The sequence below is a fragment of the Acidovorax soli genome (assembly GCF_900107605.1).
GTDB lineage: Bacteria > Pseudomonadota > Gammaproteobacteria > Burkholderiales > Burkholderiaceae_C > Acidovorax > Acidovorax soli.
Genome location: NZ_FNQJ01000004.1, coordinates 1 through 226,166 on the forward strand (window position 1 = coordinate 1; position 226,166 = coordinate 226,166).

General features: G+C 67.0%; 202 protein-coding genes and 3 pseudogenes (1 of these 205 running past the window's edge). 90 read left to right on the forward strand and 115 right to left on the reverse strand.

Going from position 1 to position 226,166, the window contains the following annotated elements:
* Positions 1–131: 131 nt before the first annotated feature.
* A complete protein-coding gene (locus BLW02_RS20300; RefSeq protein ID WP_092697228.1) occupies positions 132–3,188 on the reverse strand; it encodes an EAL domain-containing protein in 3,057 nt (1,018 codons plus the stop codon).
* A gap of 102 nt (positions 3,189–3,290) precedes the next feature.
* On the opposite strand from BLW02_RS20300, the pseudogene BLW02_RS04620 reads away from it, so the two are divergent.
* A pseudogene (locus tag BLW02_RS04620) lies at positions 3,291–3,663 on the forward strand (purine phosphoribosyltransferase family protein); the annotation flags it as partial.
* Here the strand turns inward: BLW02_RS04620 and BLW02_RS04625 are convergent.
* The 7 genes from BLW02_RS04625 to rpmH all read right to left on the reverse strand — a co-directional run bounded on the left by BLW02_RS04625 (position 3,632) and on the right by rpmH (position 9,320).
* Positions 3,632–4,471: a hypothetical protein gene (locus BLW02_RS04625; RefSeq protein ID WP_092697229.1), complete on the reverse strand. Its 840-nt coding sequence runs from the start codon at positions 4,469–4,471 to the stop codon at positions 3,632–3,634. The pseudogene BLW02_RS04620 and the gene BLW02_RS04625 overlap by 32 nt on opposite strands.
* 108 nt (positions 4,472–4,579) lie before the next feature.
* A complete protein-coding gene (locus tag BLW02_RS04630; RefSeq protein WP_092697230.1) occupies positions 4,580–5,071 on the reverse strand; it encodes a Crp/Fnr family transcriptional regulator in 492 nt (163 codons plus the stop codon).
* An 80-nt stretch (positions 5,072–5,151) separates the two neighbouring features.
* Positions 5,152–6,573 carry a tRNA uridine-5-carboxymethylaminomethyl(34) synthesis GTPase MnmE gene (gene mnmE / locus BLW02_RS04635; RefSeq protein WP_092697231.1) on the reverse strand — a complete coding sequence of 474 codons (1,422 nt, stop codon included), beginning with the start codon at positions 6,571–6,573 and terminating at the stop codon, positions 5,152–5,154.
* Positions 6,574–6,655: 82 nt separating this feature from the next.
* Complete coding sequence (gene yidC, locus BLW02_RS04640) at positions 6,656–8,359, reverse strand: membrane protein insertase YidC (protein ID WP_092697232.1); 1,704 nt, start codon at positions 8,357–8,359, stop codon at positions 6,656–6,658.
* Positions 8,356–8,649: a membrane protein insertion efficiency factor YidD gene (yidD, locus tag BLW02_RS04645; RefSeq protein ID WP_092697233.1), complete on the reverse strand. Its 294-nt coding sequence runs from the start codon at positions 8,647–8,649 to the stop codon at positions 8,356–8,358. Before yidD ends, yidC begins: the two co-directional genes overlap by 4 nt.
* A complete protein-coding gene (locus BLW02_RS04650) occupies positions 8,646–9,122 on the reverse strand; it encodes a ribonuclease P protein component (protein WP_092697234.1) in 477 nt (158 codons plus the stop codon). The genes yidD and BLW02_RS04650 overlap by 4 nt, the downstream gene beginning before the upstream one ends.
* A 63-nt stretch (positions 9,123–9,185) precedes the next feature.
* The gene (gene rpmH, locus BLW02_RS04655; protein WP_005798102.1) at positions 9,186–9,320 is read right to left on the reverse strand and encodes a 50S ribosomal protein L34; all 135 of its coding nucleotides are present in this window, start codon (positions 9,318–9,320) and stop codon (positions 9,186–9,188) included.
* Positions 9,321–9,673: 353 nt separating this feature from the next.
* Between rpmH and dnaA the strand changes: the two genes are divergently transcribed.
* The 3 genes from dnaA to gyrB all read left to right on the forward strand — a co-directional run bounded on the left by dnaA (position 9,674) and on the right by gyrB (position 15,184).
* Positions 9,674–11,098, forward strand: coding sequence for a chromosomal replication initiator protein DnaA (gene dnaA, locus BLW02_RS04660; RefSeq protein WP_051248733.1), 1,425 nt, complete (start codon positions 9,674–9,676; stop codon positions 11,096–11,098).
* Between the two features lie 216 nt (positions 11,099–11,314).
* Entirely contained in the window at positions 11,315–12,433 is a 1,119-nt protein-coding gene (dnaN, locus tag BLW02_RS04665; RefSeq protein ID WP_092697235.1) for a DNA polymerase III subunit beta, read from the forward strand.
* A gap of 126 nt (positions 12,434–12,559) precedes the next feature.
* Complete coding sequence (gene gyrB / locus BLW02_RS04670) at positions 12,560–15,184, forward strand: DNA topoisomerase (ATP-hydrolyzing) subunit B (protein WP_092697236.1); 2,625 nt, start codon at positions 12,560–12,562, stop codon at positions 15,182–15,184.
* A gap of 53 nt (positions 15,185–15,237) precedes the next feature.
* Here the strand turns inward: gyrB and BLW02_RS04675 are convergent, their stop codons facing one another.
* Positions 15,238–15,999 carry an NYN domain-containing protein gene (locus BLW02_RS04675; protein WP_092697237.1) on the reverse strand — a complete coding sequence of 254 codons (762 nt, stop codon included), beginning with the start codon at positions 15,997–15,999 and terminating at the stop codon, positions 15,238–15,240.
* Between the two features lie 246 nt (positions 16,000–16,245).
* Between BLW02_RS04675 and BLW02_RS04680 the strand changes: the two genes are divergently transcribed.
* The 5 genes from BLW02_RS04680 (at position 16,246) to BLW02_RS04700 (ending at position 20,590) form a co-directional block, all read left to right on the forward strand.
* Entirely contained in the window at positions 16,246–16,647 is a 402-nt protein-coding gene (locus tag BLW02_RS04680) for a YkgJ family cysteine cluster protein (protein ID WP_092697238.1), read from the forward strand.
* Positions 16,648–16,773: 126 nt separating this feature from the next.
* Positions 16,774–17,025, forward strand: a complete 252-nt coding sequence (locus BLW02_RS04685; RefSeq protein WP_092697239.1) for an ATP-binding protein — start codon at positions 16,774–16,776, stop codon at positions 17,023–17,025.
* Positions 17,026–17,218: 193 nt separating this feature from the next.
* Positions 17,219–17,656: an OsmC family peroxiredoxin gene (locus BLW02_RS04690; RefSeq protein WP_005798076.1), complete on the forward strand. Its 438-nt coding sequence runs from the start codon at positions 17,219–17,221 to the stop codon at positions 17,654–17,656.
* A 72-nt stretch (positions 17,657–17,728) separates the two neighbouring features.
* Positions 17,729–18,505, forward strand: a complete 777-nt coding sequence (locus tag BLW02_RS04695; RefSeq protein ID WP_092697240.1) for a DUF72 domain-containing protein — start codon at positions 17,729–17,731, stop codon at positions 18,503–18,505.
* A gap of 693 nt (positions 18,506–19,198) precedes the next feature.
* Positions 19,199–20,590, forward strand: a complete 1,392-nt coding sequence (locus BLW02_RS04700; protein ID WP_092697241.1) for a homoserine dehydrogenase — start codon at positions 19,199–19,201, stop codon at positions 20,588–20,590.
* Positions 20,591–20,730: 140 nt separating this feature from the next.
* Here the strand turns inward: BLW02_RS04700 and BLW02_RS04705 are convergent, their stop codons facing one another.
* A complete protein-coding gene (locus BLW02_RS04705) occupies positions 20,731–21,048 on the reverse strand; it encodes a hypothetical protein (RefSeq protein WP_092697242.1) in 318 nt (105 codons plus the stop codon).
* Positions 21,049–21,235: 187 nt separating this feature from the next.
* Here BLW02_RS04705 and dinG point away from each other — a divergent pair, with 187 nt between their 5' ends.
* From dinG to BLW02_RS04735, 6 genes are all read left to right on the forward strand, one after another.
* Entirely contained in the window at positions 21,236–23,410 is a 2,175-nt protein-coding gene (gene dinG / locus BLW02_RS04710) for an ATP-dependent DNA helicase DinG (protein ID WP_092697243.1), read from the forward strand.
* Positions 23,411–23,460: 50 nt separating this feature from the next.
* Positions 23,461–23,820: a zinc ribbon domain-containing protein YjdM gene (locus tag BLW02_RS04715; protein ID WP_092697244.1), complete on the forward strand. Its 360-nt coding sequence runs from the start codon at positions 23,461–23,463 to the stop codon at positions 23,818–23,820.
* 103 nt (positions 23,821–23,923) lie between these two features.
* The gene (locus BLW02_RS04720) at positions 23,924–24,766 is read left to right on the forward strand and encodes a DMT family transporter (protein ID WP_092697245.1); all 843 of its coding nucleotides are present in this window, start codon (positions 23,924–23,926) and stop codon (positions 24,764–24,766) included.
* 92 nt (positions 24,767–24,858) lie between these two features.
* Positions 24,859–25,473 (forward strand): 3'-5' exonuclease, encoded by a 615-nt coding sequence (locus BLW02_RS04725; RefSeq protein WP_092697246.1) that lies wholly within the window; start codon positions 24,859–24,861, stop codon positions 25,471–25,473.
* Between the two features lie 142 nt (positions 25,474–25,615).
* Positions 25,616–26,197, forward strand: coding sequence for an NnrU family protein (locus tag BLW02_RS04730; RefSeq protein ID WP_092697247.1), 582 nt, complete (start codon positions 25,616–25,618; stop codon positions 26,195–26,197).
* A gap of 202 nt (positions 26,198–26,399) precedes the next feature.
* A complete protein-coding gene (locus tag BLW02_RS04735) occupies positions 26,400–26,903 on the forward strand; it encodes a C40 family peptidase (protein ID WP_092697396.1) in 504 nt (167 codons plus the stop codon).
* 37 nt (positions 26,904–26,940) lie between these two features.
* Here BLW02_RS04735 and BLW02_RS04740 read toward each other — a convergent pair whose 3' ends face one another.
* Genes BLW02_RS04740 through BLW02_RS04760 form a run of 5 tightly spaced genes read right to left on the reverse strand, consistent with a single transcriptional unit; the run spans position 26,941 to position 32,605 of the window.
* Positions 26,941–28,389 carry an aldehyde dehydrogenase family protein gene (locus BLW02_RS04740; protein WP_092697397.1) on the reverse strand — a complete coding sequence of 483 codons (1,449 nt, stop codon included), beginning with the start codon at positions 28,387–28,389 and terminating at the stop codon, positions 26,941–26,943.
* Positions 28,390–28,399: 10 nt separating this feature from the next.
* Positions 28,400–29,329, reverse strand: a complete 930-nt coding sequence (locus tag BLW02_RS04745; RefSeq protein WP_092697248.1) for a dihydrodipicolinate synthase family protein — start codon at positions 29,327–29,329, stop codon at positions 28,400–28,402.
* 8 nt (positions 29,330–29,337) lie between these two features.
* Positions 29,338–30,510: an L-rhamnonate dehydratase gene (locus BLW02_RS04750; protein ID WP_092697249.1), complete on the reverse strand. Its 1,173-nt coding sequence runs from the start codon at positions 30,508–30,510 to the stop codon at positions 29,338–29,340.
* Positions 30,511–30,563: 53 nt separating this feature from the next.
* Positions 30,564–31,622 carry a 4-hydroxythreonine-4-phosphate dehydrogenase PdxA gene (locus BLW02_RS04755; protein ID WP_092697250.1) on the reverse strand — a complete coding sequence of 353 codons (1,059 nt, stop codon included), beginning with the start codon at positions 31,620–31,622 and terminating at the stop codon, positions 30,564–30,566.
* 5 nt (positions 31,623–31,627) lie between these two features.
* Complete coding sequence (locus BLW02_RS04760) at positions 31,628–32,605, reverse strand: Bug family tripartite tricarboxylate transporter substrate binding protein (RefSeq protein ID WP_092697251.1); 978 nt, start codon at positions 32,603–32,605, stop codon at positions 31,628–31,630.
* Positions 32,606–32,712: 107 nt separating this feature from the next.
* On the opposite strand from BLW02_RS04760, the gene BLW02_RS04765 reads away from it, so the two are divergent.
* From BLW02_RS04765 to BLW02_RS04775, 3 genes are all read left to right on the forward strand, one after another.
* A complete protein-coding gene (locus BLW02_RS04765) occupies positions 32,713–33,654 on the forward strand; it encodes a LysR family transcriptional regulator (RefSeq protein WP_092697252.1) in 942 nt (313 codons plus the stop codon).
* Positions 33,655–33,688: 34 nt separating this feature from the next.
* Positions 33,689–34,798: a 3-deoxy-7-phosphoheptulonate synthase gene (locus BLW02_RS04770; protein WP_092697253.1), complete on the forward strand. Its 1,110-nt coding sequence runs from the start codon at positions 33,689–33,691 to the stop codon at positions 34,796–34,798.
* 75 nt (positions 34,799–34,873) lie between these two features.
* Positions 34,874–35,056 carry an EAL domain-containing protein gene (locus tag BLW02_RS04775; RefSeq protein ID WP_092697254.1) on the forward strand — a complete coding sequence of 61 codons (183 nt, stop codon included), beginning with the start codon at positions 34,874–34,876 and terminating at the stop codon, positions 35,054–35,056.
* 526 nt (positions 35,057–35,582) lie between these two features.
* On the opposite strand, the pseudogene BLW02_RS04780 reads toward BLW02_RS04775, so the two are convergent.
* Both BLW02_RS04780 and BLW02_RS04785 read right to left on the reverse strand, forming a co-directional pair.
* A pseudogene (locus BLW02_RS04780) lies at positions 35,583–35,977 on the reverse strand (YkvA family protein).
* Positions 35,978–36,351: 374 nt separating this feature from the next.
* Complete coding sequence (locus BLW02_RS04785; RefSeq protein ID WP_092697255.1) at positions 36,352–36,903, reverse strand: Spy/CpxP family protein refolding chaperone; 552 nt, start codon at positions 36,901–36,903, stop codon at positions 36,352–36,354.
* Positions 36,904–37,203: 300 nt separating this feature from the next.
* On the opposite strand from BLW02_RS04785, the gene BLW02_RS04790 reads away from it, so the two are divergent.
* The gene (locus BLW02_RS04790) at positions 37,204–38,256 is read left to right on the forward strand and encodes a recombination-associated protein RdgC (RefSeq protein WP_092697398.1); all 1,053 of its coding nucleotides are present in this window, start codon (positions 37,204–37,206) and stop codon (positions 38,254–38,256) included.
* Between the two features lie 69 nt (positions 38,257–38,325).
* Here the strand turns inward: BLW02_RS04790 and BLW02_RS04795 are convergent, their stop codons facing one another.
* Positions 38,326–39,300, reverse strand: a complete 975-nt coding sequence (locus tag BLW02_RS04795; protein WP_092697256.1) for a LysR family transcriptional regulator — start codon at positions 39,298–39,300, stop codon at positions 38,326–38,328.
* A 142-nt stretch (positions 39,301–39,442) separates the two neighbouring features.
* Here BLW02_RS04795 and BLW02_RS04800 point away from each other — a divergent pair, with 142 nt between their 5' ends.
* From BLW02_RS04800 to BLW02_RS04835, 8 genes are all read left to right on the forward strand, one after another.
* Complete coding sequence (locus BLW02_RS04800) at positions 39,443–40,639, forward strand: muconate/chloromuconate family cycloisomerase (protein WP_092697257.1); 1,197 nt, start codon at positions 39,443–39,445, stop codon at positions 40,637–40,639.
* Positions 40,640–40,707: 68 nt separating this feature from the next.
* Positions 40,708–41,643 carry a catechol 1,2-dioxygenase gene (gene catA / locus BLW02_RS04805; RefSeq protein WP_092697258.1) on the forward strand — a complete coding sequence of 312 codons (936 nt, stop codon included), beginning with the start codon at positions 40,708–40,710 and terminating at the stop codon, positions 41,641–41,643.
* Between the two features lie 116 nt (positions 41,644–41,759).
* The gene (locus BLW02_RS04810; RefSeq protein WP_092697259.1) at positions 41,760–43,124 is read left to right on the forward strand and encodes a Rieske 2Fe-2S domain-containing protein; all 1,365 of its coding nucleotides are present in this window, start codon (positions 41,760–41,762) and stop codon (positions 43,122–43,124) included.
* Positions 43,121–43,609: a benzoate 1,2-dioxygenase small subunit gene (gene benB, locus BLW02_RS04815; protein WP_092697260.1), complete on the forward strand. Its 489-nt coding sequence runs from the start codon at positions 43,121–43,123 to the stop codon at positions 43,607–43,609. The genes BLW02_RS04810 and benB overlap by 4 nt, the downstream gene beginning before the upstream one ends.
* Before the next feature lie 17 nt (positions 43,610–43,626).
* The gene (benC, locus tag BLW02_RS04820; RefSeq protein ID WP_092697399.1) at positions 43,627–44,664 is read left to right on the forward strand and encodes a benzoate 1,2-dioxygenase electron transfer component BenC; all 1,038 of its coding nucleotides are present in this window, start codon (positions 43,627–43,629) and stop codon (positions 44,662–44,664) included.
* Between the two features lie 14 nt (positions 44,665–44,678).
* Positions 44,679–45,455 carry a 1,6-dihydroxycyclohexa-2,4-diene-1-carboxylate dehydrogenase gene (locus tag BLW02_RS04825; protein WP_092697400.1) on the forward strand — a complete coding sequence of 259 codons (777 nt, stop codon included), beginning with the start codon at positions 44,679–44,681 and terminating at the stop codon, positions 45,453–45,455.
* Positions 45,456–45,532: 77 nt separating this feature from the next.
* Positions 45,533–46,906, forward strand: coding sequence for an MFS transporter (locus BLW02_RS04830; RefSeq protein ID WP_092697261.1), 1,374 nt, complete (start codon positions 45,533–45,535; stop codon positions 46,904–46,906).
* 167 nt (positions 46,907–47,073) lie between these two features.
* The gene (locus tag BLW02_RS04835; protein WP_092697262.1) at positions 47,074–48,249 is read left to right on the forward strand and encodes a benzoate/H(+) symporter BenE family transporter; all 1,176 of its coding nucleotides are present in this window, start codon (positions 47,074–47,076) and stop codon (positions 48,247–48,249) included.
* A gap of 47 nt (positions 48,250–48,296) precedes the next feature.
* Here the strand turns inward: BLW02_RS04835 and BLW02_RS04840 are convergent, their stop codons facing one another.
* From BLW02_RS04840 to BLW02_RS04880, 9 genes are all read right to left on the reverse strand, one after another.
* A complete protein-coding gene (locus BLW02_RS04840; RefSeq protein WP_092697263.1) occupies positions 48,297–49,463 on the reverse strand; it encodes an acyl-CoA dehydrogenase family protein in 1,167 nt (388 codons plus the stop codon).
* A gap of 61 nt (positions 49,464–49,524) precedes the next feature.
* The gene (locus BLW02_RS04845) at positions 49,525–50,712 is read right to left on the reverse strand and encodes an acetyl-CoA C-acyltransferase family protein (protein WP_092697264.1); all 1,188 of its coding nucleotides are present in this window, start codon (positions 50,710–50,712) and stop codon (positions 49,525–49,527) included.
* Positions 50,713–50,745: 33 nt separating this feature from the next.
* On the reverse strand, positions 50,746–51,528 hold the full coding sequence (locus tag BLW02_RS04850; RefSeq protein ID WP_092697265.1) for an enoyl-CoA hydratase/isomerase family protein: 783 nt from the start codon (positions 51,526–51,528) through the stop codon (positions 50,746–50,748).
* A 74-nt stretch (positions 51,529–51,602) separates the two neighbouring features.
* The gene (locus BLW02_RS04855) at positions 51,603–53,420 is read right to left on the reverse strand and encodes an AMP-dependent synthetase/ligase (RefSeq protein ID WP_208859687.1); all 1,818 of its coding nucleotides are present in this window, start codon (positions 53,418–53,420) and stop codon (positions 51,603–51,605) included.
* On the reverse strand, positions 53,417–54,250 hold the full coding sequence (locus BLW02_RS04860; protein WP_092697401.1) for an ABC transporter ATP-binding protein: 834 nt from the start codon (positions 54,248–54,250) through the stop codon (positions 53,417–53,419). Before BLW02_RS04860 ends, BLW02_RS04855 begins: the two co-directional genes overlap by 4 nt.
* A gap of 178 nt (positions 54,251–54,428) precedes the next feature.
* Positions 54,429–55,622: an ABC transporter substrate-binding protein gene (locus BLW02_RS04865; protein WP_092697267.1), complete on the reverse strand. Its 1,194-nt coding sequence runs from the start codon at positions 55,620–55,622 to the stop codon at positions 54,429–54,431.
* A gap of 52 nt (positions 55,623–55,674) precedes the next feature.
* Positions 55,675–56,712 carry a branched-chain amino acid ABC transporter permease gene (locus BLW02_RS04870; protein WP_092697268.1) on the reverse strand — a complete coding sequence of 346 codons (1,038 nt, stop codon included), beginning with the start codon at positions 56,710–56,712 and terminating at the stop codon, positions 55,675–55,677.
* The gene (locus tag BLW02_RS04875; RefSeq protein ID WP_092697269.1) at positions 56,712–57,593 is read right to left on the reverse strand and encodes a branched-chain amino acid ABC transporter permease; all 882 of its coding nucleotides are present in this window, start codon (positions 57,591–57,593) and stop codon (positions 56,712–56,714) included. Before BLW02_RS04875 ends, BLW02_RS04870 begins: the two co-directional genes overlap by 1 nt.
* A complete protein-coding gene (locus BLW02_RS04880; protein ID WP_092697270.1) occupies positions 57,590–58,447 on the reverse strand; it encodes an ABC transporter ATP-binding protein in 858 nt (285 codons plus the stop codon). Before BLW02_RS04880 ends, BLW02_RS04875 begins: the two co-directional genes overlap by 4 nt.
* Positions 58,448–58,574: 127 nt before the next feature.
* Between BLW02_RS04880 and BLW02_RS04885 the strand changes: the two genes are divergently transcribed.
* A complete protein-coding gene (locus BLW02_RS04885) occupies positions 58,575–59,312 on the forward strand; it encodes a TetR/AcrR family transcriptional regulator (RefSeq protein WP_092697271.1) in 738 nt (245 codons plus the stop codon).
* A 63-nt stretch (positions 59,313–59,375) separates the two neighbouring features.
* Here BLW02_RS04885 and cueR read toward each other — a convergent pair whose 3' ends face one another.
* Both cueR and BLW02_RS04895 read right to left on the reverse strand, forming a co-directional pair.
* Entirely contained in the window at positions 59,376–59,831 is a 456-nt protein-coding gene (cueR, locus tag BLW02_RS04890) for a Cu(I)-responsive transcriptional regulator (protein WP_092697272.1), read from the reverse strand.
* On the reverse strand, positions 59,828–60,025 hold the full coding sequence (locus BLW02_RS04895; RefSeq protein ID WP_026437668.1) for a heavy-metal-associated domain-containing protein: 198 nt from the start codon (positions 60,023–60,025) through the stop codon (positions 59,828–59,830). Before BLW02_RS04895 ends, cueR begins: the two co-directional genes overlap by 4 nt.
* A 151-nt stretch (positions 60,026–60,176) precedes the next feature.
* Here BLW02_RS04895 and BLW02_RS04900 point away from each other — a divergent pair, with 151 nt between their 5' ends.
* The gene (locus BLW02_RS04900; RefSeq protein ID WP_092697273.1) at positions 60,177–62,405 is read left to right on the forward strand and encodes a heavy metal translocating P-type ATPase; all 2,229 of its coding nucleotides are present in this window, start codon (positions 60,177–60,179) and stop codon (positions 62,403–62,405) included.
* A 61-nt stretch (positions 62,406–62,466) separates the two neighbouring features.
* Here the strand turns inward: BLW02_RS04900 and BLW02_RS04905 are convergent, their stop codons facing one another.
* From BLW02_RS04905 to BLW02_RS04930, 6 genes are all read right to left on the reverse strand, one after another.
* Positions 62,467–63,687, reverse strand: coding sequence for a beta-ketoacyl-[acyl-carrier-protein] synthase family protein (locus BLW02_RS04905; RefSeq protein ID WP_092697274.1), 1,221 nt, complete (start codon positions 63,685–63,687; stop codon positions 62,467–62,469).
* The gene (locus tag BLW02_RS04910) at positions 63,684–63,920 is read right to left on the reverse strand and encodes a phosphopantetheine-binding protein (protein ID WP_425285644.1); all 237 of its coding nucleotides are present in this window, start codon (positions 63,918–63,920) and stop codon (positions 63,684–63,686) included. Before BLW02_RS04910 ends, BLW02_RS04905 begins: the two co-directional genes overlap by 4 nt.
* A gap of 65 nt (positions 63,921–63,985) precedes the next feature.
* Positions 63,986–64,819: an alpha/beta hydrolase gene (locus BLW02_RS04915; protein ID WP_092697276.1), complete on the reverse strand. Its 834-nt coding sequence runs from the start codon at positions 64,817–64,819 to the stop codon at positions 63,986–63,988.
* Positions 64,816–67,911: an efflux RND transporter permease subunit gene (locus BLW02_RS04920; RefSeq protein WP_092697277.1), complete on the reverse strand. Its 3,096-nt coding sequence runs from the start codon at positions 67,909–67,911 to the stop codon at positions 64,816–64,818. Before BLW02_RS04920 ends, BLW02_RS04915 begins: the two co-directional genes overlap by 4 nt.
* Positions 67,908–69,137 (reverse strand): efflux RND transporter periplasmic adaptor subunit, encoded by a 1,230-nt coding sequence (locus tag BLW02_RS04925; RefSeq protein WP_092697278.1) that lies wholly within the window; start codon positions 69,135–69,137, stop codon positions 67,908–67,910. The genes BLW02_RS04920 and BLW02_RS04925 overlap by 4 nt, the downstream gene beginning before the upstream one ends.
* A gap of 25 nt (positions 69,138–69,162) precedes the next feature.
* A complete protein-coding gene (locus BLW02_RS04930) occupies positions 69,163–70,437 on the reverse strand; it encodes a TolC family protein (RefSeq protein WP_092697279.1) in 1,275 nt (424 codons plus the stop codon).
* A 91-nt stretch (positions 70,438–70,528) separates the two neighbouring features.
* On the opposite strand from BLW02_RS04930, the gene BLW02_RS04935 reads away from it, so the two are divergent.
* Positions 70,529–71,230 (forward strand): response regulator, encoded by a 702-nt coding sequence (locus tag BLW02_RS04935; RefSeq protein ID WP_092697280.1) that lies wholly within the window; start codon positions 70,529–70,531, stop codon positions 71,228–71,230.
* Positions 71,227–72,657, forward strand: a complete 1,431-nt coding sequence (locus BLW02_RS04940) for a sensor histidine kinase (protein ID WP_092697281.1) — start codon at positions 71,227–71,229, stop codon at positions 72,655–72,657. Before BLW02_RS04935 ends, BLW02_RS04940 begins: the two co-directional genes overlap by 4 nt.
* A 42-nt stretch (positions 72,658–72,699) precedes the next feature.
* Here the strand turns inward: BLW02_RS04940 and BLW02_RS04945 are convergent, their stop codons facing one another.
* Positions 72,700–73,800 (reverse strand): alkene reductase, encoded by a 1,101-nt coding sequence (locus tag BLW02_RS04945; protein ID WP_092697282.1) that lies wholly within the window; start codon positions 73,798–73,800, stop codon positions 72,700–72,702.
* Between the two features lie 265 nt (positions 73,801–74,065).
* On the opposite strand from BLW02_RS04945, the gene BLW02_RS04950 reads away from it, so the two are divergent.
* Positions 74,066–75,319 (forward strand): YbfB/YjiJ family MFS transporter, encoded by a 1,254-nt coding sequence (locus BLW02_RS04950; protein ID WP_092697402.1) that lies wholly within the window; start codon positions 74,066–74,068, stop codon positions 75,317–75,319.
* 303 nt (positions 75,320–75,622) lie between these two features.
* Here the strand turns inward: BLW02_RS04950 and BLW02_RS04955 are convergent, their stop codons facing one another.
* Positions 75,623–75,880 (reverse strand): YkgJ family cysteine cluster protein, encoded by a 258-nt coding sequence (locus tag BLW02_RS04955; RefSeq protein WP_092697283.1) that lies wholly within the window; start codon positions 75,878–75,880, stop codon positions 75,623–75,625.
* A gap of 72 nt (positions 75,881–75,952) precedes the next feature.
* Complete coding sequence (locus BLW02_RS04960) at positions 75,953–76,546, reverse strand: NADPH-dependent FMN reductase (protein ID WP_092697284.1); 594 nt, start codon at positions 76,544–76,546, stop codon at positions 75,953–75,955.
* Positions 76,547–76,721: 175 nt separating this feature from the next.
* Between BLW02_RS04960 and mnmG the strand changes: the two genes are divergently transcribed.
* The 6 genes from mnmG to BLW02_RS04990 all read left to right on the forward strand — a co-directional run bounded on the left by mnmG (position 76,722) and on the right by BLW02_RS04990 (position 82,512).
* Positions 76,722–78,704 carry a tRNA uridine-5-carboxymethylaminomethyl(34) synthesis enzyme MnmG gene (mnmG, locus tag BLW02_RS04965; protein WP_092697285.1) on the forward strand — a complete coding sequence of 661 codons (1,983 nt, stop codon included), beginning with the start codon at positions 76,722–76,724 and terminating at the stop codon, positions 78,702–78,704.
* Positions 78,701–79,378 carry a 16S rRNA (guanine(527)-N(7))-methyltransferase RsmG gene (rsmG, locus tag BLW02_RS04970; protein WP_092697286.1) on the forward strand — a complete coding sequence of 226 codons (678 nt, stop codon included), beginning with the start codon at positions 78,701–78,703 and terminating at the stop codon, positions 79,376–79,378. The genes mnmG and rsmG overlap by 4 nt, the downstream gene beginning before the upstream one ends.
* A 113-nt stretch (positions 79,379–79,491) precedes the next feature.
* A complete protein-coding gene (locus BLW02_RS04975; RefSeq protein ID WP_092697287.1) occupies positions 79,492–80,106 on the forward strand; it encodes a LysE family transporter in 615 nt (204 codons plus the stop codon).
* 24 nt (positions 80,107–80,130) lie between these two features.
* The gene (locus BLW02_RS04980) at positions 80,131–80,943 is read left to right on the forward strand and encodes a ParA family protein (protein ID WP_092697288.1); all 813 of its coding nucleotides are present in this window, start codon (positions 80,131–80,133) and stop codon (positions 80,941–80,943) included.
* 34 nt (positions 80,944–80,977) lie between these two features.
* Positions 80,978–81,517: an RBBP9/YdeN family alpha/beta hydrolase gene (locus BLW02_RS04985; RefSeq protein ID WP_092697289.1), complete on the forward strand. Its 540-nt coding sequence runs from the start codon at positions 80,978–80,980 to the stop codon at positions 81,515–81,517.
* 5 nt (positions 81,518–81,522) lie between these two features.
* Positions 81,523–82,512, forward strand: coding sequence for a ParB/RepB/Spo0J family partition protein (locus BLW02_RS04990; protein WP_092697290.1), 990 nt, complete (start codon positions 81,523–81,525; stop codon positions 82,510–82,512).
* A 209-nt stretch (positions 82,513–82,721) separates the two neighbouring features.
* On the opposite strand, the gene BLW02_RS04995 is transcribed toward BLW02_RS04990, so the two are convergent.
* Together BLW02_RS04995 and BLW02_RS05000 are read right to left on the reverse strand one after the other, a co-directional pair.
* Complete coding sequence (locus BLW02_RS04995; protein WP_092697291.1) at positions 82,722–83,342, reverse strand: flavin reductase family protein; 621 nt, start codon at positions 83,340–83,342, stop codon at positions 82,722–82,724.
* Between the two features lie 53 nt (positions 83,343–83,395).
* Positions 83,396–84,280: an AraC family transcriptional regulator gene (locus BLW02_RS05000; protein WP_092697292.1), complete on the reverse strand. Its 885-nt coding sequence runs from the start codon at positions 84,278–84,280 to the stop codon at positions 83,396–83,398.
* 65 nt (positions 84,281–84,345) lie between these two features.
* Between BLW02_RS05000 and BLW02_RS05005 the strand changes: the two genes are divergently transcribed.
* Positions 84,346–85,611 (forward strand): MFS transporter, encoded by a 1,266-nt coding sequence (locus BLW02_RS05005; RefSeq protein ID WP_092697293.1) that lies wholly within the window; start codon positions 84,346–84,348, stop codon positions 85,609–85,611.
* Positions 85,612–85,702: 91 nt separating this feature from the next.
* Here BLW02_RS05005 and phnE read toward each other — a convergent pair whose 3' ends face one another.
* The 5 genes and pseudogenes from phnE to BLW02_RS20395 all read right to left on the reverse strand — a co-directional run.
* On the reverse strand, positions 85,703–86,515 hold the full coding sequence (phnE, locus tag BLW02_RS05010) for a phosphonate ABC transporter, permease protein PhnE (protein WP_092697294.1): 813 nt from the start codon (positions 86,513–86,515) through the stop codon (positions 85,703–85,705).
* Entirely contained in the window at positions 86,512–87,378 is an 867-nt protein-coding gene (locus BLW02_RS05015; protein ID WP_092697403.1) for a PhnE/PtxC family ABC transporter permease, read from the reverse strand. The genes phnE and BLW02_RS05015 overlap by 4 nt, the downstream gene beginning before the upstream one ends.
* On the reverse strand, positions 87,378–88,208 hold the full coding sequence (locus tag BLW02_RS05020; RefSeq protein ID WP_092697295.1) for a phosphonate ABC transporter ATP-binding protein: 831 nt from the start codon (positions 88,206–88,208) through the stop codon (positions 87,378–87,380). Before BLW02_RS05020 ends, BLW02_RS05015 begins: the two co-directional genes overlap by 1 nt.
* A gap of 68 nt (positions 88,209–88,276) precedes the next feature.
* On the reverse strand, positions 88,277–89,149 hold the full coding sequence (locus tag BLW02_RS05025) for a putative selenate ABC transporter substrate-binding protein (RefSeq protein ID WP_092697404.1): 873 nt from the start codon (positions 89,147–89,149) through the stop codon (positions 88,277–88,279).
* Positions 89,150–89,249: 100 nt separating this feature from the next.
* A pseudogene (locus tag BLW02_RS20395) lies at positions 89,250–89,402 on the reverse strand (YnfA family protein); the annotation flags it as partial.
* Positions 89,403–89,788: 386 nt separating this feature from the next.
* On the opposite strand from BLW02_RS20395, the gene BLW02_RS05035 reads away from it, so the two are divergent.
* Both BLW02_RS05035 and BLW02_RS05040 read left to right on the forward strand, forming a co-directional pair.
* Complete coding sequence (locus tag BLW02_RS05035) at positions 89,789–90,877, forward strand: porin (RefSeq protein ID WP_092697297.1); 1,089 nt, start codon at positions 89,789–89,791, stop codon at positions 90,875–90,877.
* A gap of 110 nt (positions 90,878–90,987) precedes the next feature.
* Positions 90,988–92,136 (forward strand): N-acetylneuraminate epimerase, encoded by a 1,149-nt coding sequence (locus BLW02_RS05040; protein WP_092697298.1) that lies wholly within the window; start codon positions 90,988–90,990, stop codon positions 92,134–92,136.
* Between the two features lie 100 nt (positions 92,137–92,236).
* Here the strand turns inward: BLW02_RS05040 and BLW02_RS05045 are convergent, their stop codons facing one another.
* From BLW02_RS05045 to BLW02_RS05115, 15 genes are all read right to left on the reverse strand, one after another.
* Positions 92,237–93,154, reverse strand: a complete 918-nt coding sequence (locus BLW02_RS05045; RefSeq protein ID WP_092697299.1) for an alpha/beta hydrolase — start codon at positions 93,152–93,154, stop codon at positions 92,237–92,239.
* 14 nt (positions 93,155–93,168) lie between these two features.
* Positions 93,169–94,179, reverse strand: coding sequence for an SIS domain-containing protein (locus tag BLW02_RS05050; RefSeq protein ID WP_026434790.1), 1,011 nt, complete (start codon positions 94,177–94,179; stop codon positions 93,169–93,171).
* A complete protein-coding gene (nagA, locus tag BLW02_RS05055) occupies positions 94,169–95,305 on the reverse strand; it encodes an N-acetylglucosamine-6-phosphate deacetylase (RefSeq protein ID WP_092697300.1) in 1,137 nt (378 codons plus the stop codon). Before nagA ends, BLW02_RS05050 begins: the two co-directional genes overlap by 11 nt.
* The gene (locus BLW02_RS05060; protein WP_159433766.1) at positions 95,302–96,189 is read right to left on the reverse strand and encodes an ROK family protein; all 888 of its coding nucleotides are present in this window, start codon (positions 96,187–96,189) and stop codon (positions 95,302–95,304) included. The genes nagA and BLW02_RS05060 overlap by 4 nt, the downstream gene beginning before the upstream one ends.
* Positions 96,186–96,920, reverse strand: a complete 735-nt coding sequence (locus BLW02_RS05065; RefSeq protein ID WP_208859689.1) for an N-acetylmannosamine-6-phosphate 2-epimerase — start codon at positions 96,918–96,920, stop codon at positions 96,186–96,188. The genes BLW02_RS05060 and BLW02_RS05065 overlap by 4 nt, the downstream gene beginning before the upstream one ends.
* A 39-nt stretch (positions 96,921–96,959) precedes the next feature.
* Positions 96,960–98,030 carry an ABC transporter ATP-binding protein gene (locus BLW02_RS05070; RefSeq protein WP_092697303.1) on the reverse strand — a complete coding sequence of 357 codons (1,071 nt, stop codon included), beginning with the start codon at positions 98,028–98,030 and terminating at the stop codon, positions 96,960–96,962.
* Positions 98,027–99,013, reverse strand: a complete 987-nt coding sequence (locus BLW02_RS05075; RefSeq protein WP_092697405.1) for an ABC transporter ATP-binding protein — start codon at positions 99,011–99,013, stop codon at positions 98,027–98,029. Before BLW02_RS05075 ends, BLW02_RS05070 begins: the two co-directional genes overlap by 4 nt.
* A 32-nt stretch (positions 99,014–99,045) precedes the next feature.
* On the reverse strand, positions 99,046–99,966 hold the full coding sequence (locus BLW02_RS05080) for a dihydrodipicolinate synthase family protein (protein WP_026434795.1): 921 nt from the start codon (positions 99,964–99,966) through the stop codon (positions 99,046–99,048).
* Positions 99,963–100,859 carry an ABC transporter permease gene (locus BLW02_RS05085; protein WP_034711569.1) on the reverse strand — a complete coding sequence of 299 codons (897 nt, stop codon included), beginning with the start codon at positions 100,857–100,859 and terminating at the stop codon, positions 99,963–99,965. The genes BLW02_RS05080 and BLW02_RS05085 overlap by 4 nt, the downstream gene beginning before the upstream one ends.
* Before the next feature lie 4 nt (positions 100,860–100,863).
* A complete protein-coding gene (locus tag BLW02_RS05090; protein WP_092697304.1) occupies positions 100,864–101,814 on the reverse strand; it encodes an ABC transporter permease in 951 nt (316 codons plus the stop codon).
* A 99-nt stretch (positions 101,815–101,913) separates the two neighbouring features.
* The gene (locus BLW02_RS05095) at positions 101,914–103,461 is read right to left on the reverse strand and encodes an ABC transporter substrate-binding protein (protein ID WP_092697305.1); all 1,548 of its coding nucleotides are present in this window, start codon (positions 103,459–103,461) and stop codon (positions 101,914–101,916) included.
* Positions 103,462–103,553: 92 nt separating this feature from the next.
* Positions 103,554–104,339, reverse strand: a complete 786-nt coding sequence (locus BLW02_RS05100; RefSeq protein ID WP_159433767.1) for a FadR/GntR family transcriptional regulator — start codon at positions 104,337–104,339, stop codon at positions 103,554–103,556.
* Positions 104,340–104,430: 91 nt separating this feature from the next.
* Complete coding sequence (locus BLW02_RS05105; RefSeq protein WP_092697307.1) at positions 104,431–105,549, reverse strand: YjhT family mutarotase; 1,119 nt, start codon at positions 105,547–105,549, stop codon at positions 104,431–104,433.
* A gap of 391 nt (positions 105,550–105,940) precedes the next feature.
* Positions 105,941–107,365 (reverse strand): FAD-binding oxidoreductase, encoded by a 1,425-nt coding sequence (locus BLW02_RS05110; protein ID WP_092697308.1) that lies wholly within the window; start codon positions 107,363–107,365, stop codon positions 105,941–105,943.
* Positions 107,366–107,496: 131 nt separating this feature from the next.
* Complete coding sequence (locus tag BLW02_RS05115; protein ID WP_092697309.1) at positions 107,497–107,856, reverse strand: EF-hand domain-containing protein; 360 nt, start codon at positions 107,854–107,856, stop codon at positions 107,497–107,499.
* 147 nt (positions 107,857–108,003) lie between these two features.
* Between BLW02_RS05115 and BLW02_RS05120 the strand changes: the two genes are divergently transcribed.
* Positions 108,004–108,579 carry a cob(I)yrinic acid a,c-diamide adenosyltransferase gene (locus BLW02_RS05120; protein ID WP_092697310.1) on the forward strand — a complete coding sequence of 192 codons (576 nt, stop codon included), beginning with the start codon at positions 108,004–108,006 and terminating at the stop codon, positions 108,577–108,579.
* Between the two features lie 221 nt (positions 108,580–108,800).
* Here the strand turns inward: BLW02_RS05120 and BLW02_RS05125 are convergent, their stop codons facing one another.
* The 3 genes from BLW02_RS05125 to BLW02_RS05135 form a co-directional block, all read right to left on the reverse strand.
* Positions 108,801–109,223 carry a hotdog fold thioesterase gene (locus BLW02_RS05125; protein ID WP_092697311.1) on the reverse strand — a complete coding sequence of 141 codons (423 nt, stop codon included), beginning with the start codon at positions 109,221–109,223 and terminating at the stop codon, positions 108,801–108,803.
* Positions 109,224–109,309: 86 nt separating this feature from the next.
* On the reverse strand, positions 109,310–110,827 hold the full coding sequence (locus BLW02_RS05130; protein ID WP_092697312.1) for an acetyl-CoA hydrolase/transferase family protein: 1,518 nt from the start codon (positions 110,825–110,827) through the stop codon (positions 109,310–109,312).
* A 118-nt stretch (positions 110,828–110,945) separates the two neighbouring features.
* On the reverse strand, positions 110,946–112,235 hold the full coding sequence (locus BLW02_RS05135; protein WP_092697313.1) for a solute carrier family 23 protein: 1,290 nt from the start codon (positions 112,233–112,235) through the stop codon (positions 110,946–110,948).
* Positions 112,236–112,391: 156 nt separating this feature from the next.
* Between BLW02_RS05135 and BLW02_RS05140 the strand changes: the two genes are divergently transcribed.
* Positions 112,392–114,497, forward strand: coding sequence for an acetoacetate--CoA ligase (locus BLW02_RS05140; protein ID WP_092697314.1), 2,106 nt, complete (start codon positions 112,392–112,394; stop codon positions 114,495–114,497).
* A 31-nt stretch (positions 114,498–114,528) separates the two neighbouring features.
* Here BLW02_RS05140 and BLW02_RS05145 read toward each other — a convergent pair whose 3' ends face one another.
* Positions 114,529–115,458: a LysR family transcriptional regulator gene (locus tag BLW02_RS05145; protein WP_092697315.1), complete on the reverse strand. Its 930-nt coding sequence runs from the start codon at positions 115,456–115,458 to the stop codon at positions 114,529–114,531.
* A 126-nt stretch (positions 115,459–115,584) separates the two neighbouring features.
* On the opposite strand from BLW02_RS05145, the gene BLW02_RS05150 reads away from it, so the two are divergent.
* The 12 genes from BLW02_RS05150 to minE all read left to right on the forward strand — a co-directional run bounded on the left by BLW02_RS05150 (position 115,585) and on the right by minE (position 126,584).
* Positions 115,585–116,559, forward strand: coding sequence for a Bug family tripartite tricarboxylate transporter substrate binding protein (locus BLW02_RS05150; protein ID WP_092697316.1), 975 nt, complete (start codon positions 115,585–115,587; stop codon positions 116,557–116,559).
* 109 nt (positions 116,560–116,668) lie between these two features.
* The gene (locus tag BLW02_RS05155) at positions 116,669–117,826 is read left to right on the forward strand and encodes an acyl-CoA dehydrogenase family protein (protein ID WP_092697317.1); all 1,158 of its coding nucleotides are present in this window, start codon (positions 116,669–116,671) and stop codon (positions 117,824–117,826) included.
* Between the two features lie 13 nt (positions 117,827–117,839).
* Entirely contained in the window at positions 117,840–118,874 is a 1,035-nt protein-coding gene (locus BLW02_RS05160) for an acyl-CoA dehydrogenase family protein (protein ID WP_092697318.1), read from the forward strand.
* Positions 118,875–118,990: 116 nt separating this feature from the next.
* Positions 118,991–119,779, forward strand: coding sequence for a crotonase/enoyl-CoA hydratase family protein (locus tag BLW02_RS05165; RefSeq protein ID WP_092697406.1), 789 nt, complete (start codon positions 118,991–118,993; stop codon positions 119,777–119,779).
* A gap of 20 nt (positions 119,780–119,799) precedes the next feature.
* Entirely contained in the window at positions 119,800–120,990 is a 1,191-nt protein-coding gene (locus tag BLW02_RS05170; protein ID WP_092697319.1) for a CaiB/BaiF CoA transferase family protein, read from the forward strand.
* Positions 120,991–121,004: 14 nt separating this feature from the next.
* Positions 121,005–121,520 carry a MaoC family dehydratase gene (locus tag BLW02_RS05175; RefSeq protein ID WP_244273619.1) on the forward strand — a complete coding sequence of 172 codons (516 nt, stop codon included), beginning with the start codon at positions 121,005–121,007 and terminating at the stop codon, positions 121,518–121,520.
* A gap of 39 nt (positions 121,521–121,559) precedes the next feature.
* Positions 121,560–122,579, forward strand: coding sequence for a Bug family tripartite tricarboxylate transporter substrate binding protein (locus BLW02_RS05180; RefSeq protein WP_092697320.1), 1,020 nt, complete (start codon positions 121,560–121,562; stop codon positions 122,577–122,579).
* 578 nt (positions 122,580–123,157) lie between these two features.
* A complete protein-coding gene (locus tag BLW02_RS05190) occupies positions 123,158–123,781 on the forward strand; it encodes an N-acetyltransferase (RefSeq protein WP_244273625.1) in 624 nt (207 codons plus the stop codon).
* A gap of 76 nt (positions 123,782–123,857) precedes the next feature.
* Complete coding sequence (gene pssA / locus BLW02_RS05195; RefSeq protein ID WP_092697322.1) at positions 123,858–124,484, forward strand: CDP-diacylglycerol--serine O-phosphatidyltransferase; 627 nt, start codon at positions 123,858–123,860, stop codon at positions 124,482–124,484.
* 197 nt (positions 124,485–124,681) lie between these two features.
* On the forward strand, positions 124,682–125,443 hold the full coding sequence (gene minC, locus BLW02_RS05200; RefSeq protein WP_092697323.1) for a septum site-determining protein MinC: 762 nt from the start codon (positions 124,682–124,684) through the stop codon (positions 125,441–125,443).
* Positions 125,444–125,495: 52 nt separating this feature from the next.
* Positions 125,496–126,314, forward strand: coding sequence for a septum site-determining protein MinD (gene minD / locus BLW02_RS05205; protein WP_092697324.1), 819 nt, complete (start codon positions 125,496–125,498; stop codon positions 126,312–126,314).
* A gap of 3 nt (positions 126,315–126,317) precedes the next feature.
* On the forward strand, positions 126,318–126,584 hold the full coding sequence (gene minE / locus BLW02_RS05210) for a cell division topological specificity factor MinE (RefSeq protein ID WP_092697325.1): 267 nt from the start codon (positions 126,318–126,320) through the stop codon (positions 126,582–126,584).
* 101 nt (positions 126,585–126,685) lie between these two features.
* Here the strand turns inward: minE and BLW02_RS05215 are convergent, their stop codons facing one another.
* Together BLW02_RS05215 and BLW02_RS05220 are read right to left on the reverse strand one after the other, a co-directional pair.
* A complete protein-coding gene (locus tag BLW02_RS05215; RefSeq protein ID WP_092697326.1) occupies positions 126,686–127,273 on the reverse strand; it encodes an MOSC domain-containing protein in 588 nt (195 codons plus the stop codon).
* Positions 127,274–127,284: 11 nt separating this feature from the next.
* Positions 127,285–127,728, reverse strand: coding sequence for a flavin reductase family protein (locus BLW02_RS05220; protein ID WP_092697408.1), 444 nt, complete (start codon positions 127,726–127,728; stop codon positions 127,285–127,287).
* 172 nt (positions 127,729–127,900) lie between these two features.
* Here BLW02_RS05220 and BLW02_RS05225 point away from each other — a divergent pair, with 172 nt between their 5' ends.
* Positions 127,901–128,689, forward strand: coding sequence for an alpha/beta fold hydrolase (locus tag BLW02_RS05225; RefSeq protein WP_092697327.1), 789 nt, complete (start codon positions 127,901–127,903; stop codon positions 128,687–128,689).
* A gap of 11 nt (positions 128,690–128,700) precedes the next feature.
* Here BLW02_RS05225 and BLW02_RS05230 read toward each other — a convergent pair whose 3' ends face one another.
* A complete protein-coding gene (locus BLW02_RS05230; RefSeq protein WP_092697328.1) occupies positions 128,701–130,038 on the reverse strand; it encodes a D-amino acid dehydrogenase in 1,338 nt (445 codons plus the stop codon).
* Positions 130,039–130,157: 119 nt separating this feature from the next.
* Here BLW02_RS05230 and BLW02_RS05235 point away from each other — a divergent pair, with 119 nt between their 5' ends.
* Positions 130,158–131,069, forward strand: a complete 912-nt coding sequence (locus BLW02_RS05235; protein WP_092697329.1) for a LysR family transcriptional regulator ArgP — start codon at positions 130,158–130,160, stop codon at positions 131,067–131,069.
* 131 nt (positions 131,070–131,200) lie between these two features.
* Entirely contained in the window at positions 131,201–131,815 is a 615-nt protein-coding gene (locus tag BLW02_RS05240; RefSeq protein WP_092697330.1) for a TetR/AcrR family transcriptional regulator, read from the forward strand.
* Between the two features lie 194 nt (positions 131,816–132,009).
* On the opposite strand, the gene BLW02_RS05245 is transcribed toward BLW02_RS05240, so the two are convergent.
* The 3 genes from BLW02_RS05245 to BLW02_RS05255 form a co-directional block, all read right to left on the reverse strand.
* Positions 132,010–132,432, reverse strand: coding sequence for a universal stress protein (locus tag BLW02_RS05245; protein ID WP_092697331.1), 423 nt, complete (start codon positions 132,430–132,432; stop codon positions 132,010–132,012).
* Between the two features lie 108 nt (positions 132,433–132,540).
* The gene (locus BLW02_RS05250; RefSeq protein WP_092697332.1) at positions 132,541–133,386 is read right to left on the reverse strand and encodes a metallophosphoesterase; all 846 of its coding nucleotides are present in this window, start codon (positions 133,384–133,386) and stop codon (positions 132,541–132,543) included.
* Positions 133,387–133,392: 6 nt separating this feature from the next.
* A complete protein-coding gene (locus BLW02_RS05255; protein WP_092697333.1) occupies positions 133,393–134,382 on the reverse strand; it encodes a LysR family transcriptional regulator in 990 nt (329 codons plus the stop codon).
* 118 nt (positions 134,383–134,500) lie between these two features.
* Between BLW02_RS05255 and BLW02_RS05260 the strand changes: the two genes are divergently transcribed.
* A complete protein-coding gene (locus BLW02_RS05260) occupies positions 134,501–134,947 on the forward strand; it encodes a hypothetical protein (RefSeq protein ID WP_092697334.1) in 447 nt (148 codons plus the stop codon).
* 214 nt (positions 134,948–135,161) lie between these two features.
* Here BLW02_RS05260 and BLW02_RS05265 read toward each other — a convergent pair whose 3' ends face one another.
* From BLW02_RS05265 to BLW02_RS05285, 6 genes are all read right to left on the reverse strand, one after another.
* Entirely contained in the window at positions 135,162–137,036 is a 1,875-nt protein-coding gene (locus tag BLW02_RS05265) for a phosphoenolpyruvate carboxykinase (GTP) (protein ID WP_092697335.1), read from the reverse strand.
* Positions 137,037–137,335: 299 nt separating this feature from the next.
* Positions 137,336–138,040, reverse strand: a complete 705-nt coding sequence (queC, locus tag BLW02_RS05270; protein ID WP_092697409.1) for a 7-cyano-7-deazaguanine synthase QueC — start codon at positions 138,038–138,040, stop codon at positions 137,336–137,338.
* A 75-nt stretch (positions 138,041–138,115) separates the two neighbouring features.
* Positions 138,116–138,262 (reverse strand): hypothetical protein, encoded by a 147-nt coding sequence (locus tag BLW02_RS20005; RefSeq protein WP_167544060.1) that lies wholly within the window; start codon positions 138,260–138,262, stop codon positions 138,116–138,118.
* Between the two features lie 75 nt (positions 138,263–138,337).
* Positions 138,338–139,537, reverse strand: coding sequence for a threonine ammonia-lyase (locus BLW02_RS05275; protein WP_092697410.1), 1,200 nt, complete (start codon positions 139,535–139,537; stop codon positions 138,338–138,340).
* A 176-nt stretch (positions 139,538–139,713) separates the two neighbouring features.
* Entirely contained in the window at positions 139,714–141,381 is a 1,668-nt protein-coding gene (locus BLW02_RS05280) for an acyl-CoA dehydrogenase family protein (protein ID WP_092697336.1), read from the reverse strand.
* Between the two features lie 133 nt (positions 141,382–141,514).
* Positions 141,515–142,249 (reverse strand): glycine zipper family protein, encoded by a 735-nt coding sequence (locus tag BLW02_RS05285; RefSeq protein ID WP_139285330.1) that lies wholly within the window; start codon positions 142,247–142,249, stop codon positions 141,515–141,517.
* Positions 142,250–142,501: 252 nt separating this feature from the next.
* On the opposite strand from BLW02_RS05285, the gene BLW02_RS05290 reads away from it, so the two are divergent.
* The 4 genes from BLW02_RS05290 to BLW02_RS05305 all read left to right on the forward strand — a co-directional run bounded on the left by BLW02_RS05290 (position 142,502) and on the right by BLW02_RS05305 (position 146,613).
* Complete coding sequence (locus BLW02_RS05290) at positions 142,502–144,520, forward strand: ribonucleoside triphosphate reductase (protein WP_092697337.1); 2,019 nt, start codon at positions 142,502–142,504, stop codon at positions 144,518–144,520.
* A gap of 191 nt (positions 144,521–144,711) precedes the next feature.
* Positions 144,712–144,900: an anaerobic ribonucleoside-triphosphate reductase gene (gene nrdD / locus BLW02_RS05295; RefSeq protein ID WP_092697338.1), complete on the forward strand. Its 189-nt coding sequence runs from the start codon at positions 144,712–144,714 to the stop codon at positions 144,898–144,900.
* A 37-nt stretch (positions 144,901–144,937) separates the two neighbouring features.
* Positions 144,938–145,645: an anaerobic ribonucleoside-triphosphate reductase activating protein gene (locus tag BLW02_RS05300; RefSeq protein WP_425285645.1), complete on the forward strand. Its 708-nt coding sequence runs from the start codon at positions 144,938–144,940 to the stop codon at positions 145,643–145,645.
* A 221-nt stretch (positions 145,646–145,866) separates the two neighbouring features.
* The gene (locus BLW02_RS05305; RefSeq protein ID WP_159433768.1) at positions 145,867–146,613 is read left to right on the forward strand and encodes a fibro-slime domain-containing protein; all 747 of its coding nucleotides are present in this window, start codon (positions 145,867–145,869) and stop codon (positions 146,611–146,613) included.
* Between the two features lie 124 nt (positions 146,614–146,737).
* Here the strand turns inward: BLW02_RS05305 and recQ are convergent, their stop codons facing one another.
* Positions 146,738–148,594, reverse strand: a complete 1,857-nt coding sequence (gene recQ, locus BLW02_RS05310) for a DNA helicase RecQ (RefSeq protein ID WP_092697413.1) — start codon at positions 148,592–148,594, stop codon at positions 146,738–146,740.
* Positions 148,595–149,368: 774 nt separating this feature from the next.
* On the opposite strand from recQ, the gene BLW02_RS05315 reads away from it, so the two are divergent.
* The 3 genes from BLW02_RS05315 to BLW02_RS05325 all read left to right on the forward strand — a co-directional run bounded on the left by BLW02_RS05315 (position 149,369) and on the right by BLW02_RS05325 (position 152,417).
* The gene (locus BLW02_RS05315) at positions 149,369–150,385 is read left to right on the forward strand and encodes a TRAP transporter substrate-binding protein (RefSeq protein WP_092697414.1); all 1,017 of its coding nucleotides are present in this window, start codon (positions 149,369–149,371) and stop codon (positions 150,383–150,385) included.
* A gap of 140 nt (positions 150,386–150,525) precedes the next feature.
* Positions 150,526–151,134: a TRAP transporter small permease gene (locus tag BLW02_RS05320; RefSeq protein ID WP_060985978.1), complete on the forward strand. Its 609-nt coding sequence runs from the start codon at positions 150,526–150,528 to the stop codon at positions 151,132–151,134.
* A 2-nt stretch (positions 151,135–151,136) separates the two neighbouring features.
* Complete coding sequence (locus tag BLW02_RS05325) at positions 151,137–152,417, forward strand: TRAP transporter large permease (protein ID WP_092697340.1); 1,281 nt, start codon at positions 151,137–151,139, stop codon at positions 152,415–152,417.
* Positions 152,418–152,606: 189 nt separating this feature from the next.
* Here the strand turns inward: BLW02_RS05325 and dld are convergent, their stop codons facing one another.
* The 4 genes from dld to BLW02_RS05345 all read right to left on the reverse strand — a co-directional run bounded on the left by dld (position 152,607) and on the right by BLW02_RS05345 (position 158,456).
* Positions 152,607–154,364 carry a D-lactate dehydrogenase gene (gene dld / locus BLW02_RS05330; RefSeq protein ID WP_092697341.1) on the reverse strand — a complete coding sequence of 586 codons (1,758 nt, stop codon included), beginning with the start codon at positions 154,362–154,364 and terminating at the stop codon, positions 152,607–152,609.
* Positions 154,361–155,959 carry an aldehyde dehydrogenase (NADP(+)) gene (locus BLW02_RS05335; protein ID WP_092697342.1) on the reverse strand — a complete coding sequence of 533 codons (1,599 nt, stop codon included), beginning with the start codon at positions 155,957–155,959 and terminating at the stop codon, positions 154,361–154,363. Before BLW02_RS05335 ends, dld begins: the two co-directional genes overlap by 4 nt.
* Positions 155,960–156,186: 227 nt before the next feature.
* The gene (locus tag BLW02_RS05340) at positions 156,187–157,230 is read right to left on the reverse strand and encodes a tripartite tricarboxylate transporter substrate binding protein (RefSeq protein WP_244273620.1); all 1,044 of its coding nucleotides are present in this window, start codon (positions 157,228–157,230) and stop codon (positions 156,187–156,189) included.
* 89 nt (positions 157,231–157,319) lie between these two features.
* On the reverse strand, positions 157,320–158,456 hold the full coding sequence (locus BLW02_RS05345) for an iron-containing alcohol dehydrogenase (protein WP_092697344.1): 1,137 nt from the start codon (positions 158,454–158,456) through the stop codon (positions 157,320–157,322).
* Positions 158,457–158,600: 144 nt separating this feature from the next.
* On the opposite strand from BLW02_RS05345, the gene BLW02_RS05350 reads away from it, so the two are divergent.
* The 5 genes from BLW02_RS05350 to BLW02_RS05370 all read left to right on the forward strand — a co-directional run bounded on the left by BLW02_RS05350 (position 158,601) and on the right by BLW02_RS05370 (position 163,226).
* Positions 158,601–159,530, forward strand: coding sequence for a LysR family transcriptional regulator (locus tag BLW02_RS05350; RefSeq protein WP_208859690.1), 930 nt, complete (start codon positions 158,601–158,603; stop codon positions 159,528–159,530).
* A gap of 24 nt (positions 159,531–159,554) precedes the next feature.
* Positions 159,555–160,619 (forward strand): homocysteine S-methyltransferase family protein, encoded by a 1,065-nt coding sequence (locus tag BLW02_RS05355; protein WP_092697346.1) that lies wholly within the window; start codon positions 159,555–159,557, stop codon positions 160,617–160,619.
* A gap of 82 nt (positions 160,620–160,701) precedes the next feature.
* The gene (locus BLW02_RS05360) at positions 160,702–161,988 is read left to right on the forward strand and encodes an AAA family ATPase (RefSeq protein ID WP_092697347.1); all 1,287 of its coding nucleotides are present in this window, start codon (positions 160,702–160,704) and stop codon (positions 161,986–161,988) included.
* The gene (locus BLW02_RS05365) at positions 161,981–162,556 is read left to right on the forward strand and encodes a hypothetical protein (protein ID WP_208859691.1); all 576 of its coding nucleotides are present in this window, start codon (positions 161,981–161,983) and stop codon (positions 162,554–162,556) included. The genes BLW02_RS05360 and BLW02_RS05365 overlap by 8 nt, the downstream gene beginning before the upstream one ends.
* Positions 162,549–163,226, forward strand: coding sequence for an RNA ligase family protein (locus tag BLW02_RS05370; protein WP_026434856.1), 678 nt, complete (start codon positions 162,549–162,551; stop codon positions 163,224–163,226). Before BLW02_RS05365 ends, BLW02_RS05370 begins: the two co-directional genes overlap by 8 nt.
* 33 nt (positions 163,227–163,259) lie before the next feature.
* Here the strand turns inward: BLW02_RS05370 and BLW02_RS05375 are convergent, their stop codons facing one another.
* Positions 163,260–164,570, reverse strand: coding sequence for a CaiB/BaiF CoA transferase family protein (locus BLW02_RS05375; RefSeq protein WP_092697348.1), 1,311 nt, complete (start codon positions 164,568–164,570; stop codon positions 163,260–163,262).
* Positions 164,571–164,739: 169 nt separating this feature from the next.
* Between BLW02_RS05375 and BLW02_RS05380 the strand changes: the two genes are divergently transcribed.
* A complete protein-coding gene (locus BLW02_RS05380; protein WP_092697349.1) occupies positions 164,740–165,654 on the forward strand; it encodes a LysR substrate-binding domain-containing protein in 915 nt (304 codons plus the stop codon).
* A 64-nt stretch (positions 165,655–165,718) separates the two neighbouring features.
* Here BLW02_RS05380 and BLW02_RS05385 read toward each other — a convergent pair whose 3' ends face one another.
* The 4 genes from BLW02_RS05385 to BLW02_RS05400 are packed head-to-tail and all read right to left on the reverse strand — an operon-like array spanning position 165,719 to position 168,955.
* The gene (locus BLW02_RS05385; protein ID WP_425285643.1) at positions 165,719–166,189 is read right to left on the reverse strand and encodes a PaaI family thioesterase; all 471 of its coding nucleotides are present in this window, start codon (positions 166,187–166,189) and stop codon (positions 165,719–165,721) included.
* Positions 166,186–167,343, reverse strand: a complete 1,158-nt coding sequence (locus tag BLW02_RS05390; protein ID WP_026434860.1) for an acyl-CoA dehydrogenase family protein — start codon at positions 167,341–167,343, stop codon at positions 166,186–166,188. The genes BLW02_RS05385 and BLW02_RS05390 overlap by 4 nt, the downstream gene beginning before the upstream one ends.
* Before the next feature lie 20 nt (positions 167,344–167,363).
* Complete coding sequence (locus BLW02_RS05395) at positions 167,364–168,572, reverse strand: thiolase (protein WP_026434861.1); 1,209 nt, start codon at positions 168,570–168,572, stop codon at positions 167,364–167,366.
* Positions 168,569–168,955, reverse strand: a complete 387-nt coding sequence (locus BLW02_RS05400; protein ID WP_026434862.1) for a Zn-ribbon domain-containing OB-fold protein — start codon at positions 168,953–168,955, stop codon at positions 168,569–168,571. Before BLW02_RS05400 ends, BLW02_RS05395 begins: the two co-directional genes overlap by 4 nt.
* 425 nt (positions 168,956–169,380) lie before the next feature.
* On the opposite strand from BLW02_RS05400, the gene BLW02_RS05410 reads away from it, so the two are divergent.
* From BLW02_RS05410 to BLW02_RS05425, 4 genes are all read left to right on the forward strand, one after another.
* Positions 169,381–170,931 (forward strand): type I restriction-modification system subunit M, encoded by a 1,551-nt coding sequence (locus tag BLW02_RS05410; protein WP_092697351.1) that lies wholly within the window; start codon positions 169,381–169,383, stop codon positions 170,929–170,931.
* Positions 170,928–172,181: a restriction endonuclease subunit S gene (locus tag BLW02_RS05415; protein ID WP_092697352.1), complete on the forward strand. Its 1,254-nt coding sequence runs from the start codon at positions 170,928–170,930 to the stop codon at positions 172,179–172,181. The genes BLW02_RS05410 and BLW02_RS05415 overlap by 4 nt, the downstream gene beginning before the upstream one ends.
* Before the next feature lie 223 nt (positions 172,182–172,404).
* Complete coding sequence (locus tag BLW02_RS05420; protein WP_092697417.1) at positions 172,405–173,268, forward strand: BRO-N domain-containing protein; 864 nt, start codon at positions 172,405–172,407, stop codon at positions 173,266–173,268.
* A 9-nt stretch (positions 173,269–173,277) separates the two neighbouring features.
* Positions 173,278–176,376, forward strand: coding sequence for a type I restriction endonuclease subunit R (locus BLW02_RS05425; protein WP_092697353.1), 3,099 nt, complete (start codon positions 173,278–173,280; stop codon positions 176,374–176,376).
* A 30-nt stretch (positions 176,377–176,406) separates the two neighbouring features.
* Here BLW02_RS05425 and BLW02_RS05430 read toward each other — a convergent pair whose 3' ends face one another.
* From BLW02_RS05430 to BLW02_RS05465, 8 genes are all read right to left on the reverse strand, one after another.
* Positions 176,407–177,384, reverse strand: coding sequence for a tripartite tricarboxylate transporter substrate binding protein (locus tag BLW02_RS05430; RefSeq protein ID WP_092697354.1), 978 nt, complete (start codon positions 177,382–177,384; stop codon positions 176,407–176,409).
* Positions 177,385–177,401: 17 nt separating this feature from the next.
* A complete protein-coding gene (locus tag BLW02_RS05435) occupies positions 177,402–178,916 on the reverse strand; it encodes a class I adenylate-forming enzyme family protein (RefSeq protein WP_092697355.1) in 1,515 nt (504 codons plus the stop codon).
* A gap of 1 nt (position 178,917) precedes the next feature.
* Complete coding sequence (locus BLW02_RS05440; protein WP_092697356.1) at positions 178,918–179,895, reverse strand: Bug family tripartite tricarboxylate transporter substrate binding protein; 978 nt, start codon at positions 179,893–179,895, stop codon at positions 178,918–178,920.
* Positions 179,896–180,072: 177 nt separating this feature from the next.
* On the reverse strand, positions 180,073–181,281 hold the full coding sequence (locus BLW02_RS05445; RefSeq protein ID WP_092697418.1) for an acetyl-CoA C-acetyltransferase: 1,209 nt from the start codon (positions 181,279–181,281) through the stop codon (positions 180,073–180,075).
* Between the two features lie 73 nt (positions 181,282–181,354).
* Positions 181,355–182,641 carry an acetyl-CoA hydrolase/transferase family protein gene (locus tag BLW02_RS05450; RefSeq protein WP_092697357.1) on the reverse strand — a complete coding sequence of 429 codons (1,287 nt, stop codon included), beginning with the start codon at positions 182,639–182,641 and terminating at the stop codon, positions 181,355–181,357.
* Between the two features lie 142 nt (positions 182,642–182,783).
* Complete coding sequence (locus BLW02_RS05455; protein ID WP_092697358.1) at positions 182,784–183,578, reverse strand: enoyl-CoA hydratase/isomerase family protein; 795 nt, start codon at positions 183,576–183,578, stop codon at positions 182,784–182,786.
* 81 nt (positions 183,579–183,659) lie between these two features.
* Positions 183,660–184,553 carry a MaoC/PaaZ C-terminal domain-containing protein gene (locus BLW02_RS05460; protein ID WP_092697359.1) on the reverse strand — a complete coding sequence of 298 codons (894 nt, stop codon included), beginning with the start codon at positions 184,551–184,553 and terminating at the stop codon, positions 183,660–183,662.
* 173 nt (positions 184,554–184,726) lie between these two features.
* Complete coding sequence (locus BLW02_RS05465) at positions 184,727–185,644, reverse strand: SDR family NAD(P)-dependent oxidoreductase (RefSeq protein WP_092697360.1); 918 nt, start codon at positions 185,642–185,644, stop codon at positions 184,727–184,729.
* A 225-nt stretch (positions 185,645–185,869) separates the two neighbouring features.
* Between BLW02_RS05465 and BLW02_RS05470 the strand changes: the two genes are divergently transcribed.
* From BLW02_RS05470 to BLW02_RS05505, 8 genes are all read left to right on the forward strand, one after another.
* Positions 185,870–186,883, forward strand: a complete 1,014-nt coding sequence (locus tag BLW02_RS05470; RefSeq protein ID WP_092697361.1) for a Bug family tripartite tricarboxylate transporter substrate binding protein — start codon at positions 185,870–185,872, stop codon at positions 186,881–186,883.
* An 11-nt stretch (positions 186,884–186,894) separates the two neighbouring features.
* Positions 186,895–187,776, forward strand: a complete 882-nt coding sequence (locus tag BLW02_RS05475) for an HTD2 family dehydratase (protein ID WP_092697362.1) — start codon at positions 186,895–186,897, stop codon at positions 187,774–187,776.
* A gap of 47 nt (positions 187,777–187,823) precedes the next feature.
* Positions 187,824–188,984 (forward strand): acyl-CoA dehydrogenase family protein, encoded by a 1,161-nt coding sequence (locus BLW02_RS05480; protein WP_092697363.1) that lies wholly within the window; start codon positions 187,824–187,826, stop codon positions 188,982–188,984.
* A gap of 1 nt (position 188,985) precedes the next feature.
* Complete coding sequence (locus BLW02_RS05485; protein WP_092697364.1) at positions 188,986–190,176, forward strand: CaiB/BaiF CoA transferase family protein; 1,191 nt, start codon at positions 188,986–188,988, stop codon at positions 190,174–190,176.
* A gap of 50 nt (positions 190,177–190,226) precedes the next feature.
* On the forward strand, positions 190,227–191,591 hold the full coding sequence (locus BLW02_RS05490; RefSeq protein ID WP_092697365.1) for an MmgE/PrpD family protein: 1,365 nt from the start codon (positions 190,227–190,229) through the stop codon (positions 191,589–191,591).
* 88 nt (positions 191,592–191,679) lie between these two features.
* Positions 191,680–192,693 carry a tripartite tricarboxylate transporter substrate binding protein BugD gene (locus BLW02_RS05495; RefSeq protein ID WP_092697366.1) on the forward strand — a complete coding sequence of 338 codons (1,014 nt, stop codon included), beginning with the start codon at positions 191,680–191,682 and terminating at the stop codon, positions 192,691–192,693.
* 193 nt (positions 192,694–192,886) lie between these two features.
* Positions 192,887–193,759 carry an HpcH/HpaI aldolase/citrate lyase family protein gene (locus tag BLW02_RS05500; RefSeq protein WP_092697367.1) on the forward strand — a complete coding sequence of 291 codons (873 nt, stop codon included), beginning with the start codon at positions 192,887–192,889 and terminating at the stop codon, positions 193,757–193,759.
* A gap of 137 nt (positions 193,760–193,896) precedes the next feature.
* Positions 193,897–195,090, forward strand: a complete 1,194-nt coding sequence (locus BLW02_RS05505; protein ID WP_348682825.1) for an MFS transporter — start codon at positions 193,897–193,899, stop codon at positions 195,088–195,090.
* Between the two features lie 35 nt (positions 195,091–195,125).
* Here BLW02_RS05505 and BLW02_RS05510 read toward each other — a convergent pair whose 3' ends face one another.
* The 11 genes from BLW02_RS05510 to BLW02_RS05560 all read right to left on the reverse strand — a co-directional run bounded on the left by BLW02_RS05510 (position 195,126) and on the right by BLW02_RS05560 (position 207,192).
* Positions 195,126–196,238, reverse strand: a complete 1,113-nt coding sequence (locus BLW02_RS05510) for a CaiB/BaiF CoA transferase family protein (RefSeq protein ID WP_092697419.1) — start codon at positions 196,236–196,238, stop codon at positions 195,126–195,128.
* Between the two features lie 41 nt (positions 196,239–196,279).
* Positions 196,280–197,068 carry an IclR family transcriptional regulator gene (locus tag BLW02_RS05515; protein WP_092697369.1) on the reverse strand — a complete coding sequence of 263 codons (789 nt, stop codon included), beginning with the start codon at positions 197,066–197,068 and terminating at the stop codon, positions 196,280–196,282.
* A gap of 48 nt (positions 197,069–197,116) precedes the next feature.
* Positions 197,117–197,911, reverse strand: a complete 795-nt coding sequence (locus tag BLW02_RS05520; protein ID WP_092697370.1) for an enoyl-CoA hydratase/isomerase family protein — start codon at positions 197,909–197,911, stop codon at positions 197,117–197,119.
* On the reverse strand, positions 197,908–198,714 hold the full coding sequence (locus tag BLW02_RS05525; RefSeq protein ID WP_092697371.1) for an SDR family oxidoreductase: 807 nt from the start codon (positions 198,712–198,714) through the stop codon (positions 197,908–197,910). The genes BLW02_RS05520 and BLW02_RS05525 overlap by 4 nt, the downstream gene beginning before the upstream one ends.
* Before the next feature lie 134 nt (positions 198,715–198,848).
* Positions 198,849–200,408, reverse strand: coding sequence for an AMP-binding protein (locus BLW02_RS05530; protein WP_092697420.1), 1,560 nt, complete (start codon positions 200,406–200,408; stop codon positions 198,849–198,851).
* Between the two features lie 16 nt (positions 200,409–200,424).
* Positions 200,425–201,609, reverse strand: a complete 1,185-nt coding sequence (locus BLW02_RS05535) for a lipid-transfer protein (RefSeq protein WP_208859693.1) — start codon at positions 201,607–201,609, stop codon at positions 200,425–200,427.
* Positions 201,610–201,634: 25 nt separating this feature from the next.
* Complete coding sequence (locus tag BLW02_RS05540; protein ID WP_244273621.1) at positions 201,635–203,185, reverse strand: class I adenylate-forming enzyme family protein; 1,551 nt, start codon at positions 203,183–203,185, stop codon at positions 201,635–201,637.
* 18 nt (positions 203,186–203,203) lie between these two features.
* Positions 203,204–204,202, reverse strand: a complete 999-nt coding sequence (locus BLW02_RS05545) for a Bug family tripartite tricarboxylate transporter substrate binding protein (protein ID WP_092697373.1) — start codon at positions 204,200–204,202, stop codon at positions 203,204–203,206.
* A 102-nt stretch (positions 204,203–204,304) separates the two neighbouring features.
* Entirely contained in the window at positions 204,305–205,069 is a 765-nt protein-coding gene (locus tag BLW02_RS05550) for a crotonase/enoyl-CoA hydratase family protein (RefSeq protein WP_092697374.1), read from the reverse strand.
* A 113-nt stretch (positions 205,070–205,182) separates the two neighbouring features.
* The gene (locus tag BLW02_RS05555) at positions 205,183–205,950 is read right to left on the reverse strand and encodes an SDR family NAD(P)-dependent oxidoreductase (protein ID WP_092697375.1); all 768 of its coding nucleotides are present in this window, start codon (positions 205,948–205,950) and stop codon (positions 205,183–205,185) included.
* A gap of 63 nt (positions 205,951–206,013) precedes the next feature.
* Positions 206,014–207,192, reverse strand: a complete 1,179-nt coding sequence (locus BLW02_RS05560; protein WP_092697422.1) for a thiolase family protein — start codon at positions 207,190–207,192, stop codon at positions 206,014–206,016.
* A gap of 207 nt (positions 207,193–207,399) precedes the next feature.
* On the opposite strand from BLW02_RS05560, the gene BLW02_RS05565 reads away from it, so the two are divergent.
* The 4 genes from BLW02_RS05565 (at position 207,400) to BLW02_RS05580 (ending at position 212,458) form a co-directional block, all read left to right on the forward strand.
* Complete coding sequence (locus BLW02_RS05565) at positions 207,400–209,040, forward strand: AMP-binding protein (RefSeq protein WP_280140365.1); 1,641 nt, start codon at positions 207,400–207,402, stop codon at positions 209,038–209,040.
* A 71-nt stretch (positions 209,041–209,111) separates the two neighbouring features.
* A complete protein-coding gene (locus BLW02_RS05570; protein ID WP_026434906.1) occupies positions 209,112–210,254 on the forward strand; it encodes an acyl-CoA dehydrogenase family protein in 1,143 nt (380 codons plus the stop codon).
* Positions 210,255–210,403: 149 nt separating this feature from the next.
* Complete coding sequence (locus BLW02_RS05575; protein WP_026434907.1) at positions 210,404–211,390, forward strand: Bug family tripartite tricarboxylate transporter substrate binding protein; 987 nt, start codon at positions 210,404–210,406, stop codon at positions 211,388–211,390.
* Between the two features lie 51 nt (positions 211,391–211,441).
* Entirely contained in the window at positions 211,442–212,458 is a 1,017-nt protein-coding gene (locus BLW02_RS05580) for a Bug family tripartite tricarboxylate transporter substrate binding protein (RefSeq protein ID WP_092697376.1), read from the forward strand.
* 22 nt (positions 212,459–212,480) lie between these two features.
* Here BLW02_RS05580 and BLW02_RS05585 read toward each other — a convergent pair whose 3' ends face one another.
* From BLW02_RS05585 to BLW02_RS05615, 7 genes are all read right to left on the reverse strand, one after another.
* Positions 212,481–212,948 (reverse strand): PaaI family thioesterase, encoded by a 468-nt coding sequence (locus BLW02_RS05585; RefSeq protein ID WP_092697377.1) that lies wholly within the window; start codon positions 212,946–212,948, stop codon positions 212,481–212,483.
* Between the two features lie 78 nt (positions 212,949–213,026).
* A complete protein-coding gene (locus tag BLW02_RS05590) occupies positions 213,027–214,022 on the reverse strand; it encodes a tripartite tricarboxylate transporter substrate binding protein (protein ID WP_092697378.1) in 996 nt (331 codons plus the stop codon).
* A gap of 29 nt (positions 214,023–214,051) precedes the next feature.
* On the reverse strand, positions 214,052–215,620 hold the full coding sequence (locus BLW02_RS05595) for a class I adenylate-forming enzyme family protein (RefSeq protein ID WP_208859694.1): 1,569 nt from the start codon (positions 215,618–215,620) through the stop codon (positions 214,052–214,054).
* A gap of 8 nt (positions 215,621–215,628) precedes the next feature.
* Positions 215,629–216,576: a Bug family tripartite tricarboxylate transporter substrate binding protein gene (locus tag BLW02_RS05600; protein WP_092697380.1), complete on the reverse strand. Its 948-nt coding sequence runs from the start codon at positions 216,574–216,576 to the stop codon at positions 215,629–215,631.
* 216 nt (positions 216,577–216,792) lie between these two features.
* The gene (locus BLW02_RS05605; protein WP_092697381.1) at positions 216,793–218,106 is read right to left on the reverse strand and encodes a Glu/Leu/Phe/Val family dehydrogenase; all 1,314 of its coding nucleotides are present in this window, start codon (positions 218,104–218,106) and stop codon (positions 216,793–216,795) included.
* A 199-nt stretch (positions 218,107–218,305) separates the two neighbouring features.
* Positions 218,306–219,172, reverse strand: a complete 867-nt coding sequence (locus tag BLW02_RS05610; RefSeq protein WP_092697382.1) for a PPK2 family polyphosphate kinase — start codon at positions 219,170–219,172, stop codon at positions 218,306–218,308.
* Between the two features lie 147 nt (positions 219,173–219,319).
* Positions 219,320–220,258: a LysR family transcriptional regulator gene (locus BLW02_RS05615; protein ID WP_092697383.1), complete on the reverse strand. Its 939-nt coding sequence runs from the start codon at positions 220,256–220,258 to the stop codon at positions 219,320–219,322.
* Between the two features lie 130 nt (positions 220,259–220,388).
* Between BLW02_RS05615 and BLW02_RS05620 the strand changes: the two genes are divergently transcribed.
* Positions 220,389–220,838, forward strand: a complete 450-nt coding sequence (locus BLW02_RS05620) for a PACE efflux transporter (RefSeq protein ID WP_139285334.1) — start codon at positions 220,389–220,391, stop codon at positions 220,836–220,838.
* Positions 220,839–220,911: 73 nt separating this feature from the next.
* On the opposite strand, the gene BLW02_RS05625 is transcribed toward BLW02_RS05620, so the two are convergent.
* A complete protein-coding gene (locus BLW02_RS05625; protein ID WP_139285331.1) occupies positions 220,912–221,658 on the reverse strand; it encodes a hypothetical protein in 747 nt (248 codons plus the stop codon).
* Positions 221,659–221,769: 111 nt separating this feature from the next.
* On the opposite strand from BLW02_RS05625, the gene BLW02_RS05630 reads away from it, so the two are divergent.
* Positions 221,770–222,009, forward strand: a complete 240-nt coding sequence (locus BLW02_RS05630; protein WP_092697386.1) for a helix-turn-helix domain-containing protein — start codon at positions 221,770–221,772, stop codon at positions 222,007–222,009.
* A gap of 164 nt (positions 222,010–222,173) precedes the next feature.
* Here BLW02_RS05630 and BLW02_RS05635 read toward each other — a convergent pair whose 3' ends face one another.
* Together BLW02_RS05635 and BLW02_RS05640 are read right to left on the reverse strand one after the other, a co-directional pair.
* Positions 222,174–222,752: a 4'-phosphopantetheinyl transferase family protein gene (locus BLW02_RS05635; RefSeq protein WP_092697387.1), complete on the reverse strand. Its 579-nt coding sequence runs from the start codon at positions 222,750–222,752 to the stop codon at positions 222,174–222,176.
* On the reverse strand, positions 222,734–226,166 hold the 3' portion of the coding sequence (locus tag BLW02_RS05640) for a Pls/PosA family non-ribosomal peptide synthetase (protein WP_092697388.1). 629 nt of this gene lie beyond the right edge of the window; 3,433 of the gene's 4,062 nt are visible here — the last part of the coding sequence; the start codon falls outside the window, past its right edge — the gene reads right to left on this strand; its stop codon occupies positions 222,734–222,736. The genes BLW02_RS05635 and BLW02_RS05640 overlap by 19 nt, the downstream gene beginning before the upstream one ends.

The window sequence follows — 226,166 nt, forward strand, 5'->3', positions numbered from 1 at the left end:
TGTTGCAGCAGGCTCATCTAAACAGCGCTTGGCAGATTACTCAAGCGCTGCAGTGTCGTTGGATTTGACTCTATTTTTTAGATGCGATTGCCCTGATATCAAGCGTCAATAGCTATATATTCAATAGCAATTTAGAGCAATTCCGCCGGCTCGGGCCGCCCGAACAGGTAGCCCTGGAACTGCTGGCAGCCGTTGCGCAGCAGAAATGCACGCTGCCCCTCGGTTTCCACCCCTTCGGCCACCACATCCAGCCCCAGGCTGCTGGCCAGCGTGATGATGGTGCAGGCGATGGCCGCATCGTTGGGGTCGGTCAGCACGTCGCGCACAAAACTCTGGTCGATCTTGAGCTGGTCAATCGGCAGGCGCTTGAGATAGCCCATCGATGAATAGCCCGTACCGAAATCATCCAGCGAAAACCCCACACCCAGGGTGCCCAGGGCCTGCATTTTCAGGATGCTGTCTTCCACGTCGTGCAGCATCAGGCTTTCGGTCAGCTCCAGCTTCAGCCGGTCGGGGCGGGCACCGGACTCGCGCAAGGTATCCAGCACCTGCTGCACAAACTGGGGGTGCCGAAACTCCTGCGCACTGACGTTCACCGCCACGCTCCAGCCAGCGGTGCGGGGCTGGGCCGCCCACAGCGCCAGCTGGTCACAGGCCAGGCGCATGACCCGCCGCCCCAGCGGCAGTATCAACCCGGTCTGTTCGGCCAATGGAATGAAATCGCCCGGCGGCACCATCCCGCGCTGCGGGTGCATCCAGCGCACCAGGGCTTCGGCGCCCAGCATATCGCCCGCCGCGTTCACCACGGGCTGGTAATGCAGCAGGAATTCGTTGTGCTGCAGGCCGTGCCGGATATCCCCTTCCAGCGCAGCCCGCGCGCTGGCGGCCGCCTGCATGGCGGGATCGAAGAAGCACAGCGTGTTGCGGCCCAGGGCCTTGGCCTGGTACATGGCCAGGTCAGCCCGCTGCAACAGTTCGTGCACCGGCTGCTGCGCGTCCCGGAACAGCGCAATGCCGATGCTCGGCGTGCTGTGCAACTCGCGGTTATCCACCTCGAAAGGCGCATTCAGCGCGGCGATGATCTTCTGCGCAATGGCTTCCGCTTCGATGGCCGCCTCGGACTCCACCCCGTGCAGGTGCTGAAGAATCACCACGAACTCGTCACCTCCCAGGCGTGCCACGGTATCCACCGCCCGCACACAGGCCTGCAGGCGCGCGGCCACCTGGACCAGCAGGCGGTCACCCCATTCGTGGCCCAGGGTGTCGTTGATGGCCTTGAAGTTGTCCAGGTCCAGAAACAGCAAGGCGCCATGGCATCCGTCGCTCGCACCACCCAGGGTGGCGTGCTCCAGCCGGTCGAGCAAGAGCCTGCGATTGGGCAAGGCCGTGAGTTCGTCGTAGAACGCCAGGCGCTCAATCTCGGCCTCTGCCTTCTTGCGTTCGGTGATGTTGCGCGCAACACCGCGATAGCCGGTGAACCGGCCTTCGGCATCAAAAATGGGTTCACCACTGATGGACACCCAGATCAGCGTGCCGTCGGCGGTGGTGCGCTGCATCTCGAAGTCATGAAAGACCTCGTGGGCTTGCAGCTGTTTGCGGTGCTTGCGCCACTGCCCCGGCGCCACGGCAGTCTCGGGCAGTTCCCAGCGGGTCAGCCCATAGTGCATTTCATCCGGGATACCCCGATCGCGCTCGGCCCTGCCGTCAAACCGGACAAACCGGAAGTCAGCATCCTGCTCCCAATACCAGTCCGAGGAAAGGTGGGTGAGGCTGCGCCAGCGCGCCTCGCTCTCGCGCAACGCCTGCAGCGTGCCCAGGTAGTCGCTCACATCCGTAAACGTGCGCACGCGGCCCCCCGCCTCCAGGCGCCGGGTGCGTACTTCCAGGAAGCGCCCGGCGCGGGTTTTGCGGATATAGGTCGCGGGCACATCGGGCCCGTCGATACGCCCACCGGTATGCCCAGATGCCACATAGGCCCGTGCGGGTGCTTCGACCAGTCCGAAATCGGGGCCGAAATCCCCCCGTTCGGCCTGGAATCGCACCACCTCGTCCACCAGCGGCTGCGTTTCCAGCAGCGCTTGCGGCAAATCGAGCAGCTCCAGATAACGCTGGTTGTAGACACGGATGCGTCCCGTCGCATCCACATTCGTGATGCCCTGGGAAACGCTGGCCAGCGTGCTTTCGAGCGCCCGGGTCTTCTCGGCCAGCAGTGCACTGGTGCGGGCCAGCTGGGATTCGACTTCGCTGCGCGCCAGCTCAGCCCGGCGGGCCAGCTCCAGCTGGCCCACCGTGTTGAGCAGCGGCTGCAGAAACTGTGCATCCGCCTTGGAGTAGCCCCCTGGGCGATTGGCCAACCCGACCATGGCGACCAGCGCCCCGGCGGCATGGATGGGCAAGCCCAGATAGGTTGCGACCACCGGATGCCCCTGCGGCACCCCGGCGCGGCGCTGATCGGTGCCGGGACTGTTGCTGATGACGGGCTCGCCCGTGCGCAGCGCAGCACCCATCAGCGTATCCAGATTGTCGACAACCATTCCGTCCTGGACATGCTGGGCATGGTGGGCTCGCGAAGCGGTGTCCCAGCTGAGATCGGTCATCGCATGCACCCGCAGGAACGGCTGCCCCTCGGGCGAGTGCTGCACCTGCCCCACCAGGCCGAACATACTGTCGGTCAATGCCATCAACTCCTGCAGCACCGCGTCGAACGCAGCGCAAGGGGCGGTGCCGGCAATGAAGAGGGCCTGGACTTTCGAGATGGCCTGCAGCAAGCGGTGCTGACGCGCCAGCATGGCCTCGGCAGTCTGGCGAGCCCGCACGCCCGTGCTGCGCTCCAGCACCGCCTCGATCTGTGCGGGCAGCGCCAAGAGATGATCGCGTTGCGGTGTCTGCACCAGAAAATCACTGAACCCGTGCCGCATGGCCCGTGCCGCCTCAATCTCTTCTCCCGGGAGCACGATGACCAGGGCCGGCACCTCGCCAAGCCATTCCAGCACATCAAAGGCCGTGCCGTCTGCCATGCTGCGCGCCGCCAGCACGACATCGGTCTGGCGGCGGGCCAGTATCCCGCGGGCTTGCGCAAGGGTGGACGCCACTTCGACGGTCCAGCCCAGCCCGGGATCCACCAGCGCATGGACCACGGACTGTGCATAGACAGAATCACCATCGATCAAGAGAACAGAGATGGGCATGGGCCGATCCGGGATGCGCACCGCATGCAGCCGCAAAGCCGATGCGGTACAAGGAGAAACAAGAGTTACCCATTATGGGGTTGGCGCGGACTGCGCCGCGGCGGGGCCGTGGCGGCCTACCAGCTGAATGTGGGCTTCGCGCCCATCCGCAAGAAAGGCAAGCTGCCGTTCACCACCGTCGAGGAAACCTACGAGCTCGAATACGGTGGCGCCACGGACGAATTGCCCACCGACGCCGTCAAGGCGGGCGATCGCGAGCTGCTGATCGACGACTGATTGCCACCGGTGGTACCAGATGGCCGGCAAGAAACTGCTGCAAAAACCCGGTGCCACGGTCACCGGAGGTGCCGCCATCGTGGACTTGCCGGAGCTGGGCGGATCCCAACGTCTGCGCGTAGGGGGCCAGGGGGTATGGGCGGCCGATCCCGGCCGGCGCCCGTGTTTCAGTTCAGATCGCCGTACTGGGTACTGCTGAGATCGGGAAAGGGCCCGTCTGCACCCTGCATCACCGTGTCTTCAAAACCGGTCGGCCGTGACGGTGCCAGCAGGGGGCCTGACCGCACCGGAACGCCCGGTTTGGTGGCCGCAGCAGGCGTGGCCCGGACACTGGCGGCATCCGACAGCGCCCGCTTGAACGCAGCCACTTCATCGGCCTCGATCGGATCAAACCGCTGCGCGGTGCGCGCCGCGGGGGCAGCAGCGGGGCGGGCCGGCGGCACTGGTGGCGCGGCATGGGCAACCGGGCGCACGGAAGGCGTCCGTACCGGCATGGCCGGCGCCACGGGGGCCGCGGAAACCACCGCAGACAGCGAAACCCCCTGTGGCGCAAGGCCTTGTTGCGGAAGACCCACCGCCACATGGTCGTTGATACGCCAGTAGACCGCCGTCACCAGAATGTCGTAGCGCGCCTTGGCAGTCTGGGCCACCAGCGCCTCGATCTCGCTGAGCCGCACGGTCTCTCCCCCAAACTCGCGGGCCAGGTCCATCATGACGAGAAACTGCCGGCCCCGCTGGTCCAGCGACAACACCTTGAACTTGTAACTGGCCGACAGCACACCGGCGCGGACCATGGCATCGCGCACCACGGTATAGAGCAGCTCCCGCCGTTCCATGCGCTCGCTCTTGCGGTTCGCCGCATGGTCCGCTGGCCGGGCGTCAAGGGCCGGTTTGCGTCCCGCAGCCATGGGGACGGCGGCATCCCCATGGAGCAAACCCGAAGGCTCCAAGGCCGAACGGTGCTTGGAGGTTTGGGCTTTGCGGCTAAACCAACTGAACAGGGACATGGTTTGCTTTCTGGGATAGCACCGGTAAACGATCTCATCGAGTTTACCCGGCACACTCCCGCCACCCCCCACACATCGCGGTGACAGGCGCCCGAAGCCCCCCCGGCGTCAGGTGGCCGCGACGCGGCGGCGGCGGTTACCCAGCCGTTTGGCCAGCACGGCGCCAGCGGCCATGGCCAGGCCCAGGGCAATGGCGGGCTGGCGGTTGGACAGTTCGGTGAAGCGCAACGCTGTCAGGCTCCAGAGCTTGGTCGGGACACCCCCTTGCACGGTGGCGCTGCGCGGGCGCATCGAGAAGAAGCCACCTTCTCCCACCACCGAACCCGGCCCCACGATCGCCAGCCGCAGGCGTTCTTTCTCGTCCTGGTAATGCACGCTCAGGCTGCCACTTTCGACCAGGTAAAGGGTTCTGTCGGACGCCCCCTGGGAAAACAGCACATGCCCTGCCGGCAAGGCATAGGGCTGCAGGTAGGCCGAGAGGGTTTCCCACTGCGCTGGCGTCAGGGGATTGGTCATGCTGTCCTCTGCGCTGGCCTGGGCAATCGCATTGAGCAGACCAGTGAGATCAATCTTGGATGAAATGGGCGTAATGGCATTCATGGTCTGCCGAAACTAACCTTGTAACAGAGCAGGCACAAGCACTCTTTACGTATGTTTACAACAAATGCCGACCGATGCTGTTACTTACCGATACAAAAGCTGGAGAAGATGACACCAAGCAAGTCGTCCGAGGTGAACTCGCCGGTAATGGTGCTCAGCGCGTTCTGGGCCAGCCGCAGCTCCTCCGCCAGAAGATCCAGCGCGGGGCCGCGCGCATCCAGCTGCGCTGCGGCTTGCGCCAGATGCGCCTGCACACTGCCCAGCGCCTGCACATGCCGCGCGCGGGCGATGTACACGCCCTCCGGCGCCGACTGCCAGCCCGCCACCTCCAGCAGGATGCGGCGCAAGGCATCCAGCCCCTCGCCCGTGCGGGCCGACAGGTGCACGGCGGCGCGCCCTGCGGCCTGGGGCGGCAGGGCACTGGGCACGCAATCGACCTTGTTCCACACATCGATCACAGGCACGGATGAAAGCAGTTTCTGGCCCAGTGCGCTTTCTATGTCTGCGTCGGCAGCTCTGTACTCGAAGGCATCCCAGCGCGCCAGGTCGTGCAGGAACAGCACCGCGTCGGCGGCCGCAATGGCGTCCCAGGCACGGGCGATGCCGATGCGCTCCACCTCATCGTCGCTGTCGCGCAGGCCGGCAGTGTCGATCACATGCAGCGGCACGCCCTCGATCTGGATGGTCTCCTGCACCTTGTCGCGCGTGGTACCGGCAATCGGCGTCACGATGGCCAGTTCGGCGCCCGCCAATGCATTGAGCAGCGAGCTCTTGCCGGCATTGGGCTGACCGGCAATCACCACCTTGATGCCTTCGCGCAGCAGCGCACCCTGACGGGCACGCTGCATCACTTGCGCCAGCGTTTGCTCCAGTTGGAATAGCTGCCCACGCGCATCTGCCTTGCGCAGGAAGTCGATTTCTTCCTCAGGAAAATCCAGCGTGGCCTCGACCAGCATGCGCAGATGGATCAACGCGTCGCGCAGGGCGTGGATCTCTGCCGAGAATGCACCGGTCAGCGAGCGGCTGGCGCTGCGGGCCGCCGCCTCCGTGCTGGCATCGATCAGGTCGGCAATCGCCTCGGCCTGGGCCAGGTCGATCTTGTCGTTGAGGAACGCGCGCTCGGTGAACTCACCAGGTTGCGCCACCCGCAAGCCAGGCAGGCAAGGTTGGCCCGTGGCCGCCTCCAGGGCGGCACCGGCTTCCAGACAGCGCGCCAGCAGCAGCTGCAGCACCACGGGGCCGCCATGGGCCTGCAGCTCCAGCACGTCTTCGCCGGTGTAGCTGTGCGGGCCGGGGAAAAACAGCGCCAGACCCTGGTCGATGGCCTGGCCCTGCGCATCGCGAAAGGGCAGGTAGGTGGCCTCGCGGGGTTTCAGCGCTCGGCCGCACAGGGCCTGCACCAGCGTGTCCAGCCCGCGCCCCGAGACACGCACGATGCCGACGGCCCCGCGCCCCGGGGCAGTGGCGATGGCAACGATGGGGTCATGGTGGCGAGCAAGCATGGTGGCGACTGTACAGGGTGGATGGAAATGAAAAAGGCCGCTTGCGCGGCCTTAGGGAACCCGGGGGATCAGCGACGCAAGGTCACTTGAACTTCGGCAGGTTGAACTGCGGAGGCACGCCCATACGGGTGTTGATGATCCACTGCTGCGCAATCGACAGGATGTTGTTCGTCAGCCAGTACAGCACCAGGCCGGCCGGGAAGAAGAAGAACATTACGCTGAAGATCAGCGGCATGAACCACATCATCTTGGCCTGCATCGGATCGGGCGGCGCGGGGTTCAGCGCGGTTTGCAGCAGCGAGCTGGCCGTCATCAGCAGGGGCAGGATGAAGAACGGATCAGGCGCGGAAAGATCGCGGATCCAGCCGATCCAGGGCGCATTGCGCATCTCGACGCTGGACAGCAGCACCCAGTACAGCGCAATGAACACCGGGATCTGGATCATGATGGGGAAGCAGCCGCCCATGGGGTTGACCTTTTCCTCGCGGTAGATGCGCATCATCTCCTGCTGCATCTGCTGGGGCTTGTCCTTCAGGCGCTCGCGCATCTCCGTGATCTTGGGGTTGATGGCCTTCATCTTGGCCATGCTGGCGTAGGCCTTGGCGTTGAGCCAGTAAAACGCGATCTTGAGCAGAAGCACCAGCGCCACGATGGACCAGCCCCAGTTGCCCAGCAGCTTGTGCAGCTGGTCGAGCAGCCAGTACAGCGGCTTGGACAGGATGGTGAGCCAGCCGTAGTCCTTGACGAGTTCGAGGCCGGGGGCGAGTTTTTCCAGGCTCGTCTCGACCTGCGGGCCGGCAAACAATTGCGCCTGCACCGACTTGCTGGCGCCCGGCGCGACTTCGCCCACGGGCGTGATCATGCCCACCGAATACAGGTTGGCGTCCACCTTGCGCATGAACAGGTCGCGCTGGATGCCGTCGCCCAGCAGCCAGGCGCTGGCAAAGTAGTGCTGCACCATGGCCACATAGCCGTTGGTGGCGGTCTTTTCGATCTCGGCCTTGCCTTCTTCGATCTTCTTGAACTCGACCTTCTGGTATTTCTTGGCGTCGGTATAGACCGCCGGGCCGGTGAAGGTGGAATAGAACGAGGATTCGCCCGGCGGCTTGTTGCCATCACGCACCAGTTGCAGGTACAGCTGGGGGGTAACGGCCGCATTGCCGGTGTTGACAACCTCATGCTTCACCGCGATGTCATAGGCGCCGCGCTTGATGGTCCAGGTCTTGACCAGCTTCACGCCGCCCTGAACGGGCGACTCGAAGCGGATGCTCAGTTCGTCCTGTCCATCCTTGAGTTCGCGCGGACCGGGCACGGCCGTCATCACGGTCTTGTGCGTGGGAAAGTCGCCACCGATCAGGCCCGTCTGGGCCACGTACACCCGCGCAGCGCTTTCGTCGAACAGCACGAAGTTGCGGGTCTTGTCGGCCATGTCCACATGCTTGAGCAGTTCGGCATGGGTGAGCGAGCCGCCTTCGCTGTCGAAGGTGAGGCGATAGACGTCGGTGGTGACTTCGACGCGTTCGCGCACGGCGGGCGCTGCAGGCGCCGGCTGGCCAGGTACGGAAGAGACACCCTGCGGCGCAGCGGCAACGGGTGCGTTGGCGACCGGGACACTGGCGGCACCCGTGGCGCTGGACGCAGGGCCCGTGGCAGCGGGCGCAGTCACCGCCGGGGCGGAGGGGAAGAAAGTGGCCTTGTTGCCGTTGTGCAGCTGCCACTTATCCCACAGCAGAACCATGGAAAAGCCAAAAATCACCCACAGAATGGTGCGGCGAATGTCGTTCATGAAGACTTCTTTGGTGAGGATGGTTGGGTGTTGGAAGGAGAAAGCCGCGAAAAAAGCCGCATGCTGCGCGGCAATTGTTGCGGGACCGGGTCATGGCCCCCGTCACACCAGGGGTGGCAGCGTACCAGCCTGCGCACTGTAAGGTAACTGCCGGCCGCAGCGCCATGCCGCTCCAGCGCCTGCAGCGAATAGGCCGAACAGGTCGGCTCGAACCGGCAGGCCGAACCCAGCCAAGGGCTGAGGAACAGCCGATAGCCCTTGACCACGCCGATCAGCAACGCACGCATCATGGAGCCACCTGCGCCGGTGCTGGCACCTGTGCCACGACAGGGCGCCGTGCGGCGTGCCCAAACAGCTGCAGCAGCTCGGCCCGCACGGCCTGCTTGAGCGGGTCGGACGTGGCACTGAGAAACTGCTTGCGATCAAACGTGGCCCGCAAGCGCACGACATGGGCCGCCTGCGGCAAACGGGCCTCGAACAAGGCCGCCACGGCATGGATCTGCCGCTTGATGGTGTTGCGCGTCACGGCACGGCGCGCCCAGCGCTTGGGCACCATGGCACCCAACCAGACATCGGACACGCCAAACAGGGCCTGCGACCCTTGCACGGATGGCAAGGAGTCGGGCCCTGTGGAAGCAATGCCTGTCACGGCAGCCTTCTTAGCGTCCAGCACCAGACGGTGCAGCGCAAAGTGCGCCGTGCGGGAGACAGTGCCTCCCGCCATGGCCGCCTGGAACTGCGGACGGGTTTTCAGCCGTTGCATGCAAGCACCCCGTTTGGAACCTGACGGCGCAAACCGGGGAGCAGGTCCAAGACCGTAACGGCCTTAGACGGCCAGGCGCTTGCGGCCCTTGGCGCGGCGTGCGTTGATCACGGCACGGCCACCGCGGGTCTTCATGCGGACGAGGAAACCATGGGTGCGCGCGCGGCGCGTCTTGGAGGGCTGGTAAGTACGTTTCATTTTGCTATTCCTTGAGGCTCAGTTCCGGACTGCTGCTCTTGAACCCCGCCATCTGCGGCCGCAGCGCCCCTAGCGGGGATCGCACACAACCAAAGACTCGCGGGGCAGAAATAACGGCGCGCCGGGTCAAATCACCCTGAACGCATTCAGGGAAACCCGAAATTATCGCAGGCTTGGCGCTGGCTGGCAATGCCCATTGTGTTGTGGGCCTTTGGCGAGGCGCGCAAAACCCGTTCCGGGAGCACGCCGGCACCTGGCCCGAAGTGGCCTCTCAAATTGTGGATAACTCCTTGACAAGCTACAATCCGCCGCCTCGAACCGTTCCTCTATCCACAACAAGAATGCCCCCTGAAATGACCGAGGAATCCCATCGCAGCCCCACAGGCCAGCCCGGCGCCGATGCCGGCCAGGGCCTCTGGCAGGCCTGCGTTGAACAGCTCGCCCAAGACCTGCCAGAGCAACAGTTCAACACCTGGATCAAGCCCCTGACCGCCCAGGTGGCCGAAGACTTCTCCAAGGTCACCGTGCTGGTGGGCAACCGTTTCAAGCTGGACTGGATTCGGGCGCAGTATGCAGGCCGCATTGCCGCGCTGCTCGAAGGCCTCTACGGTCAATCCGTGACACTGGAGTTAGCGCTCGCTCAGCGCGAAGCCATTGCCCGTACTTATGTACGACCAGCAGCCCCTGAACAATCCAGCACCACGGCGCTGTCTGAACCATCCTCTGGCAACAACGACGAAACGCCGGCCGGTGCATTCCGCAACCGGCTCAATGCCGCCCTGACTTTCGAGACCCTGGTGGAAGGCACGGCCAACCGCATGGCGCGCTCGGCCGCCATGCATGTGGCGGGCATGCCCGGGCATCTGTACAACCCGCTCTTCATCTATGGCGGCGTGGGCCTGGGCAAGACCCACCTGATGCATGCGGTGGGCAACCGCCTGCTGGCCGACCGGCCCGACGCCAAAGTTCTCTACATCCATGCCGAACAGTTTGTGTCGGATGTGGTTAAGGCCTACCAGCGGCGCACCTTCGACGAATTCAAGGAGCGCTACCACTCGCTGGATCTGCTGCTGATCGACGATGTGCAGTTTTTTGCCAACAAAGACCGCACGCAGGAAGAATTCTTCAACGCATTCGAGGCGCTGCTGGCCAAAAAGTCGCACATCGTGATGACATCGGACACGTATCCGAAGGGCCTGGCCAACATCCACGAGCGCCTGGTGTCGCGCTTCGATTCGGGCCTGACGGTCGCGATCGAGCCGCCCGAGCTCGAAATGCGCGTGGCCATCCTGATCAACAAGGCGCGCGCCGAAAGCACCGAGATGCCCGAGGAAGTGGCCTTTTTCGTGGCCAAGAACGTGCGCTCCAACGTGCGCGAGCTCGAAGGCGCCTTGCGCAAGATCCTGGCCTATTCACGCTTCAACCAGAAGGAAATCTCCATCCAGCTGGCGCGCGAGGCGCTGCGCGACCTGCTGTCCATCCAGAACCGGCAGATTTCTGTGGAAAACATCCAGAAAACGGTGGCCGACTATTACAAGATCAAGGTCGCCGACATGTACAGCAAGAAGCGCCCGGCCAGCATTGCCCGGCCGCGCCAGATTGCCATGTACCTGGCCAAGGAGCTGACGCAAAAGAGCCTGCCCGAGATCGGAGAGCTGTTTGGCGGTCGCGACCACACCACGGTACTGCATGCCGTGCGCAAGATTTCGGGCGAGCGCCAGCAACTCACCGAACTGAACCAGCAGCTGCATGTGCTGGAGCAAACACTCAAGGGTTGACATGGAACATCCCCTGAGTTGCCCTCGGCGGCGTCCCTCGCCTGGGCAATGCCGGTCCCAAAGGCCGGGAGGGTCTCCATCGCACCGGATAACCGGAAAATGCGTCTGTAGCAGCAATGCCCTTGCAAGAGGGCAAAATGGCGGTTTGTGCGGCAGGGGGGAGGCACCACCGGTGCTGCTGTCCACACACCGTCCCAAAAACCACAAGAGGTTGACATGATCGTCCTGAAGGCAACACAAGACAAGGTTCTCGCGGTTCTGCAATCGGTCTCCGGCATCGTCGAGCGCCGCCACACCCTGCCCATCCTGGCCAATGTACTGATCCGCAAGACGGGCAACGCCCTGCAGCTGACGACCAGCGACCTCGAAATCCAGATCCGCACCACGGCCGAGCTCGGTGGCGACACCGGCGACTTCACCACCACGGTGGGTGCGCGCAAGCTCATCGACATCCTGCGCACCATGCCCGGCGACCAGACGGTGAGCCTGGAATCGGCCCAGTCCAAGCTCATCCTCAAGGGTGGCAAGAGCCGCTTCACGCTGCAGACGCTGCCCGCCGAGGATTTTCCGCTGGTGCAGGAATCTGCCGCCTTTGGCCCCGTTTTCAGCGTGCCGCAGAAGGTGCTCAAGGACCTGCTCTCCCAGGTGTCGTTCGCCATGGCGGTGCAGGACATCCGCTACTACCTGAACGGCATTTTGTTCGTGGCCGAGGGCAAGCAGCTGAGCCTGGTGGCCACCGATGGCCACCGCCTGGCCTTCGCCAGCGCCACACTGGATGTGGAAGTGCCCAAGCAGGAAGTGATCCTGCCGCGCAAGACGGTGATCGAACTGCAGCGCCTGCTGTCGGACGCGGGCGGCGACAACCAGCCCCACATCGAAATGCAATTCGCCAACAACCAGGCGAAGTTCACCTTCGGCGGCATGGAGTTCGTCACCAAGCTGGTCGAAGGCAAGTTCCCCGATTACAACCGCGTGATTCCGCGCAACCACACCAACAGCGTCACCCTGGGCCGCGCGCCCCTGCTGGCCAGCCTGCAGCGCACCGCCATCATGACCAGCGACAAGTTCAAGGGCGTGCGCCTGAACCTGGAGCCCGGCACGCTGCGCGTGGCCAGCAACAACGCCGAGCAGGAAGAGGCCGTGGACGAGCTCGACATCGACTACGGTGGCGACACCATCGAAATCGGCTTCAACGTCACCTACCTCATCGATGCCCTGGCCAACATGGGGCAGGACATGGTGAAGGTGGAGCTGTCGGACGGCAACAGCTCGGCGCTGCTGACCATCCCCGACAACAGCAACTTCAAGTACGTCGTCATGCCCATGCGCATCTGACGCCATCCCCCGCTGCAGAACACTACTGTTTTGATAGCCAATAGCGCTACCAAATAAGCGCTAGAGGCAATTTTCATCATTGAACACATTGGAAACCACCGGTTTCCACGGATCCCAAGGCCCACCATGACCGCTGACAACACGCAACCCGAGCCCACCGAGAACGGCTCCACCGGCAATGGTGAGCCCGCAATGCCCGTCGTGCCAAAGATCGACACGAACCAGGCCGGTGCCAGCGAGAGCTACGGTGAAGGCGCCATCACCATCCTCGAAGGCCTGGAGGCCGTGCGCAAACGCCCCGGCATGTACATCGGCGACACGAGTGACGGCACCGGCCTGCACCACCTGGTGTTCGAGGTGGTGGACAACTCCATCGACGAGGCATTGGCCGGCCACTGCGACGACATCGTGGTCACCATCCACACCGACAACTCCATCAGCGTCACCGACAACGGCCGGGGCATTCCCACCGGCGTGAAGATGGACGACAAGCACGAGCCCAAGCGCTCGGCCGCCGAGATTGCGCTGACCGAACTGCACGCGGGCGGCAAGTTCAACCAGAACAGCTACAAGGTGTCCGGCGGCCTGCACGGCGTGGGCGTGAGCTGCGTGAACGCGCTGTCCAAGAAGCTGCGCCTGACGGTGCGCCGCGAAGGCAAAGTGCATGTGCTGGAGTTCAGCAAGGGCTTCGTGCAGAACCGCATCATCGAAACGGTGGACGGCGTTGAAGTCTCGCCCATGAAGGTGACCGGCGAGACCGACAAGCGCGGCACCGAGGTGCACTTCCTGCCCGACACCGAGATCTTCAAGGAAAACAACGAGTTCCACTACGAAATCCTGGCCAAGCGCCTGCGCGAACTCTCGTTCCTGAACAACGGCGTGCGCATTCGCCTGAAGGACGAGCGCAGCGGCAAGGAAGACGACTTCTCGGGTGCCGGCGGCGTGCGCGGCTTTGTCGAATTCATCAACAAGGGCAAGACCGTTCTGCACCCCACGTCGTTCTACGCCGCGGGCGAGCGCCCGGCCGAAACCTACGGCGGCATCCCCGGCACGCACATCGGCGTGGAAGTGGCCATGCAATGGAACAGCGCCTACACCGAGCAAGTCCTCTGCTTCACCAACAACATCCCCCAGCGTGACGGCGGCACCCACCTGACCGGCCTGCGCGCCGCGATGACCCGCGTCATCAACAAATACATCGAAGAAAACGAGCTGGCCAAGAAGGCCAAGGTCGAAGTCACTGGCGACGACATGCGCGAAGGCCTGTGCTGCGTGCTCAGCGTGAAGGTGCCCGAACCCAAGTTCAGCAGCCAGACCAAGGACAAGCTGGTGTCGAGCGAAGTGCGCGCACCGGTGGAAGACATCGTGGGCAAGCTGCTCACCGACTACCTGCAGGAAAAGCCCAACGACGCCAAGATCATCTGCGGCAAGATCGTCGAGGCCGCCCGTGCCCGCGAAGCCGCCCGCAAGGCGCGCGAAATGACGCGCCGCAAGGGCGTGCTCGACGGCATGGGCCTGCCCGGCAAACTGGCCGACTGCCAGGAAAAAGACCCGTCGCTGTGCGAGATCTACATCGTCGAGGGCGACTCCGCCGGCGGCTCTGCCAAGCAGGGCCGCGACCGCAAGTTCCAGGCCATTCTTCCCCTGCGCGGCAAGATCCTGAACGTGGAAAAGGCACGCTACGAAAAGCTGCTCACGTCCAACGAAATCCTCACGCTGATCACCGCCCTGGGCACCGGCATCGGCAAGGCCGGCGGCAGCACCGGCAGCGACGACTTCGACGTGGCCAAGCTGCGCTACCACCGCATCATCATCATGACCGACGCCGACGTGGACGGCGCGCACATCCGCACGCTGCTGCTCACATTCTTCTACCGCCAGATGCCCGAGCTGGTCGAGCGCGGCCACATCTACATCGCCCAGCCGCCGCTCTACAAGGTGAAGGCCGGCAAGGAAGAGCTGTACCTGAAGGACGCCCCGGCCCTCGACGGCTTCCTGCTGCGCATTGCACTGAACCACGCGAGCGTGACCACTGGCGGTGCCAACCCGCAGACGCTGAGCGGCGACACCCTGGCCGAGCTGGCACGCAAGCACCAGATCGCTGAAAGCGTGATCGCCCGCCTGGGCAACTTCATGGACGCCGAAGCGCTGCGCGCCATTGCCGACGGTGTATCGCTCAAGCTCGACACCGTGGCCGAGGCCGAAGCCAGCGCCATCGCCCTGCAAGCCAAGCTGCGCGAACTCAACACCACCGGCGCCCCCGCCGAGGTGGCCGGTGAATTTGACGCCCGCACCGACAAGCCCCTGCTGCGCATCAGCCGCCGCCACCACGGCAACATCAAGAGCAGCGTCATCACGCAAGACTTCGTGCAGGGCGCCGACTACGCCGCCCTGGCCGAAGCCGCCGAAACCTTCCGCGGCCTGCTGAGCGAAGGCGCCAAGGTGATGCGCGGCGAAGGCGACAAGCAGAAGGAAGAAAAAGTGGGCGACTTCCGCCAGGCCATGAAGTGGCTGATCAGCGAAGCCGAACGCACCACCAGCCGCCAGCGCTACAAAGGCCTGGGCGAAATGAACCCCGAGCAGCTCTGGGAAACCACCATGGACCCCAACGTGCGCCGCCTGCTGCGCGTGCAGATCGACGACGCGATCGAGGCGGATCGCGTGTTCACCATGCTGATGGGGGACGAGGTGGAGCCGCGCAGGGACTTCATTGAGACGAATGCGCTGCGGGCAGGGAATATCGACGTTTGATCGACCATGAACTTCGAAAACAGTGTTTTCGAATTTCATGGTGCGCATTGCCCTTACGCGGTTGGCTTATCCGCCAATCGCGCCGTCCAGTGCCCTCCCGCCTCCTGCTGCACTTTGAGCAAGTCGTAAGTTTTGAGCATGTCAAGTAGCCCAGAGTGGCCATAGCTCTTGGGAGAAAACGACGGGTCTGCGCGCTTGAGGTAGGAGCCTAGCCCACCCACGCCAACCTTGCCCTCCGGGGTGTCTGCGGCTAACAGCATGACGGCTTCCACAATGAACTTGGGGCGCAGCTTAGGGGCTGGCTTGACAATCTCGGCCTTGCTGGTTTGCTTAAGCGCCACAGACTCCACCACGATGGACTCTGGTTCCGGTGCGGGTTTCGCCCATTCAAAGAACTGGTCACTCGCATTGCGCAGCGCATCGGGCGATTTAGCTTCTCCCACGATGTGCACCGTAGCGCCACGTTCGCGGAGCTTGCGGCACAAGTAGGCAAAGTCGGAGTCGCTGGTCACGATGCAGAACGTGCTGGCCCGGCCATCGAACAGCGCCTCAACAGCATCCAGTGCCAGTGCGATGTCCGAAGTGTTCTTTCCCGCCGCGTACTGATATTGCAGACAAGGAGTGAACGCAAGGCGCACCAGCGCTTCCTGCCACTTGTTCGCCAACGTACTGTGATTGCCATAGCCTCGGCGCAGAACGACGCGTCCAAACTGCGCCACCACGCGCAGCGCGTATTCCAATATTTCGGGGGTGGTATTGTCACAATCCACCAGCACCGCAACACGCGACTCTGCATCGCCAGGGTGATTTGCCATCCTCCGTGTCCTCCATTGACTCAAAAGTGTTTAATACTTGGCCGTACCCATTTGAACACTTGGCAGTGGCGGAACCGGTACATGCGGCCGAACCTGTCAGCGACAAACTACCTCGTGAAACGGCGCTGGGCCGACACCTGCGCACGCTGAACAAAGGGCGACTCAAGCAAGAGTTCTTACCGACCGAAGCCGTACACCTCGCTGTGCGGGCCTTGGCGGACAAAGGTTAGGCACAATCCAACCCCCATGCGCTCTCCCATCTCCATCGTCGACGTGGACCGCCTCGACACCTGGACCCGCTACCGCGCCGGCCTGTGCGAGACCTGTGCGGCCAACTGCTGCACCATGCCGCTGGAGGTGCAGCTTTCTGACCTCGTGCGGCTGGGGCTGGTGGATGCATTCGAGGCCGAGCATGAGGAGCCCCGGCACATTGCCAAGCGGCTGCAAAAAGCGCGGCTGATTGACCACTTCAACCACAAGAACGTAGTGTTCACCATGGCGCGGCGGGCCAGCGGGGACTGCAACTTTCTGGACCCCAAGACGCGGCTGTGCACCGTGTACGAGCAGCGGCCCGAGACCTGCCGGCTGCATCCGCAAAAGAAGAGCCCCAAGCCGGGCTTTTGCGCCTATGGGCGGCGTGCGGCGTGAACGCCCGCCTGGCGTGCGCGTAGCGACCTCGGCGCTGAGCGCCTTGCTCGGCGCCATGTGCCCCTCCGGTTCAACCGCCGCGCGCAACGGACCACAACCTTGCGCAGCGGCATCAGAGGCGTTGCCTTGACGGCCAAAGCCCTGCCCACCGTGAACCCTGACCGCTGCACGGGCTGCGGCTGGTGCGTGGCGATCTGCCCGCCGCATGTGCTGTCGCTGCAGGCGCATGGCGACGGACGCTGGGGCCCCAAGCGGGCGGTGCTGCACGACGCGGCGGGCTGCACAGGTTGCGCGTTGTGTGCCGTGCGCTGCCCGTTTGGCGCGATCGCCATGGCCAAGGTGGGGACGAACGCAGCGGGGCCCGCAGGCGGCGGCTGAGCGCACAACCGCCCGGGATGGCCCCCTGTCAAGGCCTGCATTCGGCAACACCCCCCGAAAGCAGCCCCTCTTTGCGCCGCGCAAACGCATGCAGCCGTGCAAGGTTGCGGCCTTGTCCCACAGCCGCCGCAGGGCGCGCGTGGTCAGATGACGGGTGTTCTGGGCCAAAAGGCCGGCACCAAAGGAGCTCCCCATGTCTGAAAAGAAGGCCAGTGTTCACTGGGAAGGCGCCGGCAAGTCCGGCCAGGGCCAGGTCAGCACCGAGACCGGCGCACTCGACAAATACCCCTACGGCTTTGCCAGCCGTTTTGGCGAAGACCGCAAGGGCACCAACCCCGAGGAAATCCTGGGCGCCGCGCACGCGGCCTGCTTTGCCATGGCGTTCTCGTTTGCCGCGGACAAGGCGGGCCTGGCCACCGAAGTCGTCGACACCACGGCCAGCGTACGGCTCAGCAAGGAGGGCGACGGCTTCAAGATCGACCGCATCGCGCTCACGCTCAGGGCCAAGGTGCCGGGCATGGACGACGCCACCTTCCAGAAACTGGCGGCCGATGCCAAGGCCCACTGCCCGCTGTCGAAGGCGCTGGCCGCAGTGCCCGAAATCACGCTCAGTGCCACGCTGGTGCTGTAGACCTGCGCAGGCAACGACGCGCCGGGGCCGCTGCTACCGTAGCCGCTTCGTGATTGCAGGACGGGCAACGCCATGAATGTCGGCACAAGCAGCACCCCGCGCATCCACATTGGCATCGGCGGCTGGACCTTCGAGCCGTGGCGCGGCAGCTTCTACCCGACCGGCCTCGCCCACAGCCAGGAGCTGCACTACGCCAGCCGCCAGCTCAGCGCCATCGAGGTCAACGGCACCTACTACAGCACTTTCAAGCCCCCCACCTTTGCCAAATGGCACGCCGAGACGCCTGAAGGGTTCACGTTTTCGCTCAAGGCCAACCGCTTCGCAACCCACCGGCGGGTTCTGGCGGATGCCGGCCCCTCGATCACCCGCTTCATTGAAAGCGGCATTACCGAACTCAAGGAAAAGCTCGGCCCCATCGTCTGGCAGTTCATGCCGACCAAGGCCTTCGAGCCGGCGGATTTCGAGGCCTTTCTCGCCCAGTTGCCCAGCGAAGTGGACGGCCGCCGCCTGCGCCATGCGCTGGACGTGCGGCACGAGAGCTTTGCCACGGCGGACTTCCTTTCGCTGGCCCGCCGCTACGGTTGCACGCCGGTGTGCACGGATTCCGAGAAATTCCCTGCCATTGCAGACGGCGCGGCCGACTTTGCCTATCTGCGGCTGATGCGCGGCCAGGCCGAGGTGCCCACGGGCTACACGCCCGAGGCCATCGCCCGCTGGGCCGAGGGCGTGCGCGCCTGGACCAGCGGCGAGCGGCCGCGCGATGTGTTCGTGTACCTTATCAACGGCGCCAAGGAACGCGCGCCAGCGGGCGCCCTGGCGCTGATGGCGCAGCTGGGCTTGCGGGCCTAGCCCCCGCGGCCACCGCAGATGGCGCGGGCACGCCCCAGCCGGCACGGTGGGGGCCCATCCCGTCCACCTGCCGCAACCTCCACATCCGCATGGGCCGAGCCCGCCCCCAACCAAGCCGCACCGTGGCACGGGTTCAACGGGTGCGGACGGAATGGAGGCCGACCACCCGACCCCGCGCAATGAACGGCATCGGCACCTCTCGACCTTGGGCACCGGGCCCGTGGCCTATGACAGCCAAAAATGAACGAAATGGCGTTGATGCGCTTATCCTGCTTGCGCATTTCGCTACATATTCAATAGCACACAAACCCTGCCGGCCGCTCGCTCGCGCGCACCGCTGATGCGTCCGCGCGCCACCACGCAACCCCTGCCACGGGCGCAGGGTGGACCGGCGGCCAAAGGCGTCCGTTACACTGGTCCTCTTCATGCCGTACACCCTCCCTTCTTTCGCCGCTTGCGCCCCTGCCTTCCAGGCCATGGGCATGGTGCGGCCCGCGTTCACGCGGGCGGCACGTGCGACACGGGCGATGGGTGCACGAATGATGATCTCCATTACCACCGCGGCCACCTGAGCACGCGCAGGTGGCCGTTCCGGCAGCCACCTGGTGATCGCTCTCTTCTCCCCAAGACGAATGAATGAAACCCAGCTCTGGCAGCTGGGTTTTTTGTTTGTCTGATTGTCCGGAGAAGTCCATGTACCTCGATCCCCAGTCCCTGGCGCCCTCGTCCAGCCCCGCCACCCCGGCCCCGCGCCCCCTGCGCGTGGGCATGATCGGCATCGGCACGGTGGGGGCGGGCACCTTCCGCGTGCTGGCCCGCAACCAGGCGGAGATTGCAGCCCGGGCAGGGCGCGGCATTGAGGTGGTGGTGGTCTGCGCCCGCAACCTGGCCCGCGCCGTGGACGTGGTGGGCACCGGCGTCGCCCTGACCAACGACCCGTTGCTGGTGGCCACCCACCCCGACGTGGACGTGGTGGTCGAGGTGGCGGGCGGCAGCGGCCCCGCGCGCGACTGGGTGCTGGCGGCCCTTCGCGCCGGCAGGCACGTGGTCACCGCCAACAAGGCGCTGCTGGCCGAGCACGGCACCGAGATCTTCGCGGCCGCCCGCCAGCACGGCGTGGTGGTCGCCTACGAGGCAGCGGTGGCCGGCAGCATCCCCATCATCAAGGCGCTGCGCGAGGGCCTCACCGCCAACCGCATCGAATGGCTGGCGGGCATCATCAACGGCACCACCAATTTCATCCTCTCGCGCATGGCGGATGCAGGCCTGGGCTTTGCCGAGGCGCTAGCGCAAGCGCAGGCCCTGGGCTATGCCGAGGCCGACCCCACCTTCGACATCGAAGGCATCGACGCGGCGCACAAGCTCACGCTGCTGGCAGCGCTGGCGCATGGCGTGCCACTGCAGTTGCACAAGGTGCATGTGGAGGGCATCACGCAGTTGCAGGCCATCGACATGGTGTGCGCCGAACGCCTGGGCTATCGCATCAAGCTGCTGGGCGTGGCGCGCCGCCGCGACGATGCGCTGGCGCAGGGCCTGGAGCTGCGCGTGCATCCGGCGCTGCTGCCCGCCACGCACCTGATGGCGCAGGTGAACGGCTCGATGAACGCCGTCATGGTGCAGGGTGACGCGGCGGGCTCCACGCTGTACTGCGGCGCCGGTGCCGGGTCGGAGCAAACCGCTTCGGCCGTGATTGCCGACCTGGTCGACGTGGCGCGGCTGGCCGGGGGCGCGCCCACGCAGCATGGCGTCCACGCCCAACCCATTGCGGCGGCACCCGCGCCCGCCGTGCTGCCCATGGCCGCCACGCGCACCCGGTATTACCTGCGCGTGCCCGTCGCCGATGCCGCGCAGGGCTGCGCCCAGGTCACGCAGGCGCTGGCCGATTGCGGGGTGCCGCTGCAGACGCTGCTGCAGCACCACGAGGGCCCCGGCGGCGTTGGCGACTTGCGGGCGGGCCAGCGGCATGTGGTCGTGCTGACGCAAGTGGCGCTGGAAGCCGATGTGGACCGCGCCCTGGCCCGCGTGGCCGGTGCCGCGGGCGTGCACGGTGCCGCCGTGCGGCTGCGGGTGGAGTTGCTCGCGTAGGGGGCACCGCTGCAGGGCCGCCGCTCTGCCGTGGCCGGACGCAAGGCTGCCGCGGGCGCGGCCACCGCTGCTGCCAGCATTCGGAGTAGTTTTATGCAGAATCAGCCGAATGTGCTTTCTGGATGTACGAAAGCAGCTATTTATTTAGTAGCATCCGACCGGATCGGCTTCTGCCCCACGCGGTGGGCACGCAGGCCCTGGTCGGTGTCTTCCAGGCCGCGCTGCAGGTCCTGGAAGCCCTGCTCCATCCGGGGCGAAGGAATGCCGCCGGTCATGGCGGCGGCCTCGTCCCGCTCGTGGGGCAGGCGGCCTTCGGGGGCGTCCAGGTCTTCGGGACCGTTGTTGTGCGCCTGGGGCGCGGGGTGCGTGGTGGTGTCGGTGCGGCGCTGCGTGCGCGCGGGCACGGGGGCGGACGGGGTGACGTCCGGGTCGGTATCGGTGGCGGGCGACTGGGCCATGGGGCCTCCTGCGGATAATGGGCGCTCCCGCGGTCCGCGAAATGCGGTGTGCAGGTGCGCCGCGAATGAACAAGGCAGCGCCCATGCTAGAGCGGCGGCGCTGAGGCCCATGTAGGCCAGGGCGCATACCCGGCGCAGGGCCTGGACACCATGTCCATGCCACACTGCCGGTCTCACACAGGTGGTTATGTCTTCTACAGAATGGGCCCAGGCGGCCCTGCAGTCGTTTGATGCGGTGGTGCAGGCCACCGAAGGTTTCCGCAGCCGCCCCGGCCAGCGGCTGATGGCCGAGCAGGTGGCGCGCACCTTCAGCGGCGCCACGCTGGGCAAGGTGGATGAAGAAAGTGGCGAAGCCGCGCCCACGCGCTCCATTGCCGTGATCCAGGCGGGCACGGGCGTGGGCAAGTCGCTGGCGTATTGCGCGCCCGCGATTGCGCTGGCGCTCGCGCGCGGCACACGGGTGTTGATCTCTACGGCCACGGTGGCGCTGCAGGAGCAGCTGGTCAACAAGGACCTGCCCGCACTGGCCGCGCGCATGCCCCAGCCCTTCAAGTTTGCGCTGGCCAAGGGGCGCGGGCGGTACGTGTGCAAGCTCAAGCTCGACCGCCTGGCGGGCACCGGCGAGGCCGAGGAAGAGGCCGACGACGACCTTTTTGCCGAAGAAGAAGCCGCCGCACGCGCCAAGCGCCCCCGGCATGAGACCGAGGCGCGCATCCAGTTCTATTCGACCATGGCGCAGACGCTGTCGAAGGGCGCCTGGGATGGCGACCGCGACAGCCTGGACACGCCGCCCGAGCCCGAGGTGTGGAGCCCCGTGGCAGCCGAAGGTGCATCGTGCACCGGCAAGCACTGCCCGGCCTTCAGCCAGTGCACCTATTACGACAAGCGCAAGGAGCTGGTGGGCGCGCAGGTGATCGTGGCCAACCATGATTTGCTGCTGTCGTCGCTGGGCGCGCGCGTGCTGCCCGAGCTGGACAACTGCCTCCTGGTGCTGGACGAAGCCCACCACCTGCCCGCCACGGCGCTCGACCAGTTTGCCTGCAGCATGGACCTGTCGCGCATCACCTGGATCGAGCGGCTATCGAGCCGGGGCCTGCGCATTGGTGCACTGCTGGAGGTGGAGGAAATTGCCGACATCCCCAAGCACGCGGCCCAGCTGCGGCAGACGCTGCAGGACCTGGCGCGCATCGTGATGGATGTGTATGGCGACAACCTCAAGAGCCAGAAGGACACCTGGGGCCCGGCCCGCGTGCGCGTGCCGCGCGGCGAGCTGCCCGAGCCGCTCATTGCCCCGCTGGGCCTGCTGGCCGCCAGTGCCGATGGCTTTCTGGAAGCCCTGCGCGCCATCAGCAAGGCCCTGCGCGCCGAGATGCGCGACAAGCCCGACGAGGCCAGGCGCCTGTCCACGCTGTACGCGCAAATCGGCATGCTGGCCCCGCGCCTCGAAGAGCTGCACGCCACGGCCCAGTTGCTGCTGCAGGACGCGCCCGAGGGCGCCGACCGCAGCTTCGTGCCCGCCGCCAAATGGTTCACACTGGAAGTGGATGGCGACTTCATCGTGGTCAAGGCGCATGCCAGCCCCATCCTGCCCGGTACCACGTTGCGCAACCACCTGTGGAGCGCTGTGCGCTGTGCAGTGCTGACATCGGCCACGCTCACCAGCTGCGGCAACTTCGATTTCTTCCTGCGCGAGGCGGGCCTGCACGGCGACGAGGCGGCCACCACGCTCGAAGTGCCCAGCCCCTTCAACTACGCCGCGCAGGGCACGCTGATTGCCGCCGAAACGCGCGCCGACCCCAAGAATGCCGCGCAGTTCACCGGCGAGATGGTCGATGCGCTGCTGCATGACATTGCCCGCGTGGAATACGGCGCGCTGGTGCTGTTCACATCGCGCGAGCAAATGCGCCAGGCCGTGGATGCGCTGCCGACCGCCATGCGCAACGTGGTGCTGGTGCAGAACGCGCTGCCGCGCACACAGCTGCTCAAGCGCCACCGCGAGCGCGTGGAAAACGGCGAGCCCTCGGTCATCTTCGGCATGCAGTCGTTTGGCGAGGGGCTGGACTTGCCGGGGCGGCTGTGCGAATCGGTGTTCATCACCAAGCTGCCCTTTGCTCCGCCCGACGACCCCGTGGGCGAGGCCCGCGCCGAGTGGCTGCGCGCCGTGGGCCGCGACCCCTTCAGCGAGCTGGTGGTGCCCGCCACCGCCATCCGCCTGGCGCAATGGGTGGGCCGCGCCATCCGCACCGAAGACGACCAGGCGCATGTGTATTGCTACGACAAGCGCCTGGTGCGCACCAGCTACGGCCAGCGCCTGCTCAAGGGCTTGCCGCCGTTTGCGCTAGAACAACGCGCACCGCTGTAGCCGCTGTAAAGTCGCCAGCCTTTTTCACCACAATAACCAGAAAGAACCCCATGCCCCACACCGTGCCCGCCTGCCCCCAATGTGGCCAGGAGAACACCTACCCCGACGGCAGCAACTACATGTGCCCCGACTGCGCGTTTGAATGGCCCCAGGTGGCAGACACCACCGACACGGATGCCGCCGATGCGGGCGACGGCGTGGTGCGCGACGCGAATGGCAACCCGCTGGCCGATGGCGACGCCGTGATCCTGGTGAAAGACCTCAAGGTCAAGGGCTCGTCGTCCACGCTCAAGAAAGGCACCAAGATCAAGAGCATCCGCCTGGTCGATGGCGCCGACGGCCACAACGTGGACTGCAAGACCGATCTGGGCAGCATGCTGCTGAAGTCGGAGTTCTTGAAGAAGGCATGAGCAGGCGTGAATACATCCGGTACCGCAGCGCGCCGGCATCGACAGAACGGGGGGCATGCGCGATGATGGGTCTTCGTGCGCTCACCCCAGGTGAACAGACACCATGTCCCCCACGCGCCTCGCCGCCCTGACCGTGCTGGCCATGCTCGCCTTTGCGGGCAACTCCTTGCTGTGCCGCGCGGCGCTGCAACACACGCCGATCGACGCGGCCACCTTCACCACGGTCCGCCTGGTCGCAGGGGCCGTCGCGCTGTGGCTGCTGGTGGCGCTGCGCCGCAAGCAGGCCTGGCGGGCCGGCAACTGGCTTTCTGCCGTGGCGCTGTTTGTGTATGCCGCAGGTTTTTCCTATGCCTACCTGAGCCTGCCGGCCGCCACCGGTGCGCTGCTGCTGTTTGGCGCCGTGCAGGCGACGATGATCGGCCATGCCTGGCTGAAAGGCGAACGCCTGGCACCTGCGCAGCTAGGGGGCATGGGGCTGGCCTTCGGCGGCCTGGCGGGCCTGCTCATGCCTGGCATGTCGGCGCCCCCGATGGCCGGTGCCGCGCTGATGCTGGCGGCGGGGGCGGCCTGGGGCATCTACTCGCTGCGCGGCCGGGGCGGGGGCAACCCCATCGAGATCACCGCAGGCAACTTCTTGCGCGCGGCGCCCATGGCGCTGCTTTTGAGCGCCGTGGCATGGGAGCACGCCGCCTGGAGCAGCGCAGGCCTGGGCTATGCCGCCGCATCGGGTGCGCTGGCCTCGGGCATGGGCTATGCGCTGTGGTACACGGCCCTTCCGGGGCTGCGCGCCACCCAGGCCGCCACGGTGCAGCTGAGCGTCCCCGTGCTGGCGGCGTTCGGTGCCGTGCTGCTGCTGGATGAAGCCGCAACGCTGCGGCTCGTGCTGGCCTCGGTGGCCATCCTGGGCGGGATCGCCCTGGTCATATGGAACAAGCGCAAACCCTGAAGGCCCGGGCCCGCAGCACCTTGCCACGCGCGGCGGCACAATCCTTCCGGCCCCCTGCGCTGCCCCGTTGTTTGCACATCCTCCGTTCTTCCATGCCCCCCATCGCCGTCATAGACTTTGAAACCACCGGCATCTCGCCCGGCCAGGGCGCACGCGCCACCGAGGTGGCCATCGTGCTGCTGGAGAACGGGCAGGTGGTGGACCGGTTCCAGAGCCTGATGAAAACCGGCGCATGGATTCCGCCATTCATCACCCAGCTGACCGGCATCACCAATGCCATGGTGGCTGCTGCGCCCGCTGCAGCCGGGGTGATGCAGGACGCCGCCCGCTTTGTGGGCGATGCGCCCATGGTGGCGCACAACGCGGCGTTCGACAGCAAGTTCTGGCAAGCCGAGCTGGCCCTGGCCGGGCTGCCCGCCCCGCAGCCGTTTGCGTGCACGGTGCTGCTGTCGCGGCGCCTGTACCCGCAGGCGCCCAGCCACAAGCTGGGCACGCTGGTGGACTATCACGGCCTGCCGCGCACGGGCCAGGCGCACCGGGCGCTGGCCGATGCCGAGATGGCCGCCGCGCTGCTGGCACGCATGCAGCACGACCTGCGCACGCGCTGGGGCGTGCCAGAGCCCGGCCATGCGCTGCTGATGGCGCTGCAGCGCTGCGCCCGGCCCGCGGTGGGCAAACTGCTGGCGCAGCACGGCGCCGGGGGCTGAACACCCGCATCGCAGGGTTACTCTGTTTTCGATAGCTGTTGGCGCTTATCCATCGGGCACTACGGGCCTTGTTTATCTCAAAATAGGCTTCGTCACCCTGCTTGTTCATAATCGCGCCACTTCTTCCACAGAAAGGCCGCATATGCCGTACCTGGTTCTCGGATTGGTGCTGTTCCTGTGCGTGCACTCGGTGCGCATCGTGGCCGATGGCTGGCGCACGCAGACGCTGGCGCGCATGGGCGAGCTGCCGTGGAAAGGTCTGTACTCGCTGGTGTCCGCCCTGGGCCTGGCGCTCATCGTCTGGGGCTATGGCCTGGCGCGGCAGCAGCCCGTGGTGCTGTGGGTGCCGCCGGTCGGCATGCGCCACGCCGCATCGCTGCTCACGCTCATCGCCTTCATCCTGCTGGCCGCCGCCTATGTACCGCGCAATGCCCTCAAGGCCCGGCTGCACCACCCCATGGTGCTGGGCGTGAAGGTGTGGGCGCTGGCGCATCTCCTGTCCAACGGCAACCTGGCCGACGTGCTGCTGTTTGGCAGCTTTTTGCTGTGGGCGGTTTTCGACTTTCGCGCGGCGCGCCAGCGCGACCGGGCGCAGGGCACGGTGGTTGCCCCCGGCACCGCTGCGGGCACGGGCACCACGCTACTGGTGGGTGCAGTGGCCTGGGCGGGTTTTGCTTTCTGGGCCCATGCACTGCTGATCGGCGTTTCGCCCCTGGGGCGGTAAGCAGCCTGCGGACCACCACCTCCCACCCTGAGGAGTTCTTCCATGCCCGGCAATATCGCAGCCATCGTGCTGATCCTGATTGCGGTGGGCGTGGGCCTGTGCTTCACACCCGCCCGGTTGAAGCCATAAGATGCTACTTGTTCAATAGCCTCCAGTGCTTTTCCGTCCAGCGGTCAAGGCCCTTTTTATGCCGATTTTTTCCATGCATAACCACACCAGACGGCAGGCCCTGCAGGGCCTGGCACTGGTCTGTGCCCTGCTGCTGGTCGGCTGCAGCACGGCTCCGTCGTCTTCATCATCGGCACTGCTGCGCAGCGCAGCGTCGCAGCTGTCGGATGACCAGGCGCACGACATCGCCATCCACGCGCTGGGCCTGGTGGGCACGCCCTACCGCTATGGCGGCAACACGCCCGATGCAGGTTTTGACTGCAGCGGTCTCATTGGCTACGTGTACCGCCACCGCGTGGGCACCGCGCCGCCGCGCACGGTGGCGCAGCTCAATGGCTGGGGCCAGCCAATTGCCAACGGCGATCTGCGCAGCGGCGACCTGGTGGTGTTTGGCGCAGGCCCTGCCCCCACACATGCCGGCATCTATGTGGGAGAAGGGCGTTTCGTGCACGCTCCATCCACGGGCGGCACGGTGCGGCTGGACCAGTTCAGCTCGGGGTACTGGGCGCGCCAGAAAACAGCATTTCGCAGACCCTGAAAACCGCCTCCGATTGCAACAGCCGCGCCACCTACGCTCAGGCCAAGGTGTACGCCGTCTTCACGCTGGTATAGAACTCCTGCGCATGGCGGCCCTGCTCGCGCGGGCCATAGCTGCTGCCCTTGCGGCCCCCAAAGGGCACGTGGTAGTCCACGCCGGCCGTGGGCAGATTGACCATCACCATGCCCGCCTGTGCATGGCGTTTGAAATGCGTGGCGTGCTTGAGGCTGGTGGTGGCAATGCCGGCCGACAGGCCGAACGGCGTGTCGTTGGCCACGGCCAAGGCTTCGTCGTAATCCCGCACGCGGATCACGCTGGCCACGGGGCCGAAAACTTCCTCGCGATTGATGCGCATGGCGGGGGTCGTGTCCACGAACAGCGTAGGGGCCATGAAGAAGCCCGCCTTGCCACTGTCCGTGTGGCAGGCCACGCGGTCGCCGCCGGCGGCCACAACGGCACCTTCATGCCTGGCGATTTCCACATATGAAAGGTCCTGCTCCAGCTGCGCCTGGCTGACCACCGGGCCCATGTCGGTGCCGGTGGCGCGCGCATCGCCCACCTTGATGCGGGCCATGCGCTCCTGCAGGGCGGCTATGAAGGCCGGGTAGATCCTGTCGGTCACGATCAATCGGCTCGATGCCGTGCAGCGTTGACCGGTCGAATAAAAGCAGCTTTGCACGGACAGCTCCACCGCCTGCTGCAAATCGGCATCGTCCAGCACCACCTGCGGGTTTTTGCCGCCCATCTCCAGCTGCACCTTCTTGCCGGACTTCACGCAGGCCTCGGCAATGCCACGGCCCACGCCCACCGAGCCGGTGAAGCTGATGGCCGCCACATCGGCGTTCTGCACCAGGGCGCTGCCAATGACGCTGCCGCGCCCCATGACCAGGTTGAACACACCTGCTGGAATGCCGCTGCGATGGATGATCTCGGCCAGTGCCCAGGCGCTGCCAGGCACCAGGTCGGCGGGCTTCAGGACCACGCAGTTGCCGAAGGCCAGGGCCGGGGCGATCTTCCAGGCCGGAATCGCGATGGGGAAATTCCACGGCGTGATCAGGCCGACCACCCCGATGGGTTCGCGCGTGATCTCCACACCAATGCCGGGGCGCACAGAGGGCAGGGTCTCGCCGGCCAGGCGCAGGCATTCGCCGGCAAAGAACTTGAAGATCTGGCCGGCACGCGCCACCTCGCCAATGCCTTCGGGACGGGTCTTGCCTTCCTCGCGGGCCAGCAGGTCACCGAGTTCTTCCTTGCGTGCCAGGATCTCGTTGGCGATCTTGTCCAGCGCGTCGTGTCGTGCCTGGATGCCCGAGGTGCTCCAGGCCGGAAACGCCGCCACAGCGGCGGCAACGGCGGCGTTCACATCGCTGGCGTCACCCTGTGCGTACTCGCCCATCACATCGGACAGGTCGCTGGGGTTGATGTTGGAGGTAGTGCATGTGCCAGTGACCCATTGGCCGCCAATCAGGTTGTCATAGGTGGGCATGTTCATTCTTTCAGCGCGCCCAGCGCAGCACCAGCGGGTCCAGGCGGCGGGCAATATCGATCAGCTGGCAGCGCACCTCGAGGTGCAGCGGCGGCCAGGGGGCCCGCGGCGCTTCGCAGGCAATCACGCCGCCTTCCTGCATCAGCGCCTTGGCGGCCAGGAAGCCGGCCTGGCGGTTCTCGTGGTTGATCAGCGGCAGCCAGCGCTGGTACTCGACAAAGGCCTTGTCCTTGTCGCCCTTGCGGTGCGCCTCGATGATGGGGCGGATGCCATCGGCAAAGCCGCCGCCGGTCATGGCACCGGTGGCGCCGGCGTCCAGGTCGGCCAGCAGGGTGATGGCTTCCTCGCCGTCCCAGGGGCCTTCGATAGCCTCGCCGCCCAGCGCGATCAGCTCGCGCAGCTTGTTCGCGGCACCTGCAGTTTCCATCTTGAAATAGCTGACCTGCTCGATCTCCTGGGCCATGCGGGCCAGGAAGGCCGGAGACAACGGCGTCCCTGCGGCCGGCGCGTCCTGAACCATGATGGGGATGGTGATGGCATCGGAAACGCCCTGATAGAAGGCTTGGACCTGCGCCTCGCCAAAACGGAAGGTCGCGCCGTGGTAAGGCGGCATGACCATGACCATGGCCGCGCCCATGTCCTGCGCGCGGCGGCTGCGCTCGGCGCAGACGCGAGTAGCGGTATGCGTGGTGGTCACGATCACCGGCACGCGGCCCGCCACATGCTCCAGGCAGGTGCGCGTGAGGATCTCGCGTTCCTCGTCGGAGACGAGGAACTGCTCGGAGAAGTTGGCGAGGATGCACAGGCCATCGACGCCCGAGTCGATCATGAAGTCGAGGCAGCGCTTCTGGCTGGCCAGGTCCAGCGTGCCGTCTTCGTGGAAGGTGGTGGGCACGACCGGGAAGATGCCGCGGTAGCGCGGATTGGAGAGTCCGGGCATGGCAGTCCTCACTCAATGATGTTGAACTGGTCGAGGTACTCGGCCTTGAGCGTCAGGCCCAGGCCGGGCTTGTGGTCGTCGAGCTGCAGAAAGCCGTTGTCGGCGATCGGTTCGCCGTCGAAGATGTACCAGAACAGTTCGTTGCCGACTTCCACGTCGAAGATCGGGAAGTACTCGGCCATGGGCGAGGCCAGCGTGCTCATGGTCAGGTGGTAGTTGTGCATCTGGCCGGCATGGGGAATCACGGGCACCGAGTGGGCCTCGCACAGTGCGTTGATCTTGTGCGCGGCCGTAATGCCACCCACGCGGTTGGTGTCGTACTGCACCACGCTCACGGCCTTCTTGTCGAGCAGCTGCTTGAAGCCATAGAGACTGAATTCGTGCTCGCCACCCGAGATCGGGATGCTGGTGAGCCGGTTCAGCTCGGCATAGCCGTCGATGTCGTCGGCGATCACCGGTTCCTCCAGCCAGCGCGGTTCGAATTTTTCCAGCTTGGGCAGCATGCGCTTGGCGTACTCCAGGTTCCAGCCCATGTAGCACTCGAGCATCAGGTCATTGTCGTAGCCAATCACTTCGCGGACGGCCTCGACGGACTTGAGGTTTTCCTTCACGCCCACCTGCAGGTGGGCCGGGCCGTAGCCAAAGCGCATTTTGAAAGCCTTGAAGCCCTGGTCCTTGAACTTCTGCGCTTCCTCCTGCATGGCCTTGAGGTCGGTGCGGTAGAGCTTGCTGTAGTAGCAGGGGATCTTCTCCTTGGTGCGCCCGCCCAGGAGCTTGAACACCGGCTTGTTCACGCTCTTGCCCAGGATGTCCCAGATGGCCAGGTCCACCGCCGAGATGGCGGCCATGGTCACGCCCTTGCGGCCCCAGGCGTGGGTGGCGCGGTACATGCGCTGCCACAGGTACTCGTAGTCCCACGGGTCCTGGCCCACGACCAGGGGCGCGAGGTACTCGTCGATGATGGCCTTGGCGATGCGCGGCGCCAGGGCCACGTTGCCCAGGCCGACGATGCCGTCGTCGGTCTCGATCTCCACCACCGTCCAGGAGTGGAAGCGGAAGGTGCTCATGGACTCGGTCTTGGAATAGACCAGGTCCATGGCGTTGGAGCAGAAATTGCCTTGCGGCGGAACGGTCTTGCCCTTCCATTCGTAGACGCGGGCGCGGACGGACTTGATCTTCATACAGACCTCGGTGATTAAAAAAGAAAGAAAAGGCGGCCAGGGCCACCCGGGCGTCAGGCGGCAGTCGCAGCGGGTCCGGGGGTCACACCGTGGTGGGCTGCACCCATGCGGCAGGCAATCAGAAAAGCCTGCCAGGTGGCCTCGACGTTCGCCTTGCCATGCCCTGCGATGTCGTAGGCCGTGCCGTGGGCGGGCGTTGTGATGGGAATCGGCAGACCGCCCTGCACGGTGACGCCACGCGAGAAGCCCAGCAGCTTGATGGCGATCTGGCCTTGGTCGTGGTACATGGTCACGATGGCCTGGTACTCGCCGGCCTGAGCTTTCAAGAATATGGTGTCGGCCGGGAAGGGGCCGTGAAACGGTGCCTCACTGGGCCAGTCGCGCGCCTGCAGGGCGGCCACGGCGGGGCCGATGGTGTCAATCTCCTCGCGCCCGCAGGTGCCACCGTCGCCGTTGTGCGGGTTGAACCCGGCGATCGCCACCTTCGGCGCTGCCATGCCACTGGCGCGCAGGGCGTTGTAAATCAGCTCGGCCGCCTGCGCGATGCGCTCCTGGCTCAGGTAGCTGGCCACATCCCTGAGCGGCACATGCGACGAGATGCGCGAGGTCCACAGATTGCCCAGCGTGTTGAACTCGCAGAAGTAGCCGGTCACGCCCAGGTATTCGGCAAAATGGTGCAGTTCGTCCTCGTGGCGCAGGCCACCCATCTTCATGGCCTGCTTGTTCAGGGGCGCAAAGCAGATCGCGTCGATATCGCCAGCCAGGGCGGCATCCATGCACTGGTTGAGTATCTGCAGCACCGAGCGGCCGCCCGCCACGCCAACCTGGCCCCACACCACATCGGAGGAGGCAAGGGTGTCGACCGCCACAAAGGCAGGCAGCTGCGAGTCGGCACGAGCCCGTGCCGCAGCCAGGTTGGCAAGCGTGGTGGTCGCTACCTGCACGCCGGCGATGCGCTGGCCTTGTTCCCACAGCCAGGGATCGCCGATGAGCACCAGATTGGCCTGCTGGGCGGCCTCTGGCTTGGCCAGCAGGCGCGCGATGAGTTCGGCGCCGATGCCGGAAGGGTCGCCCAGGGTCAGGGCGACGACGGGAAGGGTGGACGCGGGCATGAATCTCAGTCGATCTTGATGTTGTTCTTACGGATGATGTCGCCGAAGCGCTTGTACTCAGCGTTGTGGAAGCTGATGAAATCGGCCTGCGCCATGGGTGCGAGCTCGGCGCCCACGGCCTCCAGACGCGTCCGTGTCTCGGGCATGGCCAGTACCTTGTTGACCTCGTCATGTACGCGCTGCTGCACCGCCTTGGATGTTGCGGATGGCATGTAGACGCCATACCAGGCGCTCGCCTGCACGCCAGACAGGCCGGCCTCTGCCATGGTGGGAACGCCCGGCAGCTGCGCATTGCGCTGTGGTGTGGTGACGGCCAAGGCGCGCAGCTTGCCGTTCTTGATCTGCCCAATGACCGATGGCATGGTGTCAAAGCTCATCTGCACCTGCCCCCCCACCAGATCGACCAGCGCAGCCGAACTGCCCTTGTAGGGCACATGCGTGATGTCGATACCAGCCGCGTCCTTGAACATTTCGGCGGCGATGTGCTGGGTGCTTCCCGTACCGCTGCTGGAGTAGTTGATCCTGCCTGGCTCCTTCTTCGCCAGGGCCACCAGTTCCTTGACCGATTGCACGGGCAAGCCATTGCCCACCACCAGCACGTTGGGCACGGAGCCCACGAAGGCCACGGGCACCAGATCCTTGTTGTTGTCGTAGTTCAGCTTGAGCAGGTGTGGCGCAATGGCATGGGCCGTGACCACGCCCATGACCATGGTGTGCCCATCGGTGGACTTGGCGGTGACGTCGGCCGCCAGCGTATTGGAAACACCGGGGCGGTTTTCCACCACCACGGGCTGCTTGAGCAGCGGCGCCAGGCGGTCGGCCACGGCACGCGCCATGGCATCCGTGCCGCCACCGGGAGCGGAACCCACCAGAAGGCGCACCGGCTTGGCCGGCCAGTCGGCCCCGTTGCCGTTTTGCGCCATGGCGCTCCATGGCAGCAGTGCCACCAGCGCCACCGCAGCGGCCATTTTTCGTCTTTGCATGCTTGTCTCCTGTGGATATCGTCAAATGCAGGTACCCATCGTAGGCAGGCTATTGATTGCCGTAAACTGAAAATTCTTGATCTATCAATAACCTAAAGTAATCATTCATGGGCTCCATCGACCGGCAGGAAAGCACACCGCAGCTGCTCAACCGGCTGCGCATGCGGCAGATTGCGCTGATCCTCGCCATCGACGCACAACGCACGCTGCGCGGCGCGGCAGCGCAGCTCGGCCTGACACAACCGGCAGCCACCAAGATGCTGCACGAGCTGGAAGACGCGCTGGGCCTGCCGCTGTTCGAGCGAGTGGGCCGCGGCCTGCAACTCAACGCCGCAGGCGAACGCGTGACGGATTACTTTCGCAACATCCGCGGCAGCATGGAAGCGTTGAACCGCGAACTCGGCGAACTGCGGCTGGGCAGCGCCGGGCGCCTGGCGGTCGGCAGCATCATGGCCGCATCACCCGGTCGCCTGACCGAGGCGCTGCTGGAACTCAAGACGCAGTTTCCGCTGCTCGCGATCGAGGTGGCAGTGGACACCAGCGACCTGCTGCTGGAGCAGTTGCGCGAGGGCGTGCTGGAGGTCGTGGTCGGACGCCAGGCTGGCCAGCTTGACGGCGGCTACGACTTTCGCCCGATCGACGACGAAGGGCTGTCCGTCGTGGTGGGAAACGAGCACCCGCTGACACGCAAGCGCCAGGTCACATTCGCGGCGCTACAAGATTACGCCTGGGTGCTGCAGCCGCCTGGCAGCCCCATGCGCGAATTGATCGAGCAGGAATTCCGCGACCACCAGCGGCCGCTGCCGCGCGGGCTGGTCGAGACCGGCTCCATCCTCACCACCATCAACCTGATCCGGCGCTCCACACTGGTCGCCGTGATCCCCGAGACCGTGGCACGCCTGAACGCGGCACACGGCCTGCTACGCGTGCTGCCGTATCGACTGCACCGCACCCTCGATGCCTATGGCAGCCTGGTGCGCAACGACCGGCCGTTGAGCAGGCCGGCCGAGCAGTTTCTGGCATTGCTGCACCGCGCGGCACCGGCCTGATTCGCGGGCTTCTGCCGCGCGACAATCGCAGGCTATGACCCACCACGCATACCCCGACACGTTCTTGCCCTCAACCCACGACACCACGCGCATCGACGATCTGCGCATCAAGGCCGTGCGCCCGCTCATCACGCCGGCCCTGCTGCAGGAATGGCTGCCCACGCCCGATGCCGCGCAATCCCTGGTGGAAAGCAGCCGCGCCGCCATCTCGCGCGTGCTGCAGGGGCAGGACGACCGGCTGGTCGTGGTGGTGGGGCCCTGCTCCATCCATGACCATGGCCAGGCCATGGAATACGCGCACGCGCTCAAGGCCCAGGCCGATGCCCTTGGCAACGACCTGATCGTGGTGATGCGCGTCTATTTTGAAAAACCGCGCACCACCGTGGGCTGGAAAGGCTACATCAACGACCCGCACCTCGATGGCAGCTTTGCCATCAACGAAGGGCTGGAGCTGGCGCGCCAGCTGCTGCTGGATGTGCTGGCCGTGGGTCTGCCGGTGGGCACCGAATTTTTGGATCTGCTCAGCCCGCAGTTCATCAGCGACCTGGTGAGCTGGGGCGCGATTGGCGCGCGCACCACCGAGAGCCAGAGCCACCGGCAGCTGGCCAGCGGCCTGTCGTGCCCCGTGGGCTTCAAGAACGGCACCGACGGAGGCGTGAAGGTGGCCAGCGATGCCATCCAGGCCGCGCAGGCGCCGCACGCCTTCATGGGCATGACCAAGATGGGCCAGGCCGCCATTTTTGAAACGCGCGGCAACCACGACTGCCACGTCATCCTGCGCGGCGGCAAGCAGCCCAACTATCAAAAGGCCGATGTGGACGCCGCCTGCGCCCTGCTCAAGGCGGCGGGCCTGCGCGAGCAGGTGATGATCGACGTGAGCCACGCCAACAGCAGCAAGCAGCACCAGCGCCAGATCACCGTGGCCGCCGAGGTGGCCCAGCAGATCGCCGCCGGCGATGCACGCATCACGGGCCTGATGATCGAAAGCCACCTGCAAGAGGGCCGCCAGGACATCGTGCCCGGCCAGCCGCTGCAGCATGGGGTTTCGGTGACCGACGCCTGCATCAGCCTGGCGCAGACCGTGCCGGTGCTCGAAGGCCTGGCCGCCGCGGTGCGGGCACGGCGCCAGAAAAACGCCGCATAGCCGGTGCCCGGGCGGGGCGCCGGAAAACAGCCCCGCGGCGTAGAGCCAACATTTAGTTGCAAATACCCTTGGGGCATGCCGCACCCGCAAAGTCAATCCCAGATTGACCAGAGCTTTGTGCACGACCTGCTCGCCGGCCCCAACGATGCCGCCATTGTGGACACCATCATTGCCCTGTCGCGCAGACTGGGGGCGGACGTGATCGCCGAGGGCCTTGGATCGCCCGGGCAACGCGATCTGCTGGCCTTTGGGGAGTGAGCCATCCCCAAGGGCTACCTGTTCGCCCACGGACCTTCTGGGGGCCTTCCTGGGCCCTGTTGCCCCCTGCAGCCGACCATTTTCCCGATTGAGCGAACTCACCGCAGCCTGGTCTGCGGTTTTTTTTGCCTGTTTTTCCCGTGGAGCCATTGTCTGCCCTGGTTCAGGCGCGCAGAAAACGGCGCGGCGTTGCTCTGTTGTTATCAATAAAAGACTTCTATAAATACATAGTGGTAGTAGTAGAGGGCGGCATTTTCTGTGGACAAGTGACTTTTGCCTTGGCCTGACAGCCACTTGCGCCGCGCCAAACCCTGTGGACCGCGCCCTGCTGCCGCTGTCTTGCGCACGGGGATAAAACCGGGTCAGGGCCAATTTCTGTGGATAAGCCCCCGGTTGTGCCAGAACTATCCCCAGTTTTGTTCTTGCGGGCCGTGGTTCAGGAAATTTCGATGGAAATCGGTGGATAGCGCCCGTCCATGAAGCGCAATAAGCTATTTATTCAATAGCAAAAAACGGCCATTGAATCCTATGCAGCCAGCCAGGGCCTGATCCACCCGTGCCACAGCGCCAGGCTGGCGCCGATCCAGACGGCCACGATCAGCACCGCACCGATACGGCTGGTGGGCTTGCTGCCCTTGGGTTTTATCCACAGATCGGCCTGTGCGCGGCATTGCTGCAGCACCGGCGCCGGCATCAGCCGGATCACCAGCCAGATCAACCCCGGCAGCAGCAGCACAGCGTCCAGATAGCCCAGCATGGGGATGAAGTCCGGAATCAGGTCAATGGGGCTCAGGCCACGACGAAGACGCCCAGTGCCTTGGCATACCAGGGTGCCCGTGGGTGGCGCGCGGCAAACCACAGGGTGACGCCGTCCCGTTGGACGCTTTTGGCCCAGGTTTTCAGATGGCTCGCAAGGTGCACAGGTTTTTCAGGGGAAGGGGAAGAAGGCTCCCATTTTTATGCCATTCAACACAACTGCAGCGGCGCAAAGAAGGTTTTGGTTGTTCTTCTATGGTTCTATATATAAATAGCAGTAGTAGTAGAAGGCGCCATTTTTTGTGGACAAGGCCATTTTTATGAATGCTGGCGCGCAGTTGCGTTGGCTGGAACCATGTGCGCAGTGCCCCCTGAACTCTGGTGCTGGCAGATAACAACTTCCGGCTTCCCGTTTTTTCTGTGGATAACCGCCCGGTTGTTCCAGAACTGTCCCCATGCTTGTCCACAATGAAAAAAGCCCGGTGCTTTCCAAAGCACCGGGCTCGCGGGGATCCGTGGGGGGATGGCTGTCGCAGGCCTTATCGGCCAGGGCCTCCCATGGGCATGTCGCCGCCGCGCATCATGCCGTATCCATCAGGACCATAGCCCCAGTCGCCGCGGTATCCGCCCTTGCCACCTTTGCCGCGCATGTGTCCGGTCTGGGCATCGAAGGTCTTTTGCTGCTCTGGCGTCAGGGTGGCATAGAAGGTCTTGATGGCTTCGCCGCGGCGGTCGGCTTCGGCGGCGTGCTGGGCGCGCAGGGCGCGCATGCGGTCGATGCGTTCGGGTGTGGTGAGCTTTTGCATGTCGGCGCGGTCCAGGCGGGCGGGGCGTTCACCAGGTTGCATGGCGGCGGTGAAGGTGGCCCAGGCCGGTTCCTGCGCGGGGGTCAGTTTCAGTTGCGCCTTCATGGTTTCGGCACGCTTGGCCATATAGGCCTGGTGGCGTTCTTGCCAGTCGCCCGGCTTGCGCGCCTGTTCGGCCGCTGCTCCGGCGGCTGGTGGCGCAGAGGGTGCTGGCTGGGCCAGCACGGGAAGGGTGAGGGCCGCCATCACGGCGGCGGCGGCAATACGGCGTTGGAAGAAAGACATGGCGAAAGCCCTTTCGTTGGGTTGGTCCGCTGGTACGACCGTTCCAGCGGTTGAAGGCAAGTGTGCGCGGCCCGTGTAACACGCCTGTGTGAGATTGATACGCCTGTGTAAAGTTGCAGGAAGAAGCCCGGTGCCCCTGCTGTATGGATTTCACCTAAAAATGGCAGGTAAAGCCTTTTAAATAAGCACCGAAAGCTATTAAAACAATAGTAAAAACCGCCGCTGCACGGGCCAGGCGACCCGCCGACCCCCGACAATATCGGCTGTGCCCTGGATTGGCTAGAGAAACAAAGGTTGTCCGTGTTCAAGAACATGATCGTGTACCGCATTGCGCCGCAATGGCAGGTGGAATTGACGCAGGTGGAAGAGGCGCTGGCCAAGATGCCTTTCCTCGAATGTGGTGCCACCCAGGAAAAGTCCCTGGGCTGGGTGCCGCCGCGCGGTGATGCGCATGGCCCGCTGGCCGAATCGGTCGGGGGGCAGTGGATCCTGCGCTTCATGGTCGAATCCAAGGTGCTGCCCGGCAGCGTGCTGGCCCGCCGCGTGAAGGAAAAGGCCGAACGCATCGAGCAGGAAACCGGCCGCAAGCCCGGCAAGAAGGAAAGCAAGGAACTCAAGGACGAGGCCAAGCTCGACCTGCTGCCCATGGCCTTCACCAAGCAGGGCTCGATGTGGGTGTGGATCGACACCGCGTCGCGCCTGCTGGTGCTCGACACCTCAGCCCAAGGCCGCGCCGACGAGGTGGTGACCCTGCTGGTCGAATCACTGCCCGGCCTGTCGGTCTCGCTCATCCACACTGCCACCAGCCCGCAGGCCGCCATGTCGCACTGGCTGGCCACACAGGAGCCGCCCGTGGGCTTTACCGTGGACCGCGAATGCGAGCTCAAAAGCGCCGACGAGGCCAAGGCCGTGGTGCGCTACGCCCGCCACCCGCTCGACATCGAGGAGGTGCAGGCCCATATCGCCGCCGGCAAGCTGCCCACCAAGCTGGCGCTGACCTGGGACGACCGCGTGTCCTTCATGCTGACCGAAGGCCTGCAGATCAAGAAAGTTTCGTTTCTCGACACGGTGTTCGAAGGCACCAAGGCCGACGATGGCGGTTTCGACACCGACGTGGCCATTGCCACGGGCGAGCTGGTCAAGCTCATCCCCGATCTGATCGAAGCGCTGGGCGGCGAGGCCGAGAGCGGCGTGGCCAGCGCGGCGCAGGCGATGGCCGCAGGCGCACCGGTGCCACAGTCCGCGCCATCTTCTGCGCCATCCGCACCTGCACGCAAAGCAGCCGGCGGTGGCATGGTGACCGGGCCCAAAGAAGCGCCGGTGGACACCGACCCGGAGTCGGCGCCGTTCTGATTTCATTGCCCCACCATCCGTACCGCAGCGGCACTGCCTGGGACGCGTGTGGCAGCTTTCCCGGGTTGCTCAAGAGGTCGGCCGTCGCCGCCCGGCCGCGGGCATTGCCTTCGATGCCGTCGCACCTGGGAACACGCTGTGCTCCACGTCCAGCCAGGGCGGGTTCTCGGCATACATGGCCGCCACCGTTTCCTTGATGGCAGGGATGTACCAAGCGTTGTCGTTGAGCCGGTGGCTCATGATGATCGGCGAGGTGATGCGCGGGTCGTCAATCAGGCGGTAGACCAAATCGCTGCGCAAGCGTGCTGATGCGGGGATCAGGCACAGCCCGGATTCTGCGGCCACCAGCCCCAGGGCGGTCTGGATCTCTCGCACCTCGTGCACTTCAGATGGCCGTACGGCATAGTCGTTGAGCAGGCTCAGCACATGGTCGGCAAAGCTGGGCCGGGGCTCCTTGGGGTAGACGATGAGCTTTTGCCCTTCCAGCGCGCTGAGCGCAATGCGGCTGGATTCCCCCGCCAAGGGGGAGTCGGGCGGCAGGGCCAGCACCAGCCGCTCCTCGCGCAGGATGGTGCGCGCCACGGTGGAGTCGTTGCCCCGTATGCGCCCAAAACCCACATCGATGCGGCCGGACTTCAGCGCGGCAAACTGCTGGAGCGATGTCAGCTCCACCAGGTGTATGTCCACATCCGGGTAGCGGTGGCGCAGCTGGCGTACCAGCATGGGCAGGCCGCCATACAAGGTGGACGCCACAAATCCAATGGACAAGGTCTGCTTCTCGTTCAGCCCGAGCTGGCGGGTGGTGGTCTTGAGCTGGTCCAACCGGTTGATGATCTGCAACGCCTGCTCGTAGAACACCCGCCCCGCCTCAGTCAGCCGCAGGGGACGGGTGTTGCGCAGAATGAGTTTGACGCCCAGCTCTTCCTCCAGCAGCTGTATCTGGCGGCTCAGCGGCGGTTGGGCGATGTGCAGCAGTTCTGATGCACGGGTGAAGTTGCGTGCATTGGCAACGGCCACAAAATATTTGAGCTGGCGGATATCCATTAGGGTAAACCATAGGTTTTCAGATGGTTAGGCCATAAGTTGTTGATTCTTATGGATGGAATTTTTAACTATACCAACAGAGTATTGAACAAGACATATTTGGTGTTGGATCGTTTGGGGGGCGCGCGGTCCAATTCGGCCCATGCAACACACAACACGCCCTGAATCCCGCACCAGCTTGGCCGTTGTCGAGCGGGTAGAGACCCTTCTGCTGGACCTGCCCACGATCCGCCCCCACCAGCTATCGATGGCCACGATGAACGGCCAGACTCTGATGCTGGTACGCCTGTACTGCTCGGATGGCACGGTGGGCGTGGGCGAAGGCACCACCATCGGCGGCCTGGCCTACGGCGCCGAATCGCCAGAGGGCATGAAGCTGGCGGTGGACACCTATTTCGCACCGTTGCTGGTCGGTGCCGATGCCAACCACGTGCCGGCCATCATGGCCCGGCTCAACAAGGCCATCAAGGACAACCGGTTTGCCAAGTGCGCGATCGAGACGGCCTTGTACGACGCACTGGGCCACCGCACGGGTTTGCCGGTGTCGCAGTTGCTGGGCGGCCGTGTGCGCGACAGCCTGCCCATTGCCTGGACATTGGCATCGGGCGACACGGCCAAGGACATCAACGAAGCCGAACGCATGCTGGCCCAGCGCCGCCACAACATCTTCAAGCTCAAGATCGGCCGCCGCGCCGTGGCCGACGATGTGGCCCACGTGGCCGCCATCAAGAAGGCACTGGGTGATCGTGCCTCGGTGCGCGTGGATGTGAACATGGCCTGGAGCGAGCTCGATGCCCAGCACGGTCTGGCGGGCCTGGTCGATGCCGGTTGCGATCTGGTGGAGCAGCCCGTGGCGTCTGTGGACGCACTGGCGCGGCTCAAGGGTCGCTATCCCATTGCCGTGATGGCTGACGAATCCCTCACCGGGCCTGCCTCTGCGTTTGCGCTGGCGCGCATGGCCGGTGCCGACGTGTTCGCCGTGAAGATCGAACAATCGGGTGGCTTGCTCGAAGCCCTGCAGGTGGCGGCCATTGCCGATGCCGCTGGCATCGAGCTGTACGGCGGCACCATGCTCGAAGGTGCTGTGGGCACCATGGCATCGGCCCATGCGTTCGCCACCTTCCGCACCTTGCAGTGGGGCACCGAGCTGTTCGGCCCTCTGTTGCTGACCGAAGAAATTCTGGCAGAGCCCCTGCAGTACCGAGATTTCCAGCTGGCGGTGCCGACGACGCCAGGCCTTGGAATGGCGCTGGACGAAGACCGTGTCCAGCACTTCCGTCGCGACCGGAAACGGACCAGTGCCGTGGGGGTGGCGCAACCCGCCGCCACCGCGCACTGAGCCTTGCACGCGTCTTTCACTTTCCCTGTTCGGTTCCCGCATTCATTCCACGATCCAAGGAGATAACCATGGCCACCCATATTTTCAACACCCCCGAAGTACAGGATTTCCTGCATCTGGCCAGCGGCCTGACGCAGTCCGGCGGCAACCCCCGCGCCAAGCAGATCGTGCACCGCCTGCTGTCGGACCTGTTCAAGGCCATCGACGACCTGGACATCACCTCGGACGAATACTGGGCCGGCATTGCCTACCTGAACACCCTCGGCGCCCGCGGCGAAGCCGGCCTGCTATCGCCCGGTCTGGGCCTGGACCGCTTCCTGGACATGCGCATGGACGCGAAGGACAAGGAACTGGGGATCGAAAACGGCACGCCTCGCACCATCGAGGGCCCGCTGTATGTGGCCGGTGCCCCCGAAGCGCAGGGCTTTGCCCGCCTGGACGACGGCAGCGACAAGGCAGGCCACACGCTTGTCATGCACGGCACGGTGTACGGCGCCGACGGCAAGCCCTTGCCCAATGCCAAGGTCGAGGTGTGGCATGCCAACACCAAGGGCTTTTACTCGCACTACGACCCCACGGGCGAGCAGCAGGGCTTCAACATGCGCCGCACCATCATCACCGACGCACAGGGCCGCTATAAGTTCCAGAGCATCGTGCCCAAGGGCTACGGCTGCCCACCCGACGGCCCCACGCAAGCCCTGCTGAACCAGCTGGGCCGCCACGGCAACCGCCCCGCCCACATCCACTTCTTCGTGACGGCCGACGGCCACCGCAAGCTGACCACGCAGATCAACATCGATGGCGACCCGCTGGTGAACGATGACTTCGCCTACGCCACCCGCGAAGGCCTGGTGCCTGCCGTGGTCGAGCGCACCGACGCCGCCAGCATCCAGGCGCAAGGCGTGGACGGTCCGTTTGCAGAAATCGTCTTTGACTTCACGCTCAGCGCGCTGGTCAACGGCGTGGACAACCAGCTCGTGGACCGCCCACGCCTGGCGGCCTGATCCACCAAGGCCGGGTGCTTTGCCACCCGGCCGACCCCGCTCCCTTTTGCTTTCGCCCCCTGCACTGCCGCGCCGCGCGCGGCGGGGGGGACAGCTGTACCCTGAGGAATCCCACCATGAACACCACTGCTGCCATCGCTGAGCGCCCTGATGTTGAAGCCCTGATAGCAGGCGCTCTGCAGGACGACAAGGAAAACGGCGTCTTCCGCTGCCGCCGAGACATCTTCACGGACCCCGATCTCTTCGAGCTGGAGATGAAGCACATCTTCGAAGGCAACTGGGTCTACCTGGCGCACGAAAGCCAGATCCCCGAGATCAACGACTACTTCACCACGTACATCGGCCGCCAGCCCATCGTCATCACGCGCGGCAAGGACGGCCAGCTCAACGCAGTGATCAATGCCTGCGCCCACCGCGGCGCCATGCTGTGCCGCAAGAAGCATGGCAACAAGGGCAGCTTCACCTGCCCCTTCCATGGCTGGACCTTCAACAATACCGGCAAGCTGCTCAAGGTCAAGGATGAGAAGACCACCGAGTACCCGGTGCAGTTCAACAAGGAAGGCTCGCACGACCTCAAAAAAGTGGCGCGCTTTGAAAGCTACAAGGGCTTCCTGTTCGGCAGCCTGAATGCCGACGTGCAGCCCCTGCATGATTTTCTGGGCGAGACCCGCGTCATCATCGACCAGATCGTGGACCAGGCCCCCGAAGGCCTGGAAGTGCTGCGCGGCAATTCCTCGTACATCTACGACGGCAACTGGAAGCTGCAGATGGAAAACGGCTGCGACGGCTACCACGTGAGCTCGGTGCACTGGAACTATGCCGCCACCATGGGCCGCCGCAAGGAAGGCGGCACCAAGGCCGTGGACGCCAACGGCTGGAGCAAGAGCACGGGCGGCGTGTACGGCTTCGAGAACGGTCACATCCTGTTGTGGACCAACACCATGAATCCTGAAGTGCGCCCGGTCTACAACCGCCGCGAAGAACTGAAGGAGCGCCTGGGCGAAGACAAGGCCGATTTCATCGTCCAGCAGACGCGCAACCTGTGCCTGTACCCCAACGTGTACCTGATGGACCAGTTCTCCACACAGATCCGCGTGGCGCGGCCCATCAGTGTGGACAAGACCGAAATCACCATCTACTGCTTCGCCGTCAAGGGCGAAAGCGCGGAAGACCGCGCCACCCGCATCCGCCAGTACGAGGATTTCTTCAACGTGTCGGGCATGGGAACGGCTGATGACCTGGAAGAGTTCCGTTCCTGCCAGAACGGCTACGCCGGCAAGGCCGCACCGTGGAACGACCTGAGCCGCGGCGCGCCGCTGTGGATTGATGGGCCTGACGAGAACGCCCGCAAGATGGGCCTCAAGCCCCTGCTCAGTGGTGAGCGCAGCGAAGACGAAGGCCTGTTCGTGTGCCAGCACGAGTACTGGGCGCAGGAGATGCGCAAGGCTGTGGCAACGGAGCGCCAGGGAGACGCAGCATGACCGCCGACTACAACGCCATCTGCACCTTCCTGTACCGCGAAGCCCGCCTGCTGGACGACCGCCAGTGGGACGAATGGCTGGATCTGTACGCCGAGGATGTCGAGTACTGGATGCCTGCCTGGGACGACGATGACCGCATCACCGAAGACCCGCACAGCCAGATTTCGCTGATCTACTACGGCAACCGCCATGGCCTGGAAGACCGCGTGTTCCGCATCAAGACGGAACGCTCCGGCGCCTCCACGCCCGAGGCCCGCACGGGCCACGCGGTGCTCAACGTCGAGGTGCTGGCAGACCGCGGCACCGAGGTGGATGTCCGCTACAACTTCCACACGATGAGCCACCGCTACAAGGCCACCGACGCGTTCTTCGGCACGATGTTCGTGACGCTGCGCCGCCAGGAAGGCAGCTTCCTCATCGGCCGCAAGAAGATCGTGCTGAAGAACGACTACATCCGCCAGGTCATCGACGTTTACCACGTCTGACCAGCCAGGAGAACATGATGAGCAGCAGCTACAACATTGCCCTGAATTTCGAAGACGGGGTGACCCGCTTCATTGCCTGCGGCGCCCAGGAGAAAGTCCTGGATGCCGCCTTCCGCCAGCGCATCAACCTGCCCATGGATTGCTCCGACGGCGTGTGCGGCACCTGCAAGTGCCGCGCCGAGAGCGGGGACTACGACCTGGGTGACGACTACATCGAAGACGCGCTGACCGCCGATGAGGCGGGGCAGCGGCTGGTGCTGACCTGCCAGATGGTGCCCCGCTCCGATTGCGTGATTGCGGTCCCGGTAGCGTCCACGGCCTGCAAGACCGGCACGGCGAAGTTCAGCGGCACCGTGGCTGCAGTGGAACGCTACAGCGACGCCGCCTACGAGCTGGCGCTGGATGTGCCCGAGGACGCCCCGGGCTTCCTGCCCGGGCAGTACGTGAACATCGGTGTGCCCGGCAGCGGGCTGCATCGTTCGTACTCGTTCAGCTCGGCCACCGGCGCGCGCCGCATGACCTTCCTCATCAAGCATGTGCCCGAGGGCCTGATGAGCAGCTGGCTCACGGGGGCCCAGGCCGGCAGCAAGCTGGAGATGACCGGCCCGCTGGGCAGCTTCTACCTGCGCCCCGTCACGCGGCCGCTGCTGTTCCTGGCCGGAGGCACCGGGCTGGCGCCCTTCCTGTCGATGCTGGAGACGCTGGCGGTGCAAGGCTGCGCGCAGCCCATCCACATGCTGTACGGCGTGACCCGCGACCAGGACCTGGTGATGGTGGACCGCCTGGAAGACTATGCACGCCGCATCCCCGGCTTCACGTTCGGCACCTGCGTGGCCGATGCCGCCACCGCGCATCCGCACCAGGGCTACGTCACCGACCACCTGCCGCCCCAGGCCCTGTACGAAGGGGATGTGGATGTCTACCTGTGCGGCCCGCCGCCCATGGTCGATGCCGTGCAGCGCCACTTCAAGGCGGCGGGCATCGCGCCCGCCAGCTTCCATTACGAAAAGTTCACCCCCACCCAGGCTGCCGCGCCCGTGGCTGCGGCTGCGTGACCCAGGAGCAAGGCATGAACAAGCGATTTGAAGGCAAGGTGATGTTGATCACCGGCGCCGCGCAAGGCATTGGCGAGCGCGTGGCCGAGCGTGCCGCCCAGGAGGGCGCCACGCTGGCCCTGGTGGACCGGTCACCCCTGGTGCTTGAACTGCGTGACCGGTTGGCCGCAACCACCCGCGTGATCGCCATCGAGACCGACCTGGAGAAGTTCGAGGGCGCACTGCAGGCCGCAGAAGCCACGCACAAGGCCTTTGGCCGCATCGACGTGCTGGTGAACAACGTGGGCGGCACCATCTGGACCAAGCCCTACGAGCACTACGGCCCCGAGGAGATCGAGGCCGAGGTGCGCCGCTCGCTGTTTCCCACGCTGTGGGGCTGCCGCGCCGTGCTGCCCTACATGCTCAAGAAGAAAAAGGGCGCCATCGTCAACGTGTCGTCCATCGCCACGCGCAGCGTCAACCGCGTGCCTTACGGTGCGGCCAAGGGCGGTGTGAATGCCATGACGGCCTGCCTGGCCTTCGAGAACGGCGAGCGCGGCATCCGCATCAACGCCGTGGCCCCGGGCGGTACCGAGGCGCCTCCGCGCCGCATTCCGCGCAACAGCGCCAAGCCCGGCAAGAAAGAGCAGGCCTGGTACCAGCAGATCGTGGACCAGACGGTGGACAGCACGCTCATGAAGCGCTACGGCACGCTCGATGAGCAGGCCAGCGCCATCCTGTTCCTGGCTTCGGACGAGGCCTCCTACATCACCGGCACGGTGATTCCCGTGGGCGGTGGCGACCAGGGCTGATTCCAGTGTGCGTCCGGGGCACGCCGCTTGTCGGTGGGGGCCTGGGGCGTCTGCCCATCCTTTTTGAGGAGACAAACATGAAAACAATTGAAATCAATCCCATCATTGACAATGCCCGCTTTACCCGGTTTCACTGGATGGTGGTGGCGCTGTGCGCCCTGCTGCTGATCTTTGACGGGTATGACCTGTTCATCTACGGCGTGGTGCTGCCCGTGCTGATGACCGAGTGGGGCCTGACGCCCGTGCAAGCGGGGGCCTTGGGCAGCTATGCGCTGTTTGGCATGATGTTTGGTGCCTTCATCTTCGGCCCGCTGGCCGACCGCATCGGCCGCAAGAAGGGCATCGCGATCTGCTTCGTGATGTTCAGCTTCGCCACCTTCCTCAATGGCTTTGCCACGACACCCACCGAGTTCGGCATCTACCGCTTCATCGCGGGGCTGGGCTGCGGCGGCCTCATGCCCAATGCCGTGGCGCTGATGAACGAATACGCCCCCAAGCGCGCCCGCAGCACCCTGGTGGCGCTGATGTTCAGCGGCTACTCGCTGGGCGGCATGCTGTCGGCCGGGCTGGGCATCTACATGCTGCCGCGGTTCGGCTGGCAGGCCATGTTCTTTGCTGCCGCCGTGCCCATGCTGCTGTTGCCGCTGATCATGTGGAAGCTGCCGGAGTCCGTGGGCTTTCTGGTGCGCCAGGGCAAGGACAAGCAGGCCCGCGACATGCTGGCCCGGGTGAGCCCCGATGCGAAGATCGACGCCGACGCACGTCTGGTGGCTGTCGACGCCAAGGGCGCTGGCGTTCCGATGCTCGACCTGGTCAAGGACGGACGCGCGGTAGGCACCTTCATGATCTGGCTGGCGTTTTTCTGCTGCCTGCTCATGGTTTACGCGCTGGGCTCGTGGCTGCCCAAGCTGATGGCGGGTGCGGGCTACAGCCTGGGCTCCAGCCTGTCGTTCCTGCTGGCGCTGAACTTTGGCGGCATGGCCGGTGCCATTGCCGGGGGCTGGCTGGGCGACCGCTTCAGCTTGCCCAAGGTGGTGCTGGCGTTCTTTGCCGTGGGTACCGTGGCCATTGCGCTGCTGGGCTTCAACAGCCCCATGCCCCTGTTGTATCTGCTGATCACGATTGCGGGTGCCACCACGATCGGTACGCAGATTCTGCTGTACGCCAACACCGCGCAGTTCTACCCGCTGGCCATGCGCTCTACCGGTCTGGGCTGGGCATCGGGTGTGGGCCGCACGGGTGCCATCGTCGGTCCGCTGCTGGGGGGTTCGCTGCTGGCGGCCAAGCTGCCACTCAATATGAACTTCCTGGCGTTTGCCCTGCCTGGTCTGGTGGCTGCCTTGGCCATGGGTGGTTTCATCCTCTGGTACCGGCGCGATGCGGGTTTGGCACAAGCTTCGGTTGCCGATACCGTCAAAATGCAGACGGTGCAGGCCGGCCTGTCGCGCTGAGGGTGTTGACCTGCGGCTGCCAGCGCCCAAGCAGCCTGAGGCGCCGCAGTATCTGCCCGAGCACTTGAGCCGCGCGCTGGAGCAAGTTGCTTCAGCAGCGCAACATCCGCGCGGACTGACGCACCCGGTGCCCCGAACACAATGCTGTACACGATTGGCTGAATCACATGCGGTTCAAGGACTGGTCTCTGACCGCCTGGGTGGCGGGTTTTCTGGCGGTGCTGATTTCATATGCCGGCCCGCTCGTGATCTTCATCCAGGCGGCGCAGGTGGGCCGAGTGTCGCCAGCCGAGCTGACATCCTGGATCTGGGCGATCTCGATGGGTGCGGGTATCAGTGGCCTGCTGCTGAGCTGGTGGCTCAGGCTGCCCATCGTTACCGCCTGGTCCGCACCGGGCACGGCGCTGCTCCTGACCCTTTTCCCGCACCTCAGCATGCCCGAGGTGGTGGGAGCCTACCTGGTGGCGGCTGCGATGGTGGTGCTGCTGGGAGTCACGGGCTATTTTGAGAAGGTCGTCAACCAGATTCCCAAGGGGATTGCGGCCGGCATGATGGCCGGCATTCTCTTTCAGTTCGGCGTGCAGGCTTTCCGGGTGAGCGGGGAAGCGCCCGCCGTGGTGTTGTCCATGCTGGGGGCTTACCTGCTGGGCCGGCGCTTTTGGCCGCGCTACGCCATCGTGCTGGTGGCATGCACGGGCTTTGCTGTTGCGTGGGCGATGGGCTCCACCCATCTGCAGTCGCTGGGTCTGTCTCTGGCCACACCGGTGGTCACCGCGCCCCGGTTCGAGGCGGGGGCCATACTGAGCCTGGCGATACCGCTGGTGCTGGTGAGCCTGACCGGGCAGTACCTGCCCGGCATGGCGGTGCTGCGGCTTGCGGGCTACCCTGTGCCGTCGCGTGCCGTGGTGACTGGCACCGGCATCGCGTCGCTGCTGGTTGCGTGCTTTGGCGGCATCTCCATCGTGCTGGCTTCCATCACGGCGGCGCTGTGCACCGGCAAAGATGCGCACCATGACCCTGATAAGCGCTACGTGGCCGGCATGGCCAATGGTGTGTTCTACATCGTTGGTGGTACCTTCGCCGGCACCATCGTGCAGGTGTTCGCGGCGTTCCCGACATCCCTGGTGGCGGCGCTCGCAGGGCTGGCACTCATCGGTGCGGTGGTGTCCAACATCCGGGCGCTGGCCGAAGAGGGGGCATACGTAGAGCCCTCGGTCATCACCTTTTTAGCCACTGCCTCGGGCATGTCGCTGTTCGGTTTGGGGGCCGCGTTCTGGGGTGTGACGCTGGGCATGCTGGCTTATTGGCTCATCCCGCAGACCGGACGCAGCGGAGCGCGTTGACACTGCGCTGGCCGAGGCCCGGAAGGGGCTTGCGCAAAAATCCCTGTTCAGCGCCCCAGCAGTGAGCGCGCCACCAGCTCCTTCATGATTTCCGACGTGCCGCCGTAGATGCGCAGCACGCGCGCGTCGGTCCAGAAGCGCGAGATCGGGTACTCGGCCATGTAGCCGTAGCCACCAAAGAGCTGCAGGCAGGCATCGGCCACGCGGCCGAAGACTTCGGTGGTGTGCAGCTTCAGGGCGCTCACCGCTTCGGGCGTGAGTTCGCCGCGCTCGTGAGCGGCCACGCTCAAGGCCAGGAAGGCCTCGGCGGCGGCAATGTCGGATGCGCATTGCGCCAGCGTGAAGCGCGTGTTCTGGAACTGGCCGATGCTCTGGCCGAAGGCCTGGCGCTCCTGCACGTATTGCAGCGTGGTGTCGAGCGCACCCTTGGCGCCGTGCACTGCCTGCACGCCGATGATGAGGCGCTCGCGTGGCAGTTCGCGCATCATCTGCACGAAGCCCTGGCCTTCCACGCCGCCGAGCAGCGCATCGAGCGGCACGCGCAGGTCGTTGAAGAACAGCTCGGAGGTGTCGCCCGCGTGCTGGCCGATCTTCTCCAGGTTCTGGCCGCGCGTGAAGCCGGGTGTTTTCGTATCGACCAGGAACAGGCTCACGCCCTTGGCGCCAGCGGCCGGGTCGGTCTTGGCGGCCAGCACCAGCAGGTCGCAGTGCTGGCCGTTGCTGATGAAGATCTTGCTGCCGTTGATGACGTATTCATCGCCCTCCCGCCGTGCCGTGGTGCGGATGGCTTTCAGGTCGCTGCCCGCGCCCGGCTCGGTCATGCCGATGGCCGCCACGGCCTCGCCGCTGGCCATGCGCGGCAGCCAGTACTGGCGCTGCGCCTCGGTGCCGCAGTGCAGCAGGTAGGGCGGGATGATGTCGTTGTGCACCTGCAGCCCGCCGACGAAGCCGCCATAGCCCCGGCGCGAGAGCACCTCCACCACGGCGAAGGAAAAATGCACGCTGGCGCCGGGACCACCGTATCCCTCGGGCACGTCGGCGCACAGGTAGCCGTTTTTTCCCATCTTGCAGAACAGCTCGCGGGCCACCAGGCCGGCCTTTTCCCAGTCGCGGTAATGGGGCTCGATCTCGGCGTCGCAAAAGCGCTCCAGCGATTCGGTGAAGAGCTGCAATTCGGCCTTCTGCTCGGCCGTGAGGAGGGTGTTGGGGAGCATGGTTGCTATTGAATGGAGGGCTTTCAGCGTTTGATGGGCAAGCGCTGGAGGCCAAAAAGACTCAAACCCGTTCGAAGATCGCCGCGATGCCCTGGCCGCCGCCGATGCACATCGTCACCAGCGCGTAGCGCCCGCCGGTGCGGTGCAGCTCGGCAATCGCCTTGGTGGTGATGATGGCGCCCGTGGCGCCCACGGGGTGGCCGAGCGAAATGCCCGAGCCGTTGGGGTTGACCTTGGCGGGGTCCAGGCCCAGCTCCTGCACCACGGCGCAGGCCTGGGCGGCGAAGGCCTCGTTGGCCTCGATCACATCCATGTCCTGCACCTGGAGGCCGGTGCGTGCCAGCACCTTCTGCGTGGCGGGCACGGGGCCAATGCCCATGTAGGCCGGTTCCACGCCGGCGTGCGCGTAGCCCACCAGGCGGGCCAGGGGCTTCACGTTCAGGGCTTGCAGTCGGTCGCCGGCGGCCAGCACCACGGCGGCGGCGCCGTCGTTGATGCCCGAGGCGTTGCCGGCCGTCACCGTGCCGCCTTCCTTCTTGAAGGCGGGCTTCATGCCGGCCAGCACATCGAGCGTGGTGGCGGCGCGCATATGTTCGTCTTCCTGGAACAGCACGGTGCCCTTGCGCGTGGCGATTTCGACCGGGACGATCTGCTCCTTGAAGTAGCCGGCGGCGATGGCGGCGGCGGCGCGCTGCTGGCTGGCCAGGGCCAGCTGGTCCTGCATCTCGCGCGAAATCTTGTAGCGCTCGGCCACGTTCTCGGCGGTGATGCCCATGTGCATCTTCTGCCAGGGGTCGTGCAGGATGCCGAGCATGTAGTCGATGCTCTTGGCGTCGCCCATGCGGGCGCCGTAGCGTGCGGCGGTATCGAAGTAGGGGCCCCGGCTCATGGATTCGCTGCCGCCGCCCACGGCCACGTCGCAGTCGCCGTAGCCAATGGCCTGGGCGGCGCTGATGATGGCCTGCAGGCCCGAGCCGCACAGGCGGTTGACGTTGAAGGCGGGCGTCTCGATGGGGCAGCCGGCGTCGATGGCGGCCACGCGGCTCAGGTACGCGTCCTTGGTGTCGGTGGGGATGACGTTGCCCATGACCACATGGCCCACGGCGTCGGGCGCGATGCCGGCGCGCTGGATGGCGGCCTTGACGGCGGTGGTGGCGAGCTGGGTGTTGGGCACGTCCTTCAGGCTGCCGCCGAAGGTGCCGATGGCGGTGCGGGCGGTGCTGACGACGAAGACGTCACGGCGGGTCATGGCAGAACTCCTGGAAATGAAAAAAGGGTGTGCTCAGCGGCCCTGGAACCGGGGCTTGCGCTTGTCGAAGAACGCTTGCAGGCCTTCGCGCATGTCGGCGGTGTGGGCGCAGGTGTCGAACGACTGGGCCTCGGCCGCCAGTTGCGCGCCCAGGTCGCGGTCAAAGCTGGTGCGCAGCAGGCGGCGCATTTGGCCGTAGGCCTTGGTGGGGCCGTTGGCCAGGCGCTCGGCGAAGGCCTGGGTGGTGCGGTCCAGTTCGGGGGCGGGCACCACGCGGTTGACCAGACCCAGGCGCAGTGCGTCGTCGGCGGTGAACGCGTCGCCCAACAGCGCAATTTCCAGCGCGTGGCGCAGGCCCACCAGGCGCGGCAGCGCCCACGATCCGCCGACGTCGCAGCTGGTGCCCAGGTTGATGTAGGCCAGGTTGAACTTGGTGCCGTCGGCGGCCAGCACGAAGTCGCACATCAGCATCAGCGACAGGCCACCGCCCGCCGCCGCGCCATGCACCTGGGCGATGACGGGTGCGTCGATCTGTTGCAGCAGCTGCAGCGTGGCGTTCAGCGGGGCCAGCAGGTCGCGTGCGCCCTGGGCCGGGTTGGCGTGCAGCGTGGCCAGGTCGCCCCCGGCAATGAAGGCGCGGCCCGCGCCTTTGAGCACCACGGCGCGCACGCCGGTGTCGGCGGCGATGGCCTGCACCGCAGCGAGCAGGGCCTGGGCCATCGGCAGGTCCAGCGCGTTCAGGGCTTCGGGGCGGTTGAATTGCAGGGTGACGATGGCGCCCTGGCGGGTGACGATCAGGGGAGTGTTGCCGGACATGGTGTGCTATTGAAAAAGGAGCATTCAGCGGTTTACTGGAAAACGTTGAAGGCCAATGTGGTTAAAGAATGTGCTCAGACATACAGCGCCTCGATCTCGGCGGCGTAGGTCTTGTAGATGCTGGAGCGCCGCACCTTCATGGTGGCGGTGACTTCGCCGTCGTCGTGGTCCAGCTCTTTGGGTAAAAGGTGGAACTTGCGGATCTGCGCCACCTGCGCCAGCTTGGCGTTGCCGGTGGCGATCTCGGCGTCGATGAGTGCGCGCACCTGCGGTGTTTCGACCAGCGAGCGGAAATGCGTGAACGGGATGCGCTGCGCCTCGGCCCATTTGCCCACGGTTTCATAGTCGAGCATGACCAGCGCGCCGACGAACTTGCGCCCCTCGGCCACGATGACGCATTCCTTGATGTAGGGGCTGGCCTTCATCGTGTTCTCGATCTCGGACGGCGTGAGGTTCTTGCCGCCCGCCGTGATCATGATGTCCTTGAGGCGGTCCACGATCTTGAGCTGGCCGTCCACCAGGCGCACCACGTCGCCGGTGTGCAGCCAGCCGTCCACGATGCTTTGCGCCGTGGCCTCGGGGTTCTTGTAGTAGCCCGCGAACACCATCTCGCCCTTGATCTGGAATTCGCCACCCATGGCGTCGTCGCCGCCCTTGGCGATGCGCCATTCCACGCCGTGCGTGGGCACGCCCACGGTGCCCACCACCACGTCGTCGAGCCTGTGGCCGGTGACCATGCCGGTGGATTCGGTCAGGCCGTAGACCTCGACCAGCGGCACGCCCAGCACGCGGAAGAAGCGCACCACGTCGGGCGGAATGGGCGCGGCGCCGGTGAGCGCCACCTGGGCCTCGCGCAGGCCGATGAAGTTCTGCAGCGCGCGGAACACCAGCCAATAGCTGGCGGTGTAGGTGAGCATGTCACCGAAACTCCAGCGCGCGCGGGGCTTCTCTGCCAGCGGCTGGCAGGCGGCGTAGGCCTTGCGGAACAGCGCGCGGCGCAGGCCGCCGGTTTCCTGCAGCTTGATGCTGATGGCGGCGTGCATCTTCTCCCAGATGCGCGGCACGCCCAGGAACATGCTGGGTGCCACCTCGCGCAGATCCTCCTGCACGGTGCGGATGGATTCGCCGAAGTTGACCTGCGAGCCCACATACACCGGCACGAAGGTGGTGAGCATCTGCTCGGCCACATGGCACAGCGGCAGGTAGGACAGGTGCGTGGTGTCGCGCGAGAGTTCGAGCCGGTCCGCGATGCCAGGCACCACGCCGCGGATGTTGCGGTAGGAAATCATGGCGCCCTTGGGCTTGCCGGTCGAGCCCGAGGTGTAGATCATGAGCCCGATGTCGTCGAGCTGCTGGCGCGCCAGCGCGGCCTCGATGTCCGAGCGCTTGCCGTTGTGCGCGCCGAGTTGTTCCACCTCGTCGAAGGGGATGATGAGGCTGCGCACGGCGGGCGCGAAGCTGCGCAGGCCCTTGGTTTCCATGACCACGATCTTTTTCAGGCGCGGCAGATCGGCCAGGGCGTCGAGCACCTTGTCGGTCTGCTCCTGGTCCTCGCAGACGATGATCTCGATGTCGGCGTGGCCCACCACGTAGGCCACCTCGGGCGAGGGGCTGGTGGGGTACACGCCCACCGTGACGGCGCCGACCAGGCCCGCGCCCATCTGCGTGAGCACCCATTCGATGCGGTTCTCGGAGATCACGCCCACATGGCCGCCCTCGGGCAGGCCCAGGGCGCGCAGGCCCAGGCCGAAGTGGCAGGCCCGCTCGAAATACTGCGCCCAGGTGAAGGGCTTCCAGATGCCGAAATCCTTTTGCCGGATGGCGACGCGCGCGGCATCCTGGCGCGCGCGTTCGCGCAGCATCTGGGGCAGGGTGAGTTCGGGGAGGTTCATGACAGCCATCTTTTGCGGCGCTTGTAGTGCTTGATCTCTTTGAAGCTCTTGGCTTCCCCGGCCCCGCCCATGCCGAGGTAGAACTCGCGCACATCGGGGTCGCCCGCCAGGCGCTCGGCCGAGCCGTCGATGACGATCTTGCCGTTCTCCATGATGTAGCCGCGGTGCGCCACGGCCAGGGCCACGGTGGCGTTCTGCTCCACCAGCAGCATGGAAGTGCCGCGCTCGGCGTTGATGCGCGCGATGATGGTGAAGATGTCTTCGACCAGCTTCGGACTCAGGCCCAGCGAGGGTTCGTCGAGCAGGATGAGCTGGGGCTGGGCGATGAGCGCGCGGCCAATGGCCAGCATCTGCTGCTCGCCGCCCGAGAGGTAGCCTGCCAGGCCTTTGCGGCGCTCGTGCAGGCGCGGGAAGTAGGTGTAGACGAGGTCGAAGTCGGGCTTGGGCGCACCGTGCTCTGTGTGCTGGCGGCCCGTCAGCGCATAAGTGGCGGCGACCAGGTTTTCTTCGACCGTCAGGTCCTCGAAAACCCGGCGCCCTTCCATCACATGCGAGAGGCCGTTGCGCACCAGCTGCTGCGGCGCCAGCGCGGCGGTGCTCTGGCCGTTGAAGAGAATGCTGCCGCTTTCCAGCGCGCCGTCCTCCAGCGCCAACAGGCCTGACACCGCCTTGAGCGTGGTGCTCTTGCCCGCGCCGTTGCTGCCCAGCAGCGCCACGATCTGGCCGCGCGGCACGGCCAGCGACAGGCCGCGCAGGGCCTGCACGACCTTGTTGTAGATGACCTCGATGTTGTTGACTTCGAGGACGTGAGCAGCCACGGTTTCGTTCATGGGCATGGGTCTAACGTCGCAACGGGTGTGGAGTCAGCGATGGTCGTGATCGCGAGGCCTGCGCGCGGGGCACCGAGCAAGGGCCGCCCCGCAGCGAGGGTGCCGTCCCCCTTCCCGCAGCGCGCAGCGTTGCGAGAGAAGGGGGAAGCGGCGCAGCCGCTCAGGGGGATGTACCGCATCAGAGCTTGATCCAGTCGGAGGCGGCCACCATTTTTTGAGCTTTCATGTCGGCCTTGTAGACGCGGCCCACGGGAATGGAATTGCCCGTGATGGTGATCGGTACGCCGATCAGGCCACCGGTGTCGAAGTCCTTGAGCGTGTTCAGCGCCGCCTTGAGGTTGGCGCCAGTCATCGGCTTGCCGGCGTCCAGCGTGCGCTTGGCCGATTCGAGGAACAGCATGGCGGCCAGGAAGCCCTGGATGTAGGCCGTGCTCTGGTAATCCGGGCGCATGGCGCGGATCTTTTCCAGCATGGGCGCCTTCTCGGTGTCGTAGTAGTAGCGGAAGGGCATCACGCCCATGAAGCCGTCGCCGTCCGGGCCCATCTTCATGACGGTGGAGCTGTCCATGGTCCAGAAGGTGCCCATCCACTTGCTGGTCATGCCCTGCTGCTTGCCCTGGGTGATGAACTCGGGGATGGGCGCCAGGATGTAGCCGTGGAAGATGGTGTAGTCGGGTGCGGCGCGGCGCAGCTTGATGACTTCGGTGGACACGTCCACGCTGCCGGCGGGCGTCATGAGCTTGACGACGACGTTCAGGCCGAGCTTCCTGGCTTCGGCCTCGCTTTTCTCGATGGGGTCGCGGCCGAACTCGGAGTCGGAATAGACGAAGGCCACCTTGGCGCCGGGTTTTTCCTTGGCGATGTGCTTGAGCAGGATGCTGAACATCTCCGTGTAGTCGGGGCCGACCAGGAACTGGTGGGGGTACTTCTTGGGATCGTTCAGTTCGGAGGCGAACGAGGCGCCCGCCATCAGGATGTTGCCGTTGCGGTCCAGCTCCGGGTTGATGGTCTTGGCGAAGCCCGTGGAGTCGCCGTAGTAGACGTTGACCTTGTTCTGGCTGGTGATCTTCTTGAACGTGGCCACCGACACATCGACCTTGTAGCCCGTGTCCTCGGGCACGTACTTGACCTTGCGGCCCTTGATGCCACCCGCGTCGTTGACGATCTTCACGTAGTCCTGGATGCCGGCGTTGATGCCCACGCCTGCGAAGGCGAAGACGCCCGTCATGGGGATGGAGCCACCGATGACGATCTCTTCGGCGCCCTGCGCGAGCACCGACAACGGGTGCGTGAGCGCGGCGGCGCCTGCGGCTGCGGCTGCGGCGCCCAGCATCAGGCTGCGGCGCCGGGGGGAAATGCGTTGCTGGTCCATGCTTGTCTCCTTCGGTTGTGATGTAGTGGCAGGAAAGCGGGGTGTGGTGGCTTCAGTTGCGGAAGGGCCACAGGTGGAAGAAGCGGCGGACGCGCCGCCACACTTCGGCCAGGCCGTGCGGCTCGAACACCAGAAAACCGATGATCAGCAGACCGAAGATGATGGTGCGCACGGGCGAGAGGAACACCGTGTATTCGGTGCTGTTGGGCAGCAGGTCGAACACCAGCTTGAGCAGTTCGGGCACCATGGTCATGAACACCGCGCCGAGGATGCCGCCGAGGATGGAGCCCATGCCGCCGACGATGATGGCCGCGAGAAAGAAGATGGACATCAGCAGCGGAAAGCTCTCGGGCGTGACCACGCGGAAGAAGTAGGCCCACAGGCCGCCCGCCACGCCGGCATAGAACGACGACAGGCCGAACGACAGCAGCTTGTAGCGCAGCAGCGGAATGCCCAGCACCTCGGCCGAGATGTCGCGGTCGCGGATGGCGATGAAGGCGCGGCCGATGCGCGTGCGGAACAGGTTGGCCGCGCCCAGCAGCATGAGGATGGTGACGGGAACGATCAGCCAGTACAGGCGGAACGAGGTGTCCAGCGGCAGGCCGAACAGGCTGGCGGGCGGCACGCTCAGGCCGCCGGTGCCGCCGGTGAACTTCCAGTTGGCAAAGATGAAGTGCGCGATGAACGATGCCGCGATGGTGGCAATGGCCAGGTACAGCCCCTTGACGCGCAGCGACGGAATCCCCACCACCAGCCCGCCCAGCATGGCGACAAATCCGCCGGCCAGCAGGTTGAGCAGGAATGGTGTGCCCAGGCGCGTTTCCAGCACCGCAACCGTGTAGGCGCCCAGCCCCATGAAGGCCGCCTGGCCCAGGCTCACCAGCCCGGTGTGGCCCGTGAGGATGTTGAGCCCCGTGGCACTGGCCACATTGATGCTGACCAGGCAGGCGAGGTAGAGCCAGTAGTCGCTGGCCATGAAGGGGAACAGCACGAGCAGCGCGGCGGCCACGGCCAACCATGCCTTTTGCGTGCGCGAGTCGAACAGCGCGGCGTCGGCGACATAGGTTTCCTTGAGGGTTCCGATACGCATCAGAGTCTCTCTATCTCGTGGGTGCCGAACAGGCCGTAGGGGCGAACCATGAGGATGCCGACCAGCACGATGAAGGTGGCGAGCAGCTTGTATTCGCCGCCCAGGTAGGCACCGGCCAGGGCTTCGACCAGGCCGATGCACAGGCCGCCGACGAGCGCGCCCAGCACGCTGTCGAGCCCGCCGACGATGACGACGACCAGCACCGACAGGCCGAACACGCCCATGCTGGACGAGATGCCGCCGATCGAGCCGACGATGACCCCGGAGATGGCCGCCAGCATGGCCGACGCCACCCAGGCCAGCGAGAACACGCGCGGCACGTTGATGCCCACGGAATACGCCGCGGCCTGGTCGCTGGCCGTGGCGCGCAGCGCCACGCCGCCGCGCCAGAAGCGGAACACCAGCAGCACGGCGGCGATGAACAGCACCGCGATCACCGCGCCCCAGAACACCTTGGGTGCGAGGAAGGCATCGCCCACCATGATGGGCTGCGTGGGCATGAAGTCGGGCAGGCGGCGTTGGTCGGCGCTCCAGATCATTTCGACCAGGCCCACCAGCACCGAGCCCAGGCCCACCGTGACCATGAAGACCGAGATGGGCGGCTCACCCAGCAGCGGCCGGATCATGGTGCGCTCGATCAGCGCGCCCAGCAGGCCAGTGCCGAGCACGGCGGCCGGAATGGCCAGCCACAGCGGCAGCGCCATCATGGAGGCAAAGGTGAAGAACAGGTAGGCGCCCACCATCAGCAGCTCGCCGATGGCGATGTTGACCACGCGCGTAGCCTTGTAGACCATCACGAAGGCCAGCGCCGCCAGGGCGTAGAGGCCGCCGCTGGCAATGCCGGTGAGGCTGATCTCGAACAGATAGGCCCAATCCATCATGCGGCTCCTTGCGCGGTGGTGGCACCCGCCTGCAGCTTGCGGCGCAGGTCACCCACGTCGCCCGAGCCGAGGTAGGCGCGGTTGACCTCGGGGTCGGCCTGCACCACGGCGGGCGTGCCCTGCGCGATCACCTGGCCGAAGTTGAGCACCACCACGTGGTCGGACAGGTCCATCACCATGCCCATGTCGTGCTCCACCATCAGCACCGTCACGCCCCATTCGGCGCGCACGTCGAGGATGAAGCGCGCCATGTCTTCCGTCTCCTCGCGGTTCATGCCGGCCACGGGCTCGTCGAGCATCAGGATCTCGGGCTGCATGGCCAGGGCACGCGCCATTTCCACGCGCTTTTGCAGGCCGTAGGGCAGGGCCGCGACTGGCGCGTGGCGTATGTGGTCGATTTCGAGGAAGTCGATGATGCGCTCCTCGATGTCGCGGCGCAGCTCGGCCTCTTCGCGGCGTGCGCGGCCCATGTACAGCAGCGCGTCGAATACGTTGGTCTGGAGGTGCGCGTGGCGGCCGAGCTTGATGTTGTCGAGCACTGTCATGCCGCGGAACAGTGCGATGTTCTGGAAGCTCCGCCCCAGGCCCATGCGGGCGCGCTGCGGCGCGGGGATGCGCGTGATGTCCTGGCCCTTGAACCGGATGCTGCCTTGTGACGGCCGGTAGAAGCCCGAGATGGTGTTGAACAGCGAGGTCTTGCCGGCGCCGTTGGGGCCGATCACGGCGGTGATGGTGCCTGGCTGCACATCAAAGCCCACGCCCGACAGCGCCTTCACGCCACCAAAGGTGAGCGTGACGCCATCGACCTGCAGCAGGGGGGCGGTGGCAGGGCCACGGGGTTGGTTGGTCTCCATCGGGCTCTTATGCGGGTTTGTTCGCACCTGTAGATTTCTACTTTTACGTAAACTGTTTACTCACGAGTAGATTCTTGGGTCAGCCACCTTCCCCGGGCATCGGTAGTTTCCCGATGCGATAAGCACCATGAACCCAGCAACGGCCGCCAAGACCCCGAAGATCCCCAAGAAGACGGCATCGGCCGTGGCATCGCCCTGGGCTACCGCCCCCGATCGAGAGCAGCAGCGCGAGGCCAAGCGCCAGGCCGTGCTGCAGGCGGCCGCGCAGTTGTTCAACGAGCGCGGGTTTCACGCCACCTCGCTCGACGACATCGCCGCGCGGCTTCATGTGACCAAGCCCACGCTGTACTACTACGTGAAGAACAAGGACGAGATCCTGCTGCAGTGCGTGAGCCAGGGGCTGCAGATGACGCTGGAAGGCATCGAAGCCTCGCGCCAGGCCGGTGGCAACGCGGTGGACCAGCTGCGCGCCTGCATGCAGGTGTATGCCGACATCGTGATGCAGCCCTTTGGCATGTGCCTGATCCGTGTGGGTGACGAAGAGGTGCCCGAGCCCAGCCGCACGGAGCTGCGCCGCATGAAGTCCGAGATCGACCAGGCTTTCAGGCGTCTGGTGGCCCAAGGGGTGCAAGAGGGTTCGCTGCAGCCGTGCGACCCGAAGATGACGGCCTTTGTGATCGCCGGCGCCCTGAGCTGGATCGGCCGCTGGTACCAGCCCGGCGGCGAATACACGCCCGAGCAGGTGGTGCAGCAATGCATTGCCACGCTGTGCGAGGGGGTGCTGCGGCGACCCGAGCCGCTGACGGCCGTTCCCGCCAAGCGCGGGGCTGCTCCTGCCGTGGCGCGCAGGACAGCCATCAGGTGAGCTGTAGGCGCCGATTGCGGTAGGGGGCGGTTTTACGGACGTTTTCGTGAAAAGCGCAAAACGCTATCGATACAGTAATTTTTTGGGCAGCGCATCGGGTGATTCGGGCGCTGCCGCCAGGTCGTCCAATATCGGGCAATCGGGCCGGTCGTTGCCCTGGCAGCACGACACCAGGGTTTGCAGCGTGCGCTGCATGGCCTGCATGGCGGCGATGCGGGCGGCCAGATCGTCGATGTGGCCCTGGGCTATGCGCTTGACGCTGGCGCTGGCGCGTCCCTTGTCCTGCCACAGCGCCAGCAGTTCGCGGATTTCTTCCATGGCAAAGCCCAGCGTGCGGGCGCGCCCGATGAAGCGCAGCGCGTGCACGTCGGCTTCGGTGTATTGGCGGTAGCCGCTGTCGGTGCGGCCCACGGGGGGCAGCAGGCCCAGCGATTCGTAGTGGCGCACCATGCGCGCCGATACGCCGGCGCGCCGGGCGGCCTCGCCAATGGGCACGGGCCAGCTTGGGGTGGGGGTCATGCGGTGACCTGGTAGCCCTCTTCGGCAATGGCGGCGGCCAGGGCCTCGCGGGGCTGGGTGCTGTCGATATCGACGCGGTTTTGCGCGCGGTCGATGCGCACGGTGGCGGCGGGGTCGAGCTGCTGCACGGCCTGGGTGACGGCGCGTTCGCAGTGGCCGCAGGTCATGCCCTGGACTTGAAGGGTGTATTGCATGCGATTTCTCCGGTGAAAAAATGACGACACCGACATGGTGAACCTTGACATAGTGGCATAGTCAAGAACCGATGAAAGCACTGGTGGCGGCGCAGTTGTTCGCTGCACTGGCTTGACCTTGCCATCATGGCAAGGATTACGGTAACCCCTTATGAACACAACTGCCACCCCCCCCGAACTGCTGGACACCCTGGACCTGGGCATCGGCGGCATGACCTGTGCCAGCTGCGTGGGCCGTGTCGAGCGCGCGCTGCGCAAGGTGCCCGGCGTGCAGGATGCCACCGTGAACCTGGCCACCGAGTCGGCGCGCATCGTCTATGGGGTGCCGCCCGATGCGACAGGCCCGGCCATGGACGCCCTGCTGCGCCGCGCCGTGCGCAATGCGGGCTACGAGCCGCGCGCGGCGGGGCAGGACGATGCGCCCGAGGATCTGTCGCCCTGGGCCGGCTTTTTGCCGGTGGGCGTGGGCCTGCTGCTGTCGGCCCCGCTGGTGCTGCCCATGCTGGGCGATCTGTTCGGCCAGCACTGGATGCTGCCGGCCTGGGTGCAGTTTGCGCTGGCCACCCCGGTGCAGTTCATTCTGGGGGCGCGGTTCTACAAGGCGGGCTGGTATGCGCTGAAGGCGCTGACGGGCAATATGGATCTGTTGGTGGCCATTGGCACGTCGGCGGGCTGGGGCTTGTCGATGTGGCTGTGGCTGACGGCGCACGAGGGGCATGCGCCGCACCTGTACTTCGAGGCGTCTGCCGTGGTGGTCACGCTGGTGCTGCTGGGCAAGTGGCTGGAGGCGCGCGCCAAGCGCCAGACCACGGCGGCCATCCGCGCGCTGCACGCGCTGCGCCCCGATGTGGCCCACATGCTGGGGCGTGACGGCGAGGTGGATGTGCCGGTGGCCGAGGTGATGGCGGGCGACCGGCTGGTGGTGCGCCCGGGCGAGCGCATTCCGGTGGATGGCCGCATTCTGGAGGGCCACACCCAGGTGGACGAGTCCATGCTCACCGGCGAACCCCTGCCCGTGACGCGCGAGGTGGGCGCGCCGCTGACCGGCGGCGCCATCAATGGCGACGGCCGGGTGGTGATGCAGGTGTCGGCGGTGGGTGCCGAGACGGTGCTGTCGCGCATCATCCGCCTGGTCGAGGATGCGCAGGCCGCCAAGGCGCCCATCCAGCGCCTGGTCGATCAGGTGTCGGCGGTGTTCGTGCCGGTGGTGCTGGTGGTGGCGCTGGCCACGCTGCTCGTCTGGCTGTGGACGGGCACGGGTTTCGAGGCGGCAGTGATCCACGCCGTGGCCGTGCTGGTGATTGCCTGCCCCTGCGCGCTGGGACTGGCCACGCCGGCGGCCATCATGGCGGGCACTGGGGTGGCGGCGAAGCACGGCATTCTCATCAAGGACGCGCAGGCGCTGGAGCTGGCGCACAAGGTGGATGTGGTGGCCTTCGACAAGACCGGCACCCTCACCGTGGGCCGGCCCCGGCTGACCGCCTTCGAGGTGGCGCCGGGCCAGGACGAGGCGGCCGTGCTGGCGGCCGTGGCCAGCGTGCAAAGCGGCAGCGAGCACCCGCTGGCCCGGGCCGTGGTGGCGGCTGCGCAAGAGCGCGGCCTGCAGCCCGTGGCGCCCGACGGCGTGCGCGCCGCGCCGGGGCGCGGCACCGAGGGCGAGGTGCAGGCGCGCAGCTACCTGGTGGGCAGCCTGCGCTGGATGGCCGAACTGGGTGTGGGGCTGGGTGCGCTGGCGGTGCGGGCTGCCGAGTTGCAGAGCACGGGCGCCACGGTGTCGGCCCTGGCCGAGCGCACCACCGACGGGCTGGCCCTGCGCGCCATTCTGGCTTTTGGCGATGAGCCCAAGGCTGGCGCGCGCGAGGCGCTGGCGGCCCTGCGCGCCCTGGGCGTGCGCACGGTGATGGTTTCGGGCGACAACCGGGGCGCGGCCGAGGCCATGGCCCGGCGCCTGGGGCTGGACCCCGATGCGGGCGAGGTGATGGCCGAGGTGCTGCCGGGCGACAAGGCGGCCCGCGTGCAGGCGCTGCAGGCCGGGGGCCACACCGTGGCCATGGTGGGCGACGGCGTGAATGACGCGCCCGCCCTGGCCGCCGCCGATGTCGGCATGGCCATGGGCAACGGCACCGACGTGGCCATGCACGCCGCCGGCATCACGCTGATGCGCGGCGACCCGATGCTGGTGGCGGCGGCCCTGGACATCTCGCGCCGCACGGTGGCGAAAATCCGGCAGAACCTGTTCTGGGCCTTTGTCTACAACGTGGCCGGCATTCCGCTGGCGGCGCTGGGCTACCTGAACCCGGTGGTGGCGGGCGCGGCCATGGCGCTGAGTTCGGTGAGCGTGATGGCCAATGCGCTGTTGTTAAAACGCTGGCGAATGTAAGAATTTCCGGTCGCCCAGGCGGCGGTTCACCATCCGCTGAACGAATGGTGGGGCAATGGAATCAATGGTCGCGTCCAGCGATGAGCACGGCATTCGTGCCGCCGAAGGCGAACGAATTGGACAAGGCATAGCGCAGTTGCGGTGCGTCGCGTGCGGCGCCACGCACCAGATCCAGCCTGAAGGCCGGGTCGGCCCCTGATAGATGCGCCGTGGGCGGCAGGCAACGCCTCTCCAGGGCACGCAGCACGGCCACCATTTCCACCGCCCCGCCCGCGCCCAGCAAGTGGCCGTGGATGGCCTTGGTCGAGCTCACGGGCGTTGTGTTGCCGAACACCTCGGCCACGGACTGCGCTTCTGCGGCATCGCCCGCCAGGGTTGCCGTGCCATGGGCATTGATATAGCCAATGTCCGAAGGGGCCAGCCCCGCATCCTGCAGTGCGGCACGCATGGCGCGGGTCTGGCCTGCGGCCTGTGGCTGGGTGATGTGCATGGCGTCGCAGTTGGTGGCATAGCCGGCCAGGAAGAGTGGCGAGCGTGCGCCGCGCGCCTGCGCATGCGCTTCGGATTCCAGCACCAGCGCCGCCGCGCCTTCGCCCAGGGCGAAGCCCGCGCGGTCGGCAGAGAACGGACGACAGGCCGTGGCGGCATCGGCATCCTCGCGCAGCGGCGCAAGCACGCGCATGGCATGCCAGCTGGCCAGAACACCCGGGGTCAGCATGGCCTCGTGTCCCCCGGCGATGGCGATGTCGATCCAGCCGGCGCGCAGGGCCCGCAGCGCCTCGCCAATGGCCACGGCGGAAGAGGCGCAGGCACAGGCGTAGGTGAGCGATGCCCCCCGGGCGCCGTGGCGCAGTGCCAGTTCGGCTGCGGCGGCGTTGGGCATGGTAGTGAGCACCGTGGTGGGGCGCATTCGCCGGTGCTGGCCATAGAGCGCCTGGCAGGTGGCATCGAAGCTGGCCGAGCCGCCCATGCCGCTGCCCCAGAAGATCCCCAGCCTTTGCGGGTCTGTTGCCCCGAGGTCCGCGGCCTGCAGGGCCGACTGGGCCGCGGCCAGGGCCATGGCCGTGCCGCGGTCCACCGGCAGGTTGGAAGGTGCGCGTGCCGCGCTTTCGTCGAATGCGCATGGCGCCACGGGCAGCAGCATGGGGTCCAGACCGGGCAGGGTCAGTGCATGCGCCCGCACCGAGGAGTGTCCACGGAACAGGCGGTCATCGAACGGCGTCAGTTCGTTGCCCAGTGGCGTGACGATGCCGTAGCCCGCGATGCGTACCGGCCTGTTCATGCGCCGGTACCGGTGGCGGGTGCAGCCTGCAGCGCCTCGATCACGTCGCAGACATGCTGCAGGGTGATGCCGCCCTGGCGGGGGTCGAGCAGGTCTTCGGGGATGCGCAGGTGAAATGTGTCTTCGGCGTTGAAAACGAACTCCATGAGCGACAGGGAATCCAGTCCGATCTCTTCCAGGCAGATGCCGGGGCTCAGCCGGGCCGGGTCGACGTGGAATTTCTGCTCCAGCATGGAGCACAGGGTGGTGTAGGTATCGGTGTGCATGGTGATTGGCGTGGAAGCCACGGCAACGCTCTTCAGGGCGCGGTGGCAAGGGATGAAGGCGCCACCCGGTCCGGTCCGGGAGCGGCGTGGGGCTGCACCACGAATGCGGCGGTTTCGCTGGCGACCTGCTGGCGGTCGTTGTCGATGCAAACCATGTGGTAGCTGTTGTCCAGCACCAGGGTGCGCAGGCGGGATGCGCCCAGCCCCCGGGCAAGCAGGTCGAGGTTGGCCAGGCTGGCTACCTCGTCTTCGCGGGCATGGATGGCCAGCACACGCGGGCATTGCACCCGTCCCAGGTGGTTGCGCACATGCCGGATCAAGCGGTCGTGTTCGCGCAGGTGGCCTATGCCCAGTACGGCCGCGCCGGCGCACGAGATGCGGCGCTGCTGGAGCTCGCGTTCGATCCAGGCGCGCACGCGCTCGTTCTTCACGCCATAGGGCGGGCGTTCGCGGTAGCTCCACCAGCGGCCCAGCGGCGTGTACAGCGCCAGCGGCAGCAGCCACTGGGTGCGCGGAATGGCCCAGCCGTCGAAGCGCAGCGTGGTGGACATGAGCACCATGGCGTCTATCCGCGTGCCGCAGTGGATGGCCGCGCCCAATGCGAGCGATGCGCCGGCCGAGATGCCCACGAGCGCCACGCGCGCATGCGTGCGCCGCAGCGCGTCCACCTCGGCTTCGATGGCAGCGATCCATGTGTGCCAGGCGCTGGCCCGCTGCACAGGGGCCGTCGGGTCGAACGAGTACCCCGCAATGCGCAGCGCCACCACCGTGCACCCCGCCGAACGCAGCGCCGGATGCAGGGACATCAGTTCGTCGGGGGTGCTGCACAAGCCATGCAGCAGCAGCACGGCGGTGCCCTGCGTCATGTGATGGCTCCGGGTTCGCCGGTGGCGGGGGTCTGCCTGCGGGGCGCAAACCACGCCACATACAGCGCTGGCAGCACCACCAGGGTCAGCAGCGTGGCCGTCACCAGGCCGCCGATCACCACGATGGCCAAGGGGCGCTGCGTCTCGGCGCCGATCTCGTGCGACAGCGCCATGGGCAGCAGGCCCAGCATGGCCAGCAGCGCCGTCATGAGCACCGTGCGCAGGCGCTGCATGGAACCCTGGCGCACGGCCTCGACCACGCCCATGCCGCTGGCCTGCAGCTGCTGGTAAACCGACAGCATCACCACCCCGTTGAGCACGGCCTGCCCGGACAGCGCGATGAAGCCGATGGCTGCCGACACCGACAGAGGAATGCCGAACACCCACAGCGCGACAAAGCCGCCGACGAGTGCCAGTGGCACGTTGATGAGGATCAGAGAGGCCGTCTTGAACGACTTGAAGGCGTCGAACAGCAGCACGAAGATCAGCAGCAGCGAGATCGGCACCACGACCGACAGGCGCTTCATGGCGCGTTCCTGGTTCTCGAACTCGCCCGACCAGTTGAGCTGGTAGGTGTCGGGAATCTCCACGTTGCGCGCCACGCGCTCTTTCATGTCGGCCACTACGGAGCCCATGTCGCGGCCCTGGATGAAGATGCCGATGGCGGTGGTGCGCCGCCCGGCCTCGCGGGCGATGTTCATGGCGCCCATGCCCTCGCGGATGTTGGCCACGGCCGAGAGCGGCACGTAGCCGCCGTCGGAGGTGGCAATCGGCGTGCGTGGCAGGTTGGCGATGACGCGCTCGTCCTTGGGCAGGCGCACGGCCACGGCGAACTTGCGTTCGCCCTCCCACAGGCTGGTGGCGGCCTTGCCGGCGAGCGCCGCCTCGATCACGTCCTGCACGTCACCCACGTTCAGGCCGTAGCGCGCGGCGCGGTCGCGGTTGATTTCGATGAGCAGCTGCGGCACCTGGCCGTCGCGGTCGATCTCGGCACGCGCCACGCCCTGCACCTGCTTGATCTCGCGCGCTATTGAATCGGTGATGCGCTTCATCTCGGCAAGGTCATCGCCCGCGAGCTTGATCACGATCTGGCCCTTGATCTGCGAGATGGATTCGAGCACGTTGTCGCGGATGGGCTGGGAGAAGGCCGGGTCGATGCCGGGGATGCCAGAGAGTGCGCGGCTCATCTCCTCGGTGATCTTCTCGCGCGTCATACCGGCGCGCCATCGGTCCTCGGGCTTCACGTCCACGAAGATTTCGGCCATGGAGATGGTCTTGGGGTCGGTTCCGTCCTCGGGCTGGCCGGCCTTGGAGACCGTGGTGTTGACCTCGGGCACCGTGAGCAGCGCCTTGCGCGCCATGCGCAGGATGCGCGTGGCCTCCTCGCTCGATACCGTGGGGGAGAGCGCGAAGTTGACCCAGGTGGTGCCCTCGTTGAGTTCGGGCAGGAATTCCGAACCCAGGCGCGAGGCCACCACGCCCGACAGGCCAAAGGCGGCCAGGGCGATCACCACCACCTTGCGGCGGTGTATGAGGGCCCAGTCGAGGATGGGCGCGTAGATGCTCTTGGCCGTGTGCACCACGCGGTTGTCGCCATGCGGCAGGCGGCGCTTGAGCATCCAGTAGGCCAGGAGCGGCACCAGCGTGAGCGAGAAGATCAGCGAGCCCACGAGCGCCATGGTCACCGACAGCGCCATGGGCTGGAAGATGCGCCCCTCGTGGCGTTGCAGCGCGAAGATCGGGATATGCGCCGCGATGATGATGAGCATGGAGAACAGCGTGGGCCGGCCGACCTCGTTGGCGGCGTCGATGATGACGTCGCGCCGGTCGCGCTCGTCCATGTCCTCGCCGCGCTCGGCCAGGCGGTGCATGATGTTCTCGACCACGATCACCGCGCCGTCCACGATGATGCCGAAGTCCATGGCGCCCAGGCTCAGCAGGTTGGCCGGCACGCCCATGACCTTCAGGCCCATGAAGGTGGCGAGCAGCGACAGCGGGATCACCACCACCACGGCCAGGCTGGCGCGCAGGTTCGACAGGAAGATGTAGAGCACGAGCGACACGAGCAGCGCGCCTTCCACGAGGTTGCGGAACACCGTGGTCAGCGTCTTGTCCATGAGCCAGGTGCGGTCGTAGAAGGGCACGATCTGCACGCCCGGCGGCAGGCCGCGCGCATTGAGCGCCGCGATCTTGTCCTTCACGCCCTTGAGCACCACGCTGGGGTTCTCGCCCTTGCGCATGATGACGATGCCGGTGACCACGTCGTCGTCCAGATCCTGGCCCACCACGCCCAGGCGCGGCACGGCGCCGGTCTTCACCTCGGCGATGTCGCGGATCAGGATGGGCGTGCCGCCATGCGCGGCCACGACGATGCGGCCGATGTCGTCGGCCGACTGCAGCAGGCCGATGCCGCGGATGGTGTACTGCTGCGCGCCCTGGGCCACGTAGCTGCCACCGGCGTTGGCGTTGCCGCGCCCCAGTGCATCGAGCAGGTTCTGGAAGGTGACCTTGTAGGCGCGCAGCTTGTCGAGGTCGGGCTGCACCTCGTACTGCTTGATGGCGCCGCCCATGGCCACCACGTCGGCCACGCCGGGCACCTGGCGCAGCGCGCGCTCCACGGTCCAGTCCTCGATGGTGCGGATTTCGGTGGTAGAGAGGCCGTCACCCTTGAGGCGGTAGCGCATGATCTCGCCCACGGGTGTGGCGTTGGGAGCGATATTGGCCTGCACGCCGGGCGGCAGGTCCACACTGGAGAGGCGCTCGGCGATCTGCTGGCGCACGATGTTGACGTTGGCCGCGTCGTCGTAGGTGACCACGCTGAACGACAGGCCGAACTGTGTGTGCGAGAACACGCGGATCGAGTTGGGCAGGCCCGCCAGTGCCACCTCGATGGGCAGCGTCACCTGCTTTTCCACCTCTTCGGGCGCACGGCCAGGGTACAGCGCGATCACCGTGACCTGGGTGTCGGTCACGTCGGGGAAGGCCTCGACGGACAGGCTCTTGAACGCAAAGAAGCCGGCTGCAGCGAACAGCAGCGTGCCCAGGACGATGAACAGCGGCTGGTGCAGGGCGTATTGGATCAGGCGCTTCATTGGTGCGCGTCCTTCTTCATGGCCGCTTCTTCCTGGGCGGATTGGAACTGCCGCGCCAGCAGCAGCACGTTCTGCGTGACGATTTTTTCACCCGCGGCCAGGCCAGTGGCCACCACCACGTCGCGCGGGCCTTCGTGGCCCAGCGTGACGGTGCGCGGCTCGAACACGCCGGGCTCGCGCTGCACGAAGACGGTGTGGACCTTGCCATTGAGCGTCACGGCCTCGGCCGGCACCACGACTCCGCTGCGGCGGCTCTCGCTCACATGCGCGGTGGCCAGCATTTCGGCCTTGAGGCGGCGGTCGGCGTTGGGCACCATGCCGCGCACCTTCAGTGTGCGTGTGGTGGGGTCGATGGCGTCGGCCGTGGCCATCACGCGGCCCGTGAAGGTCTCGCCCGGGTAGGCGGGCACTTGCAGTGTGAAACCGTCTCCGGGGCGCAGCGAGGCGAGGTCGCCTTCGCGCGCATCGATCTGCACCCACAGCGAGGAGGGATCGGTCACCACGAACAGCGCGGGCGTGCCGGGGCCCGACTGGTCGGGTCGCAGTTCCTGGCCGGGGTTGAGGTTGCGCTCGACCACCACGCCGCCCATGTTGGCCGAGATGGCGAGCTGCTGGTTCACGGTGGTACCGCCGCCATACAGGCTGGTGCGGGCGGCGGCTCGGGCCACCTCGGCCTGGGCGCGCGCGGCGTCGGCCTCGGTCTGTTCCAGGTCCTTGCGGGCCACGATGCCGGCCTCGAACAGCTCGCGCTGGCGGCGCAGTGCCTGCTGTGCGAGCACCTGGTCGGCATGGGCCTTGGCGGTGTCGGCCTGGGCCTGGCCAAAATCGGGCGAGGCCAGCAGGGCCAGCGGGCTACCCGCTTTCACTGTCTGGCCCAGGTCGGCACGGATGGCCGCCACGCGGCCCGCGAACGGCGGGTAGATGCGCTGGGTGCGCTCTTCGTTCCAGACCAGCTTGGCAGGCAGGTCGATGACGATCTCCTTGGCAGGCTGGGCGTCGCTCACCCGCAGCAGGGCAAGCTGCGGATGGTCGGCTGGAAAGCGCAGCTGCGCTCCCTGCACGACGGGAGGTGCGGCTTCGGCGGGGGCTGCTGCGGGGGCGGTGGCTTCGCCGCAGCCGGCCAGCAAGGCGCTGCATCCCAGGGCCAGGGCGAGCAGGCTGCGGGTGGCGATGGAGCGCGAGGAGGCGTTGCGCACGCGCAGGTGGAAGGTGAAAGAGTGCACCATGGGTGGGTCCAGGCAAAGAGAAAGATCAGGGGGCCGCAGACAGCATCTGTGGCTGCGTGCGCAACTGCCAGGCGCCGAGGGCCTTGGCGTGTTCGAGGCGGGCGGAGAGCGCTTCCAGCGCGGTGGCGCGCAGGGTTCGGCGGGCGTCGAGCAGGTCGGTGAGCGAGGTGGCGCCCTTGGCGTAGGCGAGTTCGGCGCTTTGCGCCACCTGGCGTGCGCGCGGCAGGATGCCGTTGTCGAAACTGGCGCTGCGCTGCGCGGTACCAGCCGCGGCTTGCTGCAGGTGTTGCAGGTCGAGCTGGGCCAGGCGGCGGGTCTTTTCGAGGGTGTCCTGGGCCTGGGTGTATTCGGCCTGGGCGCGGCCGATCTCGCCTTCGTAGCGGTAGCCCCACTGAAGCGGCACCGAGACGCGCAGTTCTACCAGGCGGTTCGACGTGCCCGGGAAGTGGTCGTACGAGGCGCCGACCGTCCAGTCGGCCTTGCGCAGGGCACTGGCGTGGTCCAGCGCGGCCTGGGCCGCCTGGACGCGGGCCGTGGCCGCGCGCACGTCGGCACGCGCTTCGACCCAGGCGGCCAGGTCACCGCCCGGACCGTTGGGGTCTGACAGCGTGGGCCAGTCGGCCTCCGAGGCCTCCAGTCCGACGCCACGGCCGATCACCTGGGCCAGTGCCAGGGCGGCGTTTTCCTTGTCGAGCAGCGCTGTCTGCGTGTCGGCGCGGGCGCGTTCTGCCTCGATGCTGGTGCGTGCGGCATCCTGCACCGACAGGTCGCCGGCCTGCACGCGCCGCTGGGCCAGGCGTGCCAGTTCCTTGGCACTGCGCTCCATCTCGGCGGTCTCCCGCGCACGCTGCTGGGCGGCCAGCAGGTCGTAATAGGCGGCCAGCGCGGCCTGCAGCTGCTGGACCTGCACCTCGTTCACATCGGCCTGGGCCGCATCGGCGTTGCGCTGGGCGGCCAGCGTGCGCAACGCCCGCTTGTTGCCGCGCTCCCAGGTCCAGTCGATGCCGATGGATTTGTCGATGCGCTTGCGCGTCAGCAGGTTGCCGCCGCCGATGCCGTTCTGCAGGTCGATGGAGGCGGTCTTGGCGCTCAGTACGGGGGCGGGCGCATGGTCGGCGCTCAGGATGTCGGAGCGGGCTGCGGCCAGCGCGTGGCGTGCCAGCGCCACATCGCTGTTGTCGCGTGCCGCCGCCAGCGTCTGTGCCAGCGTGAGGGCGGCGGGGGCGGGCGTGCTTTGCTGGGCCCAGCCGGCCAGGGGGCTGACCAGCGCGGCGATGAAGATCAACTGTCGTATGCTCATCCTCCGTTTATCGTTGCGCCTGCCTGACCGCCGCCTGACCTGGGCCCTGCGTAAAAATGCGTATCCCCATTACCCGAGTGCCCCCGCGCCCATGCGAATCCTGGTTGTAGAAGACGATGCCGTGCTGCGTGGCGTGATGCTGCGCAGCCTCACCGATGCAGGGCACCGGGTGGATGCCGCCGCCAGCGTGGCCGAGGCCCAGCACTTCTGGCGGGTACAAACCTTCGATGCCGTGCTGCTGGATCTGACCTTGCCGCTGGACGCTGTACCGGACAGCCTGATGGGCAGCGGCCTCACGGCGCTGCGCATGGCGCGTGCGCGCGGCGACCGCACGCCGGTCCTGGTGTTGACGGCCCGCGACCGTACCGATGAGCGCATCGCCGGGCTCGATGCGGGGGCCGACGACTACCTGGGTAAGCCGTTCGATCTGGCCGAAGTGGAGGCCCGGCTGCGTGCCCTGGTGCGGCGCACCCAGGGCACCGGCGATCGCACGGTGGCGGGCGCACTGGTGCTGGACCGGCGCGCCCGCCGCTTCACGCTGCATGGCACGCTGCTGGAGTTGCCGGCGCGTGAGTTCGAGGTGCTGTGGGAGCTGATGACGCCGCCGGGCCATGTGGTCAGCAAGCGCAAGCTGTCCGACAAGCTGTCCAGCTTTGATGATTCCCTGGGGGACAATGCGCTCGAGGCCTTTATCTCGCGCCTGCGCAAGAAACTGGCCGGCAGCGCCGTCAGCATCCGCACCTTGCGCGGGCTGGGCTACATGCTGGAAGCAGACCCGTTGACCACGCCATGAGCCGGCCTGCCGATCCACTCCGGCCTTTGGCCCCTCTGGACCCGTTGCCCGTGCCGCCCGCACCCTCGTTGCGCGCGCGACTGCTGCGCCACGTGCTGCTGCCGCTGGGCCTGACCTGGCTGGCTGGCACGGTGGCATCGGTGCTGGTGGCCAACAGTTTCACGCAGCGGGCGTTCGACCGCTCCTTGCTCGACGATGCGTATGCCGTGGCCACCAATGTGCGGGTGGTGGACGATCAACTCGATTTCACGTTGTCGGTGCGCGAGATCAAGGCGGTGCTGTTCGACCAGGCGGAGACGGTGTACTTTGCGGTGTTGCGCCCTGACGGCTCGGTGCTGGCGGGTTGGCCCGATCTGCCGGTGTCGCCCCCGCGCGGAGACGACGTCTATCGCTTTTCCGACATCCAATACCACGGCCGCTCGCTGCGCGCCGTGCGCCTGCAGCTGACCACGCCACAACCCTTCGAGGTGGTGACGGCCCAGACCGTGCTGGGACGCAGCGCCATGCTGCGCAGCGTGCTCCTGTATTCGGTGGTTTCGCAGCTGCTGCTGTTGCTGGTGCTGGCCGTGTGGCTGCGTCGGGCCATTCAGCGCGACCTGCAGCCCCTGGCGGACTTTCAGCATGCGCTGGACCGGCGCGATGTGCGCGACCTGGCGTCCGTGCCCGTGGATGCCTCCACACGTGATGTGCAGCGCCTGGGCGCCTCGGTGAACGACCTGCTCGACCGCGTGGCCCAGGGCGTGCAGGCGCAGCGGGAATTTGCCGGCAACGTGGCGCACGAGCTGCGCACGCCGCTGGCGGGCATCCGCGCCCTGGCCAGTTACGGCCTGGCGCAGAAGGATCCCGCCGTCTGGCGGGAGCAGCTGGCGGGCATCGTGGACAGCCAGGCGCGCGCCAGCCACCTGGTGGACCAGTTGCTGGCCCTGGCCCTGGCCGATGAGGCGCGCCACGCCATCCCGCGCGGGGCGGTGGCGCTCCATGAACTGGTGCGCAACGCGGTCCTGCATTTCCTGCCCCGGGCCGATGCGGCCGGCGTGGACCTGGGCGCGGTCGGCCTGGACGAGCCGGTGACGGTGCAAGGGCAGGCGGTGCTGATCGAAGGGGTGCTCAACAACCTCATTGACAACGCGCTGCGCTATGGCAAGCCCGCCGCAGGCGGCGTGCCGCGTGTGACCGTGGCGTTGTCGCATGAGGGCGCCAGGGTGGTGCTGTCCGTGACCGACAACGGGCCCGGCCTGCCGGCCCGGCACCAGGAAGTGCACCAGCGCTGGGTGCAGGGCCAGGAGGGCAAGCGCCTGGGACAGGGTGCCGGTCTGGGCCTGGCCATTGTGGCGCGCTACGCCGAGCTGCTGGGCGCGCACCACGAATTCGTGCCCGGCCCAGGGGGCGTGGGCCTGTGCGCACGGCTGGTGCTGTCGGCCGCCTGAACCGGGCGGCTGCGGACGAAGCCGGTCCCGGTCCCGAAAACTTCAGTAGAGGGTGGGGTAATCGGTGTAGCCGGCGGCACCGCCACCATAGAAGGTGGTGCTGTCGGGTGCGTTCAGGGGTGCGTTCTTTTCCAGCCGGGCCACCAGGTCGGGGTTGGCAATGAAAGGTCGGCCAAAGGCCACGATGTCTGCGCCGGCGGCCACGGCGGCTTCGGCCAGGGGGCGGTCGTAGGCATTGTTCACCATCCAGGCCCCCTTGCCGCCGGCCTTGCGGTACACGGCCTTGAGGGCGGCATAGTCAAAGGGACGGTCGGGCAGTTCACGGGGGCCGCCGGTGGCCCCTTCGACGATGTGCACATAGGCCAGCCCCAGCGGCGCGAGCTGGGCCAGCAGGTAGTCGAACAGCTGCTGGGGGTTGTCGTCCACGATGTCGTTGGCGGGAGTGACGGGCGACAGGCGGATGCCGGTGCGGCCGCCGCCGATTTCATCGACGATGGCGCGCACCACTTCCAGCGTGAGCCGGGCGCGGTTCCTGATGCTGCCGCCATAGTCGTCGGTACGCCGGTTGGCGCCGGTCTTCAGGAACTGGTCGAGCAGGTAACCGTTGGCGCCGTGGATCTCCACGCCATCAAAGCCGCAGGCGATGGCGTTGCGTGCAGCATGGCGATAGTCCTGCACGATGCCGGGCAGCTCGCTCAGGTCGAGCGCGCGGGGCATGGAGGTGTCGGTGTAGGTGGGCACGCCGTCCTTGATCAGCACGGTCTTGGCCTTGGCGCGAATGGCCGAGGGCGCCACCGGGGCCGCGTTGCCGGGCTGCAGGTCGGTGTGCGAGATGCGGCCCACATGCCACAGCTGCACCACGATCTTGCCGTCGGCCGCATGCACGGCGCTGGTCACGCGCTTCCAGCCGTCAAGTTGCTCGGTGCCATACAGGCCGGGCACGTCGGCATAGCCCTGGCCCTGGGGGCTGATGGCGGTGGCCTCGGTGATCAGCAGGCCGGCGCTGGCGCGCTGCGTGTAGTAGGTGGCCATGAGCGGCGTGGGAATGGCGTCGGGTGCGCGGTTGCGCGTGAGCGGCGCCATGGCGATGCGGTTGGCCAGTTGCAGGTCACCGGCCTGGACGGGTTCGAACAAGGAGGGCATGAAAAGCTTTCGTCGCAATGGGAAGAGGGGATTTGCATGGGAGCAAGTTCACGCTCAAGGGTACTGCAGTGCCGCACTTGCTGCAGTATGCGGCGGGCAGCACGGTAAAGCCATTGTGTGCTATCTGCGCTACCGCAAAAGAATCTGGTTTTTCTAAAATAATAGCTTCATGTGCTTTGTACGTAATGGTTTGAGACTGTTTTGATTGGTATTTGATATGGGGCACCGACAGGCCGCAGCCGTGCCCGCAGGCACAATCAGTGCCATGGAGACAAACCATATAAGAAGCCTGCAAGGCTTGCGCGCCCATCCGGTGGGCGTGGTGCTGGCGCTGTCGCTGGGTGCGGCCGTTTCGCTGGGTATCACGCGCTTTGCCTATGCCTTGCTGCTGCCCGTGATGCGCGAGGACTTGGGCTGGACCTACACCCTGGCCGGGGCCATGAACACTTTCAATGCGCTGGGTTATCTGCTGGGTGCTCTGGTCGCACCCGCGCTGCTGCGGCGCCTGGCGCCCGGTACCTTGCTGCTGTGGGGTGCGGTGCTGGCCACGCTGTTCATGGCCTTGAGCGGCTTCTTTGTCGAGGCCGCCCCGCTGCTGCTGCAGCGTCTGCTGGCGGGCGTGGCCAGTGCCGTGATCTTTATTGCCGGCGGGCTGATGGCGGCGCGCCTGGGCGCCCTGGACGTGGGCCGCAGTGGCCTGCTGCTGGGCCTGTATTACGGTGGCGTGGGCTGGGGCATCAGCGCCTCGGCCTTGCTGGTGCCGTCCGTGCTGGCATCGGCCCCGGCGCTGCACGGCTGGACCTGGGCCTGGTGGGCGCTGGCAGCCGTGTGTGCGCTGGCCACCGTGGTGCTGGTGTGGCCCGTGCGTGCGCTGCGCGTGCTGACGGCGCCGGCACCTGCGCCCGCCACTGTGGCAGGCATGGGTGTGGGTGCAAAGGCGGTTGCTGGCCCGGCTGCGCCGCCTGCGCCCGTGCCCTTGCGCGCACTGGCACCGGCCCTGCTGGGTTACACCCTGTTTGGCGTGGGCTATATCGGCTACATGACCTTTGTGGTGGCGCTGCTGCGCGAGCAGGGCATGGCCAGCGGCACCGTGACGCTGTTTTATGCCCTGCTGGGGCTGGCGGTGGTGTTGTCGTCGCGTGTCTGGGCGGGTTTGCTGGACCGCAGCCGCGGCGGGCAGGCGCTGGCCCTCCTCAACGGCCTGCTGGGCGCGGCCACGCTGCTGCCGGCGCTGACCTCGGCCTGGCCCGTGGTGATGGCATCGGGCCTGTTGTTTGGCGGGGTCTTCCTGGCCGTGGTGGCCTCTACTACGGCGCTGGTGCGCCACAACCTGCCGCCGGCGCAGTGGGCCGGTGGCATCAGTGCGTTCACCGTCGTGTTTGCTGTCGGGCAGATCGTGGGGCCTACGGTGGTGGGCTGGATTGCCGACGGCCCCGGTGGACTGGCGCGTGGCCTCGTGTATTCGGCTGTTGCGTTGTGGCTTGGGGCGCTGGTGGCGGCGCGCCAGCGGCCGTTGTAGCTGCGTCTTGCATTTCAGCTGGCCATGGTGCTGCGCGTTCAGCGCGTAGCCTGAAACGGGGGCGTCCCAATCCAGCGGCTGCCGTGCAAGCGCTGCCTCCTCTAGGGGAAAGGTGCGAAGTGCCACCGGACCGGGGTGTTTCACTTCAACAGACCTTCGACCTTCATGGCTGCCTGCACGGCAGGGCGTCCCGCCACGCGCTCGCGGCAGGCGGCCAGGTGGGTCACAGCGGCTTCGTGCAGGGCGATGTGGGGAGAAAGGGAGCAGGCACCGGGCCTCTGGGCAGGTGCTGGCGCCCGCTTTTCACGCGGGACGGGTCTGCTCTTCCAGGCGTGCCAGGTAGCGCATGGCGTATTCCCGGTTGGAGCCGCACATTTCGGTCGAGGGCATGAGCCCGCTGCACACGGCGGGGCGCCCGGGTTGTCCGAAGATCCGGCAGCGGGCGTCGTCGCCCAGCTGGATGCAGGGCACACCCGCGGGTTTGCCTTGCGGCATGCCCGGAATGGGCGAGCTGATGGAGGGGGCGGTGCAGCAGGCGCCGCAGCCGGGGCGGCAATCCATGGATGGGTTACTCCTGTGGTGAGTGCTGCCTGTGCCTGCCATCGGGCATAGGCGCTATTTTTGCTGCAATGCTCAGGCCGCTGTGGGGTGCAGCCGCTCGGCCGCCCACAGCACCTGATCGACCACGGTGCGCACGCGGTCGCGGTGGGCCGGGTCCACCAGTGCACCCTGGTCGTCGAAGGCGCTGCCCGCCTGGCCCAGTGCAAAGGCCTGGGGTGCCAGCCAGCATTCCAGGTTGGTGAGCAGGGGTGCCAGGTGGCTTTGCGAGCGCAGGCCGCCCAGAGCACCCGGCGAGGCGCTGAGCATGCCCACTACCTTGCCCCGGAACGGCCGGGTGCCATCCTGCCAGTCAGGGTGACCTTTGACGGGGCTGGATGCCCAGTCGATGGTGTTCTTGAGCAGGGCGGTGTAGCTGCCGTTGTATTCGGGCGAGCAGATGATCCAGCCCGGGTGCTCCCACAGGATCTGCTTGAGGCGCAGCACATCGGCGGGCGTGCCCTGGGCTTCGAGGTCGGCGTTGTACAGCGGGATGTCAAAGTCGGAAAGCTCCAGCAGCGTGACCTGGGCGCCGGCATCACGCGCGATGGTGGCGGTGATCTGGGCCAGTTGGCGGTTGAAGGATTGCTGGCGGGTGCTGCCCGCGAAAACGAGGAGTTGTTGGTGCATGACGGGGATTGGAGCACAGGCCCCGGGCAGGATTCCTGCAGGCCTGTTTCACGTGAAACAGCGCCCGTGGCTGACCCGTCCCGCGACGTGGTGAACGCAAAGTGGGAAAATCGCGGGTTGCCCGCGCTGATGCAGGCGATTTGACCATTGGGCCATTGGGCCCCGGAGCGCTGCTATGTTGTACCCCCAGGAATTTGATGTGATCGTTGTCGGCGGTGGCCATGCCGGCACCGAGGCAGCGCTGGCTGCTGCGCGGATGGGCAGCAAAACGCTGCTGCTGACCCACAACATCGAGACCCTGGGGCAGATGAGCTGCAACCCCAGCATCGGCGGCATCGGCAAGGGCCACCTGGTGAAAGAGGTGGATGCGCTGGGTGGCGCCATGGCGCTGGCCACGGACGAGGGCGGCATCCAGTTCCGCATTCTCAACAGCTCCAAGGGCCCTGCCGTGCGTGCCACGCGCGCGCAGGCCGACCGCATCCTGTACAAGGCCGCCATCCGCCGCATGCTGGAAAACCAGCCCAACCTGTGGCTGTTCCAGCAGGCGGTGGACGACCTGATGGTGGAGGGCGACCGGGTGGTGGGAGCGGTGACGCAGCTAGGTATCCGTTTCCGTTCGCGCACGGTGGTGCTCACCGCAGGCACCTTCCTGGACGGCAAGATCCATGTGGGCCTGAACAACTACGCCGCCGGCCGGGCAGGGGACCCGCCCGCTGTGTCGCTGTCGGCGCGGCTCAAGGAGCTGCAACTGCCGCAGGGGCGCCTCAAGACCGGCACGCCGCCGCGCATTGACGGGCGCAGCATCGATTTTTCGAAATGCACCGAGCAACCTGGCGACGGCATGCCGGGCGGTGTGAACGAGGGCACCGTGCCCGTGTTCAGCTTCATGGCGCATGCGTACGGTGGTGCCCAAATGCACCCGCGCCAGGTGCCCTGCTGGATCACCCACACCAACGAGCGCACGCACGAGATCATCCGCAGCGGCTTTGACCGCAGCCCCATGTTCACCGGCAAGATCGAGGGCGTGGGCCCGCGCTACTGCCCGAGCGTGGAAGACAAGATCAACCGCTTCGCCGACAAGGACAGCCACCAGATCTTCCTGGAGCCCGAAGGCCTGACCACGCACGAGTTCTACCCCAACGGCATCAGCACCAGTCTGCCGTTCGACATCCAGTACGACCTGGTGCGCAGCATGCCAGGGCTGGAGAACGCGCACATCCTGCGCCCCGGCTACGCCATTGAATACGACTACTTCGACCCGCGCGCGCTGAAAAGCAGCTTCGAGACGCGGCAGATCCAGGGCCTGTTCTTCGCTGGTCAGATCAACGGCACCACCGGCTATGAAGAGGCGGCGGCGCAGGGCCTGTTTGCCGGGATCAACGCCGCGCTGCAGTGCCGGGGCGAGGCGCCCTGGCTGCCCGGCCGCGACGAGGCCTACCTGGGTGTGCTGGTGGACGACCTCATCACCAAGGGCGTGACCGAGCCCTATCGCATGTTCACCAGCCGGGCCGAGTTCCGCCTGCAACTGCGCGAGGACAACGCCGACATGCGCCTGACGGAAGCGGGTCGCCAGATGGGCCTGGTGGATGATGCACGCTGGGACGCCTTCAGCCGCAAGCGCGATGCGGTTTCACGTGAAACAGAGCGCCTCAAGACCACCTGGGTGAACCCCCGCAACCTGCCCGCAACCGAGTCTGAGCGTGTGCTGGGTAAGAGCATCGAGCACGAATACAACCTGTTTGAGCTGCTGCGCCGCCCTGATGTGGGCTACGCCAACCTGATGTCGATGGACGGTGGCAAATACGCATCGGATGATGTTTCACGTGAAACCCTGGGCGACCTGAGCGACCCGGTGCTGGAGCAGGTGGAGATTGCCGCCAAGTACGCGGGCTACATCGATCGCCAGAAGGGCGAGGTGGAGCGCGCAGCGCATTTCGAGAAGCTGCGGCTGCCTGCCGACCTGGACTACATGCAGGTCACGGCCCTGAGCATCGAGGCCCGCCAGGTGCTCAACCGCCATCGGCCTGAAACCCTGGGCCATGCCTCGCGCATCACGGGCATCACCCCGGCGTCGATTTCGCTGCTGATGGTGCATTTGAAGAAGGGCGGGTTCAAGGACTTCACCGTGACCGCCAAGGCGGAAGGGGAAGTGGCATGACCGTAGTGACGGGTAACGACAGGCTGCATCAGCAACTGCAGGCGGGTGCCGAGGCCCTGGCCCTGGACTTGAACGAGGGCCAGATTGGCCAGTTGATGGACTTTCTGGCGCTGCTGCAGAAGTGGAACAAGGTTTACAACCTGACGGCCGTGCGCGACCCGCAGGAGATGATGACGCACCACCTGCTGGACAGCCTGGCCGCCGTGGCGCCATTGCGCCGCCATGTGGCTGCGCTGGTGGGCGAGGGCAGGGGCGCTGTGCGCCTGCTCGATGTGGGTTCGGGCGGTGGCCTGCCCGGCGTGGTGTTCGCCATCTGCTGCCCCGAGGTGGATGTGAGCTGTGTGGACACGGTGGGCAAGAAGGCCGCGTTCATCCAGCAGGCGGCAGTGGCGCTGAAACTGCGCAACCTGCATGGCGTGCACGCGCGGGTCGAGACGCTGGCCATGCCGTTCGACATCATCAGCTGTCGTGCCTTTGCCTCGTTGCCTGATTTTGTGAACTGGTCGCGCAGCGCACTGGCAGCACCCCATGGCGTCTGGCTGGCCATGAAGGGCAAGCACCCCGAGGACGAAATGGCCACCTTGCCCGCCGATGTGCAGGTGTTTCACGTGGAACAGCTCGTCGTTCCGGGCCTGGACGCCGAGCGCTGCATCATCTGGATGAAGCCAGTCTGACCGCCGGGCGCCGACTTTCGGCGGCTGGGGCAGGGCGGTCGCGTAAACTCGGCTCCTCACCTCGGGTGCATCTGTTCTGCGCACCCATCCAGCACACCGGGAGAAATCACCACATGTTTGGCATTGCAGACTACGGCGCCTTTGTTGCCGCCATTGTGTTGTTCCTGGCCATTCCGGGCCCCGGCAATCTGGCGCTCATCACCTCCACCAGCAAGGGGGGTGTGCGCGGTGGCTTGGCGGCCACCCTGGGGGTGATCGCGGGCGACCAGGTACTGATGTGGGCCGCAGTGGCCGGGGTGGCGGCCTTGCTGGCCACCTACCCCGCGGCCTTCAACGCGGTGCAATGGTTGGGCGCGGCCTACCTGGCCTGGCTGGGTTTCAAGATGCTCACGGCCAAGCCGGGCGCCCAGCCCATTCTGAACATCGAGCCACGCCACTACTTCAAGCAGGCCGGGTTGATTACCTTGCTCAACCCCAAGGCCATCGTGTTCTACATGGCGTTCTTTCCGCTGTTTGTGGACCCGGCCCGGCACCAGGGCATGCTGACCTTTGGCGTGATGGCGGCGACGGTGGCGGTGCTGACTTTCATCTACGGCTTGGTCGCCGTGCTGCTCACGCACCACCTGGCCGAGCGCATGCGCGCCAACCCTTCCATCGCCCGTATGCTGGAAAAGGTCGCCGGCGTCTTTCTGATCGGCTTTGGCATCAAGCTGGCCATCTCCAAATAAATCCACACGGACTGCTGCATCCACATGGCCAAAATTTTCTGCGTTGCCAACCAGAAGGGTGGCGTTGGCAAGACCACCACCACCGTCAACCTCGCCGCCGGCCTGGCCAAGATCGGCCAGCGTGTGCTGATGGTGGATCTGGACCCGCAGGGCAACGCCACCATGGGTTCGGGCGTGGACAAGCGCAGCCTCGACCTCACGGTGTACGACGTGCTGCTCGAATCCGCCTCGGTCAAGGAAGCGGCCGTGCTGTCGGACAAGTGCGGCTACTGGGTGCTGGGCGCCAACCGCGAGCTGGCCGGTGCCGAGGTGGAACTGGTGACGCTGGAGCACCGCGAAAAGCGCCTCAAGGCCGCGCTGGCCGAGGCGGATGCCGACTTCGACTTCGTGCTCATCGACTGCCCGCCATCCCTGTCCATGCTCACCCTCAACGGCCTGTGCAGCGCCCATGGCGTGATCGTGCCCATGCAGTGCGAATACTTTGCGCTCGAAGGGCTCACCGACCTGGTCAACACCATCAAGCAGGTGCACGCCAACCTGAATGCCGACCTGCAGATCATCGGCCTGCTGCGCGTGATGTTCGACCCGCGCATCACCTTGCAGCAGCAGGTGAGCGACCAGCTCAAGGGCCACTTTGGCGACAAGGTGTTCAACAGCGTGATCCCGCGCAACGTGCGCCTGGCCGAGGCGCCCAGCTACGGGCTGCCCGGTGTGGTGTTCGACCCGTCCGCCAAGGGCAGCCAGGCCTTTGTGGAGTTTGCGCAGGAGATGGTCGAACGCGTGCAGCGCATGTCTGCCGCAGCGAATTTCAAAGTTAAAACAGGCTCTGGCGCTTGATAAACAAGCGATGGCAGCTATTGAATTGATAGTAATGAAGCCTTCCAACGTCTTGTTGCTGCCCGGCTGGCAGAACTCCGGCCCCGGCCACTGGCAAAGCCTGTGGGAGGCGCGGCACGGTTACCAGCGCGTGGAGCAGCACGACTGGATGCGCCCGCTGCGTGGCGACTGGTCGGCGCGGCTTGAAGAAACCGTGGCCGATGCCGACGGCCCCGTGCTGCTGGTGGCGCACAGCCTGGGCTGCATCCTCACCGCCTGGTGGGCGGCGCACACCCGCCACGCGGCCAAGGTGTGCGGTGCGCTGCTGGTGGCCCCGGGTGATGTGGAGCGCCCCGATCTGGCGGCGCAGATCCACGGCTGGGCGCCCATTGCGCGCCAACCGCTGCCCTTCCCGGCCGTGCTGGTGGGCAGCCGCGACGACCCGTATTGCAGCCTGGAGCGCGCCGAAGGCCTGGCCCAGGCCTGGGGCGCACGCTTCATCGACGGTGGCGAACGCGGCCACCTCAACGCCGAATCAGGCCTTGCAGACTGGCCCGAGGGCCACGCACTGCTGCACACCCTTTTGAAAGATTGACGAACATGGTCACCAAGAAACCCAAGGGCCTCGGCCGCGGACTCGAAGCCCTGCTGGGCCCCAAGGTCGAAGAGAAAGTGGAGCAGGCCCAGGCCACCGAGGCCGGGCTGCCCAGCCGCCTGCCGCTCTCGGAGCTGGTGCCCGGCGTGTACCAGCCGCGCACGCGCATGGACGAGGGCGCGCTGTACGAGCTGGCCGAGAGCATCAAGGCCCAGGGCATCATGCAGCCGATTCTCGTGCGTCGCCTGAGCGACGAACAAGCCCGGCTGCGCCGCCAGGAACGGGCATCGCAGGGGCCGTCGCCCGCGATGGGCGCCCTCAGCCAAGAGGGGGCGTTGTACGAAATCATCGCGGGCGAGCGGCGTTTCCGGGCGTCGCGCCTGGCAGGGCTCAACGAAGTGCCGGTGCTGGTGCGCGATGTGCCCGACGAGGCGGCCGCCGCCATGGCGCTCATCGAGAACATCCAGCGCGAAGACCTCAACCCGCTGGAAGAAGCCCAGGGCCTGCAGCGCCTGGTGCGCGAGTTCGGCCTCACGCACGAGCAGGCCGCGCAGGCCGTGGGCCGCTCGCGCAGCGCCGCCAGCAACCTGCTGCGCCTGTTGAACCTGGCCGAGCCGGTGCAGACCATGCTGATGGCCGGCGACATCGACATGGGCCACGCCCGCGCGCTGCTGGCGCTGGACCGTGCCGCGCAGATCACGGCGGGCAACCAGATCGCGGCCAAAAAGCTCTCGGTGCGCGAGGCGGAGGCCCTGGTCAAGAAGATCGGCGCCGAGTTCAACCTCGTCGCCACCCGCCCCCAGAAGGAAAAGTCGCGCGACCTCAAGCGGGTGGAAGAAGAACTCTCCGACCTGCTCATGGCCGAGGTCGAGGTGCGCGTGAAAAAGCGCGTGAAACGCAACGGCCGCATGGAAGACATGGGTGAGCTGTCCATCCAGTTCGGCTCGCTGGAGGCCCTGAACGGGCTCATCGAGCGGCTGCGCGGCAACGCCTGACGCCGCCCGTTGCATTCCCTTGCTCCGATCGGTCAGGGCATTGCGCTGGCCTTGGCCGCTTCCGCACTGGCGGCCTGGGCGCCGGCAGGGGCCTGATACGGTTTCGCCGTCCAACGTAGGACTGCGTTGGGGCGCCTCGCCGTGCTGCGGCACTGCTTTCGGTGCTCCTCCGGGTTAACCGCCGGAAGGTCAATCCGCATGGCAGCCGCTCAGCGCGGCCGGCGTATCTTGAACAGCTGCTCCGGCCCCACCGTGAAATAGTCGGCGGGGCCGCCGGCGCGCAGGATATGGCCGGCGCCCGCCGTGTCGTACACACCGTCTTTCAGCAGCGTCTTCGCGATGTGCACGGCCACCACCTCGCCCAGCACCAGCCAGGTGGGCACCTTGGCGCCGTCGATGCCCTGCAGCTGCAGGATCTGCGTGCTGCGGCATTCAAAGGTGACGGGGCTTTCGGCCACGCGGGGCGGACGCACTTTCTCGGAGGGCAAGGGCGTGAGCCCGGCCAGTTCGAACTCATTCACCTCGGGCGGCACGGCGGCGCAGCTCTGGTTCATGGCCTCGGCCAGTTCGCGTGTGGCCAGGTTCCACACGAATTCGCCCGTGGCCTCGATGTTGCGCAGCGTGTCCTTGGCGCCAATGCTGGCAAAGCCCACGATGGGCGGCACGTAGTTGAAGGCGTTGAAGAAGCTGTAGGGGGCCAGGTTGCGCGCACCTGCGGCATTTTGCGTGGAGATCCAGCCGATGGGGCGCGGCCCCACGATGGCGTTGAACGGGTCGTGCGGCAGGCCGTGGCCCAGGCGGGGTTCGTAGGTGTGGATGTTGGTGGTCATGGGGGCAGGAGCGCTGGTTGAAAGCAGGAGGTTCACGGTATCCGGGGCGCCGCTCACCGCGCCGCCCCCAGAAACCGCCCCGGCGGCTGGCCCACCGATTTGCGCACCATGGCGCTGAAGGCGCTCGGGCTGTAGCCCAGCTCGGCGGCGATCTGGCCCATGGGCATGCGGCCGGCGGCCAGCGAGACGGCCTTGGCCAGTATCACCTGCTGGCGCCACTGCGTGAAGGTGCTGGCGAGTTCGGTGCGGAACAGGCGCGCCACCGTGCGCGGGCTGGCGCCAGTGTCCTGGGCCCAGGCGCTCAGGGTTTCGTGGCGCGTGGGGTCGGCCAGCACCGCCTCGCACAGGTGGCGCAGGCGCTTGTCGTGGGGCAGGTCCACGCCCAGTTTCACGGCGGCGGCGCGGCGCAGCTCGCCCAGTACCAGGGCGTTCAGGTGGCGCTCGCGGGTGCGTTCGTCGGGGGTGAGGGCAGGGCCGTCGTCGGGTGCGGACGGCAGCTCGCGCACCAGCGCGCGCAGCAGGTCGGACACCTCCAGCACGCGGCACTGGCGCCAGGCGGCCTCCTCGTGGCGCGGCACGCCGGGGCCGCAGCGTCCGCGCGGCTGGTAGAAATACAGCGTGCGCAGGTCGGCATCCTCCACCATGGTCACGGCATGTTCCATGCCAGGCGGAATCCACAGTGCGCGCGAGGGCGGCGCGATGTAGGTACCCCGGTCCACCGTGAGCCGGATCACGCCCGTGGTCGAGATGGCCACCTGCGCCCAGGGGTGGCTGTGCGGCATCACCTGCGTGTCGGCCGCCAGCAGGCGCACCTTGGCGCGCACCGGGCGCTCGGCCGTGGGCACGAACAGGTGCGGCGTGAGCAATTTCACATACGACAGCGCCCGCTGCGGGCGCGGTGGCGGGGTGGTGTCGGCGGGCGTGGCTGCTTTTGGCATGTTGGCGATAGAAATTGGCACGCTATCGTAAACCTGCCGCGCGGGTCTTGCCTAAGATCAGGGCCATGACCCCCATTTCCCCTGGCGCACCGAGCGCCCCTCCCCTGCGGCAGGACGCCCGCACCATCGCCCTCATCGGCCTGGCGCATGGCAGCTCGCACTTCTTTCACATGCTGCTGCCGCCGCTGTTTCCGTGGCTGATCGGCGAGTTTGGCTTCAGCTATTCCGAGCTGGGCCTGCTGGTGTCGGTGTTCTTCGTGGTGTCGGGCGTGGGCCAGGCGCTGTCGGGCTTCCTGGTGGACCGCGTGGGCGCACGGCCGGTGCTGTTCTTTGCGCTGAGCAGCTTTGCCGCCGCCGGCCTGGTGGCGGGCACGGCGCAGGGCTACACGGGCCTGTTGCTGGCGGCGGCGCTGGCGGGTCTGGGCAATGCGCCGTTCCACCCGGTGGACTTCACCATCCTCAACAAGCGCGTGTCGCCGCAGCGCCTGGGCCATGGCTTTTCGGTGCACGGCATCAGCGGCAACCTGGGCTGGGCCACGGCGCCGGTGTTCATGGCGGGCATCGCCACGGCCACGGGCTCGTGGCGCGCGGCCTGCCTGTGCGGCGCACTGCTGGCCCTGCTGGTGCTGGCCGTCATGGTCTGGAACCGCGATGCGCTCGACGACCGCCAGGGCGCCTGGGCGCACGAAACCAAGGGCGGTGCCGGTGCCGTGGCGGACGAGCACCCCATGGCCTTTCTCAAGCTGCCCTCGGTGTGGCTGTGCTTCTCGTTCTTTTTCTGGAGCACCTGCGCCCTGAGCGCCATCCAGAGCTTTGCCAGCCCCGCGCTGCAAAGCATGTACGGCCTGCCGCTCAGCGTGACGGCCCTGGTGGTCACCGGCTACATGCTGTGCGGCGCGACAGGCATGGTGGTGGGCGGCTTTCTGGTGGGCCGCGTGGCGCGGCTGGAGAAGGTGATCTCGGTCTGCCTGCTGGCCTCGGCCGCCTTGCTGGTGCTGGTGGGCACGGGCTGGCTGCCCGGCATGGCGGCGGTGGTGGTGGCCGCGCTGGCCGGCGTGGGCACCGGGCTGGCGAGCCCGTCGCGCGACATGCTCATCAAGCGCGCCGCCCCGCCGGGCGCCACGGGCCGCGTGTATGGCACGGTGTATTCGGGGCTGGACCTGGGCTTTTGCCTGGCCGCCCCGGTGTTTGGCGCCCTGCTGGACCGGGGCATGATCTCGGGCATCTTCTATGGCTCGGCCATCACGCTGGCCCTGAGCGTGGTGTCCGCCGCCCTGGTGGGCGTGGGCGTGGCGGCGCGTTCGCGGCGGCTGGCTGCTGCGGTGGCCTGATCCACCCATCAGGGATCCATCCGTCCCAGGCGCTTTCCCTGCATATTGAATTCATAGTGCCTGGTGTGTCTGGCACCCCACCGCACCGGGCTCAGGCCGCCAGCCAGCGCCGGCTGGCAAAGCTCAGCGCATCCACCAGCGCCACCAGCAGCAGCATGGCCACCAGCACGCTGCTGGTCTCGCCCATCTGGAACAGCCCCATGTGGAAGGCCAGCATCTGCCCCAGCCCGCCGGCGCCCACCACGCCCAGCACGGCGGCGGCGCGGATGTTGTTCTCCCAACGGTACAGCGTGTAGCTCAGCAGCTGCGGCAGCATCTGGGGCAGGGTGGCATACAGAAACACGCGGCTGCCGGCCACGCCGCGCACGCGCAGGGCGAAGCCGGGGCCGGACGGGGCGTTTTCGATGGCCTCGGCAAACAGGCGGCCCAGCACACCCGAGGTGTGCAGCGCCAGCGCCAGCGTGCCGGCAAACGGCCCCAGCCCGGCGGCGATCAGCAGCAGCGTGGCCCACACCAGTTCGGGAATGCTGCGCAGGCCGTTGAGCACCAGCCGCGTGGCGCCGCGCCAGCGTGCCGGGTCGCCGTCAAAGGCCTTGCTGGCGGGCAGGGCCAGCGCCAGGCCCAACAGCACTGCCAGCAAGGTGCCCAGCGCCGACATGGCCAGGGTCTCCAGCGTGGCCCCCAGCAGCTTGTGCAGGAACTGCGGGCTGGTTTCGGGCCGCAGCAGCTCGGCCAGAAACCGGCCCATCCGGGCCAGCGCCGGGGCGGACACAAACTGCGCCCACTGCAGATCGAGCGACCAGAAGCTCAGGCCCACCAGGGCCAACGCGCCCGCAGCCACGCACCAGCAGGCCAGGCAGCGGTTGGTGCGGGGCCGGGGCGTGGCAGAAGATGGCGCGTTCATGCCAGCCTTTGCCGCAACCAGGCGCTGGTGCGGTCCGCCAGCCAGACCAGGGCCATGAACACCAGCAGCATGGTGGCCACCTCGGCGCCCGCGAACATCTTCATCGAGGCGTCCATCTGCTGGCCCAGCCCGCCTGCGCCGACGAAGCCCAGCACGGCCGAGGAGCGGATCGCGCATTCCCAGCGGTACACCGTGTAGCTGGTCAGCTCGGCGGCGTTCTGCGGCAGCAGCGCATACAGAAAGGCCTGCAGCCGGCCGCTGCCATTGCGCAGCAGGCTGGCGGCGGCATGGGGCTCGGCGCTGTCCAGGATTTCGGCATACACCTTGCCCAGCATGCCGGCAAAGGTGAGGGCAATGGCCAGCACCCCGGCCGTGGGGCCCAGGCCCACCACGCGCACGAACACCAGCGCCCAGATCAGCTCGGGCACGCTGCGCAGCACCACCAGCAGCCAGCGCACCAGCAGCCGCACCAGCGCCGGCAGCGGCGCCATGGGCCCGGTGAGCGCCGAAACCGACAGCACCCGCACCGACAGCAGTGCCAGCGGTACCGCCGCCACCAGGGCCAGGGCGAGGCCGGCGGTGGCAATGGCCACGGTGCGCCAGGTTTCGCGCGCGACCAGGGTCAGAAAATCCGCGTCCCAGCGGGGCGGGATGAAATCGGCCGCAAAGCGCAGCGTGGGTTTCAGCGCATGGGGCGCCAGCAGCAGCCAGGGCTTGAACTCGGTGAGCACCAGCATGGGCCACAGCACGATGAGCGCCACCACGGCCCCGGCCACGCGGCTGCGCCAGGCCGGATCGCGCCGTGCTGGTGGCAGGCGGTGTGCGTCGGCAGGGCCGGGGCGGGTGGGCAGGTGGGGCGGCATCAGCGGCATTGCATGGGCACGGGGGCTGCCGCCACGGGCGCATCGGGGGCGGGCGGCGCCGTTGGCGCCAGCTCTTCGAGGTGCTGCGCATACAGCTGGTGCAACAGCGCCGGCGTCACCTGTGCCGAGGGCAGGTCGAAGGCCAGTGCTCCGCCCCGCAGCCCGATCACGCGCGGGAAATGGCGCAGGGCCATGTCCACCTGGTGCAGCGTGGCAATGAGCGTGGCCCCGCGCTCGCGAGCGGCCTGCGTGAGCGAGGCCAGGGCCTGCTGCGCACGCGCCGGGTCGAGGGCGGACAGCGGCTCGTCCACCAGCAACAGGCTGGCCTGCGAGGCCAGTGCCCGCGCCAGGCCCACGCGCTGGCGCTCGCCGCCCGAGAGCCGGTCCACCCGGTCGAACAGCTTGTCGGCCACGTCGAAGCGGGCCAGCGCGTGCTCGGCCAGCGCGGTATCGGTGGGGAGCACCAGGCTGCGCACGCTGGCCCACAGGCTCTCGTGCGGCAGGCGCCCGGCCAGCACGGCGGTGACGACACGCTGGCGGGGCGGCAGCGGCGGCACCTGCGGCGCCAGAAACAGGCGGCCACGCAAGCGCTCCAGGGCGCCGCGGGGCAGCGCCCAGGGGTCGGTGTCGTCCAGCTGCAGGCTGCCAGCGGCGGGCCGCTGCGCGCAGGCCAGCAGGTGCAGCAGCGTGGTCTTGCCCGCGCCCGAGGGCCCGATCACGGCCACCTGCTCGCCCTGCGCCACCGCGAGGCCGAGGCCGCGCAGGGCCGCCGGTGCGCTGGTGCGTGCGGCCGGATGGCGCACGGTCGCGTTCGTCAGCCGCAGTTTCATGAACCAATCATGCCGCAGCGCCTGGAGGTAAGGCGCGAGCAGCTATCAAAAAAGGAGTGCATGCACGCTCACTTGATCAGGCCCGCGCTGCGCGCTGCGGTTTCGATGCCCTGGTAGTTGCCGGCCTGGGTCGGAATGAAGCGCGTGGCGCGCTGCAGGTCCAGGATTTCCTTGCCCTCGGGGGTGTTGCGGTTCAGGTCCAGGAAGGCCTTGGAGAGCTTTTCGCGCTGTGCCACCGGCATGTCGCTGTGCACGGTCCAGTTGTAGTCAAAGTAGGCGGGGGTGGTGAAGATCACCTTCACCTTGGTTGTGTCCACCTTCTTGTCGGCCACGAACTTTTCCCACACCGAGATGTTGAGCGCACCCGCATCCACCTTGCCCGAGGCCACGGCGGCGATGGTGGCGTCGTGCGCGCCCGAGTAGGCCACGCGCCGGAAGTCCTTGTCGGGGTCGATCTGGGCCTGCAACAGAACGCTGCGCGGCATCAGGTGGCCCGAGGTGCTGGACTGCGAGCCAAAGCTCACGGTCTTGCCCTTGAGGTCCGCCAGGGTCTTGATGGCCGGGTCACCGCTGATGAACACCGAGCGGAACTTCTCATCCTCCTCGCGCTGCACCAGCGGCACCACCTTGCCGCCCGATCGGATGCTGGCCTGCACAAAGGTAAAGCCGCCATACCAGGCCATGTCCACCTGCTGGTTGGCCAGCGCCTCCACGGCGGCGGCGTAGTCGGACACCGGCGTGAACTCGACCTTGGTGCCCAGCTTCTGCGCCAGGTACTTCACCAGCGGCGCGGCCTTGCGCGCCAGTTCGGTGGGTGATTCGTCGGGGATGGCGGTGATCTTGAAGACGGCCTGGGCCTGGGCCAGGCCACCCAGGCCCACCGCGGCGCTTGCGATCACCGCTTTGATGAGGGTGCGGGTCGAAGGGGAAGAACAGGTCATGAGGTTTTCCAGAAAGTGGGGCTGATGGGCTGGGAGCCGGTGATTGTCGCGGGTATGGCCGCCCTGGCGCAGTGCCCACCGAAGGGCGGCGATGTTCAGTTCAGGCGCTTCGGGGGGCAAACATGATGACCCCCATGCCCGCAAGCGCCAGTGCCGCGCCGGCAATGTCCCATGGCGTGGGGCGAACACCGTCCACCGCCCACAGCCAGACAATGGCCACGAAGATATACACGCCCCCCGCCCTGGCTTCGACAGGCTCAGCCCGAACGGTTGGGAGGATCTCTGATGCCTGTACATCATCAGGAAGATTAGAGCCCAAGCGCATGCCCAGAAAGCGCGGAACGCTATTGATATTGTAGTAATCTCGAGCGGTGCTCCCTGCGGGTGCACAGCGCGCGGCCCCCTGCGCGCTGGGGCCGGGAAATCTGCACCGAACCTCCAGTCCAGCCGGCGCCGCCCCAGACCCGGCCGCACCGCCACGGGTCCGCCCGGGAGGCATCAACGCACCTTCTCTCCCGGACATCGGGCGCAACCCTATCAGGGCAAACCCGCTTGTTCATCAGGCCGTTGATTTGCACACTGACGTCAGTCCTCTGACCACTGACGTCTTTTCACAACCAACCCTGGAGAACCTCGCAGATGACTCTGATCAATAAGACCCTCATTGCCGGCGCAGCATTGCTGGCCGTTGCCGGTAGCGCGCAGGCGCAGTCGAACGTCACGCTGTTTGGGCGGGCGGACGCCAGCGTCGGCAAGCTCATCGGCAACAGCCAGACCGGCATGTACCAAGGCAAGGGCAGCCTGCTGGGATTGAAGGGCGAGGAAGATCTGGGTGGCGGAAACTACGCCTTCTTCCAGCTCTACAGCGACATCTTTCTGCAGAACGGCACCACCCTGAACGGGGACGGGCAGTCCGGCCGGGCCGGCTTCTGGGGCAGCCGCTCCATCGTGGGCTGGCGCAACAAGGAGCTGCTCATTGACTTCGGCCGCAAGCTGACGCCCGCCTGGACGGTGGGGCTGCAGGCCGACCCCTGGGGCACCTACAGCTATGTGGCGGTGAACACGACCGGCCTGTTCGGCGCCGGTCTCTTCAGCTCGGCCCGCAACCAGAACGCGGCCAGCGTGAACTGGAACAGCGATGGCTTCTTTGCCGGCCTGCAGGTGGCCGAAAGCGATCCGAAAAAGGTGGTCACACGCGGCGGCGGCCCGAACCCGGTCCCCAACATGCCCAACATCGTGGCCGACGGAACCCGCCCCCTGAGCATTGGTGCGGGCTACAACAAGGGCCCGGTCTATGTGGGCCTGGGCTATGAGCGCACCGGCTACGGCACCACGGCGCTGATGTTCTCGGGCACCTACGATTTCAGCGCCGTCAAGCTGTTGGTGGGGTTGGGCTCGGGCTCGCACACCAACGCCTCCGGCGAGAAAGACCTCAAGGGCACCAACATGCTGATCGGCGCCACGATGCCCGTGGGCATCGGCGAGCTGCGCACCTCGTACAGCGTCCTGAGCACCAAGGCCCGCAACGCATCGGGCGGGTACGACGTGCTCAAGGTCAACCGCGATGGCCAGATGGTGGATGCCTACCCCAACAACTCGCGCAAGTTTGGCCTGGGCTATTTTTACCCCCTGTCCAAGCGCACCGAGGTGTTCGTGAACTACGCACGCGACCAGAAGGCCTACAAGGAGAAGAACGGCTTCGACATGGGGCTGACCCACCACTTCTGACACCGAGCGACCCAACGCTCAAGGCGATCCTTTTTCATTGCACCGACATCCCTGATGTCTTCCAGCCACAAGCCCTCTCCAGGCTTGTGGCGTTTTTTTATGAGGTTCACATGCAAGCAAAGACATTGATCCAGGTACTCACGGCGGCTGCGCTGCTGCTGTTCTCGGCGGCTCAGGCCGGCGAGCGCTGGGCCGACTTCCCCGTGGCGGCCAAGGCCACCACCGCGGCCCGCATCGGCAACACCGTCTATGCCGGCCTGGGCACCGCCGGCAAAGGCTGGTATGCGCTCGACGTGAGCCGGCCCGGCGCGCCATGGCGGGCGCTGGCCGAGTTCCCCGATGTGCAGCGCGACGATGCGCGCGCCGTCGCCGTGAACGGCCAGATCTACGTGTTCTCGGGCTCGGGCAAGCTGAACCCTTCTGACAAGGCGCTGGTGACGTTCGACACCGCCTGGCGCTACGATCCCGCCGCAAACGCCTGGAGCCGCCTGCCCACGCGCGCGCCCATGGGACTGCTGGCCACCGGCGCCGTGACGCTGGACCAGCGCAGCATCCTGTTCTTTGGCGGGGTCAACAAAGCCGTCTTCGAGGGCTACTTCCAGGACTACTTCGTCGCCGCCGGTGACGACAAGGCCCGCCAGGACGCCGTGGCCGCCGCCTACTTTGACCAGCGGCCGCAAGACTACCTGTTCACCGCCCAGGTGCTGAGCTATGACACCACCACCCACCAGTGGCGCAATCTGGGCGTGGACCCCGGCCTGCCGACGATTGGCACCGCCGTGGCCGTCCGGGGTTCGCAGGTCACGCTGGTCAATGGCGAGATCAAGCCGGGCCTGCGCTCCCCCGGGATCAAGACCGTCTCGGTGAACGGCGAAACGCTGCACTGGTCCACACAGACGCTGGTGCCCCCCGCGGGCGCTGCCGTGCAGGACGGCGTCGCCGGGGCCTATGCGGGCTACAGCAACCAGGCGCTGCTGGTGGCCGGTGGCGCCAATTTTCCGGGCTCCTGGGCGCAGTTCAATGCCGGGCAGCTGTGGGCACACAAGGGCCTGAAGAAAACCTGGCACGACCAGATCTACGCCCAGGTGGGCGGCCAATGGACCACCGCCGGCAAACTGCCGCAGCCCCTGGGCTACAGCGCCTATGTGCAGCTGGACGACAGCCTGCTCATCATCGGCGGCGAGCTCCAGGGCGGAGCCGCTACCAAGGAAGTGATCGAATTGCGCTGGAACGGCAAGGCCGTGGACCTGGTGCGCTGAGATCGTCCACCGGTTCGAAGGCCCCGTCCCGAGGGAATCGCCCCCGGGACGGGGCCGCCGATGCAGGCCCCCGGCCAGGACCGCGGGCCGGGAGCGGATCTCAGCGATGCAGGCGCGAGCGCAGGAAGTCCGCGACCTCGGGCACGGCCTGCGGCCCCAGAAAGCCATGCATCATGCCGGCATTGCAGCGGGACAGCACCGGGACACCGGCGTCCCGCAGCCGCTGCGCATAGGCCTCGCCCTCATCGCGCAGCGGGTCGTATTCGCTCGTCATCACGAACGCGCCCGGCAGGCCCGACAGGTCGGCCGCCCGCAGTGGGGACGCCCAGGGGTGCGCACCGTCGGCCGGGTGCGCCAGATAATGGCCCCAGTACCACTGCATGTCGCGCAGCGTCAGGTCGTAGCCTTCGGCGCATTCGGCGTAGGAGCGGGTGTCGAAGCGGTGATCCGTGACCGGCACCATCAGGGCCTGGCAGGCGATGGAGGGCCCGCCGCGCTCCTTCGCCATCAGGGTCACGGCAATCGCCAGGTTGGCGCCGGCGCTCATGCCCGCCACGGCCAGCCGCTGCGTATCCGTGCCCAGCTCGGCGCCCTGGCGGGCCACCCAGCAGGCGGCCGCATAACAGTCCTCGGGGGCGGCAGGAAACGGGTGCTCGGGCGCGTGGCGGTAATTCACCGACACCACCACGCAGGCGGCCCCATTGGCCATGCTGCGGCAGGCCGCATCCTGCGCATCCAGGTCGCCCAGCACCCAGCCACCCCCGTGAAAGTAAAGGCACACGGGCATCGGCCCCGGCCCCATCCCCGCTGGCGTGTACATGCGCACCGGGATCATGCCCCCGTGGGGTCCGGGAATGCAGAAATCAGCGGTGCGGGCCACCGCCTCGCCGGGCGGCGCCAGCCGGCACATCGCCCGGGACTGCTGGCGGGCAGCGTGCGGTGAGAGGGTCTCGACCGGAATTCTGGCCGCCATGTGTGGCTGGGCCAGGTGGGCCTGGGCCCAGGGATGCAGCGGCATGGTGGATCAGGGTCTCACTGGGTGAGCGTCACTTTCGACAGGTGGCGCGGCAGGTCGGGGTTGTAGCCGCGCGCGCGGGCCAGGGCCTCGACCATCGGATAAAAACTCTGGATCGCAGCGATTGCATCCAGATCCTCATGGCCCGTGGCCACCAGCGGCAGCTGCGCGCCCGGCGTTCCCTCGGGAGCGGCCAGCAGCACATGCCCGCCCCGCCCCCGCATCTCGTCGGCCAGGGCCAGCAAGCCCGCCTGCGCGGGCCCCCGGGGGGCGAACACCAGCAGCGGGTAGCCGGCCTCGACCAGGGCCATCGGCCCATGCTTGACCTCGGCGCCCGAGAACGCCTCTGCCTGCAGGGCGCAGGTTTCCTTGAACTTGAGCGCCGCCTCCATGGCGATGGCCAGCCCGGTGCCGCGTCCGATGACGAACAGCCGGTCGGCCTGGAGCAGCGCCGGCACCGCCGCCTGCCAGTCCTGCTGGGCGGCCCGCTGCAGCACCTGGGGCAGCGCCTCCAGCGCCGCATGCAAGGCCGGGTCGCCCTGCCAGGAGGCCACCAGCCGCGCGCCGCTCACCAATTGCGCGATGTAGCTCTTGGTCGCGGCCACGCTGGTTTCCGGGCCGGCGTGCAGGGGCAGCACCCAATGCGCCGCCCGGGCCAGGGGGGATTCAACGTCGTTCACCACGGCCAGGGTCCGCGCGCCGTTCTCGCGCAGAAAACGCGTGGGGGCGATGAGATCGGGGCTCTGCCCGGACTGGGAGAACGCCACCGACACCAGGCCCCGGGTGTGCAGCTGCGCCTGGTACAGCGTGACCAGGGACATGGGCAACGAGGTCACCAGCCGCCCCAGCCGGGCCATCACCAGATAGGCCATGAAATGCGCGGCGTGGTCGGAGCTGCCCCGCGCGACGGTCAGCATGCCCTCGGGCGGGTGGGCACGCAGATCGGCGCCCAGGGCGGCATACACCTCCCGGTCCTGATCGAGCAGGCGGGCAACCACCTGCGGCGCCTGCAGCGCCTCAGCGCGCATGTTGGACGAGTTCAATTTCTTCTCCTTGTACGAGTACACGTTGCAGTTGCAGTCCACGGTCCATCACCACCAGGTCGGCGCTCAGGCCGGGCGCAATGCGGCCCAGCCCGGCGGCGCCGAGGTGGTCGGCCGGATAGGTCGAGACGCGCCGCGCCGCGTCATCCAGGGGCAGGCCGATCTCGAACACCAGGTTGCGCAGCGCCTGGTCCATGGTGAGCACGCTGCCGGCCAGCGTGCCATCGGCCAGCCGCACCCCGCCCAGGCATTTGTGCACGCGCTGCTGGCCCAGGCTGTATTCGCCGTCCGGCATGCCCGTGGCGGCCGTCGAGTCGGTGACGCAGAACAGGCAGGGAATGGCGCGCAGCGCCGCCCGGATCGCTCCCGGGTGCACATGCTGCAGATCGGGAATGATCTCGGCATAGCGCGCATGCGCCAGGGCCGCCCCCACCATGCCCGGCTCGCGGTGGTGCAGCGGGGTCATCGCGTTGAACAGGTGGGTGAAGCCCGTGGCCCCTTGCGCCAGGGCGGCCAGGCCGTCCTCGTAAGAGCCATTGGTGTGGCCGATCTGCACCACGAACCCCGCGGCCCGCAGGGGGGCCACCAGTTCCAGGTGCCCCTCGATCTCGGGCGCCAGGGTGACGAGCCGGATCGGCGCGAGTGCGTTCAGCGCCTGCATTTCGGCCAGCGCCAGCGGCCGGGCGAAGGCCGGCTGCGCCCCCAGGCGGCGGTGGTTGATGTAGGGGCCCTCCAGGTGCACGCCCAGCACGCGCGCGCCCTGCCGGGGGCGCTCGCGGCAGGCCGGCGCCAGCGCCCGCAAAGCGGCCTCGATCTCGGGCATGGGTGCGGTCATCGTGGTGGCCAGCAGCGTGGTGCTGCCATGCTGGGCGTGGCAGCGCGCCACCTGCTGCACCGCATCGCCGCCCTGCATGATGTCAAACCCGCTGCCGCCGTGGACATGCAGGTCGATGAACCCGGGCAGAACCACCGGCGCGCCGCCCTGCAGCACCGCCTCGGTGGCCATGGGCGTCCCCCGGACGGCCGCGATGAGCCCCCCGTCGAGCACCACCTGGCCCGCCACGAAGCCCTGCGGCGTGAGGATGCAGCCGTCGATCGTGCGGGATGTCATGCCTGCCCCTGCAACGGCTGGCGCACGGCCCAGGCCGCGACGCCGACCAGGCCGGCGTCGGCCCCCAGGCGCGCCACATCGACCGGCAGGCGGTACAGCGGTGGCAACTCGGCCAGCGCCGCCTCCACCAGCGCGCGCATGCCCGCCGCCAGCCCCACGCTGCCGCCCAGCACCACCTGCTGCAGGTCCAGCTGAGCATGGGCACTGGCCACGGCGCTGGCCACCGCCCGCGCCGCACGCCACAGGATGTCCTGCGCCTCGGGCACGCCCTGCGCCACCCGATCGAACAATTCCGCACTGCCCAGCACCCGCCCGAACCGCCCGGTGGCCTGCCGGGCCAGCGCCGTGCCCGAGGCCACGGTTTCAAGACAGCCCCGGCGCCCGCAGCCGCAGACCATGGGCCCATCGGTGGGCGCCACATCGACCGCCATGTGCCCCAGGTGTCCGGCCAGCCCCTGCGCGCCCCGCCGCAGTTCGCCATCCAGGACCAGCCCGCCCCCCACGCCCGTGGACAAGGTGAGGTACAGCAGGTTGCTGCACTCCGCCTGGCGCAAGCCGTATTCGCCCCAGGCCGCGGCCTGGGCATCGTTGAGGGCCAGCACCGGGCAACGCAGCAGCGCGCGCAGCCGCGGCACCAGCGGGTAGTCGTTCCAGAACGCAATGGTGTTGCGGTTGACGCCGCGCACACGCTCCCCGTCGGTGTAGCCGGTCACGGCGACGGCGGCCAGCGCGGGCGCCGGGCGGCCTTGGGCCAGCGCCGCCAGGGTGGCCAGGAACTCCGGCTCGCTCGCGGGCATGGGCAGTTGCCGGCGATCGTGGCAGACGCCATCGATCACGGTGGCGGCAGCGATCTTGGTGCCGCCGATGTCGATCGCCAGTGTCATGCCTGGACCCCCGCATCCGCGTGCGCACGCTGCAGGGCGTGGGCAAACCATTCGGTGATGTGCTCGATGCGCGTGATGGCCGAGCCCACCGTGACCCCGAAGGCGCCGCTGCGCAACGCCTGTGCGGCCTGGGCCGGCGTGCGCAGCCGGCCCTCGGCGACCACGCGGCAGCCCACGCGCGCGAGCCGTTCGACCAGCCCGAAATCGGGATCCTCGCCCGACAGGTGGGCGGTCTCCTCGGTGTAGCCGGACAAGGTGGTGCCGATCAGCTCGCAGCCCAGGGCCCAGGCCGCCAGCCCGTCGGCATCGGTCGCGCAGTCGGCCATCGCCACGCACCCGGCGGCATGCACGGCGTCCCGCAGAGCCTGGACGCTGGCCGGGCGCACGCGGTGGGTCGCATCGAAAGCAATGATGCGCGCGCCTGCCGCGGCCAGGTCCTGCACGTCCTGCACGAACGGCGTGATGCGCACGGGCGAGTCCTGCAGGTCGCGCTTGACGATGCCGATGACCGGCACCCGCACGGCGGCGGCCACGGCCCGCACGTTGGCAACGCCTTCGATGCGCAGCGCAACGGCACCGCCATCGACCGCGGCCTGCGCCATGGCGACCACGATGTCGGTGCGGTCCATGGCGCTGCCAGGCAGGGATTGGCAGGAAACGACCAGCCCGTGCTGCTGCACGGCCAGCCACTGCGGAAGGGGCGAAAGGGGCATGGCGGGGGAAGGGGACATGGAAAACTCGGGATACGGGGTGCGTGCGGCGTGCAACGCTCAGAGGGTGGGAATGAATCCGGCAGGGCGGCCAGGCATGGGGGCGCAGCCGGCGGCGGGCGCGGCAGGCGCGCCCTCGTGCAGCCAGCACCGCACGGAATGCGCCGCGGCGGCCGTGCCCAGCTCCATGGCCGGGGGCGGCGTCTGTCCGCAGCGCGGCTGTGCGTGCGGGCAGCGGGTGTGGAACACGCAGCCTGCCGGGGGGTTGAGCGGGCTGGGAATCTCGCCGCCGACCGCCTCCGCGTCCAGCATGTGCTGCTCCGGGTCGGCCACGGGCGAGCTGCGCCACAGGGCCTGGGTGTAGGGGTGCTGGCCTCCGTCGCGCAGCGCCTGCCGGGGGGCCAGCTCCATCATGCGGCCCAGGTAGAGCACCAGCACCCGGTCGCACAGCGTGTGCACCAGCGGCAGGTCGTGGGTGATGAACACGATGGCCAGGCCGAGCTGCTCGCGCAGTTCGAGCAGCAGGTTCGTGATCTGGGCCTTCACCGAGGCGTCGAGCGCGGCCACGGCCTCGTCGGCCACCAGCACCCGGGGCTTGAGCGCCAGGGCCCGGGCGATCACGATCCGCTGCTTCTGCCCGCCCGACAGCTCGTGCGGGTAGCGCGTCAGCACGGCATGCGGCAGGTTCACCACATCCAGCAGCCGGCGGATCTCCTGCAGCTGCTCGGCCCGCGTGCCCCGCCGGTGCAGCTGCAGCGGCTCCAGCAGGCATTGCTCGATCGACATGCGCCCGTTGAGTGCCGAATGGGGGTCCTGGAACACCATCTGCAGGTCGCAGCGCAGCCGCTTGAGCGCGCGGCCGCGGTAGCCCGCCAGGTCGCGTCCGGCATACGACACGGTGCCGCGGCTGGGATCGAGCAGGCGCAGCGCCAGCTTGCCCAGGGTGGACTTGCCGCTGCCCGACTCACCCACGACCCCGAGGATTTCACCGGGCCGCAGGGAAAACGAGATGTCGGTGAGCGCATGCAGGCTGCGCGCCGGCTGGAAGAAGCCACGCCGGGTGTCGAACTGCATGCAGACCTGGTCGAACTGCAGCAGGGCATCGGAAGGAGGAGGGAGGGAGGCGCTCATGGCAGAAGGGGGTAATGGCAGCGCACGGGGTGGCTGGACGCGGCGTCCCAGGCCGGAGAGACGCTGCGGCAACGCTCGTCGGCACGGGAGCAGCGGTTGGCAAAGCGGCAGCCCACGGGCTCGCCGTAGACCACCTCGACCTGCCCGGGGATGCCCTTCAGCGGCCCGCTGGCACCGGGCCGCGGCACGGCGTCGAGCAGGCCGCGGGTGTACGGGTGGCGCGGGTTGCGGAACAGCTGCGCCGTGCTGGCCTGTTCCACCAGCTGGCCGCCATACATGACCGCCACGCGGTCGGCCACCTGCGCCACCACGCCCATGTCGTGGGTGATGAAGAGCACGCCCATGCCGACCTCCGCCTGCAGCCGCCGGATCAGCCGCAGGATCTGCGCCTGGATGGTCACATCCAGCGCCGTGGTGGGCTCGTCGGCAATCAGCAGCGCCGGCTTGCAGGCCAGCGCCATGGCGATCATCACGCGCTGGCGCATGCCGCCGGACAGCAGGTGCGGGTACTGGCGCGCCCGCAGCGCGGGGTCGGAGAGGCCGACCAGCGCGAGCAGTTCGACGGCCCGCTGCTGCGCCTCGCGCCCCCGCGCCAGGCCATGGATCTCCATGGCCTCGGCCACCTGGTCGCCAATGCGCTGCAACGGGTTCAGCGAGGTCATGGGCTCCTGAAAGACCATGGCCAGCTGCCGTCCGCGCGCATCCCGCATCTGGCGCGGGCTGAGCGTCAGCAGGTTGCACGCCGGCTGGCCGCCTCCCGCATGCAGCCAGCACTCTCCGCTGATCTGCGCCCGCCCGCCCAGCAGCTGCATCAGCGACAGCGAGGTCACCGATTTGCCGCTGCCCGACTCACCGACCAGGGCCAGGGTTTCGCCACGCCGCACCTGGAAGCTGATGCCGTTGACGGCCTTGATCTCCCCGTGCGGCGTTGCGAAGCGGGTGCTCAGATCCCGAACGTCGAGCACCAAAGTAGCGTCTGGCATCACCATGTTCCCCTGCGCGTTGCCGGTGCCGGTCAGAGCAATCCGCCCTGGATGAGGATGGCCTTCACGCGGTCGGCCTGCTCGTCGGACAGGGGCTTGTTGGGGCGGCTCATGTGGCGGTGCGGAATCAGACCCATCAGCTGCATCGCGGTCTTGAAGCCGCCGACGCCGGACGCGTTGGGGCTGGTCTGGGGGACGCCCTGGAACACGATCTGGAACAGCGCGATGAGGCGCTCCTGCTCGGCGCGGGCCGCCGTCCAGTCGCCGCGCCGCGCGGCGTCGTACAGGCGCACATAACCGGCCGGATCCACGTTGCCCAGGCCCGGCACGATGCCGTGCGCGCCGCCAAGCATCGCGTAGTCGCAGACGATTTCCGATCCGGTGAGGATGGAGAAGTCGTCCCGGCCCGCGAAGTCGCGCATCACCATGCGCATGTTGCCGTCGTCGCCGCTGCTGTCCTTGAGCGCGCAGATCACGCCGTCCTCGTAGAGGGTGCGCAGCGTGGGCCGCTCCAGCTTGGTGTGCACGCACACCGGCAGGTCGTAGGCCAGGATGGGCAGGTCCACCGCGTCGCGCACCATGCGGAAGTGGTCGATGGTCTCTGCCTGGCTGGTGCGGGTGTAGAAAGGCGCCGTCACCACCAGGCCGTCCACGCCGGCCGCACGGGCCTGGCGGGCGTGCTCCACCACCCGGTCGGTGGCGGGGTCCATGGTGCCGGCGACCATCGGCACCTGGCCGTTGTTCTCCTGCGCGATGGTGGCCAGCACCTCGGACCGCTGGAACTCGTTGAGGAACACGCATTCGCTGGTCGATCCGAGCACGAACAGGCCATGCACGCCGCCGTCCAGCAGATGCCGGACCACACGGCGCAGCGCCGGCTTGTCGACGTGAAAATCAGGGGTCAACGGCGTGACGACGGGGGGCACGACGCCGTGCAATTTCAGGGAACTCATTCAACGGACTCCTTGTTGGATTTGGGATCGAAGGCATGGCGCAGGCCGTCACCAATGAAGTTGGCAGCCAGCGCGGTAAAGACGATGAACAGGCCCGCGGGGAGCCATATCCAGGGGTATTGCTTGAGCACCGAGGCCTCGCGGGCAATCGACAGCAGGCTGCCCCAGCTGGCGTCGGGCAACTGCACCCCCAGCCCGAGGAACGACAGCCCCGCCTCGGCCATGATGGCCGCGACGAAACCGAGGCTGGCAAACACCACCAGCACGTCGGTGGTGTTGGGAATGCAGTGGCGCGCAATGATGTACAGGTCACCCGCTCCCATGACCCGCGCGGCGGCCACGAAGTCCGCCTCGCGGATGCTCAGCACGCGGGCCCGCACCAGGCGGCAGGCCAGGGGCCAGGACAGTGCGCCGATGATCCAGATGGTGTTGGCGGTGCCCGAGCCGATGACCGCCGACAGGGTCAGCAGCACGATGACGGTGGGAAAGGTCATGACGACATCGACCAGGCGCATCACCAGGTTGTCGATCCAGCCCCCGAAATACCCCGCCAGCGCGCCCAGCACCGTGCCGATGACCAGCGCGATCAGCACGCTGCACACGCCCACCAGCAGCGAGATCTGGCCCGCCGCCAGGGTGCGCGCCAGCATGTCGCGGCCGGTCTGGTCGGTGCCCAGCCAGTGCACGGCATTGGGCGCCTGGCGCGCCGCCGTGAGATCGATCCCGTTGGGGTCGAAGGCGCAGATCTGGCGCGCGAAGATGCACAGCAGCGCCACGACGGCGAACATCACCACGCCGGTCATGGCGATGCGGTCGGAGGCAAAGCGCCGGAACTTGGCCCGGATCGGGCTGGTCCCCCGGACGGGGGATGCAGGGGCAGCAGGGGTGGTCATGGCTTCAGCGCAGGGAGATGCGTGGGTCGATCCACGCGTAAATGACATCGGTCAGCACGTTGACCGCGAGGATGGCGACCGCCATGAAGAGCGTGATGCCCATGATCAGGGGGTAGTCCCGCGTCTCGACGCCGTCGATGAACAGCGTGCCCATGCCGGGCCAGGAGAACACCGTCTCCAGGAACACGGCGCCGCCTATCAGCGCACTGAAATTGGCGCCGATCACCGTGACGATGGGAATCAGGGCGTTCGGGAACGCGTGCGACAGCAAGGCCTGGGTGCGGCTCAAGCCCTTGGCACTGGCCGTGCGCATGAAATCCTGGCTCTGCACCTCCAGCACGCTGGAGCGGGTGTAGCGCATCAGGATCGCAATGAACTGGATCGACAGCACCGAGGCCAGCACCAGGTGGTGCAGCACGTCCAGCCAGCTGCCGTCGCCCGGCGTGGCGTAGCCCGCCGTCGGGAACCAGCCCAGCAGCAGCGCGAACACATACATCGCCAGGATGCCCAGCAAAAAGGCCGGCCCGCTGATGCCCAGGTAGGCCAGCAGCGACAACGCGAAATCCAGCTTGCCATGGGGCCGGCGCGCCGCCACCAGGCCCAGCGCCACGCCCAGCACCGCGCCCAGGCCCAGCCCAGCGAAGGTGAGCATCAGCGTGGCGGGCACCCGCGACATGATGGTGCGGTACACGGGTTCACCGTCCTTGTAGCGGTAGCCCAGGTCCCCGCGGGCCACCTGGGCCAGCCACAGGCCAAAGCGCACGGGCAGCGGCCGGTCCAGGCCCATTTCGTGGCGCAGCATCTCCTTCTGCTCCAGGCTGAGGCTTTGGCCGGGCGGCACGAAGGCATCCACGGGGTCGCCAGGCGCGGCGTTCACAAGCACGAAGACCAGGGCCAGGATGGCCAGGAAGGTCGGCAGGCTGACGAGCAGGCGTTTGAGCAAAAATGCAGGCATGAGTCGATCCACCCCGGCGGCTTGCCGGGTGTTGCAGTCACATCGCGAGGGTCTTGTGCGGCCCGCCATTCCCCTGAATGCGCGGGCCAGCGTGCCCCCTTACTGAATGCTCCAGGTTTCCGCGTTGTCCTGGTAGCGGCCCCCGCCTGGCGCGGGGGTCCACACCATGTTTTGCACCTTGTTGCCAATACCGCCAAAGCGGTGAGAGACCCACAGCGGCCCCCAGGGCAGCTTGGCGTTGGTCACGCGGCAGATGTTCTTGTAGATCTCGGGCCGCTTGGCGGCCTGGGTTTCCTGGCGGCCTTCGTCGAACAGTTTGTCGAGTTCGGGCAAGGCCACGCGCATCCGGTTCAGGCCCTTGGGGGGCGCGTAGGCCGAGTCCAGCAGCGGCGCCAGCGTGTCCGGCTCGGGGCCGTTGCCGCCGCCCGCGAACACCAGTGTGAACCGGCCGGAGTCGACCACCCGGGAGAAGCCCGGGCCGTCCAGGAAGCGGGGCACGACCTGGACGCCGACATCGGCCAGCTGGGCCTGGATGGTGGCCACCACGTCCTTGGAGAGCTGGTCGCCGTAGTAGGTCAGCAGCTCCAGGGGCTCGCCCTTGATGCCGTTCCAGCCCGCTTCTGCCAGCAGCTGGCGCGCCTTGGCGGGGTTGTAGGCGTAGGGGTTCAGGTCGCCCGCCACGTACTGCTTTTGCGTGTAGATGCAGTTGCCCAGCACCGCCTGCCCGCCGTACAGGCTCTTGACGATGCTGGCGCGGTCGATCGCCATCATCATGGCCTGGCGCACGCGAACGTCCTTGAAGCGTGGCTCGGCATTGTTGAAGCCCAGGTAGTTGAGCACCTGCGAGGCGCCGGAAACCACCTTGAAGGCGCCATTCTTCTGGCTTTCCTTGACCTGGTCCATGGTCAGGTAGCTGAACTGGATCTCGCCCGCCTGCAGCGCAATCGCGGCCGCGCCACCGTCCTTGTAGTAGCGGTTGATCAGCTTGTCGAGCTTGGGGCGGCCCCGGAAGTAGTCGGGGTTGGCGACCAGTTCGACATACTGGTCGGCCTCGTATTTGCTCCACTTGAATGGCCCGGTTCCCACCGGGCTGGCGCGCCACCAGTCGGCGTTGCGCAGATCCTTGACCGAGATGCCCGAGAGCTGGTGCTCGGGCACGATCATCAGGTTGGTCAGCGTGTCCAGGATGGGCGTGTTGGGTTCGCTCAGCGTGAGGACCACCGTCTGCGGGTCGGGGGTGGCGATGCCCGTGACGCTGTCCAGGCGCGGGGCAAACACGCTGCCCAGGTCAGGGTTGCGCACCAGATCCAGGGTGAACTTGACGTCCTTGGAGGTGAAGGGCTTGCCGTCGTGCCACTTGACGCCCTTGCGCAGGTTGAAGGTGATGGCCTTGCCGTCGGGCGAGACGCTCCAGCCCTGGGCCAGATCGCCCGAGATGCGCTCGAAGTTGACGTCGTACAGCGCCAGGGTATTGAAGTACTTGTTGTACCAGGTGAAGCCCGCGCTGGCCGTCAGCGGGTTGAACTTCTGCGGGTTGCCACCCGGGCCGACGTCAAAGGCCCCGATCAGGACCTTGTCGGCCGCCTGGGCCCCCAGGGCCATGGTCATCAGCAGGCCGGCCACAGCGAGACTTCTCTTCAATACCATGTCATCTATCCTTGGTTGCGGGTTGCGGGTTGCGGGTTGAGGGTGAGGGGTGAGGGGCAGAAATCGCACCGGCGGCACGGGCCGGCAGCGTGTCATTTGTTCAATCGCTCCAGCCGGCCCGCCAGGTCCAGGCCGCCAGCGGCCACCTGCTGCACCAGCGCCTGGGCCTGCCGCCCCTGTGCCGCAGTGCCCTGGGACGCGGCCTGCTGCAGGCGGCTGAAGATGGCGCGGAAATGCTTCTGGTGCTCTTCCAGCAAGGCGGCCTTGTCGCCCCGGTCGATCACTTCGGCAATGCGCAGGTGGTCCTGGGCGGTGGACTCCAGCGCCCAATGGTCCGGAGCGGTGTCCGACTGGTTGAGGCGGTGGAACACCCGCCAGAACAGGTCGATCAGGCGCGACAGGAAGGGGTTGTCCAGGCAACGGTACATGGTGGCGTGGAACTCGCCGTCTTCCTGCTCGAAGTCCCGGCCCTCCTTGGCGGCGGCCATCATGCGTTCGGCCAGTTCGCGCAGGCGCGCCTTGTCCTGGGGGCTGATCCGGTCCACCACCTGGGTCACCACGCCCAGTTCGATGGCCGCCCGCACCTGCAGCAGGTCGTACAGGCTCTTGCCGTCGGCAACGATGGAATACGGCAGGTTCTCGATGATGGTGTCGAACGAGAACGGCGCCACGAAGACCCCTTCGCCATGGCGCGACTCGACGATCCCCAGGGATTCCAGCGCCTTCATGCCTTCGCGCAGCGACGGCCGGCTGATGCCCAGCTCCCTGGCCAGCACGGCCTCGGGCGGCAGCGGATCGCCCATCCCCAGGCGATTGACTTCGATAAAGCGTTTGATCTCCAACTGGGCTTGTCGGTATGCGGGTACACGGGTGGCCATGGATTGATTCCCTTCGGTGTTCATTGGGCGGACGCCACTCGTCGGACAACAGAAGTCTTAAGAGGGCATACCAAGTATGCGACACCTTGCGTCATGGCCTGTCACCTTGGGCGCAACCGTGGGCCGCGATGCCATCCCAGCGCAGGCACTGCACGGCGGCACTGGCCGCGCCGCCCTGCCGTTCGCCACCGACCAGCAGCAGCCCCTGCGGCACGGGGAACGCCAGCCCATGGGCCAGCCCCCAGGGCAGCGACCCCACGCGGCGCCACGCACCGCCCACCAGCGCATGGACATCGCCATGCCAGGTCTTGGCAAGCCCTTCATGCGCGTACCGCCGGCCCGCCCGGTACTGCGCCCAGGCGCCTGGAAAATTCGTGCCCCCTGCCACCAGCAGGCTTCCGTCCACATAACCGGCAAAGGCACCGGCCAGCCCCTCCGGCTCCGGCGCACCGCCGGCCGCTGGCGGACAGGGCAGCGGCTGCCAGTCCAGCGCTGTGGCGCCCACCCGGGCCTGCCAGGCATCGCGGGACCGCAGTCCGGGCTTGAGTTCGCCCTGGACCAAGGCCACGCACCCGCCCTCCCGGGCCACGGCGGCGCCCAGCGTGGGCGCGAACGGCAGGCGGCCCAGCCCCTGCCAGCGCTGCGTCACCGGGTCGAAACACAGGGCCTCGGCATGGAAACCATAGGCCTTCGGCTCGCGCCCCAGGTAGTCCCGCGTGACGGCCAGGCGCTGCGCCTCATCATCCCCGGCCTCGGCCAGGCGGGCAAAGAACCCTTCCACCACGGCCTTGCTGGCCCCTCCGAGGAACAGAATGCGGCCATCGGCCAGCGCGCAGGCCGCTGCGCCCAGCAGCCCCACCGGCGCGTGCACCGGCAGCAACTCCCAGGCATCGGCCACGGGGTCGTAGCGGTGGATGTCATCGAACAGCACCTGGCTGCGGCCGTCGGCCGCCACGCCCAGCCCGCCAAACACATAGACGGCGCCAGCGGAAGCCACCGCCACTGCCTGCTCACGGGGGGTGCCGGGAAAGGGCGCCCGCGCCACCCAGGTCGGCGAAGGAGCCGCCAGGCTCAACCCGAACCATGCCGAACCCGCGGAACCCAGGCCCGCATACACCGTGCCCGCCACCCGCGCACCCGCGCCGTGCTTCAACGGCTGGGGAAGATCGGGATAGCCGCAGGCGGTTCCGGGATGGGTGGAGACATTCATCTTGCTTGACTTCAGTTATCTGACCTCTGATATGTTGGAAGTTTAGGGGCAGAAGCCGCGCCTGGCAAGGTCCGGGGCTCAGGGTTTTCCCGGCATTGCAGGTCGCCCCACATCGGCCCCGGCAGCAGCTTGCAGCCCTGCCCGATGCACGCATTGCCCCTGCCGCACGGCAGCGGCAATGACCTGGCTCTGCCGCGCAGACCTGGAAAAACGGGGGGTGGAAGAACTGCAAGAGGCTGCTCAACACCAGCCCGCAGTTCATCCATCAGGCTTTCCTGGCGCTGGTGTTCAAAAGATGTTGAACACGCCCTAAGCATTCCACTTCTCAGGGGTAAGGTCAGGGCAATAAAAAAGCGCCGCAAGCGGCGCTTCTGAAATCCGTGCTGTCAGTTCACAGCGCAAAAATCTTCCCCGGATTCAGGATGTTCTTCGGGTCCAGCGCCCGCTTGATGGCGCGCATCATGTCCACCGCGCCCGTGCCGGTTTCGTCGACCAGAAAGCCCATCTTGTGCAGGCCCACGCCGTGCTCGCCGGTGCAGGTGCCGCCCATGCCCAGCGCCCGCGCCACCAGCTGGTGGTTCAGGGCTTCGGCGGTGATGCGCTCCTGGGGGATGTTCGGGTCGAGCAGGTAGCCAAAGTGGAAGTTGCCGTCACCCACATGGCCGACCAGGAAGTAGGGGATGCCGCTGGTTTCGGCCTCTTGCACCGAGTCGAGCAGGCAGTCGGCCAGGCGGCTGATGGGCACGCAGGTGTCGGTGCTGATGGCGCGGCAGCCGGGGCGGCTTTGCACGGCGGCAAAGTAGGCGTTGTGCCGCGCCGTCCACAGCCGCGTGCGTTCCTCGGGCGTGCTGGCCCATTCAAAGGCGTTGCCACCGAACTCGCGGGCGATCTCCTGCACGGTCTCGGCCTGCTCTTTCACGCTGGCGGGCGAGCCGTGGAACTCCATCAGCAGCATGGGCTCTTCGCGCAGGCTGAGCTTGCTGTGCGCGTTCACCATGCGCACGCTGTGGCGGTCGATGAGTTCCACGCGGGCAATCGGCACGCCGAGCTGGATGGTCTGGATGGTGGTACGCACGGCGGCCTCGATGCTCGGGAACGAGCAGATGGCCGCGCTGACCGCCTCGGGCAGCGGGTACAGGCGCACCGTGACTTCGGTGATCACGCCCAGCGTGCCTTCGCTGCCCACCATCAGGCGCGTGAGGTCGTAGCCGGCGCTGCTCTTCTTGGCGCGCGTGCCGGTGCGGATGACTTCGCCGCTGGCCGTGACGACTTCGAGCGCCAGCACGTTCTCGCGCATGGTGCCGTAGCGCACGGCGTTGGTGCCGCTGGCGCGCGTGGCGGCCATGCCGCCGATGCTGGCGTCGGCACCGGGGTCGATGGGGAAGAACAGGCCGGTGTCCTTGATGGCCTCGTTCAATGCCTTGCGCGTGATGCCGGGCTGCACCGTCACGGTGAGGTCGTCGGCGTTGATGCTGAGCACCCGGTTCATGCGGTTGACGTCGATGCTGATGCCGCCCTGCACGGCCAGCAGGTGGCCTTCGAGCGACGAGCCGGCGCCGTAGGGAATCACCGGCACCTCGTACTGGCTGGCCAGCGCCACGGCATCGGCCACGTCGCGCGTGCTTTCGGCAAACACCACGGCCGAGGGCGGTGGGGCCTGCAGCGAGCCTTCGTCGCGGCCATGCTGCTCGCGCACGGCCTGGGCCAGCGAGCACTGCGCACCAAAGCGGTTTTGCAGCGCATCGATGAGGGCCTGCGGCACCTCGCGCAGATGGATGGCGGGCAGCAGGTGCGAGGCGGTGGCAGGGGCGTTCATGGCGGTCTCCGGGTAGCGCAAAAGAATACCACCGGGCACCTGCCCATGCGCCGTGATGGGGCGGCAAGCCTCACCACGGCGCAGCGCTTTCAAGGGGAGTGGCGGCTATCGCGCCGCCGGCGTTGGATGGGTCAGGGCTTGGCACCCTTGTCGAACTCGGCGCGCGACAGGCTGCCGTCACGGTCGGTGTCGAGCTGTTCGAAGCGGTTGCCAATGGCCGGCAATGCGGCGGCTTCCTCGGGGCTGAGCTTGCCGTCGGCATTGGTATCGGCGCGGTCAAAGGCAGCCGTGGCCGAAGGGCTCATCCCAGCGGGCCCGGCGGGTTTGGGAGAAGACGTGGCGGGTCCGAGCGATGGAACCCCCTGGGTCTTGGGCGCCGTGGCCGGTGCGGTCTGGGCCTGCAGGGCAGCGGTGCCGCCGAGCGAGAGTGCGGCGAACAACAGTACGCTGCGGGCGTCAAAGGCAGAGGTGCGGCGTTGAATGGCTTTCATGGGATGAAGAGCTCCGTCAAAGTTGAACAGGGTTTCATTGCACCGCAGACCGCAGTGCAGGACCAGCAGTTTTGCCTGCTGTTGCCCCCGCCAACATTTGCCTGCCTGGTGTAACGGACAATGTGTGCCGCAGTACAAGGAGCACACATGGGCAACCGACTCACACAGATCGCCACCCGTACGGGCGACGACGGCACCACCGGCCTGGGCGACAACACACGCGTGTCCAAGGACAGCCCGCGCCCCCATGCCATGGGCGATGTGGACGAACTCAATTCGCACCTGGGCCTGCTGCTGTGCGAGCCCCTGCCGCAGGATGTGCGCGAGCTGCTGATCGACGTGCAGCACCAGCTGTTCAACCTGGGCGGCGAGCTGTCGATTCCGGGGTTCGAACTGCTCAAGGACGAGGCCGTGCTGCAGCTCGATGCGGCGCTGGCGCACTACAACGCGGCGCTGCCACGCCTGCAGGAGTTCATCCTGCCTGCCGGCACGCGCGCCGCGGCCCAGGCCCATGTATGCCGCACCGTGGCGCGCCGCGCCGAGCGATCCGTGGTGGCGCTGGGCAAACAGGAAGCCGCACGCGAAACCCCGCGCCACTACCTCAACCGGCTCTCCGACCTGCTGTTCGTGCTGTCGCGCGTGCTCAACCGCATGGACGGCGGGGACGACGTGTACTGGAAGAGCGAGCGCCTGGCGCGAGGTGCCGATAAAGACGTTGATTGATTGATGCTGTTGAAAAGATAGCTGTCGGTGCTTTTTCGATCAGCGCCAGAGCCGTTTTTTCGCAGAACTTTTGCGTCGTAACCGGCCCCTGAAACGGGCGCCGCCCCCCACCAGGACCACCGCGCAAGGGCCGCCCCGCCGCGCCGTGGTGTCCCCCTTCCCGACGCGCGCAGCAAGTCGAGAGAAGGGGGAAGGCGCGCAGCGCCACAGGGGGATGAACCTTACTTCGGCGCCAGGATGGCCATGGTGATGCGGGACACGCAGGTCAGCTCGCCCGCGTCGTTGGCCATGTCGATCTGCCACACCTGCGTGGTGCGGCCAATGTGCACGGGGCGGGCCGTGCCCGTGACCCAGCCGCTGGATACGGCTCGGATGTGGTTGGCATTGATGTCCAGCCCCACGCCGCGGTGGCCTTCGGGGCAGGCGTAGAAGGCGCCGATGGAGCCCAGGGTTTCGGCCAGCACCACGCTGACACCGCCGTGCAGGATGCCGAAGGGCTGGCGGGTGCGCTCGTCCACCGGCACGCGTCCGCGCAGGAAATCGTCACCTACCTCGGTGATTTCCATGCCCAGGTGGGTGGCAGCGGTGCGGGCATTGGTCTCGTTGAGCAGAGACAGCGAAATGGGTTTCTTCCAGACGGACATGGGGCTCCTTGGGGCAGGCAGTGCCAGCGTGGTCGGCATTATCTGTGCGCCGGCGCGGTGGCGGGTGTCGCCACCGCGCCGCCCGGTCAGGCCGGGCGCATGTTGCCGGTTTTCACGAAACGCTCATGCCAGGACAGTGCTTCGCCCAGGATGTGCGGCGTGTGCTGTGGCCCCTGCTGGCGCGCGCGGTCGAAGTAGTCCTGCAGCTGCGGGCGGAAATCGGGGTGCGCGCAGCGGTCGATGATGACCTGGGCGCGCTGGCGCGGCGCCAGGCCGCGCAGGTCGGCCAGGCCCTGTTCGGTGACGATGATCTGCGTGTCGTGCTCGGTGTGGTCCACATGCGAGACCATGGGCACGATGCAGCTGATGGCGCCGTGCTTGGCCACCGAGGGCGTGACGAAGAACGACAGGTAGCCGTTGCGCGCAAAGTCGCCCGAGCCGCCGATGCCGTTCATCATGCCCGTGCCCATCAAGTGGGTGGAGTTGATGTTGCCGTAGATGTCGGCCTCGATCATCGAGTTCATGGCGATGATGCCCAGGCGGCGCACCAGCTCGGGGTGGTTGGAGATTTCCTGGGGGCGCAGGATGATGCGCTCGCGGTAGAAGTCGATGTTCTTCTCGAAATCCTCGTAGGCGCTGCGGCTCAGCGATATCGCCGTGGCGGAGGCCTTGCCCATCTTGCCCGCCCGCAGCAGGTCCAGCATGCCGTCCTGCAGCACTTCGGTGAAGCCCAGCAGGTTCTCGAAAGGCCCGTGCAGCAGGCCGGCCAGCACCGCGTTGGCCACGTTGCCCACGCCCGACTGGATGGGCAGCATTTCCTTGGGCAGGCGGCCCATCTTCATCTCGTGCGCGAGAAAGTCGATGATGTAGCTGGCAATCTTGTTGGAGTTCTCGTCCGGCGTGGCAAACACGTTGTCGCGGTCGCCCTGGTGGGTCTCGACCACCGCAATCACCTTGGCCGGGTCCACGCGCAGGTAGGGCTGGCCGATGCGGTCGTCCGCATGGGTCATGTTGATGGGCACGCGGCGCGGCGGAATGGCCGTGCCGTAGTAGATGTCGTGCATGCCTTCCATCCGGGCCGAAGTCTTGGTGTTGACCTCCAGGATCACCTGGTCGGCAACCTCCAGCCAGGTCTTGTTGTTGCCCACGGCTGTGGAGGGGATCAGCAGGCCGTCGGCCGTGACGCCCAGCACTTCGATCACGGCAACATGCATGGGACCGAGAAATCCAAACCATGCGTGCTGTGCGACGTGCGACAGGTGCATGTCGATGAAGTCGATCTCGCCCGCGTTGATCTTGGCGCGGCAGGTCGGATCGGTGTTGAAGGGCAGGCGCTGTCCCAGGGCATCCGCTGCGGCCAGGGCACCATCGAGTTCGGGGGCGGTCGAGGCGCCTGTCCAGACGTTGATCTTGTAGGGTTTGCCGGCGGCATGCTCGGCCTTGGCACGGGTGGCAATGGCCTGGGGAACGGCCTTGGGGTAACCCGCGCCGGTGAAACCGCTCATGCCGACATTGGCGCCGCTGGGAATGAGCGCCGCCGCCGCTTCGGCCGACATGACGTGTTGAAGAAAGGCAGGGTGGCGTACCCGATCAGCCAGGGACATGGGGGAAAACTCCGCAACGGTGGATGGGCACCGGCGCACCGGGTGCGCCGGGTCAACCTGCGGATTTTAGCCGGGCCGGGCGAAACGCTAAGGGTTTACCCGTATCAACGGCCGGCGCTCATCCGCCTTTGCGGTTGAGCAGCGCGTACAGCAAGATGGCGCCAAAGGTGGCGGTGCCGATGCCGCCCAGCGCGAACTGGCCGAACTTGAGCGTGAAGTCGCCCGTGCCCAGGATGAGCGTGATGGCGGCCACGATGAGGTTCTTGTTCTGTGAAAAATCGACCTTGTTGTCCACCCAGATCTTGGCACCCGCCACGGCGATCAGGCCGAACACCACGATGGACACGCCCCCCATCACCGGCAACGGAATCGCCTGGATCACGGCACCGAACTTGGGGCTGAAGCCCAGCACGACGGCGATCAGCGCCGCCACCAGGAACACGGCGGTGGAATAGATCTTGGTGGCTGCCATCACGCCGATGTTTTCTGCGTAGGTGGTCACCCCGGTACCGCCGGCCGCGCCGCTGACCATGGTGGCGATGCCATCGCCGATGAAGGCGCGGCCCATGTACTGGTCGAGGTTCTTGCCCGTCATGGCCGTCACGGCCTTGATGTGGCCCAGGTTCTCGGCCACCAGGATGATGACCACCGGCGCGATCAGCAGCATGGCCGGCGCGCTGAACACCGGGGCCGCAAAGTTGGGCAGGCCGACCCAGGGCGCGGCCAGCACGGCCGACAGATCGAGTGGCTTGCCCAGGCCCAGGCCGTTGGTCAGCACGGCGTAGATGATGCTGGCCACGACCAGGCCCACCAGGATCAGCAGGCGCTGCACCATGCCGCGCGTGAGCACCGCCACCAGGCCGACGCTGACGAAGGTGACCACCTGCATCCAGCTGTCGAAGTTGCTGGCGGCCATGTTCTTGATGGGAATGCCGGCCAGGTTCAGGCCGATCACCGCCACCACCGAGCCTGTCACCACGGGCGGCATGAAGCGCTCGATCCAGCCGGTGCCCACGATCTGCACGATGGCCCCAATCGCGGTGTAGAGCAGGCCGCAGGCGATGATGCCGCCCAGCGCCAGTCCGATGTTGGCGTTGGGCCCCTTGCCGGCATAGGACGTGGCGGCAATCACCACGCCGATGAAGGCGAAGCTCGAACCCAGGTAGCTGGGCACCTTGCCGCCGGTGACGAGGAAGAAGATCAGCGTGCCGATGCCGCTCATCAAAATGGCCAGGTTGGGGTCGAACCCCATGAGGATGGGCGCCAGTACCGTCGCGCCGAACATCGCAATGACGTGCTGCACGCCCATGGCGCCCGTTTGCGGCCAGGGCAGGCGCTCATCGGGTGCGATCACGCCGCCTTGTTGTAGCGCGTCGGCGCTTTTCTCCCTCCAGGTCATGAAGCCCATGGATTTTTCTCCGTTGTGAACTGATGTCGCGCATCGTAGGGGATTTGGGCGTGGTGCAAGCGCTGCGGGCGCGGCTTTCCGCGTGTCGCGCCAGCGACTGGGCACGCGGTAAAACCCCGTGGCGCTGCGCGGCCCGGGCGCTCTACGCTTGCCGCCATGCATCCCCCCTACCTGCCCCAGATACGCCTGTACCAGAACTGGCTGCGCGAACAGCGCGGCCTGCAGTTTGCCGACTACGACGCCCTGTGGCGCTGGTCCACCACCGACCTGGATGCGTTCTGGCAAAGCATCTGGGACTATTTCGATCTCCAGTCGCCGACACCGCACACCGCCGTACTGGCCAAAAACACCATGCCGGGTGCGCAGTGGTTTCCCGGCGCGCAGGTCAACTACGCCCGCCAGGTGCTGCGCCATGCCGATGCGGCCCACGCTGCCGGCCAGCCGGCCATCATCAGCCGCAACGAAAAAGGCCAGCACCACGAACTGCCCTGGCCCGAGCTGCGCCGCCAGGTGGCGTCGCTGGCGCTGCACCTGAAGGCCCAGGGCGTGCAGCCCGGCGACAGGGTTGCCGCCTATCTGCCCAACGTGCCCGAGGCCATGGTGGCCTTTCTGGCCACGGTGAGCATTGGCGGCGTGTGGAGCATCTGCGCGCCCGACATGGGCACGCATGCCGTGCTCGACCGCTTCCGGCAGATCGAGCCCAAGGTGCTGATCGCCGTGGACGGCGTGACCTACGGCGGCCGCGACCTCGACCGCCTGGCCGTGCTGGCCGAGCTGCGCGCGGCCCTGCCCAGCGTGCGGCACACGCTGCTGCTGGGCAACCTGAATGCCACGGTTTCAGTCGCTGATTGCGCAGACTGGAGAGGTGCGACCGTCAGAAATGATGCGGAAACAGCGGCTTTCGAACCACTGTGGCTGCCGTTCGACCACCCGCTGTGGGTGGTCTATTCGAGCGGCACCACGGGCTTGCCCAAGCCCATCGTGCACGGCCACGGCGGCATGCTGCTGGTGGCGCTGCAGCTCGGCGCGCTGCACAACGACGTGGGCTGCAGCTACGCACCCAACAGCCTGGGCGAGCGCTACCACTGGTACAGCTCCACCGGCTGGGTGATGTGGAATGCGCAGATGGCAGGCCTGCTCTCGGGCACCACCTGCGTCATCTTTGACGGCAACCCCGGAGGCAGCAAGGAGCAGCCCGACTGGGGCCGGCTCTGGCGCTTTGCCGCCGAGACCGGCATCACCTACTTTGGCGCGGGCGCGGCCTTCTATGCCAACTGCATGAAGGCGGACATCACGCTCCGTGACTGTGGCGACCTGACCCGCATCCGCGCGCTGGGCACCACCGGATCGCCACTGTCGCCCGAGGTGCAGCAGTGGGGCACGGCGCAGTTCCGAGACATCAGGCGCCGGGCGGTCGAGACGCCCGCCACCGCCGGGCTGTCCACGCCTGCGCAGCCCGACGTCTGGTGGAACAACATCTCGGGCGGCACCGATTTTTGTGGCGCCTTCATCGGCGGCCACCGGGAGCTGCCGCAGGTGCCTGGCGAAATGCAATGCCGCATGCTGGGCGCGGCGGTGGAGTCCTGGAACGCAGAGGGCGTGCCGGTGATGGACGAGGTGGGCGAGCTGGTGTGCACACAGCCGATTCCGTCGATGCCTTTGTACCTGTGGGGCGACAAGGACGGTAGCCGGTATCTGTCGAGCTACTTCGACATGTACCCCGCCGGCCACGGCCGCCAGCCCGGTGGCGGCGATGGCCCGGCCAGCATGGGCGCGGTGTGGCGCCATGGCGACTGGCTCAGGATCGGCAGTCACGGCGGCTGCATCATCTATGGCCGCTCCGACGCCACCATCAACCGCCACGGCCTGCGCATGGGCACGAGCGAGATCTACAGCGCGGTCGAGGCCCTGCCCGAAGTGCTCGACAGCCTGGTGGTGGACCTGGAATACCTGGGCCGCGACAGCTACATGCCGCTGTTCGTGGTGCTGCGCCCCGGCAGCACGCTCGATGATGCCCTGCGCGATCGCATCAGTGCCGCCATCCGCATCAGCTTGAGCCCGCGCTTTGTGCCCGACGCCATCGTTGCCGTGGCCGAGGTGCCGCGCACCCTGAGCGGCAAGAAGCAGGAGCTGCCCATCAAGAAACTGCTGCTGGGCCAGCCCATCGAGAAGGTGGTCAACAAGGACGCCATGGCCAACCCGGGCTGCCTTGCCTGGTACGTGGACTTTGCCGCACGCCACGCGGCCGAGAGTGCTGCATGAACAATCGCTGCAAGCGCTTTATGGATAAGCGCTACAGCCTGTTTTGACCCATATCCTGCGCGCGGCGCGGCACGGTGGAAAAGCCCATCGCATGTTCGGTGAAGCGCTCCACCAGCCGGCTGGTCTCGCCCGCGCGCCGCGCCAGCGCGATGCCCACCCGAAAGCCCGCCGGGGTGTCGGTGAGTGCCAGGCATTTCACGCCCGGCGGCACCACCAGGCGGGCCACGCCCGCCACCAGGCCCACGCCCAGGCCAGCGGCCACCAGGCTCATGATGGTCTGCACCTGCATGGCCTCTTGCGCCACGCGCGGTGAAAAGCCAGAGAGCTGGCAGCGCAGCAGCGCCAGGGCCGAGAGGCCGGGCACCTTGTCTTGCGGGTACATGATGAAGGGCTCCCCGGCCGCATCCGACAGCGCGATGGCGTCGCGCTGTGCCAGCCGGCTGTTCGCGGACACGGCCAGCACGAAATCGTCGCGGTCCATGGGCAAAAGCGCGAACGGCTCGGGATGCAGCACCGGATAGCGCACAAACCCCGCATCAAAGCGGCGTGCCAGCAGCCCATCGAGGATTTCTGCCGAGGTGCCCTCCGACAGTTCCAGCTCCATCTGCGGGTAGCGCGCCCGCAACGACGGGATCAGCTGCGGCAGCAGCGCATAGGTGGCCGAGCCGATGATGCCCAGGCGCAGCACCCCGCCCAGGCCCTCGCGCGCGTCGGCCACGGCCTGCCGGCAGCGCTCTGCATGGAACAGCGCCAGGCGCGCGTCGGGCAGCATGGCCTCGCCCTCGGGCGTCAGGCGCACCCCCGTGCTGTGGCGCTCAAAGAGTCGGCTGCCCAGTTCTTCCTCCAGCTTGCGCACCGACACCGACAGCGGCGGCTGGGCGATGTGCAGCAGCTCGGCCGCGCGGTGGAAGTTGCCGGTTTCCGCCAGGGCGACGAACTGGCGCAGCTGGCGCAGGTTCATTTGATACCTAATAAATATCAGTTTGTGAATTTTTAATATTAGACAGCATGAGCACCGGCTTCTACAGTGTTGCGCAGGGCCCGCCACAGGAGCGGGCACCCACAACATATTCGACGAGGAGACACCGTGACGCAATCCCGTAGAACCGTGGCCGGCGCCTTGCTGGCATTGGCCGCTACCGCCCTGGCCCCCGCCGTGCAAGCCCAGGCATTCCCCTCCAAGGCCATCAAGTTCGTCGTGCCCTTCGGCCCCGGTAGCGGCACCGACACCTCGGCACGCTATTTCGCACGCAAGCTGGGCGATCTCACGGGCCAGCCCGTGGTGGTGGAAAACAAGCCCGGCGCCAACGGCTTCATTGCCGTCAAGCAGGTGCTCTCCGCGCCGGCCGACGGCTATACCGTGTTCATCGGCAGCAACTCCACCCTGGCCGTGAACGCCGCGCTGTTCAAGGAGCTGCCCTACGACCCGGTGAAGGACTTCTCGCCGCTCACCATGATGATGCGCTCGCCCGCCATGATCGCCACCATGCCCAAGGCGCCCTACAGCGACCTCCAGGGCCTGATCGCCCATGCCAAGGCCAGCCCCGGCAAGGTGAACTTCGGTGCGGGTTCGGCCGGCTACCAGCTGATGGGCGAACTGCTCAACGACAAGGCCCAGATCCGCACCGTGCATGTGCCCTTCAAGGGCGCTGGCGAAACCATGACCGCCGTGGCCTCCGGCACCGTGGACTACACCTTTGCCGAAGTGACTGCCGTGCAGGAGCTGGCCAAGGGCGGCCGCGTGAAGGTGCTGGCCGTGGCCTCCGACAAGCGCGTGGCCGCCGCGCCAGAGGTGCCCACCGCCGCGGAAGCGGGGCTGCCGGGCTTCGAGGCCTACACCTGGGTGGGGGCCATGGTCAGCGCCAAGACGCCCGCCGCCGAAACCGCCAAACTGGCCGAGCTGTTCACCGCCATCTCCAGGATGGAGGAAACCCGGGACTTCTATGAGCGCATCGGCGCCACTGCCATGACCGGCGGCCCCGCGCAGATGCACGAGTTCCAGAAGAACGAGATCACCCTGTGGAAGCGCATCGTGACCCAGGCCAAGGTGCCGCTGCAATGAGCGAACGCCCCGCCCCGCAGCCGGGCCGGCACACCGACGCGGTGCTGATCCGCCGCCAGGGCCTGACGCCCACGCAATTGCAGACCTACAAAGACCACGGAGTTTTGGGATGAGCACTCTGGATTCACTGGCGCTCACGCGCATTCCCGCCGAAGACGAGGCGCTGCGCGCCGAGGTGCGCGCCTTCCTGCAGCAGGCCATCCAGGACCTGCCCGCACATATCCGCGCGCGCTCCTGGGGCGGCTACAGCAGCGAGCTGAGCCGCCAGCTCGGGCAAAAGGGCTGGCTGGGCATCACGCTGCCCACGCAATACGGCGGCGGCGGGCGCAGCGCCTTCACGCGCTACGTGCTGGTCGAGGAGTTCCTGGCCTGCGGCGCGCCCGTGGGCTCGCACTGGATCGCCGACCGCCAGAGCGCGCCGCTGATCCTGAAATACGGCACCGAGGCGCAAAAGCAGTTCTACATCCCGCGCGTGTGCCGCGGCGAGGCGTTTTTCTGCATCGGCATGAGCGAGCCCAACGCGGGCTCGGACCTGGCCAGCGTGAAGACGCGCGCCGTGCCGAACGCACAGGGCTTCCTGCTCAACGGCCAGAAGATCTGGACCACCAATGCCCACCACTGCCAGTACATGATTGCGCTGGTGCGCACCTCGGGCAGCACCGAAGACCGCCACAAGGGGCTGTCGCAGGTCATCGTCGATCTGTCGCTGCCGGGTGTCACCGTGCGACCCATCGAGGACCTCTCGGGCGACAGCCACTTCTGCGAGGTGTTCTTCGACAACGTGCAGCTCGGCGCCGACGCCCTCATCGGCGCCGAAGGCCAGGGCTGGGAGCAGGTCACGGCCGAGCTGGCGTTCGAGCGCAGCGGGCCCGAGCGCCTGTTCTCCTCCATCGTGCTGTTCGACCAGTGGCTCGACTACGTGCGCACGCCCCAGGGCCGCAGCGAATCGGCGCGGCAGCTGGCGGGCAAGGTGCTCACGCAGCTTGCGCCGCTGCGCGCCATGTCGGTGTCGGTGCAGGAAAAGCTCACCCAGGGCGCCAGCCCCATCGTCGAGGCCGCACTGGTCAAGGAGCTGGGCACCACGCTGGAGCAGATGATTCCCGCGGCCATCGCCGACGACCTGTTTTCACGCGATGCCGAGGAGGTGCCGGTCGAGCTGCTGATGACCCTCAAGTACGTGACGGAGGCCTCGCCTTCGTTCTCGCTGCGCGGCGGCACGCGCGACATCCTGCGCGGAATGATCGCCCGCGGCCTGGGCTTGCGGTGATTGGGAGAGACACATGACCACGAACAACAACGACATGTTTGCCGACGCCGCCCGCGATGTGCTGGCGGACCAATGCACTCCGCAGGTGGTGCGGGCCATGGAGTCCGGTGGCCGTGGCGCGCCCGCCGCGGCGGCTCTGTGGGAGCAGTTGGAGGCCACCGGCCTGGCCGATGCACTGCTGAGCGAGGCCGACGGCGGCGCCGGCCTGGGTCTGACCCAGGTGTTTGGCGTGCTGGAGCAATGCGGCACGCATGCGCTGCCGCTGCCGCTGGGCGACACCCTGGTGGCGCGCGCGCTGCTGGCCCAGGCCGGCGTGGCGCGTCCCGCTGGCAGCATCACGCTGGCGCGCGGCGAGCGGCTGCAGGACGGGGGCCTGCGCTGCGCGCTGGTGCGCTGCGGTGCGGTGGCGGCATCGGTGCTGGTGCAGGCCGGTGGTGCCTGGCATCTGCTGCCCGTGACCGGCGCGCACGTCACGCCCCAGGCGCTGGCGCTGGATGCCGCGCTGGCTTGGTCTGCAGGCCAGGTACAGGCCGCACCCGTGGTGGCGGTGGATGCCGCACTCGACGTGCGCACCCTGCAGGCCGCCGTGGTGGCCGCGCAGATGGCCGGCGCACTGAAGGCCGTGTTCGACCGCACGCTGCAGTACGCCAACGAGCGCCAGCAGTTTGGCCGCCCCATCGGCAAGTTCCAGGCCATCCAGCACCAGCTGGCGGTGATGAGCGAGCACGTGTTTGCCGCGCGCATGGCGGCGCAGCTGGGCTGCAGCGGCGCCGGCGTGATACCCGACCGCCTGCGCGTCGCCACGGCCAAGGCGCGCTGCAGCGAGGCGGCGCTGGTGGTGTCGGAGCTGGCGCACGCCATCCATGGCGCGATCGGCTTCACCGCCGAATACGACCTGCAGCTGTTCACCCGCCGCCTGCATGCCTGGCGCCAGACGGCGGGCAGCGAGGCCTACTGGCACGGCGTGGCGGGCGAGGCCCTGCTGGCGCACCACGGCCTGACCCTGGACATCGTGCGGCGCATCACCGACGTGGAAACGGCGCCTTGAAGGCGCTTCGAAAACAATAGCTGCCAGCGTTCGATCACCAATGGATTCCAGGTCTTTTGCATTGAAGTCAAGCAATGACCAGCGCTGGCAGCGCCTATTTTGACAACGGAGATACCATGACCTTTCTGACCATCGAGCGCGACGGCGGCATCCTCACCGCCACGATGAACCAGCCCGAGACGCGCAATGCGCTCACCGGCAACACGGCGGTGCAGGAGTTCGTGCAGCTGTGCGACACCGTGCGCAAGGACGCCAGCGTGAAGGTGCTCATCCTCACCGGCGCCGGGCCCATCTTCAGCTCGGGCGGCAACGTCAAGGACATGCAGCGCTTTTTTGACGACGCCCTCACGCCCGATCTGATCCGTGAGGAGTACCGCCAGGGCATCCAGCAGATTCCCAATGCGCTGGTCCAGCTCGATGTGCCGGTGATCTGCGCCGTCAACGGCCCGGCCATCGGCGCGGGGCTGGACCTGACCTGCATGTGCGACATCCGCATTGCCAGCGAAACGGCCACCTTTGCCGAGAGCTTCGTGCGCGTGGGCATCGTGCCCGGCGACGGCGGCGCCTGGCTGCTGCCGCGCGCGGTGGGCATGGCCAAGGCCTCCGAGATGGCGTTCACCGGCGAGGCCATCAGCGCCCAGGAGGCGCTGGCCTGCGGCCTGGTCAGCCGCGTGGTGCCGGCCGACCAGCTGCTGCCCACGGCCCGCGCCCTGGCCGAAAAAATCGCCGCCAACCCCGGTGCCGTGATGCGCATGACCAAGCGCCTGCTGCGCGAAGGGCAGAGCGCCTCGCTGGCTTCGCTGCTGGAAATCTCGGCGGGCTACCAGGCCATTGCCCACAAGACGGCCGACCACCGCGAGGCGGTGACCGCCTTCATCGAAAAACGCGCGCCGAAGTTTCAGTAAAGCGCCACGGAGATCGCACGATGAAGCCGCTGCAGGGCCTGCGCATCCTGGATCTGTCCAGCGTGATTTTTGGCCCCCTGGCCAGCCAGATCCTGGCCGACTACGGTGCCGAGGTGATCAAGGTCGAGTCCCCCGAGGGCGACTCGACCCGCCACACCGGCCCCACGAAAGAGCCGGGCATGGCGGCCATGTTCCTCGGCTCCAACCGCAACAAGAAAAGCGTGGCGCTGGACCTCAAGCAGGCCGGCGCCCAGGAAGCGCTGACCGCCCTGATTGCCACCGCCGATGTGCTGATGCACAGCATGCGGCCGCAAAAACTGGCCGCCCTGGGCCTGGCGCCCGAAGCGCTGCGCCAGCGTTTTCCGCGCCTGGTGTACGCCAGCCTGGTGGGCTTCCTGCCCGGGCCCTACGCCGGAAAACCGGCGTATGACGATGTGATCCAGGGCATGTCGGGGCTGGCCGATCTGATGGAGCGGCAGGGCGGCGAGATGCGCTACCTGCCCACGATTGCCGCCGACAAGACCTGCGCCCATGTGGCGGCGCATGCCATCCTGGCGGCGCTGTGGCAGCGCGAGCGCACGGGCGAGGGCGCGTTGGTGGAAATCCCCATGTTCGAGTCCATGGTGGGCTTCAACCTGGTCGAGCACTACTACGGCCAGCATTTCGAGCCGCCGCTGTCGGCCCCCGGTTACCCGCGCGTGCTGGCGCCCTGGCGCCGGCCCTACCGCACGGCCGACGGGGCCGTGGCCATGATGCCGTACACCAATCTGCACTGGCAGCGCTTCTTCACGGAAGTGGGGGCGCCGGAGCTCGCGCGCGATGCGCGCTTTGTCGACATCGCCAGCCGCACGCGCCACATCGCCGAGCTGCTGGAAATTGCCTCGGGCTTCACCGAGCGCCACACCACGGCCCACTGGGTCGCCACCTGCGAACGGCTGGAAATCCCGGCCGCGCCCGTGGCCCGGCTGCAGGACTTGCCGCAGGACCCGCACCTGGTGGCCACCGCATTCTTTGAAACGGTGGCCGACCCGGCCCTGGGGGAATTGCGCTTTCCGGGCGTGCCGGTGCGCTTTGACGGGCAGCGCCCCGCCATCACCATGCCGCCGCGGCTGGGCGAACACACCCGGGAGCTGCTGGCGCAGGCCGGGCTCGGCGCCGCGCAGATCGAGGCCCTGCTGGGCGCGCGCGCTGCCATCGCCCCCGCTGCTTGAAAAGGACCACCGACATGCAAGCTCAAAACACGCCCGTCCCTCAAAACACCCCAGCGGCGCCCGCAGGCGTGGACCGCAGCTTGCCCCGCCTCGGCCAGGGCTTTGTGTGGCAGGACCTGCAGGTGGGACAGCGCTTTCGAACCTTCCGGCGCACAGTCACCGAGACCGACCTGGTCAGCTTCATCGGCGTCACCGGCATGCTGGAGGCGATCTTCATCGAAGACGGCTACGAGGGCGGCGCCATGGCCGGGCGGCCCGTGCCGGGGGCGCTGACCTATGCGCTCATCGAGGGCTTCATCCTGCAGACCATGATCCAGGGCACGGGCCTGGCCATGCTGGAGCTGCACCAGAAGATCCTGGCGCCCGTATTGGTGGGCGACACCATCGAGGCGGTGGTGGAGGTGGCGGAGATCCGCCCCACGTCCAGGAGCGGCCGCGCCGTGGTGACTTCGCGCATCGATGTTTTCAATCACCAGGGCGTGATGGTCATGACCTACACCGCCACCCGCCTGCTGGCCGGGCGTGTTTGAGCCGATTTCCCCCCCATAACAACCCAGGAGACAAGCACCATGACAAGAATCGATTCGACCACCACCCTGCAGCCGCACAAGAGGCGCCGTTGGAGTCTGGCTTTGCTCGGCTGCGCGGCCGGCGTGGCGGCCCTGGCCCCCATGGGCCTCGCCCAGGCGCAAAGCTACCCCAGCAAGCCCGTCACCCTGGTGGTGCCCTTCCCGCCGGGTGGCCCCACCGACCAGGTGGCGCGGGTGCTGGCGCAGAAGCTGGGCGAGCAGATGGGGCAGTCGGTGGTGGTGGACAACAAGCCCGGGGCCAACGGCAACATTGGTGGCGCCCTGGTCAGCAAGGCGGCCGCCGACGGCTACACCGTGCTCTACAACACCTCGTCCATCACCCTGAGCCCGGCCTTGTACAAGAACCTGAGCTACGACGTGCAGAAAGACCTGGCACCCGTGGCCCTTACGGCCGTGGTGCCTTTGGCCCTGGTGGTGCACCCCAGCATTCCCGCCAACACCGTGCGCGAATTCGTCGAGTACGCCAAGGCCAATCCCGACAAGCTCTCCTATGGCTCGGCCGGCAATGGCAACGTGACCCATCTGGCGGCCTACCAGTTCACCCAGCACCAGGGCATCAAGGCCACGCATGTCTCGTACCGCGGCAGCGCCCCGGCCGACGTGGACCTGGTGGCGGGCCAGATCCAGTTCATGACCGACACCATCAACTCGGTGATGCCCTTCGTGAACGACAAGCGCCTGAAATTGCTGGCGGTCACCACCGCCAAGCGCATGTCCCTGTACCCCGCCGTGCCCACGCTGGCGGAAACCGTCATGCCCGGCTTTGAGGCGGGGGCCTGGCAGGGCGTGATGGTGCCCGCCAAGACGCCAGATGCCGTGGTGCAGCGCCTGAACACCGAGATCAACAAGGCGCTGCAAAGCGACGAGGTGCGTGCCAAGCTGGCGGTGCAGGGCGCAGAGCCGCTGGGCTCGACCCCGGAGGAGTACCGCAGCTACATCGGCAAGGAACTGCAGCGCTGGGCCGGCGTGGTGAAGTCCACGGGCATCACGCTCGACTGAGACGGTTTTGCCTTCAAGCGTAAACGATGGTTGGTTCGCCTTGCCGTGCTAGAGCACTGCCTGCGGCTTCCCGTCTAGTTATCCGCTTGAATGCAAGACCGTATGAAGCGGCTTTGCCCTGCCCTCCGTTGCGCAGGGCATTCCGCACCGCGCCCGTGCGATATGGCTTCGGGGCTACCATGGGCGCGTTTTTCCCTGAACGCACCTCCATGCTTGGCCACTTCGTCCCCGCACCTCTGCTGTCCACAGCGGCGCGGGCGTGTGCGCCCGTGGACCAGTCGCCCACCCTGCGCGCGCTCTACGGGTTCCAGGCCCGCAGCTGATACCGCGCCGGCCCCGCGTGCAAGGGGCTGGCGCAAGCCCCTGGCGCGGCGCCGCGCGCACACCGCCCCACGGGCCCCGGCACATCCCAACCCTCCCCTTTGTCTGTAGGGCACCGGTGCGCCGCCTGGCGCAGCGGTGCCATGGCCATGGCGGCCACACCGCTGGAGTTCTTGACGATGGACCTCGTGCTGCCCAATTTCCCCTCTGTTCTGTCCGGACCTTGGCCCGATCTGCGCGCCTGGTGGCGCCGCGCCATGGAGCTGCGCATCGACGTCGACCCGCCCGCCGCAGGCGCCCTGGAGCAGGAACTCGACACCCTGCACCGGCGCCTGTACACGCCGGGCGACCGGCTCTGCGGCCTGGCCATGGAGCCGCTGCCGGACCCGCGCTTTGCCATGCACCGCCGCGAGGCCGACGGCGAGTGGTATGTCTATGTGGAAGACCGGCTGGAGCGCCGTCTGGCGGGCTACACCGTGTTCAACCGCCTGATCGAGGTGGACCGCCACACCGACCCGCATGTGCGCGCGCCCCACTCCAAGTTCGCCCCGGCCTACCAGCGCCGGGGCCTGGCCACGGCGGTGTACGGCTGGGCGCTGGGTGCCGGCACCTGCCTGGTGTCGGGCGCGCGCCAGTCCAGCGGGGCGCATGCACTGTGGCGCTCGCTCATGCACCGCCACGCCTGGGGCTACGTGGATCTGCGCAACAAGCGGCTGGTGTACCTGGGCCGCGCTGTGAGCGCGTCCCGGCGCGAGGCCCTGCCGGTGCGCATGCTGCTGCTGGGTGCCGGCTGGACGCTGCCGGCGTTTGCCGCCGCCGTGCGCATGGCGCAGGAAGGCGATGGGCAGTCGCAGCGCCAGCGCGAGGCGACCGCCGCCTGAGCATGGGGGCGACGGCACCCGCAGGGCGCCTGCATAATGGACTTTCCGCGCCGTGCCGCACCCTGGAGCCCCGCCCATGCCGACCCCGCCAGCGCCCAAACGCTTCTCCATGATCCGCGAGTTCCATCTGGCGGACTGGTTCACGCTGGGCAACGCAGTCTGCGGCGTGGGCGCCCTGTTCTCGGTGATGTCGTACCTGGAGACCGGCGAGGTGGTGCACATCTACTTTGCCTGCGCCCTGGTGCTGGCCGCGCTGATCTTTGATGTGCTGGACGGCCGCATCGCGCGCTGGCGCCAGAAAAGCTCGGCCATGGGCCGCGAGCTCGATTCGCTGGCCGACGTGATCTCGTTCGGCGTGGCGCCCGCCATCATTGCCTATGGCTGCGGCATGCAGGGGCTGTACGACCGCATCGTGCTGGCCTACTTCGTGGCCTGCGGGGTGTCGCGCCTGGCGCGCTACAACGTCACGGCCGAAACGCTGTCGGGCGACGATGGCAAGGTGAAATACTTCGAGGGCACGCCCATCCCCACCTCCATCGTGCTGGTGGGCCTGCTGGCCCTGGCCGCCTACATGGGGGCGGTGCGCGAACATCTGTGGTTCGGCCAGGTGCTGATTGGCGGCTTCACGCTGCACCCGCTGGTGCTGCTGTTTGCGCTGTCGGGTTCGCTGATGATCAGCCGCATCCGCATTCCGAAACTCTGATCTCCTGCCCGGGCGCTGCGCTGCCGGCACTGCAGCGCCCGCCTGCCGCCATGGCCGCGTGAGCTCCACCATGGAGGCGGTATGCACGGGACGTTACGCTTTCGCGGGGTGCTGCACAGTACACTTTGCCTTTTTGGCCCCCCTGTGGCGCGCCTGCCCGGCGCCAGGTGGCAAGCCTTTCATCCTGCAATCCCTCCATGGCCCTTGAAATGGCGGCGCAAGCCCGCACCAGCTTTGACCTCAAAAGCGCCTCGCTGCCCGTAGTGGCCGTGGTGCTCAAGACCACCGACGCCGCACAGTTTGCCGCCGACCTGGCCGAGCGCGTGGCCGATGCCCCCGGTTTTTTCGACAACGATCCGGTGCTGATCGACCTGGGCCCCGTGCGCGAGGCGCCCGAACCCATCGACTTTGCCGCCATCACGGCCCAGTTGCGCCGCCATAGCACCTTGCCGGTGGCCGTGCGCGGCGGCAGCGTGGCCCAGATGGAGGCTGCGCGCGCTGTGGGCCTGGCCGCTGCACCCGATGCCCCGCAGGCCCGCGCCGAAGCGCCAGCGCCCGAAGTGCGCGAGGTCATCCGCGAGGTGGTGCATGAGGTCGAAGTCGTGCGTGAGGTGCCCATGGCCGGCCCCGGCACCGTGGTGGTCGACAAGCCACTGCGTTCGGGCCAGCAGGTCTATGCGCGCGGTGCCGACCTGGTGGTGATGGCCGTGGTGAGCTTTGGCGCCGAAGTCATTGCCGACGGCAACATCCATGTCTATGCCCCGCTGCGCGGCCGTGCCATTGCCGGTGCGCGCGGCAACACCGAGGCCCGCATTTTCTCGACCTGCCTGGAGCCGCAGCTCGTCTCCATCGCGGGCATCTACCGCACCACCGAGACCGCGCTGCCCGCCAATGTGGCGGGCAAGCCGGCCCAGGTGCGGCTCGACGGCGAGAAGCTCCTCATCGAGCCGCTGGCCTGAGAGCCTGAGAGTCTTTTTCATTCATATCAACTCCCACAGAGAATCAGCACACATGGCCAAAATCGTCGTCGTGACCTCCGGCAAGGGTGGCGTGGGCAAGACCACCACCAGTGCCAGCTTTGCCACCGGCCTCGCCCTGCGCGGCCACAAGACCGCCGTGATCGACTTTGACGTCGGCCTGCGCAACCTGGACCTCATCATGGGTTGCGAGCGGCGTGTGGTGTATGACCTGATCAACGTGATCCAGGGCGAGGCCAATCTCCACCAGGCCCTCATCAAGGACAAGCAGTGCGACAACCTGTTCGTGCTGGCTGCCAGCCAGACGCGCGACAAGGATGCGCTCACGCAAGAGGGCGTCGGCAAGATCCTGACCGACCTGGCCGGCATGGGCTTTGAATACATCATCTGCGACTCGCCCGCCGGTATCGAAAGCGGCGCGCTGATGGCCATGCACTTTGCCGACGAGGCGCTGCTGGTGACCAACCCCGAGGTGTCTTCGGTGCGCGATTCCGACCGCATCCTCGGCATGCTGGGCAGCAAGACCAAGCGTGCCATCGAAGGCGGCGAGCCCATCAAGGAGCACCTGCTCATCACGCGTTACAACCCCAGCCGGGTCGAAGACGGCCAGATGCTGAGCCTGGAGGACATCCAGGACATCCTGCGCATCAAGCTCATCGGCGTGATCCCCGAGTCCGAAGTGGTGCTGCAGTCGTCCAACCAGGGCACGCCCGCCATCCATGCGCAGGGCACCGATGTGTCCGAGGCCTACAAGGACGTGATCGACCGTTTTCTGGGTGTCACCGACAAGCCGCTGCGTTTCATCGAGGCGGAAAAGCCCGGCTTCTTCAAACGCCTGTTCGGGAGCAAATAAGCCATGGCTTCTTTCCTCTCCTTCCTGCTCGGCGAAAAGAAGAAGACCGCCAGCGTCGCCAAAGAGCGCCTGCAGATCATCCTGGCGCACGAGCGCAGCGGCCGCAATGCTGCCGAGCCCGACTACCTGCCCGCGCTGCAGCGCGAACTGGTGGCGGTGATCTCGAAATACGTGAAGATCAGCCCCGAGGACCTCAGGGTGCACCTGGAACGCCAGGACAATCTGGAAGTTCTCGAAGTCAAGATCGAGCTGCCCGAGGCGGTACGCTGATTGGGTGTGATAGGCCTACAGCGCAATATGCGCATGCGCTGGGGCTCTCAAAATAACAGGAAACCCGCGCTGGCGCTGGCGCTGGCGGCGGAAGGCACGGTTCAGTGCCGGTGCTTCGCCCACTTCCCGGCAAAGGCCTGGGCGATGCTCAGGCCACGCTGGCCCGGCACCAGCGTGGCGGTCTGGCCTGCGGCCAGGCTGCCCGGCTGCTCCACCGCCAGGTAGTAGCCGCAGCAGCCCGCCAACGCCATGGCACGGCCCGCCTGGGCAAACCCCATCACCGCGGCGAACTTGTAGCAAGGCTCGCGCGGCGCCGTCACGCGCAGCACGCAATCGGGAAAGTGCAGGCGGTCGCCCACGAACACCTCCTGCTCCAGCAGGCCGCTCACCGTGAGGTTCTCACCCAGGAAGCCCGGTGGCAATGTTTCATCCAGTGGGCTGATGCCCCGCTCGCGCCGCTGGGCCTGCCAGAAGGCGTAGTGCACCGCCGGGTAGGCATACACCGCCTTGGCCAAGCCACCGTGCACGCTCAGGTCGGCCTGCTCGTCACCGGCCAGGCCCAGCGGGCCCACGGCAACAGGGCCGGGTGTGGCGGATTTGCCGATGGCGGTGAGAATGCGGCGTTCGCCGATGCGCACGGGCTGGGCCGTACCCACGTTCACGCTGTGCAGCTGCAGTGTGCTGTCCATGGGCTGTGCCGCTAGAGGGGATGCTCGGTGTAGAAGCGCCCGCCGTGGTAGAGCAGGGGCGACAGGCCTTCCTGGTGCTGGCAGCGCTCGACCTCGCCGACAAAAATCACATGGTCGCCTTCGTCGTAGCGGCTGCGGTTGAAGCACTCGAACGTGGCCACGGCGCCCGCCAGCAAAGGCGCGCCGCTGATGCCGGGGTGGTGCTCCACGCCGGCAAAGCGGTCGATCCCGCGGGCGGCAAAGCGCTCGGCCAGGGCCTTCTGGTCGGCTGCCAGCACGTTGATGGCGTAGTGGGAGCCGTTGGCAAAGGCCGGCATCGAGGCCGCCGCGCGCGACAGGCTCCACAGCACCAGGGGCGGCTCCAGCGACACCGAATTGAACGAGTTGGCGGTCAGGCCGATGAACTCGCCCGCTGCATTGCGGGCCGTCACGATGGTCACCCCGGTGGCGAACATGCCCAGCGCATCGCGAAACTCGCGCGCAGAAAAACTCGGCGGGCGGGCCAGGGCGGGTGGTTGCTGGGAACTGTTCACAAAAACGGGGGCACGGGGCCGTGGAGATGGGGAGGGCTATTATGGTGTGGCGCCCCCGGCCACGCAGGCGTGGGGCTCTTTTCCGGAACATTGCATGGCACGTTTACCCACTTACATCACCCTGGGCGCAGGCCCCACCGTGCTCATGCTGCACGATGCCGATGGCGGCCACCTCACGTTTGCGCCCCAGGTGGAGCGGCTGGCCACTGCCGGCTACCGGGCCGTGGCGTGGGACATGCCGGGTTATGGCCACAGCGCACCCATTGAGCCGTACACCTTCAAGGGCCTGGCGCAAAGCTGCCTGGCGCTGGTGGCGGCGCTGCAGTGCGGGCCGGTCACGCTGGTGGGCCATGGGCTCGGTGCCATGGTGGCGGCCGAGGTGGCCTTGCGCCAGCCCGCGCTGGTGCGGCGGCTGGTGCTGTGTTCGGGCGGCCCTGGCCTGGATGCCGAGGCGGTGCAGCGTTGGGTGAGCCCCCGTCTGCAGGCCCTGGAGGCGGTGGACGGCGGCCAGTCGATGGAGCGGCTGGCCCAGGCCCTCGTGCCCCGGTTCATCGGCAGCGGGGCCTTGCCCGAGGGCGTGCGGCTGGCGGGCCATGCGCTGTCGCAGGTGTACCCGGCGACTTACCGGCGGGCGCTGCAGCTGCTGGCATCGTTTGACCGCGATGCCACGGCCTTCATGCGCCTGGCCATGCCCACCTTGCTGCTGGGTGGCGCCATGGACCCCTGCACGCCGCCCGCCGCCCTGCAGGCCCTGGCCCATGTGCTGCCCGATGCGCGCCACCAGAGCCTGGCGCATGTCGGCCACTGGCCGCAGCTCGAAGACCCGGACGGATTTGATGCTGCGTTGCTCGACTTTCTGGCCGAGCAGCGCCGGCTGCACTGAACCGGGGGCTTTCAGGCGGCGATGGCGGCGCGCCGGGGCGGCACGGCCTCGGCGCCCAGAAAGCCGAAGTCCATTGCGGGCTGAGTGCCGCTGATCAGCTCTGCCAGGGCCTTGCCCGAGCCCGCGCCATGTGTCCAGCCCAGGGTGCCATGGCCGGCATTCACCCACAGCTTGCCCAGGCGCGTGCGGCCGATGAAGGGGATGTTGGTGGGGGTGGCCGGGCGCAGGCCGGTCCAGTACTGCGGATTGCCGCCCTGCTCGGGTGTGCGGGTGTCGCACACGCCGGGCAGGATCTCCTCGATGCGGCGCGACAGCATGTGGCAGCGCGCCCGGGCCACGGGGCTGTCGAGCGACAGATCGAACCCGCCCAGCTCGATGGTGCCGGCCACGCGCAGCACATCGCCCAGGCGGCTCATGGCGAGCTTCTTGCCGTCGTCGATGGTCGAGACCATGGGCGCGCCCTCGGGCTTGAGCAGCGGGAAGGTGGCGCTGTAGCCCTTGCCGGGGTAGATGGGCAGATCCACACCCACGGTGCGCAGCAGCGGCGCACTGTAGGAGCCGCAGGCCACCACGATGGCGTCGCCCTTCAACAGATAATCTTTCTTGCCGCCAGTGCCCGATTGGCGATCGATGACAGCTACTGAATCAATGGCATTGCCAATCTTGTTCAGTCGCAGCACATCGTGGCCATACAAGAACTTGGCGCCACGCTCGGCACAGCGGCGGGCCAGTTGCTGCGTGAACACGCGCGCGTCGCCGCTTTCGTCGGTGCTGGTGTAGGTGCCACCGGTGATGCGGTCGCCGTAGGCCTTGAAGGCCGGTTCGATCTGCAGCAGTTCGCCCTTGCTGACCAGGCGGCGCTGCACCCCGAACTGGCGCATCACCTCGACGGCGTGGCCTGCTTCGTCCAAGGATTTCTGGTCGGAATAGAAATGCGCGATGCCGCGTTCGAGCCGGTGGTATTCGATGCCGGTGCTGCGTACCACGTCCTTCAGCGCCGCATGGCTGTAGGCGCCCAGGGCCACGATCTGCTGCACATTGCGTTCAAAGGCGTGGTCGTTGCACTGGGCGAGGAACTTCAGGCACCAGCGCCATTGCTCCCAGTCGAGCTGGGGTCGAAACAGCAGAGGGGCCTCCTTGTCGAACATCCACTTGAGCGCCTTCCACGGTGCTGCGCGGTTGGCCCAGGGCTCGCAGTAACTCACCGAGATCTGTGCTGCATTGGCGAAGCTGGTTTCCAGCGCGGCGTCGGGCTGGCGATCGACCACGGTCACTTCATGTCCACGCTCCAGCAGATGCCAGGCGGTGCTGATGCCGATGATGCCGGCGCCAAGAACGATGGTTTTCATGGGCGCAGTGTGCGCGACATTGCGTTACTCTAAAAGCAAAATTAAACTTACTCCAAAAACATCAGTGCATCTAATAAATTGCGCTCCACAGTGGCCCATTTTTGCGCGAGTTGAAGACCATGAGTACCTACGATCCCGCCGCCCTGGAATGCCTTGCCGCCATCGTGGAAGAGGGCGGTTTCGAGCGTGCCGCCCAGCGGCTGAACGTCACGCAGTCGGCGGTTTCGCAGCGCCTGCGCGCGCTGGAGGCGCAGGTGGGCTCGGTGCTCATCGTGCGCAGCCGGCCGCTGCGGCCGACCTCGGCGGGGCAGTTGCTGCTCAAGCACACCAAGCAGATGCGGCTGCTGCGCGCCGATCTGGAGCGCGATCTGCAGGAGCTCGCCCCGAGCACGCCCGGTGGCACGCGCGAGGATGAGCGCATTTCGATTGCCATCAACGCCGACAGCATTGCCACCTGGGCGATGGGCGCGCTGCACGACCTGGTGCGCCAGCGCCTGCCGCTGGAAATCATCGTGGATGACCAGGATTTCACCCAGGAGTGGCTGCGCTCCGGCCAGGTGCTGGGCTGTGTCACCACGCTCAAGCAGGCGCTGCGCGGCTGCAAGATGGTGCCGCTCGGGGCCATGCCCTATGTGGCGGTGGCTTCGGCTTCGTTTGCCCGGAAGTACCTGCCGCAAGGACTGACGCCGCACAATTTTCGCGATGTGTCGTTTCTGTCGTTCAACCGCAAGGACGACATGGCCTCGGAGTTCGTGGCGCGTGCATTCGGGCTCAAGCGGGTGGCGCTCAACCACCTTTTCGTGCCCAGCGCGGAGGGCCAGATGCGGGCTGTGGCCGCGGGCTGGGCGGTGGGCGTGGTGCCAGAGTTGCTGGCACGGGACGCCTTGGCGGACGGCTCGATGGTGGAGCTGGCCCCGGGGTGCGCCTTGCCCATCCAGCTGTACTGGCATTGCTGGAACCTGGAATCGGAATTGCTTGACGCCCTGACGGCGGCCCTGACCCACGCTGCGACCGAGGCACTGGTGCCCTGAGACCGCGCGGGTTTTCTCCAGCGAAGCGCGGCACGCGGTGCGCGCGTCGGGTTTTGTTACAGAAATGAACGATGTGGTTGCAATGCAACTGTCAAAGTCTTTTTTTGTACCGGTGTGTATAAGATGTCGGCATGCCAACGCCGAAAACCAAGGTTTCCTTCAAGGAACAGATGCACCAGGCGCGTGAAGACGCCATCCTGCAGGCCACCTGCCGCCTGCTGGGTGAAAAGTCTTTCGACGTGATGACGATGGACGATGTCGCCAATGCCGTGGGCATCGCCAAGGCCAGCCTTTACAAACACTTCGCCAGCAAGGAAGACCTGTGCTGCGCCGCCATGGTCCAGATACTGGGGCGTGTGCGTGCCTACCTGGACACCCTGCCCGCGGAAATGCCGCCCCAGGACAAGCTGCAGGATCTGGTGCGCTGGTCGCTGGAGCGGCTGATCACCAACGAAATGCCGCTGCTGCCCAGCCGCAATTCCAGCCTGCGGGCGGTGCTCATGGCGAGCAGGCAGTATCTGGACGGACTGGTGGCGGTGAGCGACCAGATTGGCCAATGGATCACCGAGGCGCAGGCGCAAGGCCTCATCAACCCTGCGTTGCCGCCGCTGGTGGTGCTGTACACCCTGTTTGCCCGCGCATGCGACCCCGTGGTGGGGTTTCTCAAGGAAGGCGGCCAGTATTCGGACGCGGAAATCGTCGACCTGGTGGTGCGCACCTGTTTTGACGGGCTGGCGGCACGCTAGTGTTCTGCCCCCGAAGGGGCGGTGCCGTGCTGCGCGGTGAAATTGGCCGTGCGAAAACGCGCAACCTCCGTGCGCAAGGCCACCATGCAGCCCATGGATGTCCACGCAATTCGGTGGGCCCTTATGGGGCCTGGCGGCTGACGGGGACGAAAAAAACCCTGCCGAGGCAGGGCTTGGTTGGTGGCAGCGCTGCCTCAGCGCACGATGAGCAAGGGCACCTTGCTGTGGGCCAGCACCTGGGTGGTGACCGAGCCCATCACCAGCGTGGCGATGGCGCCGTGGCCATGCGAGCCCATGACCAGCAGATCGAACTTGCCGGTGTCAGCCACCTTGGCGATGGTCTCACCCACGGCGCCCACCTTGACGTTGCGCTTGGCATCCACACCATGGCGGCCCAGAAACTTGCACACGGGAGCGAGGATCTTTTCGGCTTCTTCGGCGTGGTACGTGTCAACGACTTCCTTGCCCAGGGCCGCGCGTGCGCGTGCGGGCAGGGGGGCCTGCACGGTCAGCACGGTGTAGGTGTGGGTGCCGCCCAGCAACTCTTCATGGGTGGCCAGGTAGGCGAGCATTTTCTTGGTGTAGGCGCTGCCGTCGACAGCAAGCAGGATGTTCATGGTGTGTTCTCCGGAATGGGTGGTTCAGGCTAATCGGCGCGCGTTGTTCTTGTCTTGAGCTGTGTCAGGTTTCCTCGTACGCACGGAAAGTTTGTCAGCCTGTGCCCATCATACGGAAATACAGCACTGCGCCTGGAACATGGCCTGTTCCCCCTTGCGCGCATAACCCAGCGGGTTGGCCACCACGCGGCATTGCCAGGCCTCTCCCTGTGCGTCGGTGCCCGTCACCGTGTAGTCGCTGGGGGCATGCAGATGCCCATGCAGCCACAGCCGGGCCAGGGGCAGCAGATCGTCCAGGGCATTGCAGAAACCGGCGGTGCCGGGCACCAGCCCATAGCGCGGGTCAGCGCTGCGCAGGCTGGGCGCGAAATGGGTGACGGCCACCGTGGGCCCGGTGTGCGGTTGTGCCAGTGCTGCGCGCAACCACTGCTGGCATTGCAGCGCCTGGGCACGCACGGGCTCTGCCAGAAAGGGCTCGCCGTGGCGTGTCCCGCCGGTCTTGCGCAGATAAAAGTTGGCGGCGCGAAAGGCCTTGTCGCGCTGCTTCAGGCGCCGCGCGAGGTCGGTGCTGCCTTCGTGGTCGGCCAGGGCATCGAAGTCGCTCCAGAGCGTGGTGCCGACAAAGCGCACGCCATGGAGCACCAGGGTCTCGCGTTCCAGCCAGGCGATGCCCAGCCGGTCGCAGACCGCGCGCAGCCGGGCATGGGCCGCGTCGAAGTCCTGCGCGTCGTACTCATGGTTTCCGGGCACAAACAGCACGGGTGTGGGCCAGCCGGCGAATTGCGGCAACGGAGAAAAACGCTCCAGACCGAAGGCCTGGTCGGTGAGCTGTCCGCCCTGCTGGTACGAGCCAATGTCGCCGGCCAACACCAGCACATCCGCCGCCGCGGCGGGCTCGGGTTCGAAATGGGGGTGCGCCTCCAGGTGCAGGTCGGACAACAGCTGTATCTTCATGGACCGTCAGTCGATGGCGGGGCGGCCCGCCGGTTGGGGAAAGGTGCGCCGGGCGGCGCGTGCCAGTGCCTGCAGCAACCAGTTGATGGCCGTTTGCTGCGGACCGCGCCGGTGCCACAGCGCATCCACATGCACCGCCGGCACATCCAGCGGCAGGGGGCGCAGCACCAGCGCTTCGGCGATGCCGGTCACTGGCACAAAGTGGCGGGGCAGCACGGTGAGCAGGTCGGAACTGGCCACCACCCGCCCCGCAGTGAAGAACTGGTTGACGGTGAGCACCACGCGCCGCTCGCGCCCCAGCGACGCCAGGGCTTCATCGATGAAACCAAACGGGCGCCCGGAAAAGCTCACCAGCATGTGGCGCGCGGCGCAAAACTGGTCCAGCGTCAGCGGCGCAACGGCCAGCGGATGGCCCTGGCGCATCACGCACACATATTCGCCGTCGTAGATGCGGCGGCTGTCAAAGGCCACCACGCCCCCCGACTGTGCCCGCGCCGTCAGGCCGGCCAGCACGGCGGGAAAGTAGCCCACCGCCATGTCGGCGGATTTTTCTTCGAGGAGGCGGCGGGGGTCGCGCGTGGTGAGCGGCACCACCCGCACCGAAATACCGGGTGCCTCGCGCTCCATGATCTCCACCAGGCCGGGCACCAGCGTGGCGGCGGTGGCGTCGGACAGGGCCAGCACAAAGGTGGAGGTGGCCGTGGCGGGCTCGAACAGGCCGGGCGCCAGTGATTCCTGCAACTGCGCAAGGGCCTCGCGCACCGTGGGCCACAGCGCCAGCGCGCGGGGTGTGGGCTCCACCCCGTGGCCGCTGCGCACCACCAGATCGTCGCCAAGCACATCGCGCAGGCGGCGCATGGCATTGCTGACGGCCGGTTGCGTGAGCGATAGCTTGTGCGCGGCCCGGGTCAGGCTGCGCTCGGCCATCACCTCGTCGAAAACGCGCAGCAGGTTCAGATCGAGGGAACGAAAGTTGACGGGCGAGAGGTGATTCATATATCAACAATATGAATGAATTGGATTCACAATATAAACTTGAATAAATAAAGGGTAAACCCTAATATCCTTCCATCGCCCGGCAATCTCGCCAAAAGCGTTTGAAAGGGATCTTGAAATGACCAGTTTTGCACACGTGGATTACTCCACACAGCACCTCGGCGTGGCCCGGGCAGAGAATGCCATCGTGGCGTTGAAAAATGTTGTTGCAGGCTTTGACGGCGCGCGCGGCGCCGCCTCCATGCTGCTGGCTGCGGTGGTGGCAGCGCTGCTCGTGGTGGCCAATCAGGTGATCGACACCTGGGGCGACGGCCATCTGCTGGCCGCCTGGATCGTGCTGTGGGTGGTGGCATTTGCTGCCATTGCCCTGCTTGCCACGCCGGCCCGCCGCGCTTCGGTAGTGCTGCGCACCGGCTACAAGGCCTGGATGGAAAGCCGCCGCCAGTCTGCCGAAGACCAGCGCACCTGGAATGCCGCCCTGCGGGATGCCCGCATGATGGCGGACCTGAGCCGCGCCATGAGCGCCGCCGCCACCAGCCAGCAGCACTTGCGCAAGCACTGCTGAGCACTGCCCAGACTCCCTGCGCCCCCGGCATGGCCGCTGGGCGCAACATCCCAAGCCGTGGCACAGTCCACGGCTTTTTTGTTGGGCGCTCGCAGCCGGCCCGGCAGCCCACGCATGAAAAAGCCGCCTCGCCCTGGGAAGGGGCGGGCGGCTTGAGTGCATGGCATTCGCGCTACAGGGGGAGCGATGCTCCCTCCGCAGTGCGGCGCTTGCGTCAGACTTCCGCGAGGCGCTTTGCGATGGCAGCGCGGGTTTCCAGCAGTTCCTTGGGCAGGTGGTAGGCCAGTTGCTCGAAATGGGCATCGTGCAGCTGGAGTTCGTCCACCCAGGCGGCCTTGTCGATGTGGGTCACGGTCTGGAACTGCTGGGCGTTGAAGTCCAGGCCGGTCCAGTTGATCTCGGTGTACTGCGGCGCAATGCCGAACATCGTGTCCTGGCCCTCGGCCTGGCCTTCGATGCGGTCGATCATCCACTTGAGCACGCGCATGTTCTCGCCGTAGCCGGGCCAGACGAATTTGCCATCTTCACCCTTGCGGAACCAGTTCACGCAGAAGATCTTGGGCAGGGTGTGGCCCGATTCCTCCAGCTTGTGTTCCATGTCGAGCCAGTGCTGGAAGTAGTCGCTCATGTTGTAGCCGCAGAAGGGCAGCATGGCGAACGGATCGCGGCGCACCACGCCCTGGGCACCGAAGGCGGCTGCGGTGGTCTCGGAGCCCATGGTGGCGGCCATGTACACGCCTTCCATCCAGGTGCGGGCCTCGGTCACCAGCGGCACGGTGGTCGAGCGGCGGCCACCGAAGATGAAGGCATCGATGGCCACGCCATTGGCGTCGTCCCACTGGGGGTCGAGCGCCGGGTTGTTGGTGGCGGCCACGGTGAAGCGCGAATTGGGGTGAGCGGCCTTGGCGCCGGTCTGCTTGGCGATTTCGGGTGTCCAGTCCTTGCCCTGCCAGTCGATCAGGTGGGCGGGGATGCCGCCACCGTCCTTTTCCATGCCTTCCCACCACACGTCGCCGTCGTCGGTCAGGGCCACGTTGGTGAAGATCACGTCCTTGTCCAGCGAGCGCATGCAGTTCGGGTTGGTGTGCATGTTGGTGCCGGGGGCCACACCGAAGTAGCCGGCTTCGGGGTTGATGGCGTACATCTTGCCATCGGCATGGGGCTTGATCCAGGCGATGTCGTCACCGATGGTGGTGACCTTCCAGCCCGCAAAACCGGCCTCTGGGGGGACCAGCATGGAGAAGTTGGTCTTGCCACAGGCACTGGGGAAGGCGGCGGCCACGTGGTACTTCTTGCCCTGGGGGTTGGTCACGCCCAGGATCAGCATGTGCTCGGCCAGCCAGCCCTGGTCGCGGCCCATGGTGGAGGCGATGCGCAGCGCCAGGCATTTCTTGCCCAGCAGCGCGTTGCCGCCGTAGCCCGAGCCATAGGACCAGATCTCGCGCGTTTCGGGGTAGTGGACGATGTACTTGACCTTGGGGTTGCAGGGCCAGGAGGTGGTGTCCTTCTCGCCAGCCGCCAGCGGTGCGCCCACGGTGTGCATGCAGGGCACGAACTCGCCGTCGGTACCCAGCACGTCATGGACGGCCTTGCCCATGCGGGTCATCAGGCGCTGGTTCACGGCCACGTAGGCGCTGTCGGTCAGTTCCACGCCGATGTGGGCGATGTGGCTGCCCAGCGGGCCCATACTGAACGGCACCACGTACATGGTGCGGCCCTTCATGCAGCCGTCGAACAGCGGCTGCAGCGTGGTGCGCATCTCGGCCGGGGCCATCCAGTTGTTGGTCGGGCCGGCGTCTTCCTTCTTCTCGGAGCAGATGTAGGTGCGGTCTTCCACGCGGGCCACGTCCGACGGGTCGGAGCAGGCCAGGAAGCTGCCGGGGCGCTTGGCCGGGTTGAGCTTCTTGAAGGTGCCGGCATCGACCAGCTGCTGGCACAGGCGGTCGTACTCTTCCTTGGAGCCGTCGCACCAGTAGATGGACTCGGGCTTGCACAGGGCGGCCATGTCGGCCACCCAGGCCAGCAGGCGGGCGTTCTTGACGTAAGCGGGGGCGTTGAGATTCAGGCCCTGCATCGTGGGTGCGTTCATCGGGGAGCTTCCTAAGTTGAAAAACAGTTTTTTCAAAGGAAGCGGACCTGGTGGATCGCGGCGAGGCCTGGCGCAGTTGCGGATGCTGAGCGCTGCCTTTGAAAAAACGGCTGAGGTGCTCAGTCGGCGGGCGGGTGCATGGCGAATCCCCACGGAGTGGAGGCTATGCCACGGAATCCGCGGGTCGGCTGGGATGACGATTTTATGAACCTGCCGCCAGTTTGTCTGTCAGACTCGGGCCAAAATTATGCAAAAAAAGCATAGGGTTATGCATGAATATGGCTAGGATGGCCGCGAGTTCAGGCCTGCGAGGCCTGCCAGCGCTCATACCCGGCCTTGCGCAGGGCGCAGGCCGGGCAGGTGCCGCAGCCGTAGCCCCAGGCGTGGCGCGTGTCGCGCACACCGTGGTAGCAGGTGTGGGATTGCTCCAGGACGATATCCACCAGCGCCCGCCCGCCCAGGGTGCGGGCCAGTTGCCAGGTCTCGGCCTTGTCCAGCCACATCAGCGGCGTCTCGAAGGTGAAGCGCTGTCCCATGCCCAGCGACACGGCCACCTGCAGGGCCTTCAGTGTGTCATCGCGGCAATCCGGGTAGCCCGAGAAATCGGTCTCGCACATGCCGCCCACCAGCGTGTGCAGCCCGCGCCGGTAGCCCACGGCGGCGGCGAGCTGGAAGAACAGCAGGTTGCGCCCCGGCACGAAGGTATTGGGCAGGCCAGCGGCGTCCATCACGATTTCCGTCTCGCGCGTCAGGGCCGTGTCGCTGATCTGGCCCAGCACGGACAGATCGATCATGTGGTCTTCGCCCAGCCGTTCGCGCCACTGCGGAAAACCTGCGCGCAGGGCGGCCAGCACCGCGTGGCGCGCCTGCAGCTCCACCTGGTGGCGCTGGCCGTAGTCGAAGCCGATGGTTTCGACATGGGCGAAATGCTCCAGTGCCCAGGCCAGGCAGGTGGTGGAGTCCTGTCCGCCAGAGAAAAGTACGAGGGCGTGTCCGGATCGCATGGGCGGCATCTTTCGGCAAGGGTGGGCGTAAAAAAACCCCGCGCTGCGGGGTTCGTGGCGAACGCGGCGTGCGCCTCAGGCCATGTTCACGGCAATGAAGGCCAGCAGGAAAATCATGATGGCGCCCACGACGGGCAACACCACGGGAATCAGCGGGACAACGTTTTCCACGGCATCGGCCGAGTGCGCTTCGGGGGCGTGCGAGGTGTTGTGGTCAGACATGGCAAGAACTCCAAAGGGCGTAGAACTGCTGCAATTCTAGCTGCAGCACCGAAGATCGCGACGCCCACGGCGTCATTACATCAGCGCGGCTTCCATGCCGGCCGCGCGCAACGCCTCCAGCACCTGGGCCACATGGGGCTGGCCGCGGGTCTGCAGCACCAGCTCGATCTCCACGTTCTGCGCAGCCAGCATGGTGAAGGCCCGCTGGTGGTGCACCTCCTCGATGTTGGCGCCCGCGTCCGCCACGGTGGCGGTGATGCGTGCCAGCACGCCTGGAATGTCGCGCGCACTGACCTTGATGCGCGCCAGCCTTCCAGAGCGCACCATGCCACGCTCGATGATGGCGGCCAGCAGCAGCGGGTCGATGTTGCCGCCGCACAGCACCAGCCCCACCTTCTTGCCGGCAAAGCGCTCGGGGTGGCGCAGCAGCGCGGCCAGGCCGGCGGCGCCCGCACCTTCCACCAGGGTTTTCTCGATTTCCAGCAGCATCAGCACGGCCTGCTCGATGTCGCCCTCATCCACCAGCACCAGGTCGTCCACCAGGCGTTTGACCACTTCCTGGGTGAGGGTGCCGGGCGTGCCCACGGCAATGCCCTCGGCGATGGTGGAGGTGCCCTGCGGGTGGTGCGTGCCCTTGATGGCATTGACCATGGCCGGAAAGCGCGCGGTCTGCACGCCGATGATCTCGATGTCCGGGCGCAGCGCCTTGGCGGCGGTGGCCACGCCGGCGATCAGCCCGCCGCCACCCACGGCGATGACCAGGGTGTCGAGATCGGGCACGGCCTGCAGCATCTCCAGCGCGAGCGTGCCCTGGCCCGCAGCCACCGCTTCGTCATCGTAGGGGTGGACGAACACCAGCCCCTCGGCGTCGGCAAGATGGTAGGCATGGGCGCGCGCCTCTTCCAGCGTGTCGCCGTGCAGCACCACCTCGGCGCCAAAGCCGCGCGTGCGCTCCACCTTCACGCCGGGCGTGAAGCGCGGCATGACGATCACGGCGCGCAGGCCCATGCGCTGCGCGTGGTAGGCCACGCCCTGCGCATGGTTGCCCGCGCTCATGGCCACCACGCCGCGCGCGCGCTCGGCCGGTGTGAGCAGCGTGAGCTTGTTGCAGGCGCCGCGCTCCTTGAAGGAGGCGGTGAACTGCAGGTTCTCGAACTTCAGGAAAACCTGGGCGCCGACGATGTCCGACAGCGTGCGCGACTCAACGCACGGCGTGTCGAGCACCTGGCCCTGCAGCCGGGTGGCTGCATCGCGAATGTCTTGAATGGAAAGCATGGCCGCCATTGTGGGGGCAGCAGCACGCGCCGGGAAAGAGCTGCATGCGGTGCAGTGACGAAATTTCATCCATGGCTGCCAGCGCTGGTGCATAAGCGTCTGCCGCCGATTTTTCCCACGCTCATCCCGGAGCACTTGTGCTGGCGCCGCTGCAAGCGCCAGAGGGGCATGGGGCATCAGGCCGGAAAAGCGCGCGCCAGTACCGCGGCCACGTCCACCGCCCGGGTGTCGATGGCCCCCACCACCCGGCCCGCGCCCGCGCTGCCCAGCCGCGTGGCCATGAAACCATCGGCCACCGCTGTCGGCGCATGGCGGCGCAGCAGGCAGGCCTGGGCCACCAGCACCAGGCGCTGCACCAGCACGCGGCCCAGGGCTTCGAGCTGTTCGCGCGACGTGGCCAGCAGGTTGCGCAGTGCCTGCAGCTCGGCCTGCAACAGCGGCTCGCCCGCAGCGGTGTCCGCCAGTTCGGCCAGCAAGGCCATGGCGGCCTCGGGCGCGCGGCCAATGGCGCGCAGCACATCCAGGCACATCACGTTGCCCGAGCCCTCCCAGATGGAGTTGACCGGCGCCTCGCGGAACAGGCGGGCCATCACGCTGCTGTCCACATAGCCGTTGCCGCCAAACACTTCCATGGCCTCACCGGTCAGCTCCACCGCGCGCTTGCAGACCCAGAACTTGGCGGCGGGCGTCATCACGCGCTTCCAGGCGCGCTGCACGGGGCTGTCGTCACGCTCGAAGGCCTCGGCCAGCCGCATGGCCAACACCAGCGCGGCCTCGCTTTCCAGCGCCAGGTCGACCAGCACCGCGCGCATCAGTGGCTGCTCGGCCAAGGGCCTGCCAAAGGCCTGGCGCTGGCGGGCATAGGCCAGCGCCTGCACGGTGGCCTGGCGCAGGATGGCGGCGCTGCCCAGCACGCAGTTCAGCCGGGTGGTGGTGGCCATCTCGATGATGGTGGGGATGCCGCGTCCTTCCTCGCCCATCAGGATGCCCCAGGCATCCTCGAACTCGACCTCGCTGCTCGCATTGCTGCGGTTGCCCACCTTGTCCTTGAGGCGCTGCACGATCACCGCGTTCTTGCTGCCGTCGGGCCGCCAGCGCGGCACGAAGAAGCAGGCGTGGCCGCCCTCGGCCGTGCGCGCCACCACCAGGTGCGCGTCGCATATGGGCGCCGAGAAAAACCATTTGTGGCCACGCAGCAGGTATTCGCCACCGCGCCCGCCTGCACCGGGACCCGAACGCAAGGGCGTGGCCAGCGTGGTGTTGGCGCGCACATCCGAGCCGCCCTGCCTTTCGGTCATGCCCATGCCCAGCCAGATCGCGTGTTTCTGCGCCAGCGGCACATCGCGCGCGTCGTAGTCGTTGCTGAACAGCGGGGCCTGCAGCTGCGCCCACAGCGCGGGCTCTTTCTGCAGCACCGGAATGCTCGCCGTGGTCATGGTGGCCGGGCACAGCGTGCCCTGCTCCACCTGGCCATGCAGATAAAAACCCGCCGCCCAGGCGGCCCAGCGGCCGGGCTGTGCGTCGCGAAACGGCTGTGCGACCAGGCCCTGCCCGCGGTACAAGGCCATGAGCGCGTGCCAGCTTGGGTGGAACTCCACGCTGTCGATGCGCCGCCCGCGTGGGTCAAAACCGTGCAGCGTGGGCGTGTGGCGGTTCGCCTCCTCGGCCAGGCGCCAAGTTTCCTGCGCGCCCAGCTGCTGGCCGTAGGCCGATAGCTGCGGCCGCGCCCAGAGCGCGCCCGCACGCTCCAGGGCTTCGCCCAGGGCGGCATCGGTGCCGAGCAGGTTGAAATCGGCCAGTTCGTCGAACTGGTTGAAAACCTCGTGCGTGCTCCAGGCGGTCATGGTGTGGGCCTCTTTCGTCTACCTTCGGGCGGCCACCATGATGTCCGGGAAAAAATGGCCAGGCAAGGTGCACGGGGGTGTGCGGGGGGTGTGCGAAATATTGTGAGAACTCGTGGGCCGCGCACCACGCACTTCAGCGCAACACCCTGCAATTGCCGAACTCGCAGCGGATCGCCAGCGCATCGCCGTTGGTGCAGGCCACACTGTAGGTCTCGAACCCCGGGCCCTTGGCCGCCAGCGATGCCAGCGGCTGTTCGCTGCACGACTGGCTGCGCGCCAGGCGCTCGGCGCTGAAGGCGTCGGTGCCAATCTGGCGGGGCAGTGCCAGCGCGGGCGCGGGGCGCGGTGGCGCCGGTTGGGGCGCGGCCGCCACCGGGCCATGCCCCCGGGTCGCCATGCAGGCGGCCTCGGTTTGCCGGCGCCGCTCCAGCGCCTGCAGCCCCTGCGTTGCACCCAGCACGCCGCCCACGGCCGCCCAGTCGCGCACCGTGTCGTGCCCGTAGCCCAGGCCCCACACCAGCGCAGCCGTCACCAGCGCGCCCTGTACCAGGCCGTCCAGCGTTTCAGCCACTACGCCCACCTGGGCGGCGTGCTGCCTGCAATAGTCCAGGTCGGCGCCGTAGCGGGCGCTGGCACTGTCGTCGGGCGCCCGCTGCGCGGGCAGGTCGGGGCTGTGTGCGGCGCAACCTGCGAGCACCAGGGCCAACAGGCCAACGCACAGTCGTTGCGGCAGCGCTGGCAGGGCGCGCCTGCCTCCTTCCTGCCGTGGGCCACGGCCCATCACGGCGGCGATGGCGGCCGTGGTGCGGGGGCGGTGCATGGGGGTCATGTCGTAGGTGAAGGTCAGGGTGCGTGGAGGCGAGGGCATCCGCAGGGGGTGTCAAGGCGGCAGTATGTACCAGTGCCCGTGTCGGCGTCACTCCGCCATGCGCCCCTGGCCAAGCTTGCAGAAGGGGTTGTTCAAGGTGCATCACGCGAAGGCGCTGCAGCGGCAGAACGCGCATTCCAGCGATCTGGCCCTGTCCGCAGTTTGTGCTTTATCAAACTACAGGTAGTGTTTGATGGGTATCGTACACACCATAGGTAGTGTTTTAACCCCCTTGACGGATTGTGATAACCCATGGCGTCCACCCTTGTCACCTTGCCCGGTGAAGTCGTTTTGCGCAGCGGGCAGCGCGTTCCTTTTGACGCCGAACGCATCCGTGCCGCACTCGCCAGCGCCGGGCAGGCTGCGGGCGAATATGGCGCCGAAGAGGCTGCACTGCTCACCGCACAGGTCACCAAGGTGCTGATCCACCGCTTCCATGGCGAAGCGCCCACGGTGGAGCAGATCCAGGACGTGGCCGAGCAGACGCTCATCGCCGCCAACCACCTGGCCACGGCGCGCGCCTACATCGTCTACCGCGAGCAGCACGCCACCTTGCGCGCCGACAGGCAGACGCTGGTGGATGTCGAAAGCTCCATCAACGAATACCTCACGCGGGCCGACTGGCGCGTGAACGCCAACGCCAACCAGGGCTATTCTCTGGGTGGCCTGATCCTCAACGTGGCGGGCAAGGTCACGGCCAACTACTGGCTCTCGCATGTCTACACGCCCGAGATCGGCGCGGCGCACCGCAGCGGCGACATCCACATCCATGACCTCGACATGCTCAGCGGCTACTGCGCGGGCTGGTCGCTGCGCACGCTGCTCAATGAGGGGCTCAACGGCGTACCGGGCAAGGTCGAAGCCGGGCCGCCCAAGCACATGTCGTCCGCCGTGGGGCAGATCGTCAACTTCCTGGGCACGCTGCAAAACGAGTGGGCGGGCGCGCAGGCGTTCTCGTCGTTCGACACCTACATGGCGCCCTATGTGCGCGCCGATGCCATGGACTACGCCGCCGTGCGCCAGTGCATCCAGGAGCTGGTCTACAACCTCAACGTGCCCTCGCGTTGGGGCACGCAAACGCCGTTCACCAACCTCACCTTCGACTGGGTCTGCCCCGACGACCTGCGCGAGCAGGTGCCGGTGATTGCGGGCCAGGAGATGCCGTTCTGCTACGGCGAGCTGCAGGCCGAGATGGACCTCATCAACCGCGCCTACATCGACGTCATGACCACGGGCGACGCCAAGGGCCGCGTGTTCACCTTCCCCATCCCCACGTACAACATCACCAAGGACTTCCCGTGGGAGAGCGAGAACGCGCAGCGGCTGTTCGACATGACGGCCAAGTACGGCCTGCCGTATTTCCAGAACTTCATCAACTCCGAGCTGGAGCCGAACATGGTGCGCTCCATGTGCTGCCGCCTGCAGCTGGATTTGCGTGAACTGCTCAAGCGCGGCAATGGCCTGTTCGGCAGCGCCGAGCAGACGGGCAGCCTGGGCGTGGTCACCATCAACTGCGCGCGCTTGGGGTATTTGCATGCGGGCGATGAGGCTGGGCTGTTCAAAGCGCTCGACCGCCTCATGGAGCTGGGCAAGCAAAGCCTGGAGACCAAGCGCAAGCTCATCCAGCGGCTCATGGACCAGGGCCTGTTCCCCTACACCAAGCGGTATCTGGGCACGCTGCGCAACCACTTCAGCACGCTGGGTGTGAACGGCATCAACGAGATGGTGCGCAACTTCACCGGCGACGCGCACGACATCACCAGCGACTTTGGCCATGCGCTGGCCGTGCGCCTGCTCGACCATGTGCGCGAGCGCATGGCGCAGTTCCAGGAAGAAACCGGCCACCTCTACAACCTGGAGGCCACGCCCGCCGAGGGCACCACCTACCGCTTCGCCAAGGAAGACAAGAAGCGCTGGCCCGCCATCGTGCAGGCGGGCACCGAAGATCGGCCGTACTACACCAATTCCTCGCAGCTGCCCGTGGGCTTCACCGACGACCCGTTCGAGGCCCTGGCGCGCCAGGAGCAGCTGCAGTCCAAGTACACCGGCGGCACCGTGCTGCACCTGTACATGGGCGAGCGGCTATCGAGCGGCGCCGCCTGCCGCGACCTGGTCAAGCGCTCGCTCACGCGCTTTCGCCTGCCCTACATCACCATCACGCCCACGTTCTCGATCTGCCCCACGCATGGCTACCTGGCGGGCGAGCACAAGTTCTGCCCGACCTGCGACGAAGAGCGGCTGGCCGCCAAGCGCGCGGCGCTGGCTGCTTGAACCGCATGTTGGCTGCCAGTATTCAAGTCAAATAGGCCGCTAGCGCTTTTCCATAAAGCGCGAGCAGCTATTTATTTGATAGTTCATCAGCGGAGCGAGGCGGACCCAGGTGCCGCCCTTGCACCGTTGCCCCGGGGCGGCGCAGCATCCACTGCGGCACGCTCTTTTTCAACCCCCAGGAGCACCTACCCATGAACCACTTTTCTTCCACCGAACACGCCGCCATCGCTGACATCCAGCTCACCGACGCCGAGCGCCAGCCCTGCGAGGTCTGGACCCGCGTCATGGGCTACCATCGCCCCGTTGCCAGCTTCAACGTGGGCAAGCAGGGCGAGCACCAGGAGCGCCAGTTTTTCGCTGAATCGGCCTGTGGCCGCTGAGCCGCAAACCCACCGCCTGCCAGGCAGCGCGACCGGCATCCCCGTGCCGCTCGCGGCCAATGGCGGGCCGGCCTTGCGCGTGGGCGGCCTCACGCCCCTCACCACCATCGACTTCCCCGGCCGGCTCGCGGCGGTGGTGTATTGCCAGGGCTGCCCCTGGCGCTGCGGTTATTGCCACAACCCCGAACTGCTCGACGCCACGGCGCCCGCGGCCGTGCCGTGGCCGCAGGTGCGGGCGTTTCTGGACACCCGCCGGGGCTTGCTCGATGGCGTGGTTTTTTCCGGGGGCGAGCCGACCCTGCAGGCCGCATTGCCCGCCGCGCTGGCCGAGGTGCGTGCCATGGGCTTTCAAACCGCGCTGCACACGGGCGGCATGTACCCCGAGCGCCTCGCGTCCTTGCTGCCGCTGCTCGACTGGGTGGGGCTTGACATCAAGGGGCCGCTGAACGCCAGCGGTGCCTTCGACGCCATCACCCGCACCCCTGGCAGTGGCGCCAGAACGCTTGATGCCTTGCGCCTGCTGCTGGCCAGCGGCGTGGCCTGCGAGTGCCGCACCACGTGGCACGCAGGGCTGTTTGGCGTGGAGGCATTGCTGGAGCTGGCCGACACCCTGGCCAGTGAAGGCGTGGCGCATTGGGCGCTGCAGGAATGCCGCGCGCCGGGGGCAGCGGCCTGGGGGTTGACGGCGCAGCAGACCGCGCGGCTGGGTGAGCGGTTTGCATCGTTTGCTGTGCGACGGGGGTGACGGAGGAAGGCGTTGTGTTCTTGCCGGCGGCTACAGCGGCCCACGAACCTGCGGCGCGCTGATGCCCGACGCCTGGCGCCGCCAGCGCACTCCATCGTGGCGTCGAAAAATCTTACAAATAGGCGGGCGACAATAAATAAACTCAATGAAATCAAAGGCCTGCGTGGATGGCACAGAAACTGCATTGGTTGCAGCACACAGCATTCCAACGAGATTTCCCCATGAAACGCTACCTTGCCGCCATGTTTGCCACCTTCTCCTGCGTGACGGCATTCGCCGGCGCGATCACGCTGACCGGCACGGTGCGTGACTTCAACGCGGATGGCATCAACTTTGAAGGCGCTGGCGGTGCGGGCCCCGGTTATGTCAATTCCACCCTGAGCGGCGCATCCCCCACGCTGACGGCCCTGGGTAGCAGCGTCATCAGCAACAGCGGTGCGGGCGCCTTCAGCAACTGGTACACCAACACCGCCAACAGCATGGCGTATTCCCTCACGCTGAACGAGACCTCTGCGGGCAGTGGCATCTACCAGTACACCAACACCAACTTCTACCCCATCGATGGCGCCTTGCTGGGCAACCAGGGCAGGGCGCACAACTACCACTTCACGTATGCCATCGCCTCGACCTTCAGCTATGTCCAGGGCGCTGGCCAGACCTTCTCGTTCACGGGCGACGACGATGTCTGGGTGTTTTTCGACAAGCAGCTGGGCATTGATCTGGGCGGCGTGCATGGTGCGCAAAGTCAAACCGTGAACCTGGACACGCTGATGGCCGGCAAGGGCTCGGGCGACTACAGCTTTGATTTCTTTTTTGCCGAGCGGCACACCACCCAGTCCAATCTGCTCATCACGACATCGCTGGTGTTGCGGGAGCCGCCCAACAACGTGCCAGAGCCTGGCTCCCTGGCATTGATCGGCCTGTCCCTGGTGGGCCTGGCGGCAGCCCGCCGCCGCAAAACGGCCTGATTTTTTGCCAATCAACAACGGCGGCGCCTTGGGGCGCCGTTGTTGTTTTCAGGGGTGCTGGAGGGGGGTTATGAGGTAGCCCGCCATGGCCGCTGCATGCGCGGCGGCCGTGGGGTTCAGCCCCTTACTGCCCGCAGACCCGCAGCACCTCGGCCCCATACGCCTCCAGCTTCTTCGCACCCATGCCGCTGATGCCCTGCAGGCCTTCCAGCGTGGCCGGGTGGCGTTCGGCAATCGCCGCCAGCGTGGCGTCGTGAAAGATCACATAGGCCGGCAGGTTGTGCTCGCGCGCCACCTCGGCGCGCCAGGCCTTGAGGTTGATGAAGCGCGCCTGCGCATCGGGCCCCAGGTTGGCGGCAGCGGCGGGCGGTGCCGTGCTGCGGCGCGTGCGTTTGGAGGAGGCGGACGACACCGATTCGCGCAGCTGCACCGGTACCTCGCCCTTGAGCACCGCACGCGAGCCCTCGGTGAGGCACAGGGTGTCAAAGCTGTGGCCGCTGTCCAGCATCACCTTTTGCAGGCCCACGGCACCGGTGGCGATCAGCTGGCGCAGCACGCCGCGCAGCTGCGGCTCGGTCAGGTCGGCGCCAATGCCGAAGGTGGAGACTTTTTCGTGCCCGAACTGCGCCACTTTCTCGGTCTTCTTGCCCCGCAGCACATCCATGATGTGCCCGGTGCCAAAGCTGATGCCGCTGGCCTGGTTAACGCGGTAAATGGTGGACAGCAGCTTGCGCGCCGCATCGGTCGCATCCCACACAGCGGGCGGGTTCAGGCAGTTGTCGCAATTGCCGCAGGGCGTGGACTGCTCGCCAAAGTAGCCCAGCAGCCGCACACGCCGGCAGTCGGTGGCCTCGGCCAGCGCCAGCAGCGCATCGAGCTTGCCGCGCATCACCTGCTTGAACTCCTCGCCCGCGGGGCTCTCGTCGATCATGCGGCGCTGGTTCACCACGTCCTGCAGCCCATAGGCCATCCAGGCATCGGCGTTCAGGCCATCGCGGCCCGCGCGGCCCGTCTCCTGGTAGTAGCCCTCGATGTTCTTGGGCATGTCCACATGCGCCACAAAGCGCACGTCGGGCTTGTCGATGCCCATGCCGAACGCGATGGTGGCCACCATCACGATGCCTTCCTCGCGCAGAAAGCGGTCTTGGTGGCGCTGGCGCACCTTGGTGTCCAGCCCCGCGTGGTAGGGCAGGGCGGTGATGCCCGCGTTGCTCAGCGTGGCGGCCAGCTCCTCCACGCGCTTGCGCGACTGGCAATACACCACCCCCGCCTCGCCCGCATGTTCGCGCTCGATGAAGCGCAGCAGCTGCGTGGTGGCGTCCTTCTTCTCGACAATCGTGTAGCGGATATTGGGCCGGTCGAAGCTGCTCACAAAGTGCTGCGCACCTTCCAGTTGCAGCCGCTCCACGATGTCGGCCCGCGTCAGCGCATCGGCCGTGGCTGTGAGCGCAATGCGCGGCACGCCCGCATAGCGCTGGTGCAGCACCGTGAGCGCCCGGTATTCGGGGCGAAAGTCGTGGCCCCACTGGCTCACGCAATGCGCCTCGTCAATCGCAAACAGCGACAGGTGCCCACCTTCGTACAGGCTGTCGAGCAGCCCCAGAAAGCGCGGCGTGTTCAGCCGCTCGGGCGCGGCATACAGCAGCGTGATGTCGCCCGTCTGCAGGCGCAGCTCCACCTCCTGCGCCTCGTCAAAACTCAGTGTGGAGTTGAGAAACGCGGCCGAAACCCCCGCCTCGTGCAGCGCCCCCACCTGGTCGTGCATCAGCGCGATCAGCGGGGAGACCACGATGGTCACCCCGCGCCCCTGCTGCTGGCGCACGATGGCCGGCACCTGGTAGCACAGGCTCTTGCCGCCGCCCGTGGGCATGAGCACCAGCGCATCGCCGCCTGCGATCACATGCTCGACGATGTCCTGCTGCGGGCCGCGAAACTGCTCGTAGCCAAAAACGCCCTGCAAAACCGAATGGGCAGGGGACAGCGCGGGTGACAGGCGAGAGGACAAACGGATACTCTGAAATTGATAGCTGGTAGCGCTTTTCTATCAAGCGCTAGAGGCCAATTTAACTTAAATTTTCGCGGCAGGGCTGCTGGCGGGCGAAGGGGCTTATTGTGCGCTGGCACGTGTAGTGCATGTAATTTCCCGTTCACCGCCGCGCCCCTGCTGCGGGCGCACGATGGCCAGCACCGGTAGCACCGCGATTTGCCGCCGCCCGTGGGCATGAGCACCAGCGCGTCGCCCCTGGCGATCACATCGCTCGACGATGGCCTGCTGCGGGCCGCGCCCCTGCTCGCAGCCAAAGACGTCCTGCAGGACGGCGTGGGCGGGGACACAACTCGAATACTCTTATATTGATAGCGTTTGGCGCATATGGAACAAGCGCTACGGGCCGATATGGCTTGAAATTTCGCACAACCGGCCAGCCAAAACCGCCTTGCGAGGGGGCTCCATGGCGCGCTCCGCTGTGCCGACCCCTACGCCTGCGCAATGGCTCGGTAACCCGCGCGCACCACCGGGCACCGGCGCCTGCACGACTGCCACAAGTGTGTTTTTGGTATTGCCTGCGGCTATATCCATATCCCCAGCTTTCAGTTCATTTCGCAAATTGCGGCCACTAGACTTGACTTGCGCAAATATCGGCCGTCACGGCACGGCCCCCCACGGGCCGGCGCAACTGTCCGGCGGTGGGCGCATTCGCACACGCGGATGCCGGCCCTCAGCTGCTGAACCATCAGAACAATGAAGGAGACTGTCTTGAAAAAAATCGCTTCGCTGCGCCGCCTCGCCGTAGCCCTGCTCGTCTCGGGCGTGTCGCTGCACGCGGCCGCCCAGGCCTTTGCCGACCGCACGATCCGCGTGGGCCACCAGGCCCAGCCCGATGCTCCCATCTCGCAAGCCGCACGCAAGTTCGCCGAACTGGTGGCCGAAAAGAGCGGTGGCCGCCTGAAGATCAAGGAATTCCCCGCCTCGCAGCTGGGCAACGAAGCCCAGCAGCTGGGCGCGCTGCGCGGCGGCACGCAGGAGCTCTTCATTCCTACCACCACTTCGCTCGCGCCCGTGATCAAGGAATTCGGCCTGCTGGACTTCCCCTTCCTTGTCTCCACGACGGCACAGGCCGAAGCGCTGCTCGACGGACCGGCCGGTGCCGCGCTGCTGGAGCGGTTGCCCGCCAAGGGCCTCATCGGCCTGGGGTACTGGGAGAACGGTTTTCGCAACGTCACCAACAGCGCACGGCCCATCCAGAAGCCAGAGGATTTCTCAGGGCTCAAGCTGCGGGTGATCCCCAACCCCGTGTTCATCGAAGCCTTCAAGGCCCTAGGCGCCAACCCGACGCCGCTGGCCTTCGGCGAGCTGTACGGCGCGCTCGAATCGCGGGCCGTGGACGGCCAGGAGAACCCCTACGTGCTGATCGACACCTCGAAGTTCTATGAGGTGCAGAAGTTCGCCAGCAACACCAACCACGTCTACAGCCCGCTGATCGTGCTGGCCGGCAAGCCTTTCTGGGACAAGCTCTCCGACAGCGAACGGCAGATCCTGCAGGCCGCCTTCAAAGAGGCGCAGGCTTACCAGCGCGCGCTCAGCCGCCAGGCGACCACCTCGGCGATGGCGGAAGTGAAGGCCAAGGGCATGAAGATCAACGACGTAAGCCCCGCCGAGTTGCAGCGCATGGAGGCCGTGGTGCGCCCCGTCACCGACAAGTTCGCCGCCACGTACGACCCGGCGATCACGCGCGGCTTCTTCGCCGAACTGCAGAAGATCAAGCAGAAATAACCAACAGGCATGCCCGGTCGCGGCGTGCAAGCGCGCTTCGGCCGGTCTGTGCGCGTGCACGGATGTGCGCACTGGCCGGTGGCTTCGGCCTTTCTTAAAAACCATAACAACACAGCGACCTTCGCTCAGGGGACGATCTCGTGCGAAAAATCATCGACATCTATTGCGGCATCTTCGAATTCCTGATCGCGCTCATGCTGGCGCTGATGGTGATCCTGGTCTTCGGCAACGTGGTGCTGCGCTACGGCTTCAACTCCGGCATCGCGATCTCCGAAGAAGTGGCCCGCTGGCTCTTCATCTGGATCACCTTCCTGGGCGCCGTGGTGGCCCTGCGAGAACGGGCGCACCTGGGCGTGGACATGCTGGTGTCGCGGCTCCCCGTGGCGGGCAAAAAGCTCTGCCTGGCGGCCAGCTACGCCTGCATGCTCTACATCCTGTGGCTGTTGTATGAAGGCAGTCTGGCGCAGGTGCGCATCAACTGGGACACCGAAGCGCCCGTCACAGGCGCCTCCATGGCCATCGTGTATGCCGCCGGGGCGGTCTTCGCCGTGTGTGCTGCCCTCATCTTGCTGACGGATGGCGTCCGGCTGCTGACAGGCCGGATGTCGGTGGACGAGCTGGTGGCCATCCAGGAGTCCGAAGAAGCCGGTGCCCTGGCCCAGGCGCTCGGTCCGCACGGGTCGCTAGGCGCGCTCGGCACCTCTCCCGCCGCCCCCGCTGGTGGCTCCCAACACTCCACACGTTCCTGATCATGATCATCGCGGTTTTTCTTGTGTCGCTGCTGCTGGCGATGGCCATCGGCATGCCTATTTCCTTCGCGTTGTTGGCCAGCGGCGTGGCCCTCATGTGGCAGTTGGACCTGTTCGATGCGCAGATCCTCATCCAGAACCTGATCGGCGGCGCCGACAGTTTTCCGCTGCTGGCCGTGCCTTTCTTCATGCTGGCCGGCGAAATCATGAATGTGGGCGGGCTGTCCAAACGCATCGTCAACCTGGCGCTGTCGCTGGTCGGCCACGTGCGCGGCGGCCTGGGCTACGTGACCATCATGGCCGGTTGTCTGCTGTCCGCGCTGTCCGGTTCGGCCGTGGCTGACGCGGCGGCGCTCACGGCACTGCTGCTCCCCATGATGGTGAAGGCCGGGCACGACAAGGCCCAGGCTGGCGGCCTGATTGCAGCCACAGGCGTCATCGGCCCGGTCATCCCGCCGAGCATCGGGCTCGTCATCTTCGGCGTAGCGGCCAACGTGTCCATCTCCAAGCTGTTCATGGCGGCCATCGTGCCGGGCCTGCTGATCGGCGGTGCTTTGTGGGTGACCTGGGCCTGGCTGGTGCGGCGTGAAAAGATCCTGCCGCCGCCGCGCAAGTCCATGCGCGAAGTCCTGGCCGCTGCGCGCGAGGCCAGCTGGGCGCTGCTGCTGCCGATCATCATCCTCGTCGGCCTGCGCATGGGCGTGTTCACGCCGACGGAAGCCGCCGTGGTGGCCGCAGTCTATGCCTTCGTGGTGGCGACCTTCGTGTACCGCGAACTCACGCTGCGCCAGCTCTACCGCGTCTTTGTGGGTGCTGCCAAGACCAGCGCCATCGTGATGTTCCTGATCGCCGCCGCCATGGTGAGCGCCTGGCTCATCACCGTGGCCGACCTGCCCTCCAAGGTGGTGGGCCTGCTGGAGCCCTTCATGGGCAACAAGATTCTGCTGATGACCGCCATCATGGTGCTGGTGATGGTCGTCGGCACGGCGATGGACATGACGCCCACCATCCTGATCCTCACGCCCATCCTGATGCCGGTGGTCAACGCGGCGGGCATCGATCCGGTGTATTTCGGCGTGATGTTCATCATCAACAACTCCATCGGCCTGATCACGCCGCCCGTGGGCGTGGTGCTGAACGTGGTGGCCGGCGTGGGCAAGATGCGTATGGACGATGTCACGCGCGGCGTGATGCCCTTCATGCTGGCCGAGTTCGCGGTCATGTTCCTGATGATCTTCTTCCCGATCCTGGTCACGGGGCCTGCGCGCTGGTTCCATGGGTGACGGCTGACGCCGGGCCCACGAGCCTGCGCCGGTCGACGGGAGCGCTGCGGCGCCCCGGGCTCACGGCCTGAAGACTCGCAAGAGGTCTTCAGGCCGTTTCTTCTTGGCTGGCGTTCGGGTCGGAACGGGCGCGGGCCGGACGCAAAAAAAGGGCCGGACCGCCAGGGCCCGGCCCGAAGGACCGCGGTATCACCGGCCGGGCGGCTCGCGATGCTCGTCGCAGCAAACCGCCCGCCAGCGATGCCGCGTCGAGGTCTGGCCGATGCCGGGATTGAAGGTGTTGGTCGGGTCCAGGCTGCGGTAGAAGCCCTCGAGCACCGGGCCTGCGCGGTAGATGTGACCGACGTTGTGTTCGGCCGGGTACTTCGCGCCGCGCGCGTCCAGAAGCGCCAGCACGCGCTCCTTGAACTGCGCGCAGTCCACGCCCTTCTTCACCAGGTATTCCTGGTGCATCACGTGGCAGAAGAAATGTCCGCAGTACATGGGCTGCTCGACCTGCGCGGCCAGCTCCGGCGGCAGGATCTCGAACCAGTCCAGCGCATTGCGCGGCAGCGCGATGTCCAGCGCCACCACGTCTTCCACCGTGTCGGCATGCACCGCCCGGTAGCGGTTGGTGGCGTTGCCGACGGCAAAGCGGTTCAGGAAGGCCGCGCCGGCCTCCTCCTCATTGCATTCGAAGAAGCCTGCCTCCGGGCGTTCGGCAATGAAGGTCTGCAGATAGGCACGCGTTTCCTCGATGCCCGCGTCGCTTACCTTCAAGAGCAGGTGGTGCGCGTAGCGGTCGCGAAAAGCGTTCATGCGCGCAGGCAGGTGTTCGGGCATCCCGTTGGCGAGCCGCTGCAGCAGGCGGTCGGCCAGGTTCCGCCCCAGCCCGCAGCGCTCGGCGAACGCGTCGAAACGGCTCTTGAGCGCGAAGGCCAGCGGCACGCGCGCGGTGCCCAGTTTGCGGATGTAGACGAACAGGTCCTTGCCGTAGGTGCGGCTCAGATCGTAGGCCGAGCGGTGCATGTACTCGGCCGCCACGGGCAGGGAAGCGAAGCGGGCCAGCATGTGGCGGCGCAGGTCCGCGAGGTCGCGCGGCTGGTTGGTGCCGATGTAGAACACGCGGGTGTCCGTATCCGCCGCGAAGGTGTCCAGGCGCAGCGCGAAGACGGCGATCTTGCCGGCGGAGCCCGAGGCCTCGTAGAGGCGGCGCGGGTCGGCGTTGTAGCGTGCTGGCTCGCTGGAATCGATGTCGCGCACATGCTGCGAGTACTCGCGGTCAGAGGCCATGCGGCCGGGTTCGGCCGGCAGGTCGTCGCGCGCGAAACGGCCACTGTCCAGGTTGGCGAGGATCTGCTCGGGATTGTCACCGAGTGCTATGCCCAGGTGGTTGACGAGCCGCAGTTGGCCGTCCTCGTCGATGCAAGCGAAGAGCGAGAACTGCGTGAAGGCAGGACCACGCCGGATGAGCGAGCCCCCGGAGTTGTTGCAGATGCCGCCTGTCACCGAGGCGCCGATGCAACTCGACCCGATCACGGAATGCGGCTCGCGGCCCAGCGGCTTGAGCCTGCGTTCGAGCTGTTCGAGCGTGACGCCGGGCTGGGCCAGCACCTGCTCGCCGCGCTGCAGCAGGTCCAGCTGCTTGAGCCGCAGCATGTTGATGAGCACTACCGGGCGGTCGTAGCCGCCCTCCATCGGTGTGGAGCCGCCCGTGAGGCCTGTGTTGGCGGCCTGGCAGAGGATGACGGTGCCGGCGGCGTGGCAGGCCTTCAGCGTGTGCCACAGCTGCGTCAGGCTGCCGGGGCGCACCACGGCCAGCACGTCGCCGCCGCCGTAGCGAAAGCCGCTGCGGTAGCGGCGCGTGGACGCATCGCCCGTCAGCACATGGCCGCCGCCGACGATCTCCTTGAGTCGGGCCAGCAGGTCGGAGGGTGCGAGGGCGGCTGCCGGTGGCATGGCCGTCATGCGCGGACGGGCGCGCCGTCGACCAGCCGCCAGAGGCCCAGCGGGTTGGCCTGCTGCAGCGCCTCGGGCAGCAGGGCGTCGGGCAGGTCCTGGTAGCACACGGGTCGCAGGAAGCGGTCAATGGCACTGGCGCCCACCGAGGTGAACATCGCGTTGGAAGTCGACGGATACGGCCCACCGTGCACCATGGCATGGCACACCTCCACGCCCGTCGGGAAGCCGTTGACCAGCAACCGGCCGGCCCTGCGCTCCAGCACCGGCAGCAGGCGGCGGGCCAGCGGATGGTCCGCGTCCTCAAGATGCAGGGTGGCGGTGAGCTGGCCTTCCAGCTGCTCGGCAGCGGCGATCAGCTCATCCGCGTCCTTCGCTCTCACCACCAGCGATGCGGGGCCGAAAACCTCGGACGACAGCGCAGGCTGCTCCATCAAGGTACGGGCGTCGGTGATGAACAGCGCGGCCTGCGCGGCGTTGTGTAAGGTGCTCGCAGTCTGGCCCTCGGCCACCCGCTGCACGCCTGGCGTGGCGGCCATCGTCTCCACGCCACTGCGGTAGGCGCCATGGATGCCAGCGGTCAGCATGGTCTGCGCGCTCTTGCGTTCCAGGGCCTCAGCCGCGGATTGCACGAATCGGTCCAGATCCGGCCCGTCGATGCCCAGCACCAGGCCGGGGTTGGTGCAGAACTGGCCGGCGCCCATGACGAGTGAGTCGGCAAAAGCCTGTCCGATGGCGTCAGCGCGCTGCGCCAGTGCGGCGGGCAGCAGAAAGACCGGGTTGATGGCGCTCATCTCGGCATAGACGGGAATCGGCTCGGGCCGGCGGTTGGCGATGGCCACCAGGGCCAGGCCGCCTTGGCGCGAGCCGGTAAAGCCCACGGCCTTGATGGCGGGATGGGCCACCAGCGCCTCGCCGATGCTGCGGCCGGCGCCGATCAGCAGCGAGAACACGCCTTCGGGCAGGCCCTGCTCGCGCACCGCGTTCTGGATGGCGCGGCCCACCAGCTCGGACGTGCCCAGGTGGGCGCCGTGCGCCTTCACCACCACGGGCGCACCGGCGGCGAGGGCCGAGGCCGTATCGCCCCCGGCCACCGAGAACGCGAGCGGGAAGTTGCTGGCGCCGAACACCGCCACGGGGCCGAGCGGCACCTTGGCAAGCCGCAGGTCCGCGCGCGGCATTGGCTGGCGCTGCGGCTGGGCGGGGTCGATGGTGGCGTGCAGGAAATGGCCGTCGCGCACCACGCTGGCGAACAGACGCAGTTGGCCGACGGTGCGGCCGCGCTCACCCGTCAGGCGCGCCAGCGGCAGGCCGGTTTCGGCATGGGCGCGCTCCAGCAGGGCGTCGCCTAGCGCCATGATGTTGTCGGCGATGGCCTCCAGGAAGGCCGCACGGCGTGCCAGCGGCAGCGCGCGGTATTCGTCGAACGCTGCCGCGGCCAGGCGGGCGGCGCGGTCCACATCGCCGGGGGTGCCGAAGCCGAAATGCGGCTCGGCGATCTCGGTATTCGTGGCGGGGTTGAAGGCACGCTGGCCTCCGTCGGTGCCGGCGACCGCGTCGGCGCCGATCAGCATCTTGCCTGTGAGGGGGGTGATTAAGGTCATGGCGGGTTCGTGATGGAAGGAGGACAACGGAAAAGGCAATGGGCAGGCCGGGGTGCATCGCAGGCCGCCCGGTGGCGAGCGCGTGGGCAGCGCCACATGTCCGCTTCGGGCAGTTGCGCGCCATCGATAGGGCTTGCCTCACGCGGAACGACGTGCCGCCTGGGCCCTCGGGCCGTGCCAGGCGGCATCGTCTGTGCGGCAACGGGTCTTACGGTGCGTTCCGCATGTCAACCGAGCTTCATGTTCAGCTTTGCGATGAGGCTCTTGAAGTAGGTGCTGTCGCTGCTCCACTGTGCCCCGAAGACGCGGTCATCGGCATAGGCATAGCCCAGATTGAGCTTCTGGAGCGTTGCCAGGAAGGCGGGATCCTGCGCGGTCTTCGCCGCCATGTCCCGCAGCGTCTGCAGGACTTCGGGAGGGGTGTCCTTGGGCGCGGCCAGGCCCCGCCAAACGCCCAGCACCAGATCGACGCCCCGCTCCCGGAATGTCGGCACCTCGGCAAACGCGGGAATGCGTTTTTCAGCCATGACGGCGAGCAACCGCAGCTTGCCCGCTGCCACGTAGGTTCCCACTTCGGCCGGGCTGACCGCCACTGCGTCGATATGCCCACCCATGAGCGCCAGGACGGCAGGGGCTGCTCCCTGGTAAGGCACTTGATTGAAGCGTACCTGTGCCTTGTCCTCGAGTGCAGAGGCCGTGAGGTTCCAGATCGAGCCCGGGCCAGCGTTTCCAACACGCATCTCCCCGGGCGATTTCTTCGCGGCAGTGAGAAATTCCTCAATGGTCTTCCATGGCGAATCTGCGCGGACGGTAATGGCGGAGGGGTCGTAGTTCAGCCGTGCGATCGGCACCAGGCGGTCATGCGTGAACCGGGCGATCCCCAGACTGTTCAGGAAGGTCAGCTCGACTGTCACCAACGCGATCTTGTAGCCATCGGGCCGCGCGTTGATGACTTCCATCGTGCCGATGGACGTGCTCGCGCCTGGCTTGTTCACCGCAATGATGCTCTTGCGGAAATACTTGCGCGATACGTCAGCGAAGGATCGAGCCACGGCGTCTGTGCCACCGCCCGCAGCGTAGGGCACGATGAGCTCGACACTCCGGTCGGGGTAGTCCCGATCGGAAGCGCGCGCAGACGAGCCGATGGAGAGCATGCTCGCGTAAGCGCCAATATAGGCAAAGGTGCGGCGACGGGTCAGAGATGCGGGGATGGGCTGCATGTCATTCGATCTATGAGCGGCGTGGCGAAACCCACTGGTCAGGTTCACCATGGCCTGTCTGAAAATTGGAAATGTCTGGCGGATGACCGAGAGGCGCGGCGGTTCGAAGGCTTCTTCGAAGCACGGCCGGGCGCTGCGGCCTACATCGCCGCTTCGACCAGGCGCGCGTAATCGTCGGCGCTGGCTTCGCGCGGATTGGTCTTGTGGCTGTGGTCAGCCAGCGCGCCGGTGACGATGCGCGGCGTCAGGTCGGCCGTCACGCCCATCGCGCCCAGGCCGGCCGGGAGCCGGAGCCTGCGGGACATGTCCTGGATCGCGTCCTCCACCGACGCATGCGCCGGCAGGCCCATGGCCTGCGCCAGGCGGTCGATCTTCTCGTCGCGCACCACCGTCTCCGCCGCGCGGTTGAAGCGCACCACCGCCGGCAGCAGCACCGCATTGAGGGTGCCGTGGTGCAGGCGCGGGTCGATACCGCCCAGCGAATGGCTCAGGCTGTGCACACAGCCCAGGCCTTTCTGAAAGGCCAGCGCACCCTGCAGCGACGCGCTCATCATGTTGGTGCGGGCCTCGATGTCGCTTGGCTCGTGGAAGGCGGTTTCGATGTTCTTCCAGGCGCGGCGCAGGCCGTCCAGGGCGATGCCTTCGGCGGGCGGGTTGAAGCTGGGCGCGAGGAAGGTCTCGATACAGTGCGCCACGGCGTCCATGCCGGTGGCGGCCGTCAGGCCCGGTGGCAGGCCCACGGTCAGCGTCGGGTCGCACAGCGCCACCTTGGGGATGACGTAGGGCGAGATGATGCCCACCTTGCGGCCATCGTCCAGGATGATGATCGCGCCGCGCCCGACCTCGCTGCCCGTGCCTGCCGTAGTGGGAATGGCCACCACCGGCACCGTGGCCGCCGTGATGCGGGCAAGCCCGCCCTCGATCAGCGCGAACTGGCGCAGCGGCCCCGGATGGCGGGCCGACACGGCCACGGCCTTGGCGAGGTCGATGGACGAGCCGCCACCCACGGCGATGATGCCGTCGCAGCCTGCTTCATGGAAGCTTGCCACCCCTTCGCGCGCCGCCGCCTCGGTGGGGTTGGAGGGCGTGCCGTCAAACACGTGAAAGTGCGGCAGGTCGTTCACGGCAAGGATGCGCTCGATCAACCCCGCCGCAACCACGCCCTTGTCGGTGATGAAGAGCGGTTTTTTGAAGCCGAGTGTCTGGCACACCTGTGCCAGCTCAGCGGCACTGTCCGCGCCGAAGCGGATTTCCGTCACGTAGTTGATCATCGCCATCGTTTATCTCCTGATATCAAGAATTTTCATATTCATCCGTCAATGGCGGAAGTCTATGAGTGAGGCGACGTCGAATAAACTAACCGTTATCGATATAGCTATAACTCCAAGTCAATGCAGAGCCCTTACAACCTCAACTCTGTGATGTCGCGTCTGCATGCCAGGCAGCTGCGGTTGCTGATCGCGGTGGCGGAGCAGGGCTCGCTGCTGGCGGCGGCGGACCGCGTGGGGCTGACGCAACCCGGGGCTAGCAAGGCGTTGAAGGAGCTGGAGTCCACGCTCAACGCGCCGCTCTTCATGCGCACCAACCGCGGGCTTGTGCCTACGGAAGCTGGAACCTGCGCGGTGCGCTTCGCGCGGCTGATCCAGTCCGACATCAGCCACTTGCAGCAAGAGCTGAGCGCCATCGCCAGTGGCGCAGGTGGCCGCATTGCCGTAGGCACCATCATGGGCGCGGTGCCGCTCCTGACGCGGGCGCTCACGCAGCTGATGGACCAGCAGCCGGACATCTCGGTGGAGATCGTCGAGGACACCAGCGAAAGTCTGCTCGCGCTCATCGACCAGGGGCGGCTGGACGCGGCCATCTGCCGCTCGTCGGTCAGTCCCAAACCCCACCTGTACGACACTGTCGTGGTCAAGGATGAGTCTCTCGCCGTCATCGCGCACCAGGCGCATCCGGCGGCGGGCCTGGCATCGATCACGCTGGAGGATCTGTCTGCCAGCCGCTGGGTGGTGTACCGCGCGCACATGCCAATGCGCCGCACGCTGGAGCGCGAATTCTTCGAAGAGAACCTGTTATTTCCGACGCATTTGATCGAGACCACATCCGCGCTGGCCACGCTTTCGCTGCTGAGCCACAACCCCAATCTGGTGGCCCTGGTGTCGGACGACGTGGCCGACTACGTCTGCCAGCACGGCATGGTCGCCCGCCTGCCGCTGCGGCTCAAGTCGCGCAGCGAGCCGTACGAACTCATCGCGCGGCGCAACGCGCACCGCCATCCGGCGCTGACGCTGCTGATCGATTCGCTGCTGGCCTTGCGTGCCGTTGCCGAAGAGGCCCCAGCGGCGCCCTGAATCGCCGCTTCTTACAATTGCGCCATGCAGCAGATCACCTACACCCGCGCCCAGCAGCTTCCCAACATCCTCGCCCAGCGCATCGTCATCCTCGACGGCGCCATGGGCACCATGATCCAGCGCTTCAAGCTGGGGGAGGCCCAGTACCGGGGGGAGGGCTACACCGGGCCAGACGGCGCAGGCGACCGGTTCAAGGACTTTCCACGCGATGTGAAGGGCAACAACGAGTTGCTGAGCCTGACGCGCCCCGATGTGATTCGCGACATCCACGAACGCTACCTGGCCGCTGGCGCCGACCTGATCGAGACCAACACCTTTGGCGCCACCACCATCGCGCAGGAAGACTACGGCATGGCCGATCTGGCGCGCGAGATGAACTTGAAATCTGCCCAGCTGGCGCGCGCTGCGTGCGACAAGTTCAGCACGCCCGACCACCCCCGCTTCGTAGCGGGCGCCCTGGGCCCCACGCCCAAGACGGCCAGCATCAGCCCCGACGTGAACGACCCCGGCGCGCGCAACATCGATTTCGAACAGCTGCGTGCCGCCTACTACGAGCAGGTCGAGGCACTGGTCGAGGGCGGCGCCGACGTGCTGCTGGTCGAGACGATTTTTGACACGCTCAACGCCAAGGCCGCGCTGTTTGCCATCGACGAGTTCTTTGAAAAAACCGGCCAGCGGCTGCCGCTCATCATCAGCGGCACCGTCACCGATGCCTCGGGCCGCATCCTCTCGGGCCAGACCGTAACGGCCTTTTGGCACAGCGTGCGCCATGCGCGCCCGCTGGCGATTGGCCTGAACTGCGCCCTGGGCGCCACGCTGATGCGCCCCTACATCCAGGAGCTCAACCGCGTGGCCGAGGACACCTTCATCAGCTGCTACCCCAATGCCGGCCTGCCCAACCCCATGAGCGACACCGGCTTTGACGAGACGCCCGAAATCACCAGCCGGCTGGTGCACGAGTTTGCCGCCGAGGGGCTGGTGAACATCGTGGGCGGCTGCTGCGGCACCACGCCCGACCACATTGGCGCCATTGCCCAGGCGGTGGCGCCGGTGAAGACGCGGCAACTCTTCTACCGAGAAGCCGCCTGAGCGCGGCCCGCCTGAGTGGCGGGGCGTGGGTGGCCCGCCCGCAGCCCGCCACCGACCGCGCCTGGGGCGGCGAACGACGCACATGATCAAGCACCTGCAGCTCAAGAACCTCAAGGCCTGGCGCGACAGTGGCAGCGTGCGGCTGGCGCCGGTCACCATGCTGCTGGGCAGCAACTCGTCGGGCAAGTCCACCCTGCTGCAAAGCCTGCTGCTGCTCAAGCAGACCGCCGCCGCGCCCGATCGCACGCTGCACCTGAATCTGGGCGGCGACGAAGCCAACGACCTGGTCAGCCTGGGCGATTTCGATGCCGTGCTGGCGCATGGCGCTGCACCGCGCCAGTTCGAGATCGTGCTGGAATTCGAGCGCCCCGAGGGCGAGCGGGTGCGCCACGGCCGCTTCGCCTGCAGCTACGGCCAAACGGCCAGCGGCGCCGTGGTGGTGCTGGCGCTGTCGCTGTCCACCGTGGCGCGGCAGTTCCGGGCCGTGCGCCGCGAGCGCGGCGCCTATGCGGTGTGGGTGGATGACGAGCCCCGGCCACGTGGCAAGGGACCGCAGCTGGCGCCCGAGCGCTCGATGGCGTTCTCGGCCGAAGCCATTGCCCTGCTGGGCCCCGATGGCGCCCATCTGCAGGACCTGAGCCTGGCCCTGCGCCGCGAGCTGGAAGCCATCGTTTACCTGGGCCCGCTGCGCCAGCGGCCCGCGCGCGACCAGGTGTGGAGCAAGGGCATGTCCGGGGCCGTGGGGGCAGAAGGCCAGCAGGCCATCAACGCCTTGCTGTCCGACGCCCTGCAGCCGGGCGCGGGGCAGGGCGCGGTGCTGCGCAGCGTGTCGGCAGCGCTGCAGCGCATGGGCCTGGCCGACCGCATCGAGGTGCGCCAGCTGGGGCGGTCCAGCCGCTACGAGCTGCTGGTGCACAAGGACGGCGTGGACGCCAACCTGCGCGATGTCGGTGTGGGCGTGGCCCAGGTGCTGCCCGTGCTGACGGTGGCCTATTGCGTGCCGCCGGGCAGCACGGTGCTGCTCGAAGAGCCCGAGATCCACCTGCACCCGCTGGCCCAGGCAGTGCTGGCCGAGCTGTTTGCCGAAGTCAGCCAGCAGCGCCAGGTGCAGTTTCTGGTGGAAACGCATTCCGAGCACCTGTTTCGCCGCATGCAGACGCTGCTGGCACGCCGCCAGACCACCACCGCCCACTGCCAGATGCTGTTCGTGGAGCGGCAGGGCGCCAACGCCGTGCTGGTGCCGCTGGAAGTGGATGAATTCGGCACGGTGCGCAACTGGCCGCCACGTTTTTTTGGCGACGCCCTGGGCGAGGCGCGCGAGCAGGCGCGTGCCCGGGCGCAGCGCATGCGGGAAGCGGCCGGTGGCTGAGGCTTGCGGCCCGCAGACCCTGCCCGCCTCGCGGCTGGTGGACACCAATGTGCTCATCGTGGCCAGCGCGGCCGATGCGGGTTCACCTTTTCGTGCCGAGGGGACGCCGGTGGACGACGCCGCGCTGCGCCAGCGCGTGTTCGACTGGCTGGAAGCCTTCGAGGCCGACCCCACGCGCCACGCCGTGCTCGATGCCGACTGGCAGGTGTGCGGCGAATACGGGCACAAGCTCTCCGAGCAGGACTATGGCTGGCTGGTGATGATGCACAAGATCGACCACAACGAGGTGGTCTGGGTGGATCTGCAGCCCGATGCCGATGGCAATGCCGTGCTGCCCCCCGCGCTGGCCAGCGCCGTGACCGACCTGGCCGACCGCAAGATGGTGGCCGCGGCACTGGCCGCGCTCGCGCTGGGCAGCGCCTGCCAGCTCACCAATGCCAGCGATACCGACTGGCTCGACTGCCAGAAGGCGCTGCGGACGGTGGGTCTGGAGGTCGAGAATTTGTTGCACGACTGGCTGGTGGCGCGCTGGCACACCAAGCATGGAAAAAAGGCACGATATGACTGATTTCTTCCGATTTCCCCACACCCCGCACATCGCGTGGCTGGCCACCGGCGCACCGCGCGATGACAAGGTGCTTTCGCCCGACGAGGCGCACGAACTGCTGGCCGGGGAGGTGGTGCTGGAAGAAAAGCTCGACGGCGCCAACCTCGGCTTTTCGGTGTCGCCCGACGGCGTGCTGCGCGCGCAGAACCGTGGCCAGTATCTGCCGCAGCCCTTCCATGGGCAATTTGCCCGGCTGGGCCCCTGGCTGGCTGCCCACGAGGACAAGCTGTTCGATGCGCTGGGCACCGACCTGGTGGCGTTTGGCGAATGGTGCGCCGCCCGCCACTCGCTCGACTACGCCACGCTGCCCGACTGGTGGCTGCTGTTCGACGTGTACGACCGCAGCACCGGCCGGTTCTGGAGCACCACGCGGCGCAACGAATGGGCGGCCCGCATGGGTTTCATGACGGTGCCGCGCCTGTACGCCGGGCCGGTGGACCTCGACCAGCTGCGCGAACGGGTGCACGCAACGCACAGCCAGTTCCGCCAGGGCAACCTCGAAGGCATCGTGATCCGGCGCGAAAACGCCGACTGGCTGGAGCAGCGTGCCAAGCTGGTGCGCGCCGATTTCACCCAGACCATCGAAGAGCACTGGCGCAGCCGTGCTCTGGAGTGGAACCGGGTTGAGTGATGCCGCAGCCCTGCCGGTGGGCTGGCTGCGGTTTTAGACCACGCCCTTGGCGCGCAGGGCGGCCATGCGCTGGGCGTCCACGCCCAGGCGTTCGCGCAATACCTGTTCGGTGTGCTGGCCCAGGGCCGGTGGTGCATGGCGCAGGGTGGGCGGTGTGTCGGACAGGCGCATCGGGCTGGCTGTGGTCACCACGCGGTTGACGTGCTCGCCCGCTGGTGGCTGGGCGCCGGGGTAGCGCTCCTGCTCCACGCGCAGGCCCCGGAATTGCACCTGGGGGTCGTCAAAGGCCTGGCCGATGTGGTTGATGGGGCCGCAGGGCACGGCCTTGTCTTCCAGCAGGCGCACCCATTCGGCCATGGGCCGCGTGCGCGTGAGTGCGCTCATCATGGGGATGAGGGTGTCGCGGTGCTTGACGCGGCCGGCGTTGGTGGTGAAGCGCGCATCCTGCGCCCAGTCCACGCCGGCGGCGGCGCAAAAGCGTGCGAACTGCCCGTCGTTGCCGATGGCCAGCAGCACGTTGCCGTCCTGCGTGGGGAAATCCTGGTAGGGCACGACGCTGGGGTGGGTGTTGCCCTGGCGCTGGGGCACGCTGCCGGAGTTGAGGTAGCCCGTGCCCTGGTTGGCCAGGATGGCCATGGCCACGTCCAGCAGGGCCATGTCGATGTGCTGGCCGCGGCCCGTGTGGTGGCGCGCTTCCAGGGCGCTGAGGATGGCGCTGGTGGCGTACATGCCGGTGAACAGGTCGATCACGGCCACCCCCACGCGCAACGGGCCACCGCCGGGCTCGGAGTCGGCGTGGCCGGTGATGCTCATGAGCCCGCTCATGGCCTGCACCAGCATGTCGTAGCCCGCGCGCGATGCATAGGGCCCGGTCTGGCCAAAGCCCGTGACCGAGCAGTAGATCAGGCGCGGGTTCAGCGCCGACAGGCTGGCGTAGTCCAGGCCGTAGCGCGCCAGGCCGCCGGTCTTGAAGTTTTCCACCAGCACGTCGCTCTGGCAGGCCAGTTCGCGGATGAGCTCCTGGCCTTCGGGTGTGGCCATGTCCACGGTGACCGAGCGCTTGTTGCGGTTGCAGGCGGCGAAGTAGCAGGCGTTGTCGGTGGGAGCGCCGGCCGCGTCGGCAAAAAAGGGCGGGCCCCAGTGGCGCGTGTCGTCGCCCTCGCCGGGTTTTTCGATCTTGATCACGTCGGCGCCCATGTCGGCCAGGTTCTGGGTGCACCAGGGGCCGGCGAGCACGCGCGAGAGGTCGAGTACGCGCAGGTGACCCAGGGCCCCCACGCGTTGCGCCGCCGCACTGTGCGGGGCAGGGGAGGCAGGGGTGGTGGCGGGGGGAGTGGTGGCCATGGCGTCTTTCGGTGGTGCCTGTAGTGTGGCCTGCACATGGCAGGCAAGGTCGCCATCCTAGAGCGGTGGCGCGCGCGGCGGCTTTGCTTTTGCTGAAGGCGGCGTTTGTTCCTGTGCAGGGCTGGGCCGACGTACCGGGGTGCGGCACCCGTCTCTCTACAATGCGCGCATGGCCATGCATTTCGATCTTGTAGACCTGCGCCTGATGGTGCACATCGTCGACGCCAACAGCATGACGCGCGGCGCGGAACTCTCTTTCATCTCCCTGCCCGCAGCCAGTACGCGCATCAAGAACCTCGAGGAAAGCATCGGCACCAAGCTGCTGTACCGCACCAGCCAGGGCGTGACGCTGACCCCGCCGGGCCAGGCCTTCGTGACCCATGCGCGCATGGTGCTGGGCCAGATCGAGCACCTGCGCGGCGACATGCAGGAGTACGTGCGCGGCATCAAGGGCCATGTGCGCGTGTTTGCCAACACCACCTCGCTGGGCGAGTTCCTGCCGCCCGTGCTGCGCCACTACCTGCGCCGCAATCCGGACGTGAACATCGACCTGCGCGAGCGGCTGTCGCACGACATCGTGCGCGCCGTGACCGAGGGGCAGACCGACATCGGCATCGTTGCCGGGCTGGTGCGCACCGAGAACCTGGAAACCCTGCCCTACCGCTGCGACCGGCTGGTGCTGGTGGTGCCCAAGGGCCATGCGCTGGACGGCGAGATGCAGATCGACTTTGCCGACACGCTGGATATGGACTATGTGGGGCTGCACGAATCCAGTGCCATCCACGCCTTTTTGCGCCAGGCCAGCGACCAGCTGCACCGCCCGATCAAGCTGCGCATCCAGGTCAGCAACTTCGAGACAGCGTGCCGCATGATCGAGGCCGGCGTGGGTGTGGGCGTGCTGCCCGAGTCGGCCGCCAGCCGCCACGCGCACAGCATGGACATCGCCATCGTGCCGCTGTCGGACGCCTGGTCGGTGCGCGAGATGCAGATCTGCGTGCGCAGCCTGGAGGCCCTGCCCAGCTTTGCCCAGGAGCTGGTGGAGCTGCTGGTGGCCGACGCGCAGGGGCGGCTGGAACTGAAATGATGCGATTGAAGAAATAGCTGCTGGCACTTTCTGAACAAGCGCCAGCGCCACTTTTACTCAAGACTCACTCGATGGACTTCCAGGTCACCGGCGCCAGCCAGTACTTGAAGGTGCCGCTGGCCGTGGCCACCACCTGGCCCTGTTCGTCGATCAGCTGGCCCGCGCAGCTGCACAGGCTGCGCGTGGCATGCACCACCCACCCTTCGGCCAGCAGCGGGCCGCGGGCCGGGCGGTGAAAGCGGCTGCTCATCTCTACCGTCACCGCAGTCTGCGAAGGCGCGCCCGGCAGCTCGCCGGCGGCGCGCGACATCACTGAGTCGAGCAAGGTCATGATCACGCCGCCATGCGCGGCCGGCAGCTGGTTGAGCAGCTCCTCGCGCAGGTGCGGCAGCCTCACATGCACCTTGCCCGGCGGCGCAGGCACCTGCGTAGCACCGATCAGGCGCATGAAGGCGCTGCGGTCGGGCGGCGGCGCTGCGTCGCCCTCTGCCTTGTCCGGTGCATCGGCGGCTGACTCGCCTGGCGCCTTGTTCATGCGTCGCGTGCCTCGCGCACCATGTTGCGCGCGATGATGATCTGCTGGATCTGCGTTGTGCCCTCGTACAGGCGGAACAGGCGCACGTCGCGATAAAAGCGCTCGATGCCGTACTCGGCCATGTAGCCCGCACCGCCCAGGATCTGCACCGCGCGGTCGGCCACGCGGCCGCACATCTCGGTGGCGAACATCTTGGCGCACGAGGCCTCGGTGGAGACGTTGTGGCCGTCGTCGCGGCGGCGCGCGGCGTCGATGGTCATGCACTCGGCCGCGTACAGCTCGGCCTGGCTGTCGGCCAGCATGGCCTGCACCAGCTGGAAGTCGCAAATCGCCTGGCCAAACTGCTTGCGCTCCAGCGCGTAGGCCAGCGCATCGCGCAGCATGCGCTTGGCCACGCCCACGGCCACCGCGGCGATGTGGATGCGGCCTTTCTCCAGCACCTTCATGGCGGTCTTGAAGCCGCGGCCCTCCTGCAGGCCGATGAGGTTGGCGGCCGGCACCCTGACGTTGTCGAAGATCACGTCGCAGGTGTGGGCGCCGCGCTGGCCCATCTTCTTGTCGTATTTGCCGAAGCTGATGCCGGGCGTCTTGGCGTCCACGATGAAGGAGGACACGCCGCCCGCGCCCTTGTTGTCGGGGTTGGTGCGCGCCATCAGCGTGAACATGCCGGCGTGCGGCGCGTTGGTGATGTAGCGCTTGGTGCCGTTGACGATGTAGAAGTCGCCGTCCTTGATGGCGGTGGTGCGCAGCGATGCGGCGTCCGAACCCGCCTCGGGCTCGGTCAGCGCAAACGAGGCGATCACCTCGCCGGTGGCCAGCTTGGGCAGCCACTCGGCCTGCTGCTCGGGCGTGCCGTCCATCAGGATGCCCTGCGAACCGATGCCCACCGTGGTGCCGATGATGGAGCGGAAGGCCGGCGCGGTCTGGCACAGCTCCAGCAGCACGCGGCATTCCTCTTCCATGGTCAGCTCCAGTCCGCCGAACTTTTCGGGGATGGTCATGCCGAACAGGCCCAGGTTGCGCATCTCCTGCACGATGGATTCGGGGATCTCGTCGGTCTCGGCCACTTCGTTCTCGGCCGGCACCAGGCGCTCGCGCACAAAGCGGCGCACGCTGTCGAGCAGGGCTTCCAAAATTTCTGGATCGCGGATCATGGTCAGGGTTCTTTCAATGTTCAGAGGGTTTCGGCCGTGCCCAGCACGGCGGTGGACTGGCTCGACAGCGTGCCGCCATTGCCGTGCACCACGGCCGTGCGGTGCTGCTGGAGCTGGCGCGCGCCAGCCTCGCCGCGCAGCTGGCGCACGGCCTCGATCAGCGCAAAGATGCCGTACATGCCCGGGTGCACGCACGACAGGCCACCGCCGTTGGTGTTGACGGCCAGGCGCCCGCCGGGCGCAATGGCGCCGCCCTGCACGAAGGCGCCGCCCTCGCCCTTGGCGCAAAAGCCCAGGTCTTCCAGGAACAGCAGGGTATTGATGGTGAAGGCGTCATACACCTGGGCCATGTCCATGTCGACCGCCGTCAGGCCCGCCATCGCAAAGGCCTGCGCGCCCGACTGCGCTGCGCTGGTCGTCGTCAGGTCGGGCATGCAGGAGATCTGGCGGTTCCAGATGGCCGTGGCATTGCCCAGCACATAGACGGGAGGATTGGGCAGGTCGCGCGCACGCTCGGCACGCGTGAGCACGATGGCACCGCCGCCATCCGTCACCAGGCAGCAGTCGCGCACGGTGAGCGGGCTGGCAATCGGCCGGGCCGAGAGCACGTCCTCGATGGTGAGCGGATCGCGCATGAAAGCCTCGGGGTTGCGCTGCGCCCAGGCGCGCGCGGCCACGGCCACTTCGGCCAGCTGTTCGCGTGTGGTGCCGAACTCGTGCATGTGGCGGGCGGCGGCCAGGGCGTAGGCGGCGACGGGCAGCACCGGCTCGTAGGGATGCTCGTAGGGCTGCGGGTCGAGAAAGCGCCGCGCGGCCACGCCTTCCTTGCGGCCGAACGTGGCCGAGCGCTGCGCGCTGCCGTAGCACACGAGCACGGCCTTGCACTGCCCGGCCTCCAGTGCGCGGATCGCGGGCAGCAGGTGGGCGATGAAGCTGCTGCCGCCGATCATCGTGCCGTCCACGTAGGTCGGGTTGATGCCCAGATGCTCGATCACCGGCATGGTCCACATGCTGGCGTTCACGCTGCAGGTGGCCAGGCCGTCGATGTCCTGCATGGTCAGGCCTGCATCGGCCACGGCGGCGTGCGCGGCACGCACCAGCAGCGTCATGTCGTCCATGCCGGCCGCCTCGCCACAGCCATAGGTGGCAGCGCCGACAATGGCCACGCGGCCGCGCAGCGGGCGGTTCACGGCGGCGGCGTCCAGGTGGGATTGGGGAACGCGGCTCATGCTGCACCTCCTTGCGCTTGTGCCGGGGTGAACAGCACCAGGCCGCGCCCGTCCTTTTGCGCCACATGGGCCTGCACGCGCTGGCCAATCGTCACGGCCTCGGGCGCCACGCCTTCCACGCGGCTCATCATGCGCACGCCCTCGTCCAGGTCGATCAGGGCCACGTTGTAGTTGCCGCCCGCATCCGCCTTGCGCGCGATGGTGGTGGTGGAGTAAACGGTTCCCAGGCCGCTGGCGCGCACCCAGCGCAGCGGGCTGGCGCCGCAATGCGGGCACAGCTCACGCGGTGTGAACACATGGTGGTGGCACTGCGGGCAGTGCTGCAGGCAAAAGCGGCCGGCATTCAGCTCGGCCTGGTAGTGGGTTTGTGCGCTCAGGTGCATGGTGTTTTCGTCTCAGGCCTCTTGGCGGTCTATGGCTTTGTGGAATGCAGCATGCCTGCAAGGGCGGCGCGCTTCAATTCGGCAATTTTTAAGACCACCTTCAGCGAGGCCGGCTCAGGGGGTGAACGTGGCAGCCAGACCATTGACGGCCCCAGCTTTTTCTGGCGACCCATCGTGCGCAATGGCGTGCCATGGATGCGCGGCCGATGAACGCGGAGACCTTCGGCGCCCGCTGGCCAAGTTTCGTGAGCCTTCGTAGCGGCCGTACGTTCGTCAAGTTGTTTCGACTCTAATGCAGGGCGCCCAAGTAGACTGCTACACGCATTGAGAGCCTGCCGCCCATCTCCACGACTTGCGGTCTCGCTAATGCTCGAAAGTCCAAAGCGCGCCCCCGCCGCACTACCGTCTTGCAACAAGAAAACACCATGACCAGCATCCAACAACGCGCAGAACTCCAACGCCGCATCTGGCAAATTGCCAACGATGTCCGTGGCGCCGTAGACGGGTGGGACTTCAAGCAATACGTGCTTGGAGCCCTGTTCTACCGCTTCATCAGCGAAAACTTTGCGGCCTACATCGAAGGCGGGGACGACAGTGTCAACTACGCAGCGCTGGGCGATATCGTCATCACCCCCGAAATCCGCGACGACGCCGTCAAGACCAAGGGCTACTTCATCTACCCCGGCCAGTTGTTCGTCAACGTGGTGGCCAAAGCCAGCACCAATGAAAGCCTGAACACCGACCTGGCCAAAATCTTTTCGTCCATTGAATCCTCTGCCATCGGCTACCCCTCAGAGCGCGACATCCGAGGCCTGTTTGCCGACTTCGACACCACCAGCAACCGCCTGGGCAACACCGTCAAAGACAAAAACGCCCGCCTGGTCGCCGTGCTCAAAGGCGTGGCCGACCTGGACTTTGGCACCTTTGACGACAGCCACATCGACCTGTTTGGCGACGCCTACGAATTCCTCATCTCCAACTACGCCGCCAACGCAGGCAAATCGGGTGGCGAGTTTTTCACGCCCCAGCAGGTCTCCAAGCTGATCGCCCGGCTGGCCATGCACGGGCAAACCAGCATCAACAAGATTTACGACCCGGCCTGCGGGTCGGGGTCGCTACTGCTGCAAGCCAAGAAGCACTTCGATCAACACGTCATTGAAGACGGATTTTTTGGCCAGGAACTCAACCACACCACCTACAACCTGGCGCGGATGAACATGTTTCTGCACAACGTCAACTACGACAAATTCAACATCCAGCTGGGCGACACCCTCATCGAACCCCACTTCGGCGACGACAAGCCCTTTGACGCCATCGTCTCCAACCCGCCCTACTCGGTGAAGTGGAAGGGCTCAGACGACCCGACCCTCATCAACGACGACCGCTTTGCCCCGGCGGGCGTGCTGGCCCCCAAATCCAAGGCCGACTTTGCCTTCGTGCTGCACGCGCTCAGTTACCTCTCGGCCAAAGGCCGCGCGGCCATCGTCTGCTTTCCCGGCATTTTTTACCGCAGCGGCGCCGAGCAGAAGATTCGCCAATACCTGGTGGACAACAACTATGTGGAAACGGTGATTTCGCTGGCGCCCAACCTGTTCTTCGGCACCACCATCGCCGTGAACATCCTGGTGCTCTCGAAGCACAAGCTGGATACCACCACCCAGTTCATCGACGCCAGCGAGTTGTTCAAAAAAGAAACCAATAACAACATGCTGCTGGACGCGCACATCGAACAGATCATGCAAGCCTTCGACAGCAAGGTGGATGTGGATCACTTTGCCCAGTCCATTGCCTTTGAGAAGGTCGCCGCCAACGACTACAACCTCTCAGTCAGCAGCTACGTCGAAGCCCGCGACGACCGCGAAGCGGTGGACATCAAGGCACTCAACGCGAAGATCGCCAGCATTGTGGTGCGGCAGGCGGAGTTGCGAACTCAGATTGATGCCAATGTTGCTGACCTTGAAGGGGAAGAAGCATGAGCCGAATTGATGAACTGATTGCCGAGCATTGCCCAGATGGGGTGAAGTGGACACCACTAGGGAAAGTGGCAAATCTTCAACGCGGGAAAAGACTAGTCAGAAGCCAATTGGATCAGTTCAATGGTTTTCCGGTTTACCAAAATAGTATGACTCCGCTTGGCTATTACCATGAAAGCAATGTGAAAGCAGGAACAGCTTTCGTGATTGCCGCTGGTGCAGCTGGCGAAGTTGGTTACAGCGACGTTGATTTTTGGGCAGCGGATGATGTTTATGTATTCTCGGAATTGAGTGGCATCAATCAAAAGTATCTTTATCACTTCTTGTTAATGAAGAGGAATAAAATTTCATCTCAGGTCAGAAGGGCAAGTATTCCACGCTTGTCGAAAGTCGACATTGAGCGACTTTTAATTCCGATTCCTTGTCCAGAAAATCCGAAGAATTCTCTTGATATTCAGACGGAAATCGTGAAAGTGCTTGACACTTTCACCAAACTGGAAGCGGAGCTGGAAGCGGAGCTGGAAGCGCGTCGGCGGCAATACCAGTATTACCGCGACGCGCTTCTGACTTTCGGCGAACGCACGGACGCTGACGCAAGCAAGCAAGCAAGCAAGCAAGCAAGCAAGCAAGCAAGCAAGCAAGCAAGCATAAGGTGGATGATGCTGAATGAAATAGGTCAATTCATTCGCGGTCGTCGCTTTACGAAAGCGGACTACGTGGATGACGGCATCAGCGTCATCCACTACGGAGAGATTTACACGAAATACGGCGTGTGGGCCGATCACGCGATCTCACAAGTCCGTTCGGATATGGCTGGCACCTTGCGTTACGCCAAGCCCGGCGATGTTGTCATCACCGATGTGGGCGAAAGCGTCGAAGACGTCGGTAAGGCCGTGGCATGGCTCGGCGATGAAGAGGTGGCAATCCACGACCACTGTTACGCCTTCCGCCATGGCATGAACCCAAAGTTTGTTTCCTACTGCATGCAGACCACGTCGTTCATCGCGGAAAAAGCGAAGTATGTGGCACGCACCAAAGTCAACACACTGCTGGTCGATGCCTTCTCAAAAATTCGCATCCCCGTTCCTTCCCTCGAAGAACAGGAACGCATCGTCGCCATCCTCGACAAGTTCGACGCGCTGGTAAACGACCTATCTTTCGGCCTGCCCGCCGAAATCAAGGCGCGCCGTCAGCAATACGAACACTACCGGAACAAGCTATTGAGCTTCGCGAAGTTTGAGGCCACGACATAACGTGGGCAAGACGCTCGGGGAAGTCGCCAGGCAGCTGAGAGGGGCCGACAAAAAAGGTGCAGTTGATTTATGCCTTCATTGGCACAGGCAATGCGAGTCCACCTGATGCATTGCGCTGGTGAAGCAAATGGCGCAGTTTGAGTTTGTCCCACAGCCTGTGGGACAACTGCCCAAGGGAGCAGGGGCTCGTCGGGATGGCTTTTGAGATTCAAGGGGGATGACCATGCAGACAGGGATAAATGTCAAACGACAACTGTTCGATACGGCTCAGATTCGCACCGCCTGGGACGAGGCGGAGGAGAAGTGGTGGTTTTCTGCGCTGGATGTGGTGGCAGCACTGACGGATCAACCCGACTACACCAAAGCCCGGAACTACTGGAAGTGGCTCAAGGGCAAGCTCAGGCAAGAGGGCAGTGAAGTGGTTAGCGTCACTCACCAGTTGAAGATAGAGGCGCCCGACGGCAAGCAGCGGCTCACGGATGTGCTGGACACCCAGCAGGTGTTCCGGGTCATCCAGTCCATTCCGTCCCGAAAGGCCGAACCCTTCAAGCTGTGGCTGGCCGATGTGGCCAGGCAGCGGATGGACCAGCTGCAGGACCCGGAGCTGTCCATCGAGCAGGCTATGCAGGACTATAAGCGCCTGGGCTATTCGGACAACTGGATCAATCAGCGGCTCAAGAGCATCGAGATCCGCAAGGAACTCACCGACGAATGGAAGAAGCATGGCCTGCAAGAGGGGCTGGAGTTCGCCTTCCTGACCGACGTGATCTACAAAACCTGGGCCGGCAAAACCGCCAGGGAATACAAGCACTACAAGGGCCTGAAGAAGGAAAACCTGCGGGACAACATGACCAACAAAGAGTTGGTGATGAGCATGCTGGCCGAGCTGTCCACCAAGGAAATTTCAGAGGCTGTGCAGCCAGCGTCCATGCAAGAGCACGAAGACGTGGCCAAGCGGGGCGGGGGTGTCGCCAAGGAGGCGCGGCTGAAGCTGGAGGCCGAAACGGGCAAGAACGTGATCAGCCAGCAAAGTGCCAAGCAACTGCAGCAGTTTCAGCCGTTGAACAAAACCAAGAACAGGAATTGAGGCCTTTTCATGGCGGACTACAAAACCATTGCCGAATCGAAGAACTTCATCGTTCTGGACAAGTACACCAAGGACTGGCAGGCCAATGAGAGCTACCAGAGCGAAGGCGATCTGGAGCGGGAGTTCATTCAAGACCTGGTCCACCAAGGCTATGAGGCCCCGTCGGGCCTGAATACGCCTGCAGCCTTGCTGGCCAATGTGCGTGCGCAGCTGCAAGCGCTCAACAACGTGCAGTTTGCGAATGCCGAGTGGCAGCGCTTTGTGGAGACCTGGCTGGACAAGCCCAGTGATGGCATCGTTGAGAAGACCCGCAAGATTCACGACGACTATGTGCATGACTTCGTGTTTGACGATGGCCGCATCCAGAACATTTACCTGCTGGACAAAAAGAACCTTGCCCGTAACAAGGTGCAGGTCATCAAGCAGTTTGAGCAAACAGGCTCACATGCCAACCGCTATGACGTGACGATTCTGGTCAATGGCCTGCCGCTGGTGCAGGTGGAGCTGAAAAAACGTGGCGTGGCGATTCGCGAAGCCTTCAACCAAGTACACCGCTACAGCAAGGAGAGCTTCAACAGCACGCATTCCCTGTTCAAGTATTTACAGCTGTTTGTGATTACCAACGGCACCGACAGCCGTTACTTTGCCAACACCACCCAGCGCAACAAGAACAGCTTCGACTTCACCATGAACTGGGCGAAGGCCGATAACAGCTTGATCAAGGACCTGAAGGACTTCACGGCCACCTTTTTCCAGAAGCACACGCTGCTGAATGTGCTGCTGCATTATTCGGTGTTTGATGTCGGCAATACGTTGCTGGTGATGCGCCCGTACCAGATTGCCGCCACTGAGCGCATTTTGTGGAAGATCAACAGCGCGTACCAGGCCAGGCGTTGGAGTGACCTTGAGGGCGGTGGCTTCATCTGGCACACCACTGGCTCGGGCAAGACACTGACCAGTTTCAAGGCGGCGCGTCTTGCCACGGAGCTGGACTTCATCGACAAGGTGTTCTTCGTGGTGGACCGCAAGGATCTTGACTACCAGACCATGAAGGAATACCAGCGCTTTTCACCGGACAGCGTGAACGGCTCGGACAGCACGGCAGGGCTGAGACGCAACCTGGAGAAGGACGACAACAAGATCGTCGTGACCACCATCCAGAAGCTCAACAACCTGATGAAGAGCGAGGGCGACCTGCCCATCTACGGCAAGCACGTGGTGTTCATTTTTGATGAGTGCCATCGCAGCCAGTTTGGCGAAGCGCAGAAGAACCTGAAGAAGAAGTTCAAGAAGTTCTATCAGTTTGGTTTCACCGGCACGCCGATCTTCCCCGACAACGCGCTAGGCGCTGAAACCACGGCCAGCGTGTTTGGGCGGGAACTGCATTCGTATGTGATCACCGATGCCATTCGTGACGAAAAGGTGCTGAAGTTCAAGGTCGATTACAACGATGTGCGCCCGCAGTTCAAGGCTATCGAAACCGAGCAGGATGAGAAAAAACTGAGCGCAGCGGAAAACAAGCAAGCCCTGCTGCACCCTGACCGCATCCGCGAGATCACCCAGTACATCCTGAACAACTTCCGGCAAAAGACCCACCGCCTGCACGCGGGCAACAAAGGCTTCAACGCCATGTTTGCGGTCAGCAGCGTGGATGCCGCCAAGTTGTACTACGAGTGCTTCAGGGAACTACAGAAGGGCAGCGACAAGCCACTGAGGGTGGCCACCATCTTCTCGTTCGCCGCCAACGAAGAGCAAGAGGCGATTGGCGACATCCAGGACGAAAGCTTTGATGTGTCGGCCATGAACAGCAGCGCCAAGGAGTTCTTGAGTGCGGCCATTGCCGACTACAACGCGCTGTTCAAGACCAACTTCAGTGTGGACAGCAATGGCTTCCAGAACTACTACCGAGACCTGGCCAAGCAGGTCAAAGCCAAGGAGATCGACCTGCTCATCGTGGTCGGCATGTTCCTGACGGGCTTTGATGCACCCACACTCAACACCCTGTTTGTCGACAAGAACCTGCGCTACCACGGGCTGATGCAGGCCTATTCGCGCACCAACCGCATATTTGACGCCACCAAGACCTTCGGCAACATCGTCACCTTCCGCGACCTGGAACAGGCGACCATTGATGCCATCACCCTGTTCGGTGATACCAACACCAAGAACGTGGTGCTGGAGAAGAGCTACAAGGAGTACATGGAAGGCTTCACCGATGCGGCCACCGGTGAGGCACGCCGTGGTTTTATGGATGTGGTGAAGGAACTGGAAACACGCTTCCCCGACCCCGCAGCCATTGAAAAGGAAGCCGACAAGAAGGCCTTCGCCAAGCTGTTTGGTGAGTATTTGCGCGTGGAAAACGTGCTGCAGAACTACGACGAATTTGCCAGCTTGAAGGAGTTGCAAAGCGTCGATCTTGCCGACCGTGCCGCAGTAGAGGCGTTCAAGGCCAAGCACTACCTGAGTGACGAAGATCTGACCGCGCTGCAAGCTATCACGCTCCCCCCCGAGCGGAAGGTTCAGGACTATCGCTCGACCTACAACGACGTGCGCGACTGGCTGCGCCGTGAAAAGGCAGGGGCCGAGAAGGAAAAGTCGGCCATCGACTGGGATGACGTGGTCTTTGAGGTGGACCTGTTGAAGTCACAGGAAATCAACCTGGACTACATCCTTGAACTGATCTTCGAGCACAACAAGAAGATCAAGAGCAAGTCGGAGCTGGTGGATGAAGTGCGCCGGGTGATCCGCGCAAGCCTGGGCAACCGCGCGAAAGAGAACCTGCTGGTGGACTTCATCAATCAGACCGATCTGGACCAAATTGGCGACAAGGCCAGCGTGATTGATGCCTTCTTCACCTTCGCCCAAGCGGAGCAGCAGCGTGAAGCGCAGGAGTTGATTACCGGCGAGAACCTCAATGCCGAGGCAGCCAGACGCTACATCACCACCTCGTTGAAACGGGAGTTTGCCAGTGATAGCGGCACAGAACTCAATTCCGTTCTACCCAAAATGAGCCCTCTCAATCCGCAGTACCTGGCAAAGAAGCAAAGCGTGTTTCAAAAAATCTCTGCTTTTGTCGAGAAGTTCAAAGGCGTGGGTGGACAGGTTTGACTGGGCCTGCAATCAACCCCAAGCAGCCCCTCACCCCGGCGTGATCCCCGCCGTCTTGATCACCTTGGCCCACTTGTCCAGTTCGCTGCGCAGGCGCTGGCGCATCTGCTCCTGCGTGCCGGGGTCTGCCTCGGCGCCGGCGTCCAGCAGGCGCTGGCGTACGGCGGGGTCCTTCATGGCGGTATTGAAGTCGGCGTTGATCTTGTCCAGCACGGCCTGGGGCGTCTTGGCGGGGGCGAACAGTGCCGCCCAGGAATAGGCCTCGTAGCCGGGCAGGCCGGACTCCACGCCGGTGGGCACGTTGGGCAGCATGGCTGAGCGTTGGCGGCTGGCCACGCCCAGCACCTTGACGCGGCCGCTCTTGATGTGCGGCAGCGCCGTGGGCGCGTCGCTGAACATCAGCTGCACCTGTCCGCCCAGCAGGTCGTTCATGGCCGGGGCGCTGCCCTTGTAGGGCACATGCTGCAGCTTGGTGCCCGCTTCCATGTTGAACAGCTCACCCGCCAGGTGCGTGCCGCCGCCGTTGCCCGACGAGCCATAGGCCAGTGGCGTGCCCTTCTTGGCCAGCGCGATCAGCTCCTGGATGGTGTTGGCCGGCACCGAGGGGTGCGCCACGATGAACACCGGGAACATGGCCGCGAAGCTGATGGGGGCGAAGTCCTTCTCGATGTCGTAGGGCAGCTTGCCCATCAGCGAGGGGTTGACCGAGTGGTGGATGGCGCCCACGAAGAGGCCGTAGCCATCAGGCGCTTCCTTGGCGGCGGCCGTGGCGCCCACCACGCCGCCCGCGCCCGCGCGGTTGTCGATGACGGTGGGGGTTTTCCAGATTTCGGACAGCTTCTGGCTGAAGACGCGCGCCGTGGTGTCCACCGGGCCGCCCGGCGGAAACGGCACGATGAAGCGCACGGGCCGGCTGGGCCAGGGCTCGGACGCGAGCACCGCCAGTGGATGGGCCGCGGCAAGCAGGCTGCCGGCAATGAAGCTGCGGCGGGAGGTGGTGGAATGCATGGTGTGTCTCCTGTGGTTCAGGTGGTGAGGCTCAGCGCCTGGTCTTTCAAGGTGCGCTTGAGCACCTTGCCGTTGGTATTGGTCGGCAGCTCCGCCAGCGTGACGATGTGGGACGGGCGCTTGTAGGGCGCCAGCAACTCGCGCAGGTGCGCCTGCATGGCATCGGCGTCCAGCGCGGCGCCGGGGCGCAGCTCGACAAAGGCCACGATCTCCTCGTTGCCGTCGTCCACGGTGCGCCCCACCACGGCTGAGCGCTGTACGCTGGGGTGGGTGTTGAGGGCGGTCTCCACCTCGGCCGGGTAGACGTTGAAGCCCGAGCGGATGATCATTTCCTTCAGGCGTCCCATGACGAACAGCGCGCCGTCGGCATGCATTTCGCCCAGGTCACCGCTGGCATACCAGCCACCCTCGCGCATCACTGCGGCGGTGGCCTCGGGGTCGCGAAAGTAGCCGGGCATCAGGCCCCGGCCGCGGATCCACAGCTCGCCGCGCTCGCCCAGCGGCAGCGGCTGGCCCGTGGCCGGATCGGTCACGCGCACCTCGGCCTCGACCACGGCGTAGCCGGCGCTGGTGTCGGGGCGCTGTTCGCCCAGGCGTGTGAGGTGCACCGAGCCCGCGTATTCCGACAGGCCGTAGCCGTGGTGCAGCGCCTGGCCGAAGGCCGCCTCCACGCGCTGCTTCAAGGCCAGGTCCAGCGGGCCCGCGCCGGTGTAGAGGTAGCGCAGCGCCGGCGCTGCGGGCCGTGCAATTCCGCGCTCCTGCAGATGGGCCAGCAGGCGCGAGAACAGCGCGGGCGGCCCCTGCAGCTGCGACACGCCGTGGTGGGCCAGCGCATCCAGCAGGTCGTCAGGATCGAACTGCGGGCGCATCACGAGCTGGGCGCCGGCCAGCAGCGAGCTGATCAGCACCGTGCCCAGGCCGAAGATGTGGGTCATGGGCACGAAGGCGTAGCTGCGGTCTTGCGGCCCCAGCGCGCGCGAGGCGCCCGAGACGCGGGCGAAATGGATCAGCGCGTCGTGCGTGAGCATCACCCCCTTGGGCTGGCCCGTGGTGCCCGAGGTGAAGATCAGCGCCGCCACCGTATCGCGCAATACGCCCGCCTCGGGCTGCGCATCCGTGCGCACGGCGCTGTGCTGCATGCCGGGCAGGGCCGAATCGACGGCCGCAAAGCGCCGTGCGTGCGCAGCGGCGCTGCGCGATGCGGCGGACGTGAAGAACACCACGCGCGCATCGGCCTTGGCGACGAAGCTGTCGATCTCGGCGGGCGCCATGCGCGCATTCACGCCGCAGGACCAGGCGCCCACGCGGCTGCAGGCCAGGATCAGCGCGGCGTGTTCGGGGCAGTTTTCGGCCACCACCAGCACACGGTCGCCGGGGCGCACGTTCAGCGTGCGTAGCTCGGTCTCGGCGGTGTCGGTAAGCGCGCCCAGGTCGGCAAAGCGCAGGCTGCGGCCGTCCGGCAGGTGGATGAAGGGCTGCTGCGGCGCCTCGGCCAGCCAGCGGTCCAGCAGGTGGTGGATGCGCTCCGCCATGTCAGTCGACGGTGATTCCCTGGGTCACCGTGGCCCACATGGCGCGTTCCTGGGAGGCGCGCTCGGCCAGCTTCTGCGGTGCGCCGGTCCACTCGTCGTAGCCCAGCTCCTTGTAGCGTTTTCTCAGGTCCGGCTGCGCCAGTGCGGCATTGACGGCCTTGTTGAGCTTGGCCACCAGTTCAGGGCTCATGCCCTTGGGGCCATAGACACCGTACCAGCCGCCCACGTCAAAGCCCTTGAGGCCCTCGATGCCCGACTCGGCGAAGGTGGGTACATCGGGCAGCGAGGCATTGCGCTGCGGCGAGGTGACGGCAATGGCGCGCACCTTGCCGCTGTGGATGTAGGTGCTGGCGGTGCTGATGATGTCCAGCATCATGTTGAGCTGGCCGCCGATCACGTCGGTCATTGCCGGGGCGTTGCCCTTGTATGGGATGTGGTTCATCTCGATGCCGCTGCGCCTGGCGAACAGCAGCGCGCCCAGGTGGTTGGAGCCGCCCACGCCGGCCGAACCGTAGGCCAGCTTGCCGGGGTTGGCCTTGGCGTTCGCCACCAGCTCGCGCACATTCTTGTAGGGCTCGCTGTTGTTGACCACCAGCACGTTGTAGTAGCTCAGGATGGGGGCCACCGGCGTCAGGTCCCGGGCCGGGTCGAACGGCATCTTGGTCATCACGTTGGGGCTGATGGTGATGGTGGGGCTGGCGGCAAACCACAGCGTCATGCCATCGGGCTTGGCGCGCACCACCTCGCTGCCGGCAATGGTGGCATTGGCACCGGTCTTGTTTTCCACCATGACCGGCTGGCCCAGTTCCTTGGACAAGGCCTGGCCGAACAGGCGCGCGCCCTGGTCCACGGGGCCGCCTGCGGCATAGCCGACGATGAGGCGCACGGGCTGGCCGTCCTGCGCGGCGGCGGGCAATGCAAGGGCAAAAGGTGCCAGGGCCAGGGCGGCCAGGGCGAGGCGGCGGGGGGCTGCGGTCATGGGGGTGTTTCCTGTCTGTGTGGAATGAATGCGAATGCGGGAAGAGGGCGGGCCGGGCGCGGGGCCGGGTCGTTACCCATCGGCGCGATGGTGCGCCCCGGCTGGCGCCCTGTGAATCTGCTTTTCCGTAAGCCGGGGTTCGGGTCTGCTTAGCGAGGGTTTTCCCTCGCGGCACCGTCACATCCGTTCAAACACTGCGGCAATGCCCTGGCCGCCGCCGATGCACATGGTCTCCAGGCCATAGCGGCCCTTGCGGCGCTGCAGTTCGTGCAGCAGGGTGGCCAGGATGCGCACGCCGGTGGCGCCGATGGGGTGGCCCAGCGAGATGCCCGAGCCGTTGACGTTGAGCTTGTGGGCGATGGCGTCCTGGTCCTGCCAGTTCCAGCCCTTGAGCACGGACAGCACCTGGCAGGCGAAGGCCTCGTTCAGCTCCACCAGGTCCATGTCGTCGATTTTCAGGCCCAGCCGCGCCAGCAGCTTCTGCGTGGCCGGCACCGGGCCTATGCCCATGTGCGATGGCTCGCAGCCCGCAGCGGCCCAGCCCACCAGCGTGGCCATGGGCGTGAGGCCCAGCTCGGCCAGCTTGTCCTCGGCCACGATCAGGCAGGCGGCGGAGGCGTCGTTCTGCTGGCTGGCGTTGCCGGCCGTGACGGTGCCGTTCGGCATCAAGACGCGCAGCTTGGCCATGCTGTCGGTCGTGGCATCGGCGCGAAAGCCTTCGTCGCGCGCGAACAGCAGGGGGTCGCCCTTGCGCTGGGGCACCTTGACGGGCACGATCTCGTCGGCGAAGCGGCCGGCTTCCCAGGCCGCTGCGGCCCGCTGGTGGCTGCGCACGGCGAAGGCGTCGGCCTCGTCGCGCGTGATGCCGTAGTCGCGCGCCAGGTTCTCTGCGGTCTCGATCATGCCGCTGATCTTGCCGAAGCGCTCCACCGGCTGCGAGCGTTCACGGCCGCGGTCCAGGCGGTCAAAAAAGCGCACATTGCCCGAGCGCGCGCCCCAGCGCATGTCGGTGCTGTAGTACTCGATGTTGCTCATGCTCTCCACGCCACCGGCAATCACCACGTCGGCGGCGCCGCTTTGCACCATCATCGAAGCGGTGACGATGGCCTGCAGGCCACCGCCGCAACGGCGGTCCAGCTGCATGCCGGGCACCGACACCGGCAGCCCCGCCTGCAGCGCGGCCCAGCGGCCCACGCAGGGCACCTCGCTGTTGGCGTACGACTGGGCCATGACCACGTCGTCGATGCGTGCGGGGTCGATGCCGCTGCGCTCGACCACGGCGCGCACCGTGGTGGCGGCCAGCTCTTCAACGGGCACGGGGCGCAAGCTGCCGCCAAAGGTGCCGACAGGGGTGCGAACGGGGGTGACGATGGCGGCTCTGCGCATGGTTTTCTCCTGATGAATGGAAGCGAAATTGGAATGAAAGTGGCTCTGGCGCTTATCCATAAAGCGCCAGAAGCTATTGTTTTTGATGAAAAATCGCGCCACAGCGGCGCAGCAGTTCGTGGGCCTGGCGCTCCAGGTCCTCGCGGTGTTCGGGCGCAGCAATATCGATCAGCCGGCGCACGCGGCGCGACAGCGTCTGGCCGCGCAGGTCGGCCACGCCATGCTCGGTGACGATCAGGCCTGCGTCGCTGCGCGGCGTGCTGACCGGCCCGGCCAGCTGCGCCACGATGCGCGTCCTGCCCTTGGCGGTGGCCGGCAGCGCCACGATGGGCAGGCCGCCACGGCTGCGGGCCGCGCCGCGCAAGAAATCGACCGCGCCACCCACGGCGCCCACATATACGCCTGCTGCCACTTCGGCGTTGATCTGGCCGGTCAGGTCCACCTCGATGGCCGCGTTGATGGCGGCCAGCTGGTGGCTGGCGGCCAGCACCTCGGGGTCGTGCGTGTAGTCGGTACCGCGCAGTTGCAGCGCCGGGTTGCGGTGCGCCCAGCGGCGCAGCTTCTCGCTGCCCATCAGGATGCCGCCAATGCCCACGCCGGTGTCCAGGCTCTTCTTGGCATGGGTCAGCACGCCGGCCTCGGCCAGGGCGGCAATGCCGTCACCCACCGCGCCGCTGTGCAGGCCCAGGTCGCGGTGGCCGTGCAGCGCGGCCAGCACGGCCTCGGGCAGGTTGCCTATGCCCAGCTGCAGCGTGGCGCCGTCCTGGATCAGTCCGGCGATGTGGCGCGCAATGGCCTGCTCGGCCGGGCCGGGCGCGGCGCGGCTTTGCTCCAGCGGCGGGTGCTGTGCGTCGATCAGCAACGCAAAGTCGCTGGCCTGCAGGTGCACGCTGCCATGCGTCCAGGGAATGGCGGGGTTGACCTCGGCGATCACCACGCGCGCCTGTTCCAGCGCGGCGGGCAGGTATTCGTGCACCAGGCCCAGGCTGTAGCGGCCCTGTTCATCGGGCGGCGAGACCTGCAGCAGCACCACATCGGCGGGCAGCACGCCCGCGCGGATCAGCCCTGGCAGGTGCGAGTAGTGGCTGGGCAGGATGTCGAGCACGCCCGCATCGGCCAGGTGGCGGTGCGGACCGCCCGCGGCGTAGCCAAAGAAATCGATGGTGTCGGCCTGTTCCGGCTGCAGCGTGTCCGACGCACCAATGCCCACGAACACGCGCAGCCGACCGCCCTGCGCCAGCGCGTGGCGGTGTGCGGTCACGGCGCGCGTGAGCGTGAGCGGCTCGGCCGTGGACTGGCCCCACCACAGGGTGTCGCCGGGGCGGATCAGGGCCTGCAGTGGCTGGGCCAACAGGCTCATGTCCGTTCTCCGCGATGTTGCGCAGCACCCGCGCCGCATGACACTGGCGCGACCCAGGCGAGGGCCGCCGTGCAAGGGCCGCCCCGCCGCACGGGCGGCGTCCCCCTGGGGGGATGGCGCCGCAGGCGACTCAGGGGGGCCGTCATTTTTTGTCCCAGTCGAAGCGCAGCGGCTGCTTGTCTTTAAAGCGCCGCACCGCGTCCTGGTGGTAATCGGAGCCGCGGCACAGGGACTGGGCGTAGGACTCCAGCTCGGCCATGGCGTGGGCATCGAGCTCGAAGGACTGGTTCATCACGGTCTTGGCGATGCCGATGGCGGCGGTGGACGCCTCGCCAAAGCGGCGCGCCAGCGCCTGCGCGGCCTCGGTCAGCGCGGCGGCGTCTTCCACAATGTCGAACACCATGCCCAGTTGCCTGGCCTCCTGCGCATCGACGGTGCGGGCGGTGAAGACCAGCTCCTTGGCCCGCTGCTGGCCCACGATGCGCGGCAGCAGGCGCATCACGCCCAGGTCGGGCACCAGGCCGATGCGGCCGAACACGGCGCAGAACTTGGCGCGGCGCGTGGCCAGCACGAAGTCGGCCGCCAGTGCCAGGCCCAGCCCCGCGCCAAAGGCCGGGCCATCGACCGCGGCGATGACGGGTTTTTCCAGGTCCACGAGTTCGGGGAACCACTGGTGCAGCTCGCGCATGCCCTTGCGAAAAGTGAGGCCCGTGCGGCTGCTGTCCTGCATGGCCGAGATGTCACCGCCCGAGCAAAACGCGCCGCCTGCGCCGGTGAGGATGACGGCATGCACCGCCGGGTCGTCGCGCATCTGCGCAATGGCAGCGGCCAGGGCGGGGCGCATGGCCTGGCTCAGGGCGTTGCGCGCCTCGGGGCGGTTGAGGGTGATGGTGCCGATGCCGTCCTGCACGGAGGTCAACACGGGGGATGCGCTCATGGCGTGCTCCAGAAGATATTGAGGATCAAGATGGGCCATGGCGCTTGTCTATCCAGCGCCAGCAGCGCACCTTGGGATGGTTCAGGCCAGTTCGGCGTAGCCGTGGCTCAGCACCACGATGTCGCGCTCGGCCACGCGGGCGCGCAGCTGGAACTGCCCTGGCTGGCCGGGCAGGCTCCAGATCTCGGTGACCAGCGTTTCGCCTGGATAGACCGGCGAGGCAAAGCGGATGTCCAGCGCCTTGAGCCGCGCCGGGTCGCCGCCCGCGCACTGGCGCAACAGCGCATGGGCCACCAGGCCGTAGCTGGCCAGGCCGTGCAGGATGGGGCGCGCAAAGCCCGCCTTGGTGGCCACGGCCGGGTCGGCGTGCAGCGGGTTGTAGTCGCCCATCAGGCGGTAGAGCAGCGCCGCCTCGGGGCGGATGGCCTGGGTGTCGCTGAAGTCGGGCGCGCGGTCAGCCGGCGTGGGCTGCAGCGCGGGCAGCGGTGCGTCGCTGGGCTGGCCGCCGCGCTGCTGGCTGTAGCCGCCGTCGCCGCGCAGAAAGGTCACCTGCTGCAGCGTGGCCAGCAGCTCGCCGGCCTGGGTTTCCAGGCGCCGCTCGGTGATCAGGATGGCGCCCTTGCCCTCGCCCTTGTCGATCAGGTGCGTGATGCGGCTTTTGCCGACCACCGCGCAGCTGGCGGGCAATGGCTTGTGCCAGCGCACGCGCTGCTCGCCGTGCAGCAGCTTCACCCAGTCGATGCCCGTGTTCGGCTCGCGAGCCCAGAAGCCGGGGTAGCCCAGCACCACGGCCTGCGTGGGCAGGGTGCGCAGGCCGCCCTCCAGCCCTTCATAGACAAACGGCAGCGCGTCGGCATTGAGCGGGTCGTTGCCCAGGCCGAGGCTGAGCGCATACAGCATGGTGTCGCGCTCGGTGTAGTGCTGGTGCACGGGCGCGAAGGCCCGGTTCTTCAGGTGGTGGTAGTCAATAGCCATCTCAGTCGTCCATAACGTTGTGTATCGCCCGCGCACCATGCAACTGGCGCTACCCAAGCCAGGGCTGCCGAGCAAGGGCCGCCCCGCAGCGAGGGCTGCGTTCCCCTTCCCGCAGCGCGCAGCGATGCGAGAGAAGGGGGAAGCGGCGTAAGCCGCTCAGGGGGTTGTCTCCGTCACACCGGGTCCCAGCTGAACACGTCGGCCGAGCGATCCATCGGCACGAACGAGGCCTTGAGCGCCGGCATGCCGTGTTCGGCAATGAACTCGGGCGTCCAGCCCTCGCTGCGGTGCACCGAGCGCAGGGGGCGCGGCTGGCTCATCAGGAAGATCTCGTTGTTGCGCACGGCAAACACCTGGGCGTTCACGTCCTTGGCCTGGTCGGACAGCAGGTACACGGCTAGCGGCGCGATCTTGTTGGGCGTCATCTGCTGGATCTTGGCCACGCGTGCCTGCTGTTCGGGTGTGTCGGTGGGGATGGAGCCGATCATGCGGCTCCAGGCAAACGGCGCGATGCAGTTGGAGCGCACGTTGAATTTCTGCATGTCCAGCGCGATGGACTTGGACAGCGCCGTCAGCCCCAGCTTGGCGGCGCTGTAGTTGGCCTGGCCCAGGTTGCCGATCAGGCCCGAGGTGGAGGTCATGTGCACGAAGGCGCCGCTTTCCTGCTCCTTGAAGTGGTTGGCGGCCGCGCGTGCCATGTAGTAGCTGCCGTACAGGTGCACCTTGATCACGGCGTCCCATTCGTCCAGGCTCATCTTGTGGAAGAAGCGGTCGCGCAGGATGCCCGCGTTGTTGACCACGCCGTCGATGCGGCCGAAGTGGTCCAGCGCGCATTGCACGATGCGGCCGGCAGCTGCCGCCTCGGCCACGCTGTCCATGTTGGCCACGGCCTGGCCGCCAGCAGCCTTGATTTCGTCCACCACTTTCTGTGCGGGGCCGGCATCCGTGCCCTCGCCTGTGGTGGAGGTGCCGATGTCGTTGACCACCACCTTGGCGCCGGCCGCCGCCAGGGCCAGCGCCATGTCGCGCCCGATGCCGCCGCCGGCCCCTGTTACCACCACCACCTTGTCCTGCACCATCTTCTGCGCCATGTTCGTCGTCCTTCGGTTTGTGTTGTCGATCAGCGCTGGAGCATGAACCCAAAGCCGCGGCAGCGCCATTCGGCAATCGCTAGGCGGGGCTTTGGCTGCATGAAAGCGTCGCCGAGGGCTTCATGGGCACGGAAGGCACGCTTTCACAAACGTGGATTGCACGGACCGGCAGCAGCGGCGAGCATCGGACCCCATTGCTTCTACAAGTATCTGGAACCACGCCGCATGCATCGCCCCTTTTTGTCCAACCTTACCCGCCGCAGCCTGTGCGCCGGCGCTGCCCTGGGCTGGGCCCTGGGCAGCGCGCCCGCAGCCTTCGCCCAGGCGATCTACCCGAGCCGCCCCATCATGATGGTGGTGCCCCAGGCCGCCGGCGGCACCAATGACATCGTGGGCCGCGTGGTGGCCCAGAAGCTGGCGGAAAAGCTCGGCGGCAGCGCCGTGGTGGAAAACAAGCCCGGTGCGGGGGGCAACATAGGCACGCAGGCCGTGGCCAAGGCGCCCAAGGACGGCTACACGCTGCTCATGACCATCAGCAGCAGCCAGGCCATCAACCCCGCCCTGTACAAGGCGCCGGGTTTCGACCCCGTGGCCGACTTCCAGCCCATCAGCCTGGTGGGCGCCGTGCCCAATGTGCTGCTGGCCCACCCCTCGTTCGCCGCCAAGACCGTGCCCGAGCTGCTGGCGCTGGCCAAGTCCAGGCCCGGCCAGCTGCAATACGCCTCGGCCGGCAACGGCACGCTCAACCACCTGCTGGGCGAGATGCTGAACCAGATGTCCGGCGTCGAACTGCAGCATGTGCCCTACAAGGGCGTGGCGCCGGCGCTCAACGATGTGCTGGGCGGCCAGCTGCCCCTGCTGTTCGGCAGCCTGCCATCCACGCTGGCGCACATCAGGTCGGGCAAGCTGCGCGCGCTGGCCGTGAGCAGCCCCCAGCGCTCGCCCGTGCTGCCCGATGTGCCCGCCCTGGGCGAGTTCGTTCCCGGCTACAGCGGAACGCTGTGGATAGGCCTGTTCGCGCCTGCCGGCGTGCCCAAGGAGGTGATGGATCGCCTGCAGGACGGCATGCGCCAGGCCATGGCCGACAAGGACATGCGCGACAAGCTCGAAGCACAGGGCGTGGAGCTTGCGGGCACGGCCACGAAACCCGTCACGCCCGACGAGTTCGCCGCCCTGCTCAAGCAGGACATTGCCAAGTGGGCGCGCATCGTGAAGACCTCGGGCGCCACCATCAACTGAGTGACTGGAACATGAGCAACACCCTAGACACCGCCGCGCTCGCCCACCTGCAGACCTGGCAGGGCAAGAGCGAGACCCTGAGCGACAGCCTCACGGCCATGCCCGTGGCCGCCCTGTCGGCCACGCTGGACCGCGACGACCCGGCGCCCGCCATGGGCACCGTGGTGCCGCCGCTGTGGCACTGGCTGTACTTCCTGCCGCATGCGCGCGCCAGCGAGATCGGCCCCGACGGGCATCCCAAGCGCGGCGGCTTTCTGCCGCCCGTGCCGCTGCCGCGCCGCATGTGGGCCGGCGGGCGGCTGCGCTGGGAGCAGGCCAACCCGCTGCGCGTGGGCCAGGAGGTGCAGCGCCACTCGACCATCCAGTCCGTCAAGCACAAGGCCGGCCGCTCGGGCGAGTTGCTGTTCGTGCTGGTCGAACACCAGTACCGCAATGCCCAGGGCCTGGCGCTGACCGAGGAGCACGACATCGTCTACCGCTCGGCCGCCCAGCCCGGCGACCCAGCGCCACAGCCGCAGCAGCCTCCGCTGAATGGCCAGGCGGTCTGGTCGCGCACCATCGCTCCCGACGACGTGCTGCTGTTTCGCTACTCCGCGCTCACCTTCAACGGCCACCGCATCCACTACGACCGCAAGTACGTGACCGAGGTCGAGGGCTACCCCGGCCTGATCGTGCACGGCCCGCTGATCGCCACGCTGCTGCTGGACCTGCTGCGCCGCAGCCTGCCCGGCGCGCAGGTGGCCACCTTCGACTTCCGTGCCGTGCGTCCCACCTTCGACCTGCACCCGTTCAGCGTGCACGGCAAGGCATCCAACGACGGCAAGACCGTGGAGCTGTGGGCCCAGGACCACGAGGGGTTCCTCACCATGCAGGGCACAGCCACGTTGTTTTGAACCGCTGAACCAGCCGATTCCTTCTTTTTTATAGATACCCCACCGCCATGATCCACCAGCCCGACCAGTACCAGGAAATCCGCGACGCCGTGCGCGCCCTCTGTGCCCAGTTCCCCGACGAATACTTCCGCAAGGTCGATGAGGCCCGCGGCTACCCCGAGGAGTTTGTCGATGCCCTGACCAAGGCCGGCTGGATGGCCGCGCTGATCCCGCAGGAATATGGCGGCTCGGGCCTGACCATGGCCGAGGCCTCGGTGATCATGGAAGAGATCAACCGCAGCGGCGGCAACTCGGGCGCCTGCCACGGCCAGATGTACGTGATGAACGCCATCGTGCGCAGCGGCTCGCAAGCGCAGAAAGACCTGTACCTGCCCAAGATCGCCTCGGGCGAGTTGCGCATCCAGTCCATGGGCGTGACCGAGCCCACCACCGGCAGCGACACCACCAAGCTCAAGACCAGCGCCGTCAGAAAGGATGGCCGCTGGGTCATCAACGGGCAGAAGGTCTGGATCTCGCGCATCCAGCACAGCGATCTGATGATCCTGCTGGCGCGCACCACGCCCGCCGATCAGGTGAAAAAGCGCTCCGACGGCCTGTCGTGCTTTCTGATCGATTTGCACCAGGCGATTGGCAACGGCCTCACCGTGCGCCCCATCCTGAACATGGTCAACCACGAGACCAACGAGCTGTTCTTCGACAACCTCGAAATCCCCGAGGACGCGCTGCTGGGCGAGGAAGGCAAGGGCTTCAAGACCCTGCTGGACGGCCTGAACGCCGAGCGCACCCTGATTGCCGCCGAGTGCATTGGCGATGGCTACTGGTTCATCGACCGCGCCACCAAATACGCCAACGAGCGCGTGGTGTTCAACCGCCCCATCGGCCAGAACCAGGGCGTGCAGTTCCCGATCGCCGATGCCTTCATCGAGCTGGAGGCCGCCAACCTGATGCGCTGGAAGGCCTGCGAGAAGATCGACGCCCACCAGAACGCCGGCGCCGAGGCCAATATGGCCAAGCACCTGGCGGCCAAGGCCAGCTGGGAAGCGGCCAACGTCTGCCTGCAGACCCACGGCGGCTTTGGCTTTGCCTGCGAATACGACATCGAGCGCAAATTCCGCGAAACCCGCCTGTACCAGGTGGCGCCGATCTCGACCAACATGATCTACAGCTACGTGGCCGAGCACATCCTGGGCCTGCCCCGCTCGTTCTGAGATGACCGCCATGACCCGCCCCCTCGACGGCATCACCGTGGTCTCGCTCGAACATGCGGTGGCCGCGCCGTTCTGCACGCGCCAGCTCGCCGACCTGGGCGCGCGCGTCATCAAGGTGGAGCGCCCGGGCAGCGGCGACTTCGCGCGCGGCTACGACCAGCGCGTGAAGGGCCAGTCCTCGCACTTCACCTGGATCAACCGCAGCAAGGAAAGCCTGGCCCTCGACGTGAAGCAGCCCCAGGCCAAGGCCGCGCTGCTGCAGCTGCTGAAGACGGCCGACGTGCTGGTGCAGAACCTCGCGCCCGGTGCCGCCGCGCGCATGGGCCTGTCGTATGAAGCCCTGAAGGCGCACAACCCCAAACTCATCGTGTGCGACATCAGCGGCTATGGCGCCGACGGCCCCTACCGCGACAAGAAGGCCTACGACCTGCTGATCCAGAGCGAGGCGGGCTTCCTCTCCGTTACGGGCACACCCGAGGTCCCCAGCAAGTCCGGCATCTCGGTGGCCGACATCGCCGCCGGCATGTATGCCTACACCAACATCCTGTCGGCCCTGCTGCTGCGCGGCAGGACGGGCGAGGGCAGCCATATCGACGTGTCCATGCTCGAAGCCATGGGCGAATGGATGGGCTACCCGATGTACTACGCCTACGACGGCGCGCCACCACCGCCGCGCACTGGCGCATCGCACGCCAGCATCTACCCCTACGGCCCGTTTGTGGCCGGCGACGGCAAGACCGTGATGCTGGGCCTGCAAAACGAGCGCGAGTGGAAAGCCTTTTGCGACACCGTGCTGCAGCGCCCCGATGTGGCCACCGATGCACGCTTCTGTTCCAACGCGCAGCGCAACGCCCACCGCGACGCATTGCAGGCCCTCATCGTGCAGGGCTTCTCGGCGCTGACCGCTGCGCAGGTGGTCGAGCGCCTGGAGGCCGCCGGCATTGCCAACGCCCGGGTGAACGATATGGCCGACCTGTGGGCCCACCCGCAACTGGCCGCGCGCCAGCGCTGGTGCAGCGTGGGCACACCCGCTGGCGATGTGCCCGCACTGCTGCCGCCGGGCGTGAACAGCGCGTTCGATTACCGCATGGACGCCGTGCCCGCCGTGGGCCAGCACAACGCCGCCATCCTGGCCGAACTGGGCTGGAGCGCCGAGCAGATCGACGCGCTGCAGGCACCGCGACCTCTTTGAATCAAAAACCATAGCTGCCTGCGCTTGACACACCCGCCCTGGAGTCCGAAATGAAGCAAGAAACCCAAGCCACCATCCATCCCCTGGCGCAGTTTGCTGCCACGCTGCAATGGAGCGACGTGCCGGCGCCCGTGCAGCGCCGCGCCGAAGACCTGTGGGTGGACTGGTTCGGCTCCGTGCTGGCCGGCTGCCGCGCGCGGCCCGTGGCCAGCATCACGCGCTTTGCGCTGTCGCAGGGCCCGGCACAAGGCCCGGCCGAGGTGATTGGCCACGGCGCCACCAGCAGCCCCATGATGGCCGCGCTGGCCAACGCCGCGGCCAGCCATGTGGCCGAGCAGGACGATGTGCACAACGGCTCGGTGTTCCACCCGGCGGCCGTGGTCTTTCCGCCCGCGCTGGCCGTGGCGCAGCAGATCGGCGCCAGCGGCGCGCAGCTGATGGCGGCCTGCGTGGCGGGCTACGAGGTCGGCATCCGCGTGGGCGAGTTCCTGGGCCGCAGCCACTACAAGGTGTTCCATACCACGGCCACGGCCGGCACGCTGGCGGCGGCCGCCGCCGTGGGGCGCCTGCTGGAGCTTACGCCCGCGCAGATGCAGCATGCCTTCGGCTCGGCCGGCACGCAGTCGGCGGGGCTGTGGGAATTCTTGCGCACCGCGGCCGACAGCAAGCAGCTGCACACCGCGCACGCCGCCTCTGCGGGGCTGATGGCCGCCTTCCTGGCCAAGGACGGTTTCACCGGCGCGCAGGACATCTTCACCGGCCCGCAGGGCCTGGCTGCGGGCATGTCCACCGACGCCAACCCGGCCAAGCTCACCGAGGGACTGGGCACCCGCTGGGCCACGGCCGAGACATCGTTCAAGTGGCATGCCTCGTGCCGCCACACGCACCCCGCCGCCGATGCGCTGCAGCAGGTGATGCGCGAGCACGGCCTCGCGCCCGCCGACATCGCACAGGTCACCTGCCATGTGCACCAGGGCGCCATCGATGTGCTCGGGCCGGTGGTCTCGCCCACCACGGTGCACCAGAGCAAGTTTTCCATGGGCACCGTGCTGGCATTGGCGGCGCGCTTTGGCCATGCGGGTTTGACCGAATTCGACGCGCAGTTCCTGGCACCGGATACTGTGGCCCTGCGCGAGAAGGTGCGCATGGAGCTGGACCCCGAGGTGGATGCCGCCTACCCGCAACGCTGGATTGGCAAGGTCACCGTGCAGACGACGGATGGCCGCCAGCTGGCCGGCCGCGTGGAAGAGCCCAAGGGCGACCCCGGCAACACCCTCTCGCGTGCAGAGCTCACCGCCAAGGCGCTGCGCCTGGCAGCCTATGGTGGTGCGGTATCTGCCGCGCAGGCCGAGGCCTCCGTGCAGCGCCTGTGGCGGGTGCAGGAGTGGCCGCGCACGGAGCACCTGCTGGGCTGACCTCCGGGACACGGCAACCGCCGCGGCCCACGACCCCCAAGGGACGCAGCAGACGCCCCGTTCACCACCATCCACAAGGAGACATTGCATGACTGCACGCTTTACCCTGATTTCCCGACGCACCCTCGCCGGCTCCGTTGCGGGCGCCTGCGCGGCACTCGCCCTGGGCCTGAGCGGCAACGCCCTGGCCAGCACCTGGCCCGAAAAGACCGTCACCCTGGTCGTGCCCTACAGCGCGGGTGGCCCCACCGACGTGGTGGCGCGCCTGCTGGCCGTGCCCATGGGCCAGTCGCTGGGCCAGACGGTGGTGGTGGAAAACACCGTGGGTGCGGGCGGCACGCTGGCGCCCGCGCGCATCGTCCGCTCCAAGCCCGACGGCTACACCATCCTGATCCACCACATGGGCATGGCCACGGCCCCGGCGCTGTACAAGAAGCTGCCCTACGACCCGCTCAAGGACTTCGAGTACATCGGCCAGGTGCTGGATGTGCCCATGACGCTGCTGTCGCGCAAGGACTTTCCTGCGAACAACTTCCAGGAGCTGCAGGACTACGTCAAGAAGAACCAGGACAAGGTATCGCTGGCCAACGCAGGCATTGGTGCCGTGTCGCAGCTGTGCGGCATGCTGCTCATGCACCAGCTGGGCGTGAAGCTGACCACCGTCCCCTACAAGGGCGCCGGTCCGGCCATGAACGACCTGATGGGCGGCCAGGTGGACCTGCTGTGCGACCAGACCACGCAGACCGCGCCCGTGATCCAGGATGGCAAGCGCGCCAAGGTGTTCGGCGTGACCACGCCCAAGCGCCTGTCGTCCATGCCCAGCATTCCCACGCTCGATGAGCAGGGCCTCAAGGGCTTTGACGTGAAGGTGTGGCACGGCATGTATGCCCCCAAGGGCACGCCCAAGGACGTGATGGACAAGCTCAACAAGGCATTGAACGTGGCCATCAAGGACGACAACGTGAAAAAGCGCATTGCCGAGCTGAGCTCTGACCTCGTCACGCCCGAGAAGGCCACCCCCGAGGGCCTGCGCAAGCACCTGGAGATCGAGGTGGCGCGCTGGGACAAGGTCATCAAGGCTGCGGGCGTGAGCGCGGAGTGAAGAGAGACATCCCCCTGTGGCGCTACGCGCCTTCCCCCTTCTCTCGAATTGCTGCGCAATTCGGGAAGGGGGACGCCGCCAGCGCGGCGGGGCGGCCCTTGCGCGGCGGCCCTGGCCTGGGTCGCGCCAGTTTCATGGGTCACGGTTAGCGCACAGTGCGATGGAGAGTTCATGCCGTTAAAAGAAAGCATCCATGTCTGATTTGGTTTCACAGGCCTGCTCCTTCCTGTTCGTTCCTGCCACCCAGCCGGATCGGTTGCCCAAGGCCCTGGCCAGCGGCGCCGACATCGTGATTGCCGACTGGGAGGACGCCGTGGCCCCCGCTGACAAGGAGCGCGCACGCGCGGCCCTGCTGGAGGCCGTGGCTGCGCTGCCAGCCGCGCAGCGCGCGCGCCTGCTGGTGCGCATCAACAGCGATGGTTCGCCCTGGTTTGCCGCCGACCTGGCCGCGCTGGCGCAGCTCGCGGCGCAGGGCCTGGCCGGCGCCGTGGTGCCCAAGGCCGAAGGCGCGCCCACCCTGCAGGCCGTGGCCCAGGCTGCCGGGCCTGGCGCCATGCTGGTGCCGCTGGTCGAAAGCGTGGCCGGCCTTGCCGCTGCCGACACCCTGGCCGCCGCGCCGCAGGTGGCGCGGCTGGCCTTCGGGCACCTGGACTTCCAGGTGGACGCCGGCATGGCCTGCGGCGAAGACGAGCAGGAACTGCTGCCCGTGCGCATGGCCCTGGTGTTCGCCTCGCGCCGCGCAGGGCTGGCCGTCCCCATCGACGGCGTGACGGTGGACACGCGCAACCCCGAGCGCATGGCCCGCGACAGCGAGCGCGCACGCCGCATGGGCTTTGGCGGCAAGCTGTGCATCCACCCGGCGCAGGTGGCGGTGCTGCACGCCGCTTTCGACCCCGACGAAGCCGCCGTGGCCCAGGCGCTGCGCGTGCAGCAGGCGCTGCAGCAGGCCGGTGGCGGCGTCTGCGTGCTCGATGGCCGCATGGTCGATGCGCCGGTGCTGGCGCAGGCCCGGCACACCCTGCAGCGCCACGCGCGGGCGCAGCAGCGCCTTGCCGCCGCCAGCTAACAACCTCCTAACGATCAGCTAACGATCAGGGCCCGCCAGCGCCGGGCCTCCGTCCGGCAGCGCACCCGCGCCGTCACCGCCATGCACACAACGTCCTCAATCCCTAAGTGACTTCCTCGCGCACCACACCGCTTTGGATGATGCTGCTGGCACTGTTGTCGGGCTTTGCGCTCAGCCAGGCCTATCGCACCACCACGGCCATCCTCGCCCAGGGCCTGCAGGCAGATTTCGGCCTGCAGGCCTCATCGCTGGGGGCGTTTGCCGGGCTGTTTGGCTTGTCGTTCGGCGTTGCGCAGCTGCTGATGGGTATTGCGCTGGACCGCTACGGCCTGCGCCGCACGGTGCTGGCAGCCGCGCCCCTGGGAATTGCCGGTGCGGCCCTATCGGCCCTGGCACCCAGCTATGGCTGGCTGATGGCCGGGCAGGTGCTGATCGGGGTGGGCTATTCGCCAGCCTTCGTGGCCTGCACGCTGTTCATTGCGCGCCATTTCGCGGTCGACCGCTTTGCCTTCTTCTCGGGCCTGAGCATGGGCGTGGGCGGGCTGGGGCTCCTGTTCACCGGCACGCCGCTGGCGTGGGTGGTGCAGCACTGGGGTTGGCGCATGGGCTTTGGCATTTTGGCGGGCTTGAGCGTGCTGTCGTGGCTGGTGATTCACTTCGTGGTGCACGAACCCGCACCTGCCGACGCCGTGCACCGCCCGGCATCCAGCTGGGGCGAGGCGCTGGTGGGCATGGGCCGGCTCTTTGCCGTACCGCACACCTGGGGCATCGTGGTTCTGGGCATGTCGTGTTACGCGGCTTTTTTGTCGCTGCGCGGCCTGTGGCTGGGGCCGCTGCTGATCAACCGCTACGGTTTTTCGCTGGTGGACAGCGGTAACGTGGCGCTGGTGCTGTCGCTGATCGCGCTATTCACACCGGCCGCGTTTGGCCGCATGGACCCGGGCGCACCCCGGCGCCGTGCCTGGGTTGGCCGCGCGTCGCTGCTGATGGCCGGCCTGTTTGCGGCGATGGCCCTGGTGCAAAACGCCAGCGTCACCGTGACGCTGATGATTGTGATGGGGCTGCTGTCGGGCTACAGCATCCTGCAGTACGCCGACGTGCGCTCTTCCTACCCTGCCGAGCTGACCGGACGCGCCCTGTCGCTCTACACCATGGCCATGTTCCTGGGCGTTGCCTTCATGCAATCGCTGACCGGTGCCGTCGCCGCCTGGGCCGCAAGCGCGGGGCTGGAGCCCTACCGCACCGTGCTGCTGACCATCGCCGCTTGGCTGGCGCTGGCCTCGCTGGCGTTCCGGTGGCTGCCCGCGTCGCCGCTGCTCAAGCAAGGTTGATAACGCCCGCCGCGCATACCGCGGGCGCATTCCGGTCAGCGTTGGCGCCACACGGCCCGTGCGCCGGAGTGGCCCAGGCTTTCCATGACCGACTGCGTGTGCGCGCCGGGCGCGCAGGCCTCACCTGGCGCATAGGCTGCGCCACCGAAGCGCGGCGCAGGAGCGGCCTGCAGCACACCCTGGCGTTCGGCGTACACGCCACGTGCCTGCATGTGTGGATGCCCTGCGGCCTCCACGGGGCTGAGCACGGCACCAAAGCAGGCGTCGGTGGGCTCCAGCAGGGCCTGCCAGTGCGCACGCGGCTGGGCCAGGAACAGGGCGGCCAGCCGCGCGCGGCGCGCGGGCCAGGCCGCCTTGTCCCACTGCGGACCGGTGAAATCCGGGTCGCCTGCCAGTCCCAGGACCTCCAGCAGCAAGGCATGGAACTGCGGCTCGATGGCGCCCACGGTGATGTGGTGGCCGTCGGCGCAGACGTAGGTGTCATAGAACGGCGCGCTGTCGTGGATGCTCTGGCCACGCACATCGGCCACCAGGCCGCTCTGGCGCGCGCTGAGCATCAGGTTGAGCATATGGGCTGCGCCGTCCACGATGGCGGCATCCACCACCGTGCCGCGGCCCGTGGCGCGCGCCTGCACGATGCCCGACAGCAGGCCCGTCATCAGGTACAGGGCGCCGCCGCCGATGTCGCCCAGCACGGCGAAGGGCGACACGGGCCGCGCGTCCGCCGGGCTGCAGCCCCACAGCGCGCCGCTGACGGCGGCATAGTTGGTGTCGTGCCCGGCGCGCGGCGCCAGCGGCCCGCTCTGGCCCCAGCCCGTCATGCGGCCATAGACCAGGCGCGGGTTGACGCGCAGACATTCCTCGGGCCCCAGGCCCAGGCGCTCCATCACGCCGGGGCGCATGCCTTCTATGAGCGCATCGGCCTCGGCCACCAGCGCCAGCACCAGCTGGCGGCCTTCCTCGGTCTTGAGGTCGGCGAACACCGAGCGCTTGCCGCGGTTGAGCAGCGCGCCGGTGGTCTCGCGGCCCTTCGTCTCGCGCACCACGGAGATCACGTCCGCCCCCAGGTCGGCGAGGTGCATCGCACAAAATGGCCCCGGCCCCAGGCCGCCAATTTCCAGCACGCGTACGCTGTCCAGTACCTTCACGGTGTCTCCTTGGTTGGTGTTGTGTGTTGCTTTGGGCCGCATCAGGTCAGGCCCGATGCCCCGAGCACGCTCTCCACCGAACGCACCAGCGTGCGCAGGCGCGGTCCCAGGTCTGTCTCCAGCCGGGTGTATATGGGGCTGAAGACCGGCACCGAGACCGCGAACACCCAGAGTTCGCCGTCTTGCGGCTGCGACATGGGCACGGCGATGGATTCGATCTCGCGGTGCAGGTCGCCATGGCTGCGGCAAAAGCCGTGGCGGGCGAAGTCGTCGCGTGCGTCTGCCAGGCGCTGCTCCAGCCAGGCGGCGCGCTGCGGGTCTTTGCGCTGCAGGTCCTGCAGGTAGGCCTGGCGATCGTCCTCTGCCATGCCCAGCAGGTAGGCACGGCCCGTGGCCGTGCGCGAGAGCGATGTGGACACGCCGATTTCCTGGCGGAACACCGTGTTGCCCATGCCGTTGGCCAGCTCCACCAGGCACAGCTCGCGCCTGTAGCCCACGGCCAGCTGCACCTGCCCCTCGGTCAGGTCGGCCAGCGCCTGCATGTGCGGCCGGGCGAACTGGCGCAGGGCCATGCGCGTGAGCACGGGCGAGGCCAGCTGCAGCAAACCCAGGCCCGGCACGTACTTGGACAGGCGCTCCGAGTAGCGCAGCAAACCCAGCTCGCACAGCGTGTCCGTCAGGCGAAACAGCGTGGGCTTGGGCAGGCCGGTCAGGTCCATCAGCTCCTTGGCGCTGAGTTCCTGGCATTTGTTGGAAAAGCACCGCAATATGGAAACGCCACGCACCAGGGCGCTGACCAGCTTGCCGTCCGGATCTGCGTTCACGTTCACATGGACCTCAAAAGCTCAAAAAACCAGAGATTTTCGCCTGTTTCCACATCAGGCCTGCGGCCACTGGAAGGGCATTGGCCTTTTCTCCAGGAAGCAACGCACAGCGTCCCGGTGCTCGGGCGTGCCCATGGCTAGGGCCTGGGCGTTGGCCTCCTGCTCCAGCAGCGAGGGCAGGTCGCTGGCGGCCAGCGCGAGCGAGCGCTTGATGAGGCTCAGCGCCACGGGCGATGCGCCCACGAAGCTGCGCGCGATGTCCTGGGCGCGGCCTTGCAGCGCGCCGGGCTCGACCAGCTCGGTGGCAATGCCCAGCCGCAGCGCCTCCTCGGCCGAGACCTCGCGGCCCGACAGCATCAGCTCGCGCGCACGCTGCACGCCGACCACGCGCGGCAGGGTGTAGAACGCCGCGCAGTCCGGCACCACGCCGACGCGGATGAACGACATGGCAAAGCGCGTGCGCGTGCTGGCGATGATGAAGTCCGCCGCCAGCGCCAGGCTGAAGCCCGCGCCATAGGCCGCGCCGTCCACGGCGGCGACCACCGGCTTGTCCAGCAGCATCAGGTCCTTGAGCCAGTCGTGCAGGCTGGTGAGGCGCCGGCGCCAGCCGCCGTTGTCCAGCCCGCTGGCCGCGATGTTGCCCAGGTCCCCGCCCGAGCAGAAATGCGCGCCCGCGCCCGTCAGCACCAGCGCGCGGATGGCAGGGTCGGCCTGCACCTGGCGCACCACCTCGGCCATCTCCACGCGCATGGCGGGGTCGAAGGCGTTGCGCTTGTCGGGGTTGCTCAAGGTCAGCGTGGCCACGCCGTCCTGCACGCCGAAAACGATGCGTTCGTAGGTCTTGCTCATGCCGCGCTCCGGGGGGTGTAGGAGGCGCGCATGTCGCGCCCGCCGCGCAGCGACGAGCCGCCATCCACGGGAATCACCGCACCCGTCACGTAGCCCGCCTGTGGTGACGACAGGAACAGCGCCATGTTGGCAATATCTTCCAGCGTGCCCATGCGCTGCAGCGGCACGCTGGCCACTGCATTGGCCAGCGCCTCGGGCGATGGTGCCAGGCGCCGCATGCCCTCGGTGTCGCCAATCGGGCCGGGGGCGATGGCGTTCACACGCACGCCCACCTCGCCCCATTCCATGGCCAGCACGCGCGTCATCATGTCGATGCCGGCCTTGGCGGCGCAGGCATGGACCTGGTACATGGTGGGGTTGACGCCCTGCGGCGCCGAGATGTTGATGACGCTGGCGCCGGGCTTCTTGAGCATCGGGTAGGCCAGGCGCAGCACATGGAAGGTGCCGTTCAGGTCGATGTCGATCACGGTCTTGAAGCCGTTGGGCGACAGGTCGGCCGCGGGCGCGATGAAGTTGCCCGCCGCGCCGGAGACCAGCACGTCGATCTCGCCGAACTGCGCATGCGCCTCACGCAGCGCGGCCTCCACCGCGGCGGCGTCGCGCACGTCGGCGCTAATGCCCAGCGCCTGGGCGCCCAGCGCGCGCAGCCCGTCGGCCGCCTGCTGCACCTTGTCGGGCGAGCGGCTCATGACCGTCACGTTGGCGCCCGCGCGCGCAAACGCCTGGGCAATGCCCAGGTTGATGCCGCTGGTGCCGCCGGCGACAAACACATGGCGGCCGGCAAAGGAGGGGGATTCAGACATGGGTGGTTTCTTTCTGCGCCGCCTCTTGCAGCGGGCGCCATGGATTTCGTCGGTTGCGGGGACTGGGGTCAGGGATCAACGACGCCGCCCCGGTGCGGCGCCCTGAGAGGTGTTCAAAAGTGGGCTTCATGGCGCTAGCCCACCTGCCGCGCCTGCCCGTCCCAGAAGCGGGCGCGCAGGGCTTTCTTGTCGATCTTTCCCAGGGGGGTCACGGGCAGCGCCTGCTCCAGCCACAGTTGCTTGGGCGTGTGCAGCGCGCCTTTGCGCTCATGCACGAAGTCCATCAGCGCCTGGGGTTCGGCGCTGGCGCCGGGCTTGAGCACCACCAGGGCCACGACCGCCTCGCCCCATTTGGCATCGGGCATGCCGATGACGGCGGATTGCGCCACGGCCGGATGCAGCGCCAGGCAGGCCTCGACCTCGCTGGAATACACATTGAAGCCGCCGGTGATGACCATGTCCTTGGCGCGGTCCACCAGATACAGGTAGCCATCGGCGTCGCGGCGCGCCATGTCGCCGGTATGCAGCCAGCCGTCGGCAAAGGCTTCTTCGGTGGCGTCGGGACGGTTGCGGTAGCCCTCCATCACCAGCGGGCTGCGCACGCACAGCTCGCCCACCTCGCCAGCGGCCACCTCCCGGCCCTGCGCATCGAGCAGCCGCACCTGGTTGCCCGGCAAGGCCAGGCCGCAGGACTGCAGCCGCTCGGGGCGCGCCAGGTCGTGCGCATCCTTGCGCAGGTAGGCGATTGTCATGGGCGCCTCGGCCTGGCCGTAGAGCTGGCCAAAGATGGGCCCGAAGCGCTGCAGCGCCTCGGCCAGCCGCGCCGGCGCCATGGGCGAGGCGCCATACAGCACGTACTGCAGGCTGGAGCGATCCCACTGGTCCAGTCCAGGGTGGTCCAGCAGGCCATAGATTTGCGTGGGCACGAGAAAGGTGGCGGTGATGCGGTGCTGCTGCACGGCCTGCAGGAACGCATCGGGCGAGTATTTTTCCAGCAGCACCAGCGTGCCGCCGCGCAGCAGCGTGGGCAGCACCAGCGAACCGCCGGCGTGCGAGATCGGTGTGGCGACCAGCACGCGCAGCGCCTCGGGCCATTCCCAGCAGGCCAGCTGCAGCAGCAGCATGGTCAGCGTGGTGCGGCTGCGGTGGACCACGCCCTTGGGCCGGCCCGTGGTGCCGCCGGTGTAGGTGATGCGGTAGATGTCCTCGGGCTGTGCGGCGATGGGCAGCTCACCGCCGTCAAAGGCCAGGCTGGCGGCGATGGCGTCCTCGCCCAGCGCCGACGGACCCAGGCCCAGCACCTGGGGCACGATGCCGCGCTCCTGGAGCGCCAGGCCGCGCTCCACATGCTGCGCGCCCACTACCAGCGCGCTGATGTCGGCATCCTGCAGCACGAAGGCCTGGTCATCGAGCGCACTCAGGGGGTGCAGCGAGGTCTGGCGCAGTCCCAGCCAGGCGCAGGCCATGATGACCACCAAGGCCTCGGGCTGGTTGCCGGCCAGCACCGCCAGGCCGTCCTGGCGCTGCAGCCCGCGCGCGCGCAGGTAGCGCGCCATGGCATGCACGCGCCGCAGCAGCTCGGCGCAGGTCCAGTGGCTGCCATCGGGCAACACCAGCGCCACGCGCTCGGGGAACGACTGCAGGGCCGATTGGTAGGCTTCGGCGACCGTGGAACCGGTGTGCAATGCGCTCATGCTGTGCTCAGCCATATCAAGCCGCCTGGTACAGCGTGACCACGCAGGCGCCGCCCAGGCCCAGGTTGTGCTGCAGCGCCAGGCGCGCACCCTCGACCTGGCGCTCGCCGGCCTGGCCGCGCAGCTGCCAGGTCAGTTCTGCGCATTGCGCCAGGCCCGTGGCGCCCAGCGGGTGGCCCTTGGACAGCAGGCCGCCCGAGGGGTTGGTGACCACGCGCCCGCCATAGGTGTTGTCGCCGTCGAGGATGAATTTCTCGGCCCCGCCCTCGGGGGCCAGGCCCAGGGCTTCGTAGGTGATCAGCTCGTTGGCCGTGAAGCAGTCGTGCAGTTCGACCACCTGCACGTCCTCGGGGCCGACGCCGGCGGTCTCATAGACCTGGCGCGCTGCCGCCGCCGACATGTCGTAGCCGACCACGCGGCGCATGTCGCCGCTGTCGAAGGTGCTGGCGGTGTCCGTGGTCATGGCCTGGGCCGCAATGGTGACGCGCCGGTCCAGTCCGTGTTTTCGGGCAAATTCGGCCGAGCACAGCACGGCCGCCGCCGCGCCGCAGGTGGGCGGGCAGCATTGGTAGCGCGTGAGCGGGCCGAACACCTGCGGCGAGGCCATGACCTCGTCCAGCGTCAGCGTCTGGCGGAACACCGCCAGCGGGTTGCGCGCCGCATGCTGGCGCGCCTTGACCGAAATGCGGCCGAAGGTGTCGGCACGGATGCCATGCTGCTTCATGTAGTCCAGCCCGGCACCGCCGAAGAACTGCGCCGCGCGCGGCGCTGCCGCATCCAGCCCCTGGTGCGCGACCATGGTGTCGGCAAAGCGCGCCATGGGCGAGGGCCGGTCGTCCCACGCGCCCTTGAGGGCCCCAGGCTGCATCTGCTCGAAGCCCAGGGCGATGGCGCATTCCACCATGCCGCTCTCCACCGCCTGGCGCGCCAGGTACAGGGCGCTGGAGCCGGTCGCGCAGTTGTTGTTGACGTTGAACACCGGGATGCCGGTCAGGCCCACACCGTAGATCGCCGCCTGGCCCGCGGTGGAGTCCCCATAGACATAGCCGACATAGGCCTGCTGGACCTCGGCGTAAGCCACGCCCGCATCCTGCAGCGCGAGCTGGGCGGCGCGCGCGCCCATCGCGGGGTAGGGTTCGCTGGCACCGGGCTTGGTGAAGGGGATCATGCCGACACCGACGACATGGACGGCACGCTGCATAGGGCGCATGGCGGGCTCCTTGAAATTAGGGGTTGCGGTCTGGCGCAAGGCGGGCAAGCTGCTCGCGCAGGCGGTTCTTCAAGATCTTGCCGGTGGGCGACAGCGGCAGCGCGTCCAGCACATGCACCACGCGCGGGCATTTGAAGCCCGACAATTGCGTGCGGGCATGTTCGCGCAGCGCCTCGGGGGTGCAGGGCTGCTGCGGCCGTAGCACCACGGCGGCATGCACCGCCTCGCCCCATTGCGCATCCGGCACGCCGACCACGGCGCACAGGGCCACGGCGGGGTGGCGCATCAGCGCGGATTCGACCTCCAGCGAGTACACGTTCTCGCCGCCGCTGATGATCATGTCCTTGAGGCGATCGACCAGGTGCACGTGGCCGGCCTCGTCCATCCAGCCGCCGTCGCCGGTGTGCATCCAGCCGTCCTTGAGCACCTGGACCGTGGCTTCGGGCTGGCGCCAGTAGCCCTGCATCACGCTGGGGCCGCGCACGCAGATTTCGCCCACGTCGCCCAGGGGCAGGGCCTGCCCGTCCGGTCCGGTGATGCGCAGTTCGCTGCCCCAGCTGGCGCGGCCCACGGAGGTCAGGTGCGCCAGGTGCGCGCCATGGTTGGCCAGGGTGTACGGGCCGTTCAGGCTGGCGCTGGCGGAGGTTTCGGTCATGCCGTAGGCGGTGGCAAATTCAACCTGCGGCAAGGCCTGCATGGCACGCAGCAGCAGCGCCTGGGGCATGGGCGCGGCCCCGTGGACGATGCGCTGCAGCGAGGGCAGGCGGGTGGCGTCAAACTCCGGTGCGTCCAGCAGCATCTGCAGCATGCTGGGCACCAGCATGATCTCGCTCACGCCATGTTCGGCAATCGCCCGCAGCACCTGCGCGGGGCGGAACTGGGTTTCGATCACGCAGGTGCTGCCCTGCACGATCTGCCCCACCAGCCGGCCCAGGCCCGCCACATGGAACAGCGGCGTGGCCAGCAGCGAGGTACCGGTGCCGGGCAGTTGCGCCAGCCGGGCCGCGGTAGCCGACCACAGGTTGGCGTGCGAGAGCATCACGCCCTTGGGAAAGCCGGTGGTGCCGCCGGTGAACAGCACGATGGCCAGCGCGTCGCCGCCGTGGCGGCAGTCCTCCATCGGCTGGGCCGTGGCCAGCAGCGCCTCGGTGCTGGCCATGCCGGCATGGGCCGGGTCGGCACCCGGCCCCAGCAGCAGCACCGGGGTGTGTTCGGTCAGCGCGGGCGCGCCGGGCAGCAGGGCGGCGTCGGCCAGCAGCAGCCGGGGTTGCACATCCTGCAGCGCGTGCTGCATCTCGGCGCGGCTCCAGCGGGTATTGAGCGGGCAGACCACGCCGCCCACCCACCAGGTGGCGAGGAAGGCCTCGACGCAATAGTCGCTGTTGTGCGCCAGCAGGGCCACCCGCTCGCCGTGCTGTACGCCCTGGGCGCGCAGCACGGCGGCCAGCCGCGCCACGCGGTTCACCAGCGTGCGCCAGTCCTGCCGGCGCGCGCCGCACAGGGTGGCGGTGCGCTGCGGGTGCTGCTGCAGCGCGCGGTGCAGGCCTTGGGTCAGGTAGATGTGCATCGGGTCTTGCTCAGCCTGTCAGTCCAGCTGCAGCTTCTGGCTGCGGATCAGCTCGCCCCAGTCCTTGCGGTCACGCTCCACCATCTGCGCGAACGGCTCGCTCGCCATGCCGCCGGGCCGGCCGCCCAGCTCGCGGTAGCGCTGCACCACGGCCGGGTCCTGCAGCACCGCGATCAGGTTGTCGGTCAGTTTTTTCACGACGGCGGGCGGTGTCTTGGCGGGCAGGAAGAAGCCCATCCAGCCGACCTTGTCGAAGTCCTTCATGCCCAGCTCGGTCATGGTGGGCACATCGGGCAGCTCGGGCTCGCGCGTGGCACCGGTCACGGCCAGGGCGCGCAGCTTGCCGTCCTTGACATGGCCCAGCGAGCCCGTGAGGTTGTCGAACATGAACTGGGTCTCGCCCGCCACGATGGCCAGGGTGGCGGGCGCGGAGCCCTTGTAGGGTATGTGGACCACGTCCACCCCCGCGCTCTGGCGCAGCAGCTCGCCCATCAGGTGCGTGGTCTGGCCCACGCCCGCGGACGAAAACGCCAGCTTGCCCGGCTCGCGCTTGGCGGCGGCGACGAGTTCCTTCAGGCTCTTGATGGGCGACTTCACCGGCACGACCAGCACGTTGGCGAACGAGATCATGTCGGTCAGCGCGATGAAATCCTCGGCCTTGTAGGGGAGCTTCTGGTAGGCGGTGTAGTTGATGGCGTTGGAGCCGGTGTTGCCCACCAGCACGGTGTAGCCGTCCGCAGGAGCGCGCGCCACGAGGCTGCTGCCCAGCGAGCCACCCGCGCCGGGCTTGTTGTCCACCACGATGGGCTGGCCCAGCCGCTCGCTGAGCTTTTGCGCCATGAAGCGCACGGGCGTGTCGGTGGTTCCGCCCGCCGCACCGGGTACGACGAAGGTGATGGGGCGCGTGGGCCAGGTGGCGTCGGCCCGTGCGGGCTGGGATGCACCCAGGGCGGCCAGGCCCAGCAGGGCGCTGGCGCCTGCCAGGCGCAGCGCGTGGCGGCGATGGGGGAATGGCATGGTCTTGTCTCCTTGGGGCCTGGCGGCACTGCGGCCGCTTTTTCGCTATGAATTAGCCAGCTATTTGCGCTGGATGGACGGGCGGCAACGCCTCTTTTCCCATCAAACACCCTTCCAGACCGGCGCGCGCTTCTCGGCGAAGGCCGCGGCGCCCTCGCGCGCGTCCAGCGAGGCGAACACCGGCGCGGTGATGACGGCCTGGCGCTCGAACATCTCGGACTGCGGCCAGTCGGCCGACTCCTGCGCCACGCGCTTGCTGGCGATCAGCGCCAACGGGCCGTTGGCGGCCACGGCCTGCGCCAGTTCCAGGGCAGCGTCCAGCGCCTGGCCAGGCTCGACCAGGCGGTTGACCAGGCCGTGGGCCTGGGCCCGCTCGGCGCTGAACATGTCGCCGGTGAGGATGCATTCCATGGCCACGTGGTAGGGCAGGCGCTTGGGCAGGCGCAACAGCCCGCCGGCCGCGGCGGCCAGGCCGCGCTTGACCTCGGGCAGGCCGAACTTGGCCGTCTTGGCGGCAACGATCAGGTCGCAGGCCAGCACGGTTTCAAAGCCGCCGGCCAGGGCATAGCCCTCCACGGCGGCAATCAGCGGCTTGCGCGGCGGCTGTTGCGTGAGGCCCAGGAACCCCCGGTCCGGCAGGCTGGGGCGCTTGCCCTGCAGGAAACCCTTCAGGTCCATGCCCGCGCAGAACGTGCCGCCCGCGCCGGTGATGACGCCCACCTGGAGCGCGGGGTTGCGGTCCAGCTCGTCCAGCGCCGCCGCCATGGCCTCGGCCATCTCCAGCGTGGCGGCGTTGCGCGCCTCGGGGTTGCTCAGCGTCATGACCAGCACGTTGCCGCGCACTTCAACCAGTACCGTGGATGCCATCACAAATTCCTTTCAGTGGTTCGCCGCGTTGCAGAGCTCGCGACCTATGAAACTGGCGCCACCCCGGCCAGGGCAGCCGAGCAAGGGCCGCCCCGCAGCGCCTCAGGGGGATGTCACCTGGGCTGCATCCGAATGGCCCCATCCAGGCGAATCGTCTCGCCGTTCAGCATGGGGTTCTCCAGGATGTGCAGCGCGGTCATCGCGTACTCGCTGGGGTGGCCCAGGCGTGCAGGGTTGGGCACCGATGCGCCCAGCGACTGGCGCACGTTCTCGGGCAGCTTGGCCAGGATGGGCGTGTCGAACAGGCCGGGGGCGATGGTGCACACGCGGATGAACTTGGAGGCCAGGTCGCGCGCGGCCACGATGGTCATGCCGATCACGCCGGCCTTGGACGATGCGTAGGGAATCTGGCCGATCTGTCCCTCGTAGCCCGCCACCGAGGCGGTGAGCACGCACACGCCGCGTTCGCCGTCGATCGGCTCGTTCTTGGCCATGGCGACGGCCGCCAGGCGCAGCGTGTTGAAGCTGCCGATCTGGTTCACGCGGATGATGTTGGTGTATTTTTCCAGCGAGCCGGGGCTGCCGTCCTTCTCGATCAGGCGCACCGGCCCGCCGATGCCGGCGCAATGCACCAGCGCGCGGAAGTTGCCGAACGCCTCGGCCGCGGCGACGGCCTGGGCCATCTGGTCGGCGTCGGATACGTCGGCCTTCACGTAGCGCAGGCGGCCGGCGTACTTTTGTTCCATTGCAGCGCCGCGCTCGTCGTTCAGGTCCACGGCCACCACGTTCAGGCCGCGCTCCAGCAGTGCGACGGCCGAGGCTTCACCCAGGCCCGAGACGCCGCCGGTGACGAGGGCGGTCATTCCTTGTATCAGTTTCATATTTCTTTCCCTTTTGGACTTTGGCACTTACGCATAAAGCGCTAGCAGCTACTGAATTGATAGTTAAAGGCGTTCAATAATCGTGGCGTTGGCCATGCCGCCGGCTTCGCACATGGACTGCAGGCCGTAGCGCTGGCCGCTGTCTTCCAGGGTGTGCAGCATGGTGGTCATGAGGCGGATGCCCGAGGCGCCCAGCGGGTGGCCCAGGGCAATGGCGCCGCCGCGCGGGTTCAGGCGCTCGCCGTCGGCCTTCAGCTCTTTTTGCCAGGCCATGGGCACCGAGGCAAAGGCCTCGTTGATCTCGTAGTGCTGGATGTCGTCGAGCTTCATGCCGGCCTTGGCCAGCACGCGCTGCGTTGCGGGGATGGGGGCGGTGAGCATGTACAGCGGGTCGTCGCCCACCACGTCAAACGCCACGAAGCGCGCACGCGGGGTGAGGCCCAGCTGCAGCGCGCGCTCCTCGCTCATGATGAGCATGGCGCTGGCGCCGTCGGTCATCTGCGAGGCGTTGCCGGCCGTGGTGGCCCACTGGATCTGCGGGAAGCGCGCCGACAGCTCCTCGCTCTGGAACACGGCCTTGAGACCGGCCAGCTTTTCCACCGTGGTGCCGGGGCGGATGGTTTCGTCGGCCGTGGCGCGGCCGGCAGGCGTGTCGATGCCCACGATCTCGCGGGCAAAGCCACCGCCCGACTGCGCGGCATGGGCGCGCTGGTGCGAGCGTGCGGCGTAGGCGTCCAGCTCGGTGCGGCTGAGGCCCCACTTCGCGGCCACCAGGTCGGCCGACACGCCCTGGCCCACCAGGCCGGGTGCGAAGCGTGCATCGAAGCGCGGGCCGGTGGTGTTCTGCCCCATGCGCGAGCTGCCCATGGGCACGCGGCTCATCGACTCCACGCCGCAGGCGATCACGATGTCCTGCGTGCCGGCCATGATGGCCTGCGCCGCAAAGTGCACGGCCTGCTGGCTGGAGCCGCACTTGCGGTCGATGGTGGTCGAGGGCACATGCGCAGGCAGGCCGGCGGCCAGCCAGGCCAGGCGCCCGGGCGTGCCGGCCTGTTCGCCCGCCTGGCTGACGCAGCCGCAGATCACGTCGTCCACCTGGCCGGGGTCGATCTTGTTGCGGGCAACCAGCTGCTCCAGCACCTGGGAGAGCAGGTCCACGGGATGCAGCTGGGCCAGTGCGCCATCGGGCTTGGCCCGGGCCATGGGGCTGCGAATGGCATCGACGATGACGGGATTTTTCATGCTCACTCCATGTGTTTATGAGACTGATGATCCATTAAAAATGATTTTGTACGAGTTAGTTTGTGCTGAAGACCGTGTTTACCCGGTATGGATTGCCCATGCGTCCTGAAAAAATTCGTCCACAAATCATTTTTGTGAGACAGGCATTTCGCTTTTTGGTGGACCTCTCCGCCGCGGCGGCCTGCCAAGGAACAACAGGTGACAGACATGCAGGATTTTTCTGCCGCCGGGCAGCCCCAAGGCAAAAAGGAGCCCCCTCGGGGGGCTGCGACCCGCGCAGCGGTGGAGCGTGGGGGCTTTTTCAGCCGCGCGGCGACGGCTCCCGAGCGGGTGGTACTGGTCATGGCCGAAACCGGTGCGCGCTACACCGCTGGCGAGGTGGCCCGCAGCGCCTTGCAGATGGCGCAGTGGCTCCATGCCCAGGGGCTGCAGGCAGGCGAGCGTTTCGCGGTGGTGCTGGAAAACCGTGTCGAAATCCTGGCCTTGGCCCTGGCGGCCCGGCAGGCGGGCCTGTATGCCGCCGTGCTCAGCACCCACCTGACGCCAGCCGAGGTGGCCTACATCGTGCAGGACTGCGGCGCGCGGCTGGTGGTGGTATCGCACAAGACCCTGCCCCAGCTCGCTGAACTGCAGGCCATCCATCCTCTGCCTTGCTGGACGGTGGACGAAGCCACGCCGCAGGCGCCTTCGCTGCCGGCCGCGCTGCAGGCCCTGCAAGGCCCGCCGGCAGACTTTGCCGACCGCCCGCTGGGCCGCGACCTGCTGTATTCCTCGGGCACCACGGGCCGGCCCAAGGGCGTGCTCAAGCCCCTGTGGCCCGCCGCGCTGCGCGGCCAGGCCGACCCCGAGGCGCTGGGAACCGCCCGCATCATGGGCATGGACGAGCACACCGTCTATCTGTCGCCCGCGCCGCTGTACCACGCCGCGCCGCTGCGCTACACACTGCGCGTGCTCGAACTCGGCGGGCAGGCCGTGGTCATGGAGCGTTTTGACGCCGAGACCGCGCTGGCGCTGATCGAGCGCTACCGCGTCACCCACAGCCAGTGGGTTCCCACCATGTTCGGCCGCATGCTCAAGCTGCCCGAAGAGGTGCGCCGGCGCTACGACCTGTCCAGCCACCGCGTGGCCATCCACGCGGCCGCGCCCTGTCCGGTGGATGTGAAGCGCGCCATGCTCGACTGGTGGGGCGACATCCTGATGGAGTACTACGCGGGTTCCGAGGGCTGCGGCACCACCATGATCAATTCAAACGAGTGGCGCCAGCGCCCCGGCTCGGTGGGTCGGCCCACCACGGGGCAGCTGCACATCGTGGATGACGACGGCCGGGAGCTGCCCGCAGGCGAGATCGGCCAGGTGTATTTCTCGGGTGGCGGGCAGTTCAGCTACCTCAACGACCCCGAGAAGACCCGCCAGGCCATCAACGAGCGCGGCTGGATCACCTATGGCGACATCGGCCATGTGGATGCCGAGGGCTACCTTTACCTGAGCGACCGCCGGGCGGACCTGATCCTCTCGGGCGGCGTCAACCTCTACCCGCAGGAGATTGAGAACGCGCTGGCGCGCCACTGTGGTGTGCAGGAGGTGGCCGTGGTGGGTGTGCCCCACCCCGACTTTGGCGAGGTGCCGCTGGCAGCCGTGGTGCTGCGCCCGGGCGCCGAGGGCTCGCTGGCCACGGCCCGCGCCATCGCCGAGCAGGCCGCCGAGGTGCTGGCGCGCATGAAGCTGCCCCAGCGCGTGGTGTTTGTCGATGCGCTGCCGCGCCTGGAGACCGGCAAGCTGCTGCGCCGCAAGCTCAAGGAGCGCTTTCGCGGCGAGCCGCAGGCGGGCTTTGCCCTGCGCGACTCCTGAAACCATGGCTGCCAGCGATTATTCAGAAAGCGCTGGGGCCTGTTTTGAACTTTTATCCTGAGACCCCGACCATGCAAGACCTGATCCAGCGCACCGTTTTCCGTGAAGACCATGAACAGTTCCGTGACGCCGTGCGCCACTTCTTTGACAAGGAAATCGTGCCGCACCTGGCCGAATGGGAACGCAACGGCATCGTGCCCAAGGAAGTGTGGCGCAAGGCCGGCCGTGAAGGGCTGCTCAACACCATGCTGCCCGAGCCCTACGGCAGCGGCGGCGACTTTGGCCACGCCGCCGTGCTGATCGAGGAAGTGGGCCGCACCAACGCCACGGCGCTGGGCTTTCCGCTGCACTCGGACATCGTCTCGCCCTACATCTACGCCTACGGCAACCAGGAGCAGCACGACCGCTGGCTGCCCAAAATGGCCGCCGGTGAAATGATCGGCGCCATCGCCATGACCGAGCCCGGCGCGGGCAGCGACCTGAAGTCCGTGCGCACCACGGCCAAGCGCGAAGGCGACCACTACATCATCAACGGCGCCAAGACTTTCATCACCAACGGTATCAATTCCGAAATCGTCATCGTGGTCTGCAAGACCGCGCCCGATCTGGGTGCCAAGGGCGTGTCGCTGATCGTGGTGGAAGAAGGCACGCCGGGCTTCAGCAAAGGCCGCAAGCTCGAAAAAATCGGCCTGATGGGGCAGGACACCTCCGAGCTGTTCTTCGACAACGTCAAGGTGCCCGTGGGCAACCTGCTGGGCGAGGAAAACATGGGCTTCAGGTACCTGATGCAGGAGCTGGCCCAGGAGCGCCTGGTGGTGGCGGTGCGCGCGGCCAGCAGCATCGAGTCCTTCCTGCAGAAGACCATCGATTACACGCGCGAGCGCAAGGCCTTCGGCCAGACCGTGTTCGAGTTCCAGAACACGCGCTTCAAGCTGGCCGAGGCCAAGGCGCAGGCCACCATGCTGCGCACCTTCGTGGACGAATGCATGAAGCTGCACATGGAGCGCAAGCTGACCCCCGAGCGCGCCGCCATGGTCAAGCTCAACGCCACGGCGCTGCAGAACCGCCTGCTCGACGAGTTCCTGCAGCTGCACGGCGGCTATGGCTACATGACCGAATACCAAGTGGGCCGCGCCTGGACCGACGCGCGCATCGGCCGCATCTACGGCGGCAGCGACGAGATCATGAAAGAAATCATCGCCAGAACACTTTGACCCCCTGAGCCGCTTCGCGCCATCCCCCCAGGGGGACCGCCCTCGCTGCGGGGCGGCCCTTGCTCGGCGTCCCGCCGACGGGTCGCGCCAGTTTTGACGGGCCGTCGGCAACACATCACGGAACCACACCCACCCAAGGAGACAACACCATGGCATTCACCCGGCGCAAGACCCTGACCCAATGGCTGCCCCTGATCGCGTTGGCCGCCGCCTGCGGCGCTGGCGGTGTACAGGCGCAGGACCCGTACCCGAGCAAACCCATTCGCGTCATCGTGCCTTACCCGGCCGGCGGCGGTACCGACACCATTGCCCGCCTGATCGGCGTGCAGCTTTCTCAGCGCTGGGGTCAGCCCGTGGTGGTGGAGAACAAGCCCGGCGCAAGCGGCATGCTGGGCAACGACATCGTGGCCAAGGCGCCTGGCGACGGCTACACCGTGCTGATGGGGATCACCGCCGTGGTGCAGATCCCGGCGCTGTACAAGAAGGTGCCCTACAAGCTCGGTGACCTGGCGCCGGTGTCGCAGATTGCCAAGTCGGCCGACCTGCTGATGGTGCCGCGCAGCACGGGCGTGACCACGCTGCAGCAGTTCGTGGACAAGGCCAAGGCCGCGCCCGGCACGCTGAACTACGGCAGCTACGGCAACGCCACCTCGTCGCACATGAACGGCGAGCGCTTCAAGCAGAAGGCCGGCATCGACATCGCCCACATCCCTTACCAGGGTTCGGGGCCGGAAGTCGCGGCACTGCTGGGCGGGCAGCTGACGCTGGCCTTCGTCGATGCCACGGCGGCCTATCCGCACATCAAGTCGGACAAGGTCAACATCCTGGCCGTTACCGGCTCCCAGCGCCACCCCGCGCTGCCACAGGTGCCTACCATGACCGAGTCCGGCTACCCCGGCCTGGAGGCCAACGGCTGGTTCGGCATGTTCGTGCCTGCTGCCACCCCCAAGGCCATCGTGGACAAGCTGGGTGCCGAGGTGGCGGCCATCGTCAAGTCGCCCGAGCTGCACAAGCGCCTGACCGACATGGGGTTGATTGCCGTGGGCTCGCAGCCTGACGAGTTCAAACCCGTGGTGGAGAAGGACGCCGCCCACTGGAAGGCCGTGGCCGAGGCCGCCAAGATTTCCATGGACTGACGGCGCCACGCCGCTGCCCTCACCACCCCCATAAAACCAGGAGACAAGGCAATGACACATGGCACCCACCCTTTGCACTGCAACCGGCGCCAGCTGCTGGCCCTGGCGGCAGGCGCTGCAGCCTCAGGCCCGCTGGCCGTGCTGGCGCAGATACCAACCAGCTTTGCCACACGCCCGGTGCGGGTGGTGGTGCCCTTTGCCGCAGGCGGCGCCACCGACGTCATCACGCGCGTGCTGGGCGAGCGCATGGCGCAGCGCTTCGGCCAGTCCGTGGTGGTGGACAACAAGCCCGGCGGGGGCGGCGTGATCGCCGGCGAAGCCGTGGCCAAGTCGGCACCCGACGGCTTGACGGCGCTGCTGGGCACCACCTCCACCATGCTGTCCAACCGGTACATCTTCAAGAAGATGCCGTTCGACCCGTTGACCGACATGACCCCGCTGGTGCGGGTTTGCCTGGCACCCATTGCGCTGGTGGTGACGGCCGACGTGCCCGCGCAGAACATGCAGGAATTCATGGCCTGGATCAAGGCCCACAAGGGCAAGCTGTCTTACGGCTCCTACGGCATTGGCTCGCACGGCCAACTGGCCTGCTCCACGCTCAGCGAGGTGGCGGGCGCCGACATGGCGCATGTCGCGTACCGGGGCGAGGCGCCCATGGTTGCGGATCTGCTGGGCGGGCAGGTCAAGATCGGCATGGGCAGCCTGCTGTCGCTCAAGGCGCATATCGACAGCGGCAAGCTGCGCGCCCTGGCAGTGACCGGCCCGCGTCGCGTACCGCTGCTGCCCGATACGCCCACCTTTGCGGAAGCTGGCTTCAAGCAAGACGCACTGTCCATCGTCGGCTGGCTGGCCATCGCTGCGCCCAAGGGCCTGCCGGCAGACGTGGCGCGCCAGTGGGCCGAAGCCGCCAACAGCGCCGTGGCCAGCCGCGAAGGCATGGCGCGCATCATCGCCGCTGGCTTTATTCCCGTGGACGACGACACGCCCGCAAAGTTTGCCCAGGCGTGGGCACAAGAGGGTCCGATCTGGGGCCGTCTGCTACAGGCCGCAGGCGTGCAGCCTACCTGACCAGCGCCACCGCCCGCATCGCCTACGCCCCGGCAGGCTTGGACTGGCGGGGTACCAGCTTGAAGCTGCCGGTGGCCAGCGCCACCAGGGTGCCATCCTCGGCGCGCACCTCGCCGCGCGCAAAGCTGATGGAACGCCCGCGCCGCTCGCAGCGCGCGGTGGCGATCAAATCCCCGCTGCCCGCAGCAACATAGTGCAGCGTCAGGTCAATCGTGGCCACGCCATACGTGGCAGGGTCGTGTGCACGCGCGGAAGCGGCCAGGGTGCAGTCCAGCAGCGTGGCGATAGAGCCGCCATGCACCTCGCCGCGGCTATTGGCCTGGTCCGGCTGGAAGCCCATGCGCACCTGGGCCATGTCGTTGCCGATGCGCTCGCCGCGCAGCGCCATGGCGCGTGCCATGGCCATGGGCAGGCCGAAGAACATGTCGGTGGCTTCGCCGGCGAAGGGGCTGGCGGGAATGTTGTCGTGAGCAGTGGACTGGTGTTGCATGGCGTGGATTGTCAGTGGTTCATGGCGGGCCCGCACGGCACGGCCCAGGCGCGGGCAGCCGCGTAGCGGCTCAGGGGGTCAATCCACCTTGGCGCCCGTGGACTTGACCACGGCGGCCCAGCGCGTGATCTCGCGCTCGATGTGCGCCTGCAGCGCCTCGGGCGTGGAGCCCACGGGCTCGTAGCCGCCGGCGGCCAGTTGCGCCTGCAGCGGGGGCTGGCGCAGGGCGGTGGCGATTTCGCGGCTCAGGCGCTGGGTGATCTCGGGCGGTGTGCCGGCCGGCGCGATCAGCGCGTACCAACCCGTCACGTCGAAGCCGGCAATGCCCTGCTCCTGCACCGTCGCCACCTCGGGCGCCAGCGCCGAGCGCTGCTGGCTGGTGACGGCCAGCGCGTGCATGCGGCCGCCGCGGATGTGCGGCATGGAGGTGGAGATGCTGTCGAAGGTGAGGTCGATGTCGCCGGCCAGCATGGCGTTGACCACGCCGGCGCTGCCCTTGTACGGCACGTGCGTCATCTTGACCCCGGCGATGCTGCTGAAGTATTCGGCCGCGAGGTGCCCGGTGTTGCCGTTGCCGGCCGAGCCGAAGGTGAGCTTGCCCGGCGCGGCCTTGGCGGCCTGGATAAGCTCCTGGATGTTCCTGGCGGGCAGCTTGCCACTGGCCGCCACGACCATGGGCAGGTTGGCGACCAGAGACACGGGCGCGAAGTCCTTGCGCGTGTCGTAGGGCAGTTTCGGGTAGAGGCTGTCGTTGATGGCATGCGCGGCCAGCACCATGAGCACCGTGTAGCCGTCGGGCTTGGCGCGCGCCACATACTGCGAGGCCAGCGTGCCGCCGGCGCCCGGCTTGTATTCCAGTACCACCGTCTGCCCCAGCTGCTGCTGCAGCTGCACGGCCAGCGGCCGGCCCAGCAGGTCGGCGCTGCCACCGGGTGGGTAGGGGATCACGAGCTGGATCGGCTTGGCGGGCCAGGCGTCCGCCGCATGGACAGCGGGGGCCAGCAGGGCGCTGGCGCCCAGGGCCAGGCTGGCAAGCAAGGCGCGGCGCAGCCGCGAGGAGTGGGGCAATGACATGGCGGTCTCCTGGTCGGGGTGGGGAAAAATCAGTCGGCGACCGGGGTGGCCTGCAGGTACTGCTCGCGCAACTCACGTTTGAGCACCTTGCCGATCTCGCTGCGCGGCAGGCGCTCGGCCAGCCGCAGGTCGGCCACGCGCTGGGTCTTGCCCACGCGGGCGTTGAGCCATTCGCGTAATTCTTCGACGGCGGGCTGCATGCCGGGGCGCGCCACCACGTAGGCCACAGGGGTTTCGCCCCATTGCTCGGAAGGAACGCCCACCACGGCGCACTCGGCCACCTCAGGGTGCTGGCACAGCACGCCCTCGATGTCGCTGGGGTAGACGTTGAAGCCGCCCGTGATGATCATGTCCTTCTTGCGGTCGCCCAGCACGATGAAACCGTCCGCGTCCAGCCGGCCCACGTCGCCGCTGCGGATGTAGCGCCGGCCCTCGGCATCGAACCACTCGGCCTCGCGCGTCTTGCCCTCCAGGCGGTAGTAGCCGCTCATCATCCCGGCCGAGCGGCCCACGATCTCGCCCTGCTCGCCGGCGGGCAGCTCGCGCCCCTGCTCGTCGATGAAGCGGATGTCGGCGCCCTCGCCGGGGCGGCCCACGGTGTGCAGCTTGGTCGGGTGGTCATGGCAATGCAGCTCGCAGCGCACGCCGCCCTCGGTCATGCCGTAGTACTCGATGAGCCGACCCGGCCAGCGCCGCAGCACCTCGGCCTTGAGCACGGCGCTGAAGGGCGCGCTGGTGCAGAACTTGTGCTGCAGTCGGCTCAGGTCCGTGCCGTCGAAGGCCGGGCAGGCCATCAGCCGCTGGTACTGCACGGGCACCAGCATGGTGTGGGTGGCGCCGTGCTGCTGGGCCAGCGCCAGGTAGCGCGCGGCATCGAACTTGCGCATCAGCACCAGCGTGCCGCCCAGGGCCAGCGTGGGCAGGGCCGCCACCAGCGTGGTGTTGGAATACAGCGGTGTGGCGCACAGCGAGACGGCATCGGGCCCGTAGCCATTGACGACGGCGCGGCGCACATGGGCCCAGCGCATGGCCCAGGACTGCACGATGCCCTTGGGCACGCCCGTGGTGCCCGAGGAATAGATCACGTTGAACGGCCAGTCGGGAGCGGGCGCGATGGGCGCGGGCGCTGCATCGCCGGCGGCCAGCCATTGCGACCAGGGCTCGCCCGCTTCGTTCGCATCGTCCAGGGCCACGCAACGCAGCGCGGTGCCGGCGTGCAGGGGCCATTGCGTGGCTACCTCGCGGTCGCGCAGCACCAGGTGCGCGCCGCAGTTGTCCAGCATGGCGCTCAGGTGCGCGGCCGTGGCCGAAGGGGCCAGCGGCGCCACGGCCACGCCGGCGCGCAGCGCGCCCAGGTAGGCCAGCACATACTCCACCGAGGTGCCGGCGCAGATGGCCACCACGTCGCCGGGCTTCAGGCCGTCGCGCTGCAGGCTGCGGGCCACGCGGTGCATGCCGGCGCACAGCGCGGCGTAGTCCAGGCGCTGATCCTCCAGGACCAGGGCGGTGTGGCCGGGGCGGTGCGCGGCCTGGCGCTCTATCAGTTCGGGCAGCGAACCAAAGGGCTGGGCCAAAAGGTGTTCGATGTCTGCGTGCATGGTCATGGCTATTCGAGCGAGAGGCCGGCGGCCTTGACGATCTGCGCCCAGCTCTTGCGCTCCTGGGCGATGAAGGTGTCGTACTCGGCCGGCGTCTCGCCGCCGGGCACTCCGCCCAGATCGGCAAAGCGCTGGCGCACCTCGGGCGTCTGCATGACCTTGCGCGCCGACTGCTGCAGGCGCTCGACCAGCGCGTCGGGCGTGCCGGCCGGCGCCAGCAGGCCGAACCAGGCCGTGACCTGCATGGGCACGCCGGCCTCGGTCATGGTGGGCACATCGGGCAGCTGCGCCGAGCGCGTGCCGCTGGTGATGGCCAGCGCGCGGAACTTGCCTGACTTGATGTGCGGCATGGAGCTGGGCAGGTTGTCGATCATGAAGTCCACCTGCTGGCCCAGCAGCGCCGTCACGGCCGGCGCCGCGCCGGGGAAGGGCACCAGGGTCACGTCGATGCCCGCCTTCTGGCGGAACATCTCGGAGGACATGTGGGGCGACTGGCCCACGCCCGAAGTAGACACGTTCAGCCGGCGTGTCTTCGCCAGGCTGACCAGCTCCTTCACGCTGCGCACGGGCGAGTCGGCATGGACCACCAGGATGTTGGGCACCGAGATCACGTTGGTGATGCCGCGCAGGTCGCTTTCCTTGTAGCTGAGCTGCTTGTAGAGGCTGAAATTGATGGCAATGGGGCCGATGTTGCCCATCAGCAGCGTGTAGCCGTCGGGCTTGGCGCGCGCCACCTGCGCGGTGCCGATGCTGCCGCCGCCACCGCCCTTGTTCTCCACCACGATGGAGGTGCCCAGGTCCTTGCCCATCTTCTCGGCCAGCACGCGCGCCGCGATGTCGGTGGTGCCACCGGCTGCGGCCGGCACGACCATGGTGATGGGGCGTTCGGGCCAGTCGGCCCAGGCGGCCAGAGGCAGGGCGGCCAGGGCGGCCAGCATGCAGCGTCGAAAAATCATGGGGACTCCTTGGGGCGCGCCTTGGCCTCGGCGAGGTCTGTGGCGCAGGAGTCCAACGATAGCCATGCCCACCGCGATCCGCACCTAGGGTTTGGGAGCGAATGGCTTTGCCATTGGCAAAGCCCCGCTTTCGCGCGCGCAAAGCAATGGCCCGGTGCGGGCAGAAAAAAAGGGCGGCCCGCAATGGGCCGCCCTTCCTGGCAAGCGCCGCAATCTTCAGGGGTACAGCCCGCGCATCTCGCGCGCATGCAGGATGCGTGTGCAGGCGACGATGAAGGTGGCGGTGCGCAGGCTCACCTTGTGCTCCTGCGCCACCTGCCAGATGCCGGCGAAGGCATCTTTCATGATGCGTACCAGGCGTGCGTTGATCTCGTCCTCGCTCCAGAAGAAGCTGGAAAAGTCCTGTACCCATTCGAAATAGCTCACCGTCACGCCGCCGGCGTTGGCGATCACGTCGGGCAGCACCAGCACGCCCTTGTCGTGGAGGATGTCGTCGGCCTCGGGGGTGGTGGGGCCGTTGGCGCCTTCAATCACCAGGCGCGCCTGGATCTTGCCGGCGTTGGTGGCGGTGATCTGGGTTTCCAGCGCCGCCGGGATCAGGATGTCGCAGTCCACGCCCCAGAATGCATCGTTGTCGAGCCGGTCCGCGCCGGCGAAGCCGCCCACGCCGCCGGTTTCCTTCACATGCGCGAGCAGGGCGGGTACGTCCAGGCCCCCGTCGCGGTAGAGGCTGCCGGTATGGTCCTGCACGGCCACCACGTGCGCGCCGGCCTCGGCAAACAGCCTGGCGGCCGTGCCGCCCACGTTGCCAAACCCCTGCACGGCCAGCCGCGCGCCCTCGATCTTCAGGCCGATATGGTGCGCCGCCTCCACGCCCACGGTGTACACGCCGCGGCCGGTGGCCTCATTGCGCCCGAGCGAGCCGCCCAGGTCCACGGGTTTGCCGGTGACCACGCCGGTGGCGGTTTCGCCGACGTTCATCGAATACGTGTCCATCATCCAGGCCATGATCTGGCCGTTGGTGTTCACGTCGGGCGCGGGAATGTCCTTGGACGGGCCGATGATGATGCCGATCTCGCTCGTGTAGCGGCGCGTGAGGCGTTCGAGCTCGCCCATCGAAAGTTTCCTGGGATCGACCCGGATGCCGCCCTTGGCGCCACCGTAGGGCACGTTCACCGCTGCGTTCTTGACCGACATCCAGGCCGACAGCGCCATCACCTCCGACAGGGTCACGTCCTGGTGGAAGCGCACGCCGCCCTTGCCCGGGCCGCGGCTGGTGTTGTGCTGCACGCGGTAGCCCTCGAAGTGGGCGATGGCGCCGTTGTCCATTTCAATCGGCACGTCCACGATCAGGATGCGCTTGGGGCGCTTGAGCGTTTCCACCCAGCGCGCCAGGCTGCCCAGGTAGGGGGTGACGCGGTCCACCTGCTGCAGGTAGTTGCCCCAGGGGCCGAGGTGGCTGGCGTCGAGGTACGACGGCAGGGTGTGTGCGGTGGCAATGCTGCCGGGCGTTCCGGTGGTATTCGACATGGCGGGTTCCTTGTGGGATCAGTTCAAGGGGATGAAGCTTATGCCTGCGGCGTCGGGCTGTCCAAGGCCGGTGCGTCACGGGGTTATGCGCCGTTTGCATAATGTTTCCCGTGTCCGGTGCTGTCTCTTTTGGCGCACTTCAAAGCAGCTGAAAACGCTTAACAGACGGTAAATATAGCCATGAATGCATGAAAATCAATCATTCCACCGTGAAATGCTCCAGCCCCGGGTCGCCCGGCGGATAGCGCAGGTCCAGGTTCTGCAGCACCTCGCGCAGCACGGTGGCGATCATCAGGTTGCGGTGTGTCTTGGAGTTGGCGGGCACGATGGTCCAGGGCGCCCAGGGGGTGTGCGTGGCCGCCAGCAGTGTTTCGTAGGCCTTCTGGTAGTCGGCCCACTGCTTGCGCACGGCGATGTCGCCCATGTCGAATTTCCAGTGCTTGGTGGGATCGTCCAGGCGCTCCTGCAGTCGCTCGCGCTGTTCCTCGAAGCCGATGTGCAGCATGAACTTCACAATGACCGTGCCGGTCTCGCTGAGCATGCGTTCGAAGTCGTTGATGTGGTCCAGGCGCTGGCGCTGCTGCGCGGGCGTGATCCAGCCGTTGACCACCGGCACCAGCACGTCTTCATAGTGGCTGCGGTTGAACACCGTCAGCTCGCCTGCGCCCGGCACCTGCTGGTGGATGCGCCACAGGTAGTCGTGGGCGCGCTCGGGCTCGGTGGGCGCCTTCCAGCCCACGGCGTGCACCCCCAGGGCGCTCATGCTGCCAAACACGCCGCGCACGGTGCCGTCCTTGCCCGAGGCATCGGTGCCCTGCAGCAGCACCAGCAGCTTGTAGCGCCGGTCGGCATACAGCAGGTCTTGCAGCGTGTCGAGTTCGATCGCCAGAGCCTGCACGGCTTCCTTGGCCTGCGCCTTCTCGCTGTCCATGAATGGCGTGGCGTCAGGGTCGTAATCCTTCAGCGAGAGCGGTTTGGGGCCGTTGCCATTGGCCGGCTTGGGTTGCCAGGCGGCCCAGCGCTTGGCCAGGGCTTTGTCTTTGGTTTGAAAGGGGGAGTTGTTCATGGTTGTTTTTCTGAGGAGTGGGGCAGCCAGCTTGGCGCAATGCGCCGGGCCGGTCAATGCACGCTTTCAGCGCACAGAGGCATTGCTATGCAATGAATAGCTTCTGGCGCTTTCTGGGTCAGCGCCACAGTCTTTTTGAACTGTCAATCAGGCTTGCACGCCCGATGCACCCTGCTGTGCGATCAGCTGCACAAAGCGCCGCGCGCCCAGGCCCAGCGGGCGCTCTTTGGACCAGACCACATCCACCCACAGCGCCACGCCGTTGCTGAGGTTTTCAAACGGCATCTCCACCAGCGAGCCGGCCGCGATGCGCGGCTGCACCAGCGCGCGTGGCTGCCAGCCCCAGCCCAGGCCCGCCTCGATCAGGCCCAGCGCAGCCAGGTGGCTGTCCGTGCGCCAGTGGTGGCGGGCAAACACGAAGCGCGGGTCGGTCTGCGCCAGGTCGCGGCTGGCCACCACGATCTGGCGCGTGGTGGTGAGGTGTTCCTCGCGCAGCTGGGCGCGCTCGGGCGTCTCGCCGCGGGCGGCTGCGGCCGCCCGCGCGGCGGCCAGCACCGGGTGCTGGCGCGCCATCACGGCCACCAGGGTTTCGCTGCCCACTTCCTGAAAGCCCTCGCGCCCGTCGATGCTGGGGCGCTCGAACGCCAGCGCCAGCTGCGCCCGCCCGCTGTGCAGCAGCGCCAGGGCATCCTCCTGCGGTGCGGCCAGCACCTCCACCTGCAGCAGCGGATATTGCTGCGCCAGCGCGGCCAGCGGCGCCGTCCAGCGCGCCGCCAGCAGCTCGGGGGCGATGGCCAGGGTAAGGCGCTCCTCCAGGCCCTGTGTGAGTGCCAGTGCCTGGGCATTGAGCTGGCGCAGCTGCGCGGCCAGCAGCCGCGCCTGCGGCTCCAGCGCGCGGGCCGCCGCTGTGGGGCGGGGCTCGCGCCCGCTGCGGTCGAACAGCTGCACATTCAGCTCGGCCTCCAGGTGGGCGATGGTCATGCTCACGGCCGAGGGCACCCGCGACAGCGCCCGCGCCGCCGCCGAAAACGAGCCCCGGTCGAGCACCGCCAGAAACACCTGCACGCTGTCGGAAGAAAAGGCCATGGCCTGCCAACCTGTCAATAAACCTGAAACAAGCTGACTTTATATATCAGCAATCCGCACATAAAGTGCCGCCATGACCGTGCATGCCCCCGTGACCCTGTCCGTTTCCCCGCACCCCGCCGCCCCCGGCTTGCAAGGCGTGCGCCGCCGCGTGCTGTATGTGACTTTGTACGAACTCATCGCCATTGCCGTGGCAACCTGGGGGCTGGCAGTGCTCACGGGCCAGAGCGCCGCGCATTCCAGCGTGGCATCGGCGGCCGCCTCGGCGGTGGCGGTGGTCTGGAACCTGCTGTTCAACTGGGCGTTCGAGCGCTGGGAATCGCGCCAGGCCGTGCGCGGGCGCAGCGTGCGCCGCCGCATCGCCCATGCCATCGGCTTCGAGGGCGGCCTGGTGTTCACGCTGGTGCCGCTGTTTGCCTGGTGGTTCAACGTGAGCCTGTGGCAGGCCTTCGTGATGGACCTGGCGCTCATCGTTTTCTTTCTTTGCTATACCTTTGTCTTCAACTGGGGGTTTGACCGGGTGTTTGGGCTGCCGGCGTCGGCGCAAGGTTCGGTGAATTCGCAGCACGTGGGCGCGTAACAGGCGCTATGTAAAAAAGAGCTGCCAGCGCTGGCAGCTCTTTTCACGTTGGCCCACGCAGGGGCGTGGCCGTTTACTTACGGCCGGCGAAGATGAAGCCGGCGGTTTGCGATGGCAACAGCCCCATGGCGATCAGCGCTCCGCCCTCGTAATAGGCCACTCCGGAAGCGGTGGCACCGTCGCCCAGGGTGCAAGTCGCTCCTGTGAAGGTGATGCGCAGATCAAAGATGTTCTTGCCGCTGGCCCGGGGTGCGGCCGAGCCGCTGGCGCTGCACCCCAGCGATGGCGGAACGCTGATGGCACCCGAGGCGGAGATGGTGACCGCCATCGACTGCGCCCCAGCGCCCGTACCTACACCGGAACCCGCATAGGTGCCCGCCAGGGCTGCAAGAGAGGCGGGCTGGTCGTAGGCTGCCGAGTAGGCGCCCGTGAACGAGTTGCCGCTGGACAAGCGCACATCGGTACGGGTCTTGGCTGTGTAGGTGCCGCTGTAGGTGGCCGATGCCACCATGCCCGAACTGAGGCTGAATTCCCTGCCAGTGCCTGTCAACGTGCCACCTGAAGACGTGGTTTTGCCCTGTAGCGCGCTGTAGAGAATGCCGTTGCTGGTGACAACACCCCAAGTGTCCCCGTTCTCCAGCACAGCCAAGGCAACATCAAAACCGGCGGCCGATTTGCCGGTCCAGAACCCCTCCATGCTGGTTACTGCTGGCGGCGGAGCAGGGGTGGATGCGTCGTCGCTGCCCCCGCCCCCGCAGGCGGCCAGGAGTGTGGCTGCAGCCAATACTGAATACCCTGCAAGTCGAAACTTCATTGTCATCGCTGCTCTCTTTTCTGCTTTGTGGGCAAGGCACTATGCCCCACCTCGTTACGAACTGTAACTTAATTAGTCGTAAATGGACTATTCCACTTCGGGGTAAAGCATGCAAGGGTGCCGATCACTGTCTATCACCCGCGTTACCAGGCCCTTCGGGAGGGGCTGGTTGCGTTGCGCAAGAAAGCCGGGCTTTCGCAGGTGCAGTTGGCCGAGCGGCTGGGGGTGGGGCAATCCTTCGTCTCCAAGGTAGAACGCGGTGAAAGCTATGTGGACGTGATGCTCTTCGTCGATTGGTGCCAGGCCTGCGATACCCCCAGTGCAGGCCAGGAGTTGGACGCGCTGACGGGCCTGTGAACCGGTAGCGCCCGCGCTGCACCAAGCAGCGTTGCCGTAGCCCCCGGATTTTTGACGGTCACAGTGTCGTCAAGCTTTGGGCCGTCTGAAAACCTTCTTGTCTGTCACTGCCGGGGCTGCGGGGGGAGAGGGGCTCGTCCCGCTAGTCATCCAGAGAGATCCCTTCAAAGACTTTGAACCGTACCCGAGTCTTGCCACGCCAGCGCGGCACACCAGCCGCGCAGTGCGGCGCCGTGCAGTGGTGCGCAACGGTAGTGCGCCAGCCGCGCGGCCAGCGCTTCGCTCCATTCGACCAAGGGTTCGCGGGCGCATTTCAGGCGCGCCTCGTGCTGCGTCCAGGCGGTAGCAAAAGCTATTGAAATGTGGGCTTCTTGCGCCTGATTTGATCGCGTTGGAAGCCAATTGGGCCCCAGGAAAAGTGCAGCGGTGGCGGCGTCGGCCTGCACGGGCAGTGCTTGCACGTCCACACCCACGGGCGCGCCGTGGCAGGCCAGCAGGCTCAGGCCATCGGCGTGCGACAGGCTCAGGTGCAGGTCGGGCCGCGCGGGGGCCCGGGGGGGCTCGCCGCGCTGGTTGGTGAGGGTGGTGACGCCCAGCAGATCGGCCAGCGCCGTCCGGGCCAGGGCCCGCACCGTCTCGCGCGGGGCGCCGGGTGGCGTGGGCAGGGCCCAGACGCGGGGCGCGCCGGGCGCTTGCCAGAGCGCGATGGCGCAGGGCGTGGGCGTCAGGCGGCGTGTTTCCATGGTGCGGCGGGGCTGCCATGCCACATACTGTGTGCCGGCAGGCTCTCGCCCTTCATCACCAGCGTGAGCGGGCCCAGCTGCACGCCGTCGGCCAGCGTGGCGCTGTAGAGCACGGTACAGCGCGGGCCGCAGGTCACTTTGGCACCGATCACCACGTCGTCGATCTTCATGACGCGGTCTTCAAACAAGTGCGTTTGCGGGCAGCACAGCGCGTTCAGTTCGCTGTGTGCGCCGATCTGCACGCAATCGAATTCCGTCATGTCGGTGGTGTCGATGTAGGCGCTGGTGGCAATGCGCGTGCCCAGCAGGTTGAGCGCCAAGGGCAGCCAGGGCGTGCCACGCAGGTAGCGCAGGAAGTTGGGGACGGCAATGCCTTCGTACATGTTGGTGGCTGCTTCCGAAAGCCACACGAACGGCGTCCACATGGGCGTGTTGCGCTTGCGGTAGCGCCCCAGCAACATCCACTTGAACAGTGCCACCGCCAAGAAGGTGCCCACGCCAAAGAGCAGTCCGGCAACCGCCAGTTCCAGCGCCAGTAGGTTCCACTGGCCCTCTTCCGCCAGCGGCATGGCGTCGAGCACGATGGCGTAGCCAGCGGCAATCACCAGCGCGTGGGGAGAGGCAATGCGCAGCGCCTCCACCGCGCCGCGTCCGGTCTTGCGCCAGCGGGAGGGGCGGAAGGTGAGGTGCTCCGGGTAGCCCTGCGTGCTTTCGCGCGCGGGCAGCAGCAGGGGGGGCGAGCCCAGCCAGGTGTCGCCGCTGGCCATTTGTGCGCTGCGCGGCACGCCGCTCATCACGCCGATCAGCACGTTTTCAGGGATGGTGGTGCCGTCGGGCACATAGGCACCGTTGCCGATAAAGCTGCGGCGCGACACGGTGGTGGGCTGCACCGTCATCCAGCCGCCGTCAATGTGTTCGTCGCCCAGCATCACCGCGTCGGCAATAAAGCATTCATCGCCCAGCGTGAGCATGTCGGGCACCAGGCCCAAGGCGGTGGAGAGTTCGGTTTCCTTGCCCACCTTGGCGCCCAGCAGTCGGTACCAGGTGGCCGAATACACGGTGGCGTAAATGCCGTGCAGCACCGCAAGGCTGGACTCCTGAATCTGGTTCACTAGCCATTTGGCGAGGTAACGGTTGCTGTGCACTGGCCAGGTACCGGCCTTCATGCTGGGCAAAAAGGCCCAGCGGATGCCGGCAGAAATCAGCGCGGTGGCGGTGATGAGCACCACGGTGGCAGGCAGCGACAGGGCAAAGAACTTGATGAAGCGCAGCACAAAGGCGGTGGTGGCGTCAATGGTGCCCGTCTCCAGCAGGGGGCGCACGGAGATGGCGTCCACGTCCAGCCAGTCGATCAGCAAGAAAGTGGGGAAGACCGGAAAAAAGAAGACGACGGCGACAAACAGTGAGCCGAGCGCGAAGGCAGCCGACTCCCACGCCAGGCGCTGGCCGCTCACGGGTGGGCGTGGCGCTTGTTGGCCAGCGTCGAACGCTCCCCGGTCACGCGCCGGGGAGCCGCTCCAGATACGTGCCGCAGGCACGGTGGTGCCGCTGGCCAGGGCCGACTGGCCATCGACATGGGCATAGTCCTCGATGCGCACATTGCCTTCCACCACCGAGTAAGAGCCGATGCAGGCGTTTGCGCCAATGTCAATGCTTCCGAGCAGCAGCCAGCCGCCTTCAACGCGGGCGTTCTCCAGGTTCACGGCGTTGCCGATGCTCGTACCCGCGCCAATCGACAGCAGTTCGGGTGCGCGCACGGTGAGCGCACCCAGGTTGACCTCCGGGCCAATCTTTGCGCCCAGAGCGCGCAGCCACGCCGCGTAGAGCGATGAGCCGTTGAGCATGTAAACGGGAATTCCCTCCAGCAGCCTGTCGGTCAACCACCAGCGGTAGTAGGTCAGGCCCCACAGCGGATAGCGTCCGGGCTTGAGCCGCCCGGCAATCAGCCATTTGCCCGCCCAGGCCACCGCAAACTCGGCCAGCGTGGCCAGGACAAAAGCCAACAGCGACATGGCGATGGCAAGCGCAATCGAGTCGCTGGGATCGCCCGTGTAGAAGTGGTACATGAAGAAGGGCGCGAGCCACTGGGCCATCTTCAGCGTGATGAGCGGCGGCAGCGCCAGGGCTTGCGCGATGCCGCAGCGCCAGCGCCGCCATGGGCTGTGCGTGGTGAAGGGGCGCTCAGGTGTCGCGCCGGGGGCCGTCATGCCCATTTGCAGCGCCTGGGCGATGGCGCCGATGCGGCGGTGCTGGTAGATGTCGCGCACCGTGGCCTGGCCGAAGCGCGCGTCGGCGCGCAGCGCGGAGGTCAGGCGTGCCGCCAGCAGCGAATGACCGCCCAGGTCATTGAAAAAGTCCATGCCGCGGCGCACCGGTTGGCCAGGGAACAGTGTGGCGATGGCCGCGAACAGGGCTTCTTCGGCCGGGGTTTCCGGGGTGTCCCCGCCTTCGTCAGAAGCGGCGGCGGCCAGCGGCTGGGCCTTGAGGGCTTTGCGGTCGATCTTGCCGGAGGGCAGGCGCGGCATGGCCGGCAGCGCCTCGAAGCGCCCCGGCACCATGTAGGGTGGCAGTTTCTCGGCCAGACCGTGGCGCAGTGCCGATGGGGTGGGCGGCTCGCCCGAGGGCACGTAAAAAGCGACCAACTGGTCCAGGCCATCGTCGCGCCGCAGCAGCACCGCCGTGGTCCCGACGCCGGGCTGTTGTGCCAGCACCGCTTCGATTTCGCCCAGCTCCACGCGAAAGCCGCGAATCTTCACCTGGTCGTCGGCGCGGCCCAGGCATTGCATCTGGCCGTTTTCCACGCGCGCCAGGTCGCCCGTGCGGTACAGGCGCTGGTCATGCTCGCCCGTGGCCCAGGGATTGGGCAGGAATTTTTCGGCCGTCAGATCGGGGCGCCCCAGGTAGCCGGCGGCCACACCGGGGCCGGTGATGCACAGCTCCCCCGTCTCGCCAAACGGCAGGATCTTGAGCGGCGGCAGCTGGCCGTCCACCACGCTGTCCGGGTCGATCACCTCGATGACCATCAACCCGTAGTTGGGCAGCGCCTGGCCGATCGTCACGGGCTCGCCGCGTCGGAGTTCCGCCAGGCTCGCGGAAACCGTCGCTTCGGTGGGGCCGTAGGTGTTGAACACCTGTCGCCCCGGCGCAGCCCAGCGCTCGACCAGCGATTGCGGGCACATCTCGCCGCCCAGGTTGATGGTGCGCAGGCTGGCCACGTCGTGCGCAAACAGCGCCAGCAGCGTGGGCACGGCGTGCAGCACGGTGACGCCGTTGTCCCGGAGCGCACGCGGCAGCGCCTCGGGGTCGCTTGCAACCTCCCGGGGGGCGATCCACAGCGTGGCGCCCACCAGGTAGCTGATCCATATCTCCTCGAACGACATGTCGAACGCCACGGAGAAGCCCTGGTACACCAGG

Bases quoted from the DNA above. Each gene is read 5' to 3' on its own strand.
- BLW02_RS04745 (WP_092697248.1), bottom strand. From the start codon at position 29,329: ATGCCCGGACTCTCCAATCCGCGCTACCGCGGCATCTTCCCGGTCGTG.
- BLW02_RS05545 (WP_092697373.1), bottom strand. From the start codon at position 204,202: ATGCCATTCCCCCATCGCCGCCACGCGCTGCGCCTGGCAGGCGCCAGC.
- BLW02_RS05285 (WP_139285330.1), bottom strand. From the start codon at position 142,249: ATGCCCTCGCCTCCACGCACCCTGACCTTCACCTACGACATGACCCCC.
- minD (WP_092697324.1), top strand. From the start codon at position 125,496: ATGGCCAAAATCGTCGTCGTGACCTCCGGCAAGGGTGGCGTGGGCAAG.
- BLW02_RS05495 (WP_092697366.1), top strand. From the start codon at position 191,680: ATGACTGCACGCTTTACCCTGATTTCCCGACGCACCCTCGCCGGCTCC.
- BLW02_RS04695 (WP_092697240.1), top strand. From the start codon at position 17,729: ATGAATGTCGGCACAAGCAGCACCCCGCGCATCCACATTGGCATCGGC.
- BLW02_RS05505 (WP_348682825.1), top strand. From the start codon at position 193,897: ATGATGCTGCTGGCACTGTTGTCGGGCTTTGCGCTCAGCCAGGCCTAT.
- BLW02_RS04625 (WP_092697229.1), bottom strand. From the start codon at position 4,471: ATGTCCCTGTTCAGTTGGTTTAGCCGCAAAGCCCAAACCTCCAAGCAC.
- BLW02_RS05275 (WP_092697410.1), bottom strand. From the start codon at position 139,537: ATGCTTTCCATTCAAGACATTCGCGATGCAGCCACCCGGCTGCAGGGC.
- BLW02_RS05605 (WP_092697381.1), bottom strand. From the start codon at position 218,106: ATGTCGAATACCACCGGAACGCCCGGCAGCATTGCCACCGCACACACC.
- BLW02_RS05070 (WP_092697303.1), bottom strand. From the start codon at position 98,030: ATGAGCGCCTCCCTCCCTCCTCCTTCCGATGCCCTGCTGCAGTTCGAC.
- BLW02_RS05065 (WP_208859689.1), bottom strand. From the start codon at position 96,920: ATGTCCCCTTCCCCCGCCATGCCCCTTTCGCCCCTTCCGCAGTGGCTG.
- BLW02_RS05240 (WP_092697330.1), top strand. From the start codon at position 131,201: ATGCCAACGCCGAAAACCAAGGTTTCCTTCAAGGAACAGATGCACCAG.
- BLW02_RS05035 (WP_092697297.1), top strand. From the start codon at position 89,789: ATGACTCTGATCAATAAGACCCTCATTGCCGGCGCAGCATTGCTGGCC.
- BLW02_RS05350 (WP_208859690.1), top strand. From the start codon at position 158,601: ATGTCGCGTCTGCATGCCAGGCAGCTGCGGTTGCTGATCGCGGTGGCG.
- BLW02_RS05400 (WP_026434862.1), bottom strand. From the start codon at position 168,955: ATGCACCTGAGCGCACAAACCCACTACCAGGCCGAGCTGAATGCCGGC.
- nrdD (WP_092697338.1), top strand. From the start codon at position 144,712: ATGAACCACTTTTCTTCCACCGAACACGCCGCCATCGCTGACATCCAG.
- BLW02_RS04980 (WP_092697288.1), top strand. From the start codon at position 80,131: ATGGCCAAAATTTTCTGCGTTGCCAACCAGAAGGGTGGCGTTGGCAAG.
- BLW02_RS04810 (WP_092697259.1), top strand. From the start codon at position 41,760: ATGAACACCACTGCTGCCATCGCTGAGCGCCCTGATGTTGAAGCCCTG.
- BLW02_RS05165 (WP_092697406.1), top strand. From the start codon at position 118,991: ATGACCTTTCTGACCATCGAGCGCGACGGCGGCATCCTCACCGCCACG.
- BLW02_RS05465 (WP_092697360.1), bottom strand. From the start codon at position 185,644: ATGGCGCAGAAGATGGTGCAGGACAAGGTGGTGGTGGTAACAGGGGCC.
- BLW02_RS05025 (WP_092697404.1), bottom strand. From the start codon at position 89,149: ATGACCTGTTCTTCCCCTTCGACCCGCACCCTCATCAAAGCGGTGATC.
- BLW02_RS04715 (WP_092697244.1), top strand. From the start codon at position 23,461: ATGCCCCACACCGTGCCCGCCTGCCCCCAATGTGGCCAGGAGAACACC.
- BLW02_RS04755 (WP_092697250.1), bottom strand. From the start codon at position 31,622: ATGCCCGCGTCCACCCTTCCCGTCGTCGCCCTGACCCTGGGCGACCCT.
- BLW02_RS05060 (WP_159433766.1), bottom strand. From the start codon at position 96,189: ATGACACTGGCGATCGACATCGGCGGCACCAAGATCGCTGCCGCCACC.
- BLW02_RS04875 (WP_092697269.1), bottom strand. From the start codon at position 57,593: ATGATGGATTGGGCCTATCTGTTCGAGATCAGCCTCACCGGCATTGCC.
- BLW02_RS05570 (WP_026434906.1), top strand. From the start codon at position 209,112: ATGCAAGACCTGATCCAGCGCACCGTTTTCCGTGAAGACCATGAACAG.
- BLW02_RS04895 (WP_026437668.1), bottom strand. From the start codon at position 60,025: ATGCAATACACCCTTCAAGTCCAGGGCATGACCTGCGGCCACTGCGAA.
- BLW02_RS05005 (WP_092697293.1), top strand. From the start codon at position 84,346: ATGACCCCCATTTCCCCTGGCGCACCGAGCGCCCCTCCCCTGCGGCAG.
- BLW02_RS05370 (WP_026434856.1), top strand. From the start codon at position 162,549: ATGACTGATTTCTTCCGATTTCCCCACACCCCGCACATCGCGTGGCTG.
- BLW02_RS05590 (WP_092697378.1), bottom strand. From the start codon at position 214,022: ATGTCATTGCCCCACTCCTCGCGGCTGCGCCGCGCCTTGCTTGCCAGC.
- BLW02_RS04690 (WP_005798076.1), top strand. From the start codon at position 17,219: ATGTCTGAAAAGAAGGCCAGTGTTCACTGGGAAGGCGCCGGCAAGTCC.
- BLW02_RS20005 (WP_167544060.1), bottom strand. From the start codon at position 138,262: ATGTCTGACCACAACACCTCGCACGCCCCCGAAGCGCACTCGGCCGAT.
- BLW02_RS04880 (WP_092697270.1), bottom strand. From the start codon at position 58,447: ATGGAGACCAACCAACCCCGTGGCCCTGCCACCGCCCCCCTGCTGCAG.
- BLW02_RS05180 (WP_092697320.1), top strand. From the start codon at position 121,560: ATGACAAGAATCGATTCGACCACCACCCTGCAGCCGCACAAGAGGCGC.
- catA (WP_092697258.1), top strand. From the start codon at position 40,708: ATGGCCACCCATATTTTCAACACCCCCGAAGTACAGGATTTCCTGCAT.
- BLW02_RS04860 (WP_092697401.1), bottom strand. From the start codon at position 54,250: ATGAACGAAACCGTGGCTGCTCACGTCCTCGAAGTCAACAACATCGAG.
- BLW02_RS05085 (WP_034711569.1), bottom strand. From the start codon at position 100,859: ATGACCACCCCTGCTGCCCCTGCATCCCCCGTCCGGGGGACCAGCCCG.
- BLW02_RS05220 (WP_092697408.1), bottom strand. From the start codon at position 127,728: ATGTTCGCCACCGGGGTGACCATCGTGACGGCCCGCAATGCAGCGGGC.
- minC (WP_092697323.1), top strand. From the start codon at position 124,682: ATGGCCCTTGAAATGGCGGCGCAAGCCCGCACCAGCTTTGACCTCAAA.
- BLW02_RS04900 (WP_092697273.1), top strand. From the start codon at position 60,177: ATGAACACAACTGCCACCCCCCCCGAACTGCTGGACACCCTGGACCTG.
- BLW02_RS05555 (WP_092697375.1), bottom strand. From the start codon at position 205,950: ATGAAACTGATACAAGGAATGACCGCCCTCGTCACCGGCGGCGTCTCG.
- BLW02_RS05385 (WP_425285643.1), bottom strand. From the start codon at position 166,189: ATGAACAAGGCGCCAGGCGAGTCAGCCGCCGATGCACCGGACAAGGCA.
- BLW02_RS05455 (WP_092697358.1), bottom strand. From the start codon at position 183,578: ATGAGCGCATCCCCCGTGTTGACCTCCGTGCAGGACGGCATCGGCACC.
- BLW02_RS04770 (WP_092697253.1), top strand. From the start codon at position 33,689: ATGACCCACCACGCATACCCCGACACGTTCTTGCCCTCAACCCACGAC.
- BLW02_RS05340 (WP_244273620.1), bottom strand. From the start codon at position 157,230: ATGGTGAACCTGACCAGTGGGTTTCGCCACGCCGCTCATAGATCGAAT.
- BLW02_RS05375 (WP_092697348.1), bottom strand. From the start codon at position 164,570: ATGGCCACCACTCCCCCCGCCACCACCCCTGCCTCCCCTGCCCCGCAC.
- BLW02_RS05290 (WP_092697337.1), top strand. From the start codon at position 142,502: ATGGCGTCCACCCTTGTCACCTTGCCCGGTGAAGTCGTTTTGCGCAGC.
- BLW02_RS04725 (WP_092697246.1), top strand. From the start codon at position 24,859: ATGCCCCCCATCGCCGTCATAGACTTTGAAACCACCGGCATCTCGCCC.
- BLW02_RS05230 (WP_092697328.1), bottom strand. From the start codon at position 130,038: ATGAAAACCATCGTTCTTGGCGCCGGCATCATCGGCATCAGCACCGCC.
- rsmG (WP_092697286.1), top strand. From the start codon at position 78,701: ATGACCGTAGTGACGGGTAACGACAGGCTGCATCAGCAACTGCAGGCG.
- BLW02_RS05265 (WP_092697335.1), bottom strand. From the start codon at position 137,036: ATGAACGCACCCACGATGCAGGGCCTGAATCTCAACGCCCCCGCTTAC.
- BLW02_RS20300 (WP_092697228.1), bottom strand. From the start codon at position 3,188: ATGCCCATCTCTGTTCTCTTGATCGATGGTGATTCTGTCTATGCACAG.
- BLW02_RS05390 (WP_026434860.1), bottom strand. From the start codon at position 167,343: ATGATCCGCGATCCAGAAATTTTGGAAGCCCTGCTCGACAGCGTGCGC.
- BLW02_RS05355 (WP_092697346.1), top strand. From the start codon at position 159,555: ATGCAGCAGATCACCTACACCCGCGCCCAGCAGCTTCCCAACATCCTC.
- BLW02_RS05090 (WP_092697304.1), bottom strand. From the start codon at position 101,814: ATGCCTGCATTTTTGCTCAAACGCCTGCTCGTCAGCCTGCCGACCTTC.
- BLW02_RS05380 (WP_092697349.1), top strand. From the start codon at position 164,740: ATGGCCATGCATTTCGATCTTGTAGACCTGCGCCTGATGGTGCACATC.
- BLW02_RS05100 (WP_159433767.1), bottom strand. From the start codon at position 104,339: ATGGCCACCCGTGTACCCGCATACCGACAAGCCCAGTTGGAGATCAAA.
- BLW02_RS04795 (WP_092697256.1), bottom strand. From the start codon at position 39,300: ATGGATATCCGCCAGCTCAAATATTTTGTGGCCGTTGCCAATGCACGC.
- BLW02_RS05190 (WP_244273625.1), top strand. From the start codon at position 123,158: ATGGAGCTGCGCATCGACGTCGACCCGCCCGCCGCAGGCGCCCTGGAG.
- BLW02_RS05130 (WP_092697312.1), bottom strand. From the start codon at position 110,827: ATGTCCCTGGCTGATCGGGTACGCCACCCTGCCTTTCTTCAACACGTC.
- queC (WP_092697409.1), bottom strand. From the start codon at position 138,040: ATGCGATCCGGACACGCCCTCGTACTTTTCTCTGGCGGACAGGACTCC.
- BLW02_RS05610 (WP_092697382.1), bottom strand. From the start codon at position 219,172: ATGAACAACTCCCCCTTTCAAACCAAAGACAAAGCCCTGGCCAAGCGC.
- BLW02_RS05520 (WP_092697370.1), bottom strand. From the start codon at position 197,911: ATGAGCAAGACCTACGAACGCATCGTTTTCGGCGTGCAGGACGGCGTG.
- BLW02_RS04915 (WP_092697276.1), bottom strand. From the start codon at position 64,819: ATGACGCAGGGCACCGCCGTGCTGCTGCTGCATGGCTTGTGCAGCACC.
- BLW02_RS05425 (WP_092697353.1), top strand. From the start codon at position 173,278: ATGGCGGACTACAAAACCATTGCCGAATCGAAGAACTTCATCGTTCTG.
- BLW02_RS05095 (WP_092697305.1), bottom strand. From the start codon at position 103,461: ATGGTATTGAAGAGAAGTCTCGCTGTGGCCGGCCTGCTGATGACCATG.
- BLW02_RS05565 (WP_280140365.1), top strand. From the start codon at position 207,400: ATGCAGGATTTTTCTGCCGCCGGGCAGCCCCAAGGCAAAAAGGAGCCC.
- benC (WP_092697399.1), top strand. From the start codon at position 43,627: ATGAGCAGCAGCTACAACATTGCCCTGAATTTCGAAGACGGGGTGACC.
- BLW02_RS05600 (WP_092697380.1), bottom strand. From the start codon at position 216,576: ATGATTTTTCGACGCTGCATGCTGGCCGCCCTGGCCGCCCTGCCTCTG.
- dnaA (WP_051248733.1), top strand. From the start codon at position 9,674: ATGACCGAGGAATCCCATCGCAGCCCCACAGGCCAGCCCGGCGCCGAT.
- BLW02_RS05110 (WP_092697308.1), bottom strand. From the start codon at position 107,365: ATGAACGCCCCTGCCACCGCCTCGCACCTGCTGCCCGCCATCCATCTG.
- BLW02_RS04760 (WP_092697251.1), bottom strand. From the start codon at position 32,605: ATGCAAAGACGAAAAATGGCCGCTGCGGTGGCGCTGGTGGCACTGCTG.
- BLW02_RS05360 (WP_092697347.1), top strand. From the start codon at position 160,702: ATGATCAAGCACCTGCAGCTCAAGAACCTCAAGGCCTGGCGCGACAGT.
- BLW02_RS04905 (WP_092697274.1), bottom strand. From the start codon at position 63,687: ATGAACAGGCCGGTACGCATCGCGGGCTACGGCATCGTCACGCCACTG.
- BLW02_RS05250 (WP_092697332.1), bottom strand. From the start codon at position 133,386: ATGAAGATACAGCTGTTGTCCGACCTGCACCTGGAGGCGCACCCCCAT.
- BLW02_RS05420 (WP_092697417.1), top strand. From the start codon at position 172,405: ATGCAGACAGGGATAAATGTCAAACGACAACTGTTCGATACGGCTCAG.
- BLW02_RS04720 (WP_092697245.1), top strand. From the start codon at position 23,924: ATGTCCCCCACGCGCCTCGCCGCCCTGACCGTGCTGGCCATGCTCGCC.
- BLW02_RS05450 (WP_092697357.1), bottom strand. From the start codon at position 182,641: ATGAGCCTGTTGGCCCAGCCACTGCAGGCCCTGATCCGCCCCGGCGAC.
- BLW02_RS04835 (WP_092697262.1), top strand. From the start codon at position 47,074: ATGCGGTTCAAGGACTGGTCTCTGACCGCCTGGGTGGCGGGTTTTCTG.
- BLW02_RS04950 (WP_092697402.1), top strand. From the start codon at position 74,066: ATGGAGACAAACCATATAAGAAGCCTGCAAGGCTTGCGCGCCCATCCG.
- minE (WP_092697325.1), top strand. From the start codon at position 126,318: ATGGCTTCTTTCCTCTCCTTCCTGCTCGGCGAAAAGAAGAAGACCGCC.
- BLW02_RS05235 (WP_092697329.1), top strand. From the start codon at position 130,158: ATGAGTACCTACGATCCCGCCGCCCTGGAATGCCTTGCCGCCATCGTG.
- BLW02_RS05145 (WP_092697315.1), bottom strand. From the start codon at position 115,458: ATGAACCTGCGCCAGCTGCGCCAGTTCGTCGCCCTGGCGGAAACCGGC.
- BLW02_RS05540 (WP_244273621.1), bottom strand. From the start codon at position 203,185: ATGCACATCTACCTGACCCAAGGCCTGCACCGCGCGCTGCAGCAGCAC.
- BLW02_RS04650 (WP_092697234.1), bottom strand. From the start codon at position 9,122: ATGCAACGGCTGAAAACCCGTCCGCAGTTCCAGGCGGCCATGGCGGGA.
- BLW02_RS05255 (WP_092697333.1), bottom strand. From the start codon at position 134,382: ATGAATCACCTCTCGCCCGTCAACTTTCGTTCCCTCGATCTGAACCTG.
- BLW02_RS04975 (WP_092697287.1), top strand. From the start codon at position 79,492: ATGTTTGGCATTGCAGACTACGGCGCCTTTGTTGCCGCCATTGTGTTG.
- BLW02_RS05135 (WP_092697313.1), bottom strand. From the start codon at position 112,235: ATGGGCTTCATGACCTGGAGGGAGAAAAGCGCCGACGCGCTACAACAA.
- BLW02_RS04825 (WP_092697400.1), top strand. From the start codon at position 44,679: ATGAACAAGCGATTTGAAGGCAAGGTGATGTTGATCACCGGCGCCGCG.
- BLW02_RS05490 (WP_092697365.1), top strand. From the start codon at position 190,227: ATGAAGCAAGAAACCCAAGCCACCATCCATCCCCTGGCGCAGTTTGCT.
- pssA (WP_092697322.1), top strand. From the start codon at position 123,858: ATGCCGACCCCGCCAGCGCCCAAACGCTTCTCCATGATCCGCGAGTTC.
- BLW02_RS05635 (WP_092697387.1), bottom strand. From the start codon at position 222,752: ATGGAAACACGCCGCCTGACGCCCACGCCCTGCGCCATCGCGCTCTGG.
- BLW02_RS04855 (WP_208859687.1), bottom strand. From the start codon at position 53,420: ATGAACCTCCCCGAACTCACCCTGCCCCAGATGCTGCGCGAACGCGCG.
- BLW02_RS04830 (WP_092697261.1), top strand. From the start codon at position 45,533: ATGAAAACAATTGAAATCAATCCCATCATTGACAATGCCCGCTTTACC.
- BLW02_RS04935 (WP_092697280.1), top strand. From the start codon at position 70,529: ATGCGAATCCTGGTTGTAGAAGACGATGCCGTGCTGCGTGGCGTGATG.
- BLW02_RS05140 (WP_092697314.1), top strand. From the start codon at position 112,392: ATGCATCCCCCCTACCTGCCCCAGATACGCCTGTACCAGAACTGGCTG.
- BLW02_RS05445 (WP_092697418.1), bottom strand. From the start codon at position 181,281: ATGCGCAGAGCCGCCATCGTCACCCCCGTTCGCACCCCTGTCGGCACC.
- BLW02_RS05260 (WP_092697334.1), top strand. From the start codon at position 134,501: ATGACCAGTTTTGCACACGTGGATTACTCCACACAGCACCTCGGCGTG.
- BLW02_RS05125 (WP_092697311.1), bottom strand. From the start codon at position 109,223: ATGTCCGTCTGGAAGAAACCCATTTCGCTGTCTCTGCTCAACGAGACC.
- BLW02_RS05080 (WP_026434795.1), bottom strand. From the start codon at position 99,966: ATGAGTTCCCTGAAATTGCACGGCGTCGTGCCCCCCGTCGTCACGCCG.
- BLW02_RS04960 (WP_092697284.1), bottom strand. From the start codon at position 76,546: ATGCACCAACAACTCCTCGTTTTCGCGGGCAGCACCCGCCAGCAATCC.
- BLW02_RS04910 (WP_425285644.1), bottom strand. From the start codon at position 63,920: ATGCTGGAGCAGAAATTCCACGTCGACCCGGCCCGGCTGAGCCCCGGC.
- dnaN (WP_092697235.1), top strand. From the start codon at position 11,315: ATGATCGTCCTGAAGGCAACACAAGACAAGGTTCTCGCGGTTCTGCAA.
- BLW02_RS05525 (WP_092697371.1), bottom strand. From the start codon at position 198,714: ATGTCTGAATCCCCCTCCTTTGCCGGCCGCCATGTGTTTGTCGCCGGC.
- BLW02_RS05075 (WP_092697405.1), bottom strand. From the start codon at position 99,013: ATGCCAGACGCTACTTTGGTGCTCGACGTTCGGGATCTGAGCACCCGC.
- BLW02_RS05335 (WP_092697342.1), bottom strand. From the start codon at position 155,959: ATGACCTTAATCACCCCCCTCACAGGCAAGATGCTGATCGGCGCCGAC.
- BLW02_RS04675 (WP_092697237.1), bottom strand. From the start codon at position 15,999: ATGGCAAATCACCCTGGCGATGCAGAGTCGCGTGTTGCGGTGCTGGTG.
- BLW02_RS04865 (WP_092697267.1), bottom strand. From the start codon at position 55,622: ATGGACCAGCAACGCATTTCCCCCCGGCGCCGCAGCCTGATGCTGGGC.
- BLW02_RS04870 (WP_092697268.1), bottom strand. From the start codon at position 56,712: ATGCGTATCGGAACCCTCAAGGAAACCTATGTCGCCGACGCCGCGCTG.
- BLW02_RS04930 (WP_092697279.1), bottom strand. From the start codon at position 70,437: ATGAGCATACGACAGTTGATCTTCATCGCCGCGCTGGTCAGCCCCCTG.
- BLW02_RS04700 (WP_092697241.1), top strand. From the start codon at position 19,199: ATGTACCTCGATCCCCAGTCCCTGGCGCCCTCGTCCAGCCCCGCCACC.
- BLW02_RS05215 (WP_092697326.1), bottom strand. From the start codon at position 127,273: ATGGACAGCACACTGCAGCTGCACAGCGTGAACGTGGGTACGGCCCAG.
- BLW02_RS05585 (WP_092697377.1), bottom strand. From the start codon at position 212,948: ATGCAACACCAGTCCACTGCTCACGACAACATTCCCGCCAGCCCCTTC.
- BLW02_RS05500 (WP_092697367.1), top strand. From the start codon at position 192,887: ATGTCTGATTTGGTTTCACAGGCCTGCTCCTTCCTGTTCGTTCCTGCC.
- BLW02_RS05305 (WP_159433768.1), top strand. From the start codon at position 145,867: ATGAAACGCTACCTTGCCGCCATGTTTGCCACCTTCTCCTGCGTGACG.
- yidD (WP_092697233.1), bottom strand. From the start codon at position 8,649: ATGATGCGTGCGTTGCTGATCGGCGTGGTCAAGGGCTATCGGCTGTTC.
- nagA (WP_092697300.1), bottom strand. From the start codon at position 95,305: ATGACATCCCGCACGATCGACGGCTGCATCCTCACGCCGCAGGGCTTC.
- BLW02_RS05175 (WP_244273619.1), top strand. From the start codon at position 121,005: ATGCAAGCTCAAAACACGCCCGTCCCTCAAAACACCCCAGCGGCGCCC.
- BLW02_RS05440 (WP_092697356.1), bottom strand. From the start codon at position 179,895: ATGACCGCAGCCCCCCGCCGCCTCGCCCTGGCCGCCCTGGCCCTGGCA.
- BLW02_RS05000 (WP_092697292.1), bottom strand. From the start codon at position 84,280: ATGCCAAAAGCAGCCACGCCCGCCGACACCACCCCGCCACCGCGCCCG.
- BLW02_RS04920 (WP_092697277.1), bottom strand. From the start codon at position 67,911: ATGAAGCGCCTGATCCAATACGCCCTGCACCAGCCGCTGTTCATCGTC.
- rpmH (WP_005798102.1), bottom strand. From the start codon at position 9,320: ATGAAACGTACTTACCAGCCCTCCAAGACGCGCCGCGCGCGCACCCAT.
- BLW02_RS05580 (WP_092697376.1), top strand. From the start codon at position 211,442: ATGACACATGGCACCCACCCTTTGCACTGCAACCGGCGCCAGCTGCTG.
- cueR (WP_092697272.1), bottom strand. From the start codon at position 59,831: ATGACCCCCACCCCAAGCTGGCCCGTGCCCATTGGCGAGGCCGCCCGG.
- BLW02_RS05470 (WP_092697361.1), top strand. From the start codon at position 185,870: ATGCATCGCCCCTTTTTGTCCAACCTTACCCGCCGCAGCCTGTGCGCC.
- BLW02_RS04985 (WP_092697289.1), top strand. From the start codon at position 80,978: ATGAAGCCTTCCAACGTCTTGTTGCTGCCCGGCTGGCAGAACTCCGGC.
- BLW02_RS05155 (WP_092697317.1), top strand. From the start codon at position 116,669: ATGAGCACTCTGGATTCACTGGCGCTCACGCGCATTCCCGCCGAAGAC.
- BLW02_RS05040 (WP_092697298.1), top strand. From the start codon at position 90,988: ATGCAAGCAAAGACATTGATCCAGGTACTCACGGCGGCTGCGCTGCTG.
- BLW02_RS04630 (WP_092697230.1), bottom strand. From the start codon at position 5,071: ATGAATGCCATTACGCCCATTTCATCCAAGATTGATCTCACTGGTCTG.
- BLW02_RS05560 (WP_092697422.1), bottom strand. From the start codon at position 207,192: ATGAAAAATCCCGTCATCGTCGATGCCATTCGCAGCCCCATGGCCCGG.
- phnE (WP_092697294.1), bottom strand. From the start codon at position 86,515: ATGAACGCGCCATCTTCTGCCACGCCCCGGCCCCGCACCAACCGCTGC.
- BLW02_RS04850 (WP_092697265.1), bottom strand. From the start codon at position 51,528: ATGTCCGGCAACACTCCCCTGATCGTCACCCGCCAGGGCGCCATCGTC.
- BLW02_RS05435 (WP_092697355.1), bottom strand. From the start codon at position 178,916: ATGGCGGAGCGCATCCACCACCTGCTGGACCGCTGGCTGGCCGAGGCG.
- BLW02_RS05115 (WP_092697309.1), bottom strand. From the start codon at position 107,856: ATGAAAGCCATTCAACGCCGCACCTCTGCCTTTGACGCCCGCAGCGTA.
- BLW02_RS04845 (WP_092697264.1), bottom strand. From the start codon at position 50,712: ATGACCCGCCGTGACGTCTTCGTCGTCAGCACCGCCCGCACCGCCATC.
- BLW02_RS05225 (WP_092697327.1), top strand. From the start codon at position 127,901: ATGGCACGTTTACCCACTTACATCACCCTGGGCGCAGGCCCCACCGTG.
- BLW02_RS05395 (WP_026434861.1), bottom strand. From the start codon at position 168,572: ATGAGCCGCGTTCCCCAATCCCACCTGGACGCCGCCGCCGTGAACCGC.
- BLW02_RS05045 (WP_092697299.1), bottom strand. From the start codon at position 93,154: ATGCCGCTGCATCCCTGGGCCCAGGCCCACCTGGCCCAGCCACACATG.
- mnmG (WP_092697285.1), top strand. From the start codon at position 76,722: ATGTTGTACCCCCAGGAATTTGATGTGATCGTTGTCGGCGGTGGCCAT.
- BLW02_RS05410 (WP_092697351.1), top strand. From the start codon at position 169,381: ATGACCAGCATCCAACAACGCGCAGAACTCCAACGCCGCATCTGGCAA.
- BLW02_RS04740 (WP_092697397.1), bottom strand. From the start codon at position 28,389: ATGCCCACCTATGACAACCTGATTGGCGGCCAATGGGTCACTGGCACA.
- BLW02_RS04800 (WP_092697257.1), top strand. From the start codon at position 39,443: ATGCAACACACAACACGCCCTGAATCCCGCACCAGCTTGGCCGTTGTC.
- BLW02_RS05050 (WP_026434790.1), bottom strand. From the start codon at position 94,179: ATGCGCGCTGAGGCGCTGCAGGCGCCGCAGGTGGTTGCCCGCCTGCTC.
- BLW02_RS05415 (WP_092697352.1), top strand. From the start codon at position 170,928: ATGAGCCGAATTGATGAACTGATTGCCGAGCATTGCCCAGATGGGGTG.
- BLW02_RS04680 (WP_092697238.1), top strand. From the start codon at position 16,246: ATGCGCTCTCCCATCTCCATCGTCGACGTGGACCGCCTCGACACCTGG.
- BLW02_RS05245 (WP_092697331.1), bottom strand. From the start codon at position 132,432: ATGAACATCCTGCTTGCTGTCGACGGCAGCGCCTACACCAAGAAAATG.
- BLW02_RS04885 (WP_092697271.1), top strand. From the start codon at position 58,575: ATGAACCCAGCAACGGCCGCCAAGACCCCGAAGATCCCCAAGAAGACG.
- BLW02_RS05160 (WP_092697318.1), top strand. From the start codon at position 117,840: ATGACCACGAACAACAACGACATGTTTGCCGACGCCGCCCGCGATGTG.
- BLW02_RS05020 (WP_092697295.1), bottom strand. From the start codon at position 88,208: ATGAAACTGCGGCTGACGAACGCGACCGTGCGCCATCCGGCCGCACGC.
- BLW02_RS04785 (WP_092697255.1), bottom strand. From the start codon at position 36,903: ATGTCTTTCTTCCAACGCCGTATTGCCGCCGCCGCCGTGATGGCGGCC.
- mnmE (WP_092697231.1), bottom strand. From the start codon at position 6,573: ATGCTTGCTCGCCACCATGACCCCATCGTTGCCATCGCCACTGCCCCG.
- BLW02_RS04765 (WP_092697252.1), top strand. From the start codon at position 32,713: ATGGGCTCCATCGACCGGCAGGAAAGCACACCGCAGCTGCTCAACCGG.
- BLW02_RS04750 (WP_092697249.1), bottom strand. From the start codon at position 30,510: ATGAAGATCAAGTCCGTCCGCGCCCGCGTCTACGAATGGAAGGGCAAG.
- BLW02_RS04955 (WP_092697283.1), bottom strand. From the start codon at position 75,880: ATGGATTGCCGCCCCGGCTGCGGCGCCTGCTGCACCGCCCCCTCCATC.
- BLW02_RS05475 (WP_092697362.1), top strand. From the start codon at position 186,895: ATGAGCAACACCCTAGACACCGCCGCGCTCGCCCACCTGCAGACCTGG.
- BLW02_RS05550 (WP_092697374.1), bottom strand. From the start codon at position 205,069: ATGGCATCCACGGTACTGGTTGAAGTGCGCGGCAACGTGCTGGTCATG.
- BLW02_RS05430 (WP_092697354.1), bottom strand. From the start codon at position 177,384: ATGCATTCCACCACCTCCCGCCGCAGCTTCATTGCCGGCAGCCTGCTT.
- dld (WP_092697341.1), bottom strand. From the start codon at position 154,364: ATGACGGCCATGCCACCGGCAGCCGCCCTCGCACCCTCCGACCTGCTG.
- BLW02_RS05530 (WP_092697420.1), bottom strand. From the start codon at position 200,408: ATGAGCGCATTGCACACCGGTTCCACGGTCGCCGAAGCCTACCAATCG.
- BLW02_RS04925 (WP_092697278.1), bottom strand. From the start codon at position 69,137: ATGGTGCACTCTTTCACCTTCCACCTGCGCGTGCGCAACGCCTCCTCG.
- BLW02_RS05015 (WP_092697403.1), bottom strand. From the start codon at position 87,378: ATGCCGCCCCACCTGCCCACCCGCCCCGGCCCTGCCGACGCACACCGC.
- BLW02_RS04775 (WP_092697254.1), top strand. From the start codon at position 34,874: ATGCCGCACCCGCAAAGTCAATCCCAGATTGACCAGAGCTTTGTGCAC.
- BLW02_RS05595 (WP_208859694.1), bottom strand. From the start codon at position 215,620: ATGCACGCAGACATCGAACACCTTTTGGCCCAGCCCTTTGGTTCGCTG.
- BLW02_RS04945 (WP_092697282.1), bottom strand. From the start codon at position 73,800: ATGCCCTCCTTGTTCGAACCCGTCCAGGCCGGTGACCTGCAACTGGCC.
- BLW02_RS04735 (WP_092697396.1), top strand. From the start codon at position 26,400: ATGCATAACCACACCAGACGGCAGGCCCTGCAGGGCCTGGCACTGGTC.
- benB (WP_092697260.1), top strand. From the start codon at position 43,121: ATGACCGCCGACTACAACGCCATCTGCACCTTCCTGTACCGCGAAGCC.
- BLW02_RS05485 (WP_092697364.1), top strand. From the start codon at position 188,986: ATGACCGCCATGACCCGCCCCCTCGACGGCATCACCGTGGTCTCGCTC.
- BLW02_RS05460 (WP_092697359.1), bottom strand. From the start codon at position 184,553: ATGGCTATTGACTACCACCACCTGAAGAACCGGGCCTTCGCGCCCGTG.
- BLW02_RS05575 (WP_026434907.1), top strand. From the start codon at position 210,404: ATGGCATTCACCCGGCGCAAGACCCTGACCCAATGGCTGCCCCTGATC.
- BLW02_RS05625 (WP_139285331.1), bottom strand. From the start codon at position 221,658: ATGACAATGAAGTTTCGACTTGCAGGGTATTCAGTATTGGCTGCAGCC.
- BLW02_RS05120 (WP_092697310.1), top strand. From the start codon at position 108,004: ATGGGCAACCGACTCACACAGATCGCCACCCGTACGGGCGACGACGGC.
- BLW02_RS04840 (WP_092697263.1), bottom strand. From the start codon at position 49,463: ATGCTCCCCAACACCCTCCTCACGGCCGAGCAGAAGGCCGAATTGCAG.
- BLW02_RS04730 (WP_092697247.1), top strand. From the start codon at position 25,616: ATGCCGTACCTGGTTCTCGGATTGGTGCTGTTCCTGTGCGTGCACTCG.
- yidC (WP_092697232.1), bottom strand. From the start codon at position 8,359: ATGAACGACATTCGCCGCACCATTCTGTGGGTGATTTTTGGCTTTTCC.
- BLW02_RS04705 (WP_092697242.1), bottom strand. From the start codon at position 21,048: ATGGCCCAGTCGCCCGCCACCGATACCGACCCGGACGTCACCCCGTCC.
- BLW02_RS04990 (WP_092697290.1), top strand. From the start codon at position 81,523: ATGGTCACCAAGAAACCCAAGGGCCTCGGCCGCGGACTCGAAGCCCTG.
- dinG (WP_092697243.1), top strand. From the start codon at position 21,236: ATGTCTTCTACAGAATGGGCCCAGGCGGCCCTGCAGTCGTTTGATGCG.
- BLW02_RS05280 (WP_092697336.1), bottom strand. From the start codon at position 141,381: ATGACCGCCTGGAGCACGCACGAGGTTTTCAACCAGTTCGACGAACTG.
- BLW02_RS04995 (WP_092697291.1), bottom strand. From the start codon at position 83,342: ATGACCACCAACATCCACACCTACGAACCCCGCCTGGGCCACGGCCTG.
- BLW02_RS05615 (WP_092697383.1), bottom strand. From the start codon at position 220,258: ATGGCCTTTTCTTCCGACAGCGTGCAGGTGTTTCTGGCGGTGCTCGAC.
- BLW02_RS05170 (WP_092697319.1), top strand. From the start codon at position 119,800: ATGAAGCCGCTGCAGGGCCTGCGCATCCTGGATCTGTCCAGCGTGATT.
- BLW02_RS05345 (WP_092697344.1), bottom strand. From the start codon at position 158,456: ATGGCGATGATCAACTACGTGACGGAAATCCGCTTCGGCGCGGACAGT.
- BLW02_RS05105 (WP_092697307.1), bottom strand. From the start codon at position 105,549: ATGAATGTCTCCACCCATCCCGGAACCGCCTGCGGCTATCCCGATCTT.
- gyrB (WP_092697236.1), top strand. From the start codon at position 12,560: ATGACCGCTGACAACACGCAACCCGAGCCCACCGAGAACGGCTCCACC.
- BLW02_RS04940 (WP_092697281.1), top strand. From the start codon at position 71,227: ATGAGCCGGCCTGCCGATCCACTCCGGCCTTTGGCCCCTCTGGACCCG.
- BLW02_RS05325 (WP_092697340.1), top strand. From the start codon at position 151,137: ATGATCATCGCGGTTTTTCTTGTGTCGCTGCTGCTGGCGATGGCCATC.
- BLW02_RS05535 (WP_208859693.1), bottom strand. From the start codon at position 201,609: ATGCAGCGTGCCGTCCATGTCGTCGGTGTCGGCATGATCCCCTTCACC.
- BLW02_RS05480 (WP_092697363.1), top strand. From the start codon at position 187,824: ATGATCCACCAGCCCGACCAGTACCAGGAAATCCGCGACGCCGTGCGC.